The following is a 230,686-nucleotide window of genomic DNA, read 5'->3' as shown; positions in this document are numbered from 1 at the left end:
GAGCTCATTGATCTGCAAGGGATAGCGAAACACACTGCCGCTTTGCAGCATCTCATCCACCAGGTTGAACAGATAGAGGCCGGGGCCGGAGCGGATGAGATCCCTGTGATAGTTGACCGCTCTGTCCACGTAGCGAATGTTGGCCCCCAGCAGCTTGTTACCGGTCTGGGTCGCGAACACACACAGGGCAAAAAAGGCGGCGGTGGCGGCAGTCGTGCGAAACAGGCCGCGCAAGACCCAGCGTGACAGGGCGAAACGCCAGCAGACAAACAGCAGCGCAGCGACGCCGAGCACAGGCAATACCGGATGCTGATCCAGCAGGATGCGCAGCAGTGCCAGCAGATTGCCAAGGTCGTCACCCCCCAGCGGCACCCCGTAGATGGCGATCTTCATGAAGTTGGCGAGCAGGCCAATGCCGGAAAGCGCCGTGAACACCAGTCCCATATAGAGATTGAAGCCCGCCAGGGCACAGAGGCTCCAGCCCAGAACCATGCTGCCCCAGGCGAGATAGTAGTGCTCGGGCCTGAAGCCGGACCAGAGCAGAAACTCCCCCAGTTTGAATACCACAAAGCCGTGCAACAGCACGAAGGTGAGGTTGCCGAGCAGCAGACTACCGATGATCCGCCAGCGCAAACTGCGCCTGAGCTTGGGCAGCAGGGCTTTGAGTACGGCGGCGCTCAGTGCCAGTACCAATACCAGGCTGGTAAAGAGGTAGGTGAGGTTGAAACCCTGCTCCGGCAGAGTCTGCAGGATCTGGCTGAATTCAGCGCTCTCGGGTCGATCTGCCAGCAGCAGGCCGATCCGCAGCTGATAGCGACTGGCGAGGGCATCGTCCGGTGCCCGCAAGGTGCTGTTGAGATCCAGGGTGCAGCGCCCTTTATTGCATCGCTGGCGTTTTTCTACCGCCTGGCTCAGCTGATCTATGCGCTCCCCTTTGTCATTGAGCAGCTCCACCCGCACCTTGTCCCTCGCTTGCAGCGGTTTGAGCAGCTGCCACTGGCTGCGCACCACCAGATAGAGGCCACGGTTGTCACTCTTGTAGAGCAGAGAGTGGCGAGTGAGCGTCGCTATGGGTTGGTCGGCAGGTCCCAGCACCAGTGGCCGGGCCTGGCCGAGCCAGCTGCCGGGATTGATCTGCGGCAGTATCAGGGTCAGCAGCAGCAGCGCAGCCAGCAAGCCAAGCAGCAGGGAAGGCAGGCTGGGGATCCTGGCTGGCCGGCGTGCTGAGGAGGGGACTTTCATATGAGCTCATCCTTTGAGCGAGTAACGACGAATGGCTGCTGCATTTAATGTGACCCGATGGTGAGGGGCTTGTTCCTTGTTGTCAATTTAATGACCAAACAATGAATATTTCGTGACCACGAAGCCATGCAAACTGTGATCCGGATCGGGCCGTCACACTCATTCTGTGATGAAAGCGTCATCATGACGCTTTGCTGCTGGTCTGTACCTGCCTTGCTGCTTAGTCTCTCAATAATGGATGGAGGTACATGTATGAATCCCAAGGTAGCAGCACGTCAGGCAAGATTGCTCCGCATGCTGGAGAGCAAGGAGGAGATCCGGATCGGGCGCGAGCAGGATTGTCCCTTGCCACTGGCACAGCTGGTGAGACTCAGAGAGGATCATCCCGCCGTGCTCAAGGTCTATCGTCACGGGCTCACCGCCGAGGTGTTTCATCTCAAGGTGGAGGGGCATCACTGGTGTCTGAAACGGCGCAGGCATGACTCCCTGGTGGCCAATATCGACGGCAAGACCGCCTTCCTGACCGAGCTGGAGCGGCGCCGCGAGATAGAGGCGCTGCGTGAGCTGCATCCCACCATTCTCTCTCACGTGGTCTGTACCTGCTTTGGCTCGGCCAGGGCAGGGGTGCTCGTCTCCCCCTGGTTGCGAGGGGTGCCGGTACACGACCTCAATGAGCGCAATCTGGCCCAGATGCTGGCGGTGCAGGCCGAGCTCGCCCATTGGGGCTGGTTTGACTGGGATCCGAGCCCGGGCAACCTGCTCGATGATGGCCAGCAGATCGCCGTGTTCGATTTTGGCTACATGTGGCCGTTCGATCCCCGCCATGAATTCAACTCAAACGGCCTCTCCGATCCCCAGTTTCATGTGCCGGAACGGCTGGAGACCCGCACCCTCTCGGGTCTCTGGCTCGACGATCCGGATCCGTTGCCGCAGTTTCGCTACTGGCGTGGCCTCTGTCTGGGCTGGGTGCAGCGCGAATTGCAATATCTGACCCGGGAGGGGGCTAGCTCGGCAGTGCTGGCTCGATTGCAAGGGTTGCAGGGGGAGTGGCGCTCGGCACTGGCAAGCGATGACGCGCTGGCCGCCAACTGGTGGCGGGACATGTATCGCAGCCATCGGCTCGACATCATGGATGACCTCAGCGGCAAGAGCTGCGGCCCGCTCACTTTGCGCCGGCTCGACTGGCTTGAGAAGGCGGTGGCCGACCATTTCGCCGAACTGGCGGATAATCTGGGGCCTGACGAGGCTGGCTATAGCCAGGCAGCATTGCTGGCCAGACTCGCAGGTCTGCGTGAGGAGATCCGCTCCTGCCTGTTGCCGGTGCCGACCCTGGCGGGGTAGGCGCTGGTATCTGCATCGATGACATGGGCATCAACGACAAGAGGGGCACCCTGAGTGCCCCTCTTTTATGCCGTGTCAAACCTCGGCTGGCTCAGTCGAGCAGCTCCTGGTGGAGGCGATTGACGATGTGGCCCGCTTCCTCTTCCTTGACCAGGAAGCAGAGGTTGTGGGCACTGGCGCCATAACAGATCATGCGGATGTTGTGCTCGCGAATGGCGTCAAAGACCTGACTGCCCACGCCAGCCGCCTCGCTCATGCGGTTGCCGATGAGCGCCACCAGTGCCAGGCCGGTTTCCACCTTCACCTTGCAGAGCTGACCCAGCTCGGCCAGCACCTTGTCGCTGAGCACGGGCTCGCCGTTGCTCTGGCTGCCGGTGTGATCCAGGGTGAGCGACACGCTCACTTCCGAGGTGGTGATGAGATCCACCGAGATGCGGTGGCGGGCCAGGATGCCGAACACCTCGGCCAGGAAGCCGTAGGCGTGGAACATGTTGAGGCTGTGCAGGGTCACCAGCACTTGCTGGCGGCGCAATGCCACGGCGCGAAACAGCGGGTTGGTGCTGGTGCTGGCGCGGATCCAGGTGCCGCCGGCGGCGGGATCCTTGCTGGAGCCGACAAAGACAGGAATGTCCTGGCGCACCGCAGGTTGCAGGGTGGCCGGGTGCAGCACCTTGGCGCCAAAGGTAGCCATCTCGGCCGCTTCCACGAAGCTTATTTCGGGAATGGGGCGGGCGCGTGTCACCAGTCGGGGATCCGTGGTATAGATGCCGGGCACATCGGTCCAGATCTCTATGCTGCCCGCATCCAGCGCTTCGGCGAGCAGGGCGGCGCTGTAATCGGAGCCGCCACGACCGAGCGTGGTGGTGCGGCCATCGGCATCCGAGCCGATGAAGCCCTGGGTGATGATGAGGCTGTCGCCGAGCAGGGGCCCCAGCGCCTGTTGGCAGAGGCCGCGAGTGGCGGCGAGATCCACGGTCGCCTTGCCAAAGCGGCTGTCGGTGCGCATCAGCTGGCGCACATCCTGCCAGTGGGCCTTGATGCCACGCTGGTGCAACAGCTCGGTGAAGAGGCGGGTAGACATCAGCTCGCCACAGGCGATGAGCCTGTCAGCCAGTTCCGCATCCGTATGCTGACTGGCCTGGCGGGCCATGGTGCGGATCTCGCCGAGGGTGGCATGGATCAGGGTACTCACGTCGGCGGGATCGCCCAGTGCCGTCAGAATGGCCTGCTGGATCTCGGCCAGTTTGGCCAGCTGCGCCTCCTGGCCTGCCTCGTCCAGATCGCCCTGGGCCAGTGCCACCAGCAGGTTGGTGACGCCGGCGCTGGCGCTCAGTACCACCACCCGGGTTGCCGGATTGGCCAGCACCACATTGGCGCAATTGTTCATGGCCGCGGCATTGGCGACACTGGTTCCGCCAAACTTGGCGACATTGATCGGGCTCATTGCTTACTCCTGTCTTAATATAAAAATCCGGTTCCATCGGGCAAAAAGAGAGGAGGAGGCTGAAAATGGCAGGAATGAGAGAAGCTATCCCGGCCAGAAGCACTCCACCCGCAGAGCCCATCCCGTACCCGCCCCTGATGGGGCGCAGTGGGGGATGACCACTACCGATGACAACCCGGGGGATTCAGCCCCCGCAGCCGACGTTGAGGTATCCAGTTGCCTCACACGTCTCGGCGCTGCTCCCCCTGACCCAAGTTCATCGGACGCTGGTGTCCTCCCTTGGGCTGCCTGGGCAGCGCTCCTCTTCTGGCTCCACCGCAGGCGGTGGAGTGCAATTAGAAATACCCTGTGCTGGATTGCACTGTCAATCGAGATCGTGAAAAACTTAACAATCGACGACAACTCGGCACAAGATCAACAAGTTACGAAATGGTTTTTGACAAAACCTTGGAGCGGCGCTGCCAGTTGTAGAGCCGTTGCCGTTCCACCGGCAGGTCTTCCACCTCCAGCGGATCGAAGCCCCGTTCCCGGAACCAGTGAATGGAGCGGGTAGTGAGCACGAACAGGCGACGAATGCCGAGCCGCTTGGCCCGCTCGGCCACCTTGGCCACCAGCTGATCCCCCCGATTGGAGTTGCGATACTCGGGGTGAATGGCGACGCAGGCCATCTCCGCCATTGCCTCTTCCATGAAGCAGTAGAGCGCCGCGCAGCCGATGATGAGGCCGTCGCGCTCTATGATGGTGAACTTGTCTATTTCCATCTCCAGCTGCTCGCGAGAGCGGCGCACCAGAATGCCGTCCTCCTCCAGCGGGCGAATGAGATCCAGAATGCCACCAATGTCTTCGATGGTGGCGGCACGGGCCTGCTCGGCGCTTTCCCGCACTATCTGGGTACCGAGGCCGTCGCGACTGAACAGCTCCTGCAACATGGCGCCGTCATCCTGATAGCTCACCAGATGGGAGCGGGGCACGCCGCCCCGGCAGGAGGCAATCGCCGCACGCAGGTAACGGGCTGTGCCTGACATCTCTTCACCCGCCTGCTCCAGCTCCACCAGCAGCTCCTCGGCCTGCTCGGGGAAGAGCTCCGAGATGGCTTCGCCGTGTCTGTCCATGACGCCCTGGGTGCTGCTGAAACAGATAAGCTTGTCGGCTTTGAGATCCACTGCCACCCGGCGGGCGACCTCTTCCGAGCTCAGGTTGAAGCTCTCGCCGGTGACCGAGCAGCCGATGGGGGAGATGAGCACCAGCCCCTTCTGATCCAGCTGGCGGGTGATCCCCTCCACGTCGATGCGGCGTACCCGACCGCTGTGACAAAAGTCGATGCCATCATCCACCCCCAGCGGCTGGGCGGTGACGAAGTTGCCACTCACCACGCTGATGCGGGCTCCCTGCATGGGGGTGTTGGCCAGCCCCATGGAGAGCTGGGCCGTGATGTCGTACTGCAGGCCGCCACACACTTGTTTGATGATGGCGAAGCTCTCGTCATCGGTGACCCGGATCCGCCTGTGGTACTGGGCTTCGATACCCGCGCGAGCCAGTGCCTCGTCGTTTTGCGGACGTGAACCGAACACCAGCACCAAACGAATTCCCAGCGTCTGCAGCAGGGCGATATCACTGACGATATTGGCAAAATTGGGGTGGCAGATGGCTTCCCCTCCCATCATCAGCACAAAGGTGGCGCCTCTGTGCACATTGACATAGGGGGTAGACTGCCGAAAGGCATAGACCAGGCTGGGTTCGCGTTCACGCACTTGAGGCTTCTTCCATAAAAAAACAGCAATGGGCTCAATATATGAAAATAAATTCACAAATCAAGACTAAATATTGATTTAGCCATTTTATGCCACCATTTTGTCCGCTTGATGACGCTGAAGAAAAACGAGAGACGAAAAGGTGGTGAAAAATACAGCAACGCCAGTCTGGCTGTGGCCTTGGTTGATCCCGGCTCATAACCTGTTATCTTCGAGACTCCTTTTCGTCAGCTGTGCGATGACACAGGTTTTTATACAAGGACAGGGTTCATGGAACAGATTATTTCACCGGCAGATGCACTGCCGGGACGCCGCGATGCGATGGTGATTGGCCAGCAACATGCCGTCAATGGTCACCCGACTCAGGGCCCCTGGCCTGAAGAGATGGCAGTAGCCTGGTTTGGCATGGGGTGTTTCTGGGGTGTTGAGCGTCTGTTCTGGCAGCAGCCCGGTGTCTACTCCACCGCCGCTGGCTATCAGGGTGGCGTCACCCAGAATCCCACCTACAAGGAGGTGTGCAGCGGTCTGACCGGTCACGCCGAAACGGTACAGGTGGTATTTGACCCCAGCGTCATCAGTTATGCCGCCCTGCTCAAGCTGTTCTGGGAGCAGCATGATCCGGCCCAGGGCATGCGTCAGGGTGGTGATGTCGGTACCCAGTACCGCTCGGTGATCTTCTATGGCGACGAGACCCAGCAGGTGATCGCCCAGCAGAGCCTGGCCGCCTATCAGCAGGCCATGATGGCCAGTGGCGACAGCCGGGCCATCACCACCCGCATCTTGCCGCTGGCGCCCTTCTATTACGCCGAGGATTACCATCAGCAATATCTGGAGAAAAATCCGGAAGGGTATTGCGGGCTGGGGGGTATCGGAGTCTGTTTGCCGCCGAGCCTCAATCGCTAACAGATGGCGTCATGCCAGATCACCCCTGCTTTGATACCAAAAGAGGCCGCATTTGCGGCCTCTTTTACGCCTGATGTCGACTGATTGTCAGCGCAGTGAAAAAAATCGTAAAAAAATATGTCACGAACGGGAACTAAATAGAATTGGCCCTGCCGAACTAAGTAGCTTCCAAGGATGGCAGCCAAGACCAGACACATTTCTTGCCTCGACCTTCACTGAACGCCACTGAAAAGCTGGATAGATTGAAATGATAGCAAGCAGGGCTGCCCATTGAGGCGGCCCTTTTCATGTGTGCTGTGTGCGGAAAAATACGGGCGTCTGGGTCGGCGCCACGGCGATTAGGTGTCTCGACGGATTAGCTGATGGCGCCGTCAAACAGGTTTTTGATGAGGTCGATGAACTCTTCGAGGAAGGCTTGCTGGGCCGGGGTAGGGGCACGCAGCCAGACGGCGGAGAGCACCTCTTCCAGATCGGCGACCACGGCATCGGCTTCCTGCATGATCATGAAGCGCAATTTGGGATCGAGTTGCGGGTTCTGTTCGCAGATGGCCATCAGGTTGCTCGCCACCCGGCTGCTCACCAGATCTTCGATGGTCTGTTCACCACCGCTCTGCTGCTGGGCTTCAAACAATCCCAGACTCTCCACCAGATACTCAATCAGGGCGATATAGCCTTCGCTTTCTACAACCATGGCGGCCTCAATCCTCAACAATACGAAAAAACTGTGCGTATTTTAGTGGCTGGTCCTAGCTTGGCAAGCGGCAGTGCAGACGATAGCGGATAAAACTGACTCCACCCCGCTCCACGCTTTCCAATCCGGTCAGCTCAAAGCCATACCGTAAAAATAGCCCATAGCTGAAGGCGCTGGCTTCCGTCGTCAGGGTCTCGATGCCGAGCCGAGTCGCCTGGCTGAGGGCGGTGGCGAGCAAGAAGCTGCCAAGCCCCTGCCGTTGATGATCGGCGCTCACATAAAGCAGGCTCAGGTGACCATCGTCGCTGAGGGTGACGAAGCCGAGCACGGCACCCTCTTGCTCCAGCACCCAGCCGTGGTGCTCACGCAACTGGCTGACAAAGCCCGGATGATGGGCACCGAGGGCCCACTGCGCTACCTGCGCCTCGCTGTAGTGCTCGGGGCCGCGTTGGCGTACCGACTGCTCGAACAGGGTAATGAGGGCGGGGATATGCGGCTCGCTCAGCGGGACTATTTTTGGCTGCTCTGGCATGGGATGGCTCACAGTGTCGGCGCTTGCGGCCGTTTGGCCTTGGGCAGGCCGGCAACCACCCGTTCATAGGAGTGGTGCACCCAGCCTTGCCAAAGATCGCTGGCCAGGGTGTCGCTCAGGGTAACCGTGTTCCAGTGCTGTTTGTTCATGTGCCAACCGGGTTTAACCTCGGGATGGATCTCCCGCAGCAGCAGGGCGAGCTCGGGCTCACATTTGAGGTTGATGGTGAGCGGCTCTGCCTGCCAATCCACCAGCGCAAACATCTTGCCGGCGATGCGATAGACCAGGATCTCCGGGCCGAAGGGGGTGTCCTCCTGAGTGCCCGGCAGGGTCAGCAGAAAGGCTCTCAAACTCGTCAACTCCATGGTCACGCTCCTCGCCAGTTGCCATGCAAACGTATTTTTTGGGTGAAAATATCTGCTAAGATGCGCGCCTACTATATCCCAATGCCGTCGATGAGGGAGTCGCAAGATGCTGTATCACAAGACGTTCGAGCTTGGCCCCGACAGGGATTGGGTGGTATTCGTGCACGGCGCCGGTGGCAGCTCCTCCATCTGGTTCAAGCAGCTGCGCGCCTATCGCGAGCACTTCAACGTACTGCTGCTGGACCTGCGTGGCCACGGTCAGTCCCATCAGTTGCAGCAGGTGGTCAAGGGTCACTACAGCTTCCGGGCCGTGACCGAAGACATAGTGCGCCTGCTCGATCATCTCAATATCCGTTGCGCCCACTTTGTCGGCATCTCCCTTGGCACCATCCTCATTCGCCATCTGGCGGAGCTTTGCCCGGAGCGGGTCAAGAGCATGGTATTGGGTGGTGCCATACTGCGGCTGGATATTCGCTCCCGGGTATTGGTACAGCTGGGGCGACTCGGCCAGCACATCCTGCCCTATATGTGGCTCTACCGCCTGTTCGCCTTCATCATAATGCCGCGTCAGCACCATCAGGAGTCGCGCAACCTGTTCGTGCGCGAGGCGCGCAAGCTGTGCCAGAAGGAGTTCAAACGCTGGTTCCGCCTCGCCACCGAGGTCAACCCCCTGATGCGCTACTTCAAGGAGCGCGCCCTGCCGATCCCGACCCTCTACGTAATGGGGGAGGAGGATCATATGTTCCTGGCACCGGTGCGCGAGCAGGTGGCCCGCGATGCTAGCTCCTCGCTGGCGGTGATCGAACAGTGTGGTCATGTCTGCAATGTGGAGCAGCCTGAGCAGTTCAACCGCCGCACCCTGGCGTTTATTCAATCGCTGGGGCGCGGGAGGAAATAATGTCCCAGCAGAAAAGTTTCTGCTGGGACACATACAACAACGAGTTATTATTTTTTGTCAGCAAAACCTATAATATGAAAGTCTGCACCTGATGAACGGATTGCATTCTCTGCACTAACTAAAAGAACATCTAGTTGAGTTTTTATCTTGCTGCCTATATTTCCTTCATAAACACTCTGCTGTGTATGAGGTTGAATTACTACAACACGAGTCTTCACATGTTTATTGTCTTTCATCGCTAATAATACATTAAAGAAATCCTCTGGTTTAGCTGCTTTACCATCATACCAACAACCTTTATGTGAAGCATTATCATACCTAGCTTTTAGATCCTCGACTAGAACTTTTCTGACTGTATAGCGAAGATTTTTTACTGCTTGATTTAAAACTACATCATGTGCGCCTACAGATATCTTCCTAGCGAAAGTGTTAGATTTAGAAGCCTTCACATGTATGAGGGAAATTAAATGCAGTGTTCCATGCTTTACATAGTGGATAAAGTCTGCTTTTTCGCCAGCACCATCATCACAATATAGCCAACCTTTAGGGTTTTCAGTTGTATTGAATTCAGCTGCTGTTAGCCAATTACCATTCCAACATTTCTGCACCCAGCAAAATAAGGACTTTTCCTTCCCGATACTTTTAAGGTCTGGTTTTTGTGCATCAACTCCAGGCTTTTCCTTGGTTATGTCATATTGTTCAAAGTCAGCCCACAGAAATTTATTGTACTCAACATCCTGATATCCAGTTCTAAAAACCATACCATTAACAACAGCATGCCCTGATTCGAACCAACACTTTACTAACTCGGGATAATTAAAAATTCGCTTGTATTGGTCAAAATGCACTTTAAAAATAGGACTTTCACTTTTTATTTTAAAATTAACCTTGTAATCATCTACTTCCACTTCGATACAAATATGTCCAACTTTTTTATTTCCATGGAAAATATTTAAAGAAATGTCACTTTCAATAAAGCTTGAAACTAATTCGACACGGTAGCCATATTGTAACTTCTTTAATAACTCTTTACGGTGTTGTCCATCTTCTTCAGAAAGAAAATCATAATCAACAAGCGAAAAATCATAAGGGTTTTTTAAATCATCTGGCTTGGATATCGGGTAGGAAAGTATTCCTATGGGGCTATCTGATTCAATGTTATTAACAGACAATCTATCTAATATCTCTAAAACTCTATTCTCAAATGTCGACCAGTCCTTGCAAGGTCCTCGCCATATTGATGATTTAAAAGGATTGATGCCCACAGAGCTTTTTGAGTTCGTTCCCCATACTTCGGTGCGTACAGCTGACATCATATATGATTGATCTATTAGTGGGTCGAGAGTATCTGCTACACTTTTTCCTCCCAATACTTTTGAGTCAGCTTTAAAGTTATCCCTGCCATGTATTCCTGATAACCAGAGCATTTTAATTTCATCTTCATTGATGAAATTTCCATTTAGCTGGCTAATAGGAATTGGGAATAGGTTGGATAGCCTCTTTTTCCCAAAATGTTCCCTGATAGCATCTTTTCTTCCTTTCTCAGAGAAGTAGAACGCTAGGTGATTTCTAACATTAAAACTTACAAAAACATGATGCTCTATATCTTTTAGGATAATATCCTTGGCCCAACTAGGTGACTTCTCAATTTTATATGAAGTGATCTTCACTATACCTAATTCACCCACGTCATCAACTATTGTTGAACCAATAGTTATATCGTCAGAAGATTCCTCAATTAACAGCTTTATGATAACTTCATGTATTGTGCAAGATTCTTCCTTTGTGGATTTTATACCTAATAAGACAGATAGATATGGAGCTATGTTGTGTTTTTCTATTTCAATAGTATTGTTATCCACTGCTCACCCCAGAAATATAAGATTTTTTATCAGGAAGTTTTCACATGGAAAGTGCTCCCGTTTTGTATATGTCTAATAAAGCTTTGAATCATTGAAATATTATTTTTCGTGTAATGCCCTAAGTTAACGCCTTGGTTAGTTCTGTGGGGGGATGAAATCTAGCCCCGTTCTTCAGAACATTACTCACGGCTGCATATTCCTGATATCGCTGCGTAGCAAAAAACATTGCTACCGCACGGGGTTTCAGCTCCCTGAGTGCTGCTGTTAAACGGATTAGAAGAAATGTAAACAATCGCCACTCCTTGGCTGCCTTTGGGACTGTGAGGTCCGGATGAGTAGCCTATCAAACGCTGACAGCTCCTGTTGAGTAAAAACACAGCCAATCCGTGGGTTTTGAATGAAATCTTGATGGCGGTCAGATTTTGACGCTTGAGTCTCGAGACAAGTGGGGGGGAGGGTAGTTGGGTATGCCTTCCTCTCGAGCTGCTTGGGCGACAAGTCCTGGTTTTGTTCCTTGCCCATCAATGCCTTGTAACAGCTGGTTACAGATCTTGAGTCGACTGGCGAACCCTCCCTCCAGTAAATTCAGCGGCGATTGAATGCACCTCACATAACAAAGCAATTGCAAGGAACAAGCGTCAATGAGAATGCACCACAAAGCCATGCTGGCCATCGCCTGCACCGCCGCCCTGTCCGCCTGCGACAGCGAGAAAGCCGCCAACAGTATTGCCAAGCGCGCGCCGTTGCCACTGCCTGATGCGGGTCTTTACGAAGCCAGCCTGTTGAGCCGCGATAATGACAAGGCGTCGTTCAAGATGATCAAGGGGCTGGAAGGGATGGCACTCATCTATCCCAAGGCGGATCGCGAGCAGCGTTGGGGTGTCTGGGTCGACAAGGATGCGGGCAAGGTGGCGACCAACAGCCAGTGGAGCGGCAAGGCGGCTCAGAAAGAGAACAAAGATGGGATATACCCCGTCTTGCTGGAGCGTACCTCAGAGCGTGGCAACAAGGTCGATAGCCAGAGCAATGACCACAACCTCATCACCTTCCGTGATCAGTCGGTGATTGACGTGAATGGCAAAGAGGACAAGCGCTGGACCTTTGACTTTACCCGTACCGGTACCCAGTTCCGCGAGCCGGATCAGAGCACGACTCTCTACCCATCCTGGAGCGGCCACGTCGCCGTCAGCAAGCTGGCCACCCGGGCGATCAGCAGCGACAGCTGGTCAGTTGCAGACGATGAGGGCTTCGCCGACGCCATGGTGGGCCAGATCAAGAGCACCAACAACAGCGGCTCCCTGACGGTGGAGATGGAATTCCCCAGCGCCGGTTGCACCCTGACCGGCAAGGGCAAGGCCGATCAGCACAATGGCCTGAGCAAGCTGACCGTGAGCGGCTTTGGCAAGTGCCGCTTCAAGGCCTCAAGCGATTTCACGCCGATTGAGAACAAGTGGGTGTTGAGCCTGGCCAACGCCAGGGACGGGGCTCTGGCCTATGCCGCCGCGTTCACCATCCCCAATACCAAGCAGACTGCGCTGGTGGTTGGTTTCCCCGAGCAAAACGGTCTGGTGCTGATGGCGGACAAACAGCCCTGAGTCACTGTTGAAGCCGTCTTGGCTGACGCATAGTGCAGCCGAGGTGTAGACCAAAGTGTTTTATGTTCCACCCCGTGTTTACCCCGGCCATGCCGGGGTCTTTTTGCTGGAATGAAAGCTTGTGTCGGTGAGAACAGGACGTTGTTAATGCGCAACCGTATGGGGGGGCTGTGAGCATTCGCAGCCATTGCGCTCAATACCCCGTCATCTCCAGATACCCCAGCCCCTTGGCATCCCCTGATACCGTCACTGCCCCCTCCCAGTAATCGAAGCGCCCCGTCATGGCCTGATTGGGCTGGCGTGCCTGGATGCTGAGGTTGAGATCCCCAGCGCTTAGTTGCCACTCGACGGGGTAGGGCTGACCCTTGGGGCCGTGCCAGGTTTTGCCTGGAGTCAGTGTGATGGCGTCAGGGGAGAGCACCCGGCTGCTGCCGTCCTGTTCAATCAGGATGCCGTAGCGGTTCTCCGGTTCGGGACGACCTTCCTTGGTGCGCAGGCGAAACAGCATCAGCTCGCGGCCATCGGCGAGCTGGAGCGAAAACCAGTCCCAACCTGACTGCCAGTCGGCCAATACCGAGCTGCTCCACTCGTGATCAAACCAGCCTTGGCCGCTTACCTTGCGGGCCTCCCCGTCGATGTTTAGGGTGCCTTCGAGGGTGAGGCGTGGGTAGGAGTAGTAAAACGAGGCGTTGCCCGGGCTCTTCTCGCTGTAACCCTGCTTGCCCTGCAAGACCACAGGCTTGGCTGCATCGACCTTGAGGTTCAGCTCGCCAATCTTGCTCTGCACCTTGAGGGTGGCGGGAAAGAGAGCCTTCCCCTGTGAGGCAAGCCCCCATTCCCTGAGCCAGTACTCGCCGCCGCTGGCACCTGCGAGCCCGGGACCCTGGCGGCTGGTGCGCTCATCCTGTTGGTGGCTGCCTTTATCGAGGTCAGTGATGGCGAACTGGGCCAGCCAGAGCTGGGGAGTGAGCCAGGGGTTGTCCGTTTTGATCTGCTGTTCAATACCCTGGCGAAACAGGGTCCACTGCAGGCCATATTCGCGCCCCTGCTCATCCTTGAGGTTGCCGGTGAGATACCACCACTCGGAGCGGTAGTCGGGGTGGGCCGCGTGATCGGCGGGCAGTTTGATGGGCTGGCCCGGCAGGGCCTTTTTGAACTGATCGCTGCGGCCACCGAGGATGGTGCCCAGATCGTTGGCCCAGGCCGCCCCGCCATACAGGGTGCAGGTGAGCAGCAGCCAGACATTGCGTTTTTTCATACCAGTTTCCTTGCGGCAAACCAGGATGCGAGCGCCGCGCACACAGGGGCCAGCAACAGGGCCGTGACGGCATGCAAGGGGGCAGCCTCGAAGGCGAGACGCCAGCCAAAGGCGCGGGGGTTGACTACCTCGATCAGCACCCAGGCCAGCCCATAGCCTACCGGCAGCGCCAGCAGCGCCGTGAGCAGCCCCAGGCCCGCACCTTGCCACACCAGCAGGCGGCGACAGTGACGCGGGCTCAATCCCAGACTCTGCAAGGTCTGCAACTCGCTGCGCCTTGCCAGCCCCAGCACCATGAAGGCTGAGCCTATGCCGACAAAGGCGATGCCCAGGATCAGCAGTTTAAGCAACTCGGTCACCACAAAGGTCTGGTCGAACACCTTGAGGGCGGCGGCGTGAATGGCAGGGGCCGCCAGCAGGTTGACCCTCTCGCCAAAACGGGTGCGCAGGCTGTCGGCCAGTTGCTCCGGCGTTTTGCTAAAGAGGGCGAGGGATTGCACTGGGCCATCTTCGAAGGCGTGCAGAACTTGCCCCTTGTCGCTGCCGTAATCCTGATAGACGCCGGTAACGGTGAGCTCCCTTGGGCCCTGTTCGCTGGTGATGCTGAGCGTCTGGCCCACTCTGACCCCGAGTCGCACCGTCAGGGGTTCGCTGGCCAGCACCTCGTCTGGGGTAGCGGGCCAGCGACCGGCCAGCAGGGGATAGGCCGCCTTGAGGGGCGGGATAAAGTCCATTTGTGCCCACTCGATGGGTTGTCCCTGCCAGCGGGCGGGCTGCACAGAACGCCGCGAGGCTTGCTCCACGGCTGGGTTGGCGAGAATGGCATCCAGGGTGGCCTGGTTCAGTATGCCCCTGCTGCCCGCCGCGCCCTTGGGGGCGGTGACATAGAGATCAGCGGCCAGACGCTGGTCCAGCCAGATCTCCACGCTCGAGCGAAAGCTCGACACCATGACGCCTATGCCGATGGCGGCAGCGATGGCCAGTTGCAGTGCCATGACGGCGATGGCGGTGCGATCCAGATGATATTGGGTCTCGGCTACCGCCAGTTGGGCGGTCAGGTTGCTGCGCCCGTGCTGGCGACCCATGCGCTGGCGCAACTGACCCAGCACCCAGCGCAGGGCATCCGGCAGCCAGAGCGCCATGGCCAGCAGCCAGCCGCCGGCGATAAACAGGGCACCCGGCAACCCTGTCCGGGGCAGGGCGAGGCAGAGGGCGCACAGCAGCAGGATGGCGATGGCGAGCAGGCGCCGACGCCACGGATGGGTGGCGGGGCGGCTACTGCCCTCACGAAGCGCAAGGGGGGACTGGCGCAGCAGTTGCCACCAGCCGGGCAGGTTGGCGGCAAGCGTTCCGCCAAGGCCAATCAGCAGCGCCTTGAGCAGGCTCAGAGGGGAGAGGCGCAGCAGATCGATGGGACTGGGGCCATAAAGGTCGGCCAGCGCCTGGGTCAGTTGTCCCATGAGGGTGAGGGCCAGGAGGCTGCCAAGCACCAACCCGAGCAGGGTGCCCAGAGTGGCGAGAAGGAGCAGCTCCAGCACCAGCCAGTGCAGTACCCGGCGAGGCGGCAGCCCCAGAATGATCAGCTGGGCCAGCTGGGGGCGACGCACGCTCTGCACAAAGCGCTGGGCATTGAACACCAGAAACAGTCCCACCGCCATGGCAAGCAGGGAGAGGGCGGTGAGGTTGAGCGCCAGCGCATCGCCGAGCTGGCTGGCATCGAGCGCCGGGCTGATGGGCTCGAGCCAGAGCGGCTGATGGGGGCGATAGGCTTGCAGGGTCGCTTGCAGTGTGCGGGCCTCGGCGTCACTTAGCTTGAAGACGATGCGATCCAGCCTTCCCGCCTTGCCCAGCATGTGTTGGGCCAGACCTATGTCGGTCACCAGCAGCCGCTCCATGGGCACGGCGCCGGGCTCGAAGGTGCCGGCGAGCGTCAGGATCAGCGGGCGATCACCCTCGCCACCGCCGCTCAGCACAAAGGTGCGGGACTGGCCCTGCAGCCAGCCTAGCCGTTTGGCCTCCTGCGTCGCCAGCCAGACGCTGTCTGCCTGATTCAGGGAAAAAGAGGGGGCTTCTTCTTTACTCACGCTGGTAAACAGCTGGCTCAGGGGGCCGGGGTTGAAGAGATCCATCCCCAGCAACTGGACGCTGCGACCCTGCTCATCTTTGAGCCAGGCGTGCAGCTGCGGCATGGCATTGAGGCTTGGTTGGCTGCGCACCAGTTTGACGTAAAGCTGCTCATCCAGGCCGCCGCTCGGGGCCAGTCGATAGTTGGCATCTCCTGCCAGCTGGGTGCGGGCGGCGACGAAGTTGGTGCTGGCGCTGTGGTTGAGCAGATCAATGGCCACCACCAGCGAGACCCCCAGCATGAGCCCGGTCAGACTCATCAGCAGCAGCCAGGGATGCCAGCGATAGAGGCGCAGCAGCGCCTTCAGCGGCAGCATAAGGCGGCCTCGCGATCACGGCTGGCCTCACTCATGGTGCGCCCCCTTGAGCTCAATCAGCTGGCCCCCTTCGAGGCGCAACACTCTGTCAGCCAGGGCACCATAGGCCGGATTGTGGCTCACCAGCAAGAGACCCGCGCCGGTTTCACGCACCGCTTCCATCATCAGTGCCATCACCTGCTCGGCGTTGTGCTCATCAAGGCTCCCCGTGGGTTCGTCGGCCAAGAGCCAGCGGGGCTTGTGAATGAGGGCGCGGGCCAGGGCCACCCGCTGGCGCTGGCCGCCGGAAAGTTGCTCCGGCCAGGCGTGGCACTTGTGGACGAGATCGAGCCTTTTCAGCAAATCGTCAATCTCTGTCTCATGGCGTGGCAGGCCGTTGATCGACAGGGGCAGGCAGAGGTTCTCCTCCACTGTCAGGGTCGGCAGCAAGTTGAAATCCTGATAGACGATGCCAAAATGCCGGCCGCGCAGGCGGGCCCGTTCATCCGGGGATTGGGTGTCGAGCCGGGTTTCCCCCAGCCAGATCTCCCCCTCATCCGGGGGGAGCAGGCCTGCTATCAGGTTGAGCAGGGTCGACTTGCCACAGCCGCTCTGCCCTAGCAGCAAGCTTGTCTCGCCAGCGGTCAGAGTGAGGTCCAGACTGTGGAACAGCGGCAGGCGTTCGCTGCCGTTATCAAAGCTCTTGCAGAGGTTGCGCAGGGTCAGCATGGGATAACCGCTTGATGGTCAATGGCTTTCATCATGTCATCTACGCTACCACGGCCGGGAATGATCAACACGCCTTGCAACTGATCAAGAGCGCCAGTTAGTGATCACCCCAGCAAAAGAGGTGAGGATCCTCGCTGGATCCCGCTTGGCAGAGGTGGTTAGAATAGGAGCTTCCATGGGTCACAGGATGAGCAAGGATGTTACACAAGCAAGTCAGTTTTATCATCGATAGCAAGGGCAACAAGCAGGCTGCCGTCGTCCCCATCGAGATTTATAACGAGCTGATGACCCTTCAAAAGGCGCTCTCCGACAACAAGCCCGGGGAGCGCGAGCTCTACCACTTCAACGGCAAGGGTGCCGAAGCTCACGGTTATCCGGTGGGCAAGCGGCAAAATCCCGGTTTCATGGTGCTGGCGGGATCCACCGCCAATGGCGAGGATGCGGCCTCCCTGCGTGAAGCCGTGATCGAACTGCGCCAGGAGCTGCTGGGCAAGGGGATCCTCACCCCTCGCAGTGAAGGGGGGTTTGTGTTCACCGCCGATCAGCTGTTCAACAGCCCGAGCCTGGCCGCCAGTCTGGTGGCTGGCAACAACCGCAGTGGCCTGGATGCCTGGCAAAACAGCGCTGGCTACACCCTCAAGCTGTCGGGCTTTGGCAAGAAATAACCCTTTTGCCTCGACCATGCATTAATTGATAATTCATTGACCTGGATGAACTTTTGTTTTCATCCAGGTGCTAGCATCCCAGCCAGATGGTTCTATAAGGAAGAGGCCCATGTCTGTGCTAACCCGCTTTGCCGTATTGTTGTCCCTGTTCATCTCTCCTGCCCAGGCCAGTAGCGGCCCGATCCCGTTAACCCTTTCCACTATCGGCCTGTTTTGCGTGGGCCTGTTCGTATTGGCCTATGCGCTGGTGATGGCCGAAGAGTATCTGCAACTGCGCAAGTCAAAACCCGTGCTGGTGGCTGCCGGCGTGATCTGGATCCTGATCGGCATTGCCTATGCGCAAAATGGCATGAGCCCGGCCGCAGAGCAGGCATTTCGCCATACCTTGCTCGAATATGCCGAGCTGATGCTGTTTCTGCTGGTGGCGATGACCTACATCAACGCCATGGAAGACAGAAATCTGTTCGATGCGCTCAGGGCCTGGCTGATCCGGTCCGGTTTTCAGTTGCGAACCCTGTTCTGGTTGACGGGGGGGCTGGCATTTTGCATCTCGCCGGTGGCCGACAACCTTACCACAGCGCTTCTGATGTGCGCCGTTGTGCTGAAAGTCGCCAACGGGGATCGACGCTTCATCAATCTTGCCTGCATCAACATCGTGATTGCGGCCAATGCCGGCGGCGCCTTCAGCCCCTTTGGCGACATCACCACCCTGATGGTGTGGCAGGCTGGCAAGGTGCAATTTAGCCAGTTCTTCGCCCTGTTCATCCCGTCCTTGCTCAATTTTCTGGTGCCCGCCCTGCTGATGAGTCTGATGGTGCCTCGCCATGTGCCTGAGGCGGCCAGTGAAGCTGTGGAGCTGAAACGGGGAGCCCGCCGCATAGTGCTGCTGTTCCTGCTGACCATCACCACAGCTGTGCTCTGCCACAGTTTCCTCCATTTGCCCCCTGTCCTCGGCATGATGCTGGGTCTGGGATACCTGCAATTTTTCGGCTTCTATCTGCGCAAGTCACTGCCGCTCTCCCTGGCGCGCAAGCGGGCACTCTATGAGCGCACCGGGGATCATGAACGGCTGCGCAGCCTTGGCTCCATAGTGCCATTCGATGTCTTCAACAAGGTGGCCAAGGCGGAGTGGGACACACTGCTGTTCTTCTATGGCGTCGTCATGTGCGTGGGGGGGCTGGGGTTCATGGGCTATCTGGAGCTGGTGTCACACTTGCTGTATGACGGTGGCAACCCGACGATGGCGAACATCTGTATCGGTATCCTGTCAGCCATTGTCGACAACATTCCTGTGATGTTTGCCGTGCTGTCGATGGACCCTGACATGGTGCAGGGGCAGTGGCTGCTGGTGACCCTGACCGCCGGTGTGGGGGGCAGCTTGCTGTCCATTGGCTCTGCGGCCGGGGTCGCCCTGATGGGGCAGGCCCACGGCATGTATACCTTCTTTAGCCATCTCAAGTGGTTACCGGCCATCCTGCTCGGCTATCTGGTGAGCATAGGTGCACATCTCTGGCTCAATAGTGCCATGTTCTGATATACGCAGGGCGCCTGGCCTGACCGAGGCAAGAGTCGGTTGTCCCAAGCCGACTCTTGATACAAAAAAGCCCTGTCATGCAGACAGGGCTTTTTCAGGATCAGAGTGAGGTGTAGATAATCAGGCCACAGCAGATCGCTTGCCGGTCAGCAGCCAGTAACTGATGGCCGAACCAAAGCCGCAGCCGGCGATGGCGATGGCCATGGGCAGCGGGGATTGCGGTGGGTCTAGGTTGACCAGGATGCCGACCACGGCGCCTATGCCAAAACGCAGGGTGCCGGCCAGCGCGGAGGCCGTGCCCGCCGATTGGGGAAAGTGCCCCATCAGGCCCGTCATGGCGTTGGCCCCCACCAGACTGATGTGACCGACGAACAGCACCACAGGGATGACGATGCCCCACAGGCCGCCGGTCTGGCTCCAGGCGTTGTAGATGAGCAGGGCGCCGGCACAAGGCAGCATCAGCAGCCCGTATTGCAGCATGCGCTCGGCGCCCACCCCTTTCACCAACCGGCTGTTGACGAAGGTGACCAGCATCATCAGCAGGATATTGAGGCCGAACAACCAGCCGTAGTGCTCGGTCGGCACCTTGAAATATTCGATGTAGACGTAAGGGGATGCGCTGATAAAGGCAAACATACCGGAGCTCGACAGGGATCCGCACAGCACATAACCCATGGCCCCGCGATGGGAGAGCACACTCCAGTAGTTCTTCAGGATCTGTCCCAGCTTGAGCGGTTGTCTGTGCTCAGGCTTCAGGGTCTCCTGAATTTTCCACTGCATCACCACGCAGACCAGCAGGCTGATCCCCACCAGCAGCCAGAAGATGACCCGCCAGTCGCTGTGGGCGCTAATGTAGCCGCCGATCACGGGGGCGACCAGCGGTGCCAATGTCATCACCAGGATGACGAACGACATGGCGCGGGAAAATGCATCCTTTTCAAACAGATCACGCAGCAGTGCATTGACCACCACCGAGCCCGCCGCCCCGCCTGCCGCTTGCAGCATCCGATAAGCCAGCAGTTCGGGCAGGGAGTCTGCCATGGCGCAGCCCACAGAGGCGATGGCAAACATGGTGAGCCCCGCCAGGATGACCGGCTTGCGGCCATAGCTGTCTGCCAGCGGGCCGTAAAACAGCTGGCCGATGGCAAAGCCACCGAGGAAGGCACTGATGGTGAGCTGGGCCCCGTCTATGCTGGTGGCCAGATCCCGGGCAATGGCCGGAATGGCGGGCAGGTACATGTCGACCGCCAGCGGGGTCAGGCCCGCCAGGGCGCCAAGCAGGATAAACAGAAAGCGGGGAGAGAGGGGTAAGGGTTGGGGCATAGGATGTCCGATCGTGAGCAAGTTCGCGTGAAATAAGGTAACAGGGGTGAGTCTATCAGTTTTGGCGGACTTGGGCAGGACTATGCCCAAGCCCGCCCCCCGTCACGCTATCACCCGTGTCCGGGTCACACGCTTTTTGGGTTTTTTGGCCCCCAGGCAGGCGAGCACCAGCCAGCAGAGCCAGCCCAACAGGGAGAGCCCAATACCCCACCGCTCTGGCCAGCGTGCCGCCAGCTTGAGAGTGAGGGTGTGCTGACCCGCCGGTATCCAGACCTGCAGCAGTCCTTGCCGGTTTGCACTGACAGCGAGTGTCAGCGAATCATCCAGTCTGGCCTGCCAGCCGGGGTAATCATATTGGTGCAGTATGAGCTTGGTGGGCTGCTGCGCTTTCACGTCCAGCTCCAGCCATCTGGGTTGCCAGCGAATGATCTTCCACGCAGCCCCCGGCTGCTCTGTGGTGACGGGGGGTTGAAATTCCCCTTTCCAGGCGAGCAAGGTCGGAGTGAACTGCCCTCTGGGCACCTGATTGGGGCGATATTCCTGGGCACTGCGCTTGCTGTCGAATTCGCTCTCAATCATGTCCTTGCGCGGTGCCTGGGTGAGAGGGGAGTAAGCCACATAGGCAAGGCTGGAGACGAGCGTGACCAGCAGCAGGCCCCACCAGACCCATTGCCAGGACCGCTCGACAGGGGTGCCCAGCGCCACTACGGCCACAGTGGCCAGGGCCAGGATCAGGTTGCACCGCCAGGGAAATTGCACCCGTTGCAACGGTGGCAGCAGATGCCAGATGGGCTCGCTCAGGGGCAGCATCATGAGAAAGGAGACTGTCCCTATGATCCCCCACATCAATAATTCGGGATGACGTGGCTCCCGGGTCGCCGCCCAGGCGACCAGCAGCAGCCCCATGGTCAGCATGCTTTGCCAGGCCAGATGGCCGCGAAAGCGCCAGTCACCCCAGCCAGAGGGTAAACGATCGAGAAAGTTGCGTCTGAAGTCGAACATGCCGCCCCGCATCAACTCCATGGAGATGGCGCCTTGATCCAGCAGGGCAGGCAGCAGCAGGGTCGCAGCCATGACCAGCCCCAGCACTTGGGCCGTTGCCACTAGCTGGATCGGAAACAGGATGCGGGATCGCCAGGCTTGCAGCAGGGCGCGCAGTGTGATCAGCCCCATCATCAGCAGCAGGCTGGGAAGATGAGAAAACGCCAGCAATGCCAGCGCCAGAGTCAGCAAGGGGAGTCCCTTGCGACTGCGCTGGTTGGCGAGATCTTGTCCCAGCAAGATCAGGGGGGCCCAGACGAAAGCCCAGAATTCGGCCAGGGCAAAGCGGGCATAGAGATCCATGCCCAGATGATAAGGCAAGGCGAGATAAAGCAGGGTGGCGGCCAGGGCCCGCAAGGGGGAGGCAAAACTGCGCAGCCAGAGATAGGCAAAGAGGCCGGACAGCAGCAAGGCTAGACTGGCGCTCCAGAGCAGGGGCGTGATGGCGTCATGCAGGAGGGCCTGGGGGCCGGCAAACAGGGCGCTGACATAGTAGGGCAAGGGGGGATAAAAGAAGAAGGTGGGGCTGCCAAAGCCGCCATTCATGGCCATCAACCAGCGTGGGTAGATCTCCCCCTGCCACAGTTGCTGTGCAAAATAGTGGCCGGAAAGCAGATGATGAAACAGGTCATGCCCCTGGCTTCCCCCCTGTAACCAGAGTGGCAATAGCAAGGCTGCGCTGGCCAGTATCAGTGCCAGGGGGATGAGAAACCACTCGCTTGATCTCTTCATGGATAGACTCACTTGTCACGGATGCGCAGTGAGTGTAGCCGACCGGGGCGCCAGAGCCGCTAGTCAAATGGTCGCCAAAGTGCGTTGCACTGCCAACTAAGGGTAAAAGTAGGCGGGTATCCCGAGCCAGATACCTGGCTCAGCATGAAAGCGAGGTGAAAACCACTGCTGCTGGTTTGGTACCGGCATGTCACCGGTGGCGATGGGTCGTCGGCTGAGACGGCAGGCTCCCTGTGCCAGTGCGAGTCGTGCATCCCCCCGATACCAGCCATCGGTGACGGCCAGGGGAGTGGTTTCTCGCAGCAGTCGTACCCCCCACTGAGTCACCAGCGCAGGACACGCTTTCTCTGCCACCCTGGCCGCTTGCACCATGGCGGGCGGACGGGGCAGGGTGAAGGTCGTGCCGAGCAGCAGCAATCCGGCCACCGCGACCAGCCCCTCGCCACGGCGCGGCAGCCAGCCTGCCAGCAGAACTATGCCGAGCAGGGTGATGGGCGCCAGATGGCGGGGATTGTCGGGATTCTGGCCAAACAGGGTCCAGAGCAGCAGGACGAGCCAGTAGAGCATCCAAAGCGGGAAGAGTGCGGTGGCTTGGTCTTTTGCTCTTTGCCAAAGCGGCAGCACCAGCAAGGCTCCGACAGCCAAGGGCCAGAGCGAGGTCAGCTGATCGTTGAAGGTGCGCGCCCAGCTCAGCAGCCGATCGCCATGGGCCGCCGCCGTGTTGCCCCAGAGGGTAAAGTGGCCGTCGGTAAAGCGCCGCCCCTCGCTGAAATAGGCCCAGCCATCGGCCTGCCAGACAAAGAGCAGGCTGGTGAGCCCCACCAGCGCGATGGGGAGCACAAACCTGACGCGCGTTCCCTTCTGTGCCATCCCGAGCCAAAGGGGCAGCAGGGCCAGCACAAAATAGGAGGGGCGCAGGGCCAGCAGCAGCCCGACCAGCAGGCCCGCCAGCGCCATCCTGCGCTGCTGCAAGGCCAAGAGAGCCCCGAGCCATGCGGCGAGCGCCGGCCCATCCGAGAGGCCGGAGAGGGCCAGCGTCGGGGTGAGCGGCAGGGCCAGCACCAGCAGCCAGACGGGGGCGAGCAGACTTGACCGTTGCCATAACTTCACCGCCAGCAAGGCGGCGAGCGGTGCTATCAGCGCAGTGCCGAAGAGGCTGGCCCATTGCACCGCGCGGGCCGGATCGTCCACCACCAGATTGATCAGCCGCGCCAGCCAGATAAAGGCGGGATATCCCGGAAAGTGGGGGGAGAACTCCAGCACGCTAAAGCGCGTTACCCCGTGGGCGAAATTGAGGGCATCGTCGGAATCGAGGGCCACCGGGAAGGCCAGCAGCCAGCCAAGCCAGGCCAGTTGCAGCAGGATCAGCAAGTAGGGTCGATTAGCGAAGCGTAATCGGCCGTGGTGACGCCCCCCTTCTCCCCTTGCGGGAGAAGGGCCGGGGATGAGGGGGGCCGTCGTCATCAATGAGAGGTCATCAAAGCGGCGCCAGCACAGCCATCAGCGCTTTTTCTGCATCGCTAAAGGCGGCGGCATCGGCGGGCTTGGCGCCTACTCCGAACACCCCAGGGTTGCCGATGGCATCGAGCACCTTGGCCAGCGCCTGTTCGGCCGCCTTGCGATCCCCTTCACTGAGGGAGGGGAGGATCAGGTCTAGAAAGCGCTTGCTCTTGACCACCAGCACCTTGGCGGTCTGGTAATCGCCAAGATTCTGGCTGGCCCCTTCGAGGCGGCGCTCGATCTCCGCCTTGTAGGCGCGATTGAGCATGGCTGCGGTGGCGGCGGCATCTTTCCCCTTGATGGCGGCGGCCAGCGGCGCTTGCAGTTCGACCTTGTGGTGCTGTTCCAGATAGGTCAGCTCGTCGGCAATCTCGCTCAAGGTGGCGCTGGCATCCTTGCCGTCAGTGGCGGCGCCAAGCAGCGCTTCGCGGGCGTCGATCAGTGGCTCCTTGCCGGCGGCGGCGTAGGAGTAAGCCTGCGCCTGCCCGCTCAGGGTCAGCAGCAGGGTGAGGGCAAGCAAACCCGGGCGTATGGTCATCCTGTTCTCCTTACTTATGCCAAGAGGTTATGCCAATGGCGCGGCACTCAGGCCACGCTCTGGGTTTCGATCACGGTATTTTCGTTGCGATGATTGAAGATGGCATGGCGTCTGTCCACTCCGTCGATCACCATGTCGGCGGCCATCATCCCCATCTCCATGGCGGTGTCGGTGAAGATGTAGCGGAATGTCCCCTGACGGCCGGTCATGATGAGGTTGCCAATCGGCATCAGTGCCTGAATGGCGGCGTCGCGGCGTGCCTGATAGCCGAGATCCATCAGCGGATAGGCGTACTCGCTGCGGGCTTCGAAGGTCTCATCGCCAAGCTTGGTGGTGTCCACGCCAAGGCTTGCCAGATCGGCCGTGACCCGGCCGCGCAGATCGGCGAGCGGGGCCTGCCAGGTGGCATCTCCCGGATTGCAGGGGATCTCCAGCATCACCGAGGTCTGGCCTTCTGGCGCCATAAAGGGGCTGCGGCGGCGCGGCTCCTGCAAGCGGGTGGCCAGAATATGGGGGTCTGAGAGGTACTGCCAGGTGTTGTCCGACAGGTTCTCCTGTTTGAGCGGCATATTGACGAAGCGAAGCGACCGGTAGTGCAGATCGCACGGCAAACCCAGATGCTGACAGGTGAGCGGCAGCGGCAGGGTGGAGATCACCTGATCAAAACCTTCGCTCTGCTCAACGCCATCTTGTTGCCAATAAACTCGTTCGATCCGGCCATCGACTTGCTCAAGGTGGGTGATGGTGGCGCCGGTTTTCAGCAGGGTCCCCTCTGCCACCAGCCGCTCCCCCAGGGTCGCGAAGATCTGGCCGAAGCCATATTTGGGGTAGCGGTATTTGCGGGCATAGGTGCGCACCGAGAGGTTGCCGTTGCGTCTTGGCAGCAGGCGGCGCGCCACATCTTTGAGATCGATGAGGCTGATGCGCTGACCGGCCCAGTCTGCGGAAAGTTTGTCCGGGTTGATGCCCCAGAGCTTGCCGGTGTAGCCCTCGAAGAACTGGCGGTAGAGGGTGCGGCCAAAGTGGCTCTGGATCCACTCGGCAAAGCTCGCCTTGGCGAAATCGTCCGGCTTCTTGCTAAAGGGCAACAGCAGCAAGTCTTTCACCGCACCGGCCATCAGCGGCAGCGGGGCTGTCTTGATCAGGTTGGTCAGATTGAGGGGGTAGTCATAGGTGCGCCCGCCAAAGCGGATCACGCTCTTGCGTTCGGCGTGGAGCAGATCGTCACCCATCAGCTCGTCGATAAAGGCGAGCAGCTCGGGGTTCTTGGTGATAAAGCGGTGACCGCCGTAGTCGAAGCGATACTCGCCGTCGCGCCCCTTGAAGGTCTGGGTGGCGCACATGCCGCCGACGACCGGCTCCTGCTCGAACAGGGTGACTGCATAACCGGCGCGGCGCAGGCGCCAGGCGGCCATCAAACCGGCGGGGCCGGCGCCCAGCACCGCAATTTTCCTCTTGTTGTTATCGCTCATGAGTGTTCCGAAACTGCTTGATAGATAAGGAACCACGCCAAGGCGCGGCCCCCGAATGGTGTTGTTACCCCGTGGCCTTGTAACCACTGGGCGTGCGGACTTAGCCCTTGCTGGGCGCGGCACTCACCTGCGGGCGATAGCTGCGCTGCCAGAGGGTAACGAAGATAGCCAGATAGAGGGCCCAGGTCAGCAGCTGCAGGCCAGCCGGTGAGGCATTGTAGCCAAACAGGGCGCGCAGGAAGGTACCAAATACCCCTTGATCGTCGAGAATGTGGCTGATGTTGAATACCGGCGTGGTCCAGAAGGTGATGATGTCTGCCGCCTGCAACATATTGACGGCAGAGGAGAGCAAGCCGGCGGCTATGATGATGATGAGCAGCCCGGTCCAGCGGAAGAAGGGGGCCAGCGCCACCTTGCGGGTTGAGCGCAGCAGCCCCCACACCAGCGCGATGGAGACCAGCAGTCCCGCCAGCGCTCCTATCAGACCGGATTGCAGATCCACCCCTTGCCCGGAGTAGAGCAGGGCGGAGAAGAAGAGCACGGTTTCAAACCCTTCGCGCATCACAGCCAGGAAGGCGAGCAGCACCAGACCAAACAGGTTGCCGCCATCGATGGCCGCATCGATGCGCGCCGTCATGGCCCCCACCTGGGATTTGGCCTGCTTTTGCATCCAGATCGCCATATAGGTGAGCACCAGAGTGGCAAAGATCAGGATCCCCGCCATTAGCAGGTGGTTGTAGCGCTCGCTCTCGAACTGGCTCACCACCACCTGGAACAGGAAGGCGACGACCAGGGAAGCTATAAGGCCAAGCCCCACCCCCAGATAGATGAACTTGTTGTAGCGGCTCGCCCCCAGCTTGGCGAGGTAGGAGAGGCAGATGCCGACCAGCAGGAAGGCTTCCAGCCCCTCGCGCAGGGTAATGAGAAAACTTGCAAACATCAGGATTGAGGCTCCGTAGCGGGCGTGACGGGAAGAGGCGGCAAGGTGAGTTGCAACCGATTTAGCTGCACTATGGGTGGCTCCGGCAAGCTGGGCTCGGCGGCGCGCACCGCATCATTGACCCACTTGGGGTAGGTGCGGAAATTGAGTTTGATATCGGCCTTGAAGGGCCCCTGGGCATCTGCGGGCAGCGGCCAGGCTTCATCGCGCCAGCCATCGGCCGGAATGCGGGTATCTTCCAAGAGCTTGGCGTAGCGCCAGAATTTGAGCCCCACCGGCTTGCCCTCGGCATCGCCGAACACTTTTCTAAATAGCCGCGCATCTTCAGGCACGGCGCCATCCACCGGCTGGCCGCTTTTGAGCACCAGCTTGCCGGTGGCGTCGGTGACGGTCAGCTCCAGCCAGAGTTCACGAAAATCGGCCACTCCGGTGGGTAGAGCGTGGCCTGCGCCTGTATTGGCGACCCGCACCACCAGCTGTTGACTATCGGCAGCCTGTTCGATACGGGCGGAGAGGGTTGCGCTGGAGCGCAGCAGGGCCAGGCTCTCCTGTTCAAGGTCGGGGTTGCGCAGCCCCACCAGCTGATGCTGGGCGCCGGTAAAGTTGTGGCGATAGAGCCGCGCCTTCATGGTGCCGTTTTCGGTGGATTGGCCCGTCACCGGCGCGCCGCCATTGCCCGGCTCCGGGCTCATATGGCAGTCGATGCAGGTGCGCCGCTTGGCAGGATCCTCCGCGTTCGCGAAGCTGGATTTTTCCCACTCGTCCCAGGTGTTGACGATATTGGCGCCGGTGCCCGGGGCAAACTCGTTGTGGCACGACTTGCACAGGGCCGCATCGCGGTAGAAATCCTTCTGATAGGAGGCTTTGTGCATGGCGGGGCGGGCGTTGATCTGCCGCTCCGCCAGCCAGTGCTTGAGGCTCCCCCCAGGGGCATCCTCAAACACATAGCTCTCGCGGTCTTTCAAATTCACGGTAAAGGCGCTGTTGCCGCCTGCATCCTCGAGCCGGGTGATGCGATGGCAGAGCACGCAGCCGGTCCCTTCCTCAACCACAGGTTCGCCAGCTTTGTGGGCGGCAATCAACGAGGCACCGCCCTGCTCGAACATATGGGAGCCCTTGGGCAGATCCAGTTGGCCTGTCATCACCTGCTGGGGCATGTGACAGCCTTGGCACCACTGGCCGAAGGCTTCCCCTTCGGTTTCGCGGGCCAGCGCCTGTACCACCTTATAGTAGGGGTGGGAGTTGCCCATCAGTCGGTGGTTGCTCTCGCTCCAGTCCTTGAACGCCTGTTGGTGGCAGTTCTGGCAGGAGGCGGAGTTGAGCCATTCTCTCGGGTGAGTGGTCGGCGCCTTGGCAGGATCCCTGCGTGGGGCATCGAGCCGCAGCCAGTTGGCGAGATAGGGGAGGTTGCCGTCGGCGGTCACGAAAGCGTGTAAGTCCTCCATCATCGCCTGCACCTCGGGCTGGGGCTTGGCGGGGTCGACCGACTCGGCCCCATCGCGGGTGTCATGGCCCATGCCGCCCTGGGTCTGCTGGGTCATGCGCAGGTATTCGCCGACAAAATCCCCCGCCACCATGTTGGTGAGGTTGGCATGGCCGTTGATGGCGTTGTCGCCGCTCTTCTGGTGGTGGGCCGCCATCAGATGGCGGTTGGTGAAGTTGAAACCGTCCAGATGGCAGGAGTTGCAGCTCATCCAGTTGTCCCCCGCCATGGGGAAGCGTGCATTGGCGGCGGTATTGCCTAGATTGAACAGCCGCTCGCCACGCTTGAGCGGTTCGGGGCGGGGATCCGTCTCCACCAGCTTGGCGAAGTGGGGCACATCCACAGTCACGCGAGCGAAGGGGCCGCTACCGCCGCTATTGAGGCGGGTAAGATCCTGCCCCATGGCGTTGTGCACCAGAATGTGGTCGCCATCGATCAGCAAATCCCTCGGATTCTGGCCCGGCAGGTGACGCAGCAGCTGGGTCGCCTTGGTGCCCCCCTGAAACTTCTTGCGTCTGTGGCGATTGCTGTTGGATTTGCCGCTGCGCGACAGGTCGAACACCAACAAGTCTTCCGAGCCCGCCAGGGTCAGATAGACTCGCTTGCCATCGGCGGCGAAGCGCGCGGAAAAGGGGTTGGAGACGATCTGGCTGCGGTTGCCGACGCTTGGCAGATTGATCTGCAAAAAGAGCTGCTTTCTTTCGTCGACCCGCTCTTTCTCTTCATCGAGATCGATGATGGAGACGGCCGGAAAGACGGTGCTCTGAAACTGGAAAGAGTGGTCAAAGCTCCACAGTACATGAGGCAGCCAGGCTTCGCTGCCATCGGGGGAGAGGGCGATGCCATCGAGCAGGCGCGGTAGTCCCTGCGAGTCGCTTGGGGTGTCGCTGTGGGTTTCAGCCAAGGTGATGAGTGTGGGCTTGGGCAGGATGGTCTCGGGCAGTGAGGAGCCCTTGGCTATGTTGCCAAGCTTGGCGAGATCATAGATGGCGAGCTGGCCGGTCATGGCGTGGGTCAGCAGCAGGCGATCATCGTCGGTCAGAGCGAGCCCGCGGGGTGTCTCTGCAGTGACTACATCCAGCTGCAGCTTGCCCGCTGTGTCGTAGGCCTGCAGGCGAGCTGATTCGAACAGCGTGACCCAGAACCACTGCCGCTTGGGATCGAAGATGACGCCGTAGGGTCTATGGCCGGTGGGGATCGCCCTTTCCAGGTCGAGATCATCATCCAGCAGCAGCAGGCGATCGCCGCTGTAATCGGTGACCAGCAGGGTGCCGTCGCCTGCGCGGGCAAGCTGGCGCAGATCGCCCCCCAGCTGCACCTCTTTCATTCGCTTGCCGCTATCGCGTTCAAGCAGGGTAACCGAGCCTGCGCTCAGGTTGGCGGTGACAAGGCGCGGGCTCTGCCCCTCCTCATAGGCGAGCATCCCGGCGCCCATCTGCTGGGCAAACGCGAAGGGGCTGGCCAGCAGCAGGAGGAGGAGGGCCAGCAAGGGTGACAAACATGCACAAAGAGATGACTTCAACATGGGATCAGGCGCGCCATTTCAGAATGGTCCAGCGCCAGGCGTGGCGCAGCACCAGAGGAGTTAACGCCAACGCGCTTAGCCAGTGGGCCCAGCTGGCGAGGCTGCCCATGGCATCGCCCGGAGTGCCATGCAGCACCAGCAGCAGGCCGCTGGCCAGACACACCAGCAGCAAGGCTTCGATAATCCGCCCCGTGGTGCGCAAAAAGGGCTTGTTGCTGCGGTTCAACAGGCTGCGATGAGAGAGCCAGAAGGCGCCAAACAGCAGGGGGAACAGGGTGAGCGAAAGCATCACATGGAAAAACAGATTCCAGCGCGCCAGGGACCAGAGCGGGGTCAGCGGCTCCCACAGCAGCAGGCCGGAGAAGAACATCAGATAGAGGGAGCCCTCGGCGGCCTGATGGTGATAGGCCAGCCACTGCCAGCAGTGTCGGGGTGAGAGAGAAAGGCTTGTCATAGGTGCTCCAGCGCCCGGGCAATGCAGCCCGGGGGAGCAAGTTTACAATGGGGTAAAGGTAATGAAAAGAGTTATCAATTCCGGTCTTGATGAATAGACCCTGAATGACGCCGGGCCCTATTTGTGTTCCGCCAGCCGCTCGGTCACCGCATAGATAAGCGCAGCGGTGGAGAAGGCCAAAAAGACGATGACTGACCACTTCATCTCGATCTCGTTGCCGGTGCCGTCGTTGAGAAAGGCCTTGAGCACTTCGATCCCAGCTATGGTCACCAAGGAGTTGATGACGATGAGTTTGAGGGAGGCGAAGTTGATCTTGCTGAGCCAGTTGTCGCCGAGGGCAGCCCGCTGCTCCGGGGTCTTGATGAACTGCACGTAGCCGCAGATGGCCACCAGGATCAGCATCTGCGCCACCAGCACGAAGTCCACCAGGGTCAGCACCCCTGTGATCAGATCCAGATAGGGGATGTCGATGATGTCGCGGCACAGCACATAGAGCTGCATGGCAAACTTCACCATCAAGAGGGCGACACAGACAAGGATGCAGACATAGAAGGGGAACATCATCAATCGGCTGCCGTTGAGCATGACGTTGAATCGACGCATGAGAACTCCTGAGTAGGGTGAAATTGGGCTGATTATCGCCTGAGTCAGGCGACGAATGCATGTTTTACTGATAAAGCCTGCATGGCCGCTTGCTCGGTAGAAGGTGTCGCATTGATGGGGCCTGCCCTGACATTCGATGGGCGACTGTCACAGATGGCAAGCGTTCGGTACTGATGCAATCCAGTCAGAATGCAGAACAGGCGCCCGGTTGTGGGCCGGGCACCTCGGTTATTACTCGATATTGATGGGGCCCTTGGTGCCCGCATCACTATCGTTCCAGACATCTTCCCCCTTCAGACGGCGATCGCCCTGAATGGTAAATGTGAGGGTGCCCTGCTTGAACAGCAGTGCACCGTCAGCCCGCTTTGCCTTGACCTGTTTGCCATTGACCCAAACCTGCTCTTTGCCATCGATACGGATGGTGGCAACTGTGGCTCCTTCGTTGCTTTTTGCCACCCATTGTCCAGCATAGGGTGTGGTGTCTGCGGCGGCCTCCGTGCTCGCGGGAGTGGCTGTCTCGCCAAAACCAGCCTTGGCATTTTCGGCCTTGCTCTTGGTGATATCGCATCCTTGCAACTCGGAGGCCTGGGTGCAGCCGGAGTTTTCGAGTTGCTGGCGGTATTTGGCACTGATGGCGTGGGCAGGGGACTGGATCAGCAGGGCCAGTGCTGCCGCCGTAATCATGGTCTTGTGCATCATAATTGCTTGCTTCTGTTGTCAGGTTATTCACCTCGTCCACTGTAGTACTGCGTGCGACCAAGGGCTACCTGCTTGTGTCTGTCTCCTGATCGGGAGGCGAGAGCCAGCTTTGCAATGGGGGGCGAGCCGTGATGGAAAGGAAAAGAGGGTGAGTAAGTGGAGGATGTGGCAGACATGAAAAAGCCCAGTCCTGAGACTGGGCTTTGTAATTTGGCTCCCTCGACAGGACTTGAACCTGTGACATACGGATTAACAGTCCGCCGTTCTACCGACTGAACTACGAGGGAATTGGCTCCTCCTACTGGACTTGAACCAGTGACATACGGATTAACAGTCCGCCGTTCTACCGACTGAACTAAGGAGGAATTGCCTGTCTCGTTGAGACGGTGCGGATATTAATAGCCTGTCGGCTGGGTGTCAACCCGCGATCCGGCGCAAAAAATGGAATTTCGCCCTGTTTGTCCAAAACTTGGTCATTGTGGACTATTTTCAGCACAATCAGCAGCTTGAGATTGGCCTCTGGCGGCCACGTTATCAATTTTTGCGCTGGTGGCGGATTGCGTTCTGGCTGCTCAGTGATGGCCAACCATCCCTGCCCGTTCAATAAAAATGGGGTGGGTGAATGGGAGGACCCATGCCTCATAAACCGCCCCGATGGTAGACAAGTGTCTGCCGCGGGCCGTGTGCATTTGGTTAGCAGGCGAAGTGAAAAATCTGCGTAATGGTGATAAAAATCGGCGATATGCCAGCAACAAACCGCTATTTTGCGGTGTAATGGTCATTCATTGATCCTGCCCATCGAAATATTTCCTTGGCTGGAGTATGGTTGCCCCGGATACCATCGCCGTGTCGACAGTTCTGCCGGCCCTTGATGATGATCGGGCGCCGGTTCAATCCGGCCTTTATCTCCCTCTTCTGGTATTACGACATACATGCACAACCGAGCTCCCTTGCAAAGCGTGAAGCTGGCCATTGCTTTACGCCAATCCTGTATTGATGAACCCTATAGCATCCCTCGCTTTGGCCGTGACCTGATCGCCGGCGTCACGGTCGGCATCATCGCCATTCCGCTGGCCATGGCGCTGGCGATTGCCAGCGGCGTGCCACCACAACATGGTCTCTATACCGCCATCATCGCAGGTATCGTCATTGCGGTGACCGGTGGATCCCGTTTCTCCGTGTCGGGGCCGACCGCCGCCTTCGTGGTGATCCTCTACCCGGTGGCCCAGCAATTCGGGGTCGGTGGCCTGCTGATGGCGACCCTGATCTCGGGCTTCTTTCTGGTCGCCATGGGGATGGCCCGACTTGGGCGCCTGATTGAGTACATTCCGCCGTCAGTGACCCTAGGCTTTACCGGCGGGATCGCCATCGTGATAGCCACCTTGCAGATCAAGGACTTCTTCGGGCTCCAGGTGCCCGATATACCGGAAAATTACATAGGCAAAGTAGAGGCGCTGGTACATGCCCTGCCAAGCTGGCAATGGGGTGACACATTGGTCGGGATTGCTACCCTGGCCGTGTTATTGCTCTGGCCACGGCTGCGCTTGCCAGTGCCCGGTCACTTGCCCGCCGTGCTGGTGGGGGTGGGGCTGGGGTTTGGTCTGCACTACTTTGGTGTCGATGTGGCCACCATTGGCAGCAAGTTCAGTTATACCCTGGCCGATGGCACACAAGGTATGGGGATCCCGCCCATAGCGCCGACTCTGGTAATGCCCTGGGCACTGCCAGGGCCGGATGGTTCACCGGTCGAATGGAACCTGGCGGCCATCGAGCGCTTGTTGCCGGCTGCATTTTCCATGGCCATGCTGGGGGCCATTGAGTCGCTACTTTGCGCCGTGGTGCTCGATGGCATGACGGGTCGCAAGCACAGCTCCAATGCCGAGCTGGTGGGGCAGGGGTTGGGCAATATATTGGCGCCTTTCTTCGGTGGTATCACGGCAACGGCGGCCATTGCCCGTTCCGCCGCGAACGTACGGGCGGGTGCCACCTCGCCGGTTTCCAGCATAGTGCATGCGCTTGTGGTACTGGCCGCCATTCTGGTGCTGGCACCCTGGCTCTCCTGGTTGCCGCTCTCGGCCATGGCTGCGCTGTTGCTGATCGTGGCCTGGAACATGAGTGAGGCACACAAGGTGGTGGAGCTGGTGCGTCGCGCCCCCAAATCCGATGTGCTGGTGTTGGTGGTGTGTCTGTCGTTGACCGTCATCTTTGACATGGTCATTGCCATTACCTTCGGGGTGATCCTGGCGTCGCTGTTGTTCATGCGTGAAATTGCCAAGATGACCAAGCTGCACGATTTGGCCGATCACAAGCGCTATGCCGACGAAGTGCCGGCGAATTCCTTGCTTTACAAGATCAACGGCCCGCTGTTTTTTGCGGCAGCCGAGCGTGTCTTTGGCGAGCTGGTGGCTCAGGTCCAGGGGCACAAGCTGCTGGTATTGCAGATGGAGGCTGTCTCCATCCTGGATGCCGGGGGACTCTCTGCTTTCCTGCAGTTTGAAAAGCAGATGGCCAAGGCCGGAGTGGAGCTGCGGGTAGCCGAGTTGCAGTTTCAGCCGTTGAAGACATTGGCGCGTGCCAAGGTGCGCCCTGTACCGGGTCAGTTGGAGTTTTATGGCTCTCTGGAAGAGGCATTGAAAGGCGAGCAGAGTCACGAACAGGCCGCCAGTTGATGGTATGGGATGCAGAGGTGGAAAGATTTTGCGCAGTTGGCTCGGTTCTTGAGCAAACAGATTGAAAACCGCAAAATTGCATTGACCAAAACACAATGCATCCCTTACATTACGCCCCGTCGCTGCGGCATGGTCTGCAAGCGATGGTGCAACTCAGGCACCTGAAAATGTGATAAAAAATTTGGTGGGATGCCAGAATGGTTGCCCACCGACGAAGTCGGCAAGAAAGCACGCATGGCGTGATCCGAAAGCCAATTCAACGAAGTGAAAATTTGGTGAGGTGTCCGAGTGGCTGAAGGAGCACGCCTGGAAAGTGTGTATACGGCAACGTATCGAGGGTTCGAATCCCTCCCTCACCGCCAAATAAAAGAAAAGGGCCTGTCGCAAGACAGGCCCTTTTCTTTATGCCCGTTTGACGGACTGCCCGGTTCGAACGTGATATGTGTACAGATCTCGTTATCACTGACATGCAGCAAACCCCCAGGCAATCTGATTGTCTGGGGGTATTGTTTTTCCATGGCAGCCATTCGATCCCATATCGGTTCAGCTCTTCGCCCAGCCTCTTCATTACGCTGATCGCATCGAGTGATCTGGTCGTCATCAGTGGATTACCTCAGCGACTGCTCTCCTACTAATTGATAGCTCAGTGGGAAGGTCAGCCACAAGACGCTGTCACCAGTCTTACGGGGTTAAGTGTCATTATGAGCAAAAAATTGCTTTAAATTTGGTTTTAAATGCTGAGGGTGCAACTTTTTGTAGTGCTATATGCCGCTCGAGCAACTTGTTGCGCTCTTTTTGTGAGGGTATAGACCTGGGTTTTTCATAAGTCTTTGTTTTTTATAAATAAAAATGTTTGGCATGGTCACTGCTAATGGTTTCGGTCGAGTGTCATTACCGTTCAACCAATCAGGAGCATACCCATGCCAACTCCATGTTATATCAGCATCGAAGGTAAAACCCAGGGCAACATCACCGCGAGTGCCTTCACCTCCGATTCCGTCGGCAACATCTTCGTGCAGGGCCACGAAGACGAGATGCTGGTGCAAGAGTTCCAACACGTCGTCACAGTGCCGACTGACCCGCAATCTGGCCAGCCTGCCGGCCAGCGTGTCCACAAGCCGTTCAAATTCACCGTTGCCCTGAACAAGGCCGTACCGCTGATGTACAACGCCCTGGCCTCCGGTGAAATGCTGCCGAAAGTGACCCTGAAGTGGTATCGCACTTCTGTGGAAGGCAAGCAGGAGCACTTTTTCTCTACCGTGCTGACCGATGCCACCATAGTCGATATCGACTGCCAGATGCCCCACTGCCAGGATCCGGCGAAGTCTGACTTCACCCAGCTGATCCAGGTCTCTCTGGCCTACCGCAAGATTGACTGGGAACACACGGTCGCCGGTACCTCCGGCTCTGACGACTGGCGCGCACCTAGCGAAGCGTAAGTTGATACAAAGGGGCACTGCTTGCGGTGCCCTTTGCTATCTGCGCGATTGACGAGCATCCATTTGAGGATATCTCGCCGACTGTCTTCTACTCCCCCGTTTTGCACCGCCCCGATTTTTTCTTGTACCCGTTTGCTCTTTGCGAGTGGGTACAAGAAAAAAACCGAATTCACGTCTTGTCGCACGCCGTCAAGGGCGTGCGGTAGCCATGGTGTCAGAAAAACCAGGGCGATGGCGGATCTCTCACACAGTTTGAAAAGCCCCTGAATGTACGGGGCTGCACCATATCTCAGAGGCGCTCACCGATGGCAGACAGCACAGGATTACAATTCACCGTCAAGGTAGGGGCGCTGCCCGAGAGCACTTTCGTGGTGGCCGAGTTTGCGCTGGAAGAGGCGCTGAATAGCCCGTTCCAGTTGCGGTTGGAATTGGCCAGCCCCCAGCCGGATGTCGACTTTGCCGATGTGCTGGACCAGCCGTGCGAGCTAATGGTGTGGTACAACGGCGAGCTGCAACGGCGGGTGTGCGGGGTAGTGAGTGACTTTGCGCAAGGGGACAGCGGCTTTCGCCGCACCCGCTACCAGCTGCTGGTGCAGCCGGCGTTGTGGCGGCTTTCGCTTCGTCACAATTCCCGCATCTTCCAGGCGCAGAAACCCGATAAAATCCTCAGTATCCTGCTGCAAGAGCACGGCATTACCGATTACGCCTTTGCGCTGAAAAACGAGCATGCTCAGCGCGAATACTGCGTACAGTATCGCGAGAGCGACCTCGATTTTGTCAACCGGCTCGCCGCCGAAGAGGGGCTCTTCTATTTCCACGAATTTGAAGCAGGCAAACACCGCATTGTCTTTGCCGACGATGCGGCGGCGCTGACAGCCGGCCCCGAACTCTTTTTCAACCTGGGCAACCGCTCGCTGGAGCAGGGCCCCTATGTGCGCCAGTTCCACTACCGGGAAGCGGTGCGCCCCTCTGATGTGGAGCTCAAGGACTACAGCTTCAAGACCCCGGCCTACGGGCTCTCCCACAAGAAACAGGGCAGCGAGCTGGAGCATCAGCGCGATAGCTACCAGCACTTTGACTATCCGGGCCGTTACAAGCAGGACCCGAGTGGCAAGGCGTTTGCCCAGCACAGGCTCGATGCGCTTCGCAATGACGCCGTGGCGGGCAGCGGCAAATCCAACAGTGCAGCCCTGCTGCCAGGCCAGTTTTTCTCGCTGACCGAGCATCCGAACGGCAATCTGAATATCGACTGGCAAATCGTGCGTATCAGCCACACCGGCTTGCAGCCCCAGGCGCTGGAAGAGGAGGGGGGCAGCGGCCCGACCGTCTACCACAACGAGTTTGGGGTGGTCAAAGCTGCGACCACCTGGCGTGCCCGTATCGGCAGCCCACAAGCCCCCCACAAGCCTATGGTGGACGGCCCGCAGATTGCCATCGTGGTGGGCCCCGAGGGGGAGGAGATTTACTGCGACGAACACGGCCGGGTGAAACTGCAATTCCCGTGGGACAGATATGGCAGCTCCAACGACCAGAGCTCCTGCTGGGTGCGTGTCAGCCAGGGCTGGGCGGGTGGCCAATACGGCATAATGGCCATTCCGCGCATCGGCCACGAGGTCATCGTCTCTTTCCTAGAAGGGGACCCCGACCAGCCTATCGTCACCGGTCGCACCTTCCACGCCACCAACCGGCCGCCCTACGACTTGCCTGCCAACAAGACCCGTACCGTGCTGCGCACCGAAACCCACCAGGGCGAAGGCTTTAACGAACTGCGTTTTGAAGACCAGGCGGGGCAGGAAGAGATTTACATCCACGGTCAGAAAGACCTGAACGTGCTCATTGAAAATGATGCGGCCTGGCACATCAAGCACGACCAGCACACCGACATCGACAACGAGCGGGTGACTCGCATCAAGGCCAACGACCACCTGACGGTGGAGGGGGAGAAGCGGGACCATATCAAGGGTGACCTGTCGCTGACTGTCGATGCTTCCATGCACCAGAAGCTGGGGCAGAGCTGGCTCACCCAGGCAGGGCAGGAAGTGCACGTCAAGGCCGGCGCCAAAGTGGTATTGGAAGCGGGGTCTGAGATCACCGTCAAGGTGGGCGGCTGTTTTATCAAGGTCGATGGTGGCGGCGTTACTCTGGTCGGCCCCACCATCAAGATGAACTCGGGTGGCAGCCCAGGTTCAGGTGCTGGTTGGGGGGGCAAAGCCCCAATCCTGCCAGGCAATGTCGAAGTGCCAACACCACCACCAGCAACTTTGCCAGCCCCGGCCATTCACAAGAGCATGGAGTCCATGGCACCGCTGGCCAAGCCTTGTCCAGCAGCCCCACCGCCGGTACCACCCCAGCCTGCCGAGGGGCCACCGGCTCCACCGCTCGCCCCACCCCAGCTTGCCGGAGGCGCAGGGATGCCACCGCCGCCGCCACCTGTTGCGGCCAAAGGGGAAGGTAAAAAGCCGGCAAAGAAGTGGGCGACGGTAGAGATATCCAAAGCGGATGAAGCGCTCAGATACTATTCGGCGCAGGGGTACGCATTGCTCAATAACTATTTGCGTGATCGCCCCTACAAGCAGCGAGAGGCCATCGATACCCTGCTTAGTCGCAGCTATTTGAATGATGAGCCGACATCTGCGGGTGAATTTGATAAGGCAATGAAGGCCTATGTTGCCGATGTGGAGGCTGGTCTGGCCAAATTGCCGGCCTCACCTGAGTTGTCTTTCGTTTACCGGGGGCTAGCGCTAGACAAGCCGGAGCTTGCAGCCCTGAAAGAGCAGTTCACCGGGGTGGGCAATATTGTTGTTGAGCCAGGATTCATGAGTACCTCACCGGACAAGGCCTGGGTCAACGATACCTTGTTGAAGATCCGCCTGCCTGCCGGTCATGGTGGCCGTCTGCTGGGAGACGCGGCGCACTTCAAGGGGGAAGCTGAGATGCTGTTTCCGACGCAGACCAAGCTAAGGGTCGATCGGGTGGTTTCCTCCATGAGCGGTGATTTCGATACCTTGCTCAATACGATTCCAACCTCTGACAATGCATCGGACAACCGCAGCAGGATCAAGCGACTGATAGAGGTTTCCGTATTATGACGTTATCTGATTGGCTCGCTGGCGAGCAAGCGGGTGAGACGTATGCCGTCATCGATGGAGCCCAGGCGGTTTCAGCCGTGGCGGATTTCTATGCATATGATGGAGAGAATGCCAATCCACTTTTTGCCGGTACCGCTTTTGATGAGCAGTCTGCATTGGGGCCCTGGTTGCTACCTGCGCCTTCCACTGAGTTCATGATGGCCAATCCTGCCCTGAGCGGCTTCTACCTGATCAGCGACCAATCAGTGGAGCTGATCCGCCGCCATTGGCAGAGCCTGATAGAAGCGATACGCGAGGGAGAAGCAGTCTGGTTTCGTTTCTCTGACCCACGCATTTTTCTGCCTATGCTCAGCGCCATGACCCCTGATGAACGCGATAGTGTGCTGGGTCCCTGTTCCGGGCTCTGGATCCATGATGAAGCCTTCGTTCGCACGCCCAATGCCCGGTTCCAACCGGCCTTGCAAACTCCCTGGTTTCATATCCGGCCTCATCATCTGGCTGGACTCTACGACGAGAACCGTCATGCCTACATCTTGCGGCGGCGGTTATGGCAGACCATGACGGCTATGATGGAGCGCCATCCTGACCCGGCCGGGACCATTTTACCCACCCTTAAACAGGCCAATCAGGATGGGCTGCAAGAGGATGTGCGCGATGGTGTGGTGGCTGGCGCCTTGGCCTTGCAGGCCAATCTGCCTCTTGAAGAGATACGGACGCCTTTGATGCTGACCGATGATGAGCTGGTTCAGGTAGCCAACTGGCTGAACAAACATCACGAATTGACAGGAGTATCCTGATGGCGGCAGATCCCCACTGTATCCCTTGCGAACGTTATGATAACTGGATAGAGATAGACGTTCGTGATGAGCACAATTGTTCGTTCAAGGGGCTCAAGGCCACTTTGACTGACGAAACCGGCAAGTCAGAAACGGTCACCCTGAAGGATGGGCCTACTCTGGTGCGTGGTTTTGCAGTTGGCCCGGTGGCTGTAAAAATCGAGACGCCAGCCTGGCTCAAGGCGGCGCAGTCCCGTGAGGCCCTCAAGGAGGGTGAGACCACACAGGTACCCACCTATACAGACAAGTTATTCGGGCACTGCGACGTCAAACGAGAGCATATCAAGGTGACCACTGGCGACCTTTGTCTCACCGAGCCAGAACAGCCGCTACCGAAAAGACATCAGTCAGGACAGGCTCAGCCTACTCGCTTTTTCACCAAGCACTCCTATGTGATTGAAGTTAAAGGCTATCAGATCAATATCTTGCGGGTTGGGCTCTTCTTCGATGGTACCTCGAACAACACTTTTAACCATTTGATTGGCAAGGATGGGATCGAGAGATTTTTGGAGCAATGTGCCACCCCTGAGGAACGTGAAGCGCTGCGCAAACAATGCGAGGCGGGGGATGTTCCTCTAAAGGTTGCAAGCCAAGCAAATGACATTACCAATATTGGTAAAGCCTATGAACTATATCGGGTGCCGAAAGGCAATGAGCTTTTAGCAAAGGTGTATATTGATGGGATCGGCACGGAGAATGCTGAAGAGGATGCTGGAGCTGGCCAAGCATCCGATTTAGGGAGTACTTCAAGTCTATCCAAAGTAGAAAAGGCCTGCGACACAACAATTATTGAAACAATAAATGAACAATTAGGCGAAATTCTTTCTAAGACTGACTGTATTCATAAAATTGAATTTGACGTATTTGGTTTTAGTCGTGGTGCTTCCGCTGCTCGGCAATTTATTAATTTTATTGATGGAAAAACAGGGCATTTGTTAGCAAACTCGATGGAAAAAGAGAGCGGAATTCAGCTCAAGGCTGGTTTCGATTGGGCTAGTCGCGACGATTGCCGTATAAAATTTGCTGGATTATTTGATACTGTAACAACCTCTGCAAGGAAACGAAACGTAACCCTGTCCCCAGACTGCGCTGAGCGGGTGGTTCATCTTATTGCCGCCGATGAATGGCGTTTTTTCTTTGCCTTGACTCGCATCACCGATGATAAACTGGGTACCAAAATTGCACCAAACTTCACAGAAGTCATAGTGCCTGGGGCTCACTCTGATGTTGGCGGTGGTTATTACAGCCGCTGGAGTTTGAGCAATCCCAATAGCGATCCTGCTATCACCGAACAAATTGCTATCAAAGTTTGTCGGAGCGAGGAGTCGTCCATGTTCTTCGACCCTAAGAAAAGCCGAGCCTACCAAAGAGCCAAACTGTATGCCGAGGAACAGGTGATTAAGGGGTGGGGTAATGAGGTTGTTGATTTACCTAATGTGGCGAGTGCGCCGGTGAGGAATAAGATCAGCCTGCGAGTGAGGAGCAGTCGACACCCCAAGACAGATAAAATGAATGTCGAAGTTGAAGTATTGATCAATCGTGTGGTTGAAGGTGAATACTCACGCATTCCACTACACATGATGGTTGAAGCGGCAAGAGATGTGGGAGTTCCATTTCAATTATGGGATGAAGCAAGAGCTGATTTGTCACTAGTACCATTGAGTATTCGGATTCCTCATTCCAATCTAGCCAAGCTAGATGAGCAATGGATTAATGCCGCTAAAGAACGAGGTATAGTTAAAAACTTAGCGAATAAATTAACATCAGATGCCTATCGCTATCTTCGTTTTGAATACTTGCATCATAGTGCAGACACTGGATTGGTCAATATGGCGAATAATATCGATGGTAGAGATGGACGTAAAATTTACAATAATCAGGAAGGCGGATAATGAAATTCAATTGGATAAAACTTCCTTTACTAGCGCTGGGTCTGCTGGGTTTTAGCGCTACAGGTGTTGCAAGCACCCCACAGACTATGGATTGGTCTTATATGGTGGGCTCCAACGCGGATGAAATATGGCACACAAAGGCCAATTTTTATCAGGAGGGGAAGCTCATTCACGGCTCGTCAAACGGTGATGCTGGTTATGTTGGAGCTGAGGCTTTACGAGAAAAGGATTATCGCTGGCGCATAGGTGCAGGACGAAAATTATACAACCAGCCAATTCCTGATAAAGTTGATATTGAATGGGTTTCCTTCCATGACAAAAAACGCTACGGCATCACTTTGATGCTCCCATCAAATTTAAACTCTCAGATTGCACAAGGTTACTGGATATTGAATGCAGAAAAACGCCAAGAAGTACGAAGAAATATAATCGCACTTGGACTTGCTCCAGGGGGGTACGTTGAAGTGTTTCTAACCAAGTTCAAAGTCAAACCAGATATTTTAATAGCAAGAGGCATAGCTAAGGAAATAAGGCCTTGGCAAGACGAAAAGGTGCCACTTTCCAAACAATTCAATAATGCTTTTGCGGCATTTGATAAGGATTATGGCGCCACTTACCTGCAGCACCCAATTCCGCAGGGTATGGACTGGGCGCCCATCATGGATGCTTACCGTGCCAAACAACCTCACACTGACAATGAACCGGTTAATTAATGCGCTGGATACTCTTACTGCTGCTGTTGCCATTAGTCGCAGCATGCCAAGCAGCCCCCACAGGCCCCAAACAACTGGACTGGCGCCATATGGTGGGTTCCAACTCAGATGAACTATGGGTGACGGAGGTACTCTTTTATCGTCAGGGCAAGTTAGTTGATGCTTCGATCAATGGTTCTGCCGGATTTTTTGGCGCCGAAGCGCTCAAAGAAAAGGACTATCGCTGGCGCATAGGCAAGGGGCGTCGTGATATTCACCCCGTCCCCGATAAGGTAGAAGTAGAGTGGATTTCATTCCACGATAAAAAGCGCTATCGCATCAGCCTGGCCTTGCCCACAGAGCTGGAAAGCATGATTGCGCAGCCTTATCGCATCAAGGTGAGGGATGAGTTGCGTGAAGTACGCCGAGATAACATTGGCTTGGGCATGGCCACCGGCGGCTATGTGGAAGCATTTTTAACCAGTGTCAGAGTGACACCTGATATCCTATTGGCCAGGGGGATTGCCAAAGAGGTCACGGATGATCCTTATGATCAACGTTTCCCACTCTCCAGCCAGTTTAAAAATGCTTGGGCCCGTTTTGACAAGGATTACAGGGATGCCTACAAGCAATACCCTACTCCTAGTGGGATGAATTGGGCTCCTATCATGGACGCATACCGTGCCGCACAGCCTAAGACAGATATAAACCCGGTTCGATGATGGCATCGATGCGCACACTCCTATTACTGCTGCTGTTGCCGTTAGTCGCAGCCTGCCAAGCTGCCCCCACAGGACCCAATGTAGTGGTCAACTAAATCCGGACATTTGGTTAGGCCGAGTATCGGCCTCTGCTGGCGGTATCCCATTATTGTGTTGATGTGGTCGCCGCCAGTTGTAGTAATCCATCAGGTCATGGCTGATATCCCGTTTCGCTTCCCGCAGACTCATGTAACCTGTCGCCGGAAGTCACTCCGTCTTCAAGCTCCTGAACAACCGCCCCATCGGGGCGTTATCCCAGCAGTTGCCACGTCGGCTCATGCTCTGGGTCATACGATAGCGCCACAGTCGTTGCCGAAATGCCCGGCTGCCATATTGGCTGCCCTGGTCAGAGTGAAACAGCACGCCTGACGGACAACCTCGTTGTTGATACGCCATCTCAAGTGCTTTCACGGCCAGCTCGGCATCTGGTTTATCTGACATCGCCCACCCCACAACCCGCCGGATATGCAGGTCAAGAACCGCTGCCAGGTAATGCCAACGACCACCTGCCCAGACGTAGGTGATATCGCCACACCACACCTGATTGGGTTGCTGGACATCAAATTCGCGGGCCAGCAGATTGGGAATGTCCGGTTGTTCAGACCGTGCAACCTTATAACTGTGTGTGTCCGGCTGTTTGGATGATAGAGAACAAGGAAGCATAAAGATGAAATATATCGTCGCATTGTTGGGAGTCAGCTTGTCATTGATGGCCTGCGCGGTTCCACAATCTCTGTCTAAATTTGCTTGGGATTATGGTACAGGCAGCAATATAGATCTTACTAAGAACACCAAGACCGAGTTCTATCTTGGAGGGAAACAGGTTTATGCGGACCGTCTAGCTGGTGGGGGGGCTGGAGGTCTGCTTGCCGACCGTATCAAGGGACAGCGTTACTATTGGGCGGGCGGCGGTGGCCTGCCCACCGATGGCGTTCCCATCCCCGATAAAGCCGTGATTGAGATGGTTTCGTTCCATGATGGCAAACGCTACCGCATCAAGGTGGATTTACCTACCGACTTAGAGCAGCAAATGCGTCAGGTGTATTTAGTCGAAGGACGATATGAAAGACGAAATCGGCTCTACTTTGGTTTGGCTCCTGGTGGTTATTTCGAGGTCATGCTAACCGGAGGAGGATTGCAACTTAGCCCTGACCTACTGCTTGTCCGTGGTATCGCCGAAGAGGTGACCGATGATTGGTATGATCAGAGAGTGCCGATAGTGCGCCAATACGGTATGGATGATTTCGACAAGAAATATGGCGAGCTATTCAAGCAACACCCTGTACCGCTCGGTATGGACTGGGCCCCGATCATGGACGCCTACCGTGCCGCACAGCCTAAGACGGATACCAACCCGGTCGATTAATTTGGATAGTGGTTTAAGAGGTATCAATGAAGCAGTACCAACACTGGTTGGCCCAGTATCTGACCTGCCATCGTGATAACGGCCATGTCATGGCTGCAGAATTGGCAGAGAGTATCGGGGCCTTCTGATAGGCAAGGCTAATAGTCAGGGACGGCGCGGCATCAGCTTTATGCCTATCAGGTGGTCACGTAGCATAACGGAGCTGCCAGTAATATGGCATCTACTCATCTTCAACTTCTATCAGCGTAGATTTTTCTCATGACATACCGTGCTTTATGGCTTGCACTGGCGAGCAGCTGGTTAACCGCTTGTACCACAACTGCATCACTCACTGAGTCCGAGCTATCTCAAACAGCCCAACAGGGCCATGGCAAAGCCCAGTATGAACTGGCCAAGCGTTTGGCTGCCAAGCCTGATTATCCCGAGGCGATGCGCTGGATGAAGCAGGCAGCTCAGCAATCGGGCCCCTTGGCGGCGGATAGCGATATTCGTGGTGAAGCGGCGTTGCAGGTGGGTCGCTGGTATCAGTCCGGCCTGGGTGAGCCGAAGAGCCCAACGTTGGCCAATGACTGGTGGCAACGTGCGGCCAAACTGGGTAATCGTGAGGCCAGTTATCAGCTGGGGATGGATTGCCAGCTCCACCATAAAGGCAAATTGGTCAGCGAGTGTCTCGACTGGTTCGAACAGGCGGCCAAACAGGATCATGCCCAAGCGCAACTGATCCTGGGGCAGTGGTATGCCAAGCAGTCCGGTGCCGATACCGAGGCCATCAAATGGCTGGAAAAAGCGGCCGAGCAGGGCAATCGTGACGCTCAGTACCAACTCGGGCTGCGTTACGAGCAGGGAAAGGGGGTAAACAAGCGCTCCGATATTGCCCAGCGCTGGTTTGAGAAGGCTGCCGCCCAGCAGCAACCGGACGCCTTGCTGGTGCTTGCTCGCCAGGCAAGTTCGGCAGAGGCATTTACTGCCTATCAGCGTGCTGCTAACGCGGGTTCGGCGCCAGCCCAGTTGTGGTTGGGATTGGCCTATCAGGCCGGCGAGCGGGTAACGCAGGATCTTGCGCTGGGCCGATATTGGCTGGAACTGGCGGCTGGTCGAGGTTCCCATGAGGCTGAATATCAGTTGAGCTTGCTGCAGACCGATGTTGTTTCACGTGAGCATTGGTTGACGCTGGCGGCCCAGGGAGGGTTCAGTCAGGCACAAGTTGCATTGGCGAAGCTGCAACAAGAACGGGGGGAGCTGGCCTCAGCCCGTCAGAGTTTTGCGCAGGCAGCCCAACAAGGCAATGTCGATGCCCGGTACGCTTATGCTGAGATGCTACGACTGGGGTTGGGCGGCAAGGAGGACTACAGTCAGGCACTGCAGCAGTATCGACTGGCAGCCAATGCCAATCACAGAAACGCGCAATATCGTATGGGAATAATGCGTGAGCAAGGGTGGGGAGCACCACGTAACAGATTGCATGCTTATGCATGGTACTTGCTTGCTGCAACGGATGGTAATAGTGATGCAACCAAGGCGCGCGATGAGCTGGAAAAGGGGATGACAGAAAAAGAGAAGAGTTCCGGTCAGAAACTGGCGCAGCACTGGTTCGTTAAGTTGAAAGGCGCGATTTAATCGAATGAATTTTTTATTAAAAGCGTTGTAAATCATATGCCTGTCATCTAGGCATTGAGTGTCACCTCTTATTATATTTATTTTGTTTAAATGTATCTTTTTACCCTTCCATTGGTAATTCCTGTGCCAGATGAGTTTAAAGATGAGTGAATGAACATATGTGACAAGGGTTGACGCAGCAACAGGTGCTTGGCGTCAATACCTGTCGCGTCGTCATTGCTTTATTGGATGTTCTTTTATAATAGTCATCTCGAATATCTTTTGTTTCATCTTGCATACAGGTTTTAATATTTTTTGTTTTTTCAATAAGTGTACACAAGCGCTTGTTTTTTAAAGTAAATATTTTATTTTAATCATGTCTTATTGACGTTGCTGAATGGATGAATATACCATTCGCCGCAAATGGCACTTTAAGCCAACATGACCTCTGACAAAGAGCAGAGGCATAATCGGGTTGTATAGATAACAAGGTGCATATTGTGTTTTTGATTATTAGAGTCTCTGCTCTTTTTATATCAAAAACATATCAGTCGGCCTATGGAGTCGCGTGTCGCTATTCAGCGACACAGTCAACTGTCATTTTTGACAGTTGTTGGTTAATCCATCGGCTATAAGCTTTTGGGTCTTGGCAGATCCACAACTTGGTATTTAGAGCATGGGAAAGAGTATCGATGGCGCCACTGTTGCGCCCAAAGAACGTATCAATATCAAATATGTACCGGCAACCGGTGGTCAGCAGGCGGAAATAGAGCTTCCGTTGACCATGATGGTCGTTGGCAATATGAAGGGGCGTACTGAAGAAACCCCTATCGAGGAACGTCAAACCGTCTCCATCGACAAGAATAATTTCTCTTCTGTCATGAAAGAATCCGCACTGGAACTGAAGTTTTCCGTTCCCAATCGCCTGGAGGAGAACAGCCAGGAAGAGATGCCGGTTTCGATCAAGATCCAGTCTCTGGAAGACTTCACACCTGACAGCGTGGCCCAGCAGGTACCCGAGCTGCGCAAGCTGCTGGAACTGCGTGAGGCCCTGGTTGCGCTGAAGGGACCGCTGGGAAACATTCCTTCCTTCCGCAATCGTTTGCAGGATCTGCTGTCCAGTGATGAGGCTCGTGAGCAACTGCTCAAGGAGCTGGATTTGATTAAGCCTGCCGAGTGATCGGTTGGTTGGATTGATTGACGAGAAAGGAAAAAACATGTCTTTGGTCGAAGAACAGGTTCAAGCGGGGGCGAGTGTAGCCTCCTCGTCCTTGCTGGACGAAATCATGGCACAGGCCCGTATCAGCCCGGTTGATGAGGGTTACAGTGTTGCCAAACAAGGCGTTGCCGCCTTGATCGCCAATATTCTTGATAACGGTACCACCAGCGATCCTGTCAACAAGGCGTTGGTAGACAGCATGATTGTCGAACTCGACAAGAAGCTGAGCAAACAGATGGACGTCATCCTGCACGCCAAAGAATTGCAGGAGATGGAATCTTCCTGGCGTTCACTCAAGTTGCTGGTGGATCGCACCGATTTTCGTGAAAACATCAAGATCCAGGTGCTGCATGCGACCAAGGAAGAGTTGCTGGAAGATTTTGAGTTCTCCCCCGAGATCACCCAGTCCGGCCTCTACAAGCATGTTTATTCCAGTGGTTATGGCCAGTTCGGTGGCCAGCCCGTCGGTGCCGTGATAGGTGATTATGCCTTCACCCACAGCTCACCCGACATCAAGTTGATGCAGTATGTCAGTGCCGTTGGCGCCATGGCGCATGCCCCCTTTATCTCCTCTGTCGCACCGGCCTTCTTTGGGGTCGACAACTTTACGGACTTGTCCTCCATCAAGGATCTCAAGTCTGTCTTCGAAGGCCCGTCCTACACCAAGTGGCGCGCACTGCGCGAATCGGAAGATGCCCGCTATCTGGGGCTGACCGCACCGCGTTTTCTGGCGCGTCTGCCATACGATCCGACCGAGAATCCCATCAAGGGCTTCAACTATCAGGAAGACATCAGCTCGGATCACGACCACTATCTGTGGGGCAATACCGCGTATCTGATGGGCACCTCCCTGACCGACAGCTTTGCCAAGTATCGCTGGTGTCCGAACATTATCGGTCCGCAGAGCGGTGGTGCCATCCACGATCTGCCGGTACATGTCTACGAGGCCATGGGTCAGCTGCAAGCCAAGATCCCGACCGAAGTGCTCATCACCGATCGTCGCGAATATGAGCTGTCAGAAGAGGGTTTCATCACTCTGACCATGCGTAAAGACAGCGACAATGCAGCCTTCTTCTCTGCCAACTCGGTGCAAAAACCCAAGGTGTTCCCCAATACCAAGGAAGGCCGGGAAGCTGAGACCAACTACAAGCTGGGTACCCAGCTGCCCTACATGTTCATCATCAACCGCCTTGCGCACTACATCAAAGTGCTGCAGCGCGAGCAGATCGGCTCCTGGAAGGAGCGTCAGGATCTGGAGCGTGAACTGAACGGCTGGATCAAGCAGTTCGTCGCGGATCAGGAGAACCCGCCGGCAGAGGTGCGCAGCCGTCGCCCATTGCGTGCCGCCCAGATCAAGGTGCTGGACGTGGAAGGGGAGCCGGGTTGGTACCAGGTTGCCATGGCTGTACGTCCGCACTTCAAGTACATGGGAGCCAGCTTCGAGCTGTCTCTGGTAGGTCGACTGGACAAGGAATAATGCCCGATGCCGTATCTCTCTTCCTGGGATAGAGGAAATGCGGCCAGTCTGTTTGATCGTATCCGGGGGGAGGGGCTGAGCTCTTCCCCCCGCACGGAGTCTGAAGAACTGATCGCATCTGTCAAACGGCAGCTCGAACAGGTTCTCAATACCCGTCCCGGCAATTGCCGCAGTGCTCCTGATCTGGGTGTCATTGATCTCAATGACGCTACTCAAGGCAGTGCGGATATCAAGGGGCGGATCCGTGAGGCGATCCGGCAGTGCATCCGTCGTTATGAACCTCGGATCATTCATGTGGATGTAAGGTCACCCGACTATCAGGCGAGTCCGCTTGAGATGTCGTTTCAGGTGACGGCCCACGTGAGGCTGGAGCATATCGAGCAGGTCACCTCGTTCAACGTCCATATGGACAGTCACCGTCACTACCGCATGGTCTGATCAATGTCGCTGGAACATTACTTCAGGGATGAATTGGCTTTTTTGCGCCTGCAAGGGCGCGAATTTGCCGATACCTATCCCGAGCTCACCCGTTTCCTGTCGGAGCAAAATACTGATCCGGATGTGGAGCGCCTGCTGGAAGGCTTCGCGTTTCTCACCGGCAATCTGCGCGCCAAGATCGAGGATGAGTTTCCCGAGCTGACCCATGGTCTGCTCAATATGCTCTGGCCCAACTATCTGCGCCCCGTACCCAGCATGACCATAATGCAGTTTGCGGTTATTCCGGGGGCCATCGCTCAACCGGCGCTGGTCAAGCAGGGGTGTCAGCTCGACAGCCTGCCCATCGACGAGGTGACCTGTCACTTTCAGACCTGTCACGATACTTGGGTTTATCCGGCAGATATCCGCCATATCTCGGCGCAAAGTGGTAACGATCTCTCCACCATCTCGCTGGATATTGCCCTGCATGCTCCCTTGCCGCTCTGCGAGTTGCAGCTGGACAAGCTGCGTTTCTTCCTCGGTGGTGACAGCTATACCGCCTATGAGCTCTATTTCTGGCTCGCCAACCAGCTCTCCCACATAGAGCTGGAGATCGATGGCAAGCGCTTTCGCCAGGAGGCCAAGGCCCTGAAATCGGTCGGTTTCGAGCGCGACGACGCGCTCCTGCCTTATCCGAACAATGTCTATTCCGGCTACCGGATCTTGCAGGAGTATTTCTGCTTCCCGGAAAGCTTCCTCTTCTTTGAACTCAGCGGCGGCGACTGGCCGAAACAACCCTTGCCGGTGAGCGAATTCAAGCTCCATTTCTGTTTCGACAGGCCCCTGCCGGCGGAACTCAAGATCCGCCCAGACTCTTTCATGCTCAACTGTGTGCCGGCCATCAACCTGTTCCAGCACGACAGTGAGCCGGTCAATCTCAATGGCCGTCAGGCGGAATATCCCCTCAAGGCGAGTTATCGCCATGCGGACAGTTTCGAAATCTTCTCTGTGGATCAAGTCGAGGGCTGGGTGGAAGGCAACCTGGGTCGCTCCCGCGGCACGCCGCGTATCTACCAGCCGTTTGAAAGTTTTCAGCACCAGATCGAACGGGCCAAGCACAGGTTGGCACTCTATTACCGGGTGCGGGTCAAAGAGTCGGTCAGCGGGGATGGCTTCGAGCACAACCTCTCGTTTGTACGCGGGGATGAGACCACCACGGTCGAGCTGGACGAATCCATTTCGGTCACGCTGACGTGCACCAACCGCTCCCGAGCTGCCCGTCTCAAGGCTGGCAGCATTTGTGTGCCCACCGGCAGCTCGCCTTCCTTTGCCACCTTTCGCAACTTGATCCGGCCGACCCGGCCGCTGCGTCCGGCGCTGGATGGCAGTCTGCACTGGACCCTTATCTCCAACCTGTCGCTCAACTATGTCTCTCTGCTGCGTCGGGATGCCCTGGTGCAAGTACTGCGCACCTATGACTTCCCCGCACTCCATGACAAGCAGGCAGAACAGGCATCGCGCAAGCGACTGGCGGGGATTGAGGAGATCGAGACCAAACCGGTAGACAGGCTGGTGCGCGGCATGCCGGTGCGCGGGCTCAAGTCGGTACTCTCCATTCGCCAATCCGCCTTTGGCAGCGAAGGGGAGCTCTATCTCTTCAGTACAGTGCTGGCTCACTTTTTCTCCCTGTATGCCAGCGTCAATGCTTTCCACCTGCTGGAGGTGGTCAATCTCGACAACAAGGAGCGCTATCAATGGCCAGTCCAGATCGGTCAGCACTCCCTGATGTGACCTCCACCAGGGACGCGCCCCGTTTCAATTTCTTCCAGCTGGTTGAACTGCTCAACCGGCTGGACGGTGCCGATCAGGAGCGCGGCCTCGACCATTTGCCGAGTGACGAAAATATCCGCTTCAAGGCGACCGCGTCCCTGGGTTTTCCCACCAGCGATGTATTGCAGGTGGGTCGCGATGGCAAGGGTCGTCATGAGCTTGAAGTGGCGTTTCTCGGCTTGCACGGCAGCCAGTCACCCATGCCCGGTTATTACCTGGATTCGTTGGCGTGGGAGTACGCGCAAGGGGAGCAGAAGCTCGGGTTGTTTCTGGACTTCTTTCACCACCGCCTGCTGACGTTGCTGCACAGGATCTGGCGCAAGTATCGCTATCACGTGCGCTTTCAGGACAACGGCGAGGATGGTTTCTCCCGCCTGATGTTTGCCCTGGTGGGGCTGGGCAATGAGGCCGTCTGCCAGAGCCTGCCGGTCAATCGCGCCAAGATGCTCTCTTATGCAGGCATGTTGGCCAGCCCCAGCCGCTCGCCCGAGGTGGTGGCTGGTCTGGTGGCGCACTGTTTCGATCTGGCTGATGTGGAAGTGAGTGCCTGGCAGTGGCGCAAGGTACCCATCCATCAGGATCAGCAAAACCGGCTGGGCGGTGCTTGCGCCACGTTGGGTGGCGACTTCGTCATCGGTGACAAGGTGAATGATTGTGCGGGCAAGTTTTTATTGAAGATCAATGACCTGAGTTTTGGCCAGTTTCTCGGTTTTCTCCCGAACGGGGAACACTTCCATGCGCTGGTGACCTTTGTCTCCTTCATCCTGCGCGACCAATTGGCCTGGGATCTGCGACTCGGCTTTGGCCAGGAGCAGGCCAGGGGGTTGCGATTGGGGGAAGAGCAGAGCGCGCGCCTGGGGTGGAGTACCTTTCTCGGCCAACCGCCGAGCGACCCGTTTGTGACTATCTGTGTACAGGAATAAACGCAGGAAATTCGGTGTAGGAATCAGTGCAGGAGTGAATGTGGACGATTTTAATCAGCAACTTTCCCTGGTGGTGCTCAACAGCGAACAGCTCGATGGCAGCCAGCAGGTGCAGTACCGCTTCGACGAGATGGGGGGCACTCTGGGTGCCTCAGAGCAGGATGACTGGCAACTGCGTGACAGGTTGGGCTCGGTCATGCCGGCCCACGCCCGGATCGAGTTGAACGATGGCCGTTTCTGCCTGTGCGATCTGAGCGGTCAGACCTACATCAACGGCGCGACCTCGCCCATAGGGCGGGCCCGCAAGGTACATCTTGAGCAGGGTGACGAACTGATCGTCGGTCCGTTCCGGATGCGCGCCTATCTGGGGGCCATCTCCCCCGAGCAGAACTTGCATCAGGTGCTGGGCAACCGGCCCTCCGAGCAGCTCGATGAGTGGCTTGCCGGGGAGGAGACCAGTCAAGCCATGGAGGATCCACGCGCCCTCGCCGTCGACCCCTTGCTGGCACTGCAACATGAACGCTCGGTGCTGACCCCACTGGTGGATCCTCGCCAGCCGTCACCACTGCGTTCACAACCGGATATGGATGCCGTATCCCTCGCCCCTTTTTCTGCTGTCGAGAACACCATGAACCAAGAATTTCTGGATATGCCCACCATAGAGAATCACCCCGATTACCACCCTCCGCTGGAGGGGGTGGACCACGTGGCGCTGACCCCCTTGATGCGCGGCCTGGGTCAGTCCCTGCAGTTGCAGGATACCCAGCAGGCTCACGACATGCTCGAAGAGATGGGCAAAACGGTGCGCGCCATGGTGGAAGGACTGCTGCAGTTGCAAACCGATCAGGCGGCGCTGGCAGACAAGCACCTGCGTCCCATCGAAGATAACCCGCTGCGCCTTGGCCTCGACTATGACGAGACCCTGGCGGTGATGTTTGCCGAGCAGAAGAGTCCGGTGCACCTGACGGCGCCGGCGGCCGTGGCCGAGAGCCTGCGCAATGTGCGCATTCATCATGTGGCGAACCAGCAGGCCATTGGCGCGGCGCTGGACAGCATATTGCAAGCCTTCTCGCCAGAGGCACTGATTGGCCGTTTCGAGCACTACCGTCGTACCGGCGCCCCCGGTGTAGCCGACGAAGGCTGGGCCTGGAACATGTACCAGCACTACTATCGCGAGCTCACTTCTGCCCGTCAGCAGGGGTTCGACAAGCTGTTCCATCAGGTCTATGCCCAGGCATACGACCAGGCCGTGCGTCAGCAACAGGGACTGATTTGATGATACGTGCGCTGATGCTGGGGGCCTGTCTGCTGGCCCTGGCAGGCTGTACCACCATGGGCAAGATGGCCGATGTGGTGATGGATCCGGATATCCAGGTGGGCAGCAATGATGAACAAGCCACCACCCTGGGGCTGAGCCTGCTGGCCGAGCGGGATGTCAATCCTAACGAGAGCGGGGAGGCGGCACCCATCGAGTTCCAGGTGGTGTTGCTGGCCGAAGACTCCAAGCTGCTCGCCACCGATTACGACCAGGTGACCGAGGATGTGGAGAAGGCCCTTGGCAAGAACTACCTGGATCATCAGGACTACACACTGCTGCCAGGCCAGTTCAAATATCTGCCGCCCATCAAGCTCGATGAGAAGACCCGCTACATCGGGGTGATCGCGCGTTATGCCGATCCGGACAGCGCCGAGTGGCGCAAGGTCATCAAGGTGAAGAGCATGGGACGAGCCTATCAAATCCTGGTTCATCTGCGTCTGGATGAAGTGGAACTGCAAAAAGAAGAAGAATAACCATGTCGAGTCGAAATCGGGTTATCTGGCGTGAGGGGCTCTTCATCAAGCCCCAGCACTTCCAGCAACAACAAAGACATTCAGAGTATGCGCTGCACGCCAGACTGAGTGCGCTCAGCGACTATTTCTATGGCTTGCAGTCGCTGGCCATCAACGAGGACTACCTGGGGTTTGGCCGTATCGCCCTGGTAGGTGCCACCGGCATACTGCCCGATGGCACCGTCTTCAATATTCCCAATGACGATGTGCTGCCGGCGCCCCTGGAAATTACCGACGCCTCGGTCGCCAACCAGAAGGTGTACCTGACATTGCCGCTCTCGGTGAACGGGGTCAACGAAGTCAATCAGGGCGGCCAGGTCGCGACCCGCTTGCAGGCCCATCGCCACGATGTGCGCGACCTGCACAGCGAAGGGGGGGATGTTGTCTCCCTGGAAGTGGGGCGAGTCAGCCTGCGGCTGATGCTGGAGCGCGAAGATCGCAGCGCCTATGCCTCGCTCGCCATCGCTCGCATTCTGGACAAGCGTCCGGACGGTGGTCTGGTGCTGGATCCCAACTTTATGCCCTGCAGCATCAGCGTCTCTGCCATCCCGACCCTCAAGCGCTTCCTCGGCGAGTCGGCTGGCCTCGTGGCCGAGCGGGCTCGCAGCCTCTCCCAGCGTATCGCCGCCCCCGGTCAGCAGGGAGTCGCCGATGTGGCCGAGTTCATGATGTTGCAACTGCTCAACCGCGCTCAGCCCCAGCTTTCCCATCTGGCGCGTCTTGGCACCCTGCATCCGGAGCGGTTGCACGAGGCCCTGGTGCAGATCTGTGGCGAGCTGATGACCTTCACCGATGAGTCCCGTCTGCCGCCCGAGTTTCCTGCCTATCGTCACGACGATCAGCAGGTGAGTTTCGAGCCGGTGATGCTGGCCCTGCGTCAGGCACTGAGCACAGTGCTGTCGCCGCGGGCTGTCTCCATCCAGCTGCGCAAGCACCAGTACGGCGTCATGGTGGCCATGGTCAACGAGAGCGAGCTGATGCAAAGCGCCGACTTCGTGCTGGCGGTGCGTGCCCGCATGCCCCAGGAGCAGCTGCGCAAGCAACTGCTGCAGCAGACCAAGGTTGCCTCCAGCGACAAGATCCGCGAGCTCATCAGCCTGCAGCTGCCCGGCATTCCGTTGTTGCCGCTGCCGGTGGCGCCGCGCCAGCTGCCCTATCACGCCGGTTACAGCTACTTCCAGCTCGATCGGCAAAGCCCGGCCTGGCAGATGCTGGCGGTCAGCAACACGCTCGCCTTCCACATTGCCGGTGATTTCCCCGAGCTCGACATGCAGCTCTGGGCCATTCGCAGCCAGTGATCGCATCAAGGAAACAAGCAGAGATGACCACGGACATTATCAAGAACGAGCAACTCAGCGATCTGCTGTTCGATCATGCCGAGCAGCTGGACATGGACTCGGACTACTGGTTCCGCCTACGCGGCCAGAGCATCAACCCCATGATAGATGCTGTAACCCCCTTGCTGGGGCTGGTGCAGCGGGTGCGCCTGCTGTCGCGCTACGACCGGGTGCCGGAGCTCTATCAGCGGGTGGTGACCGAGATCCAGGCCATAGAGCAGGAGCTGATGGCCCAGGGCTACGAGAACGGTGTGGTGTTGTCGTTTCGCTACATCCTCTGCACCTTCATCGACGAGGCCGTAATGGGTCGCGACTGGGGTAGCCAGAGCGAATGGTCGGAACACTCCTTGCTGACGCGCTTTCACAACGAGACCTGGGGCGGGGAGAAGGTATTCGTGCTGCTCGCCCGTCTGCAGGAAGATCCGGTGCGTTATCGCGATATCCTGGAGTTCATCTATCTGTGCCTGTGTCTCGGTTTCGAGGGGCGCTACAAGGTGATGAGCAAGGGGAGGGACGAGTTCGAGCGCATCGTCAAACAGTTGCATAAGCAGCTGGCCCCCGAGACAAGCGGTGAAGCCCCCAGCGTCTTTCACCTCGACCTCGGTCGTCAGGCTTCCCGTTACAGACTGCGCAAGCAGATTTCCCTGCGCAGCCTGTTCATGGGGGGCGCGCTGATCCTGGCCATTATCTTTGGCCTCTATCATCACCAACTCAATAACCAGACCCAGGACGTACTGCGTCAACTGGGCGAATTATTAAAATAATTATTCTGAGGAGAGCACGCCTTGATTCGTATAGAGCTACCCGTACTGGTGGAAAGACTCAACCCCATCTGTCGTCACATGTTGGAGGAGGCTGCGGCCCTCTGCGTCAACCATCAGGGGGCGGAGATCCGCATCGAGCACCTGCTGCTCAAGATGCTGGAGACACCACTCAGTGATGTACGCCAGATCCTCAAGCGGGCCGACGTCGGGGTCGACGAGCTCAAAACCCTGCTCCAGCCTGCCGGTGCAGACAGTGGTTATGCCCAGGGTTACCCCTCCTTCTCGCCGCTCCTGGTTGAGTGGTTGCAAGACAGCTGGCTGCTGGCTTCCGCCGAGCTGCAGCACGCTCAATTGCGCAGCGGCGTCATGCTGCTGGTGCTCTTGATGACCCCCCAGCGTTACTTGCCAGGCTCTGTGACCCGGCTGCTGGCCAACGTCAACCGCGAGCTGCTGCGCCAGCAGTTTGACGAGTGGGTGAAAGAGTCCGCCGAGACCCAAGTTACTGTTTCTACAAACGGCACCTCAACTCAGGCCGCCCTGCCAGCCGATGCCAGCCTGCTGGCCCGCTTTACCATCAACGTGACCGAGCAGGCACGCCAGGGCCGTCTGGACCCTGTTTTGTGTCGGGATCACGAAATCGATCTGATGATCGACATCCTGTCGCGGCGCCGCAAGAACAACCCCATAGTCGTGGGGGAGGCAGGGGTCGGCAAGAGCGCACTCATAGAGGGATTGGCGCTGCGCATCGTGGCGGATCAGGTGCCTGAAAAATTGCGTGAGGTGGAGCTGATGACGCTTGACCTTGGTGCCATGCAAGCCGGTGCGTCGGTCAAGGGGGAGTTCGAGAAGCGCTTCAAGGGGGTGATGCAGGAGGTCAAGGAGGCGGTGCGTCCTGTCATCCTCTTTATCGATGAGGCCCACACCCTGATCGGTGCCGGCAATCAGGCTGGTGGGCTGGATGTCTCCAACCTTATCAAGCCGGCGCTGGCCCGGGGCGAGCTGCGTACCATAGCCGCCACCACCTGGGGTGAGTACAAGAAGTACGTGGAGAAAGATGCCGCCCTCTCGCGCCGCTTCCAGCTGGTGAAGGTGGGCGAGCCCAATGCCGATGAGGCTACCGTGATCCTGCGCGGCCTGCGCAGCATCTACGAGAAGGCCCATGGTGTGCTGATCGACGAAGAGGCGCTGCAAGCCGCTGCCCAGCTTTCCGCCCGTTATATTTCAGGTCGTCAGTTGCCGGACAAGGCGATCGACGTGCTCGATACCGCCTGTGCCCGGGTGGCCATCAACCTGACTACGCCGCCGCGTGCCGTCAGCCATCTGCAAAACGCATTGCGTCAGCGTGAGCTGGAGATCCGCCAGCTGGAGCGCCAGAGCCTGATCGGACTGGGTGACAACACAGAGCGACTGGCCGAGCTGCAGTCTGCCCAGCAGACCAGCCGTGATGCCCTGCGCGAGCAGGAAGCCAAGTGGCAACAACAACAAGGGCTGGTACATCAGATCGTTGAACTGCGCGCCGCCCTGCTGGCCGATCAGCAGGATGAGATGCTGACCAGAGAGGCGCTGGATCTCGCTGATGCGCCTCTGGATCCCCAAGCGGCCGCCGAGCAGCTGTCCGGGCTTGAGCGCGAGCTGGCCGAGCTGCAACAGGGTGAGGTGCTGGTCTCGGCCCATGTCGACAAAACCCAGGTGGCGGCCGTGATCGCCGAGTGGACCGGAGTGCCCCTCAATCGCATCTCGCAAGGGGAGCTGGATGTGGTGACCCGTCTGCCGGAGTACTTGGGCGAGCTTGTCAAGGGGCAGGATGTGGCGGTGGCCCATCTGCACAAACACCTGCTGACCGCCCGCGCCGACTTGCGCCGCCCGGGCCGTCCGCTGGGGGCCTTCCTGCTGGTGGGGCCAAGCGGAGTCGGCAAGACCGAAACAGTGCTACAGATTGCCGAGCTTATGTTTGGCGGTCGCCAGTATCTGACCACCATCAACATGTCCGAGTACCAGGAGAAGCACACCGTCTCCCGCCTCATTGGTTCGCCTCCCGGTTATGTCGGCTTTGGCGAAGGGGGCGTGCTGACCGAAGCCATTCGTCAGAAGCCCTATTCGGTGGTGCTGCTGGACGAGGTGGAGAAGGCCCATCCTGACGTGCTCAACCTCTTCTATCAGGCGTTCGACAAGGGCGAGCTGGCCGACGGGGAAGGGCGCATCATCGACTGCAAGACCGTGGTCTTCTTCCTCACCTCCAACCTCGGCTTCCAGACCATAGTCGATTACGCCGAGCAGCCCGACGAGCTGCTCAATGCGCTGTATCCGGAGCTCGCCGCCTTCTTCAAGCCGGCCTTGCTGGCGCGGATGGAGGTGATCCCCTACCTGCCGCTGGGTCACGACACCCTGGTGCAGATCGTGGGCGGCAAACTCAACCGACTGGTCAAGCTGCTCAAGGAGCGTTTCGGTGCCGAGGTGGTGCTGGAGGACGAGGTGGCTGAGGAGATATTGCGCCGCGCCAATCGCAGCGAGAACGGGGCCCGCATGCTGGAATCCGTCATCGACGGTGCCCTGCTGCCGCCAGTCTCCCTGCAACTGCTGCAGCGTCTCTCGGCCGGTGAGCCCATCAAGCGGGTGCGTTTCTCTGTGAGCGAGCGCCAGTTCGTGGCCGAGGTGGAGGGCTGAACATGGAACAAGCCCTCGCATTTGCCCTCGCCTTGACCCAGCAGCGTGATGAGCAGCACCTGTGTCACTGGTGGACCTCGACCCTCAATGCCAGCTTTCAGCCCAAGGGGATACTGCTGGGCATGCTGGATGTGAGCGGGCGCCAGCTCGAATGCAGCGGCTGGGTCAAGGGGCAGGCGGTGTCGCTGGCGCTGGCGGTGGATGATTTTTCCCATCCGCTCGCCTATGTGCTGCACAAGGCCCAGTCCCGCACCTGGGACTCCCTGCACGGCGGCGCCCGCATCGAGCATGCAGCGTTTCGTACCTTGCTTGCCAATCTGGGCCAGCAGTGCGGCCTGCATGCCTTTCCCCTCAATGATGGCAACGGCAAGCCGTTCGCCGTGCTGGCCATGATGGACAGCGGTGAGGTGCTGCAAGAGTGGGCGGCCCGCCCTGAGCTTGCCCAGTTGTCACAGGTGTTCTGCAACCAGCTCACCCTTATCCGTGATCTGGGGCTTAGCCGCCGGGATCAGAGCGTGCTGCGCGACTCCTTGCGCCAGATGAAGGGGGAGGGAGAGCGCCAGCGCCAGTATGAGAAGCTGCTGGGCGATCAATTGATCGGCCAGTCGGCGGTGATCCGCGGGCTGCGCGAGCAGATAAGCCTGGCGGGCCGGCACAAGCTGACCGTGCTCATTCAGGGGGAGACAGGCAGCGGCAAGGAGGTGGTCGCCCGGCTGGTGCACCAGTGCTCGGATCGCGCCGCCAAGCCGTTCGTGGCCATCAACTGCGCCGCCATTCCGGAGAACCTCATCGAGAGCGAGCTGTTCGGTTACCAGAAGGGGGCCTTCTCCGGCGCGCTGTCCAACAAGACAGGGCTGGTGGCCCAGGCCAACGGCGGCACCCTGTTTCTGGATGAAGTGGGCGATATGCCCGCCGCCATGCAGGCCAAGCTGCTGCGGGTGCTTGAGACTCGCAGTTACCGGCCGCTCGGGGCAGAGCAGGAGTGCCACTCCGATTTTCGCCTCATCGCCGCGACCCATCAGCCGCTCACCCGCCATGTGGAGGAGGGGCAGTTCCGGGCCGATCTTTATCACCGCCTCTGCCAGTGTCTGCTGCTCATCGCCCCCCTGCGGGAACACATGGATGACATCCCCCTGCTGTGCCAGCACTTCATGGCCCAGTTTGCCGCCCAGGATGGCAAGACCCTTGCGGGGCTGCAGCGCAAGTTCTTGAAGCAACTGCAAAGTTATGACTTTCCCGGCAATGTGCGCGAGCTGCGTAATCTGCTGGAGGTCGCCTGCGCCCACACCCGTCACGGGGAAGAGGTGGTACTGGAGGCGCTGCCCCCCGAGCTGCGCGAGCGAGTCTGCGTCGAGTTGCCCGGGTCGCTGGATGATTACAACCACATTCGGGATCTGCGCCGGGCCATGCAGCAGTACGAGGCTTCCGTCATCGAGGCGCGTCTGCGCTATTTCCAGGGCAATCGCATGCTGGTGGCCGAGAGCCTGAATATTCCCAAGCGCACCCTGGATCACAAGTGCCAGAAACTGGAGGTGAACTGATGAGCGCCCTTGGCCTTTTGCCCCTGTTGCTGGCGACCGGCAGCGCATTACCCCCACAAGACATGGCCAGCTTGCAGGCGTGTCGCCGCGAGCCATCGCCGCTGATCCGGCTGGCCTGCTATGACGCCATCGGCAATGGCCTCGCCCAGACGAGCGAGGGCGGTGCCTCCAAGTCTGCCGCCTGGCAGGCCATCTGGGCACAGGAGCAGGCCCGCACGCCAGAGAGTGCTCCCTTCCTGCTGCAAAGCGATGCGGGGCGTGGCAGCGAAACCCTCACTCGCCCAGCCTTGCGCGGGGCGACCCTGGCCATAGGCTGTGTCGACAGCATTACCCATATCCGGTTAAGGCTTGATGCCCCCTGGGTTGGTGAGCGGGTACAGATTGAACTGGATGGCCAGCCCAGCCGCAACGCCCAGAGCTGGTTTATCCGGGATCAGGGCCTGCTGCTGGAATATGGCCGCGGCTTGCCCGCCATCGAGGAGCTCAAGCGCTGGATAGGTCATCGCGAGCTGCAGGTGAAGGCCGACAACGGCGCCTTGTTCCGGGTCGATCTCAGCGGTTTGAAAGAGGCGCTGCAGCCCCTGCGCCAACAGTGTCGCTGGTAGGGGGCGCCATGAGCTATCAACACCCCTGGTGTGCCCGCTTGCTCACCAGTTTGCCGGAAGAGCAGATAAAAGGTGCCGTGCTGGCCGACGAGCCGCGCTGGGATTACGTGGAGACCGAACTGGTCAAGCTGGGCTCTCTGGCCCACAGCCAGGTGGATCTCAATGCGGTGGCCGAAGCCTGCCTTGGCTTGCTGGAGAGCCGCACCAAGGACATGCGGGTGCTGGCCCAGCTGCTGCGCTGCCTGCAACATCCGGCCAAGGCGGCCCCTCTGGGGGCTGCGCTCAGCTTGCTGGAGTCCTGGATCCGGGCCTACTGGCTGCAAGCCTGGCCCGGTAATACCAGCCAGAAACAGCGGCTGATGGTGCAGATCGTCAAACGCTTTGAAGGGGCTCTGCCGCGAGTGAGCGAGAGCGCCTCGCCGGCTGAACTGGCCCAGCTGCTGGCCCAGGCCGAGCAGCTGGAGGCTTGCTGGCTGGCCCTGTGCCCGGACAAGGGGGAGCTGCTCAACCCCTTGTTGATGGGGCTGAAACGGGCTCAGCGCCAGCAGGTTGCCCAGGCCCAGGCAGATGCCGGTGGCCAACCTTCAAGCAGCACTGTTGCAGCCACCGCCAGCGCGAGCGGCATGTCGGGAACCATGGTGCTCAGTGGCAGCAGCAAGGGCTCCGGGGTCGAGATTGACAGCTCCAACGATCGTGCCTGGCGCCAGACCCAGCTCAAGGTGGCCGAGTTGCTTATCGAGCGCCAGCCGGAAGCGGCGGTGGGCTATCGTCTGCGTCGCCACGCCATCTGGGCCGGGATCACCACGCCACCCATGACGGCTCAGGGCAATAAAACCCAGCTGGCCCCCATGTCGGTGGACATGGTGGATGAGTACCGCGCCGCTCTGGCCACACTGGAGCGGTCCGTGCCGGATCTGGCGCTCTGGCAGCGGATCGAACAGAGCCTGACCCTGGCGCCCTACTGGTTCGAGGGGCATCGGCTCTCGGCCGAAGTGGCCCATAAGCTGGGGTTTGGCACCGTTGCCCAGGCCATAGCGCAGGAGCTGGATGGTTTCTTGCTGCGTCTGCCGGCGCTGCGGGATCTCACCTTCAGCGATGGCAGTCCCTTCCTGTCACCCGAGTGCAGCCGCTGGTTGCAGCCCGCCAAGGTGGGTGGTGCAGGTGGGGACGGGGAGTCCAGTCTGGCCGAAGAGGTTGCCCTGCGTCATGGGGAGCTGGGGGTGGCTGCGGCCCTCACCCTGCTCGATGAAAGGATGGCGCAGTTGAGAGAGCCAAGAGCCCGCTTCCATGCCCAGTTGGTGCAGGCGGAGCTGTTGGCGCAGGAAGGCATGAATTCGCTGGCTAGCCAGCACTATCAACACTTGTGGCAAGAGGCAAGTCGCCTGGGATTGGCGCAATGGGAGCCCGGGCTGGTCAGTCGCCTGGAAAGCCATGCGGCCCCGTTGTCGAAATAAGTGCCGAAATGAGTCATTGAGTCGGAGTTGGATCACATTTTATGTTCAAAACCATCTTAACTTTTCTGCGGCAACAGCTGCCGAAATTGAAACCCTCCTGGCCCCTGCTCGGCGTGGTGCTCTGGGGACTTGCCCTCATTCTGGTGTGGTGGCTGGGTCCTCGCCTCGAGATCCGCGGCGCCAAACCGTTCGAGCCGCTGTGGGGGCGGGTGGTATTCACCCTGCTCTGGCTCTGGCTGATGCTGGGGATCCTCTCCTGGCGGGTGTGGCGCAAGATGCAGCAACTCAAGGCCGAGCGTCAGCATGAAACCGTGCTGGTGCAGGATCCGGTGAAAGGGCTCATCGACAAGCAGGCGTTGTTTCTCAATCGCTGGTTGCAGGCCCTTGGCGAACACCTGGGCAAGGGGGCGCTCTACGCCATGCCCTGGTATCTGGTGCTGGGTTTGCCCGGCAGCGGCAAGAGCAGCCTGATCCACAGAGCCAATCCGGCCAACAAGCTCAACCCCAGACTCGATACCGAGCTCAGGGACGTGGCGCAGGATCAGCTGATCGATTGCTGGCTGGGGGAGCAGGCGGTGATGCTGGATCCCGCCGGTGAGCTCTTGTCTCAATCCGAGCCGGAACTCGATCCGCTGGCGCGCAAGCATGAGCGGCTCTGGCTGCACCTGTTGAACTGGCTTTCCGAACACCGCCGCCGCCAGCCCCTCAACGGCCTGGTGCTGACCGTGGATCTGGCCTGGCTCTCCGGCGCCAGCGTGGCCGAACGCAAGGCTTATGCCCAGCTGATGCGTTCTCGCCTGCAAGAGGTGTCGGCCACAATGAATACCCGGTTGCCGCTCTATGTCACTTTTACCAAGCTCGATCTGCTGCGTGGTTTCGATGTGGTGTATGAGCAGCTCGACAAGGAGGCCCGCGACGCCGTGCTGGGGGTGACCTTCAACCCGGCCGACAGCCGTGGAAAATCCTGGCAGCAGGATCTGGCCCTGTTCTGGGATCAGTGGGTGGACAACCTTAACCAGAACCTGCCCGAGCTGATGCTGGCACGACTCGATGCCACCCAGCGCAACGCGCTTTTCTCGTTCGTGCGTCAGTTGGCGGGGCTGAAGGATTATGTGACTGCGCTGCTCGATGAGACGCTGCAAATTGAGGAGAGCAAGCCACTGCTGGTGCGCGGCGTCTATATCAGCTCCGTCTATCAGCAAGGGGTGCCGTTCGATGCGTTTGCCCAGGCGGCCTCCCGCCGCTACAACCTGCCAGAGCCCATTCACTCGGCCCTGCGCGGGGAGTCCAATACCTATTTCGTGCGCAGGTTGTTCTCCTCCATCATCTTCCCCGAGGCCCACCTGGCCGGGGAGAACCGGCTGCATACTCTCTATCGTCGTCGGCGAATGGCCGTTGGCCTCGGTTGCCTGTCACTCTTTTCGGCGGCCCTGATCAGCGGTTGGCACTACTTCTATCGGGTCAACGAAGAGGCCGGTCGCAACGTGTTGACCAAGGCGCAAGCCTTCATGGAGACCAACGAGGTCGTCGATGAGCATGCCTTCGGCGTGAGTCAGTTGCCGCGTCTGAACCTCATTCGCGAGGCGACTCTCGCCTTTGGCAACTACCGCGAACGCACGCCGCTGGTGGCTGATCTGGGTCTCTATCAGGGGGACGAAATCGGTCCTCATGTGGAAGGCTCCTATCTGCAACTGCTGGGTCAGCGCTTTTTGCCAGCCCAGATGCAGGGGCTGCTGGAGGATCTCAATCAGGCGCCGGCCGGCAGTGAGGAGAAGCTCTCCATACTGCGGGTGATGCGGATGCTGGATGATGCCTCCGGTCGCAACAAGGAGCTGGTGGAGCAGTACATGGCCAGCCGCTGGCAGCGCGCCTTCCCGGGGCAGGGCGCTGTGCAGGAGCAACTGATGGGGCACCTGGATTACGCCCTCGACCATACCGACTGGCATGGTGCCAGGGCTGCCCGTGGTCAGGCCGCCATTATCGCCTTCGCACCGTTCAAGGAGCCTGTCTACGGCGCCCAGCGCGAGCTTGGCAAGTTGCCCATGTATCAGCGGGTCTATCAGAACCTGGTGGTGAAGGCGAACGACGTATTGCCGCCGGATCTCAACGTACGTGACGAAGTGGGACCAACCTTTGACACCGTCTTTGCCCTGCGCAGTGACAATGCAGGGCAAGTGCCACGCCTGTTGACCTGGCCCGGTTTCAACGACTTCTTCCTCAAGCAGGACAAGGCGTTGATTGATCTCACCGCCATGGATGCCTGGGTGCTGGGTCAGCGCAGGCTGAATCAATTGAGCGAGGCGGATCGCAAGGAGATCGGTCGTCAGGTCAACGACCGTTATGTCACCGATTACGTCAACCAGTGGCAAAAACTGCTGACCAATCTGGACGTGCAGACCCTTGAAAGCCCGGAGCAGGCACTGGACGTGCTCTCTGCCATTACCGGCAACGATCAGCCTTTCCAGCGGGTACTGGCTTCGTTGGATGACAACACCCGGATCCGCAAGATATCGGATGTGGAAGGGGACCCGGCGCAGGCCATCACGGCCCGCATCGGCCGTCCCTTCATGGCGACCAATGCCGCCCTTGGCGGTCGTGGCGAGCAGGGGCCGCTTATCCAGGAGGTCAATCAGAAGCTGGTGGAGCTGCAGCACTATCTGGAACTCATCGTCAACGCCACCGAGCCGGGCCAGTCCGCTCTCAAGGCGGTGCAGCTGCGTCTGACCAACAAGTACGCCGATCCTGTCTTTGCGTTGCAGCAATATGCCCGCAGTCTGCCAGCCCCGCTGGATCGCTGGGTGGGGCAGCTCTCCGAGCAGAGCTCTCGTCTGGTGGTCGACTTGGCCATGTCGTCCCTTAATCGAGAGTGGCAGGACAAGGTACTGGCACCGTTCAACAGCCAGCTGGCCGGTCGTTATCCGTTTGAACCGGGCTCGACCAAGGATGTGCCGCTGTCCGAGATGGAGCGCTTCTTCGCACCGAACGGCACCCTGGACAGCTTCTATCAGGTCAACCTCAAGCCCATGGTGGAGAGTGGCCTGATGGAGGGTGAGTTCAGCTCGCCCATCCAGACCGAGCTGGTGAAGCAGCTGGATAGAGCCGCTCGTATCCGCCAGATCTTCTTCACCCAGCAGGGCAACCTGGAGGTGCAGTTCGCCCTCGAGCCCATCGAGCTCACCGCCAACAAGCGGCGCAGCGTGCTGAACCTGGACGGTCAGTTGCTGGAGTATGCCCATGGCCGTCGTACCAAGGTGCCGTTGGTGTGGCCAAACACCATGCGTGACGGTGCCGAGAGCAAGATCACCCTGGTGCCGGCAGCCAGGGAACGTTCACCGCGCAGCGAAGGCTTCGTCGGCCCCTGGGCCATGTTCCGGCTGATGGACAAGGGGGAGCTGACACAGGTCAATGAAGCCACTTTCGATGTGCGCTTCCCGGTGGATCAGGGTTCCATGACCTATCGCGTCTACACCGACAGCGCGCAAAACCCCTTCACCGGCGGCCTGTTCAGTCAGTTCAGATTGCCTGAATCTCTCTATTGATAAAGTGGGGGCACTGTGTGCCCCCTCAAGCTTTGGAAGCCGATATGTCACAGAATCAACAAGGTCAGCAGGCGCTGAAAGTGGGGCGCGATCCCCGCATGTTGCCGGAATACGAGGCGTTGCGCAGCGAGATCAACAAACTCAGCCACGCCTCCCGCCCCGAGGTGGACTGGCTCAAGATCCATCGGCTCGCCAGCCTTATCTTTGAAAAGCACGGGGTGGACCTGCAAACCGCCATCTACTTCACCCTGGCGCGGTCGCGCCTGCAAGGGCTGAACGGCTTTACCGAAGGGTGCGAGTTTCTGGCCAACCTGATAGTGACCCAGTGGGAGAGCTTCTGGCCACCTGTGCATCAGGAGCGAGCCCGTATCGAAATGCTGGACTGGTTCATTGCCCGCATCAGCGATGTGATCCGCCAGTACCAGATCAGCCACGAAGACAAGCGCCTCGTCTATCGCTGCGAGCGGGCGTTGCAGCTTATCAGCGAGAAGCTGCACAACGTGGGCTTGAGCCGCATTCCCCGGGTCGAAAATCTGGTGCACTTCATCGAGGGGTATACCCATCTGTTCGATGAGACCGAGATCGTCATCGTCTCCGATGAGCCCGGTCTTAAGGAGGAGCTGCAGATCCCGCCCATGGTGTTCTTCAAGTCCGACATGGAGCACGACAGCCCTTCTTCTTCAGCGTCCTCTTCCAGCACGCCACACCTGCCCCAGGGCAGCATACTGATTGGTCGCGAGAAGGGGCAGGTCAAACCCACAGTGCTCAAGATTGAACCTCACCGCAAGCAGCGCCCTGCCTGGTTCTGGTTTGGCTGCGGTTTGCTCAGCTGCGCCCTGCCGGTGATGAGCTGGCTGGGTTGGCAGCATCTGCAGCAGGAGAAAGCCGTGGCTGCCCAGCGCTTGCAGCAACCGGCCGCCGAGTTGCCACGGGCCCTCAGTTATGACGATATCCGCCAGGCACGCATCGTACTGGGCGAACAGACCCTGCAAGGCATGGAAAGCGAGCTGGTGGCCCGTTATCAAGCCCAGCTGGGACGGCTTGAGCAGACCTCGCCGCTCTACTGGTATCGCTATGGGGAAGGGCTGCGCAACTCGCTGCAGATGCTCTATCCCGACTCGCTGGCAGTCAAGGCGCTGGACAAGCAGTGGCAGACGGCGTTGGCAGGTCAGCAGGGGGATGTGATCAGCGTACCTACCTATCTGGATGCTCGCGCCGGTGTAGACGCCTTGCTCGATCAGCTGCTGGAGCTGGAGCGTCAGCGCAAGACGGTGACCATCTCCTATCTCAAGTCCCAGCTCTATGAGGTGCAGAAAAACCTGATGCAGGATATCCCGTTCAGTCTGCGCCTGAGCGAACTGGAGGCGAGAAAGGCATCCCAGGAGCCCGTCACGGCAGCCGAGCTGAAAGGGCTGGAGAACGACCTGAAAGCACTCAATATCCGTCTCTACCAGTTGCAGCAGAGCAGCGCAGGTAGTTGATCATGCTGCACTGAGCAACAAGTTGCGTACTTTATGGTGTTTTCGACTGTCAACGCAATCTCTGGCCTGGCGATCACACTGTCTTGCGCAAACTATTGCAGCCGCCCCTGCCAGCCTTGAGGTCCATGAATCTAATGGACTGATTTAAAACAGTATTATCGGTGTCTTTGTCATGGCACAAAGGCTGCTGGGTAGCCACCCCAAGTGTATCTGAGCCCATGGTCACGACGGTGAGCACGAGGCATGGCGGGAGTCCCTCGGGTGGCTCCCTTGCCCATACGGAGAGTTCATATGTGTCCCTCTATTGCATTGCTCGGTGACATAGGCACCGACCACGATGGTTTTCACCCATCCCCAGTGATTGCCGCCAGCCCTGATGTCTTTCTCGACGGCAAGCCAGTGGCCCGTCAGGGCGATCCGCTGGCGCCCCATGACAAGCCCAATAATCCCCCCCATCCGCGCAGCATCTCGGGTGGCGTCGGCACAGTTTTGGTCAACGGCAAGCCCATCGCCGTGACCGGTACCGCCATCGGTTGCGGTGGGGTTGTGATTGGCTCGGGCAGCGGACAGGCAGGATAAGGAACAGCGTTATGGCAGACAGCACAGGATTACAATTTACCGTCAAGGTAGGGGCGCTGCCCGAGAGCACTTTCGTGGTGGCCGAGTTTGCGCTGGAAGAGGCGCTGAACAGCCCGTTCCAGTTGCGATTGGAATTGGCCAGCCCTCAGCCGGATGTCGATTTTGCCGATGTGCTGGACCAGCCGTGCGAGCTCCTGGTGTGGTACAACGGCGAGTTGCAACGGCGGGTGTGCGGGGTAGTGAGCGATTTTGCGCAAGGGGACAGTGGTTTTCGCCGCACCCGCTATCAGCTCATGGTGCAGCCGGCGTTGTGGCGGCTTTCGCTACGCCAGAACTCCCGCATCTTCCAGGCGCAGAAACCCGATGAAATCCTCTCCATCCTGCTGCAAGAGCACGGCATCACCGACTACGCCTTTGCGCTGAAAAACGAGCACGCCCAGCGGGAATACTGCGTGCAGTACCGGGAAACCGACCTTGCGTTCGTCAACCGGCTCGCCGCCGAAGAGGGGCTCTTCTATTTTCATGAATTCGACGCGGGCAAACACCGCATCGTGTTTGCTGACGATGCGGCGGCGTTGACCGCCGGCCCCGAACTCTTCTTCAACCTGGGTAACCGCTCCTTGGAACAAGGCCCCTATGTGCGTCAGTTCCACTACCGGGAAGCGGTGCGCCCGAGCGATGTGGAGCTGAAAGACTACAGCTTCAAGACCCCGGCCTACGGGCTCTCCCACAAGAAACAGGGCAGCGAGCTGGAGCACCAGCGCGATAGCTATCAGCACTTTGACTTTCCCGGTCGCTACAAGCAGGACGGCAGCGGCAAGGCGTTTGCCCAGCACCGACTCGATGCGCTGCGCAATGACGCTGTGGCGGGCAGCGGCAAATCCAACAGTGCAGCCCTGCTGCCGGGGCAGTACTTTTCGCTGACCGAGCATCCGAACGGCAGTCTCAACACCGACTGGCAAATCGTGCGTATCAGCCATACCGGCTTGCAGCCACAAGCGCTGGAAGAGGAGGGGGGCAGCGGTCCGACCGTTTACCACAACGAATTTTCGGTGGTCAAAGCGAGCACCACCTGGCGCGCCCGTATCGGCAGCCCACAAGCGCCGCACAAGCCGATGGTGGACGGTCCGCAAATTGCCATCGTGGTAGGCCCCGAGGGGGAGGAGATTTACTGTGACGAACACGGCCGGGTGAAACTGCAATTCCCGTGGGACAGATATGGCAGCTCCAACGACCAGAGCTCCTGCTGGGTGCGAGTGAGTCAGGGCTGGGCTGGTGGGCAATACGGCATGATGGCCATTCCGCGCATCGGCCACGAAGTTATCGTTTCATTTTTGGAAGGGGACCCGGACCAGCCTATTGTCACCGGCCGCACCTTCCACGCCACCAACCGGCCGCCCTACGAGCTGCCGGCCAACAAAACTCGTACCGTGCTGCGCACCGAAACCCATCAGGGTGAGGGCTTCAACGAACTGCGCTTTGAAGACCAGGCAGGGCAGGAAGAGATTTATATCCACGGTCAGAAAGACCTGAACGTGCTGATTGAAAATGATGCGGCCTGGCACATCAAGCACGACCAGCACACCGACATCGACAACGAGCGGGTGACCCGCATCAAGGCCAACGACCATTTGAGCGTGGAGGGGGAGAAGCGGGACCATATCAAGGCAGATTATTCGCTGACCGTCGATGCCTCCCTGCATCAGAAGCTGGGCCAGTCGCTGCTGGTGGAAGCCGGTCAGGAAGTGCATATCAAGGTGGGCGACAAGCTGGTACTGGAGGCGGGCTCCGAGATCACCCTCAAGGGGGGCGGCAGCTTTGTGAAGGTTGACCCGAGCGGCATCAAGCTGGTGGGCCCCGCCATCAAGCTCAACGCCGGCGGCAGCGCAGGTTCAGGCTCCGGTTGGGCGGGTCAGGTGCCCGTCATCCCCAAAGGGGTGGAAGTGGTGAAAGCCCCCGAACTGGTTGAGCTGGTCAAAGCCATTGCTACCGAGAAGGCGATGGATGCGCTCTTGAAAGAAGAGAAGCCTGGCGCGTTCTACCTCTTTTCTGAATAAGGAAACAGCATGAAGTTTGCATTTCCCATCCTCACCGCCAAAGGGGAAGAGTTCAAGGACGTCAAGGCGCTAACGGAGCTGATAAATGGCGAGCAATCGGGTCACTATCTTCTTGGCAACCACAACAAGTGGCATGGCGGCGTTCATATCAGCGACAAGAGTGCCCCTTGGTGCAAGGATAAGTACCCCGTCAGAGCCATTGCCGATGGCAAGGTGGTGGCATTCCGGATGATGAAGGATTACTTGACCTCTGAATATCAGGGTGAGTCCCTACGCTATTCCAACTGCTTCTGCCTGGTGCAGCACGAATATTGTGAAATAAATGCAGAAACTAAAGCGAAAAACGAGTTCATCTTCTATTCGCTCTATATGCATCTGCTGCCTTGGGATAAGTACCAAAGCGCCGAAAAGCTGGTGCTGAACAAGGGTTGGAATGCGCGCAATTCTGTTCCCCATGCCAATCCCGATGCCGCTTTGCCTCGTTTCACCTTGCCCAAAGATACCGAACTGGAGATGGACAGCAGTGCGCCATCCCAGAAGGGGAATGTCGGGGGCAAGGAGTATGATTTCATCAAGGTGATTATCAAGAGCAAGCTTTCCAATGCCCAGATAAAAGAGGCCGAGAAGGCCGGCGTATTAGTCAGTGAGGGAAGCTCGGTTTGGATCGCCAATAGCCCGGATGCCGTCGAGGTGACCAAGCCCAATGTGCCTACTTGGCTATTCGATCAGATAGAGGCCGAATTATCGAAGAATATGGCCGGGCGTGCAGATCCTGTCTCGGATGATAAAAGCGGTCGCTTGATGGCAGGCAGTGGCAGCGTCTCACTGCCAGTCGGCACCAAGTTGCAGTATGATGCCCACCAACTCGAATTCCATTGGATTGGTGATAAAGCACGCAAGATGGCGAGATGCAACTATGTGATGCCGAATATTGAGGGTTCGCCAGGCAGCTGCGGTGTCGCCTGGGTGTGCGTCGAAGATGAATTTATCAAGGCAAATATGCTTCCCCCCTCCCATCTGGGCGAGCTATATGTGTTGCCATCCCCCGTGGCCATCGCGGCGGGGGAGACTATAGGTTACCTCGGTCTGGTGGAAACGCCGGGCTCTCTGATTGGAGGCAAAAAGAGCAAGCATCAAGTCCATCTTGAGGTGTTCACCCAGGATCCTCGGCTTGACGACGTACTGGCCAACAAGGCGGGAACAAAAGGCGGCGCTACCTATGCCAAGGTCCCTGCGGAACTCGTCTTGTACGAGAAGAAAAAGCAGGACGGTAAAGATCTCTGGGCGGCGACCGGTGACAAGAGTCTGGAAGAGCTGGTTGAATCACCCAAGCTTGAAAAAGACGCCACCAAGCAGGAGTGGGTCTGTGTCTCGTCAGGAAAATATGTCAAGAAAGAGCAAGTCGAATTGTTGAGCCAACATGACTGGCTGAAGATTGGTTTTAAAAAGGTCGATGGTTCTGGTTCCGACGGTTATCTAGATCCCGATGCCCCTCCAGCCTTTTTCACCGATCTGGTCAAGAGCTTCGATTCCGATGGCAATGGTGAACTTAGCAGCGAAGAGATACAGGCGGCCCTGCAAAACAGCAGCAATGCAGAAAAACTTCAGAAGCTAATCGTCAAGCATCCCAGTGAGTGGTATGAAAAATCATCAGCCAGCAGTTATCTGTGGCTAGATAAACTTATGACCAAGATTGGCCTGCCAGATTTTGATTTATTGGTTGACCATGAAAAGCAACGTATCGATAAGCTTGAGTGGATGCAGAGTGCAGCGAAGCTAAAGCTTGATAAGGAGGTTTGGCATATTCAGCCATTAACATTCTCACGGCTAAATGGCAATCAGTGTTTGTGTGGTCGAGATATTGAACTGAAACATTTAGAAATTGCAATCGAAGGGAAGGCTTCAGTGGAAAGTTTGTTTTCACGGTCTTCATATGCTGGTGTTACGAGTATTTCTGCAGATATCTTCCTCAAAGAGCTTAATTCAGCCATGAATTTTTATGGTGTTTCAACATGCCTTGATAAAATGCATTTTTTGGCTCAATGCCTTGTTGAAACTGACTTTTTTAGAACAACGGAAGAATATAAGAATAAAGACGGCACCACTCCATCTAAATGGGGCGAATATGGTGGTGGAAGTTTCTATCATGGTCGAGGACTAATACAGATAACACATAAAAAAAATTACGAGAAATATTTAGCATCAATTGATTTGTTGCCGATCAATAGTGATAAGGTCGAAATGCTTGCCAGTAAAATCCATCATGCTGTGTACTCTGCTGTGTGGTATTGGGTTTCTGGCTCGGCATGGGGCGATATAAGAGGTTTCACTAAAAATAACGATTTCTTGAAAGTAACTATTGCTGTAAATGGTGGTTTTAATCATGTAAAAGAGCGAAATGAGTCACTGCTGAGATTAAGCAAGAGCATAGATTGTAGTAATGTAGATTTTTCCAAATTGAAATTTTCAAAATTTGAGTTTTCTGAAAGTGCTCTTAAAGACTCTAAATGGTATAGCTCGTATAAAGATGGTTCAATGGTTAGGAAAGCGAATCAAGATCTGGAGTCTGTTAATGAATAATCCTTATCTCTTTTTTTTGTTGACTATTTGTGGTCTTGTACCTTCATGGGTATACGCTATTGAAGGCTGTTCAGATGAGATAGTTCACCAAGTTGAAACTAAAATTGAAAACGGTGAACCGATTAGCATACTTTCTATAAAATATAATGGGGAAGTAGAATCATTCACGGTACCCTTTACATCGGAAAATAGTTCATGTAAAAAAGTAAGCGGTAATAGAATTATAAAAATTTCAGTTGTTGCGGATAGGCCTAAAGTGAGTGCGATATATTATTTTGATATTGCTGAGAAAATTAATTATATAGGTAGTGCATCTATATTTACAAGCACTGGTGAGGAGCGAGTAAGTGGTATTGGTGAGATAAATAAAGGTAATGATATTACTAAGGTAAATTTGGAAGGAGTGGCAAATGAAGATTCTGCCATCATAAGCAAAATAATAGATGTCCCATATGTTCATGTAAACAGTGAAGTGCCTTACTTATACAGTAAAATGCGATATATTGAGATAGATGGACTATCAGAAAGCACTGGAAGCAAAATTTGTGACAGTGGAGATCGCGTTTTTTATTATTGTAAGACCACGTCAGGGCGTTATTTGAATTTATGTTACTCTCCATTTTCAGGAGATATAACTTATGCTTATGGTAAGCAGAAAAAAGAAATATCTCTTAACGACTACTCCTTAGTTGGGGATAGGTTTATTTTCAAAAATAAAAATACTAGCTACAATGTATCTCCTGAAAAGGGAGAGATTTCAGTCACACAGAATGGAAAAAAACTGGCTGTTATTTCATGCACATGAAGTTCCATGTTAAATTATTTTTCGTGACACCGGTTTAAGGCCGGTGTCTTTATAAAAAGGTGTACAGATCTAGTTATCACCTGACACCGGCCTCAAACCGGTGTCTTGTTTACGCTACGTTATCGCGTACTTCTTTCGGTATCAATTTCAGTCCCTTCTTGAACATGCTGTAGGGCGTCTGCCCTTCCATCATTCTGCCCTGATGAGGCCGCTTGGTGTTGTACTGCTCCAGATAGCTATCCAGGTCTGTCTGCATCTGCTCCACCGACTCATACCAGGTCGTCCTCCCCTTGATGCGGAAGTTGTTCATCCAACAGTGTCCGGTGCAGCCGCTCGATAAAGCCGTTGCTCTGCGGCCGGCGTACTTTGGTGGTCCGGTGTTCAATTCCCTCCAGTTGCAGGAACAACTCATAGGGATGATGGTCAGGGCGCCCGCAGAACTCGCGCCCGTTGTCCGACAGGACGGTATAAACCTGTGCCTCATGGGCTTCGAAGAACGGCAGCACCGCTTCATTGAGCACATGAACCGAGGTCACCGGCAGCTTGCTGGTGTAGAGCCGTCCCTAGGCGAGCAGTCCAGCACGGTTTGCAGTACACCTTGCCAACTCCTTGAGCTTGCTGATGAAAATGGTGTCGACCGTCATCAGTTCCTCGGTGTAGAGGACTTCTGTTTAGCATTCGCGAAACTCGGGGCTGAAGTGATCGGACAGGCGCATCTGCTCGTCATTGAGTTCAATCATCTGTTCTCGATGGGGTTTATCGAGGTAGAACAAGCGGTCGAGTTTGGAGGGCAAGCCGTGACGTTGCGACACGCCACTGACACAGTCTGCCCTGAAGCTGAAGTGAGTGCCGGCACTGCCCGCAGCGAGTATTTTTACAGGCAATCGTTAGGACACAAGGGGGGAGTTATTTCTACTGGATTAAAATGGATAGGATTGGGTGTTTTTGAAAGGAGTAAATGGGGTGGCTGATGGGGCTCGAACCCACGACAACCGGAATCACAATCCGGGACTCTACCAACTGAGCTACAGCCACCACTGAAAATTTCCATTAATACCATTCATCCCGGGGAGGGAGGATGTATTAATGGTGCGCCCTGCAGGATTCGAACCTGCGACCCACGGCTTAGAAGGCCGTTGCTCTATCCGACTGAGCTAAGGGCGCTCTGTATCGATCAGCCAAGGTGGCTCATCGATGAACTTGGTCGGTGATAAAGGATTCGAACCTTTGACCCTCTGGTCCCAAACCAGATGCGCTACCGGGCTGCGCTAATCACCGAAAATTTCTTGTCCAGCATACCGATAGCTGCGGTACTGGGCAACGGGCGGGCATCATACCCAAGCGGGAAAGGCAGCGTCAACGTATTTTTCCGCTAGTAAATTCAAGTGCCTACTTATTGCCCGCCCAGCGAGCGCTGCTAACACCCGCGCCAAAAAAATGCGACAATGCGCGGCAGTTGAACACATGGTGAGTGAAGAACGATGTCTGCCAAAATCATTGATGGAAAACAGGTTGCGCAAACGATTCGCAATCAGGTCGCAGCGCAAGTCCAACAGCGGTTGGCACAAGGGAAACGGGCGCCAGGTCTGGCGGTGATCCTGGTCGGGGTGGATCCGGCGTCTCAGGTCTATGTCGGCAGCAAGCGCCGCGCCTGTGAAGAGGTTGGATTTATCTCCCGCTCTTACGATTTGAGCGCAACGGCGAGCCAGGAAGAGTTGCTGACCCTGATCGACCGGCTCAATGATGATGCGGACGTAGACGGCATTCTGGTGCAACTGCCGCTACCGGCCCATTGTGATACGACTCAGGTGCTGGAGCGTATTCGTCCCGACAAGGACGTGGATGGCTTCCACCCCTACAACGTGGGCCGTCTGGCGCAACGCATTCCGGCACTGCGTCCCTGTACGCCCAAAGGCATCATGACCCTGATAGAGACCACTGGCGTCAAGACTCATGGTCTGCATGCTGTGGTGGTCGGCGCATCCAACATAGTGGGGCGCCCGATGACGCTGGAGCTGCTGCTGGCCGGTTGCACCACGACCACCTGCCACCGCTTCACTCAGGATCTGGAACAACAGGTGCGTCGTGCCGACTTGCTGGTCGTGGCCGTGGGCAAGCCGAACTTCATTCCGGGAGAGTGGGTCAAGCCGGGTGCCCTGGTGATCGACGTGGGCATCAATCGTCTGGCAGACGGCTCTCTGGTGGGGGATGTGGAGTTCGAGACGGCGCGTAATCATGCCTCTTTCATCACACCGGTTCCGGGTGGTGTCGGCCCCATGACGGTAGCGAGCCTGATGGAAAACACCCTGAGTGCCTGTCAGGACTATCACGACCAGGCACTGTGATGATGGGTGAAGCCTGCATCTGATGGGCTTCACGCTCGCACTCAAAGCTCAAAATAAAAAACCCGGCAACCTTGCGGTTCGCCGGGTTTTTTATTTATCCAGTTTGACTCTTACATGTTCTGTGCTTCGTTTGGCACGATGACAGAGGCGTGATTTCCTTTCGGCCCCTGCTGCAGTTCGAAGTTGACTGCCTGACCTGCTTTCAAGGTCTTGTAACCTTCCATTTGTATCGTGGAGTAGTGGGCGAAGATATCTTCACCACCCCCTTCCGGACAGATAAACCCAAATCCTTTTGCGTTGTTAAACCACTTGACTGTTCCGGTTGCCATACATCTACATCCTTTTATTGATTACCCTGAAGTCGTTGAGTAACCTGCGCCAGCCCTTTATAACTAGTAGCATACGTCTATAGCAGACGGGCGCCGATTAGCAAGTAACCAATCTAGTCTAACTTTTGAGCGAGTCAAGGAGTTGTTAACAACTGATGTGATCTGGTTAACAAGTCTATTGACAATCTTGTGTTAGACGGTAGTAATCTAGAGGTACCGAAGCGCGACTATGAGCAAGCAGAAAGAACTCTTTGCTAATGAAGAGATTGCACAAGCAGAGAAAACGAAGCTGCAACCGCCCCCCATGTACAAGGTCGTCCTGAACAACGACGACTACACACCGATGGAGTTTGTGGTGGAGGTGCTGCAAAAGTTCTTTGGTATGGATTTGGACAAGGCTACCCAAGTGATGCTGAGTGTGCATTATAGTGGTAAGGGAGTCTGTGGTACGTTTACCGCCGAGATTGCCGAAACCAAAGTGGTCCAGGTCAACACCTATTCACGTAACAACGAACATCCACTGCTATGTACCATGGAAAAGGCTTGAATCTGATGACTTGATGGCGAGAACGACACCACATTGTTGCTGTACTAGGGGAGGTGCCTATGTTGAATAAAGATCTAGAAAAGACGCTGAACGAGGCTTTCAAACTGGCCCGTGACGAGCGCCACGAATTCATGACTGTCGAGCACCTGTTGTTAGCCCTGCTGGATAACAGCTCAGCCCATGAGGCGTTGAGTTCGTGTGGTGCTGATGTGGAACTGATGCGCAAAGAGATCAGCGCATTCATCGGTCAAACAACCCCGCTTATTCCCCGCGATGATGAAGACAGAGAAACCCAGCCCACACTTGGCTTCCAGCGAGTGCTGCAGCGTGCTGTCTTCCATGTGCAATCCTCTGGCAATACTGAGGTCAGCGGCGCCAATGTGCTGGTGGCCATCTTCAGTGAGCAGGAATCTCAGGCGGCCTATTTTCTGAAAAAGGCCGAGATAAGCCGGCTGGATGTGGTCAATTTCCTCTCCCACGGGGTGCGAAAAGACAGCAAGCCGGACAACAGCAGTAACAATGCCGAGTCTGACGATGATGTCTCTGCTGCCCAGATAGAAAGCTTTGCCACCAACCTGAATCAGCTGGTGCTGGAAGGGCGTATCGACCCGCTCATCGGCCGCGATCAGGAACTGAGCCGCACCATCCAGGTATTGTGCCGTCGCCGCAAGAACAATCCGCTGCTGGTGGGTGAAGCCGGTGTCGGCAAGACAGCCATCGCCGAAGGCCTGGCCTATCGCATTGTCAAGGGAGATGTGCCCGATGTGATTGCCGGTAGCACCATCTATTCACTCGATATGGGATCCTTGCTGGCGGGCACCAAGTATCGTGGTGATTTCGAAAAACGCCTCAAAGTGTTGCTCAAGCAGATTGAGCGTCAGGAAGGGGCCATCCTCTTCATCGACGAGATCCACACCATCATAGGGGCCGGTGCGGCTTCGGGTGGCCAGCTTGACGCCGCCAACCTCATCAAGCCGTTGCTCTCCAATGGTTTGCTGCGCTGTGTCGGGTCGACAACCTACCAGGAATACTCCCAGATCTTCGAGAAAGACCGTGCCTTGGCCCGTCGCTTCCAGAAGATCGATATTGTCGAGCCGAGTGTGGATGACACCACTCGTATCCTGATGGGGCTCAAGAGCCGTTACGAATCGCACCATGGTGTGCGTTATACCGTGAAGGCGATCCGTGCTGCGGTCGAACTCTCGGCCAAGTACATCAACGACCGCCATCTGCCTGACAAGGCCATCGACGTGATCGACGAGGCCGGGGCAGGGCAGCGGCTGCTGCCGGTGAGCAAGCGCAAGAAAGTGATCAATGTGCCGGAAATCGAAGCCATCGTTGCAAAGATTGCCCGTATCCCGGAGAAATCTGTTTCTTCTTCCGACAAGGAAGTGCTGAAGAACTTGGAGCGCAATCTCAAGATGGTGGTGTTTGGCCAGGACAAGGCCATAGAGGTGTTGACCGATGCCATCCGGCTGTCACGCTCAGGTCTTGGCAATGAACGCCGTCCTGTGGGTTGCTTCCTGTTTGCCGGCCCGACCGGGGTAGGCAAGACGGAGGTCACCCAGCAGCTTGGCAAGGCGCTCGGGGTGGAAATGCTGCGTTTTGATATGTCCGAGTACATGGAGCGCCATACCGTCTCACGTTTGATTGGTGCCCCTCCCGGTTATGTCGGTTTTGAACAGGGCGGCTTGCTGACCGACTCAGTGCTCAAGCATCCCCACTCGGTGGTGTTGCTGGACGAGATTGAGAAGGCGCACCCGGATGTGTTCAACCTGCTGTTGCAGGTAATGGACAACGGGACCCTGACGGACAACAACGGGCGTAAGGCCGATTTCCGTAACGTGATCCTGGTGATGACCACCAACGCCGGTGTGCAGGAGACCCAGCGCAAGTCCATTGGCTTCCAGCAACAAGACATGAGCCACGATGCCATGGCGGTGATCAACAAGACGTTCAGTCCTGAGTTCCGCAACCGACTGGATCACACCATCTGGTTCAACCATCTGGATATGCAGGTGATCCACCAAGTGGTCGACAAGTTCATTGTCGAGTTGCAGGTACAGCTGGATGCCAAGGGCGTGTCTCTTGAAGTGTCCGAGGGTGTCCGCCACTGGTTGGCCGAGAAGGGATATGACAGGGCCATGGGAGCCAGACCCATGGGACGGGTCATCCAAGAACACCTCAAGAAACCACTGGCCAATGAAATCCTGTTTGGAGCACTGGTTGATGGAGGGGTAGTGAAGGTTGAGTTGGTAAATGACAGCCTCAGCTTTGACTTTCAGGTCAATATTGAAGCTGTCTCCCACTAAGCACTGATAGTTAGAAAGCGACAAAAAACCCCAGCCGAGAGGTTGGGGTTTTTTGCTGAATTCCTGGCTTAGCGAGAGCGGAAAACAATACGTCCCTTGGAGAGATCGTACGGAGTCAGAGCTACCGTTACTTTGTCCCCAGTCAGGATACGGATGTAGTTTTTGCGCATCTTGCCGGAAATATGAGCGATAACCACGTGACCATTTTCCAGTTCCACACGGAACATGGTATTGGGCAGGGTTTCGAGAATGGTGCCCTGCATCTCAATACTGTCTTCTTTAGCCATTGAATCCTCTTGATAAGCCACAACAAAAATCCGCTGGATCATGCCGGATTTAAGGCTATGTGTAAAGTTTACTCGGGCTTGGTGTCGATATTTTTCCATTCCCCCTGTATCAGCCGCTCGTGAGGCAGGTATTGGCGCTTGTAATTCATCTTGCGGCACGCTTCCACCAGATAGCCAAGATACAACCAGGTGCGACCTGTGCGCTTGGCCAGATCCAGCTGACTCAGAATGGCAAAGGTACCGAGGGAGCGATCGGCGTGAGCCGGATCGAAAAAGGTATACATGGCGCTCAAGGAGTGGGGGAGCAGATCCGTGGTAGCGACCCCGATCAGCCGGTTGTCCTTGCGCATTTCGAGGTAAAGTGGCGGCATCCAGTCGCAATGCAAAAAGCCCTTGTACTGGGTCCGGCTGGGGGGATACATGCTGCCGTCATGGTGACGCTCGCGAATGTAGCGCTCGTAGAGCTGGTAATACTCGGGCTTGTCGTCATAGCTGAGCACCAGTTCAAGGTCCTGATTCAACTGACGGATCCGCTTCTGGCTGCGGCTCGGCACAAAGCGTTCGCTGTGAATGCGCAGCGACTGGCAGGCACTGCAGGCGGGGCAGTGGGGCCGATATATGTCATTTCCGCTGCGCCGAAATCCCGCCGTCAGCAATCGCTCATAGCCGCTGGCATTGAGCAGGTTGTGGTCCATCAATACCAGCAGTTGCTCCTGTTCATGGCCCAGATAGCTGCATTGATGCTTGGGGGTCAGGCCTACCTTGAGGATCACTTCTTCTGTCATAGGCTGATGCTCCCCGCTTGCCAGCAGTTATCTGCCAACGGCTGCCGGCTCAGTTTGCTCAGCGCCGTCACAAACGTCTCTCTTGGCCACTCCTGGATCCCCATGGTAGCCAGAAAATCATTCTGCATCTGGCAATCGATTAGTGCACCACCGTGGCGGGCGAAGTGGTGACAGAGCGCCACCATGGCCAGCTTGGCGCCGTTGTCGATGCGGCTGAACATGGACTCACCGCAGAAGAGGCGGCCGAGGGAGAGGCCATAGAGGCCAGCTTGCAACTGGCCATGCTGCCAGATCTCGACGGAGTGGGCATGGCCAAGGCGATGAAGTTGTCGATAGGCGTCGATCATGGGCGTGCTTATCCAGGTTCCACTGGCGCTGCGACGGGGGGCGGCGCAGGCCGCTATTACCTCATTAAAGGCGCGATTGATGGAAATATCGAATGAGGTGCGGCGGATAAATTTGCGCAGGCTGCGACCTATGTGCAGCTGTTCGGGGATGATGACCCCTCTGGGATCCGGCGACCACCACAGCAACGGCTGGTGGGGCTCATTCCACGGGAAGATCCCCTTGTGGTAAGCTGCCAGCAATCGTTCAGGGGAGAGATCCCCGCCGATCGCCAGCAGGCCGTTGGGTTCATCCAGTGCGTGCTCGGGGTCGGGAAACCAGCACAGCGCATCATCCAATTGGGTAAGATAGCGAGACATAAGGCGAAGAGGTTCACAGATGAAGGCCATTATCCTGATAGTATCCAGCTTGCTCTGCTTTGTCACTGCGCCCGCCGGGGCCCAGGTTTACGAGCGCAACACGGCGCGGCCCGTCAATCAGGTGGTGTTTGGCCAGGTGGAGACGGTGCGCAACATCACCCAGCGCCAGATCCTGGAGTCTGAACATTCCGGCTGGAAAACCCTGGGCGGTGCCGTTTTGGGCGGCCTGCTTGGCAACCAGTTTGGCGGCGGTCACGGCCGTGAAATTGCCACCGCCGTCGGGGCGCTGGCCGGCGCGGCTGCGGCGCAGCAATATCAGTCTGGCGACACTGTGGTGGAGAACAAGCTGGTAGAGCTGCTCATTCGCAACGAGCAAAACGGCTTGGTCAACGTTATCCAGGATTACGATCCGGCCATGGTATTCATGAACGGAGACAAGGTGCGCATCCTCTATTTCGACGATGGGGTACGAGTCGACAAGACCTACTGAGACAGGGCGCATCGAGCGAAGCAGAAAAGAGGGAAGGGGAGCAACCCGACGGTCTCCATTGGCAGGAGCCAGTCGGGCGGTACTACACGGAACTCATCTAGCTCAGGCAGATGAGCCCTGAGACACTATCTTGTCGCGACCTGTGTTTTTTGCCTGATAGAGCAGGCGATCCGCTTCACTCAGTGCCTCGTCCATGGAGACTCGCCCGACATTGATTACCCCGAAACTGGCGCGAACGAACAGCGGCGTCTCCCGTGACAAGGGTTGCTGACGCAGTTGTTGGCGCAGTCCCTCCAGCCGTTTGAGCAGCACTGGCACTGTGCAATGGGGCACCATAAGGGCAAATTCCTCTCCCCCAAAGCGGGCAATCATGGCATCGGGGAAGAACTGGGTCAGCAATCGGGTGAGGTGGCAGAGCAGTTGATCGCCGATGGCATGACCCCAGTGATCGTTGACCTGCTTGAAGTGATCCACATCGAGGACACACAGCGCGAGCGGCGTCTGCTGGCGCTGATGCTCCTCAAACCACTTTTGCCCCTCGTTGAACCAGTAGCGTCGGTTATAAAGCCCGGTCAGGTAGTCACGGTTGGCGGATTCCTGAATGCTGTTGAACTGCTCAAGCGCCTCCAGGTTATGGCTGACCCGACACTGCAACTCTTCCGGCTCGAACGGCTGGTTGAGAAAGTCGTTGGCCCCTTGCTTGAGGTAGCGGGCAGACAAGCCCCGTTTGTCCGACACCGAGATCCCTATGATGGCGAGCTGCTGCTTGCTGTAGCGCTCTCGCAGCATCCGTACCAGGCTGATGCCGTCAATTTCCGGCATGTAGTAGTCGACCAGTACCAGCCGGATGGCCGGATGCTGCTCAAGGGTGGCAAGGGCTTCGCGGGCATGGCTCGCCTCGTGGACCAGCAACAACTGCTTGCGTAGCTGTGCCATGGTGCGGTGGCGGGAGGTGCGTGAATCATCGACGACCAGCACTTCAATCTGCTGATTGAGATAGAGGCGATGTACCAGACCGACCGCGTATTGCAGGGAGTGACGTGAATCTTTCATCACATAATCCAGCACCCCTGCTTCCAGCCAGGCCTCCCGCTTGTCTTCACTGATGTCGGCGGTGAGGATCACCACTGGCAAGCCTCGCTCCAGCAACACCTTGACGGCTTCCCCGCTGGGAGCATCAGGCAGGGTGAGATCCACCAGTGCGACCACGTATTCGTCTCCCTGGCAGTGACGTGCCCCCTCCAGGGTATCGAAGGCATCAATCTCCAGGCCAGTTTGCTGCGCGATGGCCTGGATCAACATGCGACGGATCGTCATGCTATCTTCGACAATCAATATTTTCTGTTTCATCCGGCTCCTTAACGTAAAAAGGCATGCCTCACGGCATGCCTTTTATATCCCTTGCGCTTATTGCGCGTCCAGATATCGCTCGGCATCGAGGGCGGCCATGCAGCCGGTGCCGGCAGACGTGATGGCCTGACGGTAGTTGTGATCGGCCACGTCACCGGCGGCAAATACCCCTTCAATGCTGGTCTGGGTGGCAAAGCCGTCCAGTCCGCCACGCACGATCAGATAGCCGTTTTGCATCGCCAGCTGGCCCTCGAAGATCTGGGTATTCGGCTGGTGACCGATAGCGATGAATACGCCCATCAGCGGCAGATCTGTCGTGGTGTCATCCTGCGTGCTGCGCAGGCGCACACCGGTCACGCCCATCTGATCCCCCAGTACTTCGTCCAGGGTCTGGTGGGTGTGCAGCACTATGTTGCCGCTCGCTACCTTGTCGTGCAGACGCTTGATCAGGATCTTCTCGGCGCGAAACTCATCGCGGCGGTGAATGAGGTGCACCTTCTTGGCGATGTTGGCCAGATAGAGTGCCTCTTCCACTGCGGTATTGCCGCCGCCGATCACAGCCACTTCCTGGTTGCGATAGAAGAAGCCGTCGCATGTAGCGCAGGCGGAGACGCCGCGTCCCTTGAAGGCCTCTTCGGAAGGCAGTCCCAAATATTTGGCGGAGGCGCCGGTGGCGATGATCAGCGCATCGCAGGTGTATTCGGCGCTGTCGCCCTTGAGGCGAAACGGACGCTGGGTCAGCTCCACTTCATTGATGTGATCAAACAGGATGCGGGTATCGAACTTCTCCGCATGGGCCTTCATGCGCTCCATCAGGGCTGGACCGGTCAGACCTTCGGGATCACCGGGCCAGTTTTCCACCTCTGTGGTGGTGGTCAGCTGACCACCTTGCTGCATGCCTGTGATGAGCAGAGGATTCAGGTTGGCGCGGGCTGCGTAGACGGCGGCAGTGTAACCGGCCGGGCCTGATCCCAGGATCAGCAGTTTGCTGTGAGTGACTTGGCTCATGATGTGATTTCCGAGACGTGATGAGTTTGCGCGATTGTAGGTAATTCGTGATATGGGGTCAAAGGTCAGTGAGTCGATTGTGCCAATCGATGATGGGTGCAGGCTGATGCTCATGTTGAGGTGAAAAGGGTCCATTCTGGACGGATCCTGACTCAGAGAAGTGCGTTTGCCGGCGCCAGGTTGGGCGTGGCTTGCGAGTTCGCTCGGGATGATCTTGGTCCCCCGGTATTTCGGCTGCGTTGTCGTGTCTTGCCTTGCCTCGTTGACGAAGCCATCAACCTGATGTGTACGGGTGAGGGGCTTCTTGTTTTGCCCGTATCTGTGTCATGCCGACGATGGCCGAACCCGGCTTCATGCGGACAATATGGTCATGGTTGACAACTCTTGGCGCAGTGGCGCCCGATACCATCATTGCGTAGCAGATCCCTGTCTTGACCACCTCAACAGCAAGATGACCCTAAGCAGAGTACCAAGACAGTCAGGTAGAAGAGGAGCATGCGGGCTATTCGAATGAATAGAGATGCGTTCAGCCACTTTCTTCGCCATGGGCGGCAGCGTCAGGTCATTTCTGGGTGGATGGTTTAGAGGGGGCCGCGATTGAAGGATAGGGCCAGTGCCTGGGACCCAATGCAAACAGGTGGCACAACGGGATTAAAGAGGGGATGTTCCCCGCGGGTCAGGCATGTTTGATGTGCGGAGTTATCTGGTCTGGATGATCATCCGGTCTTGGCGAAAACGGCTGCTGCAGAGACCAAAATATCGGCACCGACAGCGCGATAATCTGCCTCATCCAAATCAATGCCGCTTCCTGCGCCGCTTTGGACGAAAACAGTATGGTTTCGTGCTGTCAGTTCACGTACACTGGCCGGAACCATGTCTAGGCGATATTCATGGTTTTTTATTTCTTTAGGTACACCGATAATCATGCTATCCCTCGTCTATCGACCGGTGTTTTATGTTGCTTCAAGGTTACGTAACATTTGCGCCTAGCATATTCAGGTATTGACAGGATTTGTGACCATAATTATAAAATGACTGGTGATTCTTACCAAAAAATAGCCAAAGGATGGAATAAAATGATGGAAGCTAAGAGTCGGCTAAAGGATTTGGACAGGATTGACCGCAACATTCTGAATGAACTGCAAAAGGATGGCAGGATTTCGAACGTTGAGTTGTCCAAGCGAGTTGGCCTGAGTCCTACACCGTGTCTGGAACGGGTTCGTCGCCTCGAGCGACAAGGTTATATCGAAGGATATGCCGCTATTCTGAACCCTCATTATCTGGATGCGTCTCTGCTGGTGTTCGTGGAAATTACCCTCAATCGCGGTGCGCCGGATGTGTTTGAACAGTTCAACAAGGCTGTTCAGGTGCTTGAAGAGATCCAGGAGTGCCATCTGGTCTCCGGCGATTTCGACTATCTGCTCAAGACCCGCGTCAGCGACATGTCGGCCTACCGCCGCCTGCTGGGGGAAACCCTGCTGCGACTGCCCGGCGTCAATGACACCCGCACCTATGTGGTGATGGAAGAGGTCAAGCAGAGCAGTCGTCTGGTGATCAGCACCCGTTGAGTTGGGTTATGCTGTGGCTTGCCAGGCTAATGACAAGTCACGACAGTCAGAAACGAGCGGCCGGTCCGCTCGTTTCTTCTTATCGAGTTGGTTGTGAATATGGCCCAGCCCATCAGGCACTGGCTGACAATCGGTGGGCTTTTCAGGGATACTAGGCCCCCTTATCCCCCCGCATTATATGTTTTCAGAAAGGAGCCGGAGTTTGGCCGATAAAAAGCTGTTTACTCCTTTATCAGGTACACAACGGATCTTCGAAGCCGTCTTGATCGCCATCACTCTGATGGCTGCCTATCTCTTGCTTGCCCTGTTGTCCTATCATCCCGCCGATCCCGGTTGGTCGCAGACCTCCTGGCAAGGGGAGGTGAAGAACCTCGCCGGCAGCGCGGGGGCCTGGCTCGCCGATATCACCATGTTTACCTTTGGGGCTTTCTCCTATCTGGTCCCCCCCCTGGTAGTTTTACTGGGCTGGAGCCTGTTCTGGCGTCCGAGCCGGCTGCTGGATGTGGACTATCTCACCCTGTCGGTGCGCATCGTCGGCTTCGTGCTGACCGTGCTCGGCATGTCCGCCATTGCCAGCATGAACTTCAATGACATGCAGAATTTTTCCGCCGGTGGCCTGGTGGGGGACGTGATCGCCTCCGCCGTGGTGCCGCTGTTTGGCGGCGTCGGTGCCAATCTGATGTTGCTCTGCTTCGTGGCAACCGGCATCACACTGTTTACCGGCTGGTCCTGGCTCACCATAGTCGAGCGGATTGGCGCCACCTGTACCGGTTCGGTCAGCGCTATCTACCACTTCCCCACCACACTGGGTCGCTGGTTGACCGGTGGCTGGCGTCAGCCCCGTTATGAGGGAGCAGATCCCTTGCTGGAAGGGGGTGTCGGTGCCCTCGAGCTCGATGATGAAGACGAGGATGAGCCGCACTCCAGCTGGACCCGTCGTCCCAAGGGTAACGGTACCGCCAAGGGCCAGAAGGCAACCTCCGATGAGTGGCTGCCGGAGCTCGATGAAGATACCTTCCAGTTCGACCCGCAGTTTGATGATGAAGATGACGAGCCGGCACCCGTGGCCAAACCCAAGCGCGCTGCCGCTGCCAATGCCCGTCGCCAGCCGGCCCTGACCACGGCCGATGACGAGGATGACGAATTCGATCTGCCTTGGGCCAAGGGTGAGGATGAGCCGGTCGCACCGGTTGCCGCCGCGCCGGGCAAGCCCAAGCGCCGTGTGCAACTGAGCATGCCCCCCTTGCCGAGCATCGAGCTGCTGGACAGACCGCCCGCCAAGACCCAGATGATGAGCAAAGACGAGCTGGACCGTATGGGCCGTTTGGTGGAAGCCAAGCTGGCCGACTACAACGTGCAGGCCAAGGTGGTCGGTGTCTATCCGGGCCCTGTCATCACCCGTTTCGAGCTGGATCTGGCCCCTGGCATGAAGGCGAGCAAGATCACCAACCTGTCGCGGGACTTGGCCCGATCACTTTCCGCCAGCAGTGTGCGGGTGGTGGAAGTGATCCCGGGCAAGACTTTCGTCGGTATCGAGTTGCCCAACCGGGTGCGCCAGACCGTTTACCTGCGCGAGACTCTCGATTGCGATGCTTTCCGTGATAGCCGCAACCCCCTTACCATGGGGCTCGGTCAGGACATCGCAGGGGAGCCCGTGGTGGTGAATCTGGCCAAGATGCCGCACTTGCTGGTGGCCGGTACGACCGGTTCGGGCAAGTCGGTGGGGGTCAACACCATGATCATCTCCATGCTCTACAAGTCGTCCCCGGACGATCTGCGTTTCATCATGATCGACCCCAAGATGCTGGAGCTCTCTGTCTACGAAGGGATCCCCCATCTGCTGACCGAAGTGGTCACCGACATGAAGGATGCTGCCAACGCCCTGCGCTGGTGTGTGGGCGAGATGGAGCGCCGTTACAAGCTGATGTCGGCGGTCGGAGTGCGTAACCTCAAGGGCTACAACGACAAGGTATTGGCCGCGGCTGCTGAGGGAGAACCGATGCGGGATCCCTTGTGGCGCCCGGGTGACTCCATGGATCAGATGCCGCCGGAGCTGGAAAAGCTGCCCCACATAGTGGTGGTGGTGGACGAATTCGCCGACATGATGATGATTGTCGGCAAGAAGGTCGAAGAGCTTATCGCCCGTATTGCCCAGAAAGCGCGGGCCGCCGGTATTCACCTCATACTGGCGACCCAGCGTCCCTCTGTGGATGTGATCACCGGTCTTATCAAGGCCAACATACCGACCCGCATCTCGTTCCAGGTGTCGAGCAAGATAGACTCACGTACCATTCTGGATCAGGGCGGTGCTGAATCCCTGCTTGGCATGGGCGACATGCTCTACATGCCGGCCGGTACCTCCAACCCCACCCGTGTCCATGGCGCCTTCGTCGATGATCACGAGGTACACAAGGTGGTGGCGGACTGGAAACTGCGCGGTGAGCCGAACTACATCGAAGAGATCCTCTCCGGTGAGTCGGGCGGTGAGGGCGGCAGCAGCGAATATGGCGGTGGTGGCGATGAAGAGCTCGACCCCCTGTTTGACGAGGCGGTGGCCTTTGTAGTGGAGTCGCGCCGTGGCTCGACGTCCAGCGTGCAGCGCAAATTCAAGATTGGTTACAACCGTGCGGCTCGTCTCATCGAGCAGATGGAAAATCAGGGTATCGTCAGCTCGCCGGGCGGCAATGGTCAGCGCGATGTGCTGGCACCGCCGCCGGTACGGGACTAAGGCTCACCCTTCCTCTACCCTGGCCATGCCCTCACCGGGTGTGGCCTTTTATCGAGAGCGTCTTCATGAAAAGCGTGATGAAAAAACAACTGTTGATAGGGTCTGTGTTGCTGGTTGCCAGCAGCCAGGTGTGGGCGGATGCGGCCAGCAGCCTCAAGCAGAAGCTGGCCGATGTGAGCCTCTTCTCCGCCAAGTTTGCCCAGACCGTCTACGACAGCAAGGGCAAGGAGCTGCAAAAGGCCGGTGGTGATCTGCTGGTGCAGCGCCCGAATCGTTTCAACTGGCATACCACCTCGCCGGACGAGAGCCTGATCGTGGCGGATGGCAAGGACGTCTGGGTCTATGACCCCTTCGTCGAGCAGGTAACCGCCCTCAAACTCAAGGATGCGGTGCTCAATACCCCCTTCATCCTGATCGCCGGCAACGACGACAAATTCTGGAAGCACTATGACGTGACCCAGGAAGGGAATGTCTACACCGTTACCAGCCGCAACAAGGATGAGCTGATTGCTTCCTTTCGTGTCACGTTCGACAGGCAGAACAACATCAGTCGTTTCGATGTGAAAGAGGCACAGGGGCAGTGGAGCGAATTTACCCTGAGCAGTTTCAACCGCAAGCCGGTGCTCAAGGGCAACGAGTTTGTCTTCAAGATCCCGAAGGGGGTCGAGCTGGACGACCAGCGCTGATGAGCAATTTCTCTTTGGATGTCTCGTCGGGCCATCACCTGCTGGCGGCCCGCATGATGTTTTTGGATCTATCGTCGAGCCGACCGCCACTGGCGGTCGGCATGACGCTGGATGGTCAATGCAGATGAGCAATTTATCGCTGGATTTTTCGTCGGATTTTCGTCCGCTGGCGGCCCGGATGCGGCCGCAAAACCTCGACCAGTACATAGGTCAGCAGCATATCCTGGGGCCTGACAAGCCCCTGCGCAAAGCGATCCTGGCGGGGCACTGCCACTCGATGATTTTGTGGGGGCCGCCCGGTACCGGCAAGACCACCCTGGCGGAACTGATGGCGCACTATTGTCAGGCGGAGGTGGAGCGACTCTCTGCGGTGACCTCCGGCATCAAGGAGATCCGCGCCGCCATCGACAAGGCGAAGGAGAACAGCTGGCGCGGGGTGCGTACCATATTGTTCGTCGATGAGGTGCACCGCTTCAACAAGAGCCAGCAGGATGTGTTCCTGCCCCACATCGAAGATGGCACCATCACCTTTATCGGTGCCACCACCGAAAACCCCTCGTTCGAACTCAACAACGCACTGCTCTCCCGGGCCCGGGTCTATCTGCTCAAGCGACTGGAAAAGGACGACATCCTCGCCATGATGGATCAGGCAATGACAGACTCCCGCGGTCTCAATGATCCGGCACTCACCTTTGCCCCCGGAGTGAAGGAGGCGCTTGCCAAAGCCGTGGATGGTGACGGGCGCAAATCCCTCAACTACCTAGAGCTCTTGGCCGACATGGCCGAGAACAATGGGGTAGGGGAGAGGGTGATCGACAGCACCCTGCTCGCCGCCGTGGTGGGGGAGCATGTGGCGCGCTTTGACAAGGGCGGCGATCACTTCTACGACCTCATCTCGGCGGTGCACAAGTCCATTCGCGGCTCGGCCCCCGATGCGGCGCTCTACTGGTATGCCCGCATGGTGAGCGCAGGTTGCGATCCCCTCTACATCGCCCGCCGCTTGCTGGCGATTGCCTCGGAAGATGTGGGCAATGCCGATCCGCGTGCCATGCAGGTGGCGCTGTCAGCCTGGGATTGCTTCCACCGCATCGGTCCTGCCGAAGGGGAGCGGGCCATCGCCCAGGCCATCGTCTACCTCGCCTGCGCCCCCAAGAGCAATGCAGTCTACACCGCCTGGAAAGCGGCGCTCAACGACGCCAAAAACCTGCCCGATTTCGAGGTGCCGCCGCACCTTCGCAACGCACCCACCAAGCTGATGAGCGATCTGGGCTATGGCGCCGAGTATCGCTATGCCCATGACGAACCGGGCGCCTATGCCGCTGGCGAGCAATATTTTCCGCCGGAGCTGGCGGGCAAGCAGTACTACCAGCCCACGGATCGTGGTCTCGAGAAGCAGATCGCCCAGAAGCTCGATTATCTCCACGAGCTGGATAAACAGAGCCCACACAAGCGGGACACCTGACAGGGCGAGCCCGCCGATGTGCATTCGCCCAAGTGTGCTGGGTGATACCTGGGGCTATATGAGCCTTGCATCGTAAAGGGGCCAGCAGGGGGCGTATTTGCCCTCACATGGCAGGTAACGTCAGTAAAAACGACACAAATAGTCCCTGTTCGCGCGGGGGGGCGGTCTGATACACTGCCCCTCTGACCCCGCTTGTCTTGGCCTGATGCCATCTTCTTGATTTCGAAGGCCTGATTTTGAAGGCCCGAAGCTGAAGACGATAGGGGTGCGCCAACCGATGTTAACTTCCGGATCTGTTTTCTCGCCCGGTCTGATGACCCAGGCCCAGATCCCATTTTAAAAAAGTAGGTAAACCATGCTGGATCCCAAATATCTGCGTAGCGAGATCGACGAAGCTGCTGCTCGTCTGGCGACACGTGGCTACGTTCTGGACGTAGCGGCTGTCAATGCTCTGGAAGAGAAACGCAAGGATCTGCAGTCCCGTACCCAGGAGCTGCAGGCCGAGCGCAATGCCCGCTCCAAGTCCATCGGTGAGGCTGCCCGTCGTGGTGAAGATGTGGCCCCGCTCAAGGCCGAGGTGACCAAGATCAACGACGAGCTGGAGACCAGCAAGGTCGAGCTGGATGCCCTGCTGGCCCAGCTGAAAGCCATATCCGACGCCATCCCCAACCTGCCGAGCGAGACCACGCCGGTGGGGCGCGACGAAAACGACAACGTCGAAGTGCGCCGCTGGGGTACCCCGCGCGCGTTCGACTTCCCGGTGCGCGATCACATCGATCTCGGTGAAGCGGCCAAGGGCGTCGACTTCAAGAACGGCGTCAAGCTCTCCGGCGCCCGTTTCGTGGTGATGAAGGGTCAGATTGCCCGCCTGCACCGCGCCCTGGCGCAGTTCATGCTGGATCTGCACACTCTGCAGCACGGTTACACCGAGTGCTACGTGCCTTACCTGGTGAACCCGGACAGCCTGTACGGCACCGGCCAGCTGCCCAAATTCTCCGAAGACTTGTTCAACACCGGCATCAATGGTGAAGGGGAAGAAGAGGGCAAGATGCGCAAGTTCTCCCTGATCCCGACCTCCGAAGTACCGCTCACCAACATGGCACGCGACGAGATCTTCGATGAGCAGGAGCTGCCCATCAAGATGACGGCCCACAGCCCCTGCTTCCGCTCCGAAGCGGGATCCTACGGCCGCGACACCCGTGGTCTCATCCGCATGCACCAGTTCGACAAGGTCGAGATGGTACAGCTGGTTCACCCCGAGAAATCCTGGGATGCACTGGAAGAGATGGCCGGTCACGCCGAGAAGGTGCTGCAACTGCTGGAGCTGCCGTATCGCGTGATGGCGCTGGCCACTGGCGACATGGGCTTCTGCGCCGCCAAGACCTACGATCTGGAAGTGTGGCTGCCGGCCCAGAACACCTATCGCGAGATCTCGTCCGTCTCCAACTGCACCGACTTCCAGGCGCGCCGCATGCAGGCTCGCGTACGTATCGATGGCAAGCCGCAGCTGCTGCACACCCTGAATGGCTCAGGTCTGGCAGTGGGCCGCACCCTGGTGGCCGTGATCGAGAACTACCAGCAGGAAGATGGCCGCATCGCCATTCCGGCGGCGCTGCAATCCTACATGGGTGGCCTGACCCACATAGGCTGATCCTGTCGCCTTCATGTTAAAAGCCATGGTTCGCCATGGCTTTTTTGTTTCCAAACTTTGCGTTCATGTTTCATTCAGTTTGAAGGAGGTAAAAAACTCGCGGTCAATTCATCGAGGATTGATTCCGGTTTGGTGATCAGGGTGCGTATTGTGTCCTTGCTCACGTTCATTAGAAGCGCAGGCGTATCGGCTGCACCGGCCGGTGGCATGTTTCAAATGAATAAGGAGTAATGAATGACGTCGAGGACGACACCATTGGCGCCCGCTCGCCCTGGTTTGTTTAACCGTTTTCTCAATGGGGTGGAGTGGCTGGGCAATTTGTTGCCACACCCTATTACCTTGTTTGCGCTCTTCTCCCTCACGCTGATCCTGGCCTCCGGTGTCGCGGCCTGGTTCGGGGTGAGTGTGGTTGACCCTCGCCCGGAAGGAGCTCCGGGTCGCAGCATCGACGGCATGATCACGGTGATCAGCCTGTTCAGTGCCGATGGTCTGCAGCGTATCGTTTCCAATCTGGTGACCAACTTCACCGGCTTCGCCCCGCTGGGTACAGTACTGGTTGCGCTGCTTGGTGTGGGTATTGCCGAACACTCGGGCCTGCTCAGTGCCGCCATGCGTGGTCTGGTGATGAGCGCATCGCGGCGCATGGTCACCCTCACAGTGGTGTTTGCCGGCATTATGTCCAACACTGCCGCTGAACTTGGCTATGTGGTGCTTATTCCGCTCTCAGCCATGATATTCCACTCATTGGGCCGTCATCCCCTTGCTGGTCTGGCTGCGGCGTTTGCTGGCGTGTCAGGTGGCTATTCCGCCAACCTGCTGCTCGGTACAGTGGATCCCCTGCTGGCCGGGATCACCCAGATATCGGCTCGCATCATAGATCCCACCTATGTGGTTGGTCCCGAGGTGAACTGGTACTTCATGTTTGTCAGCACCTTCCTCATTACCCTGTTGGGGGCCTGGGTCACCGAGAAGATAGTGGAACCCAAGCTCGGCAAGTATGACCCTAGCGACGCCAGCGTGGTGCTGGACCAGAAGGCTGAACCTTTGAGTGTGCAGGAGAAGCGCGGGCTCTGGTCTGCCCTGGTGGCTGTGCTGGTAGTGAGTGCTCTGCTGGCCCTGACGGTGGTTCCGGCAGATGGCATCCTGCGTCATCCGGATACGGGGGCCATTGCAGGCTCCCCCTTCCTGCACGGGATTGTTGCATTCATCTTCATCTTCTTCGCCATTCCCGGCTTCGTCTATGGCAAGGTGGTGGGCACCATGAAGAGTGATCAGGATGTGATCAAAGCCATGTCCACCAGCATGAGCACCATGGGGATGTATATCGTACTGGTGTTCTTTGCTGCCCAGTTCGTTGCCTACTTCTCCTGGACCAACTTTGGCACCGTGTTTGCGGTGAAGGGGGCCGAGTTGCTGCAATCTCTGGGTCTGACAGGTCCCGGACTCTTCTTCGGCTTCATTCTGATGTGTGCCTTTATCAACCTGATGATTGGGTCAGCATCCGCCCAGTGGGCTGTGACGGCCCCCATTTTCGTTCCCATGTTGATGCTGATCGGCTACTCCCCTGAGGTGATACAGGCGGCGTACCGGATAGGCGACTCTGTGACCAATATCATCACCCCTATGATGAGTTACTTCGGACTTATCCTGGCGGTGGCGGTGCGTTATCAGAAGTCTCTGGGAATAGGCACCCTGATTGCGACCATGTTGCCCTACACGTTGGTGTTTCTGGTGGGTTGGAGCCTGCTCTTCTACGTCTGGGTATTCATGCTCGGTTTGCCGGTTGGTCCCGGCGCGGCTACCTTCTACCAGGTCGGTGGTTGACTTCCCACAGGGCGCCAAACAGGCGCCCGTTTTTATCCGCAGGCGCGGTGCAGCAAAACTTTCCCAAGCATTCCGCAATCGTTTTTGTTAGACTTCGCCGCAATTTTGCAAGGCACATATACGACTTATGGTTTGGATTGATTACGCCATCATGGGCATCATCGGTTTCTCCGCCCTCATCAGCCTGGTGCGCGGCTTCGTCAAGGAAGCCATGTCCCTTGTCACCTGGTTTATCGCCTTCTTTATCGCCAGCCATTTCTATCCCGATCTCGCCGTCTATTTCACCTCGTTCTCCGATCCCCTGGTACGCAACGGCCTGGCCATTGCAGCCCTGTTCGTGGCGACCCTGATCCTGGGCGGCGTGGTGAACTATGTGGTGGGGCTGCTGGTGGAAAAGACCGGCCTGTCAGGAACGGATCGGGTGCTTGGCATCTGTTTTGGCGCCATTCGCGGAGTGCTGATCGTCAGTGCCCTGCTGTTTTTTATGGATACCTTCACCAGCCTCTCCCAGAGCGACTGGTGGGTGGCGTCCAAGCTGGTACCGGAGTTCAAACCGGTTATCCAGTGGTTTTTCGGGTTCATGTTGAACTCATCCAGTTTTCTTAAACAGGTATAGTGACTTCGAGGTAGCAAAGACATGTGTGGTATTGTCGGTATAGTTGGCACCACCCCCGTCAATCAGGCCCTCTACGACGCCTTGACGGTGTTGCAGCACAGGGGACAGGATGCCGCCGGGATCGTGACCATAGACAGTGGAAACTTCCGGCAACGCAAGGCCAACGGCCTGGTGAAGGACGTGTTTGAAGTGCGTCACATGCAGCGACTGAAGGGGCATATCGGCATAGGTCATGTCAGATATCCCACCGCAGGCAGCTCAAGTGCCGCTGAAGCCCAACCTTTTTACGTGAACTCTCCCTACGGCATGGTGCTGGCTCACAACGGCAACCTCACCAACGCCAAGGATCTCAAGGAGCAGCAGTTCAAGGTGGCCCGTCGTCACATCAACACCACCTCCGATTCGGAAGTGCTGCTGAACGTGCTGGCCCACGAACTGGATCTCTGCGACAAGATGGCGCTGCGCCCGGAGGATATCTTCTCTGCGGTGCGCAAGACCCATCAGCAGATCCGTGGCGCCTATGCTGTCGTCTCCCTGGTGATTGGTCATGGCCTCATCGGCTTTCGTGATCCCAACGGCATTCGTCCGCTGATCCTGGGTCGTCGGGCAGACGAGCAGGGCCAGGTGGAGTACATGCTCGCCTCCGAGAGCGTGGCGCTTGACGCCATCGGTTTCGAGACGGTGCGCGATGTCGCGCCGGGTGAAGCCATCTACATCACAGAGCAGGGCCAGCTCTTCTCCGAGCAGTGTGCGGAAAACCCTCAGATGAGCTCCTGCATCTTCGAATATGTCTACTTCGCCCGTCCCGACTCGTGCATCGACAAGGTCTCCGTCTACGCCGCCCGCCTCAACATGGGTCGCAAGCTGGGCCAGAAGATTGCGCGCGAGTGGGAAGATCTCGATGTGGATGTGGTCATCCCCATCCCGGAGACCTCCTGTGACGTGGCGCTGGAGATAGCCCATACCCTGAACCTGCCGTACCGTCAGGGCTTCGTGAAGAACCGCTACATAGGCCGTACCTTCATCATGCCGGGACAGACCCAGCGCAAGAAGTCGGTACGCCGCAAGCTCAACGCCATCAGCTCCGAATTCAAGGGCAAGAAGGTGTTGCTGGTGGATGACAGCATAGTGCGCGGGACCACCTCTGAGCAGATCATCCAGATGGCCCGAGAAGCGGGCGCGGCCAAGGTCTACTTCGCCTCGGCGGCACCGGAAATCCGTTTCCCCAACGTCTATGGCATCGATATGCCGACCGCCAACGAGCTGATCGCCCACGGCCGGGAAGTGGAAGAGGTGTGTGCACTGATTGGTGCCGATGGCCTGATTTTCCAGGATCTGGAAGATCTGGAAGAAGCGGTGCGGGAGATCAACCCCGAGTTGCGCCACTTCGAGACCTCGGTGTTCAACGGTCACTATGTCACCTCCGACGTGGATCAGTCCTATCTGGATCACTTGAACGCCATGCGCAGCGATGACAACAAGGCGGTGCGTGAGTGGCAGGAAGGCACCAGCAATCTGGAAATTTTCAACGAAGGCAGTTAAACGTTTTCGTTGTCAATGAAAGAGATGAGATGGGGGCTGCGGCCCCCATTGTCGTGTCTGGGTAATGAGGTCGGGATGTTATCTGCTTGAAAAAAAAGCACTTATGCAGCCGGGTGTGGGCAGTGGCGGCGGGATCCGCTAGCATAGTCACCCTGTCGCGCCCTTCGCGCAGTCGTATCCACTCGACTAAATGCCGTATCAACCAGAACAGACGAGAATTCAGATGGATGACTTGTTAGCCCCCGTGCGCCAGTTTTTGCAGTGCGAGACCCCGGACGAGTGGGTGGCAATGGCGCGCGACCCCGCCCATCTGCCCACCCTGCTCATCGATCACGCCAACTGCGAGAACAAGGCTGCGCTCACTGCCCACAGCCTGGTGCGTCGCTACTGCTTGCCCAAGGGAAAACGTCATCTGCTGCCCAAGCTGGAATTCTATCGGGAGCTGGATGCCATCCCGGAGAAGGCCGAGATCCTGGGCAAGCGCAGCATGGGGGAGTCCGATCGCACCGTGTTTGAGGAGCTGGCCCGCAACCCGCTGCTGTTTCCCATGGTGCGGCTCATTCAGGAGGAGCTGCACCACTTCGAGCAGGTACTGGCGCTGATGGCCGCGCGCAACATCCCCTATGGCCCCGTGACCGCCTCCCGCTACGCCCGCAACCTGATGCAGCATGTACGCACCCATGAGCCTGCCACCCTGGTCGACAAGCTGATCATCGGTGCCTACATAGAGGCGCGCTCCTGCGAGCGCTTTGCCAAGCTGGCGCCCCATCTGGACGAGGAGCTGGGTCGTTTCTATGTCTCCCTGCTGCGCTCCGAGGCGCGCCATTATCAGGACTATCTGGCCCTGGCCGAGCAATATGCGGGTGAGGATATCAGCGAGCGGGTGGCTTATTTTGGCAAACTCGAAGCCGAGCTTGTCTGCTCGCCGGATCCGCAATTCAGGTTCCATAGCGGGCTGCCTGTCAGATCTGACAGTTGTTGATGTCAAGGGGGCTGCCTACCATGGCCATGTTCCTACTACGAGCGACGCATCATTTTTGAGCGCAATTCCCGGCCCCTGAGCCGGGATTTTTTTGCGCGTTTTCAAGCAGGTGAGCAGGGGAGAGTGCCGGTGCCAGGGCTGGCACCGGCCACGGGATCAGCGGCGGTATTCGTTGTTGTAGTTCTGGATCAGGCGGCGGGTCACCTCATGCTGGGGATCGGCGAACACCTTGAGGGTTTTGCCACGCTCCACCACTCGTCCGTCGTGCATCACCAGCACCTCGTCACTGATGTGACTGACCACCCCCAGATCGTTGGCTACCAGCACATAGCTCAGTCCCATGGTCTCCTGCATCTCCAGCAGCAGGTTGATGATCTGGGAGCGTACCGAGATATCCAGGGTGGAGAGCGCTTCATCGGCTACCACTATCTTGGGATTGAGGATCAGCGCCCGTGCCAGCGCCACCCGCTGCTGCTGACCGGCGGAGAGCATCTGGGGATAGAAGAGAGCGTGATCCGGCAGCATGCCCACCATGCGCAGGGTCTGCACTACCTTGTCGTGGCGCTCCTCGTCACTCATTTCGGTGTTGAGCCGCAGCGGTGTCTCCAGGATCTGGCCGACCCGGATCTTGCGGTTGAGGGAGGAGTTGGGGTCCTGGAAGATCATGCGCAGCAGCTTGCAGCGGGTCTGATAGTCGCCATGCACCAGGGGCTGACCCTCGATGGCGATGTCGCCGCTGGTGGGCTCTATCATGCCGGCCAGGATCCGTGCCAGGGTACTCTTGCCGGAGCCGGCTTCACCGACGATGGCCAGCGTCTGGCCCACGTCCAGATCAAACGAGAGCGGCTTGATGGCTTCCACCGCCCGGCGGCGAAACAGGCCGGTGCGGTTTTGATAGGTCTTGCTAAGGCCTCTGACCTGCAACAGGGAGGGTTCAATCACAAGCTGTGCTCCTTGACGGGGGCGTTAACGAACATCATTTTTTCGGCTCCTCCATGTTCAGCGGGAAGTGGCAACTGAACTGGTGGCCCTTGATCTTGCTCATCAGCGGCGTCTGTACGCACTGCTTCTGGGCATAGGGGCAACGGGGACCGAGTCGGCAACCTATGGGCAGATGCTGCAGCGGTGGAATGACACCGGGCAGGGTTTCGAGTCGCGACTTGTGGCGCACCAGCTTGTCAAAGTCGGGAATGGACTTGAGCAAGGCATCGGTATAGGGGTGGTGCGGGGTATCCAGGATCTGATCCCGGGTACCGACCTCCACCATCTGGCCGCAGTACATCACGTTGATGGTGTCGGTCAGGTTGGCGATGGCGGCAATGTCGTTGCTGATGATGAGAATGGTGGTGTTGCCCAGCTTGTTCATCTTGTCCAGCAGCCGCAGGATCTGGGAGTGGGTGGTGGACTCCATGGCGCTGGTGGGCTCATCGGCTACCAGCAGGCGTGGCTTGTTGGCAATGGCCATGGCGATCATCACCTTCTGACACATACCGTCAGAGAGCTCGTGGGGATAGGCGCGCATTACCTTGCGGTGATCCTTGACGCCGACCCTGTGCAGCAGCGCGATGGCTTTTTTCTTGCGCCACTGGAAGCGTTGCCAGAATTTCCCTTCAAACGAATCGGTCGGGATCGCCTCTTCCAGCTGGGCGCCAATCTCCCCGGACGGATCCAGGCAGCTGATGGGGTCCTGAAAAATCATGGCTATCTCGCGGCCCATGATCCGGCGCCGCTCCTTGGGTGCCATGGTCAGCAGATCCATGTCGTTGAAGCGCATCCGGTCGGCACGTACCGTCCAGTTGTCTTTCTGGATGCCGACGATCACTTTGGCAATCAGGCTCTTGCCGGAGCCGGATTCCCCCACCAGGCCGCGGATCTCCCCCTCGGTCAGGGTCAGGCTCACCTTGTCCACCGCCTTGACCTTGCCCTGTGGCGTGTCAATTTCGATGGTGAGGTTGCGTATGTCGAGCAAGGGCATTAATCATTCCCCTCTTTGAGTGCTTCACGGATGCCTTCACCCACTAAATTGGTTACCAGCACGCTGAACAGTATGGCCATGCCCGGCAGGGTCACGGTCCAGGGGGCGAGATAGATGAGATCGCTCGAGTCGGCCAGCATGGCCCCCCACTCAGGCTGGGGAGACTGGGCACCGAGGCCGAGAAAACCCACCGCTGAGATATCGAGGATGGCGGCAGAGAGGGTGCGAGTGGTCTGGGCGACCAGGGTCTCCACTATGTTCGGCAGTACGGCCAGACGCATGATCCGAAACGGGGGCGAGCCGTCGAGGCGACTGGCGATGATGTACTCCTTTTGCATCTCGGTGTGAACGGCGTTGTAGGTCGCCCGGATAAAGGGGGGGATCAGCGCCAGCGTGATGGCAATCAGGGTGTTGAACAGGCCGGGCCCCAGGATGGCGACCATGATGATGGCCAGCAGCAGAGAGGGGATGGAGAGCAGGGTGTCGAGCAAGTGGTGCAGCACGCTCGATTTGAGCCCCTTGCTCATGCCGCCCAGGATGCCGATGGCCGTGCCGACCACCATGGCGATCAGCACTACCAGCAAGGCATTGCCGAAGGTGAAGCGCGCGCCCACCACCAGCCGGGAGAGGATGTCACGGCCCAGATCGTCTGTGCCAAGGAAGTAGTCTATGTTGCCGCTGTTGGCCCAGGAGGGTGCCAGCAGCAGGTGGGTACTGTGCTGCTCATCGATGCCATAGGGCACCAGGAAGGGGCCAATCAAGGTGATGAGCAGCAGGATCACGAAGCACCAGAGTGCTCCCATGGCCAGCGGATTGCGGCGATAGGAGGCCCAGGTCTGCTCCAGCGGGGAGAGGATCTTGAGCTCGGGGTAGAGGCTAGTCTTGTCTTGCATAGGATTCCTGGCTCCGGGTCATGCCGTGAGCACCTTCAGTCTTGTTTTGCATAGAGTTCTTTACGTCGTGCCGGATAGATGATGGTGGTGAGCAGCTCTGTGCTGACGCTGGTAAAGATAACGAAGCCAGCTACCACCAGGGTGGCGCCACGGATGGCGGCATAGTCCTGCAGGGCTATGCTGCTGATGAGCCAGCGACCTATCCCGTGCCACTCGAACACCACCTCAGTGATCATGGCGGAGGTAAGCACGCTGCCCAGCTGCAGACCCAGCAGCGGCAACACGGGGGGCAGGGCATTCTTGAGGCCATGGCGCCAGACAATCTGCCGGCGGGAGAGACCACGGCTCGCCGCTGCCTTGATGTAGTTCTGCTTCATCACGTCGATAAGGGAGCTGCGTACGTGGCGGATCACCTCTGTGGTGGGGACCACAGCCAGCACCAGCGAGGGCAGGATCAAGTGGCGCAGGGCGTCGTGCAGCGCCGCTTGGCGCCAGGGTTCATGGCTCATCAGTACGTCGATCAGTGCTATGCCGGTGATGGAGGGCACGTCGTAGAGCAGGCTGATCTGGCCGGAGGCGGGCAACCAGCCGAGATCCAGCGAGAAGAACATCACCATCAGCAGCGCCAGCCAGAATACCGGCACCGAATAACCGATGAGACTGGCGGTCATGATGGAGAGATCCAGCGGCTTGCCTTGTGAGAGCGCCGCCAGGGTGCCCAGCGGAATGCCCACCAGCAGCGAGATGGCAAACGCCGTTGCACAGAGGATCAGGGTGGCCGGGAAGTAGTGGCGGATCTCGTCCAGCACAGGCAGACCGGATACACTGGAAAGCCCCAGATCCCCGTCCAGAATCTTGTTCAGGAAGTCAGGATAGCCGCTCCAGAAGCTGGCTTGCAGGCCGATGAGCCGATAATCCAGCAGATAGGCGACGAAGGTCAGGGCCAGCAGAGTAATGAGCAGCAGACTGATGCGGCGCAAAATATAGAGAAACATGCTTACTCCCTGTGGGCTTGGTAGAAGACGGTGCCGCCAAAAGGCATCAGGGAGAGCCCCTCAATGTCGCTGCGACTGACCTGGGTGCGCAGGGCATGGGCCAGCGGGATGAGCGGCAACTGCTCGTTGAGCAGGGTCTGGGCGTAATAGTAGTTGCGCAACCGGAACGCCAGCTGGGGTGTGGTCACAGCGTCATCCAGCAGTTGATCGAAGGCCGGACTGCACCAGCGGCTGTAGTTGTTGCCACGCTCGACGGCGGTGCAGCTCAACAACTGGCGAAAGAAGTTGTCGGGGTCGGCGTTGTCGGCAATCCAGCCCGATAGCAGGCTGTCGTATTGGCCGTGGGCGAGGCGCGTTTCGATGACAGGCCACTCCTGCTGCACGATTTTCAGCTTGATGCCGACTTTGGCCAGATCGCTGCGCATCAGCTGGGCTGTCTTGAGGGCATCCGGGTTGTAGGGGCGCGAGCCCGGCTGTACCAGTACCTGCATCTCGAATCCGTGCTCAAGTCCGGCCTCCTTGAGCAGCTGACGTGATCGCTTCAAGTCTTGCTGACGCATCGGCAAAGAAGGATTGTAGCCCCAGGAGAGGGGAGGGAGCAGGCTGTTGGCCGGTTGTCCTGTCTCGAAGTAGACCGCTTGCAACAGGTTGTCGATATTGATGGCACTGGCGATGGCCTGACGTACCTGTACCTTGTTGAAGGGCGCCTTGCGGGTGTTGAGGGCCAGGAAGGCCACGTTCATGCCCGACTGTATGGACAGGCTCAGTTTCGGGTTCTGCTTGATCACCGACAACTGGCTGGCAACGGGAGTGCTCATCACATCGCACTCGCCCGTCAGCAGCTTGGCCAGTCGTTTGGCGGATTTTGGCGTGATGTCATAGACCAGTTGTTCAATCTTGGCTTCGCCGCCCCAGTAACCCGGGTGGCGCAGGTAACGAACATATTCGTTGTGGCGATACTCCTTGAAGCTGAACGGACCTGTCCCGACCGGTTGGGTGTCCAGCAGTGCGGGGGTGCCGGCGCGGCGCATCTGGTCGGCATATTCGGCGGAGAGCACTATGGCGTAGTCGCTGGCCAGCGTGGCGAGGAAGGAGGCATCCGGCCGATTCAGTTCAAACACCACCTGCAGCTGTCCCTTCTTGTAGACCCGCTTGATCAGTTGATCCAGCCCCAGGCTGTAGAAGTAGGGATACTCGCCCCCTGAAATGGCGTGATAGGGGTGCTGCTTGTCCAGCAGCCGCTGCCAGGTGAACAGCACATCGTCGGCATTCAGGTTGCGTGAGGGACTGAACCAGGGTGTGTGGTGAAAGGTGACGCCCTTGCGCAGAGTCAGGGTGTAGGAGAGACCATCGTCACTTACACTCCAGCGGGTGGCGAGCCCCCCTTCCAGCGCCAGCGTGTTGGGGTTCACCTCCAGCAGGCGATCGTAGAGCGGGCGGGAGCTGGCATCCAGGGTCACCCCGGAATTGGAGACCTGGGGATTGAAGGTTTGGGGCGAGCCTTCCGCACAGTAGATGAGTCCCGTCCTGGACGCGTCGTCTTGTTTCTGACAACCGGTAACCAGCACCAGCAATCCAAGCAGCAAGGGTTTGAGCATTCTCATTGTAGAACCATGTTTTTATACAAATGTGCCAGTATCGGGGCTGGCGAGTTGCAGGAGTCGGCCTGAACCGGGCTCCCTGTGGTTTCAATTCGCATCGTTATCACTGTCCAGCAGCGGGTATTTGCGCCGCATGCCACGGCACTGGTGATAGCGCAGGGCCAGCATTTCCTGTGGCGTCAATCCGCATCGTTATCACTGTCCAGCAGCTGGTATTTGCGCAGCATGCCACGGAACTGGTGATAACTCAGGGCCAGCAACTGGGCGGCTTTGCGCTGATTATACTGGGATTGCTGCATGGCTTGCTTGAGTAAATCAATTTCATACTCAGCCACCGCGTTTTTGAGATCCAGCGGCAGGCTTTGAGCGGCCGGGTTAGTCTGTGGCAGGCTCTCACTGGCGATGTGCGTGGCAGGGGCACCTTGCGCACGGGGCCGCCAGGGGGAATCGAACGGGTTGAGCACCAGATCCGATAGCGGCAACTGGGGATTGCCCTGACGATAGATGCTGCGCTCCACCACGTTCTTGAGCTCCCGCACGTTGCCGGGCCAGGGGTAATCCAGCAGCAGCTGGGTCGCCTTGCGCGAAAATCCGGCAAACAGGGGATAACCCAGCTCCCGGGTCATGCCGTGGGCGAAGTGCTCCGCCAGCATCAGTATGTCCTCGCGCCGCTCCCGCAAGGGGGGCAGAGTGATGACATCAAAGGCAAGCCTGTCCAGCAAGTCGTGGCGAAAGTGCCCCTTGTCGGCCAACGCCGGCAGATCCTCGTTGGTGGCACACACTAGCCGTACATCTACCTTGAGGGCCTTGGCCCCACCCACTCGCTCGAATTCACCGTATTCGATGACCCGCAGCAGTTTTTCCTGTACCCGGTCGCTGGTGGTCGCCAGCTCGTCGAGGAACAGAGTGCCGCCATCGGCGCGCTCGAACCGGCCCTGATGGCGCTTGGCGGCGCCGGTGAAGGATCCTGCCTCGTGGCCGAACAGCTCGGTTTCCAGCAGGCTCTCGCTCAAGGTGGCGCAGTTGATGGTGACAAAGCTTTGATCCCAACGCCCCGAGAGATAATGTAGGCGGTGGGCGATGAGCTCCTTGCCCGTTCCCCGTTCGCCGATGATCAGCACGGGTTTGCGCAGCGGTGCGAGGCGGGAGGCCTGCTCAATGATCTCGAGGAATGCGTTGGATTCCCCCAACAGGCTTTCCGTGGCCGTGCTCATAGTGATCCCTGTCAGTTGTAAAAGCTGGTCAATCTTACCAAAAGTTGGTGATTTTAATCATCACTTAGATGGGGTATCTCGAAACTCGACCCATAGGCCCATATAAATCAACAAGTTAAATTCTGTTTCAGATTGGCACACAAGTTGCCATTGTCAATGGAGAAACAACGTATGCCAACCACAGGAGTTCTATCATGAGTATTTTTTCCCGTCTGGCCGACATCATCAATTCGAACCTGACGTCCCTGCTCGACAAGGCAGAAGATCCCCAGAAGATGGTGCGCCTGATCATCCAGGAAATGGAAGATGAACTGGTGAAGGAGCGCTCCAATCTGGCCCGCTTCCTCGCCAGCCAGAAAGAGATAGGCCGTCAGGTCAGTCGCCATCAGGAGCGAGTGAACGAGTGGCAGGGCAAGGCCGAGCTGGCGCTGGCCAAGGGGCGCGAAGATTTGGCGCGTGCCGCCCTCATCGAGAAGAAGAAGCAGAGCGAGCTGGCCGAGACCCTCTATCGCGAGCAGCAGGCAGTGGACAGTGGCATCGAGAAACTGGGTGACGAAATACGTCAGCTGGAAGCCAAGCTGGAAGATGCCCGCAGCCGTCAAAAAGCGATGGCGATCCGCACCGAAGCTGCCAGCAGTCGCCTCAATGTGCAGAGCCAGGTTGCCCGTGGCGACAGTCAGGCCGTGGTCAGCAAGTTCGAGCGCATGGAGCGTCGCATCGACGAGATGGAAGCCCGTGCCGATCTGGGACAATCAGACAAGGCGCTGGCCCAGCAGTTTGCCGAGCTGGAAGCCGACGATCAGATAAGCAAGGAGCTCGAGGCCATGCGTCAGAAGCTGGGCCAGGGCGACACCACACCAAAACAGGGAGAGTAACGGATGGAAGATCTGCTGGGCGTATTGATGGTTCCCATGGTGGTCTTCATGGTGGTGGTGGCCCCTATCTGGCTGGTGCTGCACTACAGAGCCAAGGGGCGGATCGGTACCGGTCTCGCCGATAGCGAACGGGAGCAACTGCAAGGCTTGCTGGCCCGCGCCGAGAAGATGCAGGAGCGGGTCGGTGCGCTGGAATCGATTCTGGATGCGGAAGTCCCGGGCTGGAGGAACAAGGTATGAGTCCATCGAATCGGGAGGGGCGCAATCTCTATCGCGACCCCCAACAGGGCAAGATAGCCGGTGTGTGTGCCGGCCTTGCCGACTACTTTGGGGTGGAGACCTGGATCGTGCGGCTGCTGGCCATCAGCGGTCTCATCTTTGCAGGTTTCATCACCTTCACCGCCTACATAGCAGCCTGGTTTCTGCTCGATAAAAAGCCGGTCACTCTCTATCAAAACGAGGAGGGAGATTTTGCCGAGGTGCGCATGAAGGCACGCAGCTGGCAGGCTGGGATCACGCCCCATCAGGCACTGGGCCGTATCGCGCAGGAGCTCGATACTCTGGAGCCCAGGCTGCAGCGCATCGAGAAGCTGGTGACTTCCAAGGAGTTCACTCTGCAACGGGAATTCAGCAAGCTGTGAATCCGTGACGGTTCGATGAGGCCTGCCGGACTCATCGAACCTGCATGACCAATCTGGTTGGCAGGTTCGGTGAGTGCAACCGGGTCGTACGATCGAGAATAAATGGGACAAACGGGAGAACGGGATCCGCTTTGATACGCAACAAACTCGAACAAAAATGGTCGCTCTTGCAGCACAAGGCCACCGACGTGGTGAACCGGGTACGGGATCGCCACATACGACTGGCAGTGACGGGTCTTTCCCGCAGCGGCAAGACTGCCTTCATCACAGCGCTGGTCAACCAGCTTGAACATGCGGCCATCGATGGCCGCTTGCCGTTGTGGGATGCCCAGCGGCAGGGGCGGATCCTGGGCGCCCGTCGGGTGCCCCAGAAAAATGCCCACATTCCCACCTTCGCCTATGAGCGCGGGCTCGATGCCCTGTTTGGCGATCCCCCAGCCTGGCCCGAGCCTACCCGCGGGGTGGCCGAGGTGCGCCTCGAGATCCGCTATCGCACCCGCCATCCCTTGCGCAAGCACCTGGGAGACATGTCCACCCTCTATGTGGATCTGGTGGACTATCCGGGGGAGTGGCTGCTCGACTTGCCGCTGCTTGAACTGAGTTATGAGCAGTGGAGCGAGCAGGTGCGTGACCAGCTGCGTCGCCCCGAGTTGCAGGCGCTGGCGGCCGCGTGGCTGGCGATCGCGTGGCAGGCTGAGCAGGCCTTCGAAGAGCGGCCTGTGGCGGAGCTTGCCGAGCGTTACACCGATTACCTCCATGCCTGCAAGCGCGAGCTTGGGCTGCACCTCATCCAACCCGGTCGCTTTGTGCTGCCGGGGGAGTATGCCGGTGCCCCCATGCTGCAGTTTGTGCCCTGGATGTGGGACAAACCTGCTGGCGAGCCCGCCGATGGCACCCTCTATGCCACTCTCAAGCAGCGTTTCGAGCAGTACAAGCAGCATCTGGTGCAGGGCTTTTATGAGCAGCACTTTGCCGGTTTCGATCGTCAGATAGTGCTGGTGGACTGCCTGCAACCCCTCAATGCCGGCGCCGCCAGCTTTGGTGACATGCAGCAGGCCATCGCCCGCATCATGGAGAGCTTTGCCTACGGCAAGAGCAACTGGTGGCGACGGCTCTTCTCGCCGCGCATCGACAAACTGCTGTTTGTGGCGAGCAAGGCCGATCACGTTACCCCCGAGCAGCACGGCCCTCTGGTCTCTTTGCTCCAGCACCTGGTGCGCAGCGGCCGGGGTCAGGCACGCTTTGAGGGGATCACTACAGAGTGTCTGGCGCTGGCCGCCATCAAGGCGACCGAGGTGGGCAAGGGGGTGGCCAATGGCTGCGAGTTTCCCGCCATCCGCGGTACCAGCCTCTCGGGGGAGCCGTTATTGCTCTTCCCGGGGGAGGTGCCTGCCCATATCCCGCCAGCCCAGTGGTGGAACAATCAGGGCTTTGATTTTCAGGCATTTCGCCCTTTGGCGATGAGTCCCCATCAGGCATTGCCCCATATCCGGCTCGATGCGGCGCTGGAGTTTCTGCTCGGGGATCACCTCGAATAACCCAGGCTCTGTGGCAATGGATACAGATCAGGCATGGCTGCACAGCCGCGTGGAGGAACAAGCAAAAAGATGAACGATCAGACAAAACACAGGGCCGATGAGACTGCGCCATTGCAGGGCAAGGTGGTCCTCGAGCCCAGCGTGTCGGTGGCGAGCGAAGAGCGCCCGCCGGCTCCGGCCCAGCTTCTGGAAGAGGCGAGCTTCGAGCGCCTCGACGAGCTCGATGATCTCACCGACGTGGAGCCCGCCCTCACCATCAAGCCTCGTCGTCGCCATCGGCTGCTCGCCTGGGGGCTGGGAGCTGTTGGCCTGCTCTCTTTGGGGCAATATGGCGTCTTTCTCTATGACCAGTTGCTCACCACCCCGCTCTGGGGCAGCGCCTGGTTGCTGGCCTCCGGTCTGGTGGCCGTGGGTACGGCCGGCGTAGTTGGGCGCGAGTGGTTGCGGCTGCGCACACTCAAGCGGCGGCAGGATGTGCGCTCGCGCGCCGACGATCTGCTGGCCCGTCAGGGCGTCGGGCAGGGGCAGGCTTTTTGCGAGGCGCTCGCCGAGAAGAGTGGCGACAAGGGGCGCGAGGGGTACCAAAGCTGGCTGAGCCAGCTTGACGAGAGCCACAGCGATCGGGAAGTGCTGACCCTCTACAGCCAATTGGTGCTCACCGAGCGTGACAAGCTGGCCCAGGCCCGGGTGGCCAAATGGTCGGGGGAGGCCGCCGTGCTGGTGGCCCTGAGCCCCCTTGCCACCGTCGACATGATGCTGATGCTGTGGCGCAACCTGCGGATGATCGAGGACATCGCCGACGTCTATGCCATCGAGCTCGGTTATTGGAGCCGCATCCGCCTCATTCGTCAGGTGTTTCGCAACATGCTCTATGCCGGCGCCACCGAGCTGGTGACCGAGGTGGGGATGGACTTGCTGGGAGCCGAGCTTGCCGCCAAGCTCTCCGCCCGCGCCGCGCAAGGGGTGGGCGCGGGTCTGCTCACTGCCCGCCTTGGCCTGCGTACCATAGAGGCGTGCCGCCCGTTGCCCTGGTGTGGTGACGAGAAGCCCAAGCTCGGTGAGCTGCGCAAGCGGCTCATCAGTCAGCTGGCGGGGTATCTCAACAGGGGGTGACGGCCCGGGCCTCGATTGTGGTTGTCACAAATTGTTTACAAATTACGTCAGCAGCCGACCCTGGGGTCGGCTGCTTTTTTGAGGGGCAAACCGTTACAGTGATCCTGTCAGTCAACGATGAGTCGCCGATGCTTGGATGTCCGGGCGTGCGCACAGGATGGAACCGCTCATGGCAAGTCTCTACACAGCACACCAGCCAGATCCCCTGGGTCTTGTCCATTACTCGAATGAGGAGCATGGCACCTGGCAGATCCTGATCGAGCGCCAGCTCGCAGCCCTTGCTGGCAAGGCCTGCGACGACTATCTGGCGGGGCTGGAATGCCTGACGTTACCCCGTGATCGCATCCCCCAGCTGATGGATATCAATGCGGTGCTGCAACCCGCCACCGGCTGGTCGGTGGCTGCCGTGCCCGCGCTTATCTCGTTCGACCGCTTCTTTGCCCTGCTGGCCAATCGCCAGTTTCCGGTGGCTACCTTTATCCGGCGCCGGGACGAACTCGACTATTTGCAAGAGCCCGACATCTTCCACGAGATCTTCGGCCACTGCGCCATGCTGACCAATCCCGCCTTCGCCCACTTCACCCATGTCTATGGCCAGCTTGGCCTGCAGGCGAGCAAGGAGGATCGGGTCTTTCTGGCCCGGCTCTACTGGTTCACGGTGGAGTTCGGTCTGCTCAATACCCCTGCCGGGCTGAGAATTTACGGCGGCGGCATTCTCTCCTCCATCGGCGAGACCGCCTATGCCCTCGGTGGCCAGCCTGTGCTGCAACCCTTCGATCCCATAGAAGTGTTGCGCACCCCATACCGTATCGACATCATGCAGCCCACCTATTTTGTGCTGCCTGAGCTGGCGGCGCTCTACCGTTTGGCGGAGCAGGACATCATGGCCATGGTGGGGGAGGCGAGGCGCCTCGGCCTGCGACCGCCACGTTTTGAGCCGGCGGCCGGCAAGCAGGCGAGCTGAACTCACCACGATTTTTCGTTATCTCATTCCCATTGATGAACAAGGAGAGACCCATGTCCGAACTGGCCAGCCAGCAGTGTGAAGCGTGCCACGCCGATGCCCCCAAGGTGAGCGAGCAGGAGCTGAGCGAACTGATGCACCTCATTCCCGACTGGCAGCCGCTGGTGGTGAAAGGAGAGCTGCAACTGAGGCGGGAATTTACTTTTCGCAACTTCAAGGAGGCGCTGGCGTTTACCAACCGTCTGGGTGAACTGGCGGAGGCTGAGTTTCATCACCCTGCGATCCTGACCGAATGGGGCAAGGTGACCGTCAGCTGGTGGACCCACAAGATAGGCGGATTACACCGCAACGACTTTATCATGGCGGCGCGTACCGACCAGTTGCTCAGCGATCCGCTGCACAAATAAGCCTCCTCCAGTGACTCGGGCCTGCCCGGCGAAAGCGGGGCGGGCCCGCATTTTTATGGGCCAGCGCTCGCACTGGCGGGATCGAGTCTGTATTATCCGGTCATTCATAGAGTTAGCTAGGAAGTGTGTCCCGAATGCGTCTTGAAGTCAGCTGTGAAGACCGCCTGGGCCTGACCCGGGAACTGCTCGACCGTCTGGTGGAGCACAACATCGATCTGCGCGGCATCGAAATCGATACCTCAGGCATCATCTATCTCAACTTTCCCGAGCTGGAGTTTCGCGATTTTCAGCACCTGATGCCGGAGATCCGCCGCATTCCCGGCGTCTATGACGTCAAGACCATCCCCTACATGCCCTCCGAGCGTGAACACCACGAGATTGAGGCCCTGCTCAAGGCGCTGCCGGATCTGGTGTTTTCTCTCGACGCCAAGGGCAAGGTGACCCAGGCCAACCAGTCTGCTCTGACGACCCTGGCCCTGCCGGTGGAAGAGATACGTGGCATGGCCCTTGGTTCTCTGGTCAAGGGGTTCTCCTTCAGCCGCTGGCTGGAGGCGAGCGAAATCAAGCCGCAGACCTGCAAGCTCAGCTTCAACGGCGAAGAGTATCTGGCGGATCTGATGCCGCTGTTCGTGGCCGAAGAGAAGGGCCGCCAGGCCCTGGCCGGCGCCGTCGTGGTGCTCAAATCTGCCCGCCGGGTCGGCATGCACTTCAGTGCCTTGCACGCGGTGGAAGTGGGGGGCTTCGAGCATCTGCAGGCCGAGAGCCAGAAGATGAAGCAGGTACTGGTAGAGGCGAGCAAGCTGGCGATGCAAGATGCGCCGTTGCTCATCGTCGGCGAGACTGGCACCGGCAAGGAGCTGCTGGCCCGCGCCTGCCACGGTGCCAGCCTGCGTTCCAGCCACCCCTTCATGGCCCTCAACTGCGCCGCCATGCCGGACAACGTGGCCGAGAGCGAACTGTTTGGTTACGCCCCCGGTGCGTTTGGCAACAACACCGAAGGCAAGCGCGGCGTGCTGGAGCTGGCCAGCGGCGGTACCCTGATGCTGGACGAGATCGGCGACATGTCTGCCCATCTGCAGACCAAGTTCCTGCGGGTGCTGCAGGACGGGGTGTTTCGCCGGGTCGGTGACGAGCAGGAGGTGAAGGTCAATGTGCGCTTCATCTGTACCACTCAGAAGCAGTTGCTGGATCTGGTGCACGACGGCAAGTTCCGGGAAGATCTCTATTATCGTCTCAACGTGTTGAGTCTGGCGCTGCCCCCTCTGCGCGAGCGCAAGGCGGACATAATGGCGCTGGCCCAGCAGTTTGTTTCCCGCTTCGCCAGCGAGTTGCAACGGCCAAGACCGCGCTTTACCCGCAACATGGCCGAGTACCTGACGGCCTACCGCTGGCCTGGCAACGTGCGTCAGCTGCGCAACTGCCTCTATCGCGCCATGACCTTGCTGGAAGGGGACGAAATCGGCCCTGAACACGTGGACCTGCCGGTGGCCGCCGATGCCATGCCGCTCATTGACGAGTGGTTCGAAGGGGGTCTGGACGAGGCGGTGAAACGCTTCGAGAGCCGGCTGCTTGAACGGCTCTATCCAGCGTTTCCTTCCACTCGTCAGCTGGCCAAGCGCCTCGGCGTGTCGCACACCGCCATCGCCAACAAATTGCGTGAATACGGGATCAGCAAGAAGTAAGCGAATGAATTCAAGTGATATATCGGGGCTCACGCCAGCGTGGGCCCTCTTCTTATAGCGACAATTACTGACGCACCCCCTTGCTCTGTGGATGTTGCCTTGTCATGCTGCTGACAAGTTCAATACTACATTCATCCGGATCTCCCTGAACGGGCATCAGCCCTTCAAATAGACCGCATGTTCAATAAGCGCAGGCATGATGCACTTTTTTTCTCTGACCCGGTCCCTGGCGTGGTTGACGCTCCTGTTCTGTTCGCTGGCGCTGGCCCGCGAGCACCTTCCTTTGACCTCTGCCGAGCTGCGCTCAGAGCAGGTGCGACAGACGGTGCTCGACATACTCAGCTACACCCGCTGGCCCACCGAGCCAGAGGCGTTGCGCTTGTGCATCGCCGCGCCGACGGAATATGCCACAGCACTGTTTGCCATCAAGCAGCAGGCCAATGGCCGGCCGGTCAGTGTGCGCCGTTATGATGTCGAGGATGAGATGCTGGGGCGGCAGTGCGATGTGCTCTATCTGGGAGTGCTGGCGCCAGAGCGGCGCCTGCCATTGTTCCAGCGGCTGCGCGGCCATGCGATTCTCAGCATCAGCGAGCAGAGCGCAGAGTGTACCGCCGACGCCGTATTCTGCTTGCAGATAGGGTCGGAGCGTATTCGCTTTCGGGTCAATCTGGATGCTCTCGCCAGGAGCGGAGTGCGGGTTCACCCCGCCGTGCTGAAGCTGGCCAAGGCGGATGAGGAGACACCATGAAGGCGTTTTTTCGTTCACAGGCACAGCGGCTCACTTTGCGACAGAGCTTGGGACGCACCCACATGGTGACGTCCCTGACCGCTGTTTGTATGGCCGGTCTGCTGTTGACCGGTATCGCTTTGCTGGCCCTGCGTATCTATGCGGACCACAACCTTGAGCTGGTGGCGCGAGCCATCAGTTACACCAGTGAAGCGGCCGTGGTATTCCATGACGAAGAGGTCGCCAAGGAGGCGCTGCAGGCCATTGTCACCCACGAGGATGTAGCACTGGCCAGCATCCTGTTGCCCAATGGCAGACCGCTGGCAAGTTGGAGCCGGGCCATGACCACCCCCTGGTCTGGCCTTGAGCAGTATCTTGCACAGATCATCCTGCCCGGTCCCATCGAGCAGCCCATGATGCGGGGCGGCGTCGAGATAGCCCGCGTCCATCTGGTCGGCCACGGTCAGTACCTGCTGCTGTTTCTGCTGCAAACCCTGATGGCCATGCTGGTCTGCCTCATCCTCAGTGCAGTGGGGTCTATCTATGTGGCGCGCTGGATGCAAAACTCCATCACTGTGCCGCTCAAGAAGCTGGCTCAGGTGGCCCACAGCGTCAGTCGTCAACGTACCCTTGCCATGCGGGTACCCGAGGCTGACATCGCCGAGTTGCACGAACTCGGCCAGGATTTCAACTCCCTGCTCGATGAACTGGAGGCCTGGCAGGCCCACCAACGGCGGGAGAACGCCAGCCTGCTGCATCAGGCCACGCATGATGCCTTGACCGGTCTGCCCAATCGTGCTCTTTTTGAGGCTCGTCTGGATCAAGCCGTGACCACGGGCCGTTTGCAAGAGGAGCGGTTTGCGCTGCTCTACCTCGACTGTGATCGCTTCAAACAGATCAACGACACCCTGGGCCATGCCGCCGGGGATGACGTGCTGATCGCCTTGGCCAGACGGGTACAACATCAGCTTCGGCCGATGGATCTGGTATGTCGGCTGGGCGGCGACGAATTCGCCATCTTGCTGACGCCTCTGTTGCAAGAAAGCGAAGCGCAGGATGTGGTGTCCCGCATCCAGCTGGCGATGGCCGACCCCGTGGTACTGGGGGATGGTCGTCAGCTGGTGGCTGCCATCAGCATAGGCCTCGCCGTGTATCCGGATGAGGGACTCACTGCCGGTGAACTGTTGCAGCAGGCTGACAATGCCATGTACCAATCCAAACGGCTGCGTCGGGAGCTTGCACTTCATGACCAGCTGGAATTTGATGTTTCTGCTGAGGAAAAATAACAATGAAGATCACTGTCCTGATGAAAACCGGCCTGATCGGCCTGCTGTTGAGCGTGTTGGCGGGCTGTCAAAGTGCCCCTCGCGGTCTGACGGCGGAGCAGATCGGCGTACTCAAGGAGCAGGGCTTTCGCCTGACCGACGAGGGTTGGACTCTGGACTTCTCCAACCGTGTGCTGTTTGCCAACGATTCGGAAGCCCTCAACCCTGGCACCCGTGTCCTGGTGGAAAAGCTGGGCATGACCTTGCTGGGGGTTGGCCTGAACAAGGCGCGGATCGATGGTCACACCGATTCCAACGGACCTGAGGCTTATAACGATCAGCTCTCTCTGAAGCGGGCGAAATCGGTGGCCGATGTGCTGGTGTCGGTCGGCATGCAGCCGGCCAACCTAGATATCCGTGGTCGCGGTCAACGGGATCCGGTGGCAGACAACAAGACGGCTGCCGGTCGGGCAGAGAACCGCCGCGTTGGCATCATCATCAGCAACGAATAAGCCGGTTGTGTGGATAAAAAAAGAGCGCCTGATGGCGCTCTTTTTTGTGGCTGACCCGCTTGCTGCTCGAGTTGTTCGCAGCCGTGGTGACCGCTCTTGGCAAAATGATGGAAAAGGAGGATGAGTGCTGGCCCGACATGGCTTGTCCCAGCGCCTTGAAAAGATAGAATGGCGACCGATCAGAGGGAGAAATCTATGTTTCGTTTAGGGCTCATCATTAACCCGGTTGCCGGCATTGGTGGCGCGGTTGGTCTCAAGGGCAGTGACGGCGTGGTGGCTGAAGCGCTGGCTCGGGGGGCCGTGCCCAAGGCGCAGGAGCGGGCACGACAAGCCTTGTTGCCCCTGTGCGACCTTGCTACCCCATTTGAGCTGTTGACGGTCGAGGGCGAGATGGGGGCCGATCTCGCGGCGTCTCTTCAGTTGCCTTGTCGCATCGTCTATCAGCCCGTCTCTGGTGCTACCACGGCAGCCGACACTCGCGCCGCCGCCGACTTGATGCGTGCGGCCGGCGTCGATCTCTTGCTGTTTGCCGGCGGCGATGGTACGGCGCGGGACATTTGCGCCGCTGTCGGGGAATCCTGTCATGTGCTCGGTATTCCGGCGGGCTGCAAGATCCACTCCGGTGTGTACGGCGTGACCCCCGCCGCCAGTGGTCGCGTGGCAGCCCGCATGATCGCCGGCGAATTGCTGAGTCTGGTGGATGCCGATGTGATGGACATCGACGAGGAGGCATTTCGCTTGGGCAAGGTGCGAGCCCGCCACTATGGCCAGCTGCTGGTACCGGGGGATCTGCGCTACGTGCAGGCGGTCAAGCAGGGGGGGCGGGAGTCCGAAGAGCTGGTACTGGCAGATCTCGCCGCGGGTGTGGTGGAGCAGATGGAGCCAGATACCCTCTACCTGATGGGGTCGGGCAGCACGGTCGCCGCCTGCATGGCAGAGCTAGGCCTGGAAAATACCTTGCTCGGTGTGGATCTGGTGGAAAACGGCCGGCTTATCGGGCAGGATCTGTCCGCCGCCGAGATCCTGACCCGGATCCGCGGTCGTCACTGTCGCCTAATCATTACCCTGATCGGCGGTCAGGGACATCTGTTCGGGCGCGGAAATCAGCAACTGAGTCCAGAGGTGATCCGGGCTGTCGGGCGGGACCAGATCCAGGTCCTGGCCACCAAAGCCAAGCTGGCTGCCCTCGCGGGCAGGCCGCTGCTGGTGGATACCGATGATCCGGCACTGAACCGGTCGTTAAGTGGTTATCTGCGCATAACCACGGGATACAAGGATCAGGTCATCTACCCGGTGGCCAACCCGGAATAGGACATCAAGGATGCGGCTGGCCCTTGCGCCAGAGAGCCGCGATCAACCGGATCGCGGTTCCACTCCCCCGAATTATTTTGCCGGCAATTTTTTGCCAGCCACTCTGAAAATGAGGCTGCGTTACATGACGATTCATGAATTTGAGCACAAGTTGTTGGGACTGATAGACGCCATGGTGGCCACGGCGACTGAAGATGAGCTGTTTGCGGGGGGCTATCTGCGCGGTCACATTTCGCTGGCGGTGGCGCGTGCCGAGCTGGAAGGCAAGACACTGGTGCGGGATGTAAAAAGTTATGTACTGCGTAGCCTGAACGAGGCCATCCTGGAGGGGGAGCTCTCCGAACAGGATGAAGAGCTGGTACAAGCCATGTGGCAACGTCTGCAACAACAAGCAGAAGCTTGATCGAATACACATTTCAAACAGAAGTTTGAGTTGACGCTTCCCTGAAGTTAGTGAAAGGTTAATAATAAGTTTCGCCTTTTGTTTCAGGGATTAAACTATGGCTTCCTCTTCACGTATTGCCAATAAACTGCCGCTCGAGATGCTCTACCATTGGGAGCGGCAGTGTCCTGACCGAGTCTATCTTCGTCAAACCATCAACCGCGAATACGTCGACTTTACCTGGGGTGAAGTGGCTGACGAAGCGAGGCGCATGGTGACGGCGCTGCGCCATCTGGGGCTGGAGCCCGGTGACAAGGTGGCCCTGCTCTCCAAGAACTGCGCCCAGTGGTTTATCGCCGATCTGGCCATGCAGATGGGGCAGTACGTGAGCGTGCCCATCTATCCGACCGCCAACGTCGATACCATCGAATATGTGCTGCGTCACAGCGAAGCCAAGGCGATCTTCGTCGGCAAGCTGGACGACTGGAAGAGCCAGGAGGCGGGGGTGCCAGCCTCCCTGCTGCGCATCGCAATGCCCTATGAGACCATGCCCGCCAGCCATCAGTGGGACGATCTGCTGGAGGCACACGAACCTATCCCCGACAGCCCGGTGCAGGTGCCGGATGCGCTGCTGAGCCTGGTCTACACCTCAGGCAGTACCGGCAAGCCCAAGGGTGCCATGTTGAGCGTCGAGCGTTATGCCTGGTCCTGTGAAAAGCTGGTTGAAGCGGTGGAGCTGACCGCCATCGATCGCGGCTTCTCCTATCTGCCGCTCGCCCATATCACAGAGCGGGTTTACATCTATGGCGGCAGCCTGTTCAGCGGCGCCACCATCGCTTTCCCCGAGTCGCTCGACACCTTCATTGATGACGTCAAGCGTTGCCGTCCCACCGTCTTTATCTCTGTGCCCCGGCTGTGGGCCATGTTCCGCATCAAGATCCACGAAAAGCTGCCCCAGAAGAAGCTGGAACTGTTGCTCAAGATCCCGTTTGTCTCGGGTCTCATCAAGGGCAAGTTGCAAAAAGGGCTGGGGCTGGATCAGGCGCGGGTGCTGGGTTGCGGCTCGGCGCCAGTGTCACCGGCCCTGCTGCAGTGGTACAACAGCATCGGCATCAAGATAACCGAAGCCTGGGGCATGACGGAGAACCACGCTTTTTCCACCCTCAACTACCCCTTCCGCGCCGACAAGATAGGCACGGTCGGCAAGGCGGGGCCAGGGGTGACCATCAAGATTTCCGATGAGGGGGAGATCCTCTGTCGCTGTGACGGCATGATGCTGGGGTACTACAAGGATCCCGAGCACAGCAGCGAAGCCATCGACGCCGACGGCTGGCTCCACACTGGCGACATGGGCAAGCTGGACAGAGAGGGCTATCTCACCATCACAGGTCGCATGAAGGATGTGTTCAAAACCGCCAAGGGCAAGTATGTGGCACCTGTGCCCATTGAAGGCTTGCTGGGACAGGAGCCCATCATAGAGCAGCTGTGCGTGATTGGTTACGGCATGCCCCAGCCCATTGCGCTGGTGCAGCTGGCCGAGAGCGCCATGAAGGGTAACCGGGAAACCATCAATGCCCAGCTGGAGGCGGCGCGCAACCGGGTCAATGATCAACTGGAATCTCACGCCAGAATTCGCGGCATCCTGGTGGTGAAGACGCCCTGGAACATTGAAAACGGTGTACTCACCCCCACCATGAAGATCAAACGCCACCTGCTGGAGCAAAAATACGCAAACATCGGCGAGCAGTGGTCCTCCTCCCAGAGCATCATCTGGGAATCCTGACAGATTGACGTGACTCAGCGATCAACAACAATAACAAGGGGAGCCAATGGCTCCCCTTGTTATTGGGCGTCATGTACCTCAGACGGCCTGGTATTCCAGCTCGACCGAGCCCAGCGCCTTGAGGGTGGACTGGGCAGAATCCCGCTGGCTGATCTGGCCGTTTTTGCTCTCCAGCAGCACGGCGCGACGGATGCTGGCGAGATCTTCGCCGCACAGCACAGCGTGGGCGCAGGCCATCTGCATCGGCGGCAGGCTGGGATTGAACGCCGCGTTTTCTGCGTAGCGACCACAGAAGAGGCGGCCATCGGCAAACAGCAGCGCCACGGCGGCATAGCCCTGACTGTAGGGAGCGTAGCTTTGACGGGCAGCCGCCAGTGCCGCTCGCCAGATCGGATCCTCGCTCTCGAGCACCAGTTCGTCATGGGCTTGCGGGCTCATCAGGGCATCGGTGATGTCGAGATCGGCCGGGCCAAAGGAGTGGGGCAGGAAGGATTGCAGAGCGCTCAAGTCGTCAGGCAGGGAGACTTGCAGCGTCTTGGCTGTGCTCAGCTCGTTCATGAACTGGCGGCAATGGCCGCAGGGGGTGTAGTTGACCGTGATCTCACTGATCCCTGTCTCACCGCCCAGCCAGGCGTTAGAGATGGCGGATTGCTCCGCATGGACCGAGTGGAACAACCCTTGTCCGGCAAATTCCATGTTGGCGCCGAAATACCAGGTGCCGCTCAGGCCGCAGGCGATGGCGCCGACAAAAAATTTGGAGATGGGCGCCACCGAGCATGCGGCGGCCAGTGGCAGCAGCGCCAGACGCAGGGCGCGATCTTCCAGCCCTGTGGCGGCTTTCAGGGTCGCCACCTGCTGTGGCGTGAAACGGGCCTGGAAATCGTTGTCCAGCATGGGCAGCAGCGCCGCTTTGAGCGGGGCGGACAGGGTATCGAGTGGCTTGGCAAAACGGGGATGCATAGTGTGTCCTCAAAGGCCAATTGGGGGGCCATTGTAGGGAGCAAGCTCGGCAAAATGTGTGAGCGCGCTCACGCCCTGACGGGCAAAAGGAGGAGGAGGATAAAGGAAACGTTTGTCTTGCGCAAATTGTGCGTCAGCTCGCACAGTGGCGGGCCAACAGGCCCGCAGCGCCAGTAAATGGGTGACCCTCAGGTCAACCAGTGATAAAGAGCAAACAGCAGGGGGGCGACGGCGGCGGTGAGGATGCCGCACACCACCATGGCCAGCGACGAGAAGGCCCCCTGGGTAATGCCCTTCTCGGCAGAGGTGGCGGTACCGATGGCGTGGGCGCAGGCTCCCATGGCCAGTCCCTGGGCCTCGGGGTCTGTCACCCGCATCAGTTTGAGCAGCGGGTATCCGATGAGGGCGCCTACAATCCCGACCACCACCACCACGGCCGCCGCTATGGCAGGTATACCGCCGATGGACTGGCTGACACTCATGGCAAGCGGGGTTGTGATGGACTTGGTGGCGAGCGATGCCAGCAACGCCGGGTCGGCGCCCATAAAATGACCGATCAGCAGGGTAGTGCAGACCGAGATCAAGACGGAGGCCAGAGTACAGACCAGGATGGGCTTGAGCCTGGCCTGGATCTGGCGGGCCTGCTGATACAGCGGCAGTGCCAGTGCCACTACGGCGGGTTCCAGCAGGGCCGTGATGGGGAGGGTGCCACTCTCGTACTGCTCAAGGGGCAGATCCAGCCAGAGCAGCAGGCCTATGATGACGGCGGTGGGCACCAGCACGGGATTGATGATGGGCCAGGGCAGGCGGCGATAGAGGGCCCGGGTGGCAAAATAGAGTGCCAGGGTCAGGGGAATGGCAAGCCAGAAGATCATTTGTTCATCCTCTGGTACAGGCGCCCGACAGTGCCCAGGATCAAGACTATCCCCAGTACGATGCAGAGCATGATGAGACCGAAGGACTGGCGCAGGGGCTCAAGCCAGGCGACCAGGCCGACGGCCACCGGCACGAACAGGACGCCCATATGCCGCAGCAGCAGGCCGGCACCGAGCTCGACCCAGTGCAGCTTCACCAGCTGCAAGGAGAGCAGCACGAACAGCAGCAGCATGCCGATGATGCTGCCGGGGAAGGCAAAAGGCAGTATGGCGGCCAGGGTTTTACCCACCAGCAGGCAGGCGACTATGACCATGAAGTCGCGAAGGTAGAGCAAGGCACGTTGCGCAATCACCTGAGCCTCAACTTGGAAACTGTGAATGAATGGGCAGTTTACCAGAGAGGCAGGGGCGCGGCATTAAAACAATAACAGCTGAAATTAGTTCGATGATGGCTGATTTCATTGAAGATTCTTTGATTGCAGATCTTTCTGAACCATGGAGTTTCAAGACCATGGCGTGCTGAACACATATTTTTCAATAACAAGGAGTAGCCATGACATCCCTCTTGTCCCGCGTGCGTCAACTGGCGGCCGATAGTGACCTGCCCCCTCAGTTGTTGCAGACCCGTCAGTGGGACGGGTCCTTGTGCCGGGTCCGGCTCGACAACACGGGCAGTGACGATACCCGGGTCGCTCGCTGGGTACTGTTTGATGGCAAGCTCGGCCTCCCGCTCGACACCCCTCTCTATGGCGAAGGGTTCCAGATGCTGGCCCAGACCATGGGCAGCTGGCAATCCCCGCAACCGGTTGGCCGTTGCCCCGATTCAAGCGTCTATCGCATCACGAACGATGATGGCTATCACACAGTTCATAACCTGTTGCTGGTGGAGCATGACAAGGGTTGGCTGCTGCTCGCCTTTGCCAGTTGTCACCGTTTTGGCGGCGAGTTTCGCCTCTATCCGGATGGCCGCTTGCAGATCCTGATGAACTGCGAAGATCGCCTGTTGTCTGCTGGCCAGCACTGGCAAAGCGAGGCGCTGATCTGCCTGAAAGGGGCTGACAGGGAGGCGCTGTTGGCCGAACTGGCGGAGCGGATCGCCGCCGAACACGGTTCGCTGATCGGTCAGGTGGGCGAGCGCCCCAATGGCTGGTGCTCCTGGTATCACTATTATGCTGACGTCAGCGCCGATGACATTCGCGAGAATCTGGCGGTGCGTGCCGAGCGTTTCCCGGCCCTGCGCTATGTGCAGATCGATGATGGCTATCAGGCCAAAATGGGGGACTGGCTTACTCCTTCGCCCAAGTTCGAGCAAGGGGTGGCTGCGCTGGCGGCCGAGATCCACGCCGCCGGATGCGAGCCCGCACTCTGGGTTGCCCCCTTTATTGCCGAGCCAGGTTCGCAGGTGTTTCAGGATCATCCCGACTGGTTCGTGAAGGGGGAAGATGGCCTGCCGTTGCCCTCCGAGCGAGTCACCTATGGTGGCTGGCGCTGCACCCCCTGGTACGTACTCGATGGCACCCATCCCGAGGTGCAGGCTCACCTCGAGGGCGTGTTCCGCACTCTGCGCGAGCTGTGGGGCATTCACTACTTCAAGCTGGATGCCAACTTCTGGGGTGCCATCCATGGCGGCCGCTTCCACGACACCTCCGCCACCCGGGTGGAAGCCTATCGTCGTGGGATGGCGGCTATCTTGCGCGGGGCGGGTGAGGGGGCTTTCCTGCTTGGCTGCAACGCACCAATCTGGCCTAGCCTGGGACTGGTACACGGCATGCGGGTGAGCGACGACGTGGAGCGCAATGGCCACCGTTTTCGCCAGATCGCCCGCGAGGTCTTCTGCCGTGCCTGGCAGAACGACAGACTATGGGCGCTCGATCCTGACTGCATCTGCCTGCGGGATCTGCCGGGTCAGCAGGCCAGCCCTGCGGATTACAGCTTCCATCTGGCGGCGCTGGTGGCAAGCGGTGGCATGATGCTGGCGGGAGACAGACTGCAAGCGCTTGATGGTGAGCAAGGGGGGCAACTGCAAAAGCTGCTGGCCTTGTGTGCAGTCCGTGCCCCGTCTGCCCGTTTCGAGTCGATGGAGTTTGTCTGCGGCGAAGTGGTGTTGCCTGAAGGGGGCAGCCTGCTTTGCCTGTTCAACTGGGAAGCGCAACCCCAGGAGTGCCTGTTGCCGGAAGGTGGGCAGGATTTCTGGGACGAGGGCGCGATCGGTACCTCGCTTACTCTGCAAGGGGGCGAGGGGCGGGTGATCCGCTACCTCTGATCCTTTGCTGCCATAAACAATTCAGGCTCCCATCGGGAGCCTGAATTGTTGGTAAATCCTGTCAATATGCCGACCGCGTGAGGTCAGTAACGCCACTCGAAGCCGATGGCGTAGTTGGCGGCGCCATAGCCGGGGATCTCGTTGCTGGAGAGCAGCGCCTTGAAAGTGAGCCGGGCGCTGAGCGGGATACCGAGCCCCAGGCCGATGGCGACCTCATCATTGGGGTTGCCAATCACGTCGGCCCGGATCATGCGATAGAGCGACAGATCCTTGCTCATGTGCACATAGCTTTGTGAACTTTGGTTATAGAGCTGACCAAAAACCTCCAGCTGGAAACCGGCCTGGGGGGTAATGGCCAGCGGCACCCCCACAAAGTTGTAGAGATCGGAGCGGTTGAAATAGCTGTTGGTGATCTGGGGGGTGAAGTCGGTCTGCTGGTAGAGGTGGTTGAAGTTGCTTTCGATCAGTTGATAGGTTTGCTGCGGCAACCGCAACAGGTAGTCGGGGACATCAAAACGTACTGCCGCCATGCTAGCCGATGGCAGCAGGGAGCAGACGAACAAACCGAAACCGGGCAATCCTGAGCGCATCAGATGAAGCATCTCCAAGGGTCGATAGCCAAACACAGTCAATGCAATGTTAGTGCACAAATAGTTGAAATTTCGGGAGTCTTTACTCCCCTGCCCATTATGAATGGGGTGAGGGGAGCATACAGTCATTTAACTGTGAAACCGATCACATCTCATAGATCTTCGAGGTAGCGATAGAGACTCTTCAGAATCGCAAAGTTCCGTTCGTTCCCCTGATTCTGCTCCGCCAGTGCCTCGAGACGAGGGGCATAGTCCGGCAGGCGGCGGCTGAAATAGTCGCTGCAGTGCAGACGCCAGCGTTTTTGCTCCGCCTCGCTCAGGGTATGGGGCCAGTTGCGAGCGCGATAGCGAAACAGCATCTCTGGCAGTCGCGCATCTGTGAAGGCAAACTCACGCTCACCCAGCAGGTCGGCCGGGGTAGCGCGCACGAGATCCATGGTGGACTTGTCGCCGTGGCCGAAGAAACCGGCGTAGAGCTGGGTATCGGGGTCCGGGTCATTGCTGCCCGCGAACTCCTGATTGAACACCTCCACCAGTTTTTCACGCACCTCGGGGTGAGCGCGCAGCAGGTTCAGGCTCTTGCGGCACTGCTCCCGGTCGATGGTGAGCTCATCGGCACGTTCCGGTGTCAGGGTGGCGGCTGGCGCCAGCACAGGGCATTTGTTGATGTGCACCAGTTTCACCGGAATGGCGGCCAGATCCCCCAGCTCGTCCTTGCGGGTATAGAGCCGCTCGCGGATCTCCTCGCTGGAAAGCTCGATGAGCGGGGTCGGGTCGCGGGTCAAATCCACCATGATCACCGCATTCTGGTTGGTGGGGTGCCAGGCGAGTGGCGATACCCAGCTCACGCACCCCTGCCAGGGGGAGAACATGCCGGAGACGTGGACCAGCGGCTTCATGGTCACCACATCGATGAGCGCCTTGACCTTGTTCTTGTTGCGCAGGGCAAACAGGTACTCAAACAGTTTGGGCTGGGCCTTTTTCACCAGCTTGGTCATCTCTATGGTGGCCAGCACGTCCGAGAGCGCATCGTGGGCATTGGCGTGGGACACACCGTTGGCGACGGTCAGCTTCTCCAGCCTGAAACTCGGCTTGCCCTCCTCATCAAAGGCCCATTCGATCCCCTCCGGGCGCAGGGCATAGCAGGCCCGCAGCATGTCGAGGATATCCCAGCGGGAGTTGCCGTTTTGCCAGGCGTAGGCGTAAGGGTCATAGAAGTTGCGATAGAGGGTGTAACGGGTCACTTCATCATCGAAACGGATGCTGTTGTAGCCCAGCACGCAGGTATTCGGTGTAGCGAACTGCTCGTGGATCTGGCGAATGAAATCCGCCTCGCACAGTCCATCTTTCATCGCCTTTTGCGGCGTGATGCCGGTGATGAGGCACGCCTCCGGATCCGGCAGATAATCCGCCGGCGGCTTGCAATAGATGACCAGTGGCTCGCCGATGATGTTGAAATCCGCATCGGTGCGAATACCGGCAAACTGCGACGGCCTGTCCTTCGCCGGACTGATCCCGAAGGTCTCGTAATCGTGGAAGTAGAAGGTGGGCTCAATGCCGGATTGTGCTGTTTTGCTCATAAGTTCCGAGATAGGGTGTCCGGGATGGCGACGGCGCCAAAGCACCTGGGTGAGCGGTGCCCTGCACCACAATTGCCTGCATGGTAAACCATAGCGCAGGCAGAGCGAAGGGCAGCTCGTCTGGCTGCTGGTTTAATGAACGCTCAAGGGCGTTGGATCAAGGGGCCGGTATGATCGCGGATTGCATGGTGAAACATCGCACGCTCAGGTGGCTCATCGGGATGCCCCAGAGCGACCGGCATCAGGGTATGCAGATCCAGCAGGGTGAAGTAACCGCCTTCATCGGGATACCAGCCGCCGGTGTCTATGTAGTACACATTGCCAAGGCTGAGCGGGATGCTCACCGGGGTGTGGCCCACCACCAGGGCAACGAGATCCTCGATACCGCTCTCGTCCAGCCGCTCGATGCGGCGTCGTGACCAGAGGCAGACGTTCTTGATGGCCCTAAGTTTCCCGCCGCTCACCCCCGCATCCAGTTTGTCCAGCAGGTCCTGCCAGGAGGAGAAGGGGCAATCGGCGTGGAGCAGCCCGACCGGGCCAGCCGGGGTGGCCACCTCGATGGCAAGGGGCAGGGTGCGGTAGTGGTCGGCGAACGCCCCCTGCTCGCCCGGGGTCAGCTGCTGAAACCAGCCGCCGCCGTTTTGGATCCAGTTCTCCCGATCGCAGCTCTCGTAACGGCAGACGTAGTCGTCGTGATTACCGCAGACAGGGTGAAACCAGGGCCTGGCCAGCCACTCGAGCACTTCGGTGCAGTCGGGGCCGCGATCCGTCAGATCCCCCACGGAGAAGAGGCGATCCCGAGCGGGATCGAATCCCGCCTGGTTCAGGGTCTGTTCCAGCCGTGAAAAGTAGCCGTGGATATCGCCGACGGCGAGATCCCGCCCCAGAGGATTGTGGGAGAAGCGTCTGATCAGCGGGGACGGGTTCATGGCTTGCCTCCTTGTCTGGTGTGACCGGCTCGCGGCGCCACCGGATGGCCGATGGGTGATCATAGTCCCGTGGATAGGTACAGCATGGCATGCTCTGTTGCCATTGTAGGGGCAGATGGGGGCAGGCTCTCACGTGTCGAGGTGACAGGCGGTTTTGCAAGGTTTGCCGCGTTGCCGGCAGATCCCTAGTAAAAAAATGCCAGTCGGTATCGACTGGCATGCAAGGTATGGCCTGACGGATGCCCGGCGTCGGGATCAGAGCAGGTCTTCGAGCTGGTACTTCTTGAGCAAGGTGTCGAAGGTGCCATTGGCCTTGACGCTCTCGATGGCGGCATCGAACTGGCTCTTGAGCTTGTCATCGTTTTTGCGCAGGGCCACCGCTACCCCTTCTCCCAGTATCTTGTCCTGGGTGCCGTTGAACTGGGGACCGACGAAGGTGAACTGCTTGCCCATCTCCTTGTCGAGGAAGCCGACCTTCAACTGCACCATGTTGCCGAAGGTGTAGTCGGCGCGGCTGGACTGCAGATCCAGCATGGGGGACTGGGCGTTGACGTAGCGCTTGATCTTGGCCACGTCACCGTAGCGGGCCGTGATGAAGTTGTCCTGGGGCGTGCCCTCCTGCACAGCTATCACCTTGTCCTTGAAGTGCTCAGGGGTGTCGGCAAAGTCGGCCGCCTTGTCGCTGCGTCCCACGAAGCGGTTCTGCATCATGTAGTAGACCTGGCTGAAAGCGACCTTCTGGCGCCGCTCGCCCGTGATGTTCATGGAGGACATGATGGCATCGTACTTGCGCACCTGCAGGCCGGGGAGCAGGGCATCCCAGGGCTGGTTGATCACCTCGCACTCCGTCTTCATGGCCTCGCACAAGGCATAGGCCAGATCCACTTCGAAGCCGCCGAGCTTGCCGCTGTTGTCGACCATTTCGAAGGGGGGGTAGGTGGCGTCGGTGGCGATCACCAGGGGTTTGGCGGCCGCCTGGCCGGCGGTGGCCAGGGCCACCAGCATCATTGCGGTGTTGAGTTTCATGGTCAGTCCCTTGAAGTGTGGCGTCATGCCAATGGTCGTGAAGGATGCCGGCTTCAGATGCCGACGGCTATCTTGCGATGGGTGAGGGCAGGCAGCTGGCTGCGCACCAGGCGCTGGGCCGTCAGATCCAGGGTGGCGATGGCCATGCCCTGACCCTCCTCTACTTGGGCCAGCACCTGGCCCCAGGGATCGATGATCATGCTGTGGCCGAAGGTGCGGCGCCCGCCGGGGTGCTCACCTCCTTGGGCTGAGGCCAGCACGAAGGCCAGATTCTCCACCGCTCGGGCCCGCAGCAGCAGCTCCCAGTGCGCGAGCCCCGTGGTGTGGGTGAAGGCCGCGGGCAGGGCGATGAAATCGGGGGTAGGGCTCAGGCGAAACAGCTCGGGGAAGCGCAGGTCGTAGCAGATCCCGAAGCGGAGCATGCCCCAGGGCAGGGGATGGCTTACCACCTCCCGGCCCGGGCTCATGGTCGCGGCCTCGTCATACTGCTCTTGCCCGGTGCAAAAGCCAAACAGGTGTAACTTGTCATAACGACTCGCGAGCTCCCCTTGCGGGTCGATGAGCAGGCTGCTGTTGTGCATCTTGCCGGGCTCGTCGCTTACGAGCGGCAATGTGCCCGCCAGCAGCCAGATCCCGAGCTCCCGTGCCAGATCCTGGGCCCAGGCCAGCAGAGGGTGATCGCTCACGGGGGCGGCCAGGGCCACCCGCGCCCGCTCATCAGCAGGCATCAGGTAGAAGTATTCCGGCAGCAGGGCCAGCTCGGCCCCCTCGGCCGCGGCCCGGCGCAGCAGGGCCTCGGCCTGGGCCAGGTTGTGGTCAAGATCATCTCCGGAGACCATCTGCAGGACGGCAACGCGCACTGAATCCATGGTGCCTCCTAGACGCCGCACAGGCGCTCGGCGCCCGCCAGCAGGGTGTCCTCATCCTTGGAGAAGGAGAGGCGGATGACCCGTTGATCCGTGCCGTCGTGATAAAAGGCGGAGACGGGTATGGTGGCGACCCCGTGATCGCGGATAAGGCGCTGCACGAAGAGGCTGTCGGGCTCGTCGCTTACCCGCTCGTAGCTCGCCAGCATGAAGAAGCTGCCGGCGGAGGGGAGCAGGGTAAAGCGCGAGTCCGCCAGGGCCGAAACCAGCAGGTCCCGCTTGTGCTGGTAGAAGGCCGCCAGCCCCTGGTAGTGGGCCGGTTGCTGCAACAGGTGGGCGAAGCCGTACTGCATGGGTGTGTCGGCGGCGAACATGGCGAACTGGTGCACCTTGCGGATCTCCTCCATCAGGGGGCGGGGCGCCACGCAGTAGCCCACCCGCCAGCCGGTGACGTGGAAGGTCTTGCCGAAGGAGAAGATGGCGACGGAGCGCTCCACCAGCTCCGGATAGCGGATCACACTCTGGTGCAGGGCGCCGTCGAACACCACGTGCTCGTACACCTCGTCCGAGAGGATCAGGATGTCGGTGCCGCGCACCAGGCGGGCCAGGTGCTCCTGATCCCCCGCCTGCCAGACGGTGCCGGTCGGATTGTGGGGGGTGTTGAGCACTATCATGCGGGTGCGGGGCGTGATGCGGGCCGCGACCTCGTCCCAGGGGATGGCAAAGCTCGGCGCCTTGAGGGCGATCACCACGGGGGTAGCGCCCTGCAGCTGGATCATGGGGCGGTAGCTGTCAAACGCCGGCTCGAACATGATCACCTCGTCCCCCGGGTGCACCAGGGCGGTGATGGCGCAGAACAGGGCCTCGCTGGCGCTGGCAGTGATGGTGACTTCCTCGCCGGCATCATAGTGGTGGCCATAGCTGGCCGCTATCTTGGCCGCCAGTTGCTCGCGCAGGGCGGGCAGCCCGGTCATGGGGGCATACTGGTTCTCCCCGGCCAGCATGGCCTCGTGGGTCACCCGGATGAGCTCGGGATCGCAGGGGAAGCTCGGCGCCCCCTGGGAGAGGTTGATGCTGGGATGGTGGGCGGCCAGATCCCCGATCACGCTGAAGATGGTGGTACCCACCTGGGGCAGTTTGCTGACAATGCGGGGGGAAGACATGACGTCGTCACCTGAGTGTTTGAAAGATGTCCCTTTTTAGTCCTCGCTCTCTTGCCGGACAACGGATTATTCGGCATGTTATGCATGAGTTTTTCTCAAGCATGGAGGCTTGTATGTTGTCCACCCAACCCCGCAGCCAATTGCCCCTGTATGGCTTGCAGGTTTTCGAGTGTTCTGCCCGCCACCTGAGTTTCACCCTGGCCGCTGACGAGCTGTGCGTGAGTCAGGGGGCTGTGAGCAAGCAGATTGCCCAGCTGGAGGCCCGCCTCGGCCACCTGCTCTTCGTGCGCGGCACCCGCTGCCTGGCCCTGACCCCGGCCGCCGAGCGGCTGCTGCCTTTCGTCCGTGAGGGGTTGGCCCGCATAGGGGAGGGGCTCTGCGCCCTGCAAACCCTGCCCCACGAGCAGGCCATCAGCATCAAGGTCCCTTCCTGCGCCAGCCGCTGGTTGCTGCGACGGTTGCAGGACTTCGAGGGGGAGGCTGTCGAAGTGCGTGGCAGCCACAGCCACGGCATCGATTTTTCCCGCGAGCCCTTCGATCTCGCCATCGTCTATCAATCCTGTCAGGCCAGATACCCCCACAGCCAGCCGCTGTTTCAAGAGCAGCTGACCCCGGTCTGTGCCCCCGCCTTTGCCGCCAAGCACCGTTTGTTCGAGCGCACCATTGAGGAGTTGCCCCTGCTGCCCCTGCTTCATGCCAGCGCGGATCGGCGGGATTGGCGCAACTGGTTTGCCGCCTTCATCGCCACCCCCTGGCAGTCCCAGGGGGGCCAGCTGTTCGATACCCTGGACTTGGCGATGAATGCCGCCTTGCAGGGATTCGGCCTCTCCCTCGGGGATCCCACCATAGTGGCCGAGGAGCTGGAGAGTGGCGTGCTGGTAGCCCCCTTTGCCCCAGTGCTCAGCACGGATCACGAGTATGCCCTGGTTGCCCGTCCCAACAGCCAGCGCCAGGGGGTGCAGCGGGTCTGTCACTGGCTGCTGGAGAGCCGCGACCATCCCTGATCGCCGTCAGTTCCTTCCCTGACAGGGTGACATCTGTCTGCCCCGTCAAAAAAGCAACAGCCCCGCTGGCGGGGCTGTTGTCATGGTGGTGGCCGCTGGCCGATTAAGGGATCAGTGGCAGATCTTGTAGTAGACCTCGTTCCAGCGCAGGGTCTCCTTGAGCGCGGGGATGCGGGTGTGCTCGTCAATCACCACGAACTCTATGCCCATGATGTCGGCGAAGGTGCGCAGCTGCGCTATGTCTACCGACTGGGTGAACACAGAGTGGTGGGCGGCGCCCGCCAGGATCCAGGCCTCGGCGCTGGTCTGAAGGCTCGGCAGGGGCTTCCACAGGGCGCTCGCCACCGGCAATTTCGGCATGGCCTCTGGCAAGTCCACCACCTCCAGCTGATTGACCACCAGCCGGAAGCGATTGCCCATGTCGATGAGGCTGGCGTTGACCGCCTTGCCGGCTGGTGCAGCGAACAGCAGACGGGCAGGGTCGGCCTTCTTGCCGATCCCCAGATGCTGGGCATCCAGAAAGGGTTTGTCGGCGGCGATGGAGGGGCAGACCTCCAGCATGTGGGATCCCAGTACCAGGTTGTTGCCCGCCTCCAGGTGGTAGGTGTAGTCCTCCATGAAGGAGGTGCCGCCCGCAAGGCCTGTCCCCATCACCTTGATGGTGCGCAGCAGAGCCGCCGTCTTCCAGTCCCCTTCGGCCCCGAAGCCGAAGCCTTGTTGCATCAGGCGCTGGCAGGCCAGCCCCGGCAACTGGTGCAGGCCATAGAGATCCTCGAAGGTGGTGGTGAAGGCGCCAAAACCGCCCTCGGTGAGGAATTTTTTCATCCCCAACTCCTGGCGCGCCGCCTCGTAGAGGGACGCGCGCAGCGGCCCACCTGCCTGCACAACTTCGGTCAGGGTATAGCTCTGTTCGTACTCGGCCAGCAGCGCCTCGATAGCTGCGGCGGGCACGGTATCGATGATCTTCACCAGATCGCCGACCGGGTGATAGTTCACCTGATAGCCGAACTGGATCTGGGCTTCAATCTTGTCGCCTTCGGTGACGGCCACGTTACGCATGTTGTCGCCAAAGCGGGCGATTTTCATGTGGCGGCTGTCGTGAATGGCGGCGGCGATGCGCATCCAGTTGCCGATCTTGCTCCTGGCTTCCTCATCCTGCCAGTGGCCGACCACCACTGTGCGTGGCAGTCGCAGGCGGGCCCCCATGAAACCGAACTCGCGCCCGCCGTGGGCGGTCTGGTTCAGGTTCATGAAGTCCATGTCGATCTCGCTCCAGGGCAGATCGCGGTTGAACTGGGTGTGAAATTGCAGCAGAGGCTTTTGCAGCTGACTCAGGGCCGGGATCCACATCTTGGCGGGGGAGAAGGTGTGCATCCACACCATGAGCCCGACGCATTGCTCGCTGTGGTTGGCATCGCGAGCGACGCTGCTTATTTCATCGAGGGTAGTGCCGGTGGGCTTGAGCACTATCTTGATGGGCAGCCCGGCCCCCTCGTTGAGTTGGCTGGTCATGGTATGGGCATGATCGGCGACCTGCTTCAAGGTGGTCGCGCCATACAGGTGCTGGCTGCCGACCAGAAACCACACTTCCAGCTGTTTCATAAATTCCATGATCTTGTCCTCTTGATTGATTAAGTCTCGGTCTGGCCGTAATAGGCGTGCTTGCCATGTTTGCGCTGGTAGTGTTTCTCCAGCAGGTAGTCTGGCAGGGCGTGCGCCTCTGGGTTTATCTGGCCGGTGAGCCACGCCATGCGCGCCACCTCTTCCAGCACAACGGCGTTGTGCACCGCCTCATCCGCATCCTTGCCCCAGCTGAAGGGGCCGTGGTTGGCCACCAGCACCCCCGGCATGGTGAGAATGGGGGTCTGTTTGAGGGTCTCGACGATGAGATGACCGGTCAGCCCCTCGTAATCCTCTTCGACCTCCCTCGGGGTGAGCAGACGGGAGCAGGGGATCTCGCCGTTGAAATAGTCGGCCTGGGTGGTGCCAAAAATCGGGATGGCGCGGCACGCCTGGGCCCAGGCGGTGGCGTGGGTGGAGTGGGTGTGCACCACGCCGCCGAGTTCAGGGTAAGTGCGATAGAGCACCAGGTGGGTGGCAGTGTCGGAAGAGGGGCGCAAGGATCCTTCCACCTGCTTGCCCGCGAGATCCAGCACCACCAGGTCCTCAAGCTGCATCTTGTTGTAACTGACGCCGCTCGGCTTGATGACCACCAGACCTTGTTCCCGGTCTATGCCGCTCACGTTGCCCCAGGTGAAGGTCACCAGATGATGGCGCGGCAGATCCAGGTTGGCGGTCAGCACCTGCTCTTTGAGCGCTTTGAGGTTCATGCCAGTGCTCCCTGGTTGTAGAGGGGCTCGGCGGCATGGCTCCATTGAAGGTAACGCTGATAGAGCCGCTCATATTCGGTGACCCGCTCAGGGTGTGGCTGGTGGGTGCGCTCCACGGCGCTCGCCATGTCCCGCTGGGCATCAGCCACATCGGTGTAGATACCGGCCGCCACGGCGGCAAAGATGGCCGCCCCCAGGGCGCAGCACTGATCCGATGCCACCACCTGGATGGGGCGATTCATCACGTCGGCGCAGGTCTGCATCACAGTCGTTGATTTGCGGGCGATGCCGCCGAGCGCGATCACCTGGTCCACCGGCACCTGTTGGCTAGTCATGCACTCCATGATGCTGCGGGCACCGAAGGCGGTGGAGGCAACCAGAGCGCCGAACAAGTCGGGCGCATCCGTGCCGAGGTTGAGGCCGGTGACAGTGCCCTGCAGGCGCTGGTTGGCGTAAGGGGTGCGGCGTCCGTTGAACCAGTCGAGCACCACCGGCAGGTGAGCAAGGTCACGCTGCTGATCCCAGGCGGCGGCCAGGCTTGGCAACAGCTGCTGCTTGTGGGCCTCGATGGCGGTATAGAGCTCCGGATACTGAGCGGCGAGCCGGTCCAGCGGCCAGCTCAACTGGCGCTGATACCAGGCGTAGATGTCGCCGAACGCCGATTGTCCCGCCTCCAGTCCCACCCTGCCCGGCACCACGCTGCCATCCACCTGGCCGCAGATCCCGGCAATCGCACGATCGCCTATGGTGGCTTCGTCCGCGATCAGGATGTCGCAGGTAGAGGTGCCTATCACCTTGACCAGCGCATTGTTGCCGGCCCCGGCCCCGACCGCGCCCATGTGGCAGTCGAAGGCGCCGCCTGCCATCACCACCTCGCAGGAGAGGTGCAGCCGCTCTGCCCATTCGGGCGTCAGGGTGCCGACCGGCAGATCGGCGGTCCAGCTGTCGGTAAAGAGCGGGAAGTCGAGATCCTGGGTCAGCAGCGGATCCAGCGCATTGAGAAAATCAGCGGCTGGCAGGCCGCCCCAGCTCGGGTGCCAGAGGGACTTGTGGCCGGCGGAGCAGCGCCCGCGCTTGATATTGGCAGGGGCCTGGGTGCCGCTCAGGATGGCGGGTACCCAGTCGCACAGCTCGACCCAGTTGCAGGCGGCGGCGCGCACCGCAGCATCGCTACGGGAGACGTGCAGTATCTTGGCCCAGAACCACTCGGAGGAGTAGATGCCGCCGATGTAGCGGCTGTAGTCGGGGAACTGGCCGCCGTGGCAGAGCGCCGTGATGGCTTCTGCTTCCTCGATGGCGGTGTGATCTTTCCACAGCACGAACATGGCGTTCGGGTTGTCGGCAAACTCAGGAAGCAGGGCCAGCACCCGGCCCTCTTCATCGATGGGGGCGGGCGTCGAGCCCGTGCTGTCTACCCCTATGCCGCGCACGGCGGTGCGCTGGGCGGGAGAGAGCTGGCTCACCACCTGCACCACCGCCTGCTCCATGGACTCCAGATAGTCGAGGGGGTGGTGGCGGAACTGGTTGGTGACTGGCTGGCAGTAGTGGCCGGATTGCCAGCGCGGGTAGTAGACGACATGGGTCGCGAGTTCAGCGCCGTCGTGACAACGCACGGCGAGTGCCCTGACCGAATCGCTGCCGAAGTCGAGTCCGATGACGATGTGCTCGGACCTGGGGTGCTCAGACATATGTGCTCCTGACCATCAATGAAGGGGTAACAGGGAGGAACCATAGGAGATGCACAGAGCGGACGGTTAGCCATTGGCTGCTGGAAATATGGATTTAAACGCTGTCAGTGCAAGAGGGTGACGACCCTCCGGAATTTGATATGTGACTATTTTGCTAAATATATAGACAAAATGGCTGCAATTTCATGGCGTGATCCTGCTCTCCATTTTTTCATGTGAAAACGATTACAACTTGGTTCGCTCATCTAGCGACAACAATAACGTCATGTTTGAACGTGCTTTTATGCGGCTACGGAGTGAATCAACTGAACAGCCGCACTTCGTTGATACATGGATTGATAGAACAGTTGGAGACACTCGCATGAACAAAATAGTTAAAAGCATGATTGCAGTAGGGTTTGCCCTCGGTATAGCAAATTCTGCTTTCTCTGCTGAGGCATTGAAGCTGGGCTACCTGGTCAAGCAGCCGGAGGAACCCTGGTTCCAGACCGAATGGACCTTTGCCGACAAGGCCGGCAAGGATCTCGGTTTTGATGTCATCAAGATTGCCGTGCCCGATGGCGAGAAGACCCTCAATGCTATCGACAGCCTGGCGGCCAACGGCGCCAAGGGCTTTGTCATCTGCACCCCTGATCCCAAGCTGGGCTCGGCCATCATGGCCAAGGCCAACAGCATGGGGCTGAAAGTCATCACGGTGGACGATCAGTTCGTCAACGCCAAGGGCAAGCCCATGGAAAATGTGCCACTGGTGATGATGGCCGCCACCAAGATAGGGGAACGCCAGGGGCAGGAGCTCTACAAGGAGATGCAAAAACGCCAGTGGGACGTGAAGGCGACAGGGGTGCTTGCCATCACGGCCGATGAGCTGGATACCGCCCGTCGCCGGGTTGAGGGTTCTCTGAGCGCGCTCAAGGCCGCCGGTTTCCCCGATGCCCAGATCTATCGTGCGCCGACCAAGGCCAATGACATTCCGGGGGCACTGGACGCCGCCAACTCCATGCTGGTGCAGCATCCCGAGGTGAAGAACTGGCTCATCGTCGGCATGAATGACAACACTGTGCTCGGCGGCGTGCGCGCCACCGAAGGGCAGGGCTTCAAGGCCGGGAACGTCATAGGTATCGGTATCAATGGGGTGGATGCGGTGAACGAGCTGTCCAAGTCCAGCGCCACCGGTTTCCTCGGCTCTCTGCTGCCAAGCCCGGATGTGCACGGCTACAAGAGCATCCAGATGCTCCATGACTGGGTGGTCAATGACGTAGAGCCGGCCAAGTTCACCGAAGTGACCGACGTTGTGCTCATTACCCGCGACAACTTCAAGGTCGAGCTGCAGAAGAAAGGTCTGTGACAGGCGCGGTTTAACCCCTGACATCTCTACAGGCATGGCGCAAAACCGCCCATGCCTGTTACCTGGAGTAAACACATGGATCAGTCAGTTCCTTATCTGGAGTTTTGCGGCATCAGCAAGGAGTTTCCTGGCGTCAAGGCGCTGCAAAACGTCTCCTTTTCCTGTCACCGGGGCACAGTGCATGCGCTGATGGGCGAAAACGGCGCAGGCAAATCCACCCTGCTCAAGATACTGAGCGGCTTTCAGGCCCCCACCACAGGGGTGGTGAAGCTGGATGGCCAGGAGAGGGTGTTTCAAAACACGGTCGATGCGCTGGAGAGCGGGATCGCCATCATTTACCAAGAGTTGCATCTGGTCCCCGAGATGACCATCGCCGAGAACATCTATCTGGGTCAGCTGCCCACTCGGCACGGTGTCATCGATCGGGAAAAACTGTACCGGGATGCGACCAGACAGCTGGCGCGCCTCGGCATGGATGTGTCGCCCGAGACGCCCCTTAAATACCTGTCGCTGGGTCAGTGGCAGATGGTGGAGATCGCCAAGGCCCTGACCCGGGATGCGCATATCATCGCCTTTGACGAGCCGACCAGCAGCTTGTCGTCTCGCGAGATAGAGCAGCTGTTTCGGGTCATTCGCCAGCTGCGCGATGAGGGCAAGGTCATCTTGTATGTCTCCCATCGCATGGACGAGATCTTCGAGTTGTGTGATGCCATCACCGTCTTCAAGGATGGCCAGTTCGTGCGCACCTTTGACGCTATGGCAGAGGTCAGCCGGGATCTGCTGGTCAAGACCATGGTGGGACGCGAGCTGACGGATATCTATGGCTACAGCCCTCGTCCATTGGGGGAGCTTGGCTTGCAGGTCAACAACCTGATGGGCCCTGGCCTGAAGGCACCCATTTCGTTTGAAGTGAAACGCGGCGAAATCCTCGGCATTTTCGGTCTGGTGGGCGCCGGTCGCAGCGAGCTGATGAAGCTGATTTTTGGTGCCGACAAGATGGTGTCAGGCGAAATTTCGGTGTTCGGCAAGCCGGTGCCCATCCGCAACCCCATCGATGCCATTCACAGCGGCATCATGCTCTGTACCGAGGACAGAAAGGCACTCGGCATCATCCCCATCCACTCGGTGCAGGAGAACATCAACATCAGCGCCCGGCGCCACAAGGCGTGGGGAGGCTTCTGGATCAACCAGAAATGGGAAGACGAGAACGCGAGGCTGCGGATCCGCGACATGCGGGTCAAGACCCCGTCTCCTCATCAAGCCATCATGAACCTCTCCGGCGGCAACCAGCAGAAGGCCATTCTGGGCCGCTGGCTCTCCGAAGACATGAAGGTGATCTTGCTCGACGAGCCGACCCGCGGCATAGACGTAGGGGCAAAGAACGAGATTTACAACGTGATTTACGATCTGGCCAAGGTGGGCATCGCCGTGGTGGTGGTCTCGAGCGAGCTGCCTGAGGTGCTGGGCATTGCGGATCGGATCATGGTCATGCGGGAAGGGGTGATCGCAGGGGAACTTTCCCACCATGACGCCAATGAAATCAAGGCGCTGAACCTGGCCATGCCGGCCCGTTGATAACCCATGACAGCGATATAACAGCATCCGGAATAATCAGGAGAAATACCATGACAACAACGACTTCTGTCGGTCAGGCCGCGACTGTCTCGGCGGCCACCGGCACCAGAGTGCAACTGGCTCGAGTGTGGGATCAATACGGGATGCTGGTGATCTTCGCCATCCTGTTCCTGCTGGCCTGCGTGCTGATCCCCAACTTTGCCAGCCTGATCAACATGCGCGGCTTGGGCCTTGCGGTCTCCATGTCCGGCATGGTGGCCTGCGGCATGTTGTTCTGCCTCGCCTCCGGTGAATTCGACATGTCGGTCGGCTCGGTCGTCGCCTGTTCCGGCGTGGCCTGCGCCGTGGGGATCAACGCCACCGAGAGCATCACGGTCGGCATCCTGGCCGGCATGTCGGTCGGCGTCCTGTTTGGCCTCATCAACGGCATAGTAGTGGCCAAGTTCAAGATCAATGCCCTGATCACCACGCTGGCAACCATGCAGATGGCGCGCGGGGTGGGCTACATCATCTCGGACGGCAAGGCGGTCGGCATAGTGGAGGAGGGCTTCTTCGAACTTGGCAGTTCAGCCCTGCTGGGGATCCCGACACCTATCTGGCTGACGGCATTGTGCTTCGTGCTGTTTGGCCTGCTGCTCAACAAGACCACCTTTGGCCGCAATACCCTGGCGATGGGGGGCAATGAAGAGGCCGCCCGGCTGGCGGGGGTCAACGTGGTGCGTACCAAGATCATCATTTTTACCATGACGGGGCTGATCGCCTCCATCGCAGGCATCATACTCGCGTCGCGCATGACCTCGGGGCAGCCCATGACCTCCATCGGCTTCGAGCTGGTGGTCATCTCGGCCTGCGTGCTGGGAGGGGTCTCCATGAAGGGGGGCATTGGCAAGATCTCCTACATCATCGCCGGTGTGTTGATCCTGGGCTTGATGGAAAATGCGATGAATTTGCTCAACATCTCCCCGTTCGCCCAGTACGTGGTGCGTGGCTTGATCCTGCTCGCCGCCGTCCTGTTCGACCGCTACAAGCAGGTGCGCAAGGCACGAGTCTGACCCAGGTTTTCTCACGCCATCTCAGGCCAGCATCTCGCTGGCCTTGTTGTCTGGTCCTCCCCCGGTGCGCAGTAGGCCCGACTGTGAGCCAGTTCAATAAATTCGCACTGCGCTGGCCGTCAGATAGCGTGTTCCCAAAGCGAGTCTCTACAATGGCCCATGCCGACTTTTTTACCCAAGCGCTTTTTTGTGCCATGTCATCAATGCAAAAAGAGAAGCCAAAACAACTCAATCCCCTGTTGCCCGGATATGCCTTCGATGTCTTCCTCGTCTCTGGCATGACGCCTATCGAGCAACACAGCCCGCTCGACTTCATCATCGACCGACCTGGTGGCATGAAGGGGTTCATCGTCAACTTGACCATCAAGGGCAAGGGGCAGATCTTTCAGGGTGATCAGGCGTTCACGGTGGAGCCAGGCGACTTGCTGCTCTTCCCGCCCGCGGCCGTGCACCATTACGGCAGGGCACCGGATGCCCGGGAGTGGTATCACCGCTGGGTCTATTTCCGGCCAAGAGCCTATTGGGCCGACTGGCTCAAGTGGCCGCGGGTGGTCGCCAATGTGGGGCGCCTGAATCTGGCAGATGGTCAGTTGCTCGACGAGTTTGATGCGCTGTTTCTCGACATCGAAGAGACCCACAAACAGCTGAGGCCCATGTCGGAGCAACTGGCAATGAACCTGCTGGAGCGGCTGCTCATCCGCTGTTACGAGGCGTCCTCCCTGACGGAATATCCCGCCATTGATCACAGGGTTCACGAGGCGTGCCAGATCCTGAGCGACTCGCTTTCGGCTGAGATATCGGTCGAGGCGCTGGCCGAGCTGGTGTTTTTGTCTCCTTCGCGGCTGGCCCACCTGTTTCGCGAGCAAGTGGGGGTGAGCATAGTGCGTTGGCGCGAAGATCAGCGGATCATGCGAGCCAAGCTCCTGTTGCAGACCACGCCCATGTCGGTCGCCGCCATTGGCCAGCAGGTGGGCTATGACGATCAGCTCTACTTCTCACGGGTATTCAAGAAACGGGTCGGTGTCAGCCCGACCGAATATCGTAAATGCGCCACCCCGCTCTGACAGAGGGATTGCAGACAGAGGCGAGGCGCCAGCCAGGCGTCATCAGTGTCGTAGATGACAGATCAGGCCAGTTTTTCGAAGGTTGTACTGGCCCCCGGGAAGAGGGCCAGTGAAGGGGCTGACTTGCTCAGCGCTGGCGGGCCTTGAATCTGGGATTGCTCTTGCAGATCACGAACAGCTTGCCGCGGCGACGGACAATCTGGCAATCCGGGTGGCGGGACTTGGCTGATTTGAGGGAGGAGAGCACTTTCATGACTTGTCTTTTCCTTTGTTGAAGAATTGGCCGAAACGTTGACCAAAGCGGGCGACCTGACCCTCCTTGCCGATCTGCTTCTGCTTGCCGGTATAGAAGGGGTGCGAGGCACTGGAGACATCCAGCGTTACATAGGGATAGGTCTTGCCGTCTTCCCACAATTTGGTGCGATCTGTCTTGAGGGTGGAACCCACCAGAAAATAGGTGTTGGCGGTCAGATCGTGAAACAGGACCTGACGGTATTCGGGGTGAATGTTGGGGCGCATGATACTCGCTCTATGAATTGGTATGTTATCTTATAACAATTAAATCATGCTCCTGTTGAGAATGAATATCAACTATTTTTTAGGGCGCTATCAGGGTAGATGAAGGGGGCATGGAGCATAAAACGGGCGGGTATGAGCCGCCTGGGAGCAGGAAAACCGGTTATCTGCGACGTCACTGCAACTTTGATTGAAGGCCTGCTTGGGGAAGCAGATAATCCCTCCTTTACTTTTGATTTTTACTGTATAAAAATACAGTTATAAATCATGGAGACTTATCCTATGCGTCTGGAAATCATCATCGACAAGAAACATCAGATCCCCACCACTACCATGGAGGCGCTGCGTCAGGAGCTGCTCAAGCAGTTGGGCGAGAAGTTCCCCGACCTGCATGTGCGGGTCGCGCCGGGCGGCACCATGGCGATGACGGTCAGCCGTGCCAGCAAGGAAGACAAGGAGCTGGCGGAGGCCATGGTGCAGGAGGTGTGGGAGAATGCCGACAGCTGGATGCCGGAAAACGCCGCCTCCTGAGGCGCGATGGCTACCGCGTGAGCGTAAATAAGGCTGGACAGGCCTGAAACCGGATTATCGGATCAAATGAAACGCTGCCCTGGGCTGCGTTTTCTGTATCTGTATCTGGCTATGTTACGACTCGCACTGTTTAGCTTCTGCTGAAGACAGATGCGCTTACAATCCGGCCCACCGTTTGAGGCTGTTGACCTGCACTTTCTGGTCGGCCTGGGTTATCTCGCCATTGGCGCGAAGTGCCTTGATGGCGACAGGCAGGGCGGCGCGCACCTCGGCGGCAGTCATGCCGGCGTGAAGGGCTGGGTGATAGGCGAGCTTGAGCAGCACATAGTCGAGTCCGGTGGGGAAGCTGTCGATGCTGTTGTCGTTGAAGATGGAGGGAAACACCTTGTCAGAGTCGTTGGGCAGCCCCATCACCTGGGTGAGCTCTTCCACCACACAGTCGAGAAAACGTCCCTTGGCGCGGCTGTAATCCACGGGAATGATGATGGTGGCGCGCGCTATCTCGTAATGGGCATTGATGGCGAAATTGGCCATACAGAGCCCTTCCTTGAGCGCCGTCGTGATGGCCGCACCCTGGCCCATGGTCCGTTTGGCCCAGTTCGCCATCCGGGCACGTTCGGTCATGATGAGCGTGATGTTGGGTTTGTCGTTCACCAGGGTGATGGGGCGGCCTATGATGCCAGCCAGATGCTGGCTCTGGATCTTGACCACTTCGGTTTGCAGCGGTTTGTCGCCAAACTCGTTGATGAGCTTGAGGCGGATGGGCTGTTGCCAGCGGGCAAATCGCACGTTCTGCTCCTCGCCATACTCCCGCTTCATGGCGACTTCGAAAAAGCTGTCGATGAGATACGTATCGTTCTGCCAGCGCTCGGCGGCAGTGAGGGGCAGCGCCAGTAGCTGCGCCATCATGATCCACACTCCCGTCAGCCATCCCTTGAACATGACGGAACGGGGGCGGGGCAACAGGGTGCGGCGAAATGAGATCATGTTTCCTCCTTGAAACGGCTATCGATCAGCGAGCGGCACGCTCAAGGTCACGCCAGGTAAGCCAGAGCCTGAGATCAAACTCCAGTTGATGATAGTCCGGCTCCATGTGCTGACAGAGCTGGTAGAAGGCCTTGTTGTGATCCTTCTCTTTCAGGTGGGCCAGCTCGTGTACCACTATCATCTTCAAAAAGGCAGGGTGGGCCTCCTTGAACAAGGCGGCGATGCGGATCTCGTTCTTGGCCTTGAGCTTGTTGCCTTGCACCCGGCTGACGTAGGTGTGCAGACCGAGGGCATCCTTGATCACGTTGATCTTGTCGTCGAAGATCACCTTGGAAAGGGGCGCCGAGCTTTTGAGGTAGCGATTTTTCAACTCCATGGTGTAACCCAGCAATGCCTTGTCACTCTGGATCAGGTGACTGTCCGGGTAGCGTTTTTCCAGCATATCCCCAAGCTTGCCTGCCGCGATCAGCTGTTGTACCTGGGCCTTGAGCGGGTCTGGATAGCCCCCGAGATAGGTCAGTTCCACCATGGTTTGTCACTCGTCACATCAAAAAAGAGCGTCATTGTAGTCATCCCGCGTCGGCTTGGATAGGGCTTGCGCTTGCCCGAAACGGGTCGTGCGCCCAAACAAAAGGGCCGTCACTGCATGCAATGGCGGCCCTTTTCGGCGATGGGGCGGGATCAGCGCCTGCGATAGAGGCCCGGATCCACCTCTTCATACTGGCTCACCAGATATTGATAGAAGGCGAGACTGGATGGGGTGGTCGGTTGTTTCAGCTCGTCTGCAATCCGCTCCGGTTTGGCGATGATGAACTTGGGGCTCTGGCGCTTGATGTCGGCCAGCACCCGCTCACGCACATCGTAGGGCGGATTGACATTGGCAAAGAAGAGGTAGGCCGACGCTGGTTGGCGATCGGTCCACAGATAGTATTGCGGCTGAATGCCATCGACCCAGATCTTGTCGGTCGGGCCGGTTTCGGCCTTGATCCGGTCGACCCGCACCTGGGCTGGCGGGTTGAACGGCTTGCCCTTCAGGCTGCCCTCCCAGGCGTTGTTGAGCAACAGGGCCAGCATGGCCAGCGAGGCGAGCCAGGGGGTGGCACTGCGCACATCCCAGGCGCGCCACAGGGGCACCAGGATCAGCACGGGCAAGGCCCACAGCAGGCTGTTGCCGAGCACTTCCCGTACTCGTTCCAGCGACCACTCCTTGGTGCTCCAGCCATAACCGAGCTGCTGGGCCAGCAGCCAGCTGGCAGTCAGCACCACCAGCGAGATGCAGAGCAGACCGAGACCATCGGCCTGCTGTTCGCTGCGATCGAGCAGACAGGCGAGCGGCAGCAGGGCCAGCGGCAGATAGAGAACGTCGTAGTGATCAAACACATGGCCGGAGACAGAGTTGGCAATCAGGGTAAAGATCACGCCAAACAGGGTGGCGCACAGGGCGGGCAGATACCACTCCTGACGCCGGCCCATCATCAGGACGATGAAGGCGGGCAGCAGCATGATGAGGCCGGTGCGCAGCAGGCCTACGCTGCCCACATCCGGCGAGAAGCCTGTGCCGTAGCTGCCCTCGAAGAAGATGTCGAAGGCGTAATACTTGAATTCGGCCAGCAGGCTGTGGTGCTGGAAGTAGGCGAACAGGGGGCCGCCAATCAGGGCCAGACCCAGCAGGCTGGAAAAGAGCAGGGCGAGGGCGCAGCGCCACTGTTCGCGCAGGCACCAATGGCAGAACAGCACCAGATACCAGGCGCCCCAGAAGGCGCCGTTGTTGGTGCGCATCCAGGCCACGATGGCAAAGGTCAGCGCTGCCACCAGGGCTGGGCCCCAGCTGAAGCGTTTGTCCAGCAGCATGGTGATGAAGGCCCACTGGGCGATGAGGGCCAGGTGGAATGTCCAGTCCTCTGTCATGTTGCCGTAGTAATAGCGGGTGCTGTAGAGCGCCAGCACTGCCAGCATGGTGCCGAGGCGGGCGCGCAGGGAGAGGCCAAGCTGAGCGAATGCCTGCCAGCTGGCCAGCAGACCGAGCCAGCAGAGCGCCCACTCCAGCAGCCAGATCCCGAAGAAACCGCCCATATGATAACCGAGCGCATCGAGGGCGAAGATCATGGGGCCCTTGATGTCGATCATGTCCCGATAGAGCACGCTCCCCTCGCTCCACATCTTGCCCATCACCGCAAACAACGAGGCATCGAAACCGGGGGCCATGCCATGAAACAGCGGATTGCGCAGACAAAACAGCAATGCCAGCAGGCCGGTGAGCAGGACGACTAGCGGCCTTAGGCCCGGATTGACACGAGGAGCGGTAAAACGGATGGCATGATTCATGAGTGACCTGTTCCTGCTGGGAAGTCTCGAAAGCGGGCCTATCTTGCCGAGCCTGACTGCGCTATGCAATGGGCGAGGGTAATGTGCTTGAAATAATTTGCAAAAGTGCCGCTTCCCGGCAAGAAAGCGGCACTTTTTCTGACACAGGAAGGAGAAGCGGTAACGTGAGTCCCTTACCCGCCGACTCACGGCATGGCGTGAGGGCCGTGATACTCCACCAGCTCCGGCAGGGGGGCGAGTTCGGGCAGATAACGGGCCCAGCGGATGAAGGCATCCGCCAGCGTAATGCCGAGCTCCTGATTGTGCTGGGTCAGGGTGCGAGCCAGCGCCGTGTAGCCCTCCTTGCCGGAGGCTGTATAGGCACTGGATACACCCCGATAGATGGCGTCTGCCTCGACTGGCTGCCAGCAGCCTGGCGCGCTTTCCCACTCCAGATGGGTGATCCTGGCCCCCTTGGGACGATCAGCCTGATAACAGAAGCGCATCCCGGCTGTGTAGGGGAAGCTGCCGTTACCATTGCCCGTCACGCCGTTGTTGGTGGCGTTGTCGATGGCGCCTTCCAGCGCCTCAGCCAGCTCATGGCCATGCACCCGGTAGAGGGTGAGGGGGATGGCAAACGGGAGCAGGCGACCTGCGATGTCTGCTTCGCTCAAGGGGCCCGGCTCCAGGGAGCAGCGTACCCCCCCTGCGTTGTGCAGGGCGAAATCCACCTGACCAACCTGTTCGCGGGCACCGATCAGCATGGCGTGGGCCACCAGCGGAGCAACCTGGCTGCCGGCAGGCAGATTGGCATCGGGCAGGCGCTGATGATGGAGCGGCCCGGCGAGATGGGTCACGATGCGCTGGGTCATGGTCTCGAGCTCGGGCCGGTAGCGTTTGGCCAGATGCTGCTCGAGCTCTGAGGCCGGCTCGCAGAAGTACAGCCCTGCAGGGGGCTCTGAGGCAAACGGCCAAGGTTGCCAGGGCAACCATTCCAGTTGGCCTTGACTGCGACTCACACGTCCGCTGGCATCAAACTCCAGTTCGCATACCCCCAGGCAGAGCGCGCTGTGAGCGGCATGGAGGATAGCCACTTCGTTTACCATCAACGGATAACTGCCATCGCTCTCGAGCCCCAAGGGCGCGAGATCCCCCAGTTGACTGTGGGTGTGGCCGCCAATGATGAGGCTCAGTTCCGGAAAGCGGGCCGCAAGGCGCTTGTCTTGCTCCAGTCCCAGGTGGCTAAGCAAAATAATGTGGTGGATGCCCTCGGCCTTGATCTCGCCGATCGCGGCGGTCAGGGTGTCATCGATACCATGAAAGCGGGTATGGGGATCCGGATTGGCGATGGCGGCCATCTGCGGCAGCGTGATGCCAAGCAGCGCAAAGGGGACGCCGTCTATGATGCGTTTGTGCCAGGGACGGCTGGCATCATGAAGCATGGGCAGGCCCTGCAGGCGCAGCGGGGTATCGGCCGGTTCCTGGCTGCTGTCGAGGTTGGCAGCCAGCACGGGAAAATCGAGCTGGCGCAAAAATTCCACCAGAGGACCGTTGCCCAGATCGAACTCGTGATTGCCGATCACCATGGCATCGGGTCGCAACAGGCTCAGCAAGTCGGCATTGGCCCGTCCCTTGAAGCGGTTGAAATAGAGTGACCCCTGAAAGGTATCGCCACCGTGCAGGAACAGGCAGGTCTGGCCCGCCGCATCAGCCTGCTGGCGCAGGGCGGTGAGTCTGGTAAGAATGCGGGCATAGCCGCCACACGGGGTGCGCCATTCTGACTCGCCAACAGGGAAGAAGCGCATGGGGGCGCCATCGAAATGGGAGTGGCAGTCACTGAAATGGGCAAGTTGAACCGTAATACTCATCTCGGTCCTCCTTAGAGAAAAAGAGCACCGAGTCTACTCCAACCTCGGGGGAAGATACTAGCCCGGCAGGACGCCGGGCTAGTAAGGGAAGAGAAGGACCAAGCGTGAGCCTGCTCAGGGAACCGCGTTGGTCCAACGCAGATCTCAGGCGGGAACCATGATCTGGGTGGCGAGGATCACCACCACCAGGCCGACGGCGATCGGTACCGAGGTGCGTTTGACCACCTCGAACGGGGAGAGGTTGCCCATGCCCGCACAGGCAACCACCACGCCGGAGACAGGCGAGATGGTGCGACCCAGGTTGGAGGCTTGCAGCATGGGGATGACCAGATAGGCAGGATTGACGCCGAGGCTGGTGGCCAGGTGCGGGATCAGCTCCACGAAGGCGTAGAAGGGAGCATTGCCGGAGCCTGTGGTAAAGGCGGCCAGGGTGGTGATGACCACCAGTACCAGCATGATGACGATACCGCCGGTGCCAAAGCTCTGGGCCAGCTCCAGGAGGTTCGCGATGAAGCCCAGCCCCATCAGACCCTGGGCAAACACACCGGCACCCACCAGCAGCATGACCACGCCGGCGAAGGCGTCAGCCATGCTGCGCCAGCATACCTGCAGACCTTCGAGCAGATCCTTGCCATTGCGTTTGCGCACCAGCTCCAGCAAGGCAGCCAGCACCAGACAGATGACGATGATGGTCACTATGTCGAGTTTGGGGCCCACTTTGCCGTCAAACAGCAGCACGCCGATGATGGGGGTAAACGGCAGTATGGCGTAGAGGCCGGGAGCATCCGTGATGAGATCGCTCGGTGCGACAGGCTCGTTGTGCTCGCCCGATTTCTGGTCAAGATAACGCTGCCAGAAGAAGTGGGCGACCGCCATGGCGGCGATGGCCACCAGCGAGATGGGCAGGGTCAGCTTGAAGGCAAAGTCGAGCAGCTCCATGTTGGCGGCCTGGGCTGCCATCACGACGTCACCCGAGGTGGGCGCCAGAATGATGGCGGCCGGAGAAGCACACACAGCGGCTGCGGCGCCACGGGAGATCCCCATGTTGACCATCAGCGGGAACAGGGTGGCCATCAAGAGCACACCCAGACCGGTTGCAGAGCTCACCGCCAGCGACATGGCACAGGCCACCAGATAGGCGGCCACCAGCAGTATGTAGGGGGATTTGATGATGCCGAGCGGTTTGCTGGCCAGCTTCACCAAGATGGTGTTGGCGCCGATGTGGCTCATGTAGCCGGCAAAACCGCACAGCACCATGATCAGCATGCCCAGGCCACCGCCACGATCCACCAGCAGGAAGCGCACATATTCGAAGATATCGGTGGCAACATGGCCGGTGGAGGTGACGCTGGCGGGCAGCACCGTCTTGCCCATCAGGGCGGTAATGGTCAGCAGCAGCAAACCGCCGCTGAGCAGCACCCCGGTAGCCGAGTAGCCCTTGAAGATGTAGCGCCCCACGGTCAGGGTGACCAGGGTACCAATAAGGAGTTCCATCATAGAGTGAGTTCCTGAGTACGAAATGAAGGTGGATGCATTTCATGGGTTAACTTGGCGGTTAATCTGGTCAATTGCGGAAAGCATCAACAGAAAACTCGGCGATTATTATCTAATAAGGGGTAACTCACCATGATGTTGGTCATCACTTGTGATCTCGCTTGCAAATCAATGGGGACGCGGGGTTGCGACTTGTCTGGCTGGCACATAGTCTTTGTGACGGGAGTAGATGACTGCCGACGGGAACGCGGTTAATCTCTTGTTTCGTCTATTAATACGTTGATTATTAATTAAAATAACACTCCAGTCATCAACGAGGTCAAGGCAGCATAAATGGGCATGGTCAGCAAAGTTTTCATGGTAGCACTCTTGCTCCATGCTGCTACGGTCGGGGCCGAAATGTCGCATTATGCCGGCATCAAGGTGGAGCCGGATATCAAGGTGGATTTCCAGTTTTATCGGGTGTTTGGGCAGGATGTCGCCAGTGTGGCCCGGCAGATAGCAAAACAGGGGCCTGCCCAGGCCAGAGGCCATATTGGCATGGCCAGTTACCAACTTTCCTGGCAACTGCAGACCCGCCCCGGGGTGAGCCGCTGCGAGCTGGAACAGGTCAAGGTCATGACCCGCATCAAGGTGATGGTGCCGAACTGGATGGACAAGGCCAGAGCTTCCGCCGCCGAGCGGCAAAAATGGGACGCGCTGGTGGGTGCCATGTTCGACTACGAGAGCCGCCACAAGGACATACTGCTGGAGAGCGTCAGCCTGCTTGGCATCAAGCTGGTACAACTGCCGGTGGCGCGCGATTGCGCCGCCCTGCAATATAGGGCCTGGCAGCAGGGGCAGGAGGTGCTTGCCAGCACCCGTGAGCGTTTCACTCTGTTGCAGCAGCAGACCGATCATGGCCGCAAACTTGGGCTGGTCTGGCCCAAAGGCATCTAGCACATCGACATGCATGACAAGCAATAAAAACGGGCTCCCATCGGGGAGCCCGTTTTTATTGTATCCAAGCCGTCAGCTGCACCAATGGGCTAATTGAGGGGCTTGCCCTTGAGCAGTTTGCGTATCCAGTAGCGGGCAGGATGAAGCGCTTCCAGCAGGTCGGTGGCCAGTGGCAAGGGATCGCCGCAGATCTCGCTGGCGAGCAGTTCGCCGCACAGAGGCGCCGAGCACAGGCCCCGCGAACCGAGTGCCCCTAGCACGTAGAGGCCCGGATGAAGCGGCAGTGGTGCAGCGTTTTGCTGATCACGCAGAAGCCGGGCGTAGTGATCCGCCAACCCTGCCAACCTGACTACCGGCCCAGCCACCGGCAGGTGATCCCGGCTGGCGCAGCGCACGCCGACCCTGGCCTCATTGCTGCTTACATCCACCTCTGCTGGCCAGGCCTGGTCCGGCAGGCAGGCTTGCAGCCGAGCCTGGTTCTGAGCTTGTTCTTCTGCACTGAATGCCTGTGTGCTCTGATTGCGGCCATAGCTGGCGCCGATGCAGTGTTCTGCATCATGGGCTGGCGTGAGATAGCCATCGTAACAGAGCACCGTCTTGAGCTGGCTCAGGGTTGCAGTGGTCGGCATATGGCTCACCTGACCGCGCACCGGATAGAGCGGCAGCTCGGCAAAGGGGAGCAGGGCTGGCAACTGATGACCAGCGGCCACTACCAGATTGGGTGCCTGCCATTGACGACCCTCACGGCTTGCAATCAGCCAGCCATCCACTTGCTCATGAATAGCCGTGACAGGGCAATCGTATTCCACTTGCAGCAGACCGCTTGCCTGCGCCTCCTTTATTGCTGCGCGGGTGAGATCGGCCGGACAGAGCCAGCCCCCCAACGGATAGCTGACCCCGACATGACCCGAGGGCAGACCACATTCGTGTTCGGCTTCAACGGTCGTCAGCGGGCGCATCAACGCGGGCGGGAAGGGGCCCAGTTGCATCTTGGCCAGCTTGGCGGTGGATTTGTCGTCATAGCCAAGCTGCACTACACCGCATAAATCAAAGGCGATGGGATGGCGCTCGGCCAGGGTCAGCAGCCGTTGGCGTGCATAGCCGAAGGCCAGTGAATAAAAGCGTGACAAGGCATCGTGCTCGCCGTTGAGCAGGGGATAGAGTGCCCCCTGTCGATTGCCGGAGGCACCGGTCGCCAGTTCATTGTCGTCGCAAAGCAGAGTGACCTTGCGGCCCCGCTCTACCAGAGAGAGCGCCGTCATGGCCGAGGCGATGCCGCCGCCGATGATCACTACCTCGCCGTCTCGCCCCGCCGGTCTGGCATACCAGGGGGCAATGGTGCGCTGTGGTCTCTTGTCTACCCGCTCGCCTGCCAGCATTGCCCACTTGCTGCCATGGCCCTTGACCTTCTTCATGGCAAAGCCGGCGGCAATCAGGCCACGACGCACGAAGCCGGCGCTGGTAAAGGTGGAGATGGTTGCACCGGGACGAGCAAGGCGAGCGAGGCCGTCGAACAAGTCTTGTGTCCACATCTCGGGATTTTTTGCCGGTGCGAATCCATCCAGATACCAGGTATCCACCAGCCCCTGTTCACCATGAGGTACTTGCGGCAGCATCTCCTTGATGTCCCCAAGCCAGAGATCGAGTCGAATGCGGCCGCCCGCAAAGTGCAGACGATGGCAGCCAGGGACGGGCAGTGGCCACTGTGCTATGAGTGCCTGACTGAAGGGGGCAAGCTCGGGCCAGGCGGCCAGCGCCTTGCGAAGATCGTCCCGGGTGAGGGGGAATTTTTCGAAACTGATGAAGTGCAGACGGGCGCCGTTGCCGGTTTGGGGTGCCTGTTCCATGAAGGCTTTCATTGTCGCCAGAAAGTTAAGGCCTGTGCCGAAACCTGTTTCACCTATCACGAAACTGTCACTATTGTGGTGCGAAAATCGCGCTGGCAACCCATTTTGCTGCAAAAAGACGTAGCGGGTTTCACTTAGACCGTTATCATTGGAAAAGTACACATCCCCGAAGTCACTGGAGACTGGAGTTCCCGCTTCATTCCAGTCCAATCGGGCATGATGTAAGGATGTTTGACTCACGTTTCCCTCTGCTCGCGTCATAAGAACGCGGGCATTCTACGTGAAAGCAGACCAGTTTGGCAGCCGAAAGCGGGTAGACTTGGCGCCAGTTTTTCCAGACGAGATGAATTAATGAGAAGAGCAGTGATCACCGGTATCGGCGTCATCTCCAGTATCGGCAACAACAAGGAAGAAGTGCTGGCCTCCCTGAAAGCAGGTAAATCCGGCATCACCTATTCCGAGCAGTTCGAGCAGCACAGCCTGCGCAGCCGTGTCTGGGGTAACATCAAACTCGAGCCGTCTGAACTGATCGACCGTAAAGTCATGCGTTTCATGGGTGACGCTGCGGCCTATGCCTATCTCTCCATGCAACAGGCCATTGAAGATGCCGGTCTGGCGGAAGATCAGGTTTCCAACGAGCGTACCGGCCTGGTGGTCGGTTCAGGTGGTGCCTCCGGCAAGAACACCTCGGAATCTGTAGACATCGCCCGCGAGAAAGGGGTAAAGCGTGTTGGCCCTTACATGGTGCCGCGCACCATGTCTTCCACCACCTCTGCCTGCCTGGCGACGCCGTTCCAGATCAAGGGTGTCAACTACTCCATCAGCTCCGCCTGCGCCACCTCTGCGCATTGCATCGGTCACGCCATGGAGCTGATCCAGCTGGGCAAACAGGATGTGGTCTTCGCTGGTGGTGGTGAAGAGCTGGACTGGTCATCCACCATACAGTTCGACGCCATGGGCGCCCTGTCCACCAAGTACAACGACACGCCGGAAAAAGCGTCCCGTACCTATGATGCAAACCGCGACGGTTTCGTTATCTCCGGTGGCGGCGGCATTCTGGTGGTCGAGGAGCTGGAACACGCCCTGGCCCGTGGTGCTCACATCTATGCCGAGCTGACCGGTTACGGTGCCACCTCTGATGGCTACGACATGGTTGCCCCGAGCGGTGAAGGTGCGGTGCGTTGCATGAAGATGGCGATGCAAGGTGTGGGTAAGGTTGACTACATCAACACCCACGGCACCTCCACGCCGGTCGGTGATACCAAAGAGCTGGAAGCCATCCAGACCCTGTTTGGCACCCAGGGCCCCAAGATCTCCGCCACCAAAGCGATGACCGGCCATGCGCTGGGCGCTGCTGGCGTGCATGAAGCTGTCTACTCCTTGCTGATGATGGAACATGGCTTTATCGCCCCCAGCATCAACATCGAGACCCTGGACGAGAAGGCCGAAGGTCTGCCCATAGTACGCGAGTACGAAGCGGCCGATCTCAATACCGTCATGTCCAACAGCTTCGGCTTTGGCGGTACCAACGCATCACTGGTATTCAGCAAGTTCAAGGCTTGATGAATCGATGATGTGAAAAAAGGCGCCGAAAGGCGCCTTTTTTATTGGCTGCGGGGCGACCCTCAAGCAGGGTCTGGCAGGGGCCGCCGCATGTAAACGGCGCCTTCACCATATTCGTTAAGTGGTTTGGGTGTAGCGGCAGGGACAAAGCCCTGTTTGTGCCAGAAACGAGCCGCGCCCTGTACCGCTACCAGACCTATATGTTCATAACCTTCCTCACTGGCAAAGGTAAGGGCGGTCTCCAGCAGCAGCTGGCCAACGCCCTTGCCGCGCGCCTGCTTTGAGACGGCCAGGTCGTGCAGATAGAACTCGTCGTTTCCCGCCAGGGTCTGCATCCGTACCGACAGGGACGGTGGCTGGTGGGCTTGCCAGGGATGGCAGAGCAGGTAACCCAGCACCTTGCCCTGATATTCGGCCACCCAGCAGCAGTCGGGAGCCAGGTCGGCCTTGTTGCTCATGACCTCGAGGGGCTCAGGATCCAGCTGCTGATAGCACTCGTCCTGAATAGCCATGATAGTGGGCCAGTCGTTGGCCCTGGTGGTACGGATCGTGATCATAGTGAGAGGGCATCGCTGCCTGGGTACGCTGATTAATTAATGTGTGCGTTTGCCAGCCTATCAGAATGCGGCCAGGAACTGAACAATCATTTCCAAACGATGCCTTTGATGGCAAGCCTTTTATCGGGCTGCCTGCTTGCTGACGATGTTGATCAGGCGATAACGCAGGGAGGGGGCATCCGCCGGTACATCGGTGAGCTGCTCCTTGCTGACGGTCAAGCGATACCGGTAGCCGGGTTCAAACTGAAATCCTTCAATCTGTTGGTAGAAGAGGCTCCAGGCTTGCTGTTCATCGCTGCGAACCTGCATGCACTGCATGGGGCCGACACCGACGCAGTCAATCAGCTGGCTGTTGATGTAGAGGGTTTCCCCTTGTGACGGGGCGGGGGCGCTCTGGCAAGCGGTGAGCAGCAGGGCGGCACTAAGGAAGAGTGGTCTCATGATGGACTCCTTTTGATCGAAAAGGGGCATTAGAGCGGCAAATAAAAAGGCGGTCAATGACCGCCTTGGTAACAAACCATGTCGACTCAGGGCATCAGCGCTGATCGATAGGAGTGAATTCCCGCAGTGCCTGCCCTGTATAGAGCTGACGCGGACGACCGATCTTCTGATCCGGATCCGAGTGCATTTCGTTCCAGTGGGCAATCCAGCCGATGGTACGGGAGATGGCGAAGATCACGGTGAACATGGACATGGGGATGCCGATGGCCTTCATGATGATGCCGGAGTAGAAGTCCACGTTCGGGTAGAGCTTCTTCTCGATGAAGTAGGGGTCGGACAGCGCAATGCGTTCCAGCTCCATGGCCACTTCCAGCAGCGGATCCTTGATCTGCAGCTCTTCCAGCACTTCGTGACAGGTCTGACGCATCACCTGGGCACGGGGATCGTGGTTCTTGTAGACACGGTGACCGAAACCCATCAGACGGAAGGGATCGTTCTTGTCCTTGGCCTTGGCGATGTACTCGGGAATGCGTTCCACCGAGCCGATCTCTTCGAGCATCTTGAGGCAAGCTTCGTTGGCACCACCGTGGGCCGGACCCCACAGGGAGGCGATCCCGGCGGCAATACAGGCAAACGGGTTGGCACCGGAGGAGCCGGCCAGACGCACTGTGGAGGTGGAGGCGTTTTGCTCGTGATCCGCATGCAGGGTAAAGATGCGGTCCATGGCGCGTTCGACGATGGGATTGACCTTGTACTCTTCGGTCGGCACGCCAAACATCATGTGCAGGAAGTTGCCGGCATAGGAGAGGGCGTTACGCGGCTGCATGAACGGCTGACCGATGGAGTACTTGTAGCACATGGCGGCCAGGGTCGGCATCTTGGAGAGCAGACGGAAGGCACAGATCTCGCGATGCTCTTCATTGTTGATGTCGAGCGCATCGTGATAGAAGGCAGACAGCGCACTGACCACGCCGCACATGATGGCCATGGGGTGGGAGTCACGACGGAAGCCGCGGAAGAAGAAGGCGATCTGTTCGTGCACCATGGTATGGCGGGTGACCAGACGATCGAATTCCGTGTACTGCGCCTTGGTGGGTGCCTCGCCGTACAGCAGGATATAGCAGACTTCGAGGTAGCTGGCCTGGGTGGCCAACTGGGCGATGGGGTAACCACGGTGCAGCAAGACACCCTGATCGCCGTCGATATAGGTAATGGATGATTTACAAGCACCGGTTGCCATAAATCCGGGGTCAAAGGTGAAGTACCCTTGCGCGCCCAATTTTCTGACGTCAATCACGTCGGGTCCGACAGTCCCTGACAGGATCGGTAGTTCTACCGGGTCTTTACCGGGCAGATGTAGGGTGGCTATCTTATCAGCCATAGCACGTCTCCTTTGCTCTTTTATAATTGGTTCCAGCTCTACTTTATTACGAGTTTGATGACGCTGGCAAAGGTTCTGACCCGTACCAGGGCGGCTGGAGCGCCTTATTTGAAACAGAGTTCAGGGTCGTTGTCAATTTTGCTGGATGATCATTAATGATTTGTTAAATGAGTTGTGAGATCTGGTTTACGGTTTTGAGTTTTCTTTGTAGCTAATTGATTGTCATTGGTTAAGCCCGCCGATATACTGCGCCTCGTGGGTGATGGCTGTCGGTGTTTGAAACGCTTTCGCAAAGCCGGATGTGATATTGAAAATGTTATTTTTGGCTTTCCCGAGTTGTTTTGGTAACAAAAACCTAACAAATGCCACTCCGTGCCCTCATAAGCGTGTAAAAACAATAACTAACGTGCTCAATGGAGCTGAGTGGGCAAAGCCGTGAAAAATAAACAGAGACCTGTAAACCTCGACCTACAGACGATCAGCTTTCCTGTCACCGCCATCGCTTCCATCTTGCATCGTGTCTCAGGGGTGATCACCTTTGTGGCGCTCTCTATCTTGCTGTGGATGCTTGGTACTTCACTCGCCTCTCCCGAAGGATTTGAAACAGTGTTGTCCATCATGGACAACTTCCTGGTCAAATTCGTGTTGTGGGGGATCCTGACTGCGCTGGCTTACCACATTGTGGGCGGTTTGCGTCACCTGGTCATGGACATGGGCTATTGGGAAGAGCTGGAATCCGGTAATCAGAGTGCCCGTGTGGCCTTCGTGATTACCGCGATTTTGGCGGTATTGGCGGGGGTACTGGTATGGTAACCAATTCTGCAACATTCGGGCGCAGCGGTGTTCATGATTACATCCTGATCCGCGCCACCGCCCTCATCATGACGGCTTACGTCCTCTATCTGGTTGGTTTTGTCGCCTTCAATGACATCAGCTACGAGGTATGGACCGGCTTTTTCGCCAAAACTTTCACCAAGGTATTCACCCTGTTGACCCTGCTGTGCGTACTGATCCACGCCTGGATTGGTCTGTGGCAGGTGCTGACTGACTATATCAAGCCGGTGGGACTGCGTGGCGCACTGCAATTTGCGCTGGTCGTGGTGCTGTTTGTCTATCTGATGACTGGTTTCGTCGTGCTGTGGGGTGTGTAAGGTGACTATTCCAACTCGTGAATTTGATGCGGTCGTGATCGGCGCCGGTGGTGCCGGTATGCGCGCCGCGCTGCAGATTGCCCAATCCGGCAAGAGCTGCGCTCTGTTGTCCAAGGTCTTCCCGACCCGTTCTCATACTGTTTCCGCTCAGGGCGGGATCACGGTTGCGCTGGGCAATGCCCACGATGACAACTGGCAATGGCACATGTATGACACCGTCAAAGGCTCCGATTACATCGGTGACCAGGAAGCGATCGAATACATGTGCAAGACAGGCCCCGAGGCCATCTATGAGCTGGAGAACATGGGCTTGCCCTTCTCCCGTTTCGACAACGGCTCCGTTTACCAGCGTCCGTTTGGTGGCCAGTCCAAGAATTTTGGAGGCGAGCAGGCGGCCCGTACTGCGGCGGCTGCTGACCGTACCGGTCACGCCCTGCTGCACACCCTCTATCAACAGAACGTCAAGAGCAAGACCACCGTCTTCTCCGAGTGGTATGCGCTGGATCTGGTGAAAAACCAGGATGGTCACATCGTTGGCTGTACCGCCATCGACATGGAGAGCGGCGAAGTCGTCTACTTCAAGGCCAAGGCCACAGTGCTTGCCACCGGCGGCGCCGGTCGCATCTACCAGTCCACCACCAATGCCCACATCAACACCGGTGACGGTGTCGGCATGGCGCTGCGCGCTGGCGTCGGCGTACAGGACATGGAGTTCTGGCAGTTCCACCCGACCGGCATCGCCGGTGCCGGGGTGCTGGTGACCGAAGGTTGCCGTGGTGAAGGTGGCTATCTGCTGAACAAGGATGGCGAGCGCTTCATGGAGCGTTACGCGCCGAACGCCAAGGATCTGGCCGGTCGCGATGTGGTGGCTCGTTCCATCATGATCGAAATCCGCGAAGGCCGTGGTTGCGATGGTCCCTGGGGCCCGCACATCAAGCTCAAGCTGGATCACCTCGGCAAAGAGGTGCTGGAATCCCGTCTGCCAGGGATCTGCGAGCTCTCTCGCACCTTCGCCCACGTGGATCCGGTCAAAGAGCCCATCCCGATTATCCCGACCTGCCACTACATGATGGGCGGCGTGCCGACCAACGTGAACGGCCAGTGTCTGGCCCAGGATAAAGACGGCAATGACGTTCCTGTGGTCGGTTTGTTTGCGGTAGGGGAGATAGCCTGCGTCTCCGTGCACGGTGCCAACCGCCTCGGCGGCAACTCGCTGCTGGATCTGGTGGTGTTTGGCCGCGCGGCCGGCATGCACCTGGTCAATACCCTGGGCGAGATGGACCACGGTCGCGATGCCAGCGAATCTGACATCGACGCTGCCATGGCCCGCTTCAATCGCTGGGAAAACACCCGCGATGGGGAAGACCCGGTCCAGATCCGCAAGGACCTGCAGACCTGCATGCAGAACAACTTCTCCGTGTTCCGTGAAGGTGACGCCATGGCCGAAGGGCTGGCCGAGCTCAAGCTTATCCGCGAGCGTTTGAAGAATGCCCGTCTGGACGACACTTCCAAGGAGTTCAATACCCAGCGCATCGAGTGCCTGGAGCTGGACAACCTGATGGAGACGGCGTTCGCCACCGCGGTGGCGGCCAACTTCCGTACCGAGAGTCGTGGTGCTCACAGCCGCTTCGATTTCCCGGATCGCGACGATGAGGGTTGGCTGTGCCACAGCCTCTATCATCCGGACACCGAGTCCATGACCCGTCGCGCTGTCAACATGTCTCCGAAAACACGCGAGGCATTCCCACCCAAGGTGCGGACTTACTGACCGATGGTGGAGACAAGCACCATGAAGGACACATTATCGGCGTATCGCTACATTCGCCGGTCTGTGAAGAGGTGGGAGGCATTCCCATCTCTCTTCTCCAAGGTGCGGACTTAACGATTGCGGAGCCAAACAACATGAACGTCACATTCTCTGTCTACAGATACAATCCGGATGTTGATAACGTCCCCTATATGAAGGAATATCGTCTTGATATTCCTGAAGGTTCCGACATGATGGTGCTCGATGCACTGATCCAGTTGAAAGAGCTGGATCCCACTCTCGCCTTCCGCCGCTCATGCCGCGAAGGAGTCTGTGGATCAGACGGTCTCAACATGAATGGCAAGAATGGTCTTGCCTGCATCACCCCGCTCTCCGATCTGCTGAAGAAGGGCAATAACGTCGTTATCCGCCCCTTGCCTGGCCTGCCGGTGATCCGCGATCTGGTGATCGACATGACCCAGTTCTACACCCAGTGGGAGAAGGTCAAACCCTTCCTCATCAACGATGAAAAATTGCCGCCCGTGCGTGAGCACCTGCAATCCCCCGAAGAGCGCGCCAAGCTGGATGGCCTGTACGAGTGTATTCTCTGTGCTTGCTGCTCCACCTCTTGCCCCTCCTTCTGGTGGAACCCGGACAAGTTCATCGGCCCGGCCGGTCTGCTCGCAGCCTACCGCTGGTTGGCTGACAGCCGCGACACCGCCGCCACCGAACGACTGGGTAACCTGGATGACGCCTTCAGCGTGTTCCGTTGCCACGGCATCATGAACTGCGTGAACGTCTGTCCCAAGGGCTTGAACCCGACCAAAGCCATTGGTCAGATCAAGTCGATGCTGCTCAATCGGGCTGTTTAGTATCAGGGCCAGGGCGTCACGCGCCAGGCCCGACCTCTGGATAGCCATCCGACCCCATGGCTGGATGGCTATTTAAACCCTACAAGCTGCGCTGCAGTGAACAAGATGTACAAGGGATAGAAATGCATAACGGCGTGATGAAGGCCTGGTTGGAGTCATCTCACCTGGCTGGTGCGAATGCAAGCTATATTGAGGATTTGTACGAATCCTTCCTGGAAGACCCTGAATCCGTAGCCGAAGAGTGGCGCAGCCTGTTTAGCGAGCTGCCCCAGGTCAATGGCCACGCGGTTGAACAACCTCACTCCCGAGTCCGCGATTATTTCCGTCGTCTGGCCAAGGATCCCTCCCGTTACAGTGCCCCCGTCTCCGATCCGCAAGTGGATGCGAAACAGGTGCGCGTGCTGCAACTGATCAACGCCTTCCGTTTCCGCGGTCACCAGAATGCCAATCTGGATCCCCTTGGTCTCTGGACCCGTGAAACCGTTGCCGAACTGGATCCTGCTTTCCACAATCTGCAGGGCGCAGACATGGAGGCCACCTTCAATGTCGGCTCCTATGCCATCGGTCGCGAGACCATGGTGCTCTCCGATCTCTACGCCTCGCTCAAGAAAACCTACTGCAGCAGCATAGGTGCCGATTACATGCACCTTACCTCTACCGAGGAGAAACGCTGGCTGCAGGACAGACTCGAATCCATCGAGGCCAAGGGCAACTACAGCCTCGAAGAGAAGACCCGTTTTCTCGAGAGCCTGACCGCTGCCGAAGGGCTGGAAAAATACCTGGGTGCCAAGTTCCCCGGTGCCAAGCGTTTCTCCCTGGAAGGGGGCGATGCCATGGTGCCCATGCTCAAGGAGTTGATCCGTCGCGCCGGTGAGCAGGGTTGCAAAGAGGCCGTCATCGGCATGGCCCACCGTGGCCGCCTGAACGTGCTGATCAACGTGCTTGGCAAGCGGGCACAAGAGCTGTTCGACGAGTTCGCCGGCAAGCATGGCGAGTCCTGGGGCACAGGGGATGTGAAGTACCACATGGGCTTCTCCTCCGATTTCGCCACCCCGGGCGGCAACGTTCACCTGGCGCTCGCCTTCAACCCGTCTCACCTCGAGATCGTCAACCCGGTGGTCATCGGTTCCGTCCGTGCGCGGATGGACAGACGTGGCGACAAGGATGGCTCCAGCGTCCTGCCCATCACCATTCACGGTGATTCGGCCATCGCCGGTCAGGGTGTGGTTGCCGAGACCTTCAACATGTCCCAGACCCGTGCCTATGGCGTGGGCGGGACTGTGCGCATCGTCATCAACAACCAGGTGGGTTTCACCACCTCCAACATGCGTGACGTGCGCTCCACCGAATATTGCACCGACATCGCCAAGGCGGTGCAGGCCCCCGTGCTGCATGTCAACGGTGACGATCCGGAAGCCGTGGTGCTGGTGACCCAGATTGCGCTGGATTACCGCAATACCTTCAAGCGCGACGTGGTGATCGAGCTGGTCTGCTACCGTCGTCACGGTCACAACGAGGCGGACGAGCCGAGCGCGACCCAGCCCTTGATGTACCAGAAGATCAAGCAGCACCCGACTCCGCGCAAGATCTACGCCGATCAGCTGGTAGCCGAAGGCAGCATCACCCAGGAGCTGGCCACCACCCAGGTCAACGACTATCGCGATGCCCTGGACAAGGGGGAGCGCGTGGTCAAGGAGTGGCGTCCGATGGAGCTGCACTCCGTCGACTGGACTCCGTACCTGGGTCACGACTGGGCCATGCACTATGACAGCACTGTGGCGATGGATCACCTCAAGTCACTGGGCGAGCGCATCAGCCAGTATCCGGCTGCCCACACGCTGCAGCGTCAGGTCGAGAAGATTTACGAAGACCGCCGTCTGATGGCGGCCGGCGAGAAGCTGCTGGATTGGGGCTTTGCCGAGACCCTGGCTTACGCCACCCTGGTGGACAAGGGTGCCCGCATCCGCATCACGGGTCAGGATTCCGGCCGTGGTACTTTCTTCCACCGCCACGCTGTGCTGCACAACCAGAACGATGCCAGCACCTACACGCCGCTGTGCAATATCCACGATGAACAGGGTCCATTCGAGGTCTTCGACTCCGTCTTGTCCGAAGAGGCGGTACTGGCCTTTGAATACGGTTATGCCAGCGCCGAGCCTGCCGGTCTCACCATCTGGGAAGCCCAGTTTGGCGACTTTGCCAACGGCGCCCAGGTGGTGATCGACCAGTTCCTCTCCTCCGGTGAGCAGAAGTGGGGCCGCATGTGCGGTCTGACCATGCTGCTGCCCCACGGTTACGAGGGGCAGGGGCCTGAGCACTCCTCCGCGCGGCTGGAACGTTATCTGCAGATGTGCGCAGAGCACAATATGCAGGTGTGCGTACCGTCCAACCCGGCTCAGGTATTCCACATGCTGCGGCGTCAGGTGGTGCGCCCCATGCGCCGTCCGCTGATCGTGATGTCGCCCAAATCCCTGCTGCGCCATCCGCTGGCGGTGAGCAAGCTCGAAGAGCTGGCCGAAGGCACCTTCCAGAATGCCATCGGCGAGATCGATGCCCTGGATCCGAAAGGGGTCAAGCGCGTGGTGTTCTGTTCCGGCAAGGTTTACTACGACCTGCTCGATGCCCGTCGCAAGGCCGAACAGCAGGACGTGGCGCTGGTGCGTATCGAACAGCTCTATCCCTTCCCTGAAGCGGAAGTGCGCGCCATTCTGGCCGATTACGCCCATGTCACCGATTTCGTCTGGTGTCAGGAAGAGCCACAGAACCAGGGCGCCTGGTACTGCACCCGTCATCACTACGATGGCGTGCTGCCAAGCGGTGCCCGTCTGCGTTATGCCGGTCGCCCGGCCTCGGCCTCACCCGCCGTCGGTTATATGTCGGTCCATACCAAGCAGCAGAAAGCCCTGGTGGAAGACGCCCTTACTCTGGCCTAAGCCCTGAACAAGAAGTAACAAGGAACTGATTACATGACTATCGAGATCAAGGTACCGGACCTGCCGGAATCAGTGGCGGACGCCACCATCGCCACCTGGCACAAGAAACCAGGTGATCTGGTTGCCCGTGACGAAGTACTGGTTGACATCGAAACCGATAAAGTCGTGCTGGAAGTCCCCGCGCCGGAAGCCGGTATTCTGGGTGACATCCTGCAAGCGGAAGGGGCGACCGTGTTGTCCCGCCAGCTGATCGCCATGCTCAAGCCGGCTCCCGTGGCCGGTGAAGAGACCAAAGAGAAGCCGGTAGAAGCGGTTGCCGACGACGGCGCAGATGGCTTGAGCCCCTCCGTTCGCCGTCTGGTGGCCGAGCACGCCATCGACGTTGCCAAACTGACCGGCACCGGCAAGGGCGGTCGCGTCACCAAGGAAGACGTGGAAGCCTTCATCAAGGGTGGCAACAAACCTGCCGCCGCGCCGGCCGCAGCTGCGCCTGTGGCAGCAGTAGCGCCGCTGGTGGGTCGCACCGAGAAGCGCGTGCCCATGACTCGTCTGCGCAAGCGCATTGCCGAGCGTCTGCTGGAAGCCAAAAACACCACTGCCATGCTGACCACTTTCAACGAGATCAACATGGCGCCCATCATGAAGCTGCGCAAGCAGTACGGCGAGATCTTCGAGAAGAAGCACGGCATCAAGCTCGGCTTCATGTCCTTCTACGTCAAGGCGGTGGTGGAGTCCCTGAAACGCTACCCGGAAGTGAACGCCGGGCTGGACGGTGACGACATCGTTTACCACAACTATTTCGACGTCAGCATCGCCGTTTCTACCCCACGCGGGTTGGTGACCCCTGTGCTGCGCGATTGCGACAACATGAGCCTGGCCGACATCGAGAAGGCCATCAAAGACTTGGCTGGCAAGGGCCGTGACGGCAAGCTGACCGTGGATGAACTGACTGGCGGCAACTTCACCATCACCAACGGTGGTGTGTTTGGCTCCCTGATGTCCACCCCCATCATCAACCCGCCCCAGAGCGCCATCCTGGGGATGCACAAGATCCAGGACAGACCCATGGCGGTGGACGGCAAGGTCGAGATCCTGCCGATGATGTACCTGGCCCTCTCTTATGATCACCGCATCGTCGACGGTCGTGAGTCGGTGGGCTTCCTGGTCTCCATCAAGGAGCTGCTGGAAGACCCGACCCGTCTGTTGCTGGATGTCTAGGCAATCAGCAAAATTCTGAGCGAATTAGAAAGATAACAAGGGGCCCTTGAGGCCCCCTTCACAGGGGATTGAGAAACACGAGCCCCGGACGGAAATACCTACAACACGGATAGAGCATCTATGAATCTGCATGAATATCAGGCAAAAAAGCTGTTTGCCGAGTATGGCCTGCCGGTCTCCGAAGGTTATGCCTGTGCAACTCCGCAGGAAGCGGCCGAAGCGGCCGATAAAATTGGCGGCACCACCTGGGTCGTCAAGTGCCAGGTCCACGCGGGTGGCCGCGGTAAAGCGGGCGGCGTCAAGCTGGCCAAGAGCAAGGACGAGATCCGCGCCTTTGCCCAGAACTGGCTCGGCAAGAACCTGGTGACCTATCAGACTGACGCCAACGGTCAGCCGGTGACCAAGATCCTGGTGGAATCCTGCACCGACATCGCCAAGGAGCTCTATCTGGGCGCCGTGGTCGATCGTGGCAGCCGTCGCGTGGTCTTCATGGCCTCTACCGAAGGTGGCGTGGATATTGAAAAGATTGCCCACGAAACCCCGGAACTCATTCACAAGGCCGCCATCGATCCGCTGGTGGGCCCGCAGGCCTATCAGGCGCGCGAGCTGGCCTTCAAGCTGGGTCTGGTCGGCGATCAGATCAAGCAGTTCACCAAGATCTTCATGGGTCTGGGCCAGATGTTCCTGGATTGCGACTTCGCGCTGCTGGAGATCAACCCGTTGGTGATCACGGCCCAGGGCAACCTGCATTGCCTGGACGGCAAGATCAACATCGATGCCAACGCCCTGTATCGCCAGCCCAAGCTGCGCGAGATGCACGATCCCTCCCAGGATGACCCCCGTGAAGCGCATGCTGCCCAGTGGGAGCTGAACTATGTGGCGCTCGATGGCAACATCGGCTGCATGGTCAACGGCGCGGGTCTGGCCATGGGCACCATGGACATCGTCAATCTGCACGGCGGCTCACCGGCCAACTTCCTGGACGTCGGCGGCGGCGCCACCAAGGAGCGCGTGACCGAGGCCTTCAAGATCATCCTCTCCGACAGCAAGGTGCAGGCCGTACTGGTCAACATTTTCGGCGGCATAGTGCGCTGCGACATGATCGCGGAAGGCATTATCGGCGCGGTCAAGGAAGTGGGGGTCAAGGTGCCCGTGGTAGTGCGTCTGGAAGGCAACAATGCCGAACTGGGTGCCCGTAAACTGGCCGACAGCGGCCTCAATATCATCGCCGCAACGAGTCTGACTGACGCAGCTCAGCAAGTGGTTAAAGCAGCGGAGGCCAAATAATGAGCGTTCTGATCAACAAAGACACCAAGGTGATCTGCCAGGGCTTCACCGGCGGTCAGGGTACCTTCCACTCCGAACAGGCGATTGCCTACGGTACCCAGATGGTCGGCGGCGTGTCGCCAGGCAAGGGTGGCACCACCCACCTGGGCCTGCCGGTGTTCAACACAGTGCGTGATGCGGTTGAAACCACGGGTGCCACTGCTTCCGTCATCTATGTGCCAGCGCCGTTCTGCAAAGACGCCATCCTGGAAGCCATCGATGCCGGCATCAAGCTCATCGTCACCATCACCGAAGGCATCCCGACCCTGGACATGCTCGAGGTCAAGGTGAAGCTGCAAGAGACGGGCGTGCGCATGATAGGCCCGAACTGCCCGGGTGTGATCACCCCGGGTGAGTGCAAGATCGGCATCATGCCGGGCCACATCCACAAGCCGGGCAAGGTGGGTATCGTCTCCCGCTCCGGCACCCTGACCTACGAAGCGGTCAAGCAGACCACGGACGAGGGCTTCGGCCAGTCCACCTGCGTTGGCATCGGTGGCGACCCCATCCCGGGTTCCAACTTCATCGACATCCTGGAGATGTTCCAGAACGATCCCAAGACCGAAGCGATTGTGATGATCGGCGAGATCGGCGGCAGCGCCGAGGAAGAAGCGGCGGCCTACATCAAGGCCCACGTCACCAAGCCGGTGGTCTCCTACATAGCAGGCGTCACCGCCCCGGCTGGCAAGCGCATGGGTCATGCGGGCGCCATCATCGCCGGCGGCAAGGGCACTGCGGCAGAGAAATTTGCCGCCCTGGAAGATGCCGGCGTGAAAACCGTGCGCTCCCTGGCCGATATCGGCAAGGCCCTGCGTGAAGTAACCGGCTGGTAAGTTATTTAGCCTGTTATCTCTGATAAAAATGCCGCCCGATGGGCGGCATTTTTTATGGCTGATAAACGTTAGGCTTCACTTCGAACCAACCTACATTATTTACGGCTTTGTAGGTTGTGGCTGAGCCTGCGAAGCCCAACGCTTACCGCAGACCGTTGCCAACCTTGAAAAATCGGGCCATAAGGCGTATAACCACGCGCTTTACTGGTCTATTTAGCGAGCCCCTCCATGCAGCAAGTCGAGAAAATGCAGCCAACTCCTTTTTGGCAGGAAAAGACCCTGCAGCAGATGACCATGACGGAGTGGGAGTCCCTGTGTGACGGCTGCGGGAAGTGCTGCCTGAACAAGCTGATCGATGAGGACACCGACGAACTGGTGTTCACCAATGTGGCCTGCGATCTGCTCAATACCAAGACCTGCCAATGTTCCGATTACGGCAACCGCTTCCAGAAAGAGCCTGATTGCCTGCAGATCACATTCGACAAGATTGCCGAGTATGACTGGCTGCCCTCGACCTGTGCCTACCGGTTGCTGGCCGAGGGGCAGAGCCTGCCAGAATGGCATCCGCTGATCACCGGCAGTCGCTCCGCCATGCATCAGGCGGGTCAGTCGGTGCGCGGCAAGGTGATACACGAAGCTCATGCTGGTGAGTGGATCGATCACATCATCACCTGGGCGAGTTGAACCCAGGCCAGCCAAGCCGTTATCCGGTCCACAGTGCTGTTGATATGCCGCAGGGGCAGGGGAGTCATACTCTTCTGCCCCTGCTGCTATCTGGCGGCTTGCCGCGAGCGATACACAGGCTTTGCCTCACCCTGGTCCTCCCTTGCGGGAGAGGGAGCCGAGTGCGCTGTGCCGAGGCTCTGGTGGCCAGTCGATGGCGCTCGTTGCGGCTTTTCGCGTCACCGAAAAGAGGGAAGATACGGGCAGGAGGGTGAGGGGAGAATCCATCCAAGTCACTTCTGGGTGAAGGGAGAAGGCTGCCATATCCCTTTCGCGTTGATGTTTGCTGGCAAGCAGACATAAAAAAACCGGCGCCTGGGCGCCGGTTTTTAGTCACTGTGACTCTTGCTTACCAATAAGCGATTACAGAGAAGCGGTGAAGGTACGGGTGATGACGTCTTGCTGTTGCTCTTTGGTCAAAGAGTTGAAGCGAACGGCATAACCGGATACGCGGATGGTCAACTGCGGATATTTCTCCGGGTTTTCCATGGCGTCCAGCAGCATTTCACGGTTCATCACGTTCACGTTCAGGTGCTGACCACCTTCCAGGTTGGACTCGTGATGGAAGTAACCGTCCATCAGGCCAGCCAGGTTGGCTTTCTGGGATTCCATGTCTTTACCCAGGGCGTTCGGCACGATGGAGAAGGTATAGGAGATACCATCTTTGGCGTAAGCGAACGGCAGCTTGGCAACGGAAGTCAGGGAAGCAACGGCACCCTTCTGGTCACGACCGTGCATCGGGTTGGCACCCGGGCCAAACGGCGCGCCTGAGCGACGACCATCCGGGGTGTTACCGGTCTTCTTGCCATACACGACGTTGGAGGTGATGGTCAGTACGGACTGGGTCGCCACGGCGCCACGGTAGGTGTTCAGCTTCTGAATTTTCTTCATGAAGCGTTCAACCAGGTCACAGGCGATGTCATCGACGCGAGCGTCGTTGTTACCGAACTGCGGGTATTCGCCGTCGATTTCGAAGTCGATGGCAACGCCATCTTCGTCACGAACCGGCTTGACCTTGGCATACTTGATGGCAGACAGGGAGTCAGCCGCAACAGACAGGCCGGCGATGCCGCAAGCCATGGTGCGATAGACATCACGGTCGTGCAGCGCCATCAGGGAGGCTTCGTAGCTGTACTTGTCGTGCATGTAGTGGATGATGTTCAGGGCAGCCACGTACTGCTTGGCCAGCCAGTCCATGAAGTGATCCAGACGATCCATCACGTCGTTGTAGTCGAGGTACTCGCTCTTGACCATTTCGGTCTTGGGACCGATCTGGATTTTGAGTTTCTCGTCCATACCGCCGTTGATTGCATACAGCATGGTCTTGGCCAGGTTGGCACGGGCACCGAAGAACTGCATCTGTTTGCCGACGATCATCGGGGACACGCAGCAAGCGATGGCATAGTCATCGTTGTTGAAGTCCGGACGCATCAGATCGTCGTTCTCGTACTGAACGGAAGAGGTCTCGATAGATACCTTGGCGCAGTACTTCTTGAACCCGATTGGCAGCTGCTCGGACCACAGTATGGTCAGGTTAGGCTCAGGGGACGGGCCCATGGTGTACAGGGTGTTCAGCATACGGAAGCTGTTCTTGGTGACCAGGGTACGGCCATCAACGCCCATACCAGCCAGGGTCTCGGTTGCCCACATGGGGTCGCCGGAGAACAGTGAATCGTATTCGGGAGTACGCAGGAAGCGAACCATACGCAGCTTCATGACCATGTGGTCCATCAGCTCCTGGGCTTCTTGCTCGGTGAGCACGCCTTTTTTCAGGTCACGTTCGATGTAGACGTCCAGGAAGCTGGAGGTACGACCGAAGGACATGGCGGCACCGTTCTGGGACTTGACTGCCGCCAGATAGGCGAAGTAGGTCCACTGTACGGCTTCTTTGGCGCTCGCAGCCGGTACTGAGATATCGCAGCCATATTTGGCAGCCATGACCTTCATCTGTGCCAGGGCACGGTGCTGCTCGGAGATCTCTTCGCGCAGACGGATGGTGGCTTCTAGGTTGACGCCGTTTTCCAGATCAGCCTGCAGGGACTTGAACTGGGCCAGTTTGTCGGCCATCAGGAAGTCGATGCCGTACAGGGCAACACGACGGTAGTCACCGATGATTCGGCCACGACCGTAGGCATCCGGCAGACCTGTGATGACGCCGGACTTGCGGCAGTTCAGGATGTCCTTGGTGTAAACGTCGAACACGCCCTGGTTGTGAGTCTTGCGGTACTCGGTGAAGATCTTCTCGACCATGGGGTCAAGTTGACGACCGTACACTTCGCAAGAGGTCTTGACCATCTTGATACCGCCGTTGGCGATGATGGCGCGCTTGAGCGGCTTGTCGGTCTGCAGACCCACAATTTGCTCCAGGCTCTGATCGATATAGCCGGCATCGTGAGCGGTAATGGTGGAGGGCAGGTCGGTATCAAAATCGACCGGCGCATGGGTGCGGTTCTCGATCTTGATGCCTTCCATGACCTTGTCCCACAGCTTGGTGGTAGCTTCGGTCGCGCCAGCCAGGAAGGACTCGTCACCTTCATACGGGGTGTAGTTCTTCTGGATGAAGTCACGGGTGTTGACAGAGGTCTGCCATTCACCGGCCGCGAAGCCTTCCCATGCTTTTTGGAACTGTTCGTTAAGTTCTGCCATTTTCATTACCTCACACGGTATTGATGTAGTATCCCGCAATCATCCTTAATGATGACGACGGAAGATAAACCAGTAAGTCAGACCAACCATGACGCCACCACCAATGATATTACCTATGGTGACAGGAATGAGGTTGTGTAGGACGAAGTTGGATACGGTCAGATCGGCAAAGGTCGCCGGATCCTGGCCGATGGCCTGCCAAAATTCCGGGCCTGCGACGCTATGGATAGCGATACCGACCGGGATCATAAACATGTTTGCAATGCTGTGCTCGAAACCGGATGCCACGAACATGGCCACCGGGAGCAGCATGACCATCACCTTGTCGGTTGCACTGCGGGCACCGAAGGCCATCCACACGGCGAGACACACCATGAGGTTGCAGAGAATACCGAGGGCGAGGGCCTCGAAGAAGGTGTGGTGGATCTTGTGCTGGGCCACTTTCAGGGCATTGAGGCCCCATTGGCCATTTGCCGCCGTGTACTCGGCCGACATGATGATGAGCGCGACTATGATGAGACCGCCGATGAGGTTGCCGAAGTAGACCAGCCCCCAGTTCTTGAGCAGTTGACCCCAGGTGATGCGGTTGGCAGCCTTGGCCACCAGCGTCAGGGTCGTGGAGGTGAACAGCTCGGCGCCGAGCAGCACACACAGAATAAGACCGAGGGAGAAACAGAGGCCGCCGACCAGTTTGCTGAGGCCCCAGGCCACATCGCCGGCACCCGTGGTGACAGTGATGAAAAAGACAAACGCGATGGCGATGAAAGCGCCTGCTGTGATGGCAAGGGGGATGACCTTGTGTGCAGGCTTGGTAGCCTTGGCATAGGTGATGTCTTCTGCCAATGCTGCGATGGCTTCTGGCTTGAGACAATCAAAGGGAGATTCTGCTTTCAATTCTCATGTACCTGCTGTTTTGCCTGTGGAAATCATAACAAAGGGCCAGATCGTCAAAATTGACTCCGATCAAGAATTGCAGATTGTGAATGTAATTTTACTACAAATATTTGAGTCCTCTGGAAGCCGTTCTTTACACCAGGTTTCAGCTGAAACAGAAATGGTGCTTTTTTAATGCAATGATTTTAAAGAATTTCTTTGTCAAGCCATAAAACAGGCACTGGCAAGGCATCTTTGCATCCGTTCCGCATCATGCCCCCTTGGCTGCCAATCCCCTTAGGGGTATTTTTTGTTTTTTATTTCATCTTTGAATAATAAACCCCTCGCCAGGACGCCATATAACAGAAGGGGCCATCAAGGCCCCTTCAACAGACTATCACATCAGGCCCAGCTATGGGCTCGTTTGGCTTTTTGCAGTTTCTCGTAAGCGGCCAGCAGCTTCTGGTGCAGCGGGAACTGGGCGAGCGACAGATCCGCCGCCTCCAGTCCGTGGAAGCGGGCTTCACCGCGGGCGTTGGCCCAGGCATGGGCCAGGGTCTCTTCCCCGTACATGCGGGTAAAGACGGCGCGGTACTGCTCAGGATCACGCTCCTCGTCGATGAACAGCTCGACACAGGCGCGCAGCGCACGGTAATAGTTGGCGAGATCAGCCGGGAACACGGACTGGTTGAACTCCATGGTCCAGTCAATGAGATCCAGCGCCGTCTCCAGCTCACCGGCGGCCAGCGCCAGCATGGCTTTGAGCTCGCCCACCCGCAGGGTGTGCAGGGCTGTGCCCTTGGCGGCGGCGATGCCGAGCAGCTCGCGCACCCGGGTACGCTCGTCATGCCCTTCTTCATCCAGTTGATCAAACAACGCCATGTACTGCTCTGCATCCCACTCCAGGGACGGCAGTGCCAGGATCACTTCCCGCAGGTTGGCACCCATGTTGTTGTTGGCCAGCAGCAAGTCTTCGGCCGGGTAGATGTCGGACATGCCCGGCACCAGGATGCGGCAGGCGTAGACGCCCAGATGCTCATAGTCGGCGATGTAGACCGGCTGCTCCAGCTCGTGGAAGATGCCGATCAGGTGGTCGAACTCCTCTTGGGAGGTACCGCGGAAATCCCAGTCAGCAAACTCGAAGTCCGTATCCTGTTTGAACAGATCCCAGCTGATGAGGCCGGAGGAGTCGATGAAGTGAGTTTCCAGATTATGGTGATCCGCCACCTGCTCATTGTCGAATGACGGCGGCACGAACACGTCCAGATCCTTCAAGCCACGGCCTTGCAGCAGCTCGGTGACGGTTCGCTCGAAGGCCACTTCGAAGCGCGGGTGGGCGCCGAAGGAGGCAAAGCAGGTGCCGTTGCTCGGGTTGAGCAGCACCACGCAGATGACCGGATAACGGCCGCCCAGGGAGGCATCGAAGCTGTAGATAGGGAAACCTTCGGCCTCGAGCGCGGCGATGGAGGCAGCGATCCCCGGATAACGGGCAATCACCTCGTCCGGGATCAGTGGCAGGCTCAGGGCCTCGGCGATGATCTTGTTCTTCACGTGGCGCTCGAACACTTCAGAGAGTGCCTGAGTGCGCGCCTCGGTGCGGGTGTTGCCGGCGCTCATGCCGTTGGAGACATAGAGGTTGCCGATGATGTTCATCGGGATATAGACGGTCTCGTGGTCAGACTGACGCTCGAAGGGCAGGGCGACGATGCCGCGTTCTTCGTTGTTCGACTGCAGATCCACCAGCATGTCGGCGGTCACTTCACCGTCCGGGTTGTAGAACTTGCGGGTGAAGCTGTCGAGCAGACCGGCCGGGAACTGGTCACCCTCGATGGGGAACCACTTCTCGTTCGGGTAGTGAACGAAATCCCCGTTCGCCACCTGCTCGCCCAGATAGAAGTCGGCGAAGAAGTAGTTGGTGGAGAGGCGTTCGAAATATTCGCCAAGGGCGGAGGCGAGGGCCGCCTTCTTGCTGGCACCCTTGCCGTTGGTGAAACAGAGGGCGCACTCCTTGTCCCGGATGTGTACGGACCAGACATTGGGCACAGGGTTGAGCCAGGAGGCCTCTTCAATATCAAACCCCAGGGCTTGCAGCTTGGTCTGGAAACGGTCGATGGAGTCTTCCAGTGCCGCGTCCTTGCCGGGAATAAAAGTGTGGTCGGTCATCACAATATCCTGATTTTTATTGGCTCATGTTTGGCCGCAGATAATAGCAGGGGTCAGCCCATTTGGCAGGCAAAAAACAGGATTGGCACCCGGGAGTCCCTGTGTTGATCCCGCGCCAACCTTGCGCAAGAAGCTGGGGGATACCCGCTTGGCGGCCAAGGCAGCGGCGGGCTGGCGGATATTGCAGCGAACGGCACAGAATATTGCGCAATTCGACTTGCACCCGCCGTCACAATCCGTAATGTGGACAGATGCATTTTTCGCAACACGTATTTTGTAATCTACTTGTGAACGGCCCGCGTCGGACAAGGGGTTACGGGTGTCAATACACAGTTTCTATAACAGCTATCCAGGGTAGGACATTATGAAAAAAGTAGGTTTGGTCGGTTGGCGTGGCATGGTGGGCTCGGTATTGATGAGCCGGATGCAGGAAGAGAAGGATTTTGCCCGTATTCAACCCACCTTCTTCACCACCTCCCAGGCCGGTGAGGCCGCCCCCAACTTCGGCGTGGATGCCGGTACCTTGCAGGATGCCTTCGATATCGCGGCGCTGGCCAAGCAGGATATCATCATCACGGCGCAAGGCGGCGACTACACCAAGGATGTCTATCCCCGCCTGAAGGCCGCTGGCTGGCAGGGTTACTGGATTGATGCCGCCTCCTCTCTGCGTATGGAGAAGGACGCCGTCATCATACTGGATCCGGTCAACGGTGACGTCATCGAACAGGCGCTGGACAAGGGGCTCAAGACCTTCGTCGGCGGCAACTGCACCGTCAGTCTGATGCTGCTGGCCCTGGGTGGCCTGTTCAAGGCCGATCTGGTGGAGTGGGTCAGTGTGGCGACCTATCAGGCTGCATCGGGCGGTGGCGCGCGTCACATGCGCGAGCTGGTCACCCAGATGGGCCTGCTGCGCGACGAAGTGGCGGTGGAGCTGGCGGATCCCGCCTCTGCCATCCTCGACATAGAGCGCAAGATCACCGAGAAGACCCGCTCCGGCACCTTGCCGGTGGACAACTTCGGCGTGCCGCTTGCCGGTGGCCTCATCCCCTGGATTGACACCAAGCTCGACAACGGCCAGAGCCGCGAAGAGTGGAAGGGTCAGGCCGAGACCAACAAGATCCTGGGGATCGAAGATGCCGCCATTCCGGTGGATGGTCTGTGCGTGCGGATCGGTGCCCTGCGTTGCCACAGCCAGGCCTTCACCATCAAACTCAAAAAAGACGTGCCGCTGGCGGAGATCGAAGCCCTGCTGGCCGCCCACAACGACTGGGTGAAAGTGATCCCCAACGATCGCGACATCACCGCCCGCGAGCTGACCCCGGCCGCCGTCACCGGCACCCTCAGCATACCGGTGGGGCGTCTGCGCAAGCTCAACATGGGCCCGGAATACCTGGCCGCCTTCACCGTGGGTGACCAGTTGCTGTGGGGCGCCGCCGAGCCCCTGCGCCGCATGCTCAACATACTGCTAGCCCGTGGCTGACGTTGATAGGCAATGGATAACGAAAGGACAGGGGGCTCAGGCCCCCTGTTTTTTTTTGCCTCTTTTTTATATCGACGCTGTGTGTCAGCCAGGGCAGGGTTATGTCGGCGGTGTTGTCCCTTATATTGACATCGACTGTTTCGTGATTAATTGAACGGATAGCATCACTTCGCAACCCATTATTTTTCTCTGGCTCAATAGCCATGTTTCACTATTTTTCATGCCGTATCCCTTCACGGCCTGAGTTGCCGAAAGCAGGGATGATTCATCTTTATTTGAAATAATGGACGGACTGACCGCTATTAAGCTGCGGCCCTTGCTATCTTATGGTTTGTTACAAATGAGGGCGCCCGCAGGATATCCCTCAAGACCCCGATTGATTACACTGGCGGCCTTGGCCCCTCGTGTCTGCCTGTATGCCGTATGCCACCACAAAACCATGGCATCCATGTGGCTGTCAGTGAGGCGAGGGCGTGCTGATCAGGCACCATGGCCAGATATCACCGCGGATAAGCAGATAAATCGCGGCGCAGCTGGCGACGGATATGAATATGAAAAATATGAAATAAGTGCAACAACAGAAAACAATAATAGTGTTCAGACTTGAGAATTGGGACATAAGATGAGAGTCGTGTGGAGTATATTGTATTTCTTCAGTGTTGTTGCCCTGGCTGGCCCAGTGCTGGTCAAGGAGCAGAAAAAGGGCAGCAATCCGCTGATAGTACCTTACCAGCAATATCGGCTGGATAATGGCCTGACGGTGATCCTTACGCAGGATTACTCGGATCCTCTGGTGCATGTGGAAGTTAATTACCGGGTCGGGCTGGCCGAAGAGGCGCCGGGCCAGTCCGGCATGGCCCACCTCTCTAAGTACATGATGTTTCAGGGCTCGGCTCATGTGGATAGGTTGGGGCATACCCGTCTGTTGCAACAGGTAGGGGGGCGTGACATCAACGGGCTGACGACGCGGGATCAGACCCGCTATTACCAGACGGTGCCGGCCAACCAGTTGGAAAAAGTGCTCTGGCTGGAGTCGGATCGGATGGGCTTTCTGCTCGATAGCCTCTATCAACAGCAGCTTGATGCCAAGCGTGACCTTGTCAAAAATGGGCGCGCCGAGTTTGTCGACGGACCTGCCTATGGTCGGGTGCCGGAGGTGCTGAATCGTACTCTCTATCCACCCAATCACCCCTACTTCAATACGCCATTCGGGCGAGTCGAGGATCTGGACCGTCTCACTCTGGAGGATGTACGCCAGTTCTTCCTGCGCTGGTATGGCCCCAACAACGCCACTCTGGTGATAGGTGGCGATATCCAGCCAGCGCAAACCCTGGCCTGGGTCGAACGTTATTTTGGCTCCCTGCCTGCAGGCCCCAAACTGTCCCGTTCCGTGACCCGGCCTGTGGCCCTGAAAAAGAGCCGCTACCGCACTCTGGTTGATGAGATCGCTGAGCCCATGCTGGTGCTGGCCTATCCCACCGTCTCTGCCCGGGAACCCGGCTTTGAAGCCCTGGACCTGCTGGCCGACCAATTGGGTGGCTCAGCCAGTAGCGTGCTGCAACAGCAGCTGCAACAAAGTGGCAAGCTGGTATCTGTCTTTGCCAACCATGAGTGCGGTGTGCTCGCCTGCATGCTGGTGATCAAGGCAATCCCCAATCTGGCGCTGGGGGTGGAGCTTGGGCCCATCAAGAACGAAATAGACAGTGTCATCGCCCGTTTTGCTCGGGATGGAGCCTCCAAAGCCCAGATCGACCACTCGGCCAATGCCTTGCGTGCCGATCTCATCTGGTCGCTCGACAGCGTGGCCGGCAAGGCGGAATTATTGGGCACGGGCCACAGTCTATTTCAGGATCCCAATTACCTGCACCGCTATCTCGAGCGAATAGCCAGGGTAACGCCTGCCGATCTGCAGCGGGTGCTGCAGCGTTATGTGTTGCATAAACCCAGGGTGGTGCTGAGCGTAGTGCCCGGGGATCACCTCGAATGGCAGGCAGATCCTGCCAATTTTGTCGAGCCGTCCCCCTTGCCACCGACCTTGTCCCACACCCGGCTGGCCCCCCGTCTTGTCAAGGAAAACCTCGACAGGCGCAAGATGCCTGCAAGTGGCGGTGCTCTGGCGGTGCCCATACCGACCCTGTGGCAAGCCAGCCTGGGGGATAGGGTCTCACTGCTCGGCCACTACAGCGACGAGGTGCCAGCTTTTGTCATGAGCATACATTGGCCCGGCGGACGCAGGGCCGAGCCGGATGGCAAGGCCGGACTGGCGGAGCTGACAGCCGGCATGCTCTTCCAGGGCAACGAGCATTGGCAGCTGGCCTCCATTGAGGAGCGGGCACGTCAGTTGGGCGCCAGACTCAGTTTTGGTCATGACGGTAGCCACAGCACTGTCTGGATACAGGGCGTGACCTCCCACTTTGACGAGACGCTGGCCCTGGTGCGGGAGCTGCTACTTCAGCCGGCCTTGCGCCCGACGGACTTCCAACGCATCAAGCTCGAGACCCGGCAATGGCTGAAACAACAGGCAAGGGATCCGCAGTGGCAGGCCGACCAGCAGTTTTATGCGCTGATCGACGGACTGGCCAGGGTGCCGGATCCGCAGGCCCAGTGGCAGACGCTGACCCTGGATGACGTGCGAGCCTTCTATCACTCCGTGTATCGCAGCGGTGAGGCCAGGGTCGTAGTGAGCGGCGATCTGGCGCAGGAGAAGGTGATGAGTGCACTCTCTTTTCTGGTTGAGCCAGAGGGGCAGTCGCCCACTCTGCAGCCGCTCGGGTTTACCGGCCAGCAGGCCAGACGCGCCATCTATCTGGTGGACAATCCCGGTGCCAGCCAGAGCCTTGTTCGCATGGGCCGTCGTGCCATGGCGAGCGATGCGGTTGGCGAGCAGTTTCTGGCCCGGTTGATGAATGCTTCCTTGACGGATCGTCTTCATATTCGGCTGCGGGAAGAGCTGGGGTATACCTATGGCATCCACCCCTCATTCAATGGCAACAGCAAGGCGGGTCATTTCTTGCTGGAGAGCAGTGTGCGCACCGACGTCACCCGGGCCGCCTTGCAGCAGATCTTGCAGGAGCTCGATAAATACCAGCGGCAGGGCCCCACCCGGCTGGAGGTGAGAACCCTGCGTGAAGGTGTGCTCAACCGCCAGGCGCTGGATTACGAGACACTGCCCCAGGAGGTGGATTACATGTTGCCCATCTTGCTGGATAAGTGGCCGCAAAATTACGTGGAGCAGCGGGTGCAGGCGGTCAGCCAGCTGTCGGCGTTGACCCTGAGAGACCTTGCCCGGCGCTGGCTCGATCCCGATGACATGGTGATAGTGGTCGTGGGGGATGCCAAGATACTGGCCCCTGAACTGGCGACCTTGGGCTGGCCGGTGAAGCGGGTGGCGCTCGGTTTCTGACATCGACTGTTGGCTCGCCACGCCATCAGCTCGTGCCGGCAGGTCAGGCAGCCATAAAAGAGCCCGCCCCATCACAGTGATGGGGCGGGCTCTTTGTACGTCAGATTGTCTGTCAGCCGTAAAGGTTAGCCTTTGTCCGTCAGACGAGGGACAGCGCCGCCGCCAGATCGGCGATCAGATCGTCGGCGTCCTCCACGCCAATGCTGAAGCGAATGAGATCGTCATTCACTCCGGCGGCGAGGCGGCTCGCTTCGTCCATGGCGGCGTGGGTGGTGCTGGCCGGATGGCAGGCCAGGCTCTCGAGATCGCCAAGGCTCACCGCCTGCACGAACAGTTGCAGGTTGTCGAGCAGGGTGGCGCAGCGCGCAAAGCCCCCTTCAAGCTCTATGCTCACCATGCCGCCAAAGCCGCTGGCGAAGGCGCCGAGGGCATCGTGGCCCGGGTGGCTGACGAGGCCCGGGTAGATCACCTTCTTCACCGCCGGGTGAACGGCCAGGAACTCGGCCACTTTCTGCGCGTTGTGCAGGTGGGCATCCATGCGCAGGGGCAGGGTCTTGACTCCCCGTTGCAGCAGGTAGGCCTCCTGCGGGCCTATGGGGGAGCCGATGTGCTTGAGCGCCACTGTGCGGATGGATTTCATCAGCGCGTGGGAGCCGGCCATTACCCCGGCGATGATGTCGCCGTGGCCGCCCAGATATTTGGTACCGCTGTGCATCACTATGTCGATGCCAAGCTCCAGTGGGCGCAACAGATAGGGAGTGAGGAAGGTATTGTCACACACGGTGATGGCACCCACCTTGCGGGCCGCTTCCACTACCACCCGCGGATCCACCACCTTGAGGGTGGGGTTGGTCAGGGTTTCGAACAGTACCACCTTGGTGGCGGGACGAATGTTGGCCAGCAGATCCTGATCGCTCTCGTAGGCGGTCACCTTGATGCCGGCGCGGCTGAAGGTTTGCTTCAAGAAGGCATCTGTGCCGCCGTAGAGCGGACCTATGTAGGCCACCTCATCGCCGCTGTCGGCCAGGGCATACATGATGGCGCTCACCGCCGCCATGCCGCTCGCTACCACCAGCGCCTCGTCGGCACCCTCAAGGGCCGCCAGTTTTTGCTCCAGCTCGGCCGTGGTGGGGTTGCCAAAGCGGCTGTAGATGAAGCCGGGGGCCTGACCCGCGAAACGCTCCTTGCCCGCCTGGGCATTGAAGTAGCTGAAGGTGCTGCTCTGGTAGAGGGGGGTGGTGAGGGCGCCGGTCTGGGGATCGATCCGTTGGCCGCTGTGCACGCTCATTGTCTTGAATTTCATTGTATTGCTCCGTCATTGCCAGGCTGTGGCTTAACTGTTTGTGTCATCCGGGTTACGGGACGCCGCGGCGTCCCCCGTTTAATTGGTATGGCAGAGTCAGGCTGGCTGCGGTTCGCGCCGCTCGCTGTTTGTCGTCTGCTCGCTTGCCATCTGTTCGTTGGCTGAAGCCGGGTCGGCGGTATAGTGGCGCGCCGCCACGTCGGGGTGGGAGCGCAACCGTCCTTTCAGCACGTTTTCCCCCACCTGATAGAAGAGCGGGTTGGCGGGGTCGCTCTCGGGGCCTTGCGCCTGCGCCGCCAGACTCGGCGACAGGGTCAGCAGCGGCACAGTGGCATCGAGTCGCGCCGCCATAAAGAAGGCGCAGGAGAGGCGCGATACCCCCGGCGGCGGGCTCACCACCCTGTGCAGGGTGGCCTTGAGGTAGCCGTTGGAGGCCAGCTCAAGCAACTCGCCGATATTGACCACCAGCGCCCCCGGCAGGGGCGGCGCAGGGATCCAGCCTGCCGCCGTCTCTACCTCAAGCCCGGAGTGATCGTCCTGCATCACCAGGGTCAGGTAGCCGGGATCCTTGTGGGCGCCCACTCCCTGGCTGCTGCTACCTGCTTCGCGCCCCGGATAGTGGATGAGCTTCATGTGCTGATAGGGCTTGCCGCGAATGCTGGCATCGAACACTCCCTGCGGCTGCGCCAGCCCCTCGGCGAAGGCGTCGAGCAGGGTGAGGGTGATGTCGCTGAGGCGATCCTGCCAGGCCAGCAGATGCGCTTTCATCTCGGGCAGGGCGGCAGGCCACTGGTTGGGGCCTATCAGCCGCTGCCAGGGGGCATGGATCTCGTCCTCTGCCAGCGCAGGCGTCTCATTCATGATGTCGAACTGCTCCCGCCGGTCCGGCCGCTGGCGGGTGAGTTCGGCGCCCACCTGGTTGTAACCGCGAAAATGGGGGGAGTGTACCATCTGCACCGCACGTTTTTCCTGCTCCGGCAGGGCGAAGAAACGGGCCGCCAGCGCCAGGGTCTCTTGCTGTTGCGCCTCGCTCAGGCCATGGCCTGTCAGATAGAAAAAGCCGATGTCGCGGGCCGCCCGGCCAAGCTTGGCCAGCATCTGGCGACGAGCCTCGGGGTCGCCACCAAGGGCGGCGAGATCGATGATCGGCAGTGGTGAATGTTCCATGTGCACCTCCTCATTTTCTGAGTACCGGGGCATTCCCGACGACTCAGTGCAAACATGACAGCGCGGGTCGGTGGTGACACACCGGGCCGACCGGTAAAGATGGCGCCATTTGGATTGAGGGTGATGCTACTGTTCGGCGTTATAAGACGGAAACAACAAATTATTCTTAGTTATATACAAAAATCGAAATAGAATTCGACACCCATTCGGGTGGGTGTTTATTGAGCGGTTAACGGGGCTGTGTTCCGACAGTCCCATCAGCACAGCGGGCCCCCGGCTATTGCGAGAACACGCGGCTGGCTGGCATAGCGTTCACTGGCGGGAGTGGGCCGGGCTATCGGAGACGAGAAACAAGAAGGGAGGCTGATGCCTCCCTTCTTGTTGTGTGCTTTGAGCAGGGATCAGACAAGGGCCTGATCGGTGAGCGTGCTCACTCGGTTGCCCACTCAGTAGCCCAGAGTAAAGCGCTGGCGCAGGTGGGCCGGTTTTTCCACCTCGTTCAGCACGCCATCGGCCAGATCGCCGACCGTGATCCCGGCAGGCTTGTCACCGCTGAAGAGCACCTGATCGCCACCGAGGTGATAGCCACCGCGCTTCTCGCCGGGTTCGAGGAACACGGGCGGGGAGACGAAGCGCCAGTCGAGGGTGGTTTCACGGCGCAGGGCGGTGAGACCGTCGCGGGCCGCCAGGGCGCCCTGTTTCCACTCGGCCGGGAAGTCCGGGGTATCCACCAGCTGTACGCCGGGGGCGATTTCCAGGCTGCCGGCACCACCGACCACCAGCAACCAGCTGCGGGCGGTCACGGCCGCCTCGACTATGGCCTTGGCCCCTTTGAGGTACTGGTCGTAGATGTCCGGTGCGGTCCAGCCCGGGTTGTAGGCGCTGATCACCCGGTCGTGCCCCTTGAGCACCTCGGCCAGTGCCTGTGGGTTTTGGGCATCTACCGCCACGGCGGTGACCTGCGGGTGGGCAGCCACCTTGCTGACATCGCGGACGATGGCGGTGACGTGATGGCCGCGGCTGACGGCTTCATTGAGGATGGCTGTACCGACAAAACCGCTGGCACCGATCAGGGCAATTTTCATGGGTGATTCTCCTTCACTGTTGGAATGGGGCTATCCTACTCCGCCAAATGTGATTTAATAATCGACTGTAAAATTGATTCACTTGTAAGCTGGATTTAATAATGGAACAGCTCAGACGTTACGCCATCTTCGCCGCCGTGGTAGAGGCGGGCAGCATGACGGGCGCCGCCAAGGCTCTTGGCATGACCCCCTCCGCCGTCAGTCAGCATATCAGCCAGCTGGAGAGCCTGCTCGGCCTCACCCTGTTGCACCGTTCCACCCGTCGCCTCAACCTGACCGAGGCGGGGGAAGTGGTGTGGCAGGGGTGCCAGTCGCTGCAACAGACGCTGAACCAGACCGAGCTGCGCCTTTCCGAGGTGCGCGACAGCCTGCTCGGCGAGGTGCGGATCACGGCGCCCGTGGGGATGGCGGGCCAGCCGCTGGCGCGGGCCTTGTCGCCCCTGTTGCAGGCCCATCCCGGCCTGTGCATCCAGATCATCGCCGACGACGAGAAGCGGGATCTCATCGCCGAGCGCATCGACGTGGCGCTGCGGGTCGGTACCCTGTCCGACTCCAGCCTGGTGGCGCGCAAGCTGGGTCAGACCCGGATGCTGCTGTGTGCCTCGCCCGCCTATCTGGCGCGCAAGGGTACACCGCGCAGTCCGGCAGATCTGCTGGAACACGACTGGCTGGCGGCGGACATGCTGAGCGGGGGCCTGACCTTCTTCGACGACAAGGGGCAGGGCCACAAGGTCAAACCCAAGCCCAGGGTGGTGTGCAACAACGTGCTGCCGCTGCGCCAGTTCACCCTGGCGGGGCAGGGGGTCTCGCTGCAACCCGAGGGGGAAATCGCCGAGGATCTCGCCCAGGGTCGGCTGCTGGAGCTGCTGCCGGGCTTTCGGGTTCCGCCCATGGAGATCCATGCCATCACCCCGCAGCGGGAGATCCCGGAGAAGGTGCGGCGGGTGATCACTGCCCTGCGCAGCCACTTCGCCGAGCCCTCGGGGGCCGTGCCGGCGCGCTCCTGAGCCGGGTGGCAACTATCTCGTCCCGACTTGCAAACACAGAGGGCAGCCGGTTGGCTGCCCTCTGTCGTTCGCCTTGATCCCGGCGCTATTTCATGTAGAGGCCGCCGTTGATGGCCAGGGTTTCCCCCGTGATATAGGCGCCCGCTTCGCTCGCGAGGAAGGCCACGGCGGCGGCGATCTCCTCCGGCTTGGCGAGGCGGCGCATGGGAATGTCGGCCTTGATGCTGTCGAGGATATCGCTGCGGATCGCCTCCACCATGGGGGTGGCTGTGTAACCGGGGGCGATGGCGTTGACCGTGACCCCGAAGCGGGCCCCCTCCGCCGCCAGCGCCTTGGTAAAGCCCAGCATGCCCGCCTTGGCCGCCGAGTAGTTGACCTGACCGAACTGTCCCTTCTGGCCGTTGACCGAGGAGATGTTGATGATGCGGGCATCGCGCTGTTCGCACATGGCATCGAACAGCGGCTGGGTCACGTTGTAGAGGCTGCACAGATTGGTGTGGATCACCTCGAACCACTGCTCCGGCGCCATGCGCTTGAAGGCGCCATCCCGGGTGATGCCGGCGTTGTTGACCAGCACGTCCACCCGGCCCTCGTCTTGCAACAGGCGACCCAGGGTCTCGCGGCACATGGCGGTGTCGGCCACGTCCAGCGGCAGCAGCCGCACCTGATCCGGCCGATAGCCCTGCTCCCCGTACCAGTCGTGGGCCGCTGCACTGTTGCCGCTGGAGTGGGTGGCGATGATGCGATACCCCTGAGCCAGCAAGGCAGTGGTGATGGCGGATCCGATGCCGCCACGGGCTCCGGTGATCAAGGCAATTTTTTTCATCTTGGCTCTCCCTTTAAAAGATTCGAACGAGGACTTTATGGGCTTTCAAATCTAATTGATATATTTGTTTTCAAACAATCTGACAGGGAAACGCGTCACTTTTGTGACAGTCTGACAACCTGGCTTGACGGCCTCGTTGAAGGCATAGGTGAGCGCGCGGGGTTGAGCCACAAACAGGGCGTGCGCTGTTCGCCGGTGGCAGCAGACCACTTGCCGCCGGGGCAGCGGCCATGTTTAATGTGGCCACTTGGGCGAGCGTGCCCCTCTGCTGGCAGCGATCCCGACCATCCAATGACACCGACCTTCCCCCTTGCATCCCCTGGCCCTGTGCCACAGGCTAGCGCCCATTTCACCCGCATCGAGCGGGTACTCGACTACATCCACGGGCATCTGGATCAGCCCTTGTCGCTGGAGCAGCTGGCCGAGCAGAGCTGCTGGTCGCGCTGGCAGTTGCAGCGGGTCTTCTTGCACGAGACAGGGCTGACGGTGGCCCACTATGTGCGCGAGCTCAAGCTGAGCCTGGCGGCGGAGGCGCTGCTTACGAGCCGCCAGCGGGTGCTGGATCTGGCGCTGAACTACGGATTTGGTTCCGAGGTGAGTTTCAGCCGTGCCTTCAAGCAGCAGTTCGGCTGCTCGCCGCTGGCCTATCGCAAACGGGGTCTGCGGCTGGGATTACGCACCCCGCTGGTGCGAGCGCCTATGCCGCTTGCCAATACACCCCGACTGGTGCAGGTAAGGGTCGAGAGTCAGTCGGGTTTCATGCTGCAGGGGGTCAGGGGACTGATCCGCGGGCTCTTTGCCAGCTCGCCCGATTTTCAGCAGACGGTGCCCGCCATCTGGCGTGCCTTGCGCAGTGCCGGCGGCCTGGACAGGGCCCGCGATCTGATCGGCGTGGTAGATGTGTCAGGGGCGGGGGAACAGCTGGCCTACTGGGCGGGCGTGGTGGCAGAGGAGGGGAGCGAGCCGCCGAGCGGGCTGGCTCGTCTGGCCATCCCGCCCCAGGAGTACGCCGTGCTTACCCACGTCGGCCCCATCAGTCAGCTGGGGCAGACCCTCAACTGGTTTATCCTGCACTGGCTGCCCGCCTCGGGTTATCGGGGGCTGGATGGTTTCGAGCTGGAGCGTTACGCCTTAGGTTTTGATGGTCTGCAACCCGATGCCCACATGGAGTACTGGTTGCCCATAGCCCCCCGCCGGGGTTGAACCTTGTGAGCTGTTTAGCGGCAGGGTGCCCATCGTCCGGCCTGTATCAAGCACAGTGGCACCCCGCCATTGGCAGTCATCTCATTAAAGCCTGCCTTTAGAAAAGATAGCCATTTGAATTCAAGGTCTTTCTCCACCGACATAACAGGTCGTCGGATGGGGCTTTTCTTGCCCCTCTTTTGCCGCTCTTCCTGCCGACATGCCCCAAATTGTTAATTCGAGAGCAAATTTGCACAATAAAATGCAAATGAGATTTGTTACCATTAACTTGTGCCAAGCAGTCGAGGATCAGATGCAACTTGTTCACCCCCCATTGACCCTGGTCGCCGCGACCATCTCCGCCCTGTTGGCCGGCCCCGTGCTGGCCGCCCCCATGTCCAATGCGCAAGGCGCGGTGGCCGATGAAACCCTGACGGTACTGGGCCAGACCTATCGCAACACGGCGACCAAGACCCGGCTCGACCCCATGGAGACGCCCCAGGCCATCTCTGTGGTGGACGGCGAGACCCTGGAGCAGCGCGGTGTGAGCTCGGTGAGCGAGGCACTGCGCTACGTGCCCGGCGTCAATACCGAGCTGCGCGGCGGGGCGGTCAACCGGCTGGACCTGTTCAATATCCGTGGTTTTGACAACTACCAGAACTTCTACGACGGCCTCTTGCTGCAATACAACGACTGGAACCTGCAACCCCAGATAGATCCGGTGGCCATCGAGCAGCTGGAGGTGTTCAAGGGGCCGACCTCGGTGCTCTACGGCAGCATGCCGCCGGGGGGCATGGTCAACCTGATCGCCAAGCGGCCGCAACGTGAGGCCAGACACAGCCTCAGCGTGGCGACGGGCACCGGCACCCTCAAGGAGCTGACCCTCGACAGCACGGGCGCCATCAATGAGCAACTTGCCTATCGGCTGGTGGGACTGGCCCGTCAGAAGGAGGGGCAGGCGGTGACCTCACAGGAGGAGCGCTATGTGTTCGCGCCATCGCTGGACTGGCAGTTGAGTGATCGCACCCTGCTGAATCTGAGCCTCTACTACCAGAAAGACCCGCAAGCCGGTATCTACACCACAGTGCCGGCCAGCGGCTCGGTCAAGTCCAATCCCCTGGGCCAGCTTGGCAGTGACAGCTTCCTCGGCGACGAGAACTGGAACCACTACAGCCGGGAGGTGACCCTGCTTGGCTACAAGCTGAGCCACGACTTCAACGACAACTGGCAACTGCTGCAAAACGCCCGCTACATGGACGCCTCGGCCAACCAGCAGAACACCTACAATGCGGCGCTGGCGGCGGACCACCGCACTCTGGCCCGCAATGCCTATCTGACCGATGAAGAGTCCAGAGGCTTTGTCATCGACAACCAGCTGGCAGGCAAGGTGATGACCGGCAGCGCCCGGCACAACCTGTTGCTCGGGGTCGATTACCAGTATCTGGATGCGCGGGTGCTCTACCGGGATACGCTGGACTATTCCGCCCCCGCCATCGACATCTTCAACCCGAACCACAGCCAGATAGTGCCGGCGGCCCTCACCTTCAACTATCAGGACAGCAAGACCATTCGCCAGTCCCAGACCGGCGTCTATCTGCAGGATCAGGTGCGACTCGACCGGCTGGTGGCCATAGGCGGTGCCCGCTACGACAGCTACCGGATGGACACCGACAGCCAGACCCTCTATCAGGGCGCGGCGAGCCAGTCCCTCGCCAAGATAGATCAGGACAACCTCTCCTTCCGTCTCGGCGCTCTCTATGAACTGGATGGCGGCTTTTCCCCCTATGTGAGCTATGCCGAGAGCTTCGAACCGGTAGCGGGGGCGGACAAGAGCGGCAAGGCTTTTGACCCTGCCACAGGCCATCAGTGGGAGGGGGGGCTCAAGTATCTTTCCGAGGACATGAGCAAGACCTTTACCGCCTCGGTCTTCCACATCACCAAGCAAAATGCGCTGGTGACGGATCCGGACAACGTCTATGGGTCCAAGCTGCAGACCGGAGAGATGGTCTCCAGGGGCGTCGAGTTGGATGGACGAGTCGATCTCACCAGCCAGCTGGATCTGGCGCTTAGTTATACCCGCCAGGACATGGAGATCACCCGCGATACCACCAGCCTGCAGGGCAAGACCCCGGTCTGGGTGCCCAAGCAGATGGCATCCCTCTGGAGCAACTACCAGCTGGATAAGGGTTTACGGCTGGGGGCCGGTCTGCGTTACGTGGGGGAGGCACAGCTTGATGCCGCCAACACGGACAGGGTACCGGATTACCTGCTGATGGACATGGCGGCGTCCTACGATCTGGCCCAACTCAGCCAGCGTCTGAAGGGGTGGAGGCCTCGGTGAGTGCCAGCAACCTCTTTAACAAGACCTACTACTCCTGCTATGACCAGAACAACTGCTGGTTCGGGGCAGAACGCAATATGGAGGCGCGACTCAAATACGTATTCTGACCCTGCGCCCCGGGCCAGTCCCGGGGCCCGCTGCACCACTGGCAGTCAGCGATAATCGCCAGTTTACCGGGGCCGGTGGGCTTGAGGAACTGACCACGGATACACAGGCTAGTGCGCTTGCGGATCATGGTGCCCTGTTTGCCGTCGCGGCCGGGGTTATTCCTTCGCTCAAGGGGCGGCTGGCGGGAGTGGGGGGCAGGCCTCATCAGCTGGCGGCTCCCCCCCATTCAACCCCGGCCGAGGTGGCGGCGGCGCTATATGATCACTGGCGGCTTGCGCACCCTGAGGCGGGGCCGGCCTACTGGCTGACCCGCAGCTGGGGCATGCTTTGCTGGCAATCCCTCTATCTGACCATGGCGGCTGTTTATCGGTTGGGCGCCGTCCCCGCCGTCGATCGCATGGGGCAGGACTATCAGGATGGCGTGGTATCCGGTTTTACCCTGCCGGCCGAGCCCATGATCAAGGGGGACGTCAGTCTGTTGATCAAGGTGGCTGGCGAGCGGCTGCAAGCCCACTGGCAGGCGCTGTTCGCGTTGCTGGGCGGAGTGCAGCGACTTAGACCTGGTTTCGTGCGCCCGCTGCTGGCCGATGATCTGCTGGCGGCCCTGGTGCGGGTGCCCGACTTTTTCACCCATGTCAGCCGTGAGCAGGTGAGCGAACATGCATCGTGCTGGCTCGCCGCCTGTGGCCTGCCGGCCGAGCATCTGGCGGGGTGGCGTCCGGCATCGATCCCGGCCGATACGCTGTCCCCCGGTTATGTGCGCCAGCGCTGCTGCCTGCACTACAAGCGCCGCGATGGCGAGCTCTGCGCCAACTGCCCGAGGCGACATGGCGCCACCCACTGCCAGGACGACCCCTGAGGGCACTGGCTCCCCGACTCATCGCAAGCCGCCCCTGGGGCGGCTTTTTACGCCTCTTTCTGCTCACCCATCTTGCTGCGAATGCGCTCGAACAGGCTCTGCAAACAGGGCTGGTCCTTGTCGGCGGCGCGCACGGCCCCATACATATGGCGGCGCACACCGTTGCCGAGTGGCCTGGCTTCGAGCAGTCCCTGACGCACGAATTCCTCGCTGGCCCAGCGCGGCAGGGCAGCGACCCCGAGCCCGGCGGCGGCCATCTGCAGCATGACGGAGGTATTGTCCACCAGCTTGCAGCGGGCTGGCTCGACCCCGGCCGGTTGCAGGAAGCGGCTGAACACGTCCATGCGGGCCCGCTCCACCGGGTAGACCAGCAGCACCTCCTGCTTGAGATCCTCCGGAGTGATCCGGCCCTGGTGGCATAGAGGGTGATCCGGCGCCATCACCAGGGTGAGATCGAAGGCGAACAGCGGCTCGAAGTGGAGATCCCCGCGAGCCTGTACGTCCGAGGTGAGCAGCAAGTCGAGCTGACCGCCGAGCAGGGCATTGATCGCATCAAAGCCGGGCACCGATTCCACCTCCAGATCCACCCCGGGCCACTGGCGACGAAAATCGGGCAAGAGCGGCAGCAGCCACTGAATGCAGCTGTGGCAGTCCAGCGCCAGATGCAACCGGCCCGCGTCACCGCTGTGCAGGGCCTGCAGCTGTTTCTCGGTCTGTGCCAGGGCGGGCAGCACCTGGCGGGCCAGAGCCAGCAACTGCTGGCCCGCCGCAGTCAGCACCAGAGGGCGGCTCTTGCGAAGGAAAAGCTCCAGGCCAAGACGGGTTTCCAGCTCTTTGAGCTGATGGGAGAGGGCCGACTGGGTCAGATTCAGGCTCTGCGCCGCGCCGGCCAGCGACCCTTGCTCGGCCAATGCGGTCAGGGTTCTCAAATGTTTGATTTCCAGGCCTGAATTGCTTGGCACTGCCATGACGTGGCTCCTTGTTGCATCAGTTGAAGGCTTTCTTGCATATCCGTTGAACGCTCTCTTACATGTCCGTTGAAGACGCTCTTGCACGTTAGTTGCGGATTATTTGAGAGCCAGTTGAAGAGTATTCAATAGCCAAGGCCACCTTATCTTGTCATTTTGGATGTGTAAACATCTGGATGGCCAAATCATCCAGTTTCCCATCAGATGAATGAGCATAAGGAATTGGACCTATGACACGAGCACACACACTGGGCTTCCCCCGTATCGGCGCCAAGCGCGAGCTGAAATTTGCCCTCGAATCCTACTGGCGTGGCGAGACCACTCAGGCAGAACTCATCGCCACCGGCAAGAGCCTGCGTGAGCGTCACTGGCAGGCCCAGCGCACCGCCGGGGTCAACCTGCTGCCGGTGGGGGATTTTGCTTGGTACGACCAAGTGCTCGGCACCAGTTTGCTGGTGGACGCCGTGCCTGCCCGCCACCGCCATGGGGATACCGATCTCGACACCCTGTTCCGAGTGGCCCGTGGCCGTGCACCGACCGGCCCGGCTGCGGCTGCCGCCGAGATGACCAAGTGGTTCAATACCAACTACCACTATCTGGTGCCCGAGTTCAGCCGCGATCAGCGCTTCAAGCTGGGCTGGAGCCAACTGTTTGACGAAGTGGAAGAGGCCAAGGCGCTGGGGCTGCCGGTCAAGGCCGTGCTGCTGGGGCCCGTCTCCTACCTCTGGCTTGGCAAGGAGAAAGAGAGCGGCTTCTCCCGCCTCGAACTGCTCGATCGCCTGCTGATCGTCTATCAGGAGATACTGACCAAGCTGGCCGCGCAAGGGGTGGAGTGGGTGCAGATCGACGAGCCGGCCCTGGCGCTGGACCTGCCGGACGAGTGGCGCCTGGCCTACCTCAACGCCTATGAGCGCTTGAGCGGCCCCTGCAAGCTGCTGCTCACCACTTATTTCGGCTCAGTGGCCCATCAGCGCGACATCATCACCAGCCTGAAGGTGGATGGTCTGCACCTGGATCTGGTGGCCGCCCCCGAGCAGCTGGAGACCCTGGTCCCGCACTTGCCGGCCCAGTGGGTCCTCTCAGCCGGTGTGATCAATGGTCGCAACGTCTGGCGTGCCAACCTGGCCAAGCTGGCACCGACCCTGAAAGCATTGAAAGAGAAGCTCGGCGAGCGGCTCTGGGTTGCCTCTTCCTGTTCCCTGCTGCACAGCCCGGTGGACTTGACCCTGGAGCACGAGCTGGATCCCCAGACCCGCAGCTGGTTCGCCTTCGCCCTGCAAAAGTGCTACGAGCTGGGGCTGCTCTCCGACTACCTGGACGGAGGGGATCTGGACAAGATCACCGCCTACAGTCAGCCCATCGTGGATCGGGAATCCGACAGCCGGGTACACAAGAAAGCGGTGCAGTCCCGTCTGGCCAGCCTGACCAACAGCGACTTCGATCGCCAGAGCACTTATCCGGTACGGGCGCAGGCCCAGCGCAATGATCTCAAGCTGCCGCTGCTGCCCACCACCACCATTGGCTCCTTCCCGCAGACCTCGGAAATTCGGGTGCTGCGTCAGGAGTGGCGGGCCGGTCGTATCGACGATAGCGCCTATGAGGCGGGCATTCAGGCCCAAATCAAGGATGCCATCGAGCGTCAGGAGGCCATCGGGCTGGACGTGCTGGTGCATGGCGAGGCCGAGCGCAACGACATGGTGGAGTACTTCGGTGAGCTGCTGGACGGCTTTGCCATCACCCGCTTCGGCTGGGTACAGAGCTATGGCTCCCGCTGCGTCAAGCCGCCGGTGATCACCACGGATATCGACCGCCCGACCCCCATGACCCTCGAATGGACCAAGTTTGCCCAGAGCCTGACCGACAAGCCGGTCAAGGGCATGCTGACCGGGCCCGTGACCATTCTCTGCTGGTCCTTCCCGCGCGAAGACGTGAGCCGCGAGCAGTCTGCTCTGCAGATTGGTCTGGCCATTCGTGACGAGGTGGCGAGCCTGGAAGCCGCCGGCATCAAGATCATCCAGATCGACGAGCCTGCGATCCGTGAAGGGCTGCCCCTGCGCAAGCAGGATCACCAGGCATATCTGGACTGGGCGGTGCGCGCCTTCCGCCTGAGCGCAAGCCCGGTGGTGGACAGCACCCAGATCCACACCCACATGTGTTATAGCGATTTCAACCTCATCATAGAGGCGGTGGCGGCGCTGGATGCGGACGTGATCACCATAGAGACCAGCCGTAGCCAGATGCAGCTGCTTGAAGCGTTCGAGCGCTTCAACTACCCCAACGAGATCGGGCCTGGCGTGTATGACATCCACTCGCCGAACGTGCCGAGCCAGAGCTGGATTGAGGATCTGATCCGCAAGGCGGCCAAACAGATCCCGGCAGAGCGGCTGTGGGTCAACCCGGATTGCGGCCTCAAGACACGGGGCTGGGAAGAGACGGAAGCCGCACTCAAGGTGATGGTCAATGCCACCAAGGCGCTGCGGACCGAGCTGGCCTGACCCCGGCAAGCGTGCAAATCAGAGTGGGAATCTAGAGTGGAAATCTAGAGTGAAAATCTAGCGTGCAGACTAAAGAACAGCGCTGCACATAACAAAAGAGAACGGGCATAACGAAAGAGGGAAGGCGCAAGCCTTCCCTCTGTTTTTGTTGCCGCTTGCCCGCACCCGGCCTGCTTGCACTAGGCTCAGGTCAGGCTGATGTCGATGGGGCTGGAAAAGATGAAACCAGGAGTCTGGATCGGGTGTCTATGGGCGCTGTTGTTGACGACCTGCTCGCAGGCAGCGCCTGTTCCTGTGCTCAAAATGGTCTATTTCGATGATTTTGCCCCCTACTCCTGGCGGGACGAGCAGGGCAAGATGCGGGGCATCATGGTGGATGTGATGGACAGGGTCGGGCTCGAGCTTGGGGTTCAGGTGCATCATGAGGGATATCCTTGGTTGCGGGCGCAGAAACTGGTTCGTGCCGGTCAAGCCGACGGCTTCGTCACCGTGCCGACCCTGGAGCGACGGGGTTATACCCGGATAGTCGAGGAGCCGGTCGCCTTCTCTGCACTGACGGTGTTCACCGAGGCAGGACACCCTGGGATGGTGCAGATCCAGCAGGCAAAATCCCTGGCCGATCTCAAGGGGTTTACCATTCTCGACTATATCGGCAATGGCTGGGGCAAGGAGAATCTGGTGGGATTCAAGGTCCATCTGACCATGAATGTGGATAACGTCTTCAAGATGCTCTCGGCCGGTCGGGGCGATCTGATGTTCACCGACTCCATAGTGGCCAACTTCAAGCTCAGCCAGCTGGGGCTGACCGGACAGATAGTCGAGGTGCCGCTCCAGCTGGGATTGACCCCGCTGACCCTCTGCATCGCCAACACGTCTCCTTTCCACCGCCGGGCCGCCGAGTTCTCCCGCGTCCTGGTCATGCTGCGCCAGAGTGGCCAGCTGACCCTCATCGAAGCCCGCTATCGATAAGGCATCATAACGGGGGAATACCCCGCCGAGTCATTGTTTCTCTTCATGTTCTCTGGGTCTTGGCGTTAAAACGGCTGACTCTGGCCGCCCGTTTTAACGCCAAGGGGCAACCCGGTGCCGTCCAGCAAGAGAGCCCTGGATGCTGGCTGGTACTGCACGTGGGAGAGAGGGGCTGGCCGCTCCCTAGGTGTTTGCTGGTGTGCCAGCGTCTCGGCAAGCCAGTGGGCATCGAATGCAATGGCATTGCGATCGTCGACCACTTGGTTGAGGTGCCGGGCCCCGAGGCAGCCGTAGCGCGCGGGATCTGTCTGGGTAAAGAGCCCGAGGCAGGGCACACCGCTGGCGGCAGCCAGATGAAGGGGGCCTGTGTCGCAGCTGACAAAGAGGGTGAGGCCGCCGGTGAAGCGGGTCAGTTCGCTTAAGGAGTGAAGGGATACCTGCATGTCGCCAAGCTGGGGTAGAGGGGAGGCAGGATCCGTGAGCTGGATCAGCAGGGCATCCGGGCTGTGGCGGCGCAGATCCCCGAGCAGCCGCTGCCATTGGGGAAGGGAGAGCCCTTTGCCCTTGCGTGCGCCGGTGAAAAAGCCGATGAGGGGGCGGCCGGGATGAGCCTGTGCCAGTGCGGTCAGGTGGGGGCAGGCGGCATGTAGCTGGCTACCCAGTTCAATCTGATCGGCCTGGCTGGCCTGCATGCCCAGCAGCTGCAGCGGTTGGTGAGCATAGTGGCAGTGAGTGTCGGGCGCGATCAGCCGGTCAAACAGCACATCGCCCCTGGCATCGTCAAAACCCACCTTCTCGCTGGCCCGTACCCAGGCAGCGATCAGGTGATCCGTGCTGGAGGCAAAGGGCACATAGACACTGTCATAGTGTTGGCGACGCAGATGCCACAACCGGGGCAGGGCCGGGATAAGGTGCTTGCCCTGCAACCTGATCTGATGGATGCGCTGCAACTGCTTGTCGCCAAGAAAGGGAAGCAGTTGTCCACCGCTGCACACCAGTTCTATCTCGGCAAAAGGATGGGCGCGGCGTACCTGTTGCAAAAACGGCAGCAGGAACAGATTGTTGCCGATCCGGTTGGTGCTGCGGATGATGAGGATCCGTTGGGGTGGCTGGTTTGAGGCCGGCAGCTTGCCTCGTCTGGCAAACCAGGCGAGGAGGGATCGCTCAAGCCCGGCCGTCCAGCAACGGCGCTGACCGTCGAAACGACGCAGGGCATCTCTGAGGGTGCTCATACAGGGTGGCTCCGTTCATGACAATGGCTGCAAGGTGACAGGGGATCCTTAAGCCAGTGTTAAGAGAGGAGGAAAAGAGGAAGAAAAAGGGCGGTATCTCGCGAGCCAAAGAGAGGTTCATCTGACGCAATAAAAAGAGCAGCCTGGGCTGCTCCTGCTTTCTGGCGTTGGAAAGGCCTGCCGCCTGCATGGTGCACGGCAGGGGTCTTGATGGCTCAGCGAGCGTAGACGGTTTCCCCCTTGAAGACGGTCAGCTCGACCTCGGTCTCGGCTATCCTGGCCGGTGTGCCGGCCTCGACCAGAGCGAACAGGTCCCTGTCCAGCACGATGAAATCGGCGGACTTGCCTGTCTCGATGGATCCTGTGACGGCTTGCTGGCGTACTGCCTTGGCCCCATTGATGGTATAGGCCGCCAGTATTTCGGCGAGGGAGGTGCGCTGATGGGGGCGGTAATCCTCGCCATCGCCCGCCGCTTTGGCGATCCCTGCTGCCATGTTGACGAAGGGGCGGGGGTCCCGGCTATCCACAGGTGCATCGCTGCCTGCCACCAGGATGGCGCCCGCCTTGCGAGCATTCTCGACCGGATAGAGCGCATCGTGCAGGTAGCCGAGGGGGTCATACAGTGCCTCGCTCAAGGATTGTCCTGCTCTGGTCGGCTGGATGAAGGGGGTGACCAGCATGTCATAGGCTATCTGGGGCGTGGTCCAGGCGTAGGTGAAGGTGAGATACAGCCCCAGCTCCCCCAGCCTTTTCTGATCGTCAGGGTGCACCACCTGCAGGTGGGCCAGGGTATGGGGGATCCCCTTGTCACCATTGCTGGTACGGGCGGCCTGCAAGGCATCCAGTCCGACCCGGGTGCTGCGATCGCCGATGCTGTGCATATGAATGCTGAAACCCGCGTTATCGAGGGCGGTGACATAGTCCTTGAGGTCGGCATCCCGGTAATTGACGATGCCATTGCTGCCAGCATCCTCGCTGTTGGCGGTGATGGTCACCTGCTCGGTGGCAAGATCCATGGTCAGATGGGGATGCTGGTAGTTTTCCAGCATGCCTGCATTGGGCAGAAAGGGCGGTGTGGTGAAGGGATCTCCTTCCAGCACGCCATCGAGGAAGATCTTGACCGCATCGGCCTTGATCAGCGGATTGTCGGCAAAGGCGCTCCTGACCTGGCTGGCCTTGGCGAGGTGGCCGGCAATATCCAGCTTTCCGCTGTAGTCATCCTGGTGAAAACAGGTGGCGGCAGTGACGCGCATGTGCAGCAATCCACGTTTCTGCATGTTGAGCAGGCGCTGGCGGATGAAATCGGTGGCGCAGGCATCCTGGATCCCGGTTATGCCACGGGAAGCCATCAAGGAAGAGACCGCAGGCAATATCTTGTCATACTCTGCTGCCGCCTGTTCATCGCTGGCGTTAAGCACAGTGGTTTCCGGCACCGGAATGGCGCTGCGAGCCCCCTCCCTGATCACGCCACTGGTCAGGTCAATGTAGGGCTGAAAATGTGCAAACACGCCCCCCGGTGCCAGGGTCACATCGTTGAAACCCACTGTATTGCCATCCTGATCCTGCGCACTGGCCAGCGCTTGCGAGTTGTAGGCACTGGCATGACCATCGACCCCAAAGAGCACCACCGGATTGTCTGGCGCCGCGACATCCAGCGCGGCCAGCAGGGTTGCATGGGTCGCCGTCGGCGTATTGCCGTCGTAGGGCGACCACTGATTGACCACCAGCCAGCTTCCCTTGCCGGGGGCATAACGGGGCAGACATGTTTTTATCTTCTCCGCCAGCTGATCCAGCGTGACGCTCTGACCATCGAGATCGCACATATCCAGTGCCACTGTGCCGAGCAGATGGATATGGTTGTCGTGCAGACCGGGCAATACCATCCGGCCTTTCAGATCCACCGACTGACTGCCGACCGTCTGATAGGCCTTGGCCCCTTGCAGTGTGCCCACATAGAGAAACTTGCCATCGGCAACCACCATGGCCTCGGCGACCCTGCGTTGCCCATCCTGAGTGTGGATCTTGCCGTTGAGATAGAGGGTCCGTTGCGCTGTTGGTTCCGTGCTCTCCTGGTTGCAGCCGGTCAGCAGTCCGGCCATCAGCAGCAGCGCCGCGCTCAGTGTAAAACCTTGTTGCTTGCCATCCATATGCGATTGCTCTCCCTGGTTAGAATGCAGTTTTTACTGCAAATATGAGCACCTCTGTTTATTGCAGCTTCCGGGATAAATACCAGCAATTACTGAAAATATTCTTTTTGACTTATATTTTCCTTGTTTCATCATGCAGTTATAAAACCATGCTTGGTGACCAAGGTGAGGGAGTACCCATGTCAGAACCGCCATTGCCCACCGATCTCTGTATGCGGCGCCAGCCCAGGCAGCAGCGCAGTCAGGAGACTGTGACCCGGATAGAGCAGGCCACTCTGGCGCTGTTGCAGGAGCAGGGATTTCTGGCAATCAATACCAACGCCATAGCGGCGCGAGCCGGGGTAGGGATCAAGTCGCTCTATCATCTCTTTCCCAACAAGGAGGCCATCATCTGCCGGTTGGCCATGGACTGGCTGGCGGCCGTGTGCGCTGCGCAGGAAGTGATCCGCCAGGAGGCCAGCAGCTGGCCACAAACCTTGCAACTGCTGGATCAGGCGCTGGATGAGCTGGATACCCGCTTCGTCGGCTATGGCGCCTTGTGGCAGGCGATGGACCTGGTACCGGCACTGCATGAGCTGGAGCGTGAGCATGAACGAGGTCAGGTGGCATTCTGGTCCGAGCGGCTGAGCCATTTCGGTTGCCGTTGGCCCGAGCCCGAATTGACCGCTCTGGTGCGATACCTCTACCGGACGGCAGATGTGGTGAAGCAGTGTGCCAAGGAGCAGGGAAGAGAGGGGCCGCAGATGTGGCTATTGCATCGCCAGTGGCTGGAACAGCTGGTGGCGACGGCCATTGCCGAGCCAGACCCCGCCAGGGTGTGGCAGGCCATGCCGGGTTTGATGGTCAAGGCTGTTGACTGATAGTGGCTAAATGCAAAGAGGGAGTGACCATGCACTCCCTCTTTTGTGTGTCTGGCCGACGGTCGTGACGGACGCAGGGTTACCCGTAGCGGGCCAGGGTCAGCCCCTCGTCGCTGATGGCCGTCGAGCTGCCGCTGATCAGATCGCTCAGCAGCTGACCCGAGCCGGCTGCCATGGTCCAGCCCAGGGTGCCGTGGCCTGTATTGAGCCAGAGTCCGGGGACCGGGCTTGGCCCCACCAGGGGAGTGCCGTCCGGTGTCATGGGTCGCAGTCCTGTCCAGAACTCGGCGCGGCTGATATCGCCCCCTTCTGGGAAAAGATCCCCCACCACCATGGCCAGGGTGTCATAACGCTTGGGATTGAGTGCCAGATTGAAGCCCGACAGCTCCGCCATGCCACCGACCCGGATCCGCTCGTTAAAGCGGGTGATGGCCACCTTGTAGGTTTCATCCAGCACTGTACTGCGGGGCGCCGCATCGGCATCTGTCATGGGCAGGGTCAGGGAGTAACCTTTGACCGGATAGACGGGCAGATCGATCCCAAGCGGACGAAGGAAGCCGGTAGCATAGCTGCCCAGCGCGCAGACGATGGCATCGGCCTTGAAACGCTGCTCACCGGCTCGTACCGCCACGGCGCGCCCCAAAGAGAGCTCAATCTCGTCGATGGCGCAGTTGAAGACAAATTCCACCCCGAGTTTTTGCGCCTCGGCGGCCAGTGCCTTGGTGAAGCGGAAACAGTCGCCGGTTTCATCTCCCGGCAGGCGCAGGCCGCCTACTATCTTGCCACGTACCCGTGCCAATGCCGGTTCAACCCCTTCACAACCACTGGCATCCAGTGACTGATAGGGGACGCCATACTCTTCCAGCACCTCGATATCCCGTTTGCTGGCATCGAGCTGGATCTCGCTTCGAAACAGCTGCAAGGTGCCGAGCTGGCGTCCTTCGTAGTCCAGTGCCAGCTCGTCTCGCAGCGTCTTCATGCAGTCGCGGCTGTATTCGGCGAGGCGCACCATGCGGCCCTTGTTGGTGGCATAGGCCGCCGGGGTGCAGTTGGCGAACATCTTCAGCATCCAGCGCAGCTGGAAAGGATCCGAGGTCGGGCGCACCGTGAAAGGCGCATGCTTTTGCAGCAGCCATTTGGCGGCCTTGAGGGGAATGCCGGGCGCCGCCCAGGGTGCCGCATAGCCGGGGGAGATCTGGCCGGCGTTGGCATGGCTGGTCTCCAGCGCCACCCCGTCCCGTCGCTCCAGCAGGGTCACCTTGTGGCCCGCTTTGGCCAGATACCAGGCGCTGGTCACACCGACCACGCCACCACCGAGTACCACTATGTCCATCTTGTCTCTCCTTGACTGGGGCCATCACCATAATCAGCCGCCACAGGATATTCAACGGGTATAGATATAATCGGAATATACATCTGGTTACAATTATTTAACTGGTTTTCAATGTCGGAATCGACTGGTTTGGTGGCATTAACTGTGGCATCAAAGCTGCTCGATATGGATCAGATGATGGGCCGCGGTTGTCAGGGTGGCCTGCTGCTGCACTTCCGTTTGACCATCCCAGTTGGCATAAGGGAGGGCGAGGCGAGGATTGTTGCCAAGCTTGTCCCGATTGCGCCATAAAAAGTGCCAGTAGAGGCTGTTGAACGGGCAACTGGTGTCACCGCTGCGGGCCTTGACGTCATAGTGACACCCTTTGCAGTAGTGACCCATCCGATCCAGATAAGCGCCGCTGCTGGCGTAGGGCTTGCTGCCCATCAGGCCTCCATCGGCAAACTGGCTCATGCCTCGGGTGTTGGGCAGCTCCACCCACTCGATGGCATCCACGTAGATCCCCAAATACCACTCATCGACCTCGTCCGGATTGATCCCCGCCAGCAGGGCAAAGTTGCCTGTCACCATGAGCCGCTGGATATGGTGGGCGTAGCCGTGTTCCAGAGATTGCCGGATAGCGTGCCCCACGCAGGCCATGTTTGTTTCGCCGCTCCAGAAAAAGCCGGGCAGCGGCCGGTTGGCCCCCATAAAATTGGTGCGTTGATACTCGGGCATCTTTTCCCAGTAGAGGGCGCGGACAAACTCGCGCCAGCCGAGGATCTGGCGGATAAACCCTTCGACCTGTGCCAGCGAGATGGTGGCCTGATTGGCCTGCCAGTGGGTTTCGGCCGCACGGATCACCTCGAGGGGATGGAGCATCTTGCTGTTCAGGGAGAACGACAAGCGGCTGTGAAACAGGCTCCAGCCCCGCTCGCTCAGGGCATCCTGATAGCGGCCAAAGTGTGGCAGGCAGTGGGTCAGAAAGTGATCGAGCAGTTCGCGGCTCTGGCGTCGGGTGATGGGCCAGGGGAGGGCGCTGGCATCGGCCGAGCCCAGGGTGTTCACCCCGTGATGCAACAGCATGGCATCGATATCCTGCACATCGTTGGCAAACAAGAGCGGGGCCGGAATGGGCTGGCGCTCGGGCAGTTTGGCCCGGTTTTCGCTGTCAAAGTTCCAGCGCCCGCCAAGGGGCTTGCCCCCTTCATCGAGCAACACACCATATTGCTTGCGCAGAGCGCGGTAGAAAAACTCCATCCGGCTGTGGGGATAGCGCTGCCAGCCATCCCTCGGTGTGAGGAAATGTTCGCTGTCGACCTGATGGGCAGGCATGGCGAGCCCCGCGGCCCACTGTTCAAGCTGCGTGGCCAGCCGCCACTCATCCGGGCTCTGCCAGGCAAAGCGGCTGGCCTGGTGGTGGATAATCTGGGCATCGAGCAGGGCCGGCAGGTTCGGCCAGTGCCTGGTTTCATCCAGGGTGAGATAGCAGACTCTGTGACCCGCCTTGGTAAGGGCCGCGGCGAAGGCGCGCATGGCGGCGAAAAAGGCCAGCACCTTCTGACGATGGTGGCGGCAGTAGTCGGTCTCCTGGCGCAGCTCCGCCAGCAGATAGCAGACGTCGGGATTAGGGGTACGAAACCAGCTGTGACTGGCGTTGAGTTGATCGCCGAGGATTAAACGCAGTTCCATCAGGTCCTGGCTCCTTTCTGGTGGCGACAGCGCTCGCTGCAATAGCGAACCTCCTGCCAGTTGCGGGCCCACTTGCGTCGCCAGGCGAAAGGCCGCAGGCAGACGGGGCATATTTTCTCGGGCAGATGGGGTTTGCGATGCATGATGGCTTCCGGCCTTGGGTAATGACTGATATGGGTTGCACGTAGGGAGCTTAACGAACAAGGAGGGCGGGCAGATCATCTACAACCCTGGCTTGCCGCGCGCATGCGTACTTTGTGAGCAGGCGCACAGCGCGTCAGCGTACTAGTTGTCTGCGGGTTAACCAGCCGTTAACGTGGCGAGGCTGCCAGTTGGCAGCACTGCTTGGCAATCAAGATGGTTTGCCACCGACACAGTTTGCAACCAATACGGAGGGGAGTGATGCCTGTCATGACTGCTAGGCCCTGGGCAGCTTGCCTGCTCGCCCACTGGTATACCCGAGATCCCATTCTCACCTTCGATTTTCCTCACCGCTGACACCCGGCCATGCCTGGCGCGAGCCCAGCTCGCCTCTGACAACCTCTTGAACTTCAATGTGTCTGCAACACTGGCCTCGCGCCGGTGAGGAGTCTTATATGCGTCGTATACCCGAACCCTTTCGTATCAAGATGGTCGAGCCCATCAAACAGACCACTGGCGCCGAGCGCCGCGCCGCCCTTGAGGCCGCTGGCTGGAATCCCTTCCTGCTGCTGGCCGAAGATGTCTATATCGATCTGCTGACCGACAGCGGCACGGGCGCCATGTCCGATCGCCAGTGGGCCGGCATCATGATGGGGGATGAAGCCTATGCGGGCAGCCGCAACTTCGTCGAGCTGGAGCGTACCGTGCGCGAGTTGTTTGGCTACCAGCATGTGATGCCCACCCACCAGGGGCGAGGGGCCGAGCAGATCCTCTTTCCCGAGCTGGTCAAGCGTTGCAAGGGCAAGGCGCCGGTCTTCATCTCCAACTACCACTTCGACACCACCAAGGCCCATGTAGAGTTGGCGGGCGCGCGGGCCATCAACCTGCTCACACCGAAGGCCCTCGACACCACGGCCCCTTATGCCTGGAAGGGGGATTTCGATCTCGGTCGCCTGACCGACACCATAGAGACGCAGGGGGCCGACAATGTGGCCGCTGTCATCATCACTGTCACCTGCAACAGTGCTGGCGGTCAGCCGGTCTCCATGGGCAATATGCAGGCTGTTTCCGAGCTTGCACGTCGTCACCATATTCCTGTGGTGATCGATGCCGCCCGCTTTGCCGAAAACGCCTGGTTTATCAAGGAGCGCGACCCGGATTACGCCAAGAGCAGCATCAAGGAGATAGTGCGCCAGATGTTTGACCTGGGGGACATGTTCACCATGTCGGCCAAAAAGGACGGGCTGGTCAATATCGGCGGTCTTTGCTGCTTCAAGGAGGATCTCGACCTGTTCCGCTCGGTGCAAGTGCGCTGCGTGGCGATGGAGGGGTTCGTTACCTACGGTGGTCTTGCCGGCCGTGACATGGCGGCGCTGGCCATCGGCCTGCGGGAAGGGATGGACGAGGAGTATCTGACCTATCGCATCGGTCAGGTGGCTTATCTCGGCGAGCGGCTGGCCGAGGCGGGCATCCCCATCCAGACGCCCACCGGCGGTCATGCGGTCTTTGTCGATGCCAAGAAGCTGCTGCCCCATATACCGGGGGAGCAGTTCCCGGCCCATGCCTTGGCCTGCGCGCTTTATCTGGAAGGGGGCGTGCGCGGGGTGGAGATAGGCTCACTGCTGCTGGGGCGCGATCCGGCCACCGGCAAGCAGGAGGCGGCGGACTTCGAGCTATTGCGTCTCACCATTCCGCGCCGGGTCTATACCCGGGATCACATGGACTATGTGGCTGATTGCCTCATTGCGGTCAAGACGAGGGCCAGCGAGATCCGCGGTCTCACCTTCGACTACGAACCGCCCCTGCTGCGCCACTTCACAGCCCGGCTCAAGCCGGTCTAAACAGGGCCGGTTTCTTGACCGGCACCATTGGCCACGCCAACAGCAAAGCCCCCGCACCAGTGGTGCGGGGGCTTTTTACATTTGGGGATGGACGCGGATTACTGGCTGCTGAACAACTTGGTTTGGGGGCTGGATTGAGCCGTCAGGCTGGTGCGACCCGAGCTCTCCAGCCAGGACTTGATACGCTTGGCATCCGCCACCCTGGCATTGGGGGTATCGGCATTGAGCAGCACCAGGATCACCGGTTCGCGGTTGATCTGGGTTGCCATCACCAGACAGCGACCCGCCTCGCGGATGTAGCCCGTCTTGGAGAGGGTGACCAGCCAGCTGCCTTCGCGCACCAGTCGGTTGGAGTTGAGATAGTGCAGCTGGCGCTTGCCATTGCGTACCATGCGCTGCTCTGTGGCGGAGTATTGCCGGATCAGCGGGTAGGCCGAAGCGGCCGCTACCAGCTTGGCCAGATCATGGGCGCTGGAGACATTGCGCGGATTGAGGCCAGTGCTGTCTGCAAACTGGGTGCTCCACATGCCAAGCATGCTGGCCTTGGCATTCATCGCTTCGATAAAGGCGCGTTGCCCCCCCGGGTAGTGTCTTGCCAGGGCCGAGGCGGCGCGGTTTTCCGACGACATCAAGGCGATATGCAGCATGTCGGCGCGGCTGAGGCGTGAACCTACCGCCAACCGTGAACCCGTGCCTTTGAGGCGATCTACGTCGGCCATGGTAACGGTGAGCATCTCGGAGAGACGCTGATTGGCATCGAGCACCACCAGCGCCGTCATCAATTTGGTGATGGAGGCAATCGGCATCACACGGTTGGCGTTGCGCTCGGAGAGTACCTCGCCGGTGCGCGGGTTGGCGACCACGAAGGAGGCCGAACTCAGGGCCAGATCGCTGCGTTGTTCGAGAAAGCGAGTGGGGGAGGGAGATGCTGCTGAAAACGGGTTGGCCTGGACGCTCTCCATGCTGACGGGAACGAGGAAGGCACCGAGCAACAGGGTAAGAAAAGGGCGAATAATCATGATTTGACGCTTCCGTACGACTGACAGGGGTATTTGGCTAGTTATATGACGGTAATTGACGCTTCACAACGTTTAACGGCCCGATATTTCATTTTTATGGGGCCTTGAGCCTTGATATACCCACGTTCGGGGCTATATCGCGACCAGTTCCATGAAGTATCGAGCCATGTATGGGTCTGATGGTCGTCAGAACCCGCTGTCATTGTGACGTGCTATGGTGGCGCACTATATGCCTGTTATGGCCATTCGTTACCACTTTTTTGTGCCCTGGAGGGGGCTGTCGCTCCCGACAGCCTGTTTATCACCCTGGCGCCGGGTAAAACGGTACCAGCGGGCAACGCTCAACAGGCAGGCCGCTGGCGGTATCTCATCGTCGGAGTTGTGTGATGGCGCAGACGAGAAGAGCCCCTCTGCGGTTACGAAGGGATAGTCACTTTCATCAGTGCCGAGGGGCTGTTTTCGACAAAATAGTGCCAGATGTGGTCATAAAGCGCCTTCTGCCCGGGAAAGCTCACCAGCGACTTGGCTTCGGTCAGCGAACACCAGCGATATTCGGTGTGCTCGTCGTTGAGGGTGACCGCTTGATTGGGTGGGCAATAGACCACAAAGACCGGCACCACCATCACGGTATTCGAGGCCGACTCGTAAAACTGCTCAAGGTATTCGCCGCTGTATAGCGCTGTGACGGCGATGCCTGTCTCTTCACCCATCTCGCGAATAATGGTCTGCCAGCCGGTTTCACCCGCCTCAACCGTGCCCGCCACATGGCACCAGAAGCCGCCCTTGACCCGCTTCATCAGCAGTATTTTGGCCTGGCCATCGATTTCCGATAACGCCACACCGGAGACGGCGTGACAGCGAATGGGGATCATGGGGAAGGCTCCGGCGGTGGAATAAAGGGGCTCGTATTGTTTGTCCTGGATTGGTGTGATGGCAAGCCATTTCCTGTTGATATTGGCCTGGACAACAGGGTGAAGGATGGCTCCTCCAACCCGTCAGCCCCCCATCATTCTCGCCGTCTGGATCGCCTCAATCAGTGTCGCACGGTTGATACGGGGGCGCTCGCTATCCAGCAGTTGTTGCCACAGGGCGATGGCCTGGCGGTAGCGGCCGTGCAGGAAGTGATCGGAGGCGAGCAGCATCAGGGCGCTCACTTCCCCTTTATCCTGCTTGAGGGCGCTGTCGAGCAAGTGGCGAGCCTCTGGGGTGATCTGCTGGCCTGCCTGGTAGTAGCGCACAGTCGCCTGGGCGGCCAAGGTGGCGGCACTGACGCCCCCTTCAAGCAGGGCGAGGCGCTGATAGGCAAGCCAGGCGTTGTCGTATTCATCCCGATAGAGATAGAGCTGACCCAGCGCAGCCCAGCTGTCGAGGTCTTGCGGGTTGCGCTGCAGGGTTTGATGCAGATCCCCCAGCTCCTTGTCCTGCAGATCCCGCGGACTCAGCCCCGCCAGCGGATCGGGGCGTGACTGATAAGCCTGCCATGCCTGATAGCGGCCGCTGCCGGCATAAAAGGCGGCGAGCCCGCCGACCATCACGATTCCGAGCAGCAGAAGGATGCCCGTGTGCTGCGTGTGGCTGCCGGAGTTACCAGATCGGTGGGTCAGCCGCTCGCGCAGGGCCAGTTCCGCTGCCGGCGTGGCATTGTCAAGATTGGCTGCGGTCAGCTTCTGATAGAGGGGATGTTCTGGGGGAAGACAGATCTGCTCCCTGAGCATGATCAGGCGATTCAACTCACTGCGCGGGTCGGCGGATTGCCTGCTGGCAGAGCCGTTGAGCGGGATGGCCTGATCCCCTTTGGCCTTCAGACGGCGTCCCAGAGTGGTCAGCGCCAGTCCCAGCAGCAGGAGGGGACCAGCCCAGAGCAGCAGGGTGCTGGCCTTGAAGGGGGGATCGTAGCGCACGAAGTCGCCAAATCGGCTGGTCATGCGGGCAATCACCTGCTCGTCGCTCTGCCCCTCGTCCACCCAGCGGTAGACCTCGAGCCGCAGATCCCGGGCGATGGGGGAGTTGGACTCCACCAGGTTCTGGTTCTGGCACTGGGGGCAGCGCAGGGCGCGGGCGAGATCCTGGGCGCGGCTCTGTCGTTCCGGGTGCTGGAACTGATAGGTATCGACCCCGCTGGCCAGGGTGCCCACGCTCATACCGAGTACAAGCAGCAGGGTGCAGAGGATGACAGGGGTCTTCATGGTTTGCCCTCCTGCTGGGCGGGCGCGGGAGATGGCAAGGGCGCAGTGCGGGCTTGTTTGAGTTTGGGGACAAACTGGCGCTGCCAGATATCGGCAGTCAGCTCGCCCGTGTGGCGGGTGAGCAGGGTGCCATCGGCGGCAAACAGATAAGTCTCCGGCGTGCCGTAGACGCCGAGCTCCAGCGCCAGCTTGCCGTCCGGATCCGCCAGTACGGTGCGATAGGGGTTGCCTGCTTCACCAAGCCAGGCGCGTGCTGCTTCGTGCTTGTCTCTGTAGTTGAGGCCGTAGAGGGGCACTGTCTTGGCCAGCTCGGCGAGCAGCGGGTGCTCGGCGCGGCAGTTGGGGCACCAGCTGGCCCAGATGTTGAGCACAAAGGGCTCTCCCTTGAGCTGGTCGGTGTGGACAAGCCCCCCATCCAGCAGGTTTTCGCTCTGCCACTGGGGCAGGGTACGCCCCAGGGTCGCCTCGTCCTGGCGGTAGGGATTGTTGGCAAGCCCCAGCCAAAGCAGGGTACCGAGGCCCAGGGTCAGCAGCAAGGGGATAAAAAGGCGCAGGCGCGGGCTCATGATGGCTCCTGTTCGAGCTGCTTGTGCAGGGCGGTGACGGAAGTTGGCTGTGTCGCCAGCAACGGCTTGCGCCCCAGCAAACGCAGGGCTCCCCCCGCCATCATCAGCATGCCCCCCAGCCAGATCCAGCGCACCAGTGGCTTGTAGTGAAGGCGCATGGCGTAGGCGTCCGGCCCCATCTTCTCGCCGAGCACCACGTAGAGATCCCCAAACAACCCCCACGCGATGCCCGGTTCATTCATGTTCATGGTGCGCACGCTGTAGTGGCGCCGCTCCGGCATCAGCCGCGCCACCTCCTTGGCGCCTTTGTGCACGCTCAGCGTAATGCGCTCGGCAGTGTAGTTGGGGCCGAGCATGGGCTCGCTCCCCTCATAGCGAAAGGTATAGGTGCCAAGCTGGTAGGGGCTGCCCGCTTTTAATACTGTGCCCCCCTCCTGGCTGTAGTGGCTCACCTGATTGATGCCAAGGGCACATATGGCGACTCCCAAGTGGGCGAGCAAACTCCCCAGCCGGTTGGCACTCAGGCCATGGGTCTTGAATGAGAAGTTGAGCAACTGGCTTGCCACCAGCCAGAGACTCAGCACGTTGGCGACAAGGCCAACCCAACTGAGTGCGCCAAGATCGCGATACCCCAGGCTGAGCAGGCCGCCCCCGAGCAGGCCGAGCAGAGGCGGCACTATCCGCTTGATGGGGGGGCTGGCCGCAAGACATTGCCAGCGCAGGCGCGGGATCTGGGTCATCAGTGCCATCAGCACCAGGGCCAGCGGCACGAAAACAGTGTTGAAATATGGCGCCCCCACCGAGAGCGATCCCAGATGAAGCGACTGGAACACCATGGGGTAGAAGGTGCCAAGCAACACGCAGGCGCAGGCCACGCTGAGCAGAAGGATGGCGGCGCCCAAGAGTCCCTCTTTTGACCAGAAGCCGAAGCGGGCGTAGGGGGCGCGGGTATCGGCCCGCAGCGCAAACAGGGTGAGCGCCGTGGTCAATAACAGGCCGAGCAGCAGCAAGAGGGTGAGGCCGCGATTGGGATCCACCGCGAAGGCGTGCACCGAGGTGAGCACGCCGGAGCGCACCACGAAGGTGCCGAGCAGGCTCAGGGCGAAGGTGAAGATGGAGAGCAGCAGCACGCCGTGGCCGTAAGCGCCGCGCTTCTCGCAGACGATGAGGGCATGAAGCAGGGCGGTGCCGAGCAACCAGGGCAGCAGGGAGGCGTTTTCCACCGGGTCCCAGAACCACCAGCCACCCCAGCCGAGCTCGTAATAGGCCCACCAGGAGCCGAGCAGGATACCGGCGGTGAGAAACACCCAGGAGCCCAGTGCCCAGGGGCGGCTCCAGTGGGCCACTGCGCCGTCCAGCTTGCCCGAGTGCAGCGCTGCCATGGCGAAGGCGAAGTTGACTGCAAAGCCCACGTAGCCGAGATAGAGCAGGGGCGGGTGAATGATGAGGCCTATGTCCTGCAACATGGGATTGAGATCGCGCCCCTCCAGGGGCCCAGGGAACTGCCGGTCAAACGGGCTGGAGAAGACAAGGGTATAGAGTCCAAACAACCCCACTATCAGCCCCATTATGGCGAGCACCCGGGCACGGATCAGCGAGTCGACCCGCTGCGAGCAGAGCGCCACCAGGGCGCCCCAGAGCGCCAGCGCAAAGACGAAGAAGAGCATGGAGCCTTCATGGCCGCCCCAGACCGCCGCCAGCTTGAAGCCCATGGGCAGGGCGCTGTTGGCGTGCTGAGCCACATAGCTGACGGTAAAATCATCTCGGGCAAAGCAGCTGGCGAGCAGCAGCAGATCAGCCCCCAGCAGGGCGGCATTGAGCAGTGCCAGCGGCTTGGCACAGGCGAGCAGAGGGGGCGATGCCAGCCTCAGGCCCAGCCAGGGCAGGGTACCTTGCACCAGAGAGAGCGCCGTTGCCAGCAACAGTGAGAGATAGCCGAACTCCGCCAGCACACAACCTCCGGTTCCATCATGGGTTCATGTTATGCCGCAGCGTCCGCAGCAGGCGGGCGTTGGGGTATAACCAGAAAACCATTCGCTTAGAACAAACAAGCGCCAGTCGTCCAAGGCGGCTGGCGCTTGTGACCTGTTTCTTATACCACCGTCATCTGACCTGCATAGAGCACGAAGTAGCGCAACAGCAGTATGCCCATCAGGGTCAGGCTGCACACCAGCACCAGATGACCGTTGCGCTGGCGTATTTGTGCTGGTAGCAGAGAGAGCAACTGGGGCAGCAGCATGCCGATACCCACCACACCAAGCCAGAACACCTGGGCCCAGAAGCCGCTGCCGATGGCGGCCCACATGGCCACCTCCTTCTGGCCGCCACCAAAGTAGAGGCCGGTAAAGAAGCAGACCAGCAGCAGCACCTCCACCGCCAGCACGGGTCGCTCGAAGCCGTGCACAAAGCTCACCCCCTGGCTGTGGTGGTTCTCTTTGAACAGAGTGACAGCCAGCAGGATGGTGGAGGCGATGCCTGAACTGATGCCGGAGACCAGAAACAGCACCGGCAGCACAGGGTTGTTGAGCAGCGGATAGGTCTTGAGCGCCGAGAGCAAAAAGCCGGTATAGGCCCCCAGCAGCACGGCGAGCAGCAACAGCAGTGGCGCCAGCAGTGTCTCGAGGCGGGCAAGCCACGCAATCAGCCCATCGACAAAGGCGAACCTCTCCTTGAGCAGGCGGCTGCGCACCGCCTCAATGTCGGCTCTGAACACCACTGCCAGCCAGGCGAACAGCACCGCCATATAGACCTGAAACAGCATGACCCCCATCGACATCACTGAGTCGAACTGGTAGTGGAACATCAGCTTCCAGAAGGTCCAGGGGCGGGCCAGGTGGAAGATGAGGATCAAGAGCCCCAATATCACGCTCACCGGCGCCAGAATCGCGGTCGCCTTGATGATGCCGCTCTCGCTGCCAGCCCCTTTGCGGCGCAACAACACCGAGAGGCTGGTGGCCCCGGCGGAGATGCCGAGCAGAAAGAGGTAGATGGCGATGGGCCAGTCCCAGACAAGGGAAGGAAAATGAAATGCGTCATGCCACATGGTCATTCCCTCCCGGGGTTACTGCCGCTTGCATGGTCATGAGGTTATCTCCCCTTTGGGCACGCGGTACATCTTGGGCGAGGTGCCAAGTGCCTGCTTGTAGCGATAGGTGGTCTCCTTCACCAGCCGTTTGGCGATGGGGCTATTTGGGTCATCCAGATTGCCGAATACCAGCGCCTTGGTGGGGCAGGACTCTACACACGCCGGCTCCTTGCCCGCCGCCAGATTGGTCTTGCGGCAAAAGTCGCACTTGTCGGCGACCCGGGTCACAGGGTTGATAAAGCGCACCTGATAGGGGCAGGCGGCCAGACAATACATGCAGCCGACACAGAGGTCCGGGTCCACATCGACGATGCCATCTTCCGCTCTGATATGGGAGGCACCGGTCGGGCAGACATGTACGCAAGGTGCGTTGTCGCAGTGCTGGCAGGACTTGCGAAAGAAGTGGTACTCGGCATCGGGGAATGTGCCTATGGGGCCGGAGCGGATGATCTCGAGCCGCGAGACCCCTTCCGGCACCTGGTTCACCTCCCGGCAGGCATCCATGCAGGCGGTACAGCCGATGCAGGCCGCCTCGTCATGGATCATGCCGTAGCGTACCCCGTCTATGGTCTGGCTGTGGGCGAGGATGGCCATGCTGGCACGCACGGGGCCTGCCATCATGATCAGCGCCCCCGCGCTCATGCCCGCCATAAAGTCACGACGAGAGCAGCTCATTGTGCCTCCTTGCTCACGCTCGCCTGCTGAGCGGTTGCCTTGGCCTCATGCTGCTTGCTGTGGCAGTCGACGCAGAGCTTGATACGGGACTTTTCCGGTATGCCCACCATGGGCTCCTTGGCCGGGTGCAGCGCATGGCAGCTGGTGCAGGTGAGCCTGGTAGCGTGTACGTCGTGGGCCCAGAGCGCCTCGCGCAATGGCTTGGGTTCGTGGCAGCTCATGCAGACCCCGTTCTGCTCGGCGAGGGGGTAAGCTTCCTTGCCTTGCGGAGGGTTGAAGCTGTCACTGAACCGCATCACATCCTTGACCCCTTCCCTGTGCTGGGGGGAGGGCTGGCCGTGGCAGTTGGTGCAGGTGACCGGCGCCAGGTTGTTGGGGTTGGTTGCCTGGCCATGTTTGCCGTGCATGCCGCTTGCCTGCTCTTTGTGGCAGTCGGTGCAGGCCTTGTCGGGGCTGCGCAAAAATTCCACTTCATGCGTCGCGGGCATGGCGGCGGGCTCGCTCGCGGCGTCGCCCGCCTGTCCCTGCAGGCTGGTGAGCAGCATGGCTGCCATCAGCATCAGTCGTAAAAAGTCCATTGTTAAATCACCCATAGGAAGCCTCCATCAGCTGCGGGCCCGACTTGGGGCCGGGCCCGCAGGCGCCGTTACTGTGCCAGCCGTCCGGCCGCCTTGGCCTCGGCATCCCAGGCGGGAACTGTGGTCTTGAGGAACTGGGCCTTGTCTGAGTTCATCTGTTTCATGTCCATGCCAAGGGCGGCTTGCGCCTTCTCCTTGGTGGAGATGTCCGGCAGGGCGATCTCGTGGCTTATCCCCTTGGTCGCCAAGAGGCGTGCCAGCTTGGTGCGGGCATCGGCGGCTTTATCCAGAGCTGTGCCCAGCATGCGCAGTGCCACTTCCGGGGCGTGCATCTGCACCCCGTGGGAAGCGATGGAGAAGTCCCAGCGCCATTGGGCGTGACGGATGTCTTGCAGTATGTCTTTCATCTGCGCCTCGGTGGCGCCTGCATCCCAGGCCGCCTTGGCCTCGAAGTGGGCGTGCACCAGCTGCTTCTCGACCTTCAACTTGATCTCGGTCACCGCATCCTTGCGCTGCTGGACTATGCCTTGCAGCATCTCCTTGCTCTGGGTATGGCAGTTGCGGCAGGTCTGCTCGAAGCGATCGAAGGGGTTGCCGACCTTGTGATCCGTGTAGACCTTGCCCTGCTCGTTTTGCACCTTAGGCATGTGGCAGTCGACACAGGCGACGTTGTTCTGGCCGTGAATGCCGGCGCGCCAGGTCTCGTATTCAGGGTGCTGAGCCTTGAGCATGGGGGTCTTGGAGAGGGCGTGGGTCCAGTCGGCGAAACCAATCTCGTCGTAGTACTGCTCCATCTGCTCAACCGTGGTGCCCTTGCCCCAGGGGAATTTCACCGCCTTGGTGGGGCCGCTGAAGTAGTACTCCACGTGGCATTGGCCACACACCTGGGATTGCTGATCGAAACGACCCTGCTCCTTGAACGGCTTGCCGATGGCGGTCATGGCGCGGTCGGCATAGGGACGGGAGAGATGCAGGGCGGGTTTGCCCTCCTTGAACTCTTTCGACGCCGTGTCGTGGCAGTCGGCGCAGCCTATGGTGTTGACTATTTCCGACCCACCCTTGGCCCACATGCCCTTGAAGTAGCCATCCTCACCCTTCTCGTCGATGACGCGGGCCACATCCGGGCCTTTGCAGCTCCAGCAGGCCATGGGCAGGGGGCCATCCTCGGCGGTCTTGGGAGCGCCGGTGCGCAGGGTTTCCCGTACGTCGGTCAGGGCATAGAAATGGCCGCGGGGCTTGTTGTAATCCTTGGAGAAGGGATACCCCCCCCAGAGCACCACCATCTGCGGATCTTCGGCCAGGGCGTCGGTGCGCGTCGCGCTCTCGCTGGTCTCTTTCCAGCTGCTGAACTGGTCGACGTGATCCTTGGCGAACAGCTCGCTGCGTGCCTCTATCTTGCCCTTGGGGGTTGCCTCATCGGCCTGTACCAAGCCGCTGGCGCCAAAGCAGGTGGTAAGCAGCAGGGCGGCGAGGCCCAGTCTGGTCAGTCTGTTGTGTGAACTCACGATCATCACTCCCGAATCGATCTCATTGCCAAGCCTGACCGTTCCATCCTGGATGTGGGCATCAGCCCCCGCACTAGGCAGGAGCAGGCAGGCCGATTAATTGTTATTAGTGAATAAAACCCATGTAATTATGCGATTGCTCGGGTTGGATATTACCAAATGGGTAAAATGGATGATGATTTATCAGGACTGAGCTTGCGCTAGATCAATTGCCTGGGGGAGCAAGTGCCGGAAATGAGATCCCGGTTAAATAATGAGAAAACTCAACTTATTGACGCGCTTTGCCAGCATGTCGTTGTGCCCTGTTGGCAATGTTGGTTGGTATGCCTGATGTGGCAAGGGTTGGCTTGAAATCGAGCATGTGACTTATCTATTTATGGGTATAGATTGGGCAGTGAATATTTATTCTGTATTTGGGTGGGTTTTGAACCCGGTGAGAGGCACAGGAGAACCAGATTCAATCATCTCGCCTCTGCCTGTCATTCGCGGCAGTTTATTCGCATCGGGTACGTTTGATTGACCTGCTGAAATGAAAGAGCCGGCATGGCCGGCTCATTGCGTGTCTGTCTGGGTGATCTGCGATCAGACCAGGGCCTGGGCCAGCAGATGGACGGGATGTTCACAGCGGGAAATCGGAGTGCTCATCTCTGTATCCATCAGCGTGTTGCATCCCCCACTGTGGTTCCTTATGCCAGCGCCCGGGCAAGCAGTAGTATGGGATGTTCACAGCGGAAAGTCGGAGTGCTCATCTCTATATCCATCTGTCACTTTGCTCTCTTATGCCAGCGCCTGGGCAAGCAAGTGGATGGGATGTTCACAGCGAAACTCTGTGCTCATCTCGATCTGCCACTTGCAGGTCTCGCAGTCGGTGATGACCAGATCAGGCTTGAGGCGGTTTATCTGATCAAACAACCCTTCACCTATGGCCTGGCTGGTCTCGTAGTTCTCGGACTTGAAGCCGTAGGTGCCGGCGATGCCGCAGCACTGGGACTCCAGTACCGTCACCTTGACCCCGGGAATGGCGCGCAGCAATTCGAGGGTATAGATGACGCCGCCCATCTTCTCCATGTGGCAAGGAGTATGGTAGGCGATGTGCAGGTCCAGCGGCTTCATGGCCGGTTTGTTGCCCTTGTAAAACTCGTTCCACAGGAAGCGGGTCACCAGCGAGATGCGATCCCGCACCTTGTGATTGTCCTGCTCCAGCAGGTGGGGGTATTCGTCCCGCAGGGTGAAGCCGCAGGTGGAGGAGGTGGCCAGCAGCGGCATCTCGTTGCCGAGCAGGGTGTTCTCAAGCTGCCTGATGTTGAAAGCCGCCTGCTGCTTGGCCTTATCCATGAAGCCGTTGGCAATCAGCGGTACGCCGCAGCACTTCTCCCGCTCAAGCAACTGCACGCCAATGTTCATGGCGTTGAGCACCTGCACCAGCTCCTTGCCGAGCTGCGGGTGGTTGTAGTTGACGTAGCAGCCGTGGAAATAGGCTATCTGGCGCTCATATTGGGCCTGTGTGGCCTTCTGCTTCTTGTACCAGCCGCGAAAGGTGCCCTGGGAATATTTGGGCAGGTCACGATGGGAGGAGACCCCCAGCGCCTTGTCCAGCACCAGCTTCATGGGCTTGAGGCCGGTGGTGAAGTTGACCACGGGGGCCATCAGGGTGGACATGCTGCCCATCAAGTCGGTGTGGGAGAGCACGAACTCGCGGATCCCGGGTTTGAAGCCGCTGTACTTGTCTTTTGCCTTGGCGATGATGTCGCCGATGCGCACGCCGCTCGGGCAGGCCACTTCACAGCGCTTGCAGTTGGTACAGTATTTGAGGGCGCTGTCGAACAGTTCCGGGCTCTTGATCCGCAGCCGCTCTCCATCCGGGCCCGCCTGTTTGGGGCCAGGGTAGGCGGGGTTGGCCTTGGCCACAGGGCAGTAGGCGGTGCAGACGGTGCATTTGATGCACTGATCGAAAGTTTGGTTGGCGTGATCCAGTAGCATGTCAGTTCTCCTCCCGGCGATGATGAAGACACGGGATATGGGACGAAGTAATCATTGGGCCGCGCCCAGAATATGGCCAGCGGCTTGCCAGCCGGTGGCAACGGCGACGCCGGAGCCGGAACCTTCACGGGATTGGGCATCGTAGTGGGCCAGCACGTTGTGTTGTGCGAATGAAGGTGTGTGGCTCATCTCACACCCCCGCCAGAATATGGCCAGCGGCTTGCCAGCCGGTGGCAACGGCGACACCGGAGCCGGAGCCCTCTTTGATGGGGTCATAGTGAGCCAGCAGGCTGCCCGCGCCATAGAGATTGGTGAGCGGTTTACCGCCGCGCAGCACTCTGAGCTTGTCGTCTGTCTTGACCCCGAAGCCCATGAAGGGGTGGTGGTCGAACAGGCGGCGACCAGCCCAGGCATCGCGCTCCTCCAGACTCAGCACGTCGGCGTCGAAGATGGGCTCGCGAATGCCGCGCAGACGGGATTCGAGGCCGCGGCTGAAGAAGCTGCCGGAGGCGAGCACGAAGTGATCTGCTTCAAACAGTTGATCGTCGCCGTTCTGGCTGTGCACACCGAGCACCTTGTCCCCTTCGTAACGGGCGCCAAGCACCCGCTCGCTGGTGAGGAAGGTACCGCCCAGGGCCTGGAAGCGACGCTTGAGCGCCTCTTGCATACGCATGCCGATGAGCGACGGCGGCATGGTCGCCACCTCCTTGATGGTGCAGCCGGTGCGTTTTTCCAGTTCCGCCAGACGGGGGCCGACCAGCCCCAGTGACAGGCAGGCGGGCAGCACCACATGGCGGCAGCCGGGATCGCTGCTCTCGTGCACCATACGGCAGATCTCGCGGGCCAGATCTGCCAGCAGATCGGGCTGGTCGCCCTTTTGTTTGTCAAACAGGCGGGCTATGTCGGCGGAGCGAAACTCGTGGGGATTGCGGCTGAACTCGGCGAGCTGGGGCAGGCGAATTTCCCCTGTCATGATGCGACAGTGGGCGAAGCGCGGATGGGTCGCCAGATTGGCGGCCGCGAGCGCCGGGTGAAAGTCGCGAAACCCTTCCAGGGTCGCCAGCAGGATGGCATCGGGAGCCGGCGCATCCGTCTGGCAGGCGCAGGTGTGGGGCGACAGCCAGGTGGATTTCAGGGTGCCTATGGGGGTCAGCCGCTGGTGGTTGGTCTCCTGGCGAAACAGGGGCAGCCCCTGCTCGTGGCAGTGGCGCTGCAGATCTGCAAGGCTCGCCTCTATGTTGGTCAGGCCTACTTTGCTGTAAGGGTGCTCCGGGTGCTCGGCCATGAAGGTAGGCAGGGCGGCGCGGGGATCCCCCTCGCTCTCAAGCAGGTCGATGGAGCCGGAAGAGAAGTGCAGGGCACTCTGGCCAGAGGCCATCAGCAGTGTCTTCTGACCCGCTTCGGCGAGGCGCAGCGCTGCCGAGAGACCCGCCATGCCGCCACCTATCACGATACTGTCGAATTTCATGACTGCACTCCTTGAGTCAATGGGGCCTGGTTGTGATCCTCTGTCCTGGTCACAGGGTCGAGGGGAAAGGGGGGCTCGGCCACCAGATGGGGCGCCGTCCACTCTCCCAGACCAAACAGCCCTTCGTAGATCCAGTAGGTAAACTCCGCTTCCCGCAGGGCATCACCCCACAGCACGGGGCGGGTACCCTTGTAACGCTCCTCCAGGAACTGGCGCAACATGACACAGGCCTCGCGGCCATCGGCCTTGCCATACTCCTGCATCAGGCCGGCGGCCCGGTAGGCGCACAGCTCACCCTGACAAGGGCCCATGCCCAGGCGCGTGCGGCGGCGAAGATCCACCAAGTTGTCCACGTCCAGCTCCCGCAGGGCGTATTCGATTTCACCGGCCGTCACCATCTCGCATTCGCAGATGAGGGCGTTGGCCTTGGGGTTGTCACGAAAGAAGGCGATGACCCGCTCGCCGTGGCGATACTGGGCCGAGCCTTCTGCCGGGGCCGACAGACCGGGGGCGGAGACCTTCTCCGGATCTCGCGAGCCGGGCAGTCTGAGTTCGGCGGTGCGGCACGGCTTGGTGTTGCCTATCTTCCTGGCGATAAGGTCGGTGGCCCACTCGGCCATCAGCCGGTAGGTCATCAGCTTGCCACCGGTGATGGTATTGAAGCCCTGTAGCCCGTCGCGCTCGGCATGATCCAGTAGCACTATGCCGCGGCTGATGTTGCGGCCTGTCTCGTCGCCATCCACCGCCACCAGGGGGCGAACCCCGGCGTAGGCGCGCAGCAGACGGGTGCGGGCCATGATGGGGGCGAGCTTGATCCCCTCGCGCAGCAGCACTTCCACCTCGTCCGGGTCCACTGTGAGCTGGTCAATCTTGTGATAGTCGATGCGGCTTGAGGTGGTGCCGATGAGGGAGATGGTATCGCCAGGCACCAGTATGTCCGCATCCGCCGGTTTGCGAGCGCGGTTGAGCACCATCTGGTTGATGCGGTAATCCATGATGAGCAACGAACCCTTGGCCGGGAACATGCGGATGCCGAGATCGGCGTACTCGCAGATCTGCTGGCCCCAGATCCCGGCAGCGTTCACCACCTCCTGGGCCTCCACTTCGAAGGCTTCACCGGTGCGGGTGTTGATGGCCTTGACGCCATAGACCCTGTCCTGATTGCGCAGCAGCCCCAGCACCTTGCTGTGGGTGAAAATGCGCGCGCCGTGTTCCTTGGCATCCAGTACGTTGGCGGCGGCGAGGCGGAAAGGATCCACAGTGCCGTCCGGTACTTGAATAGCCCCTATCAGGGCCGGGTTGACGTTGGGCTCGAGGCGCAGCGCATCGGCCGGATCCAGCTGGCGTGTATCTATGCCCGCCAGGGCGCAGGCATCCATAAAGGTTTTTTGAAAATGGATGTCATCTTCCGGCAGGGTGACGAAGAGGCCGCCCGTGTCCTCGACGCAGTGGCTGGCGATCCGCTTGAGGATGCGGTTTTCCTGAATGCACTCGCGGGCGGATTCCGGATCCGTCACCGCATAGCGGGCGCCAGAGTGGAGCAAACCGTGGTTGCGGCCTGTGGTGCCGGCGGCGATGTCATCGCGCTCCAGCAGGATGCAGTCGATGCCGCGCAGTGCGCAATCGCGCATGATGCCGGCTCCGGTTGCGCCACCCCCTATGATGACGACTTGTGTGGTTATTCTTTTCATTCTTGCCCGTCTCATCTCTTCCAGATGGGAACAGTGTCCCTTACTCATGGGATGAAATGTTTGATATGGGCCAAATTAATGTTCGTAAACGCGCACAAATGACAAGGATATGAGCATTATGTGACGGGAGTCACAAGAGACAGCCGCAGGCGTCACCGGTGAACAAAGAAAAAGGGCGCCGAGCGCCCCAAAAGCTGGATGGTCGAGCCTTTAACCGCAGCACTTCTTGAACTTTTTGCCGCTGCCACAGGGGCAGGGGTCGTTGCGCCCTGCCTGCAGCGGTGCCGGATCCTGCTCGCCATCGGCATAGACCCAGCGCCCCTGATGGCGCACGAAGCGGGAACGCTCATGCAGGCAGAGACGCTCATCTCCCTCCCGGAACCAGGCCTTGAATTCCACCATGCCGGTGTCGTCCAGCGGACCACCCTGAGCGGCGAGGATATCCAACCCGTCCCAGCGGGTGTCGGTCTGGGAGAGTTGATCTGCCGTCAACCCACCCAGATTATCAGGGTGCCAGCTGTGTACCAGATAGTCGCCCAGCCCCAGCACGAAGGCACTGTAACGGGAGCGCATCAGCTGCTCCGGTGTGCGGGCCTCGGCCCCCTGGTGCAGTGATCCACAGCACAGTTCGAGAGAAAGAGTGGAACCGCAAGGACATTTGTTCATGTGTCAGCCCATCAGGGTCGATAGATAAAGGTGCGGGGATTGTAGCGAAAGCGGGTCCCCGTCGACCAGCGTCCTATACTGGTCAGGTAGGAACGGAACACCAATAAAAACAGCAGCAAGGATGTGAAAAATGACGCTAAAACAGAAAATTCTGTTGTTGGGAGCCGTCCCCGTGCTCCTGATGGCTCTGGTCGTCAACCTCAGCAATTACATGATCTCCAAGAGCGATCTCGAAGCCGATCTGATCGTTGCGCGGGAGAATGCGATCAAGGAGCGCAAGGTGCTGCTCAGCAGCTATCTGATGCTCGCCAAGACGGCTGTCGACACTGTCTACAATCAGCCAGATACCCCGGAAGTGCGCAAGCAGGTAGCCGAAATATTGCGGCCGCTGCGCTACAGCAGCGATGGCTATTTCTTCGTTTACGACTTTCAGGGCAATACCGTCTTGTTGCCGACTCGCCCCGATATGGAAGGCAAGAACCGTTGGCAGGACAAGGATGCCAAGGGCAAGCTGCTGATCCAGGAGATCGTCAAAGCCGCCCGTCAGGGAGATGGTTTCTCCGAATACTGGACCGCCAAGCCTTCTATCGGGCGGGATGCGCCCAAGCTCTCCTTCAACCTGGTGCTCGACAAATATGAGTGGATTATCGGCACCGGCTTTTATATCGACGACATAGACAACGAGCTGGCGGCGCTGCGCACCGAGCGCGAGAACAACATGCACGGCTCCCTGCAAAGCAGTGTGCTGCTGATCCTGGTGATACTGGGTATCACTCTGGTGGCGACAGTGGTGATAGGCAACCGGGTTACCCGGCCGCTGGCAGATGCAGTTCAGGCACTTAATGACATCGCAGACGGTGAGGGGGATTTGACCCAGCGTCTCAAGGTGCAGAGCAATGATGAAATTGGCCAGCTGGCCACGGCGTTCAACCGCTTCGTCGAGCGGATCCAGTCGGTGGTAAGCCAGGTGGGGGAAACCAGCAACCATCTGTTAAGTGCCGTGGAGAAGTTGCACAGCTTGAGCGAACACTATGATCACCAGATGCAGGGCCACAGCAGAGAGACGGATCAGGTGGTCACCGCCGTGACCGAGATGAGCTCCACTGCGCAGGAAGTGGCGGCCAGTGCCTCCAACGCGGCGACGGCCACCAGCGACGCGGCACGGGAGTCCGACGCTGCCCGTGGCGTGGTGGGCACCGCCATCAACAGCATCAACCGGCTGGTGGGGGAAGTGCATACCGCCTCCGGGGTCATCGAGCAGCTAGCCCATGAAACCGGCAAGATTGGCTCTGTGGTGGAGGTCATTCGCGGCATTGCAGAGCAGACCAACCTGCTGGCGCTCAACGCCGCCATCGAAGCGGCCCGGGCCGGTGAGCAGGGGCGCGGCTTTGCGGTCGTTGCGGACGAAGTGCGCTCCCTGGCGGGCCGAACCCAGCAGAGCACCAAGGAGATCAACGAGATGCTTCAACGGCTGCAAAGTGGCGTCAAACAGGCGGTAGACGTGATGCAGGCCAGCGAGGAGCGCAGCCAGGAGACGGTACAGGAGGCAAGCCATATCGCCACCTCTCTCGACAGCATGGTGATGGCGGTCAGCACCATCAACGACATGAATATCCAGATTGCCACCGCCGCCGAGGAGCAGCATGCGGTGTCAGAAGAGATCAACAAGAACCTGGTGGCTATCCAGCAGATCGTCAGCGAGCTGACCGATGCGGCTGTGGAGTCCAACAGCACCACCCGCGACCTGGCCAGCACGGGTGACAAATTGCGTAAACTCGTCTCCCAATTCCGTTATTGATCGCATTTTTGCCGTCTGGATGTCATTTCCAGACGGCAAATTTGGGGATCGGCAGAGAATGTGGGAAAATTGCCGCCATCCGTTCCTTTCGTTAACCCGTACCCTATGAATGAGATCGTGAAAGGCAGTATCGATTTGATCCGTCAGCTCAACTATGGCCTGGTCTACGCCAGCCTGGAGGAGCACAAGGAGCTGTCCCGTACCGATCTGTCCCGTTTGACCGGCCTCTCTCCGGCCAGCATCACCAAGATCACCCGTGAACTGCTCGATGGCGGTCTGGTGGTGACCTGTGGCGAAAGCTCGGTGGGGCGTGGTCGCCGTCAGACCCTGCTGCGCATCAACGAACGCCGCTTCCAGTTTCTCTCCATGCGCCTCGGCCGTGGCTATGTGGACATGGCCCTGTTCGATTTGGCCGGTCGCTCTCTCGCCCGTCATCGTCATACGTTCAGCGAAGTGGAACGTGCCGATCTGCTGGCCAGTCTGGTGCGAGCCATTGAGGGTTTCCTGCCAAAGAAGGCGTTGCGCCTTGCCTGTATCGCCCTCTGTCTGCCCGGGCAGGTGGAGCGCCACTCCGGTATGGTGAAACACTTCCCTTTCTATGATCTGCGCAACTGGCCCCTTGGCCCGACCCTGCAGCAGGCGTTCGCGGTGCCCGTGCTGGTCAGTGGCGACGTGCGCACCTGGATCCAGGCCGAGCGTGAATGGGGCGCAGCCAAAAATTGTGCCGATGCCGTGCTGGTGTTCGTCCACAACGACATAGGGGTCGGCATGGTGGTCAATGGTCAGCTTATCGAGAGTGAGTCGGCCCTGCTCGGCGATCTCAGCCACTTGCAGCTCGAACCCTATGGTCAGCGCTGCTACTGCGGCGGCTTTGGCTGCGCCTGTACCCTGGTGACCAATCAGGCGCTGGAGGCGCAATATCGGGAGCTGCGCGAGCGCATGCAGGAGTATGACTTGCCGGAAACTGTCACCATCCGCGAGTTGTGCGAGCTGGCGCTGGCGGGCAACAGCCTGTGTCAGGACATTCTCCATCAGGCGGCCGGTCGTCTCTCCCGGGTGCTCTCCAACCTCATCTGTTTGCTCAACCCGGGCAAGCTGCTGTTGGGGGGGGAAATAACCCGCGCCGATCGGCTGCTGTTCCCCATGCTGCACCAGTCCCTGGCCAGCCAGTTGCCAGCCGAATACCTGGTGCGGCTGCAAATCGAATCCACCCATTTCTACGAAGATCCCACCAAGCCCACCTCGGTACAGGTGCACAAGGCCCTGCGCGATGGCAGCCTGCTGCTCGACTTGTTGCGAGGCGACAAGGAGGCATGACGCTCGGGTTGCAAGGACGCTTCCTGCTTATGCTCTGTCTGGTCAGTCTGCTGCAACTGGTGTTGCTGAGCGGGGCCAGTTACTACTACGTCTCCGAGCAGCGCTACCAGGAGGTAGGTGATCAGGCCCTTGACGTGGCGCGACTGGTGGCCCGTGAGCCCGGCGTCATTGCCGGGGTAAAGCGGGGCGACACAGCCCGGCTCAATGTGCTGGTTGAGCAGATCCGCGCCGAGGTCGGCGCCAGTTATATCGTCATTGGTGACAGCGAGGCGCGGCGGCTGGTGCACCCCAATGCGGATCGCATCGGCAAGCCCATGGTGGGGGACGATCCTGCCCGAGCCCTGCAAGGAGAGGCCTATATTTCCCGTGCCCAGGGGTCGCTCGGAGTCTCGGTGCGCGGCAAGGGGCCGATCCGCAACGAGATGGGACAGGTCATCGGCGTAGTGTCGGTCGGTTATCTGGTGCGCGACATAGATGCAGACCTGCAGGATTTTCTGCGCTTCGGTCTGGGAATGACCCTGATTATCGTCTTGCTCAACAGCGCTGCTGCCGCCTGGCTGGCGCGGCGCTACAAGCGGGCGATTCTCGGGTTCGAACCCGAGCAGATCGGGCGCCTCTATGCCGAGCTGGATTGCACCCTGCGCACGGTACGCGAGGGGATCCTCACCATAGATGAGCAAGGCAGGCTTACCTCCCTCAACCCGAACGGCATCCGGCTGCTGCGCCTCGATGAGCTGGCTGCCAGGGCGGCCATCGGCCAACCCGTCACCCAACTGTTGCCTGAAAGCCGCATGCTCTCCCTCATTCAGGATCCGCGCCCCCAGTATGACGAAGAGATAGTGCTCAATGGCCAGCAGCTCATCGTCAACCGGCTGCCGCTGGTGCGGGACGGCAAACTGATTGGCGCCGTGTCGAGCTTTCGCCGCAAGGACGAGCTGGCCGAGCTCAGCGCCCAGCTCTCCCAGGTGCAGGCATACAGTGACCTGTTGCGGGTACAGACCCACGAACACAACAACCAGCTCGGCACCATAGCCGGCATGATAGAACTGGGTGCTACCCAGGAGGCGCTCGCCTTCATCGGGCGGGAAGCCGCCACCGAGCAAACCCTGCTCAGCTTCCTGATGGGGGCCATTGCCAAGCCCAAGGTGGCAGGCTTGCTGCTTGGCAAGTATCACAGGGCCCATGAACTGGGGCTGGCATTGGTGGTGGACCCAGACGCCCGTCTGCACGACATACCCCTTCGTGTGAGCGGCTCCCAGCTGGTGACACTGCTGGGCAATCTCATCGACAATGCCTTCGAGGCGACCCGTCGCCACGGCGCGCCTTACCAGCCGATCCGGGTCTCGTTGAGCGATCTTGGCCAGGATCTCATCCTGGAGGTGGAGGATGGGGCGGGTGGTATAGACCCTGCCCTGGCGGACAGATTGTTCGAGCGCGGGGTCAGCAGCAAGGTCGAGCCCGGTCACGGTATCGGGCTGGCGCTGGTGCGCAAGACGCTGGATGCCCTGCAGGGGACCATCACCATCGAAGCCACGACGCAGGGAAGTTGCGTCGTTTGTTACATTCCCAAGGAGGTGTGAGTGATCAAGATCCTGATCGTCGAAGATGATCCGGCTATCGCCGAGATCCACCGTCGCTTTGTGCAGCGGCTGGCGGGCTTCGAGGTGCTGGGGGTGGCGCTCACCCTGTTCGATGCCAGAGAGCAGATAGACATTCTCAAACCCGATCTGGTGCTGCTGGATGTGTGGCTGCCCGATGGTGAGGGCTTTACCCTGCTGCGTGATCTGCGTCAGGCCGGGGCCAGCCTGGATGTCATCCTGCTCACTGCCGCCCGTGAGGCCAACGCCTTGCAGGAGGCTATGCGGCTCGGGGTGGTTGACTTCATCCTCAAACCCGTGGTGTTCGAACGGCTGCGCGATACCCTTGATAACTATTGTCAGAGCCGCGCCGCGCTGGCGGCGCTGGCTGACATCGATCAGCAGGCGGTGGATGCCCTGTTCGGTACTCCGCTGCAGCAGGTGGCGGCCGGCGGCCTGCCTAAGGGGATAGATGCGCTTACCCTGCAACGGGTATTGGCGGCGCTGACGGGGGTGGGAGCCAGTGCCGAGGAGATAGGCAACCGGGTGGGGGTGAGCCGCACCACGGCGCGCCGTTATCTGGAGTTTCTGGTGGGCCAGCAGCTGGCGAGCCCTGAGCTGGAATATGGCACCGTCGGGCGGCCGGAGCGCCGTTATCAGTCAATACAGAAGCGCCAACACTGACGCATCAGCATGCTGCACTCATCTTTGATGTCATAAAAAGAGCGCCTTTTGGCGCTCTTTTTCATGGCGGGTTCATGGAGATCAGGTCAGCTCCGAGTGCAGCGTCTCCAGCGGCGCCCTGCGCGCTTGCCACCACCGCCACACCGGCAACAGCAGCATCATCAGGGTCACCAGCGTGAAGCCGAGGGTGATGGGGCGCTCCCATAGAAAACTCAAAGAGCCGTCGTTGATCACCAGGGCGCGGCGCAAGTTGTCTTCCAGCATGCCACCCAGAATGAAGCCGAGCAGCATGGGGGCCATGGGGAAGTTGAGCAGGCGCAGGCCGATGGCGATCAGCGCCACCAGTGCCATCACATGAATGTCCATGGTATTGAAGGAGACCAGATAGACGCCGGTCAGAGAGAACAGCAGTACCATGGGAATGAGCACGGGGCGCGGCACTGCCAGTACCCTTGCCAGGTAAGGAATAAGCGGCAGGTTGAGCACCAGCAGGACCACGTTGCCCAGATACATGGAGATGATCACCGACCAGAACACCTCTGGGTGTTCCATGAAAAGGCGAGGGCCCGGCTGGATGCCGTAGGCAACCAGGGCGCCCAGGATCAGCGCCGTGGTACCGGATCCCGGGATCCCCAGGGTCAGCAGTGGCACGAAGGAGCCGGTAGAGGCGGCATTGTTGGCGGCTTCCGGTGCGGCCAGGCCGCGCAGACTGCCCTTGCCGAACTGATCCTGATGCTGCTTGCCGGCGATGTTGCGCTCGGCACCATAGGCCATGAAGGCCGCTATGGTGGCACCGGCCCCCGGCAAGACGCCGATCAGGAAACCAAGTACGGAGGAGCGGGCAATGGGCGGTGCTATCTCGCGTATCTCTTCCCGACTCAGCTTGAGGCTGCCCAGATGCTTCATCTGCCGAGCCTCTTCCTCGCTATTGTCCTTGCCCGGACGCAGGACCGTCATCAGTATCTCCGCCAGGGCGAAGGTGGCCATGGCCAGCAGCAGGAAGGAGAAGCCATCGCGCAAATCCGGCAGACCGAAGGTGAATCTGTCCACCCCGACACTGCGGTCGATGCCGATGGTGGAGATCATGATGCCAAACAACGCCATGATCAGCGCTTTGAGTACCTGCCCCTTGCCGGCAAAGGCGGCCACGGCCGACAGACCCAGCACCATGAGGGCGAAATAGTCTGCCGACTGGAAGGAGAGGGAGACCTTGGCGAGCAGCGGCGCCGCCACCATCAGCATGATGGCCGACAGAGTGCCACCAGTGAAGGAGGCGTAGGCGGCGATGGCCAGCGCTTTGCCCGCCTGGCCCTTGCACGCCAGGGGGTAGCCGTCAAAGGCGGTCACCACTGTGGCCGAGCAGCCGGGGGCGTTGATCAGGATGGAGGAGGTAGAGCCGCCAAAGATGGCGCCGTAATAGACGCCGGCCATCAATATGATGCCGGAGGCTGGATCCAGCCCGTAGGTGATGGGGATCATCAGGGCGATGGCAGTGACCGGGCCCAGACCCGGCAGCATGCCGATAAAGGTGCCGACGAAGCAGCCGAGCACCACCATCATGAGGTTGACTGGCAGCAGTGCTGTGCCGAGTCCTTGCAAGATTCCGTCTAACATGGTGATTCCTTAAAACCCGAGCAGGGTAAACAGCCGACCCGGCTCCAGATAGACATTGAGCCCCTTGGTGAGCAGTGCCCAGAAACCGATGGAAAAGGGGACGCTGATCATCAGGCCATAGCGCAGACTGGGCTCACCCAATACCCGTATGCCCACGGTCAGGAAGGCGATGGTGGAGAGCACGAAGCCAAACCAGGTCAATCCCAGGCCATAGATGACCATGAGTCCGAGCAGGATGAAGACCCGGCGCCAGTCACCGGATTCCCTGCGCAGTGGCTCGCCGCCCGGGGAGAGAACCAGCAGCAGGGAGAACAGGGCACCCAGCCCGGCCAGGGCATAGGGCAGGGTGCTGGCGGTGAAGGGTTCATATTCGTCACCGGGGTAACCGGGGATCTTGGTGGCGTAATAGCCATAGGCGATGGAGAGCAGCAAAAACAGCAGGCCTCCCAGTCGCTCCTTGGTGATATTCATGTCTGTCTCTCCAGCATGGACGGCGGGCGCCAGGCCCGCCTGTGATGTGACAACGAGGATTACTTGATGAAGCCGAGCTCGCGCATCAAGCCGCCGATCTGCTGCTCCTGGCTGTTGAGGAAGGCGGTAAAGTCGGGGCCGGACTGATAGAGATTGGTCCAGCTGTTGCGGGCGCGAACCACTTCCCACTCCGGCTTGTCATACATCTGCTTGAGCAGGGCGGCAAACTCGGCGGATTTCTCCGGGCTGATGTCGGGGGAGGCGAAGTAACCGCGCCAGTTGGCAAATACGGTTGGGTTGCCCTGCTCACTGAAGGTGGGCACCTGATTGGCCCCCGGCATCCGCTCGGCGGCAGTCACACCCAGGATCCGCATCTGGCCAGATTTGACCGCCTCCATCGCCTCGCCAAACCCGGTGGAGAGCACCTGGGTTTCTCCTGCCAGTACTGCGGCCATGGCGCTGCCGCCCGCATCATAGGCCACATAGCGCAGCTTGCTGGCATCGGCTCCCCCATTCTTGAAGGTCATGGCGGCCACCAGATGGTCCAGGCTGCCACGGGCGGAGCCGCCGGCTATCTTCACCTTGGCCGGGTTGGCTTCATAGGCTGCCAACAGTTGGGACCAATTCTGGTAGGGGGAGTCCAGCGGTACGGCCAGTGCCTGATAATCGGCGATGATGGCGGCGACCGGGGTGAGATCCCGGAAGGACTGCGGCAACTCTTTGGAGAGGGATTTGACGATGATGGGGGTGGAGTTGACCATCAGTGTCTTGTCGGACTGGGCCGACGTTTCGATCAAATGGGCGATGGCTTTTGCGCCGCCACCGGCGGAGATGTTCTGGTAAGAGGCGGTGGTGATGAGGCCGGATTTGGTCAGCGCCTCGCCGGTGCCGCGGGCCGTGTTGTCCCAACCACCGCCGGCACCGCCGGGGATCAGAAAGTGGATGTCATCTATTTTGGCCTGTACGCCGAGGCTGGCGCCAAGCAGGCAGCAGAGCAGGGTGCGCTTGAGGGTTCCTTGCAACATGATGTACTCCTTGTGATTGTTGCAAAGAGGTTAATTAATCATGTCGGGTTGGAGAACAATCTGACCGTAATGGCTATTAAGGCTGTTCTGGTCATTTTGTGCATTTTGGTCATGGGCAGATGCTTTGTTGCTGAAAGATGGCTTGATGTCGCGTTGGCAAGGCGCTGGAGGTAAAAAACATTAGGCTCCCCGCGTAAAAAGTGGGGAGCCTGGTTCGTGCTGGCAGCGGCTTGGTCGCCGCTACGTTTTTGCCGCTGAGGAAACCTTGTCGCCGATGGTCTCCTGCTGTTTGGTGGTTTCAGTGGCCTGCTGTTTGCGCTGCAGCTGCTCCATCACCAGCTTGTAGGCGATGTAGTACTTGTAGATGTTGCCCACGTAGGTCACTGTTTCTGGGCCTATTTTCTCAGCCGCCACATACTCGACGTTATGAAACCAGATGTTGGGATCCAGTCCCCGTTTCTTGGCCTCTGTCCGCAGTCGTGCCACCCGGGCGGGGCCGGCATTGTAGGAAGCAAATGAAAACAAGGCCTTGTCGAGGGCCGTCATGGGCTCGTCGGCGTAGTAGTGATCGATCATCCAGCGCATGTATTTGACGCCACCGTGGATGTTGGGTTCTAGCTGGCGAATGTCGCCTACCTTCAGACCTTTGCCGGTGGCGGGCATGATCTGCATGATGCCGATGGCGCCGACCGGGCTGCGCGCCTTGTGGTTGAGTGCCGACTCCTGATAGCCCTGAGCCGCGATCAGCAGCCAGTCCACATCGAAACGATCGCCGTACTGGCGAAACAGGTCTACCAGCTGCAGGAATTTCTTGCGCTCAGTCTCGGCGGCAGCGCTCTTGACGAATTTGTTCTGCTTGAGATAACGGGCCAGGATGTCCTCTCCTGTGGCCTTGCCCCGCTGGGCTGCTATCTGCTCGTTGAGCATGGCGAGCAACTTGGGACTCTCCTTGCGTACTGCCCAGGCGATGACCCCCCCTTCACGGAATGCGGGTTGTTCGTGGATCTGGATGGCGGGAAAAATCTTCTTCCAGAAGCGAGCCTTGTGCTCATCCATGACGATGAAGGGCAGCAGGCCGGCATTGACCATCTCCACCAGATCCTCATCTTCCAGGGATTCCGGGGCAGGCTTTATGTCGATGAGGGGCTCACCCGCGGTTTTGCGGGCCTGGTTATAGGCGATGAGGCTCTCGAAGTAACTTGAAGAGGGGCGCACATGGACAGTTTGGCTGCCGAGTCCGGCGACACTCTCCACCCTGGGTGAGTGAGGCCCCGAGATCAGCAGTTCCCGCACGTTTTCCAATAAGGGATTGGTAAACTCCACGCCCTGCTTTTTGCGCTGATCCGTGATGGTGAGGTTGGCTGCCGCTATGTCACCTTTGCCGTCGATCAGGGCTTGCAGCAGGGCTTCACGGGCAACCGGAATGAAGACGAACTGCAGCTTGAGGTGGCGCTTGATGGCCTTCTGTTTGCGCAGCTGATCGTTGAGCCGTTTTTCTACCTGCATGAAAGCATCGTAGGTTACGCCCCGTTGGACCCCTTTGTTGATGAAGTAGCCGGTCTTGTTGTAGGTGGTGAGAACCCGGATGGTGCGTCGTTCCAGCATGTCATCGAGGTCGCCAAACAGGGGGCGGGACAGTTCCTCTGCGCTAAATGCCAGGGACGCCGGCACTTCGTCGGGCGCTGCCGTTTGTTCAGCCGCCGTGGCCGGCGCCAGGCAGCACAGCATCCAGCCCAAAATGATCCATAACCTTTTCATGATGAGTACCTCACTCTTTTCATTGAGTGTAAGTGGCAGGCAAGGGGCTACTTAGCTCATTGAGTTTGGTCCAACGTGTCAGATAGCACCATTGGCTCTATTTTGTGGTGCTGCAGCCGTCTCGTTCGAGATGGTCAAGCATGCCTGTTGGGGCAGAGGTGTGATGCGGATGACTGCAGACACGAGATGTTGCGGTATCTGGCAGAGGACAGGGAATGGGAAAACCGTGAAATATAGAAGGGGAACCATAACGGCTCCCCTTCTATTGCAGCAAATCCGACGTGGCGTTAGAACCAGAAGCCGATGATGAAGGACCCCGCCAGGGTCAACATGACGTTGGCCACCGCATAGGTACCCGCATAACCGAGCGCCGGAATGGAGCTGTTGGCCGCTTCGTTCACCACGTCCATGGCCGGGGCGCAGGTGCGGGCCCCCGTGATGGCACCCAGCAGCAGTGCCGGGTTCATCTTCAGCACCCAGACTCCGAACAGATAGCCCACCAGCACCGGCAAGGTGGTCACCAGCATGCCGGAGAAGAGCACCACCATACCCACTTCACTCAGGTGATCGAGGATGCCGCCACCGGCTTTCAGACCCGTGCTCACCATGAAGACGGCGAGCCCCAGATCCTTGGCCAGACGCAATGCCCCGGGCGGCACATAGCCGACTGTGGGGTGGTTGGCGCGCAGGTAGCCCATCAGGATCCCTGCCAGCAGCAGGCCGACGGCGTTGCCCAGACCAAACTCGAGCTGGCCGAATACCAGGGAGACGGAGCCAATCAGCAAACCCAGCACGAAGAAGGTGGTGAAGGCGACCAGATCCGTGGTCTGGCTGTGGATACTGATAAAGCCGATCTTGTTGGCCAGCAGCTTGACCCGCTGCTTCTCGCCGCTGATCTGCAGCACGTCACCCTTTTGCAGCATGATGTTGCGATCAAACGGCATCTCTATCTGGGACCGTACCACCCGGTTGAGGAAGCAGCCTTTCTCGGTGAGGTTGAGCTCCACCAGATGGCGCCCGACTACCCCATCGTTTTTCACCACTATTTCTTCGGTAACTATTTGAAGATCCAGCAGGTTACGGTCGAACACCTCTTTACCGTTGCGGTAATTGACGTCGAGTTTCTCGTGGCTTTCCGGATAGCCTACCAGGGCGATCTCGTCCCCTTCTTGGATGACGGCATCACCATCCGGGCTTGCCAGTATGCCGTTGCGGCGGATCCGCTCCACATAGCAGCCGGTGTGGGGATAGATACCGGTTTCCCGCAGGGTACGACCACCAATCCAGGCTGCCAGCTCGGGGCCGACCCGATAGGCGCGGATGATGGGGAGGTAGGTTTTGCGACTTTCGTTGTCCGACAGTCCACGTTCACGGGCAATCTTCTGCGCTTCTGTGCTCAAATCCAGCCTGGCCAGTGAAGGCAGGTAGCGCACCACCAGCATCAGGCCTACCAGGCCGACCAGATAGGTCAGCGCATAGCCAATGCCCATGTTGTCGAGTACGGACTGCATGTCTGTCTTGTGAGGCAGGTTGAGCAGGCCGCTGCGCAGGGCATCCTGCGCACCAACCAGGGCCGGGGTTGAGGTGAGCGAGCCCGCCAGGATCCCGGCGGCCATGCCTGGCCCCAGGTTGAAGAACTTGGCCAGCCCCACTGTCAGCAGCAGCGCCGTCAGCAGGATCACCAGAGTGAGGGTGATGTAGTGAATGCCGTCCCGCAGGAAGACGCTGAAAAAGTGCGGCCCCGCCTCTATCCCCACGCAGAAAATGAACAGCATGAAGCCGACGTTCTCCGTGGTGGCGGTGAACTCGAAACCCATCTGGCCGAACAGCAGGGCGGTAAACAGCACGCCTATGGTGTTGCCAATCTGGAAATTGCCGAGCCTGACTTTGCCGAGCAACAGGCCGAAGGCCAGTACCACGAACAGCAGCAGGGAGTCGCTTTGATGTAACAGTGTCACGAAATCTATGGTCATGCCCGGAAAAACCGAGGAAAAAAGTGGGGCCGATATTGTGCCGGATCCCTTACCAATAAAGAAGCGCCAAAGGAGGATTAATCGGTAGCAAGCTGCCTTGCTGCCCCTTGGTTGAGGGAAAACACGGGGCAACCAGGAAGATCCGCTCTATTTCGCGCTGTCTGCCCCGCTGTCAATTAGTGATTCCTGCTATCTGTGATCCTTGTCCGCATGGCCTGCTTGAAAATTTATTCCCTGCTGTTTGGGAGAGTCGTTTCGCGGTTTTTCAGCATATCTGACTGAAGAGCGGGGGAGAAGTCAGGAACCGGTTCAAGGGGCCGGTACGGATGCTGACCCACTGTTCGCGGGATAGCGAAAAGATATCTGGAAAAGGCATCTGATGGCCGGTGTTTCGACCCATTTAGGGGGGCATTCAAAAACAGCAGAAAATGAGGTTGGGAAGAGAAATCGGAGCCGGTCGATGGCAATGGCCTGCCAAGCTAGGCAGTGACTGGGTTTGACTGACTTACCCACAGATTCTGTGGATAACCCTGTGTGTGAAACTTGGCGATCAGGCTGCAGGCCGCGCCAATACTGGGTTGCAAGGGCTGTTCAAAAAATACCGGAAGAAAAATGTTTCTATAAAAATCAAATAGTTAGGCGCAACAGAACAAAACGCTGCTGGCATGGACAGGGAGACAAAAGGGGGATGTCACCGCAGTGAGCGGCTTGTGCATTAAAATCGGCAGAGGAAAGCACTAAAGTGGATAACTTGCACCGAGATGGTGAGGAATTGGCTCCCCCGACTGGACTTGAACCAGTGACATACGGATTAACAGTCCGCCGTTCTACCGACTGAACTACGGGGGAACATCAGGCAAGGAGGGGCATCATACAGAGGTCGCTTTTTGAGGTCAATAGCCGCTTGGGCAGGAGAGTGGATACCCAGGCCACCCCAACTCGGAGTACACTTCTTCCTTGCCGTTTTTTGCCGGGAGTTGTCATGAGCAAGTTATTTCAGTTGGCCAGCCAGTTTCAACCTGCAGGGGATCAGCCAGAAGCGATCGCCCGTCTGCTTGATGGCATCGAATCCGGCCTGGCCCATCAGACCCTGCTCGGGGTGACAGGTTCGGGCAAGACCTTCACCATGGCCAACGTGATCGCGACCCTGAACCGCCCCACCATGATCATGGCCCCCAACAAGACGCTGGCTGCCCAGCTCTATGGCGAGATGAAGGAGTTTTTCCCCGAGAATGCGGTGGAGTACTTCGTCTCCTACTACGACTACTACCAGCCCGAGGCCTATGTACCGACCACGGACACCTTCATCGAGAAAGATGCCTCCATCAACGATCACATCGAACAGATGCGGTTGTCGGCCACCAAGGCGCTGCTGGAGCGGCGGGATGTCATCATAGTCGCGTCCGTGTCGGCCATCTATGGTCTGGGTGACCCCCAGGCTTACCTCAGCATGATGTTGCACCTCAAAGTCGGGGACGTGATCAACCAGCGGGATATACTGCGTCGCCTCGCCGAGCTGCAATACACCCGCAATGACATGGCATTCCAGCGCGGCACCTTTCGGGTGAGGGGAGAGGTGATCGACATCTACCCCGCCGAGTCGGACAAGCTGGCGCTGCGCGTGGAGCTGTTTGATGAAGAGGTGGAGCGGCTCTCCCAGTTCGATCCCCTGACCGGTGCCATCGAACAGACGGTGGTGCGCTACACCATCTATCCCAAGACCCACTACGCCACCCCGCGCGAAACCATTCTGGGTGCCATCGAACATATAAAGGAGGAGTTGAAAAGCCGCCGGGAACAGCTGCTGTCTCTCAACAAGCTGGTGGAGGAGCAGCGCATCAGCCAGCGCACCCAGTTCGACATGGAGATGATGCAGGAGCTGGGCTATTGCTCCGGTATCGAGAACTACAGCCGCTACCTCTCCGGTCGTGCACCGGGGGAGCCGCCGCCCACCCTGTTTGACTACCTGCCAGGGAATGGCCTGCTCATCATCGACGAATCCCACGTGACGGTGCCGCAGATCGGCGCCATGTTCAAAGGGGACAGATCCCGCAAGGAGACGCTGGTGGAGTACGGCTTTCGTCTGCCCTCGGCACTCGACAACCGGCCCCTCAAGTTCGATGAGTTCGAGGCCCTGATGCCGCAGACGGTGTTTGTCTCGGCTACCCCTGGCCCCTACGAGCTGGGCAAATCCGGCGATGACGTGGTGCAGCAGGTGGTTCGCCCGACCGGTTTGCTCGATCCCGAGATAGAAGTGCGCCCGGTGACCACCCAGGTGGACGATCTGCTCTCCGAGATCCGGCTGCGGGTCGCGATGGAGGAGAGGGTGCTGGTGACGACCCTCACCAAGCGGATGTCGGAGGATTTGACAGAATATCTGGCGGATCATGACGTTAGAGTGCGCTACCTGCACTCGGATATCGATACCGTAGAGCGGGTGGAGATCATTCGCGATCTGCGCCTCGGCAAGTTTGACGTGCTGGTCGGCATCAACCTGCTGCGAGAGGGCCTCGACATGCCGGAGGTCTCTCTGGTGGCCATCCTGGATGCGGACAAAGAGGGCTTCCTGCGCTCCACGCGCTCCCTCATTCAGACCATTGGCCGCGCCGCTCGCAACCTCAACGGCAAGGTGATCCTGTACGGGGATTCCATCACCAACTCCATGAGAGTGGCCATCGAAGAGACGGAGCGTCGTCGCACCCTGCAGCATGCCCATAACCTCGAACACGGCATAATCCCCAAAGGGCTCAACAAGTCGGTGGGGGATGTGATGGACATGGGGGGCAGCCGCAGTGCAGGCAAGACGGGCAGGGGAGGTCGCAAGGCTGCCGAGCCACAAGGGGAGTACCATGTTCGCTCCGCTGGCGAGATCGCAAAAGAGATCAAGCGGATGGAAGAGCAGATGTTCCAGCATGCCCGGGATCTGGAGTTCGAGCAGGCAGCGGCGCTGCGAGATCAGATCCAGCGGCTGCGCCACGAGTTGATCGAGAGTTGAACAACAAGCCGAATGGCAAACGCTGGCTCATCTGGCGGCGCATGCGCCGTCTCTATCAGGGCTTTCGCCATCCTGCCACTCCCTGGTGGGCCAAGGGGCTGGTGATCCTTATCCTGCTCTATGGCCTCAGTCCGGTAGATCTCATCCCCGATGTGGTCCCCCTGCTTGGCTGGTGTGATGACCTGACCCTGCTGCTGCTTTTATTGTGGGGATGGGAGAAGTGCCTGCCCGAACATGTCAGGCTGACACTGGATAAACGAGACTGAACCAGTTTCCCCCTTAATCAAGGGTGAACAGGCGTTAGTTATTTATGATTTTTTGGATAAAAAGGGAATCGATTGGGTTTCGCCTTTCGTTGATTAAAAAGAGCGCAATGGGGAGATTGTGACCCTGAATGCATTGGCGTAGACTCCACGCCGTTCACTTCATGAGTATGAAAAAATGGATCTGATCCTGTTTGCGATTGACTTTATTCTGCACGTTGACGTGCATTTGAGAGAACTTTTTGAAAACTATGGCGTCTGGGTTTATGCCATCCTGTTCCTGATCATCTTCTGCGAGACAGGGCTGGTGGTCACTCCCTTCCTGCCGGGTGACTCACTGCTGTTTGCTGCCGGTGCCCTCACAGTGGGCAGTGTGCTGGATGTACATACCCTGGCGGCCCTGCTGATCATCGCTGCCGTGCTTGGCAACGTGGTCAACTACACCATTGGTCACTTCTTCGGCGAGCAGCTGTTCCGCAACCCTGACTCCAAAATCTTCCGTCGGGATTATCTGGACAAGACTCACGCCTTTTACGATCGCCATGGTGGCAAGACCATAATCATCACCCGTTTCCTGCCGATCGTGCGCACCTTTGCTCCCTTCGTTGCAGGCATGGGGGCCATGACCTATCCGCGCTTCCTGGTATTCAACCTGGTGGGGGGGCTGCTGTGGGTTATTTCCTTCGTGTATGCCGGCCACTTCTTTGGCAACTTGCCCGTGGTGCGTCAGAACTTTACGCTGCTCATCTTCGGCATCATCTTTATTTCCTTGTTGCCCATGGTCATCGGCATGGCAAAGGCCAGGATGCATGCCAGCAAGGCAGCATCCTGATCGGCGCATCGCTGACGGGCAGGTCATAAAAATGGGAGCCACTGGCTCCCATTTTTATTGTGTGAACACTGGCTCGGCCGCATGGGTGCCCCTTGAACCGGTTGCTGATAGCCAGGATCACAAACGCCAGAGGCAGGCGGCAAAGATGGTATTCAGCCCCATGAAGAAGGGGTGTAGGAAGCGGGTGAGGTCATAGAAGTTGATTGAAAAAGGGAGCCAATGGCTCCCTTTTTCTGCTTGCTACTCTGGATTAACTGCAGCATCGCCCCTTGACCAGATTGCCTATGGTCACGACCGCAAACACCAGCAGGTAGGCGGCGAAGATGGCGACAAGCCACTGAGGCATGGAGAAGCTCAGGAATTGCCAGCTGATCTCGCTGCAATCTCCATCCGGGAAGAATAGCCAGGGCAGCCACTGATCGAGAGGAGCCCAGCTGGGGAAGTCGGCAAAAGGGCTGCAGACGTTGAATGGGGAAGGATTCATCTGATAATCCACGTGCTTCAGTGCCAGCTGAAGGCCACGGAAGGCACTGTAGCCCCAGAGCAAGAGGGCACTCCAGCGGAGATACCACTTCTCTGGTGCCACCATGCCGAGCAAGCCTGCCGAGAGTACCCCCAGGATGGCAAGGCGCTCGTACACGCACATGACACATGGGTGCAGACCCAGCACATATTGGAAGAAGAGGGCACTCAACTCAAGGAACAAAGCGGACGCGGCAAGCAGACCCCATGCCAGTCGATGGGCGGCAATACGACGCAGGAACTCAATCATCTGGTTGATCTCACAGAAAAAACAGTGGCTGAATTAGAGCAGAGCAGGGGATAAAAAGAAAGGTGCTGTCCCAATCCCGCATGGTGAGACGAATCCATTGTTTGTTTTAAGGCTTATCTTGGTAGGTGATGGCTTTGAAGACAGCGCGTAACCGTCAAGTTGAGCGGATACCAGATCCAACATGTGAACAAGTAGCACCGTCAGTTGAAAGAACGGATTGAGTGATGCCACGGTTTGGCGACCCATTGCCTGGGAAATTATCCGGGTTGGCGCAGGATGCTGGAACGTTACGGAAGGGGGAAATATCAAAGCGTGTTTGCACGAGACTCTGGGGCACCCCATGCAACACGTAATTGGGACATAGCCAAAAAAGAAAGGGCCCGCAGGGGCCCTTGGTCTTTAGTGCAGTGCAGGTAGTGCAGCAGGTGCAACGCTGTGAGGCAGGATCCACCCGGCCTGATAGAACCACTCTGTGGTAGGTGCAAGCAGCAGTTCCACCGCGAAGAAACCGACCAGCCCCAGCACCAGGGTGTAAGGCAGCGCCATCCACACCATGCGACCATAGGAGAGTCGCAACAGGGGGGCCAGTGCCGAGGTCAGCATGAACAGGAAGGCAGCCTGACCATTGGGGGTCGCCACTGAGGGCAGGTTGGTACCTGTATTGATGGCAACCGCCAGCAGGTCGAACTGTTCGCGACTGATGGCATTGTTGAGCAGTGCTGTTTTCACCTCGTTGATGTAGACAGTGCCGACGAAGACGTTGTCACTGACCATGGAGAGCAGGCCGTTAGCCAGATAGAAGAGGGCGAGTTGATCGTCCGGCTCTGCGGCCAGTACCCACTGGATAACCGGTCTGAACAGCTGCTGATCGATGATGACGGCGACCACGCTGAAGAAGACGGCGAGCAGGGCGGTGAAGGGCAGCGCCTCCTGGAATGCTTTGCCCAGCGAGTGCTCATCGGTAATGCCGGTCAGTGAGGTTGCCAGCACTATGACTGACAGCCCGATCAGCCCAACGGCGGCCAAATGCATGGCAAGGCCGATGATCAGCCAGATAGCAATCAGCGCCTGTACCATCAGCTTGGCTTTGTCCTGAGGAGTGCGTTTGGCATCCTCATGACGGTTGTACTCTTCCATGATCATGCGTACCGAGTTGGGTAATTTGGCGCCATAGCCAAACCATCCCATCTTCTCCACCAGCACGCAGGTAAGCAGACCACAGATAAAAACAGGCAGAGATACGGGGGCCATACGAATAGCGAATTCACCAAAATACCAACCCGCCTGCTCGCCGATGATGAGGTTTTGCGGTTCACCCACCAGAGTACAAACCCCTCCCAGTGCCGTCCCTATGGCTGCGTGCATCATCAGGCTGCGAAGAAAGGCACGAAATTGCTCGAGCGCCTGATGGTGATCCTCCTGTACCTCCTGATCATGGGTGTGGTCATGTTCATGACCAAAACTCTTGCCAGACGACACCTTGTGGTAGATAGCGTAGAAACCGGTCGCCACACTGATCACCACGGCGATCACGGTCAGGGCGTCAAGGAAGGCTGACAGAAAGGCTGACACCAGACAGAACGCCAGAGAGAGCAGCGTCTTGGAGCGGATCCGGATCAGCATCTTGGTGAACACATAGAGCAGTAGTTGCTTCATGAAGTAGATGCCTGCCACCATAAATACCAGCAGCAGCAGCACTTCAATGTTGGCCACCAGTTCATGTTTGACCTGCTCTGCCGAGGTCATGCCGATGAGCACGGCTTCAATGGCCAGCAGGCCGCCGGGCTGCAGTGGGTAGCATTTGAGCGCCATTGCCAGGGTGAAGATAAATTCGACGACCAGCAGCCAGCCGGCAGCAAAGGGATCGAGATAAAAGGCGATCGGGTTGATCACCAGAAATAACAGAATTGCGCTCTTGTACCACTTTGGCGCATGACCCAAAAAGTTCTTGGCAAATGCGTTCCCTAAGCTGATTGGCATAATAATGGATCTCTGTTTCGTTGTTGGTGTCTGCTTCTGTGCAGTCAAGACAGACTCGTCCTTAAATATCCGGATGCTGTCCCATATCAGATTGATTCTTCATGATTTTAATCAAAAAGAGCACTAACTATAAATAACATAGTGCCCCTTGCCCAAGATAATGTCTGTTTTATCGACAGGGGGTGGCGTTGCTTGGCACCTTTCTCGACATTCAATACATTTATTTAACATCAAGTTCTGCTTATGTGAGCAGAGGACTGACCTTCTGCTTGCCAGCCTTTTCTGCTTTGCTATTATTCGTGGGCCTTTTTACGCACTAAACAGAGTCACTACATGGTCATAAAAGCGCAGAGCCCTGCAGGGTTTGCCGAGGAATACATCATCGAGTCCATCTGGAACAATCGCTTTCCTCCAGGATCCATACTGCCGGCCGAGCGTGAGCTGTCCGAGCTTATCGGGGTGACTCGTACTACCTTGCGCGAAGTGCTTCA

The 230,686-nt window shown here is 59.1% G+C and carries 185 protein-coding genes, 7 tRNA genes, 6 pseudogenes and 1 riboswitch (2 of these 199 running past the window's edge); of the genes and pseudogenes, 100 read left to right on the top strand and 98 right to left on the bottom strand.

Going from position 1 to position 230,686, the window contains the following annotated elements; translation table 11 throughout:
• A protein-coding gene (locus tag GWQ31_RS06750) for an alkaline phosphatase family protein (protein ID WP_275908952.1) crosses the window boundary here: on the bottom strand, nt 1–1,242 show its 5' portion. It extends 1,032 nt beyond the left edge of the window; the window shows 1,242 of its 2,274 coding nt (coding positions 1–1,242); the start codon lies at nt 1,240–1,242; the stop codon falls past the left edge of the window.
• 252 nt (nt 1,243–1,494) lie between these two features.
• Here GWQ31_RS06750 and GWQ31_RS06745 point away from each other — a divergent pair, with 252 nt between their 5' ends.
• Nucleotides 1,495–2,583: a hypothetical protein gene (locus GWQ31_RS06745; RefSeq protein ID WP_265451844.1), complete on the top strand. Its 1,089-nt coding sequence runs from the start codon at nt 1,495–1,497 to the stop codon at nt 2,581–2,583.
• Nucleotides 2,584–2,674: 91 nt separating this feature from the next.
• Here the strand turns inward: GWQ31_RS06745 and lysC are convergent, their stop codons facing one another.
• Nucleotides 2,675–4,027: a lysine-sensitive aspartokinase 3 gene (gene lysC / locus GWQ31_RS06740; protein ID WP_125600628.1), complete on the bottom strand. Its 1,353-nt coding sequence runs from the start codon at nt 4,025–4,027 to the stop codon at nt 2,675–2,677.
• A gap of 89 nt (nt 4,028–4,116) precedes the next feature.
• Nucleotides 4,117–4,341, bottom strand: a riboswitch (Lysine riboswitch).
• Nucleotides 4,342–4,449: 108 nt separating this feature from the next.
• Nucleotides 4,450–5,778, bottom strand: coding sequence for an amino-acid N-acetyltransferase (gene argA / locus GWQ31_RS06735; RefSeq protein WP_017411372.1), 1,329 nt, complete (start codon nt 5,776–5,778; stop codon nt 4,450–4,452).
• Nucleotides 5,779–6,048: 270 nt separating this feature from the next.
• Here argA and msrA point away from each other — a divergent pair, with 270 nt between their 5' ends.
• On the top strand, nt 6,049–6,681 hold the full coding sequence (msrA, locus tag GWQ31_RS06730; protein ID WP_017411371.1) for a peptide-methionine (S)-S-oxide reductase MsrA: 633 nt from the start codon (nt 6,049–6,051) through the stop codon (nt 6,679–6,681).
• Between the two features lie 355 nt (nt 6,682–7,036).
• Here msrA and GWQ31_RS06725 read toward each other — a convergent pair whose 3' ends face one another.
• The 3 genes from GWQ31_RS06725 to GWQ31_RS06715 are packed head-to-tail and all read right to left on the bottom strand — an operon-like array spanning nt 7,037 to nt 8,269.
• A complete protein-coding gene (locus GWQ31_RS06725; protein WP_005310468.1) occupies nt 7,037–7,372 on the bottom strand; it encodes a DUF3802 family protein in 336 nt (111 codons plus the stop codon).
• Between the two features lie 55 nt (nt 7,373–7,427).
• A complete protein-coding gene (locus tag GWQ31_RS06720; RefSeq protein WP_275908951.1) occupies nt 7,428–7,904 on the bottom strand; it encodes a GNAT family N-acetyltransferase in 477 nt (158 codons plus the stop codon).
• A gap of 8 nt (nt 7,905–7,912) precedes the next feature.
• Complete coding sequence (locus tag GWQ31_RS06715; protein ID WP_021140617.1) at nt 7,913–8,269, bottom strand: MmcQ/YjbR family DNA-binding protein; 357 nt, start codon at nt 8,267–8,269, stop codon at nt 7,913–7,915.
• Nucleotides 8,270–8,375: 106 nt separating this feature from the next.
• Here GWQ31_RS06715 and GWQ31_RS06710 point away from each other — a divergent pair, with 106 nt between their 5' ends.
• Complete coding sequence (locus GWQ31_RS06710) at nt 8,376–9,167, top strand: alpha/beta hydrolase (RefSeq protein ID WP_275908950.1); 792 nt, start codon at nt 8,376–8,378, stop codon at nt 9,165–9,167.
• Nucleotides 9,168–9,214: 47 nt separating this feature from the next.
• On the opposite strand, the gene GWQ31_RS06705 is transcribed toward GWQ31_RS06710, so the two are convergent.
• A complete protein-coding gene (locus tag GWQ31_RS06705; protein WP_275908949.1) occupies nt 9,215–11,029 on the bottom strand; it encodes a hypothetical protein in 1,815 nt (604 codons plus the stop codon).
• 647 nt (nt 11,030–11,676) lie between these two features.
• On the opposite strand from GWQ31_RS06705, the gene GWQ31_RS06700 reads away from it, so the two are divergent.
• The gene (locus GWQ31_RS06700) at nt 11,677–12,624 is read left to right on the top strand and encodes a hypothetical protein (RefSeq protein WP_211183126.1); all 948 of its coding nucleotides are present in this window, start codon (nt 11,677–11,679) and stop codon (nt 12,622–12,624) included.
• Nucleotides 12,625–12,817: 193 nt separating this feature from the next.
• On the opposite strand, the gene GWQ31_RS06695 is transcribed toward GWQ31_RS06700, so the two are convergent.
• The 3 genes from GWQ31_RS06695 to GWQ31_RS06685 are packed head-to-tail and all read right to left on the bottom strand — an operon-like array spanning nt 12,818 to nt 17,031.
• Nucleotides 12,818–13,882, bottom strand: coding sequence for a lipocalin-like domain-containing protein (locus GWQ31_RS06695; RefSeq protein ID WP_275908948.1), 1,065 nt, complete (start codon nt 13,880–13,882; stop codon nt 12,818–12,820).
• On the bottom strand, nt 13,879–16,323 hold the full coding sequence (locus GWQ31_RS06690; RefSeq protein ID WP_275908947.1) for an FtsX-like permease family protein: 2,445 nt from the start codon (nt 16,321–16,323) through the stop codon (nt 13,879–13,881). The genes GWQ31_RS06695 and GWQ31_RS06690 overlap by 4 nt, the downstream gene beginning before the upstream one ends.
• A gap of 27 nt (nt 16,324–16,350) precedes the next feature.
• Complete coding sequence (locus tag GWQ31_RS06685) at nt 16,351–17,031, bottom strand: ABC transporter ATP-binding protein (RefSeq protein WP_275908946.1); 681 nt, start codon at nt 17,029–17,031, stop codon at nt 16,351–16,353.
• Nucleotides 17,032–17,228: 197 nt separating this feature from the next.
• On the opposite strand from GWQ31_RS06685, the gene GWQ31_RS06680 reads away from it, so the two are divergent.
• Complete coding sequence (locus GWQ31_RS06680) at nt 17,229–17,696, top strand: DUF4357 domain-containing protein (RefSeq protein WP_005310491.1); 468 nt, start codon at nt 17,229–17,231, stop codon at nt 17,694–17,696.
• Nucleotides 17,697–17,805: 109 nt separating this feature from the next.
• The gene (nhaD, locus tag GWQ31_RS06675; protein ID WP_169046302.1) at nt 17,806–19,230 is read left to right on the top strand and encodes a sodium:proton antiporter NhaD; all 1,425 of its coding nucleotides are present in this window, start codon (nt 17,806–17,808) and stop codon (nt 19,228–19,230) included.
• A 120-nt stretch (nt 19,231–19,350) separates the two neighbouring features.
• Here nhaD and GWQ31_RS06670 read toward each other — a convergent pair whose 3' ends face one another.
• From GWQ31_RS06670 to GWQ31_RS06615, 12 genes are all read right to left on the bottom strand, one after another.
• Entirely contained in the window at nt 19,351–20,553 is a 1,203-nt protein-coding gene (locus GWQ31_RS06670) for a Bcr/CflA family multidrug efflux MFS transporter (RefSeq protein ID WP_017412350.1), read from the bottom strand.
• A 102-nt stretch (nt 20,554–20,655) separates the two neighbouring features.
• Nucleotides 20,656–22,326 (bottom strand): 6-pyruvoyl-tetrahydropterin synthase-related protein, encoded by a 1,671-nt coding sequence (locus tag GWQ31_RS06665; protein ID WP_275908945.1) that lies wholly within the window; start codon nt 22,324–22,326, stop codon nt 20,656–20,658.
• Nucleotides 22,327–22,422: 96 nt separating this feature from the next.
• Nucleotides 22,423–23,697, bottom strand: a complete 1,275-nt coding sequence (locus GWQ31_RS06660; RefSeq protein ID WP_275908965.1) for a hypothetical protein — start codon at nt 23,695–23,697, stop codon at nt 22,423–22,425.
• A gap of 106 nt (nt 23,698–23,803) precedes the next feature.
• Nucleotides 23,804–24,364 (bottom strand): hypothetical protein, encoded by a 561-nt coding sequence (locus GWQ31_RS06655; protein WP_275906785.1) that lies wholly within the window; start codon nt 24,362–24,364, stop codon nt 23,804–23,806.
• Between the two features lie 47 nt (nt 24,365–24,411).
• Nucleotides 24,412–25,836, bottom strand: coding sequence for an NAD(P)/FAD-dependent oxidoreductase (locus tag GWQ31_RS06650; protein WP_275908944.1), 1,425 nt, complete (start codon nt 25,834–25,836; stop codon nt 24,412–24,414).
• Nucleotides 25,837–25,936: 100 nt separating this feature from the next.
• Nucleotides 25,937–26,776: an FTR1 family protein gene (locus GWQ31_RS06645; protein WP_275908943.1), complete on the bottom strand. Its 840-nt coding sequence runs from the start codon at nt 26,774–26,776 to the stop codon at nt 25,937–25,939.
• Entirely contained in the window at nt 26,776–29,784 is a 3,009-nt protein-coding gene (locus GWQ31_RS06640; RefSeq protein WP_275908942.1) for a hypothetical protein, read from the bottom strand. Before GWQ31_RS06640 ends, GWQ31_RS06645 begins: the two co-directional genes overlap by 1 nt.
• 4 nt (nt 29,785–29,788) lie before the next feature.
• Entirely contained in the window at nt 29,789–30,238 is a 450-nt protein-coding gene (locus GWQ31_RS06635; protein ID WP_275908941.1) for a hypothetical protein, read from the bottom strand.
• Between the two features lie 117 nt (nt 30,239–30,355).
• A complete protein-coding gene (locus GWQ31_RS06630; RefSeq protein WP_265422070.1) occupies nt 30,356–30,841 on the bottom strand; it encodes a YqhA family protein in 486 nt (161 codons plus the stop codon).
• A 231-nt stretch (nt 30,842–31,072) separates the two neighbouring features.
• Nucleotides 31,073–31,540, bottom strand: a complete 468-nt coding sequence (locus tag GWQ31_RS06625; RefSeq protein ID WP_275908940.1) for a hypothetical protein — start codon at nt 31,538–31,540, stop codon at nt 31,073–31,075.
• Nucleotides 31,541–31,751: 211 nt separating this feature from the next.
• Nucleotides 31,752–31,827 (bottom strand) — tRNA-Asn (locus tag GWQ31_RS06620).
• A gap of 2 nt (nt 31,828–31,829) precedes the next feature.
• Nucleotides 31,830–31,905: transfer RNA gene (locus GWQ31_RS06615), tRNA-Asn, on the bottom strand.
• A gap of 567 nt (nt 31,906–32,472) precedes the next feature.
• Between GWQ31_RS06615 and dauA the strand changes: the two genes are divergently transcribed.
• The 9 genes and pseudogenes from dauA (at nt 32,473) to GWQ31_RS06570 (ending at nt 42,879) form a co-directional block, all read left to right on the top strand.
• Complete coding sequence (gene dauA, locus GWQ31_RS06610; protein WP_275908939.1) at nt 32,473–34,209, top strand: C4-dicarboxylic acid transporter DauA; 1,737 nt, start codon at nt 32,473–32,475, stop codon at nt 34,207–34,209.
• 274 nt (nt 34,210–34,483) lie between these two features.
• Nucleotides 34,484–34,571: transfer RNA gene (locus GWQ31_RS06605), tRNA-Ser, on the top strand.
• Nucleotides 34,572–35,129: 558 nt separating this feature from the next.
• Entirely contained in the window at nt 35,130–35,648 is a 519-nt protein-coding gene (hcp1, locus tag GWQ31_RS06600) for a type VI secretion system effector Hcp1 (RefSeq protein WP_021140316.1), read from the top strand.
• Nucleotides 35,649–35,953: 305 nt separating this feature from the next.
• Nucleotides 35,954–37,885, top strand: a pseudogene (gene tssI, locus GWQ31_RS06595) (type VI secretion system tip protein TssI/VgrG); the annotation flags it as partial.
• Nucleotides 37,886–37,936: 51 nt separating this feature from the next.
• The gene (locus GWQ31_RS06590) at nt 37,937–38,737 is read left to right on the top strand and encodes an ADP-ribosyltransferase (protein WP_345893582.1); all 801 of its coding nucleotides are present in this window, start codon (nt 37,937–37,939) and stop codon (nt 38,735–38,737) included.
• Nucleotides 38,734–39,534 carry a DUF4123 domain-containing protein gene (locus GWQ31_RS06585; RefSeq protein ID WP_275908938.1) on the top strand — a complete coding sequence of 267 codons (801 nt, stop codon included), beginning with the start codon at nt 38,734–38,736 and terminating at the stop codon, nt 39,532–39,534. The genes GWQ31_RS06590 and GWQ31_RS06585 overlap by 4 nt, the downstream gene beginning before the upstream one ends.
• Nucleotides 39,534–41,465, top strand: coding sequence for a DUF2235 domain-containing protein (locus GWQ31_RS06580; protein ID WP_275908937.1), 1,932 nt, complete (start codon nt 39,534–39,536; stop codon nt 41,463–41,465). Before GWQ31_RS06585 ends, GWQ31_RS06580 begins: the two co-directional genes overlap by 1 nt.
• Nucleotides 41,465–42,178 carry a DUF2931 family protein gene (locus GWQ31_RS06575; protein ID WP_265458226.1) on the top strand — a complete coding sequence of 238 codons (714 nt, stop codon included), beginning with the start codon at nt 41,465–41,467 and terminating at the stop codon, nt 42,176–42,178. Before GWQ31_RS06580 ends, GWQ31_RS06575 begins: the two co-directional genes overlap by 1 nt.
• Nucleotides 42,178–42,879, top strand: coding sequence for a DUF2931 family protein (locus GWQ31_RS06570; RefSeq protein ID WP_275908936.1), 702 nt, complete (start codon nt 42,178–42,180; stop codon nt 42,877–42,879). Before GWQ31_RS06575 ends, GWQ31_RS06570 begins: the two co-directional genes overlap by 1 nt.
• 87 nt (nt 42,880–42,966) lie before the next feature.
• On the opposite strand, the pseudogene GWQ31_RS06565 reads toward GWQ31_RS06570, so the two are convergent.
• Nucleotides 42,967–43,566: pseudogene (locus GWQ31_RS06565) on the bottom strand (IS3 family transposase); the annotation flags it as partial.
• A gap of 19 nt (nt 43,567–43,585) precedes the next feature.
• Here GWQ31_RS06565 and GWQ31_RS06560 point away from each other — a divergent pair.
• The 21 genes from GWQ31_RS06560 to GWQ31_RS06460 all read left to right on the top strand — a co-directional run bounded on the left by GWQ31_RS06560 (nt 43,586) and on the right by GWQ31_RS06460 (nt 72,982).
• A complete protein-coding gene (locus GWQ31_RS06560; RefSeq protein WP_275908935.1) occupies nt 43,586–44,284 on the top strand; it encodes a DUF2931 family protein in 699 nt (232 codons plus the stop codon).
• A gap of 258 nt (nt 44,285–44,542) precedes the next feature.
• The gene (locus GWQ31_RS06555) at nt 44,543–45,901 is read left to right on the top strand and encodes a tetratricopeptide repeat protein (RefSeq protein ID WP_275908934.1); all 1,359 of its coding nucleotides are present in this window, start codon (nt 44,543–44,545) and stop codon (nt 45,899–45,901) included.
• 655 nt (nt 45,902–46,556) lie between these two features.
• A complete protein-coding gene (gene tssB / locus GWQ31_RS06550; RefSeq protein WP_275908933.1) occupies nt 46,557–47,060 on the top strand; it encodes a type VI secretion system contractile sheath small subunit in 504 nt (167 codons plus the stop codon).
• Nucleotides 47,061–47,097: 37 nt separating this feature from the next.
• Nucleotides 47,098–48,576 (top strand): type VI secretion system contractile sheath large subunit, encoded by a 1,479-nt coding sequence (tssC, locus tag GWQ31_RS06545; protein ID WP_275908932.1) that lies wholly within the window; start codon nt 47,098–47,100, stop codon nt 48,574–48,576.
• A 6-nt stretch (nt 48,577–48,582) separates the two neighbouring features.
• A complete protein-coding gene (tssE, locus tag GWQ31_RS06540) occupies nt 48,583–49,014 on the top strand; it encodes a type VI secretion system baseplate subunit TssE (protein WP_087755878.1) in 432 nt (143 codons plus the stop codon).
• Between the two features lie 3 nt (nt 49,015–49,017).
• Nucleotides 49,018–50,784 (top strand): type VI secretion system baseplate subunit TssF, encoded by a 1,767-nt coding sequence (gene tssF / locus GWQ31_RS06535; RefSeq protein WP_275908931.1) that lies wholly within the window; start codon nt 49,018–49,020, stop codon nt 50,782–50,784.
• A complete protein-coding gene (tssG, locus tag GWQ31_RS06530; RefSeq protein WP_059112431.1) occupies nt 50,748–51,746 on the top strand; it encodes a type VI secretion system baseplate subunit TssG in 999 nt (332 codons plus the stop codon). The genes tssF and tssG overlap by 37 nt, the downstream gene beginning before the upstream one ends.
• 40 nt (nt 51,747–51,786) lie before the next feature.
• Complete coding sequence (gene tagH, locus GWQ31_RS06525; RefSeq protein ID WP_159166141.1) at nt 51,787–53,022, top strand: type VI secretion system-associated FHA domain protein TagH; 1,236 nt, start codon at nt 51,787–51,789, stop codon at nt 53,020–53,022.
• Nucleotides 53,022–53,537: a type VI secretion system lipoprotein TssJ gene (gene tssJ / locus GWQ31_RS06520; protein ID WP_059112429.1), complete on the top strand. Its 516-nt coding sequence runs from the start codon at nt 53,022–53,024 to the stop codon at nt 53,535–53,537. The genes tagH and tssJ overlap by 1 nt, the downstream gene beginning before the upstream one ends.
• 2 nt (nt 53,538–53,539) lie before the next feature.
• Nucleotides 53,540–54,874 carry a type VI secretion system baseplate subunit TssK gene (gene tssK / locus GWQ31_RS06515; RefSeq protein ID WP_275908930.1) on the top strand — a complete coding sequence of 445 codons (1,335 nt, stop codon included), beginning with the start codon at nt 53,540–53,542 and terminating at the stop codon, nt 54,872–54,874.
• 23 nt (nt 54,875–54,897) lie between these two features.
• Nucleotides 54,898–55,677, top strand: coding sequence for a type IVB secretion system protein IcmH/DotU (icmH, locus tag GWQ31_RS06510; RefSeq protein ID WP_181455262.1), 780 nt, complete (start codon nt 54,898–54,900; stop codon nt 55,675–55,677).
• A 21-nt stretch (nt 55,678–55,698) separates the two neighbouring features.
• Nucleotides 55,699–58,341 carry a type VI secretion system ATPase TssH gene (tssH, locus tag GWQ31_RS06505; protein WP_275908929.1) on the top strand — a complete coding sequence of 881 codons (2,643 nt, stop codon included), beginning with the start codon at nt 55,699–55,701 and terminating at the stop codon, nt 58,339–58,341.
• 2 nt (nt 58,342–58,343) lie between these two features.
• Entirely contained in the window at nt 58,344–59,882 is a 1,539-nt protein-coding gene (locus GWQ31_RS06500) for a sigma-54 dependent transcriptional regulator (RefSeq protein WP_275907686.1), read from the top strand.
• Nucleotides 59,882–60,487, top strand: a complete 606-nt coding sequence (gene vasI / locus GWQ31_RS06495) for a type VI secretion system-associated protein VasI (RefSeq protein WP_275908928.1) — start codon at nt 59,882–59,884, stop codon at nt 60,485–60,487. Before GWQ31_RS06500 ends, vasI begins: the two co-directional genes overlap by 1 nt.
• 8 nt (nt 60,488–60,495) lie before the next feature.
• Nucleotides 60,496–61,941 carry a type VI secretion system protein TssA gene (gene tssA, locus GWQ31_RS06490; protein WP_275908927.1) on the top strand — a complete coding sequence of 482 codons (1,446 nt, stop codon included), beginning with the start codon at nt 60,496–60,498 and terminating at the stop codon, nt 61,939–61,941.
• Between the two features lie 41 nt (nt 61,942–61,982).
• Nucleotides 61,983–65,480 carry a type VI secretion system membrane subunit TssM gene (gene tssM, locus GWQ31_RS06485; RefSeq protein WP_275908926.1) on the top strand — a complete coding sequence of 1,166 codons (3,498 nt, stop codon included), beginning with the start codon at nt 61,983–61,985 and terminating at the stop codon, nt 65,478–65,480.
• A 44-nt stretch (nt 65,481–65,524) separates the two neighbouring features.
• Nucleotides 65,525–66,961 (top strand): VasL domain-containing protein, encoded by a 1,437-nt coding sequence (locus GWQ31_RS06480; protein ID WP_059112423.1) that lies wholly within the window; start codon nt 65,525–65,527, stop codon nt 66,959–66,961.
• Between the two features lie 291 nt (nt 66,962–67,252).
• Nucleotides 67,253–67,540, top strand: coding sequence for a type VI secretion system PAAR protein (locus tag GWQ31_RS06475; protein ID WP_111588344.1), 288 nt, complete (start codon nt 67,253–67,255; stop codon nt 67,538–67,540).
• Between the two features lie 11 nt (nt 67,541–67,551).
• Complete coding sequence (gene tssI / locus GWQ31_RS06470) at nt 67,552–69,597, top strand: type VI secretion system tip protein TssI/VgrG (protein WP_275908925.1); 2,046 nt, start codon at nt 67,552–67,554, stop codon at nt 69,595–69,597.
• A 9-nt stretch (nt 69,598–69,606) separates the two neighbouring features.
• Nucleotides 69,607–72,177, top strand: coding sequence for a hypothetical protein (locus GWQ31_RS06465; RefSeq protein ID WP_275908924.1), 2,571 nt, complete (start codon nt 69,607–69,609; stop codon nt 72,175–72,177).
• Nucleotides 72,170–72,982: a hypothetical protein gene (locus GWQ31_RS06460; RefSeq protein ID WP_275908923.1), complete on the top strand. Its 813-nt coding sequence runs from the start codon at nt 72,170–72,172 to the stop codon at nt 72,980–72,982. Before GWQ31_RS06465 ends, GWQ31_RS06460 begins: the two co-directional genes overlap by 8 nt.
• 109 nt (nt 72,983–73,091) lie before the next feature.
• Here GWQ31_RS06460 and GWQ31_RS06455 read toward each other — a convergent pair.
• From GWQ31_RS06455 to GWQ31_RS06440, 4 genes and pseudogenes are all read right to left on the bottom strand, one after another.
• Nucleotides 73,092–73,803 (bottom strand): annotated as a pseudogene (locus tag GWQ31_RS06455) (integrase core domain-containing protein); the annotation flags it as partial.
• 138 nt (nt 73,804–73,941) lie between these two features.
• A tRNA-His gene (locus GWQ31_RS06450) sits at nt 73,942–74,017 on the bottom strand.
• 52 nt (nt 74,018–74,069) lie between these two features.
• Nucleotides 74,070–74,146 (bottom strand) — tRNA-Arg (locus GWQ31_RS06445).
• 37 nt (nt 74,147–74,183) lie between these two features.
• Nucleotides 74,184–74,260 (bottom strand) — tRNA-Pro (locus GWQ31_RS06440).
• Between the two features lie 203 nt (nt 74,261–74,463).
• On the opposite strand from GWQ31_RS06440, the gene folD reads away from it, so the two are divergent.
• On the top strand, nt 74,464–75,327 hold the full coding sequence (folD, locus tag GWQ31_RS06435; RefSeq protein ID WP_131730990.1) for a bifunctional methylenetetrahydrofolate dehydrogenase/methenyltetrahydrofolate cyclohydrolase FolD: 864 nt from the start codon (nt 74,464–74,466) through the stop codon (nt 75,325–75,327).
• Nucleotides 75,328–75,437: 110 nt separating this feature from the next.
• Here folD and cspD read toward each other — a convergent pair whose 3' ends face one another.
• On the bottom strand, nt 75,438–75,656 hold the full coding sequence (gene cspD, locus GWQ31_RS06430; RefSeq protein ID WP_005300025.1) for a cold shock-like protein CspD: 219 nt from the start codon (nt 75,654–75,656) through the stop codon (nt 75,438–75,440).
• 229 nt (nt 75,657–75,885) lie between these two features.
• On the opposite strand from cspD, the gene clpS reads away from it, so the two are divergent.
• Nucleotides 75,886–76,203, top strand: coding sequence for an ATP-dependent Clp protease adapter ClpS (clpS, locus tag GWQ31_RS06425; protein WP_005310725.1), 318 nt, complete (start codon nt 75,886–75,888; stop codon nt 76,201–76,203).
• A gap of 59 nt (nt 76,204–76,262) precedes the next feature.
• Nucleotides 76,263–78,515: an ATP-dependent Clp protease ATP-binding subunit ClpA gene (gene clpA / locus GWQ31_RS06420; protein WP_275908922.1), complete on the top strand. Its 2,253-nt coding sequence runs from the start codon at nt 76,263–76,265 to the stop codon at nt 78,513–78,515.
• A 68-nt stretch (nt 78,516–78,583) separates the two neighbouring features.
• Here clpA and infA read toward each other — a convergent pair whose 3' ends face one another.
• The 3 genes from infA to aat all read right to left on the bottom strand — a co-directional run bounded on the left by infA (nt 78,584) and on the right by aat (nt 80,291).
• Nucleotides 78,584–78,802: a translation initiation factor IF-1 gene (gene infA, locus GWQ31_RS06415; RefSeq protein ID WP_005300033.1), complete on the bottom strand. Its 219-nt coding sequence runs from the start codon at nt 78,800–78,802 to the stop codon at nt 78,584–78,586.
• Nucleotides 78,803–78,870: 68 nt separating this feature from the next.
• The gene (locus GWQ31_RS06410; protein WP_005310729.1) at nt 78,871–79,587 is read right to left on the bottom strand and encodes an arginyltransferase; all 717 of its coding nucleotides are present in this window, start codon (nt 79,585–79,587) and stop codon (nt 78,871–78,873) included.
• A complete protein-coding gene (aat, locus tag GWQ31_RS06405) occupies nt 79,584–80,291 on the bottom strand; it encodes a leucyl/phenylalanyl-tRNA--protein transferase (RefSeq protein ID WP_131730988.1) in 708 nt (235 codons plus the stop codon). The genes GWQ31_RS06410 and aat overlap by 4 nt, the downstream gene beginning before the upstream one ends.
• A gap of 19 nt (nt 80,292–80,310) precedes the next feature.
• Between aat and GWQ31_RS06400 the strand changes: the two genes are divergently transcribed.
• Nucleotides 80,311–80,781, top strand: coding sequence for a glycine zipper 2TM domain-containing protein (locus GWQ31_RS06400; protein ID WP_275908921.1), 471 nt, complete (start codon nt 80,311–80,313; stop codon nt 80,779–80,781).
• Between the two features lie 102 nt (nt 80,782–80,883).
• Here GWQ31_RS06400 and GWQ31_RS06395 read toward each other — a convergent pair whose 3' ends face one another.
• The 3 genes and pseudogenes from GWQ31_RS06395 to GWQ31_RS06385 all read right to left on the bottom strand — a co-directional run.
• Entirely contained in the window at nt 80,884–82,131 is a 1,248-nt protein-coding gene (locus GWQ31_RS06395; RefSeq protein WP_059112415.1) for a diguanylate cyclase, read from the bottom strand.
• A gap of 57 nt (nt 82,132–82,188) precedes the next feature.
• Nucleotides 82,189–83,139 carry a thioredoxin-disulfide reductase gene (trxB, locus tag GWQ31_RS06390; protein ID WP_021140586.1) on the bottom strand — a complete coding sequence of 317 codons (951 nt, stop codon included), beginning with the start codon at nt 83,137–83,139 and terminating at the stop codon, nt 82,189–82,191.
• 725 nt (nt 83,140–83,864) lie between these two features.
• Nucleotides 83,865–84,065 (bottom strand): annotated as a pseudogene (locus GWQ31_RS06385) (alanine dehydrogenase); the annotation flags it as partial.
• 150 nt (nt 84,066–84,215) lie between these two features.
• Here GWQ31_RS06385 and lrp point away from each other — a divergent pair.
• The 9 genes from lrp (at nt 84,216) to miaE (ending at nt 96,198) form a co-directional block, all read left to right on the top strand.
• Entirely contained in the window at nt 84,216–84,707 is a 492-nt protein-coding gene (gene lrp, locus GWQ31_RS06380; RefSeq protein WP_005300047.1) for a leucine-responsive transcriptional regulator Lrp, read from the top strand.
• A 202-nt stretch (nt 84,708–84,909) separates the two neighbouring features.
• A complete protein-coding gene (locus tag GWQ31_RS06375; protein ID WP_275908919.1) occupies nt 84,910–87,435 on the top strand; it encodes a DNA translocase FtsK 4TM domain-containing protein in 2,526 nt (841 codons plus the stop codon).
• A gap of 77 nt (nt 87,436–87,512) precedes the next feature.
• A complete protein-coding gene (gene lolA, locus GWQ31_RS06370) occupies nt 87,513–88,121 on the top strand; it encodes an outer membrane lipoprotein chaperone LolA (protein ID WP_005310741.1) in 609 nt (202 codons plus the stop codon).
• A 118-nt stretch (nt 88,122–88,239) separates the two neighbouring features.
• Nucleotides 88,240–89,583: a replication-associated recombination protein A gene (locus tag GWQ31_RS06365; RefSeq protein ID WP_275908918.1), complete on the top strand. Its 1,344-nt coding sequence runs from the start codon at nt 88,240–88,242 to the stop codon at nt 89,581–89,583.
• 355 nt (nt 89,584–89,938) lie between these two features.
• Nucleotides 89,939–91,234, top strand: coding sequence for a serine--tRNA ligase (serS, locus tag GWQ31_RS06360; protein WP_275908917.1), 1,296 nt, complete (start codon nt 89,939–89,941; stop codon nt 91,232–91,234).
• Between the two features lie 234 nt (nt 91,235–91,468).
• Nucleotides 91,469–93,058 carry an AbgT family transporter gene (locus tag GWQ31_RS06355; protein WP_275908916.1) on the top strand — a complete coding sequence of 530 codons (1,590 nt, stop codon included), beginning with the start codon at nt 91,469–91,471 and terminating at the stop codon, nt 93,056–93,058.
• 127 nt (nt 93,059–93,185) lie between these two features.
• A complete protein-coding gene (locus GWQ31_RS06350; RefSeq protein ID WP_271770935.1) occupies nt 93,186–93,674 on the top strand; it encodes a CvpA family protein in 489 nt (162 codons plus the stop codon).
• 21 nt (nt 93,675–93,695) lie between these two features.
• Nucleotides 93,696–95,216, top strand: a complete 1,521-nt coding sequence (gene purF, locus GWQ31_RS06345) for an amidophosphoribosyltransferase (RefSeq protein WP_005310748.1) — start codon at nt 93,696–93,698, stop codon at nt 95,214–95,216.
• Between the two features lie 223 nt (nt 95,217–95,439).
• Entirely contained in the window at nt 95,440–96,198 is a 759-nt protein-coding gene (gene miaE, locus GWQ31_RS06340; protein WP_256688196.1) for a tRNA isopentenyl-2-thiomethyl-A-37 hydroxylase MiaE, read from the top strand.
• A gap of 156 nt (nt 96,199–96,354) precedes the next feature.
• On the opposite strand, the gene GWQ31_RS06335 is transcribed toward miaE, so the two are convergent.
• The 6 genes from GWQ31_RS06335 to pspF form a co-directional block, all read right to left on the bottom strand.
• Nucleotides 96,355–97,140: an ATP-binding cassette domain-containing protein gene (locus GWQ31_RS06335; RefSeq protein WP_219592664.1), complete on the bottom strand. Its 786-nt coding sequence runs from the start codon at nt 97,138–97,140 to the stop codon at nt 96,355–96,357.
• A 34-nt stretch (nt 97,141–97,174) separates the two neighbouring features.
• On the bottom strand, nt 97,175–98,173 hold the full coding sequence (locus GWQ31_RS06330) for an oligopeptide/dipeptide ABC transporter ATP-binding protein (RefSeq protein WP_017411679.1): 999 nt from the start codon (nt 98,171–98,173) through the stop codon (nt 97,175–97,177).
• The gene (locus tag GWQ31_RS06325) at nt 98,173–99,066 is read right to left on the bottom strand and encodes an ABC transporter permease subunit (RefSeq protein ID WP_099993628.1); all 894 of its coding nucleotides are present in this window, start codon (nt 99,064–99,066) and stop codon (nt 98,173–98,175) included. The genes GWQ31_RS06330 and GWQ31_RS06325 overlap by 1 nt, the downstream gene beginning before the upstream one ends.
• A 35-nt stretch (nt 99,067–99,101) precedes the next feature.
• Nucleotides 99,102–100,061 (bottom strand): ABC transporter permease subunit, encoded by a 960-nt coding sequence (locus GWQ31_RS06320; RefSeq protein WP_275908915.1) that lies wholly within the window; start codon nt 100,059–100,061, stop codon nt 99,102–99,104.
• Nucleotides 100,062–100,063: 2 nt separating this feature from the next.
• Nucleotides 100,064–101,659 carry an ABC transporter substrate-binding protein SapA gene (gene sapA / locus GWQ31_RS06315; RefSeq protein ID WP_192873408.1) on the bottom strand — a complete coding sequence of 532 codons (1,596 nt, stop codon included), beginning with the start codon at nt 101,657–101,659 and terminating at the stop codon, nt 100,064–100,066.
• 182 nt (nt 101,660–101,841) lie between these two features.
• A complete protein-coding gene (gene pspF, locus GWQ31_RS06310; RefSeq protein ID WP_275908914.1) occupies nt 101,842–102,876 on the bottom strand; it encodes a phage shock protein operon transcriptional activator in 1,035 nt (344 codons plus the stop codon).
• 194 nt (nt 102,877–103,070) lie between these two features.
• Between pspF and pspA the strand changes: the two genes are divergently transcribed.
• From pspA to GWQ31_RS06240, 14 genes are all read left to right on the top strand, one after another.
• Complete coding sequence (gene pspA / locus GWQ31_RS06305) at nt 103,071–103,751, top strand: phage shock protein PspA (protein WP_005310762.1); 681 nt, start codon at nt 103,071–103,073, stop codon at nt 103,749–103,751.
• A gap of 3 nt (nt 103,752–103,754) precedes the next feature.
• Nucleotides 103,755–103,991, top strand: coding sequence for an envelope stress response membrane protein PspB (gene pspB, locus GWQ31_RS06300; RefSeq protein WP_005310764.1), 237 nt, complete (start codon nt 103,755–103,757; stop codon nt 103,989–103,991).
• Nucleotides 103,988–104,392, top strand: a complete 405-nt coding sequence (gene pspC, locus GWQ31_RS06295; protein ID WP_005310766.1) for an envelope stress response membrane protein PspC — start codon at nt 103,988–103,990, stop codon at nt 104,390–104,392. Before pspB ends, pspC begins: the two co-directional genes overlap by 4 nt.
• Nucleotides 104,393–104,523: 131 nt before the next feature.
• Entirely contained in the window at nt 104,524–105,930 is a 1,407-nt protein-coding gene (locus tag GWQ31_RS06290) for a YcjX family protein (RefSeq protein WP_275908913.1), read from the top strand.
• Between the two features lie 69 nt (nt 105,931–105,999).
• A complete protein-coding gene (locus tag GWQ31_RS06285; RefSeq protein ID WP_275908912.1) occupies nt 106,000–107,043 on the top strand; it encodes a TIGR01620 family protein in 1,044 nt (347 codons plus the stop codon).
• Between the two features lie 169 nt (nt 107,044–107,212).
• Complete coding sequence (gene phhA, locus GWQ31_RS06280; protein ID WP_111588332.1) at nt 107,213–108,007, top strand: phenylalanine 4-monooxygenase; 795 nt, start codon at nt 107,213–107,215, stop codon at nt 108,005–108,007.
• Nucleotides 108,008–108,060: 53 nt separating this feature from the next.
• Nucleotides 108,061–108,414: a 4a-hydroxytetrahydrobiopterin dehydratase gene (locus GWQ31_RS06275; protein WP_021139597.1), complete on the top strand. Its 354-nt coding sequence runs from the start codon at nt 108,061–108,063 to the stop codon at nt 108,412–108,414.
• Nucleotides 108,415–108,548: 134 nt separating this feature from the next.
• On the top strand, nt 108,549–110,096 hold the full coding sequence (gene tyrR / locus GWQ31_RS06270; RefSeq protein ID WP_021139596.1) for a transcriptional regulator TyrR: 1,548 nt from the start codon (nt 108,549–108,551) through the stop codon (nt 110,094–110,096).
• 196 nt (nt 110,097–110,292) lie between these two features.
• The gene (locus tag GWQ31_RS06265) at nt 110,293–110,844 is read left to right on the top strand and encodes a YfiR family protein (RefSeq protein WP_275908911.1); all 552 of its coding nucleotides are present in this window, start codon (nt 110,293–110,295) and stop codon (nt 110,842–110,844) included.
• The gene (locus GWQ31_RS06260) at nt 110,841–112,109 is read left to right on the top strand and encodes a diguanylate cyclase (protein ID WP_275908910.1); all 1,269 of its coding nucleotides are present in this window, start codon (nt 110,841–110,843) and stop codon (nt 112,107–112,109) included. The genes GWQ31_RS06265 and GWQ31_RS06260 overlap by 4 nt, the downstream gene beginning before the upstream one ends.
• Before the next feature lie 2 nt (nt 112,110–112,111).
• On the top strand, nt 112,112–112,600 hold the full coding sequence (locus tag GWQ31_RS06255; protein WP_169046279.1) for an OmpA family protein: 489 nt from the start codon (nt 112,112–112,114) through the stop codon (nt 112,598–112,600).
• Between the two features lie 195 nt (nt 112,601–112,795).
• Entirely contained in the window at nt 112,796–113,911 is a 1,116-nt protein-coding gene (locus GWQ31_RS06250; protein WP_219597406.1) for an ATP-NAD kinase family protein, read from the top strand.
• A 124-nt stretch (nt 113,912–114,035) separates the two neighbouring features.
• Nucleotides 114,036–114,314, top strand: coding sequence for a YfcL family protein (locus GWQ31_RS06245; RefSeq protein WP_034523848.1), 279 nt, complete (start codon nt 114,036–114,038; stop codon nt 114,312–114,314).
• Between the two features lie 97 nt (nt 114,315–114,411).
• Nucleotides 114,412–116,076, top strand: coding sequence for an AMP-binding protein (locus GWQ31_RS06240; protein WP_219597405.1), 1,665 nt, complete (start codon nt 114,412–114,414; stop codon nt 116,074–116,076).
• Between the two features lie 78 nt (nt 116,077–116,154).
• Here GWQ31_RS06240 and cdd read toward each other — a convergent pair whose 3' ends face one another.
• The 3 genes from cdd to GWQ31_RS06225 all read right to left on the bottom strand — a co-directional run bounded on the left by cdd (nt 116,155) and on the right by GWQ31_RS06225 (nt 118,264).
• Entirely contained in the window at nt 116,155–117,036 is an 882-nt protein-coding gene (gene cdd / locus GWQ31_RS06235; protein WP_005310793.1) for a cytidine deaminase, read from the bottom strand.
• A 188-nt stretch (nt 117,037–117,224) separates the two neighbouring features.
• Nucleotides 117,225–117,911, bottom strand: coding sequence for an LrgB family protein (locus tag GWQ31_RS06230; protein ID WP_005310796.1), 687 nt, complete (start codon nt 117,909–117,911; stop codon nt 117,225–117,227).
• A complete protein-coding gene (locus GWQ31_RS06225; protein ID WP_005310798.1) occupies nt 117,908–118,264 on the bottom strand; it encodes a CidA/LrgA family protein in 357 nt (118 codons plus the stop codon). The genes GWQ31_RS06230 and GWQ31_RS06225 overlap by 4 nt, the downstream gene beginning before the upstream one ends.
• A gap of 200 nt (nt 118,265–118,464) precedes the next feature.
• Here GWQ31_RS06225 and GWQ31_RS06220 point away from each other — a divergent pair, with 200 nt between their 5' ends.
• Nucleotides 118,465–120,174, top strand: a complete 1,710-nt coding sequence (locus GWQ31_RS06220) for a glycoside hydrolase family 36 protein (RefSeq protein ID WP_275908909.1) — start codon at nt 118,465–118,467, stop codon at nt 120,172–120,174.
• Between the two features lie 83 nt (nt 120,175–120,257).
• Here the strand turns inward: GWQ31_RS06220 and GWQ31_RS06215 are convergent, their stop codons facing one another.
• From GWQ31_RS06215 to GWQ31_RS06190, 6 genes are all read right to left on the bottom strand, one after another.
• A complete protein-coding gene (locus tag GWQ31_RS06215; RefSeq protein ID WP_005310800.1) occupies nt 120,258–120,764 on the bottom strand; it encodes a hypothetical protein in 507 nt (168 codons plus the stop codon).
• Nucleotides 120,765–120,916: 152 nt separating this feature from the next.
• Nucleotides 120,917–122,344 carry an exodeoxyribonuclease I gene (gene sbcB / locus GWQ31_RS06210; RefSeq protein WP_058394643.1) on the bottom strand — a complete coding sequence of 476 codons (1,428 nt, stop codon included), beginning with the start codon at nt 122,342–122,344 and terminating at the stop codon, nt 120,917–120,919.
• A gap of 143 nt (nt 122,345–122,487) precedes the next feature.
• On the bottom strand, nt 122,488–123,273 hold the full coding sequence (locus GWQ31_RS06205) for a metallophosphoesterase (RefSeq protein ID WP_244956562.1): 786 nt from the start codon (nt 123,271–123,273) through the stop codon (nt 122,488–122,490).
• 255 nt (nt 123,274–123,528) lie between these two features.
• Nucleotides 123,529–124,299 (bottom strand): transporter substrate-binding domain-containing protein, encoded by a 771-nt coding sequence (locus GWQ31_RS06200; RefSeq protein ID WP_275908908.1) that lies wholly within the window; start codon nt 124,297–124,299, stop codon nt 123,529–123,531.
• Between the two features lie 53 nt (nt 124,300–124,352).
• Nucleotides 124,353–125,168 (bottom strand): carbon-nitrogen hydrolase family protein, encoded by an 816-nt coding sequence (locus GWQ31_RS06195; protein WP_275908907.1) that lies wholly within the window; start codon nt 125,166–125,168, stop codon nt 124,353–124,355.
• 8 nt (nt 125,169–125,176) lie between these two features.
• On the bottom strand, nt 125,177–126,328 hold the full coding sequence (locus tag GWQ31_RS06190) for a methionine aminotransferase (RefSeq protein ID WP_275908906.1): 1,152 nt from the start codon (nt 126,326–126,328) through the stop codon (nt 125,177–125,179).
• Between the two features lie 113 nt (nt 126,329–126,441).
• On the opposite strand from GWQ31_RS06190, the gene GWQ31_RS06185 reads away from it, so the two are divergent.
• Nucleotides 126,442–127,332: a LysR family transcriptional regulator gene (locus GWQ31_RS06185; protein WP_005310814.1), complete on the top strand. Its 891-nt coding sequence runs from the start codon at nt 126,442–126,444 to the stop codon at nt 127,330–127,332.
• Nucleotides 127,333–127,443: 111 nt separating this feature from the next.
• On the opposite strand, the gene araA is transcribed toward GWQ31_RS06185, so the two are convergent.
• The 3 genes from araA to GWQ31_RS06170 are packed head-to-tail and all read right to left on the bottom strand — an operon-like array spanning nt 127,444 to nt 131,350.
• Nucleotides 127,444–128,943 carry an L-arabinose isomerase gene (gene araA / locus GWQ31_RS06180; protein ID WP_275908905.1) on the bottom strand — a complete coding sequence of 500 codons (1,500 nt, stop codon included), beginning with the start codon at nt 128,941–128,943 and terminating at the stop codon, nt 127,444–127,446.
• A gap of 20 nt (nt 128,944–128,963) precedes the next feature.
• Nucleotides 128,964–129,662 (bottom strand): L-ribulose-5-phosphate 4-epimerase, encoded by a 699-nt coding sequence (locus tag GWQ31_RS06175; RefSeq protein WP_275908904.1) that lies wholly within the window; start codon nt 129,660–129,662, stop codon nt 128,964–128,966.
• Nucleotides 129,659–131,350: a ribulokinase gene (locus tag GWQ31_RS06170; RefSeq protein ID WP_275908903.1), complete on the bottom strand. Its 1,692-nt coding sequence runs from the start codon at nt 131,348–131,350 to the stop codon at nt 129,659–129,661. The genes GWQ31_RS06175 and GWQ31_RS06170 overlap by 4 nt, the downstream gene beginning before the upstream one ends.
• A gap of 361 nt (nt 131,351–131,711) precedes the next feature.
• Here GWQ31_RS06170 and GWQ31_RS06165 point away from each other — a divergent pair, with 361 nt between their 5' ends.
• The 4 genes from GWQ31_RS06165 to araC all read left to right on the top strand — a co-directional run bounded on the left by GWQ31_RS06165 (nt 131,712) and on the right by araC (nt 136,386).
• Nucleotides 131,712–132,695 (top strand): arabinose ABC transporter substrate-binding protein, encoded by a 984-nt coding sequence (locus GWQ31_RS06165; RefSeq protein ID WP_059169096.1) that lies wholly within the window; start codon nt 131,712–131,714, stop codon nt 132,693–132,695.
• Nucleotides 132,696–132,770: 75 nt separating this feature from the next.
• Nucleotides 132,771–134,270, top strand: coding sequence for an L-arabinose ABC transporter ATP-binding protein AraG (gene araG / locus GWQ31_RS06160; protein WP_275908902.1), 1,500 nt, complete (start codon nt 132,771–132,773; stop codon nt 134,268–134,270).
• 50 nt (nt 134,271–134,320) lie between these two features.
• Complete coding sequence (gene araH / locus GWQ31_RS06155; protein WP_017412388.1) at nt 134,321–135,322, top strand: L-arabinose ABC transporter permease AraH; 1,002 nt, start codon at nt 134,321–134,323, stop codon at nt 135,320–135,322.
• A 152-nt stretch (nt 135,323–135,474) separates the two neighbouring features.
• Nucleotides 135,475–136,386: an arabinose operon transcriptional regulator AraC gene (gene araC / locus GWQ31_RS06150; protein ID WP_265461453.1), complete on the top strand. Its 912-nt coding sequence runs from the start codon at nt 135,475–135,477 to the stop codon at nt 136,384–136,386.
• Nucleotides 136,387–136,513: 127 nt separating this feature from the next.
• Here the strand turns inward: araC and ykgO are convergent, their stop codons facing one another.
• Together ykgO and GWQ31_RS06140 are read right to left on the bottom strand one after the other, a co-directional pair.
• Entirely contained in the window at nt 136,514–136,639 is a 126-nt protein-coding gene (gene ykgO, locus GWQ31_RS06145; RefSeq protein ID WP_005300174.1) for a type B 50S ribosomal protein L36, read from the bottom strand.
• A complete protein-coding gene (locus GWQ31_RS06140) occupies nt 136,636–136,905 on the bottom strand; it encodes a type B 50S ribosomal protein L31 (RefSeq protein WP_021140431.1) in 270 nt (89 codons plus the stop codon). Before GWQ31_RS06140 ends, ykgO begins: the two co-directional genes overlap by 4 nt.
• Before the next feature lie 279 nt (nt 136,906–137,184).
• Between GWQ31_RS06140 and GWQ31_RS06135 the strand changes: the two genes are divergently transcribed.
• Nucleotides 137,185–137,433: a DinI family protein gene (locus GWQ31_RS06135; protein ID WP_265421396.1), complete on the top strand. Its 249-nt coding sequence runs from the start codon at nt 137,185–137,187 to the stop codon at nt 137,431–137,433.
• A 156-nt stretch (nt 137,434–137,589) separates the two neighbouring features.
• Here GWQ31_RS06135 and GWQ31_RS06130 read toward each other — a convergent pair whose 3' ends face one another.
• The 5 genes from GWQ31_RS06130 to dcuC all read right to left on the bottom strand — a co-directional run bounded on the left by GWQ31_RS06130 (nt 137,590) and on the right by dcuC (nt 144,089).
• A complete protein-coding gene (locus tag GWQ31_RS06130) occupies nt 137,590–138,375 on the bottom strand; it encodes a DUF2927 domain-containing protein (protein WP_275908963.1) in 786 nt (261 codons plus the stop codon).
• A 70-nt stretch (nt 138,376–138,445) separates the two neighbouring features.
• On the bottom strand, nt 138,446–138,949 hold the full coding sequence (locus tag GWQ31_RS06125) for a M48 family metallopeptidase (RefSeq protein ID WP_275908901.1): 504 nt from the start codon (nt 138,947–138,949) through the stop codon (nt 138,446–138,448).
• Between the two features lie 152 nt (nt 138,950–139,101).
• A complete protein-coding gene (locus GWQ31_RS06120) occupies nt 139,102–140,745 on the bottom strand; it encodes a hypothetical protein (protein WP_275908900.1) in 1,644 nt (547 codons plus the stop codon).
• A gap of 185 nt (nt 140,746–140,930) precedes the next feature.
• A complete protein-coding gene (locus GWQ31_RS06115) occupies nt 140,931–142,592 on the bottom strand; it encodes a bifunctional metallophosphatase/5'-nucleotidase (RefSeq protein WP_275908899.1) in 1,662 nt (553 codons plus the stop codon).
• Between the two features lie 144 nt (nt 142,593–142,736).
• Nucleotides 142,737–144,089 carry an anaerobic C4-dicarboxylate transporter DcuC gene (dcuC, locus tag GWQ31_RS06110; protein ID WP_275908898.1) on the bottom strand — a complete coding sequence of 451 codons (1,353 nt, stop codon included), beginning with the start codon at nt 144,087–144,089 and terminating at the stop codon, nt 142,737–142,739.
• Nucleotides 144,090–144,425: 336 nt separating this feature from the next.
• Here dcuC and GWQ31_RS06105 point away from each other — a divergent pair, with 336 nt between their 5' ends.
• Entirely contained in the window at nt 144,426–145,025 is a 600-nt protein-coding gene (locus GWQ31_RS06105) for a DUF922 domain-containing protein (protein WP_275908897.1), read from the top strand.
• An 89-nt stretch (nt 145,026–145,114) separates the two neighbouring features.
• On the opposite strand, the gene mnmC is transcribed toward GWQ31_RS06105, so the two are convergent.
• A complete protein-coding gene (mnmC, locus tag GWQ31_RS06100; RefSeq protein WP_275908896.1) occupies nt 145,115–147,133 on the bottom strand; it encodes a bifunctional tRNA (5-methylaminomethyl-2-thiouridine)(34)-methyltransferase MnmD/FAD-dependent 5-carboxymethylaminomethyl-2-thiouridine(34) oxidoreductase MnmC in 2,019 nt (672 codons plus the stop codon).
• Between the two features lie 90 nt (nt 147,134–147,223).
• Between mnmC and fabB the strand changes: the two genes are divergently transcribed.
• Nucleotides 147,224–148,435: a beta-ketoacyl-ACP synthase I gene (fabB, locus tag GWQ31_RS06095; protein ID WP_265421402.1), complete on the top strand. Its 1,212-nt coding sequence runs from the start codon at nt 147,224–147,226 to the stop codon at nt 148,433–148,435.
• 62 nt (nt 148,436–148,497) lie between these two features.
• Here the strand turns inward: fabB and GWQ31_RS06090 are convergent, their stop codons facing one another.
• From GWQ31_RS06090 to GWQ31_RS06080, 3 genes are all read right to left on the bottom strand, one after another.
• Complete coding sequence (locus GWQ31_RS06090; protein ID WP_265421403.1) at nt 148,498–148,992, bottom strand: GNAT family N-acetyltransferase; 495 nt, start codon at nt 148,990–148,992, stop codon at nt 148,498–148,500.
• Nucleotides 148,993–149,112: 120 nt separating this feature from the next.
• Nucleotides 149,113–149,433 (bottom strand): DUF4377 domain-containing protein, encoded by a 321-nt coding sequence (locus GWQ31_RS06085; protein ID WP_058394625.1) that lies wholly within the window; start codon nt 149,431–149,433, stop codon nt 149,113–149,115.
• A gap of 94 nt (nt 149,434–149,527) precedes the next feature.
• Nucleotides 149,528–150,814 (bottom strand): citrate synthase, encoded by a 1,287-nt coding sequence (locus GWQ31_RS06080; protein WP_159166252.1) that lies wholly within the window; start codon nt 150,812–150,814, stop codon nt 149,528–149,530.
• A 423-nt stretch (nt 150,815–151,237) separates the two neighbouring features.
• On the opposite strand from GWQ31_RS06080, the gene sdhC reads away from it, so the two are divergent.
• The 9 genes from sdhC to GWQ31_RS06035 all read left to right on the top strand — a co-directional run bounded on the left by sdhC (nt 151,238) and on the right by GWQ31_RS06035 (nt 161,578).
• Nucleotides 151,238–151,627 (top strand): succinate dehydrogenase cytochrome b556 subunit, encoded by a 390-nt coding sequence (gene sdhC / locus GWQ31_RS06075; RefSeq protein ID WP_265461458.1) that lies wholly within the window; start codon nt 151,238–151,240, stop codon nt 151,625–151,627.
• Entirely contained in the window at nt 151,621–151,965 is a 345-nt protein-coding gene (gene sdhD, locus GWQ31_RS06070) for a succinate dehydrogenase, hydrophobic membrane anchor protein (protein ID WP_005310895.1), read from the top strand. Before sdhC ends, sdhD begins: the two co-directional genes overlap by 7 nt.
• 1 nt (nt 151,966) lies before the next feature.
• A complete protein-coding gene (gene sdhA, locus GWQ31_RS06065; RefSeq protein WP_034524204.1) occupies nt 151,967–153,733 on the top strand; it encodes a succinate dehydrogenase flavoprotein subunit in 1,767 nt (588 codons plus the stop codon).
• 134 nt (nt 153,734–153,867) lie between these two features.
• Complete coding sequence (locus tag GWQ31_RS06060; protein WP_005310899.1) at nt 153,868–154,584, top strand: succinate dehydrogenase iron-sulfur subunit; 717 nt, start codon at nt 153,868–153,870, stop codon at nt 154,582–154,584.
• 122 nt (nt 154,585–154,706) lie between these two features.
• Nucleotides 154,707–157,517, top strand: a complete 2,811-nt coding sequence (gene sucA / locus GWQ31_RS06055) for a 2-oxoglutarate dehydrogenase E1 component (RefSeq protein WP_265461459.1) — start codon at nt 154,707–154,709, stop codon at nt 157,515–157,517.
• A 33-nt stretch (nt 157,518–157,550) separates the two neighbouring features.
• Entirely contained in the window at nt 157,551–158,735 is a 1,185-nt protein-coding gene (gene odhB / locus GWQ31_RS06050) for a 2-oxoglutarate dehydrogenase complex dihydrolipoyllysine-residue succinyltransferase (protein ID WP_011898799.1), read from the top strand.
• Between the two features lie 120 nt (nt 158,736–158,855).
• Nucleotides 158,856–160,022, top strand: coding sequence for an ADP-forming succinate--CoA ligase subunit beta (gene sucC, locus GWQ31_RS06045; protein ID WP_005310904.1), 1,167 nt, complete (start codon nt 158,856–158,858; stop codon nt 160,020–160,022).
• On the top strand, nt 160,022–160,894 hold the full coding sequence (gene sucD / locus GWQ31_RS06040; protein WP_005310908.1) for a succinate--CoA ligase subunit alpha: 873 nt from the start codon (nt 160,022–160,024) through the stop codon (nt 160,892–160,894). Before sucC ends, sucD begins: the two co-directional genes overlap by 1 nt.
• A 246-nt stretch (nt 160,895–161,140) precedes the next feature.
• A complete protein-coding gene (locus GWQ31_RS06035) occupies nt 161,141–161,578 on the top strand; it encodes a YcgN family cysteine cluster protein (RefSeq protein WP_265467540.1) in 438 nt (145 codons plus the stop codon).
• 402 nt (nt 161,579–161,980) lie between these two features.
• Here GWQ31_RS06035 and pflB read toward each other — a convergent pair whose 3' ends face one another.
• From pflB to ycaO, 3 genes are all read right to left on the bottom strand, one after another.
• Nucleotides 161,981–164,263 (bottom strand): formate C-acetyltransferase, encoded by a 2,283-nt coding sequence (gene pflB / locus GWQ31_RS06030; protein WP_275908895.1) that lies wholly within the window; start codon nt 164,261–164,263, stop codon nt 161,981–161,983.
• Nucleotides 164,264–164,308: 45 nt separating this feature from the next.
• Nucleotides 164,309–165,157: a formate transporter FocA gene (gene focA / locus GWQ31_RS06025; protein WP_005310913.1), complete on the bottom strand. Its 849-nt coding sequence runs from the start codon at nt 165,155–165,157 to the stop codon at nt 164,309–164,311.
• A gap of 381 nt (nt 165,158–165,538) precedes the next feature.
• Entirely contained in the window at nt 165,539–167,299 is a 1,761-nt protein-coding gene (gene ycaO, locus GWQ31_RS06020) for a 30S ribosomal protein S12 methylthiotransferase accessory factor YcaO (RefSeq protein ID WP_275908894.1), read from the bottom strand.
• 364 nt (nt 167,300–167,663) lie between these two features.
• Between ycaO and asd the strand changes: the two genes are divergently transcribed.
• Nucleotides 167,664–168,779, top strand: coding sequence for an aspartate-semialdehyde dehydrogenase (gene asd, locus GWQ31_RS06015; protein ID WP_125602200.1), 1,116 nt, complete (start codon nt 167,664–167,666; stop codon nt 168,777–168,779).
• A gap of 622 nt (nt 168,780–169,401) precedes the next feature.
• Nucleotides 169,402–172,182 carry a pitrilysin family protein gene (locus tag GWQ31_RS06010; protein WP_275908893.1) on the top strand — a complete coding sequence of 927 codons (2,781 nt, stop codon included), beginning with the start codon at nt 169,402–169,404 and terminating at the stop codon, nt 172,180–172,182.
• Between the two features lie 139 nt (nt 172,183–172,321).
• Here GWQ31_RS06010 and GWQ31_RS06005 read toward each other — a convergent pair whose 3' ends face one another.
• The 3 genes from GWQ31_RS06005 to GWQ31_RS05995 all read right to left on the bottom strand — a co-directional run bounded on the left by GWQ31_RS06005 (nt 172,322) and on the right by GWQ31_RS05995 (nt 175,737).
• Complete coding sequence (locus tag GWQ31_RS06005; protein WP_275908892.1) at nt 172,322–173,485, bottom strand: aminotransferase class I/II-fold pyridoxal phosphate-dependent enzyme; 1,164 nt, start codon at nt 173,483–173,485, stop codon at nt 172,322–172,324.
• A gap of 96 nt (nt 173,486–173,581) precedes the next feature.
• The gene (locus tag GWQ31_RS06000) at nt 173,582–174,652 is read right to left on the bottom strand and encodes a 2-oxoglutarate and iron-dependent oxygenase domain-containing protein (RefSeq protein WP_275908891.1); all 1,071 of its coding nucleotides are present in this window, start codon (nt 174,650–174,652) and stop codon (nt 173,582–173,584) included.
• A gap of 446 nt (nt 174,653–175,098) precedes the next feature.
• The gene (locus GWQ31_RS05995) at nt 175,099–175,737 is read right to left on the bottom strand and encodes an NAD(P)-dependent oxidoreductase (RefSeq protein WP_265461466.1); all 639 of its coding nucleotides are present in this window, start codon (nt 175,735–175,737) and stop codon (nt 175,099–175,101) included.
• 101 nt (nt 175,738–175,838) lie between these two features.
• Here GWQ31_RS05995 and GWQ31_RS05990 point away from each other — a divergent pair, with 101 nt between their 5' ends.
• Nucleotides 175,839–176,744: a LysR family transcriptional regulator gene (locus GWQ31_RS05990; protein WP_059167554.1), complete on the top strand. Its 906-nt coding sequence runs from the start codon at nt 175,839–175,841 to the stop codon at nt 176,742–176,744.
• Between the two features lie 85 nt (nt 176,745–176,829).
• Here GWQ31_RS05990 and GWQ31_RS05985 read toward each other — a convergent pair whose 3' ends face one another.
• Nucleotides 176,830–177,570 (bottom strand): SDR family oxidoreductase, encoded by a 741-nt coding sequence (locus GWQ31_RS05985; protein WP_042869918.1) that lies wholly within the window; start codon nt 177,568–177,570, stop codon nt 176,830–176,832.
• 291 nt (nt 177,571–177,861) lie between these two features.
• On the opposite strand from GWQ31_RS05985, the gene GWQ31_RS05980 reads away from it, so the two are divergent.
• The 3 genes and pseudogenes from GWQ31_RS05980 (at nt 177,862) to GWQ31_RS05970 (ending at nt 182,060) form a co-directional block, all read left to right on the top strand.
• A complete protein-coding gene (locus GWQ31_RS05980; protein ID WP_275908890.1) occupies nt 177,862–178,773 on the top strand; it encodes an AraC family transcriptional regulator in 912 nt (303 codons plus the stop codon).
• Nucleotides 178,774–179,065: 292 nt separating this feature from the next.
• Nucleotides 179,066–181,200, top strand: a pseudogene (locus tag GWQ31_RS05975) (TonB-dependent siderophore receptor).
• 89 nt (nt 181,201–181,289) lie between these two features.
• Nucleotides 181,290–182,060, top strand: a complete 771-nt coding sequence (locus tag GWQ31_RS05970; RefSeq protein WP_275908962.1) for a siderophore ferric iron reductase — start codon at nt 181,290–181,292, stop codon at nt 182,058–182,060.
• A 47-nt stretch (nt 182,061–182,107) separates the two neighbouring features.
• On the opposite strand, the gene GWQ31_RS05965 is transcribed toward GWQ31_RS05970, so the two are convergent.
• Complete coding sequence (locus GWQ31_RS05965) at nt 182,108–183,028, bottom strand: LysR substrate-binding domain-containing protein (RefSeq protein WP_099993520.1); 921 nt, start codon at nt 183,026–183,028, stop codon at nt 182,108–182,110.
• 230 nt (nt 183,029–183,258) lie between these two features.
• Between GWQ31_RS05965 and metE the strand changes: the two genes are divergently transcribed.
• Nucleotides 183,259–185,523, top strand: coding sequence for a 5-methyltetrahydropteroyltriglutamate--homocysteine S-methyltransferase (metE, locus tag GWQ31_RS05960; RefSeq protein ID WP_275908889.1), 2,265 nt, complete (start codon nt 183,259–183,261; stop codon nt 185,521–185,523).
• 303 nt (nt 185,524–185,826) lie between these two features.
• Nucleotides 185,827–186,492: a transporter substrate-binding domain-containing protein gene (locus tag GWQ31_RS05955; protein ID WP_275908888.1), complete on the top strand. Its 666-nt coding sequence runs from the start codon at nt 185,827–185,829 to the stop codon at nt 186,490–186,492.
• A gap of 65 nt (nt 186,493–186,557) precedes the next feature.
• Here GWQ31_RS05955 and GWQ31_RS05950 read toward each other — a convergent pair whose 3' ends face one another.
• Both GWQ31_RS05950 and GWQ31_RS05945 read right to left on the bottom strand, forming a co-directional pair.
• On the bottom strand, nt 186,558–187,724 hold the full coding sequence (locus GWQ31_RS05950) for a glycosyltransferase family 9 protein (protein WP_275908887.1): 1,167 nt from the start codon (nt 187,722–187,724) through the stop codon (nt 186,558–186,560).
• 215 nt (nt 187,725–187,939) lie between these two features.
• The gene (locus GWQ31_RS05945) at nt 187,940–189,871 is read right to left on the bottom strand and encodes an amidohydrolase family protein (RefSeq protein WP_275908886.1); all 1,932 of its coding nucleotides are present in this window, start codon (nt 189,869–189,871) and stop codon (nt 187,940–187,942) included.
• A gap of 179 nt (nt 189,872–190,050) precedes the next feature.
• Here GWQ31_RS05945 and GWQ31_RS05940 point away from each other — a divergent pair, with 179 nt between their 5' ends.
• The gene (locus GWQ31_RS05940) at nt 190,051–190,731 is read left to right on the top strand and encodes a TetR/AcrR family transcriptional regulator (RefSeq protein WP_275908885.1); all 681 of its coding nucleotides are present in this window, start codon (nt 190,051–190,053) and stop codon (nt 190,729–190,731) included.
• A gap of 79 nt (nt 190,732–190,810) precedes the next feature.
• On the opposite strand, the gene GWQ31_RS05935 is transcribed toward GWQ31_RS05940, so the two are convergent.
• The 3 genes from GWQ31_RS05935 to GWQ31_RS05925 form a co-directional block, all read right to left on the bottom strand.
• Nucleotides 190,811–192,064, bottom strand: coding sequence for a D-amino acid dehydrogenase (locus tag GWQ31_RS05935; protein WP_021138237.1), 1,254 nt, complete (start codon nt 192,062–192,064; stop codon nt 190,811–190,813).
• Nucleotides 192,065–192,214: 150 nt separating this feature from the next.
• Nucleotides 192,215–193,735, bottom strand: coding sequence for a cryptochrome/photolyase family protein (locus GWQ31_RS05930; RefSeq protein WP_275908884.1), 1,521 nt, complete (start codon nt 193,733–193,735; stop codon nt 192,215–192,217).
• Nucleotides 193,735–193,878, bottom strand: a complete 144-nt coding sequence (locus tag GWQ31_RS05925) for a DUF2256 domain-containing protein (protein ID WP_017412211.1) — start codon at nt 193,876–193,878, stop codon at nt 193,735–193,737. Before GWQ31_RS05925 ends, GWQ31_RS05930 begins: the two co-directional genes overlap by 1 nt.
• A gap of 453 nt (nt 193,879–194,331) precedes the next feature.
• Here GWQ31_RS05925 and GWQ31_RS05920 point away from each other — a divergent pair, with 453 nt between their 5' ends.
• Nucleotides 194,332–195,717: a tryptophanase gene (locus tag GWQ31_RS05920; RefSeq protein ID WP_275908883.1), complete on the top strand. Its 1,386-nt coding sequence runs from the start codon at nt 194,332–194,334 to the stop codon at nt 195,715–195,717.
• A 98-nt stretch (nt 195,718–195,815) separates the two neighbouring features.
• Here the strand turns inward: GWQ31_RS05920 and pbpG are convergent, their stop codons facing one another.
• From pbpG to GWQ31_RS05850, 14 genes are all read right to left on the bottom strand, one after another.
• On the bottom strand, nt 195,816–196,736 hold the full coding sequence (pbpG, locus tag GWQ31_RS05915; protein ID WP_275908882.1) for a D-alanyl-D-alanine endopeptidase: 921 nt from the start codon (nt 196,734–196,736) through the stop codon (nt 195,816–195,818).
• 416 nt (nt 196,737–197,152) lie between these two features.
• Nucleotides 197,153–197,608 (bottom strand): NUDIX domain-containing protein, encoded by a 456-nt coding sequence (locus GWQ31_RS05910; protein WP_275908881.1) that lies wholly within the window; start codon nt 197,606–197,608, stop codon nt 197,153–197,155.
• A gap of 123 nt (nt 197,609–197,731) precedes the next feature.
• Nucleotides 197,732–198,922 (bottom strand): heme lyase NrfEFG subunit NrfF, encoded by a 1,191-nt coding sequence (gene nrfF, locus GWQ31_RS05905; protein ID WP_275908880.1) that lies wholly within the window; start codon nt 198,920–198,922, stop codon nt 197,732–197,734.
• Complete coding sequence (locus tag GWQ31_RS05900) at nt 198,919–199,488, bottom strand: DsbE family thiol:disulfide interchange protein (protein ID WP_275908879.1); 570 nt, start codon at nt 199,486–199,488, stop codon at nt 198,919–198,921. The genes nrfF and GWQ31_RS05900 overlap by 4 nt, the downstream gene beginning before the upstream one ends.
• Complete coding sequence (gene nrfE, locus GWQ31_RS05895) at nt 199,485–201,440, bottom strand: heme lyase NrfEFG subunit NrfE (protein WP_275908878.1); 1,956 nt, start codon at nt 201,438–201,440, stop codon at nt 199,485–199,487. The genes GWQ31_RS05900 and nrfE overlap by 4 nt, the downstream gene beginning before the upstream one ends.
• A 140-nt stretch (nt 201,441–201,580) precedes the next feature.
• Nucleotides 201,581–202,531, bottom strand: a complete 951-nt coding sequence (gene nrfD, locus GWQ31_RS05890; protein WP_275908877.1) for a cytochrome c nitrite reductase subunit NrfD — start codon at nt 202,529–202,531, stop codon at nt 201,581–201,583.
• Nucleotides 202,532–202,567: 36 nt separating this feature from the next.
• Nucleotides 202,568–203,248, bottom strand: a complete 681-nt coding sequence (nrfC, locus tag GWQ31_RS05885; RefSeq protein WP_275908876.1) for a cytochrome c nitrite reductase Fe-S protein — start codon at nt 203,246–203,248, stop codon at nt 202,568–202,570.
• Nucleotides 203,245–203,841 carry a cytochrome c nitrite reductase pentaheme subunit gene (nrfB, locus tag GWQ31_RS05880; RefSeq protein WP_275908875.1) on the bottom strand — a complete coding sequence of 199 codons (597 nt, stop codon included), beginning with the start codon at nt 203,839–203,841 and terminating at the stop codon, nt 203,245–203,247. Before nrfB ends, nrfC begins: the two co-directional genes overlap by 4 nt.
• A gap of 53 nt (nt 203,842–203,894) precedes the next feature.
• On the bottom strand, nt 203,895–205,337 hold the full coding sequence (nrfA, locus tag GWQ31_RS05875) for an ammonia-forming nitrite reductase cytochrome c552 subunit (protein ID WP_275908874.1): 1,443 nt from the start codon (nt 205,335–205,337) through the stop codon (nt 203,895–203,897).
• A 771-nt stretch (nt 205,338–206,108) separates the two neighbouring features.
• Entirely contained in the window at nt 206,109–207,311 is a 1,203-nt protein-coding gene (gene glpC, locus GWQ31_RS05870; protein WP_159166279.1) for an anaerobic glycerol-3-phosphate dehydrogenase subunit GlpC, read from the bottom strand.
• Between the two features lie 51 nt (nt 207,312–207,362).
• Nucleotides 207,363–207,500: a hypothetical protein gene (locus tag GWQ31_RS05865; protein ID WP_159166280.1), complete on the bottom strand. Its 138-nt coding sequence runs from the start codon at nt 207,498–207,500 to the stop codon at nt 207,363–207,365.
• A 1-nt stretch (nt 207,501) separates the two neighbouring features.
• Entirely contained in the window at nt 207,502–208,779 is a 1,278-nt protein-coding gene (gene glpB, locus GWQ31_RS05860; RefSeq protein ID WP_275908873.1) for a glycerol-3-phosphate dehydrogenase subunit GlpB, read from the bottom strand.
• Entirely contained in the window at nt 208,776–210,470 is a 1,695-nt protein-coding gene (gene glpA / locus GWQ31_RS05855) for an anaerobic glycerol-3-phosphate dehydrogenase subunit A (protein ID WP_275908872.1), read from the bottom strand. Before glpA ends, glpB begins: the two co-directional genes overlap by 4 nt.
• Before the next feature lie 210 nt (nt 210,471–210,680).
• Nucleotides 210,681–211,136 carry a YchJ family protein gene (locus GWQ31_RS05850; RefSeq protein ID WP_265462891.1) on the bottom strand — a complete coding sequence of 152 codons (456 nt, stop codon included), beginning with the start codon at nt 211,134–211,136 and terminating at the stop codon, nt 210,681–210,683.
• Between the two features lie 130 nt (nt 211,137–211,266).
• Here GWQ31_RS05850 and GWQ31_RS05845 point away from each other — a divergent pair, with 130 nt between their 5' ends.
• The 4 genes from GWQ31_RS05845 (at nt 211,267) to GWQ31_RS05830 (ending at nt 216,512) form a co-directional block, all read left to right on the top strand.
• On the top strand, nt 211,267–212,934 hold the full coding sequence (locus GWQ31_RS05845) for a methyl-accepting chemotaxis protein (protein ID WP_275908871.1): 1,668 nt from the start codon (nt 211,267–211,269) through the stop codon (nt 212,932–212,934).
• A 105-nt stretch (nt 212,935–213,039) separates the two neighbouring features.
• A complete protein-coding gene (locus GWQ31_RS05840) occupies nt 213,040–214,251 on the top strand; it encodes an ROK family transcriptional regulator (protein ID WP_275908870.1) in 1,212 nt (403 codons plus the stop codon).
• Nucleotides 214,248–215,831, top strand: coding sequence for a sensor histidine kinase (locus tag GWQ31_RS05835; protein ID WP_275908869.1), 1,584 nt, complete (start codon nt 214,248–214,250; stop codon nt 215,829–215,831). Before GWQ31_RS05840 ends, GWQ31_RS05835 begins: the two co-directional genes overlap by 4 nt.
• Nucleotides 215,832–216,512: a response regulator gene (locus GWQ31_RS05830; protein ID WP_275908868.1), complete on the top strand. Its 681-nt coding sequence runs from the start codon at nt 215,832–215,834 to the stop codon at nt 216,510–216,512. It abuts the gene before it with no gap.
• Between the two features lie 81 nt (nt 216,513–216,593).
• Here GWQ31_RS05830 and GWQ31_RS05825 read toward each other — a convergent pair whose 3' ends face one another.
• The 6 genes from GWQ31_RS05825 to GWQ31_RS05800 form a co-directional block, all read right to left on the bottom strand.
• Nucleotides 216,594–218,126 (bottom strand): tripartite tricarboxylate transporter permease, encoded by a 1,533-nt coding sequence (locus tag GWQ31_RS05825; protein WP_059113411.1) that lies wholly within the window; start codon nt 218,124–218,126, stop codon nt 216,594–216,596.
• Between the two features lie 9 nt (nt 218,127–218,135).
• A complete protein-coding gene (locus GWQ31_RS05820; protein ID WP_021138258.1) occupies nt 218,136–218,597 on the bottom strand; it encodes a tripartite tricarboxylate transporter TctB family protein in 462 nt (153 codons plus the stop codon).
• A gap of 59 nt (nt 218,598–218,656) precedes the next feature.
• Nucleotides 218,657–219,622, bottom strand: a complete 966-nt coding sequence (locus GWQ31_RS05815; protein ID WP_059113414.1) for a tripartite tricarboxylate transporter substrate-binding protein — start codon at nt 219,620–219,622, stop codon at nt 218,657–218,659.
• Between the two features lie 240 nt (nt 219,623–219,862).
• Nucleotides 219,863–221,380, bottom strand: coding sequence for a lytic transglycosylase F (locus tag GWQ31_RS05810; RefSeq protein WP_275908867.1), 1,518 nt, complete (start codon nt 221,378–221,380; stop codon nt 219,863–219,865).
• Nucleotides 221,381–221,667: 287 nt separating this feature from the next.
• Nucleotides 221,668–223,353 (bottom strand): aspartate:alanine antiporter, encoded by a 1,686-nt coding sequence (locus GWQ31_RS05805; RefSeq protein WP_021138261.1) that lies wholly within the window; start codon nt 223,351–223,353, stop codon nt 221,668–221,670.
• Between the two features lie 773 nt (nt 223,354–224,126).
• A tRNA-Asn gene (locus GWQ31_RS05800) sits at nt 224,127–224,202 on the bottom strand.
• Nucleotides 224,203–224,335: 133 nt separating this feature from the next.
• Here GWQ31_RS05800 and uvrB point away from each other — a divergent pair.
• From uvrB to GWQ31_RS05785, 3 genes are all read left to right on the top strand, one after another.
• Nucleotides 224,336–226,348 (top strand): excinuclease ABC subunit UvrB, encoded by a 2,013-nt coding sequence (gene uvrB / locus GWQ31_RS05795; protein WP_275908866.1) that lies wholly within the window; start codon nt 224,336–224,338, stop codon nt 226,346–226,348.
• 41 nt (nt 226,349–226,389) lie between these two features.
• Complete coding sequence (locus GWQ31_RS05790) at nt 226,390–226,614, top strand: DUF1232 domain-containing protein (RefSeq protein WP_087757344.1); 225 nt, start codon at nt 226,390–226,392, stop codon at nt 226,612–226,614.
• Nucleotides 226,615–226,789: 175 nt separating this feature from the next.
• Nucleotides 226,790–227,443 (top strand): DedA family protein, encoded by a 654-nt coding sequence (locus GWQ31_RS05785; protein WP_021138264.1) that lies wholly within the window; start codon nt 226,790–226,792, stop codon nt 227,441–227,443.
• Nucleotides 227,444–227,693: 250 nt separating this feature from the next.
• On the opposite strand, the gene dsbB is transcribed toward GWQ31_RS05785, so the two are convergent.
• The gene (gene dsbB, locus GWQ31_RS05780; protein ID WP_169046199.1) at nt 227,694–228,215 is read right to left on the bottom strand and encodes a disulfide bond formation protein DsbB; all 522 of its coding nucleotides are present in this window, start codon (nt 228,213–228,215) and stop codon (nt 227,694–227,696) included.
• A gap of 168 nt (nt 228,216–228,383) precedes the next feature.
• Here dsbB and GWQ31_RS05775 point away from each other — a divergent pair.
• Nucleotides 228,384–228,579: pseudogene (locus GWQ31_RS05775) on the top strand (IS1595 family transposase); the annotation flags it as partial.
• Between the two features lie 35 nt (nt 228,580–228,614).
• Here GWQ31_RS05775 and nhaB read toward each other — a convergent pair.
• Nucleotides 228,615–230,195 (bottom strand): Na(+)/H(+) antiporter NhaB, encoded by a 1,581-nt coding sequence (gene nhaB, locus GWQ31_RS05770; protein WP_021138266.1) that lies wholly within the window; start codon nt 230,193–230,195, stop codon nt 228,615–228,617.
• Between the two features lie 333 nt (nt 230,196–230,528).
• Between nhaB and fadR the strand changes: the two genes are divergently transcribed.
• Nucleotides 230,529–230,686, top strand: the beginning of a protein-coding gene (fadR, locus tag GWQ31_RS05765; protein WP_059113755.1) for a fatty acid metabolism transcriptional regulator FadR. The gene runs 556 nt beyond the window's last position; 158 of the gene's 714 nt are visible here — the first part of the coding sequence; its start codon is at nt 230,529–230,531; its stop codon lies off the right edge, out of view.

The organism is Aeromonas sp. 2MA4 (assembly GCF_029237305.1).
GTDB lineage: Bacteria > Pseudomonadota > Gammaproteobacteria > Enterobacterales > Aeromonadaceae > Aeromonas > Aeromonas salmonicida.
Note: the sequence above shows the minus strand (reverse complement) of the source record. Positions and strands in the feature narration are given on the sequence as shown.

Bases quoted from the DNA above. Each gene is read 5' to 3' on its own strand.
- GWQ31_RS06125 (WP_275908901.1), bottom strand. From the start codon at position 138,949: ATGGTGGAACTGACCTATCTCGGGGGCTATCCAGACCCGCTCAAGGCC.
- GWQ31_RS06590 (WP_345893582.1), top strand. From the start codon at position 37,937: ATGGAGTCCATGGCACCGCTGGCCAAGCCTTGTCCAGCAGCCCCACCG.
- glpB (WP_275908873.1), bottom strand. From the start codon at position 208,779: ATGAAATTCGACAGTATCGTGATAGGTGGCGGCATGGCGGGTCTCTCG.
- GWQ31_RS06080 (WP_159166252.1), bottom strand. From the start codon at position 150,814: ATGGCTGATAAGATAGCCACCCTACATCTGCCCGGTAAAGACCCGGTA.
- pspC (WP_005310766.1), top strand. From the start codon at position 103,988: ATGAGTCCATCGAATCGGGAGGGGCGCAATCTCTATCGCGACCCCCAA.
- GWQ31_RS06400 (WP_275908921.1), top strand. From the start codon at position 80,311: ATGAAGGCCATTATCCTGATAGTATCCAGCTTGCTCTGCTTTGTCACT.
- GWQ31_RS06135 (WP_265421396.1), top strand. From the start codon at position 137,185: ATGCGTCTGGAAATCATCATCGACAAGAAACATCAGATCCCCACCACT.
- tssB (WP_275908933.1), top strand. From the start codon at position 46,557: ATGGGAAAGAGTATCGATGGCGCCACTGTTGCGCCCAAAGAACGTATC.
- GWQ31_RS06105 (WP_275908897.1), top strand. From the start codon at position 144,426: ATGGTCAGCAAAGTTTTCATGGTAGCACTCTTGCTCCATGCTGCTACG.
- GWQ31_RS06630 (WP_265422070.1), bottom strand. From the start codon at position 30,841: ATGCGTCGATTCAACGTCATGCTCAACGGCAGCCGATTGATGATGTTC.
- GWQ31_RS06560 (WP_275908935.1), top strand. From the start codon at position 43,586: ATGAAATATATCGTCGCATTGTTGGGAGTCAGCTTGTCATTGATGGCC.
- GWQ31_RS06725 (WP_005310468.1), bottom strand. From the start codon at position 7,372: ATGGTTGTAGAAAGCGAAGGCTATATCGCCCTGATTGAGTATCTGGTG.
- GWQ31_RS05900 (WP_275908879.1), bottom strand. From the start codon at position 199,488: ATGAGCCCGCGCCTGCGCCTTTTTATCCCCTTGCTGCTGACCCTGGGC.
- GWQ31_RS06330 (WP_017411679.1), bottom strand. From the start codon at position 98,173: ATGCCCTTGCTCGACATACGCAACCTCACCATCGAAATTGACACGCCA.
- GWQ31_RS05790 (WP_087757344.1), top strand. From the start codon at position 226,390: ATGCGCCGTCTCTATCAGGGCTTTCGCCATCCTGCCACTCCCTGGTGG.
- sdhD (WP_005310895.1), top strand. From the start codon at position 151,621: ATGGTAACCAATTCTGCAACATTCGGGCGCAGCGGTGTTCATGATTAC.
- GWQ31_RS06245 (WP_034523848.1), top strand. From the start codon at position 114,036: ATGACGATTCATGAATTTGAGCACAAGTTGTTGGGACTGATAGACGCC.
- GWQ31_RS05990 (WP_059167554.1), top strand. From the start codon at position 175,839: ATGGAACAGCTCAGACGTTACGCCATCTTCGCCGCCGTGGTAGAGGCG.
- folD (WP_131730990.1), top strand. From the start codon at position 74,464: ATGTCTGCCAAAATCATTGATGGAAAACAGGTTGCGCAAACGATTCGC.
- mnmC (WP_275908896.1), bottom strand. From the start codon at position 147,133: ATGACGCGAGCAGAGGGAAACGTGAGTCAAACATCCTTACATCATGCC.
- GWQ31_RS06645 (WP_275908943.1), bottom strand. From the start codon at position 26,776: ATGTTTGCAAGTTTTCTCATTACCCTGCGCGAGGGGCTGGAAGCCTTC.
- GWQ31_RS06130 (WP_275908963.1), bottom strand. From the start codon at position 138,375: ATGTTCAAGGGATGGCTGACGGGAGTGTGGATCATGATGGCGCAGCTA.
- GWQ31_RS06265 (WP_275908911.1), top strand. From the start codon at position 110,293: ATGATGCACTTTTTTTCTCTGACCCGGTCCCTGGCGTGGTTGACGCTC.
- GWQ31_RS06640 (WP_275908942.1), bottom strand. From the start codon at position 29,784: ATGTTGAAGTCATCTCTTTGTGCATGTTTGTCACCCTTGCTGGCCCTC.
- infA (WP_005300033.1), bottom strand. From the start codon at position 78,802: ATGGCTAAAGAAGACAGTATTGAGATGCAGGGCACCATTCTCGAAACC.
- pspA (WP_005310762.1), top strand. From the start codon at position 103,071: ATGAGTATTTTTTCCCGTCTGGCCGACATCATCAATTCGAACCTGACG.
- ycaO (WP_275908894.1), bottom strand. From the start codon at position 167,299: ATGACCGACCACACTTTTATTCCCGGCAAGGACGCGGCACTGGAAGAC.
- tyrR (WP_021139596.1), top strand. From the start codon at position 108,549: ATGCGTCTTGAAGTCAGCTGTGAAGACCGCCTGGGCCTGACCCGGGAA.
- ykgO (WP_005300174.1), bottom strand. From the start codon at position 136,639: ATGAAAGTGCTCTCCTCCCTCAAATCAGCCAAGTCCCGCCACCCGGAT.
- GWQ31_RS05950 (WP_275908887.1), bottom strand. From the start codon at position 187,724: ATGAGCACCCTCAGAGATGCCCTGCGTCGTTTCGACGGTCAGCGCCGT.
- GWQ31_RS06355 (WP_275908916.1), top strand. From the start codon at position 91,469: ATGACGTCGAGGACGACACCATTGGCGCCCGCTCGCCCTGGTTTGTTT.
- GWQ31_RS05930 (WP_275908884.1), bottom strand. From the start codon at position 193,735: ATGGAACTGCGTTTAATCCTCGGCGATCAACTCAACGCCAGTCACAGC.
- GWQ31_RS06680 (WP_005310491.1), top strand. From the start codon at position 17,229: ATGTTACACAAGCAAGTCAGTTTTATCATCGATAGCAAGGGCAACAAG.
- clpA (WP_275908922.1), top strand. From the start codon at position 76,263: ATGTTGAATAAAGATCTAGAAAAGACGCTGAACGAGGCTTTCAAACTG.
- vasI (WP_275908928.1), top strand. From the start codon at position 59,882: ATGAGCGCCCTTGGCCTTTTGCCCCTGTTGCTGGCGACCGGCAGCGCA.
- GWQ31_RS06320 (WP_275908915.1), bottom strand. From the start codon at position 100,061: ATGTTTCTCTATATTTTGCGCCGCATCAGTCTGCTGCTCATTACTCTG.
- cspD (WP_005300025.1), bottom strand. From the start codon at position 75,656: ATGGCAACCGGAACAGTCAAGTGGTTTAACAACGCAAAAGGATTTGGG.
- GWQ31_RS06060 (WP_005310899.1), top strand. From the start codon at position 153,868: ATGAACGTCACATTCTCTGTCTACAGATACAATCCGGATGTTGATAAC.
- GWQ31_RS06465 (WP_275908924.1), top strand. From the start codon at position 69,607: ATGAAGTTTGCATTTCCCATCCTCACCGCCAAAGGGGAAGAGTTCAAG.
- metE (WP_275908889.1), top strand. From the start codon at position 183,259: ATGACACGAGCACACACACTGGGCTTCCCCCGTATCGGCGCCAAGCGC.
- araH (WP_017412388.1), top strand. From the start codon at position 134,321: ATGACAACAACGACTTCTGTCGGTCAGGCCGCGACTGTCTCGGCGGCC.
- GWQ31_RS06475 (WP_111588344.1), top strand. From the start codon at position 67,253: ATGTGTCCCTCTATTGCATTGCTCGGTGACATAGGCACCGACCACGAT.
- uvrB (WP_275908866.1), top strand. From the start codon at position 224,336: ATGAGCAAGTTATTTCAGTTGGCCAGCCAGTTTCAACCTGCAGGGGAT.
- GWQ31_RS06250 (WP_219597406.1), top strand. From the start codon at position 112,796: ATGTTTCGTTTAGGGCTCATCATTAACCCGGTTGCCGGCATTGGTGGC.
- GWQ31_RS06205 (WP_244956562.1), bottom strand. From the start codon at position 123,273: ATGAACCCGTCCCCGCTGATCAGACGCTTCTCCCACAATCCTCTGGGG.
- fabB (WP_265421402.1), top strand. From the start codon at position 147,224: ATGAGAAGAGCAGTGATCACCGGTATCGGCGTCATCTCCAGTATCGGC.
- dcuC (WP_275908898.1), bottom strand. From the start codon at position 144,089: ATGATGGAACTCCTTATTGGTACCCTGGTCACCCTGACCGTGGGGCGC.
- GWQ31_RS06085 (WP_058394625.1), bottom strand. From the start codon at position 149,433: ATGAGACCACTCTTCCTTAGTGCCGCCCTGCTGCTCACCGCTTGCCAG.
- GWQ31_RS06115 (WP_275908899.1), bottom strand. From the start codon at position 142,592: ATGAGTATTACGGTTCAACTTGCCCATTTCAGTGACTGCCACTCCCAT.
- GWQ31_RS05995 (WP_265461466.1), bottom strand. From the start codon at position 175,737: ATGAAAATTGCCCTGATCGGTGCCAGCGGTTTTGTCGGTACAGCCATC.
- GWQ31_RS05935 (WP_021138237.1), bottom strand. From the start codon at position 192,064: ATGGACATAGTGGTACTCGGTGGTGGCGTGGTCGGTGTGACCAGCGCC.
- dauA (WP_275908939.1), top strand. From the start codon at position 32,473: ATGCACAACCGAGCTCCCTTGCAAAGCGTGAAGCTGGCCATTGCTTTA.
- GWQ31_RS06000 (WP_275908891.1), bottom strand. From the start codon at position 174,652: ATGGAACATTCACCACTGCCGATCATCGATCTCGCCGCCCTTGGTGGC.
- clpS (WP_005310725.1), top strand. From the start codon at position 75,886: ATGAGCAAGCAGAAAGAACTCTTTGCTAATGAAGAGATTGCACAAGCA.
- glpA (WP_275908872.1), bottom strand. From the start codon at position 210,470: ATGAAAAGAATAACCACACAAGTCGTCATCATAGGGGGTGGCGCAACC.
- sucD (WP_005310908.1), top strand. From the start codon at position 160,022: ATGAGCGTTCTGATCAACAAAGACACCAAGGTGATCTGCCAGGGCTTC.
- lysC (WP_125600628.1), bottom strand. From the start codon at position 4,027: ATGAGCCCGATCAATGTCGCCAAGTTTGGCGGAACCAGTGTCGCCAAT.
- nrfD (WP_275908877.1), bottom strand. From the start codon at position 202,531: ATGTGGCATGACGCATTTCATTTTCCTTCCCTTGTCTGGGACTGGCCC.
- GWQ31_RS05940 (WP_275908885.1), top strand. From the start codon at position 190,051: ATGTCAGAACCGCCATTGCCCACCGATCTCTGTATGCGGCGCCAGCCC.
- cdd (WP_005310793.1), bottom strand. From the start codon at position 117,036: ATGCATCCCCGTTTTGCCAAGCCACTCGATACCCTGTCCGCCCCGCTC.
- sapA (WP_192873408.1), bottom strand. From the start codon at position 101,659: ATGCTCAAACCCTTGCTGCTTGGATTGCTGGTGCTGGTTACCGGTTGT.
- GWQ31_RS06715 (WP_021140617.1), bottom strand. From the start codon at position 8,269: ATGGAGTTGACGAGTTTGAGAGCCTTTCTGCTGACCCTGCCGGGCACT.
- GWQ31_RS06700 (WP_211183126.1), top strand. From the start codon at position 11,677: ATGCACCACAAAGCCATGCTGGCCATCGCCTGCACCGCCGCCCTGTCC.
- pbpG (WP_275908882.1), bottom strand. From the start codon at position 196,736: ATGATTATTCGCCCTTTTCTTACCCTGTTGCTCGGTGCCTTCCTCGTT.
- GWQ31_RS05925 (WP_017412211.1), bottom strand. From the start codon at position 193,878: ATGCATCGCAAACCCCATCTGCCCGAGAAAATATGCCCCGTCTGCCTG.
- GWQ31_RS05985 (WP_042869918.1), bottom strand. From the start codon at position 177,570: ATGAAAAAAATTGCCTTGATCACCGGAGCCCGTGGCGGCATCGGATCC.
- dsbB (WP_169046199.1), bottom strand. From the start codon at position 228,215: ATGATTGAGTTCCTGCGTCGTATTGCCGCCCATCGACTGGCATGGGGT.
- GWQ31_RS05825 (WP_059113411.1), bottom strand. From the start codon at position 218,126: ATGTTAGACGGAATCTTGCAAGGACTCGGCACAGCACTGCTGCCAGTC.
- nhaD (WP_169046302.1), top strand. From the start codon at position 17,806: ATGTCTGTGCTAACCCGCTTTGCCGTATTGTTGTCCCTGTTCATCTCT.
- GWQ31_RS06175 (WP_275908904.1), bottom strand. From the start codon at position 129,662: ATGAACCTCAAAGCGCTCAAAGAGCAGGTGCTGACCGCCAACCTGGAT.
- GWQ31_RS05945 (WP_275908886.1), bottom strand. From the start codon at position 189,871: ATGGATGGCAAGCAACAAGGTTTTACACTGAGCGCGGCGCTGCTGCTG.
- GWQ31_RS06240 (WP_219597405.1), top strand. From the start codon at position 114,412: ATGGCTTCCTCTTCACGTATTGCCAATAAACTGCCGCTCGAGATGCTC.
- GWQ31_RS05920 (WP_275908883.1), top strand. From the start codon at position 194,332: ATGCGTCGTATACCCGAACCCTTTCGTATCAAGATGGTCGAGCCCATC.
- GWQ31_RS06230 (WP_005310796.1), bottom strand. From the start codon at position 117,911: ATGATCTTCTGGCTTGCCATTCCCCTGACCCTGGCACTCTATTTTGCC.
- tssE (WP_087755878.1), top strand. From the start codon at position 48,583: ATGCCGTATCTCTCTTCCTGGGATAGAGGAAATGCGGCCAGTCTGTTT.
- nrfC (WP_275908876.1), bottom strand. From the start codon at position 203,248: ATGAGCTGCTCTCGTCGTGACTTTATGGCGGGCATGAGCGCGGGGGCG.
- nrfB (WP_275908875.1), bottom strand. From the start codon at position 203,841: ATGGGTGATTTAACAATGGACTTTTTACGACTGATGCTGATGGCAGCC.
- tssI (WP_275908925.1), top strand. From the start codon at position 67,552: ATGGCAGACAGCACAGGATTACAATTTACCGTCAAGGTAGGGGCGCTG.
- GWQ31_RS06575 (WP_265458226.1), top strand. From the start codon at position 41,465: ATGAAATTCAATTGGATAAAACTTCCTTTACTAGCGCTGGGTCTGCTG.
- tssK (WP_275908930.1), top strand. From the start codon at position 53,540: ATGTCGAGTCGAAATCGGGTTATCTGGCGTGAGGGGCTCTTCATCAAG.
- GWQ31_RS06120 (WP_275908900.1), bottom strand. From the start codon at position 140,745: ATGAATCATGCCATCCGTTTTACCGCTCCTCGTGTCAATCCGGGCCTA.
- GWQ31_RS05865 (WP_159166280.1), bottom strand. From the start codon at position 207,500: ATGAGCCACACACCTTCATTCGCACAACACAACGTGCTGGCCCACTAC.
- GWQ31_RS06275 (WP_021139597.1), top strand. From the start codon at position 108,061: ATGTCCGAACTGGCCAGCCAGCAGTGTGAAGCGTGCCACGCCGATGCC.
- GWQ31_RS06580 (WP_275908937.1), top strand. From the start codon at position 39,534: ATGGCGGCAGATCCCCACTGTATCCCTTGCGAACGTTATGATAACTGG.
- serS (WP_275908917.1), top strand. From the start codon at position 89,939: ATGCTGGATCCCAAATATCTGCGTAGCGAGATCGACGAAGCTGCTGCT.
- GWQ31_RS05805 (WP_021138261.1), bottom strand. From the start codon at position 223,353: ATGACCATAGATTTCGTGACACTGTTACATCAAAGCGACTCCCTGCTG.
- GWQ31_RS06365 (WP_275908918.1), top strand. From the start codon at position 88,240: ATGCAGATGAGCAATTTATCGCTGGATTTTTCGTCGGATTTTCGTCCG.
- GWQ31_RS06005 (WP_275908892.1), bottom strand. From the start codon at position 173,485: ATGAAATTCAAGACAATGAGCGTGCACAGCGGCCAACGGATCGATCCC.
- pflB (WP_275908895.1), bottom strand. From the start codon at position 164,263: ATGGCAGAACTTAACGAACAGTTCCAAAAAGCATGGGAAGGCTTCGCG.
- sucC (WP_005310904.1), top strand. From the start codon at position 158,856: ATGAATCTGCATGAATATCAGGCAAAAAAGCTGTTTGCCGAGTATGGC.
- GWQ31_RS06460 (WP_275908923.1), top strand. From the start codon at position 72,170: ATGAATAATCCTTATCTCTTTTTTTTGTTGACTATTTGTGGTCTTGTA.
- icmH (WP_181455262.1), top strand. From the start codon at position 54,898: ATGACCACGGACATTATCAAGAACGAGCAACTCAGCGATCTGCTGTTC.
- tssC (WP_275908932.1), top strand. From the start codon at position 47,098: ATGTCTTTGGTCGAAGAACAGGTTCAAGCGGGGGCGAGTGTAGCCTCC.
- GWQ31_RS06035 (WP_265467540.1), top strand. From the start codon at position 161,141: ATGCAGCCAACTCCTTTTTGGCAGGAAAAGACCCTGCAGCAGATGACC.
- GWQ31_RS06165 (WP_059169096.1), top strand. From the start codon at position 131,712: ATGAACAAAATAGTTAAAAGCATGATTGCAGTAGGGTTTGCCCTCGGT.
- GWQ31_RS06255 (WP_169046279.1), top strand. From the start codon at position 112,112: ATGAAGATCACTGTCCTGATGAAAACCGGCCTGATCGGCCTGCTGTTG.
- lrp (WP_005300047.1), top strand. From the start codon at position 84,216: ATGATGGAAGCTAAGAGTCGGCTAAAGGATTTGGACAGGATTGACCGC.
- aat (WP_131730988.1), bottom strand. From the start codon at position 80,291: ATGTCTCGCTATCTTACCCAATTGGATGATGCGCTGTGCTGGTTTCCC.
- GWQ31_RS05785 (WP_021138264.1), top strand. From the start codon at position 226,790: ATGGATCTGATCCTGTTTGCGATTGACTTTATTCTGCACGTTGACGTG.
- GWQ31_RS06010 (WP_275908893.1), top strand. From the start codon at position 169,402: ATGAGAGTCGTGTGGAGTATATTGTATTTCTTCAGTGTTGTTGCCCTG.
- nrfA (WP_275908874.1), bottom strand. From the start codon at position 205,337: ATGATCGTGAGTTCACACAACAGACTGACCAGACTGGGCCTCGCCGCC.
- GWQ31_RS06625 (WP_275908940.1), bottom strand. From the start codon at position 31,540: ATGATGCACAAGACCATGATTACGGCGGCAGCACTGGCCCTGCTGATC.
- GWQ31_RS05810 (WP_275908867.1), bottom strand. From the start codon at position 221,380: ATGAAAAGGTTATGGATCATTTTGGGCTGGATGCTGTGCTGCCTGGCG.
- GWQ31_RS05910 (WP_275908881.1), bottom strand. From the start codon at position 197,608: ATGATCCCCATTCGCTGTCACGCCGTCTCCGGTGTGGCGTTATCGGAA.
- GWQ31_RS06745 (WP_265451844.1), top strand. From the start codon at position 1,495: ATGAATCCCAAGGTAGCAGCACGTCAGGCAAGATTGCTCCGCATGCTG.
- GWQ31_RS06690 (WP_275908947.1), bottom strand. From the start codon at position 16,323: ATGCTGCCGCTGAAGGCGCTGCTGCGCCTCTATCGCTGGCATCCCTGG.
- hcp1 (WP_021140316.1), top strand. From the start codon at position 35,130: ATGCCAACTCCATGTTATATCAGCATCGAAGGTAAAACCCAGGGCAAC.
- GWQ31_RS05820 (WP_021138258.1), bottom strand. From the start codon at position 218,597: ATGAATATCACCAAGGAGCGACTGGGAGGCCTGCTGTTTTTGCTGCTC.
- araG (WP_275908902.1), top strand. From the start codon at position 132,771: ATGGATCAGTCAGTTCCTTATCTGGAGTTTTGCGGCATCAGCAAGGAG.
- GWQ31_RS06200 (WP_275908908.1), bottom strand. From the start codon at position 124,299: ATGAAACTCAACACCGCAATGATGCTGGTGGCCCTGGCCACCGCCGGC.
- odhB (WP_011898799.1), top strand. From the start codon at position 157,551: ATGACTATCGAGATCAAGGTACCGGACCTGCCGGAATCAGTGGCGGAC.
- GWQ31_RS06555 (WP_275908934.1), top strand. From the start codon at position 44,543: ATGACATACCGTGCTTTATGGCTTGCACTGGCGAGCAGCTGGTTAACC.
- asd (WP_125602200.1), top strand. From the start codon at position 167,664: ATGAAAAAAGTAGGTTTGGTCGGTTGGCGTGGCATGGTGGGCTCGGTA.
- GWQ31_RS06140 (WP_021140431.1), bottom strand. From the start codon at position 136,905: ATGCGCCCCAACATTCACCCCGAATACCGTCAGGTCCTGTTTCACGAT.
- pspF (WP_275908914.1), bottom strand. From the start codon at position 102,876: ATGAGCACGGCCACGGAAAGCCTGTTGGGGGAATCCAACGCATTCCTC.
- GWQ31_RS06670 (WP_017412350.1), bottom strand. From the start codon at position 20,553: ATGCCCCAACCCTTACCCCTCTCTCCCCGCTTTCTGTTTATCCTGCTT.
- GWQ31_RS05815 (WP_059113414.1), bottom strand. From the start codon at position 219,622: ATGTTGCAAGGAACCCTCAAGCGCACCCTGCTCTGCTGCCTGCTTGGC.
- pspB (WP_005310764.1), top strand. From the start codon at position 103,755: ATGGAAGATCTGCTGGGCGTATTGATGGTTCCCATGGTGGTCTTCATG.
- miaE (WP_256688196.1), top strand. From the start codon at position 95,440: ATGGATGACTTGTTAGCCCCCGTGCGCCAGTTTTTGCAGTGCGAGACC.
- tssF (WP_275908931.1), top strand. From the start codon at position 49,018: ATGTCGCTGGAACATTACTTCAGGGATGAATTGGCTTTTTTGCGCCTG.
- trxB (WP_021140586.1), bottom strand. From the start codon at position 83,139: ATGAGCCAAGTCACTCACAGCAAACTGCTGATCCTGGGATCAGGCCCG.
- GWQ31_RS06570 (WP_275908936.1), top strand. From the start codon at position 42,178: ATGCGCTGGATACTCTTACTGCTGCTGTTGCCATTAGTCGCAGCATGC.
- GWQ31_RS05850 (WP_265462891.1), bottom strand. From the start codon at position 211,136: ATGAACAAATGTCCTTGCGGTTCCACTCTTTCTCTCGAACTGTGCTGT.
- GWQ31_RS06325 (WP_099993628.1), bottom strand. From the start codon at position 99,066: ATGCAAGACAAGACTAGCCTCTACCCCGAGCTCAAGATCCTCTCCCCG.
- GWQ31_RS06350 (WP_271770935.1), top strand. From the start codon at position 93,186: ATGGTTTGGATTGATTACGCCATCATGGGCATCATCGGTTTCTCCGCC.
- GWQ31_RS05965 (WP_099993520.1), bottom strand. From the start codon at position 183,028: ATGGCAGTGCCAAGCAATTCAGGCCTGGAAATCAAACATTTGAGAACC.
- GWQ31_RS06260 (WP_275908910.1), top strand. From the start codon at position 110,841: ATGAAGGCGTTTTTTCGTTCACAGGCACAGCGGCTCACTTTGCGACAG.
- GWQ31_RS06220 (WP_275908909.1), top strand. From the start codon at position 118,465: ATGACATCCCTCTTGTCCCGCGTGCGTCAACTGGCGGCCGATAGTGAC.
- GWQ31_RS06170 (WP_275908903.1), bottom strand. From the start codon at position 131,350: ATGTCTGAGCACCCCAGGTCCGAGCACATCGTCATCGGACTCGACTTC.
- GWQ31_RS06285 (WP_275908912.1), top strand. From the start codon at position 106,000: ATGAACGATCAGACAAAACACAGGGCCGATGAGACTGCGCCATTGCAG.
- GWQ31_RS06500 (WP_275907686.1), top strand. From the start codon at position 58,344: ATGGAACAAGCCCTCGCATTTGCCCTCGCCTTGACCCAGCAGCGTGAT.
- phhA (WP_111588332.1), top strand. From the start codon at position 107,213: ATGGCAAGTCTCTACACAGCACACCAGCCAGATCCCCTGGGTCTTGTC.
- GWQ31_RS05845 (WP_275908871.1), top strand. From the start codon at position 211,267: ATGACGCTAAAACAGAAAATTCTGTTGTTGGGAGCCGTCCCCGTGCTC.
- GWQ31_RS06635 (WP_275908941.1), bottom strand. From the start codon at position 30,238: ATGACAAGCCTTTCTCTCTCACCCCGACACTGCTGGCAGTGGCTGGCC.
- GWQ31_RS06410 (WP_005310729.1), bottom strand. From the start codon at position 79,587: ATGACAGAAGAAGTGATCCTCAAGGTAGGCCTGACCCCCAAGCATCAA.
- GWQ31_RS06585 (WP_275908938.1), top strand. From the start codon at position 38,734: ATGACGTTATCTGATTGGCTCGCTGGCGAGCAAGCGGGTGAGACGTAT.
- tssM (WP_275908926.1), top strand. From the start codon at position 61,983: ATGTTCAAAACCATCTTAACTTTTCTGCGGCAACAGCTGCCGAAATTG.
- nrfF (WP_275908880.1), bottom strand. From the start codon at position 198,922: ATGAAGACCCCTGTCATCCTCTGCACCCTGCTGCTTGTACTCGGTATG.
- nhaB (WP_021138266.1), bottom strand. From the start codon at position 230,195: ATGCCAATCAGCTTAGGGAACGCATTTGCCAAGAACTTTTTGGGTCAT.
- tssA (WP_275908927.1), top strand. From the start codon at position 60,496: ATGAGCTATCAACACCCCTGGTGTGCCCGCTTGCTCACCAGTTTGCCG.
- GWQ31_RS06655 (WP_275906785.1), bottom strand. From the start codon at position 24,364: ATGACCATACGCCCGGGTTTGCTTGCCCTCACCCTGCTGCTGACCCTG.
- GWQ31_RS06685 (WP_275908946.1), bottom strand. From the start codon at position 17,031: ATGCTGACCCTGCGCAACCTCTGCAAGAGCTTTGATAACGGCAGCGAA.
- lolA (WP_005310741.1), top strand. From the start codon at position 87,513: ATGAAAAAACAACTGTTGATAGGGTCTGTGTTGCTGGTTGCCAGCAGC.
- msrA (WP_017411371.1), top strand. From the start codon at position 6,049: ATGGAACAGATTATTTCACCGGCAGATGCACTGCCGGGACGCCGCGAT.
- tssJ (WP_059112429.1), top strand. From the start codon at position 53,022: ATGATACGTGCGCTGATGCTGGGGGCCTGTCTGCTGGCCCTGGCAGGC.
- GWQ31_RS06395 (WP_059112415.1), bottom strand. From the start codon at position 82,131: ATGAAACAGAAAATATTGATTGTCGAAGATAGCATGACGATCCGTCGC.
- araA (WP_275908905.1), bottom strand. From the start codon at position 128,943: ATGGAATTTATGAAACAGCTGGAAGTGTGGTTTCTGGTCGGCAGCCAG.
- GWQ31_RS05980 (WP_275908890.1), top strand. From the start codon at position 177,862: ATGACACCGACCTTCCCCCTTGCATCCCCTGGCCCTGTGCCACAGGCT.
- glpC (WP_159166279.1), bottom strand. From the start codon at position 207,311: ATGCTACTGGATCACGCCAACCAAACTTTCGATCAGTGCATCAAATGC.
- GWQ31_RS06195 (WP_275908907.1), bottom strand. From the start codon at position 125,168: ATGGATTCAGTGCGCGTTGCCGTCCTGCAGATGGTCTCCGGAGATGAT.
- GWQ31_RS06695 (WP_275908948.1), bottom strand. From the start codon at position 13,882: ATGAAAAAACGCAATGTCTGGCTGCTGCTCACCTGCACCCTGTATGGC.
- araC (WP_265461453.1), top strand. From the start codon at position 135,475: ATGGCCCATGCCGACTTTTTTACCCAAGCGCTTTTTTGTGCCATGTCA.
- GWQ31_RS06190 (WP_275908906.1), bottom strand. From the start codon at position 126,328: ATGTCTTCCCCCCGCATTGTCAGCAAACTGCCCCAGGTGGGTACCACC.
- tssG (WP_059112431.1), top strand. From the start codon at position 50,748: ATGGCCAGTCCAGATCGGTCAGCACTCCCTGATGTGACCTCCACCAGG.
- GWQ31_RS06665 (WP_275908945.1), bottom strand. From the start codon at position 22,326: ATGAAGAGATCAAGCGAGTGGTTTCTCATCCCCCTGGCACTGATACTG.
- GWQ31_RS05955 (WP_275908888.1), top strand. From the start codon at position 185,827: ATGGTCTATTTCGATGATTTTGCCCCCTACTCCTGGCGGGACGAGCAG.
- GWQ31_RS06710 (WP_275908950.1), top strand. From the start codon at position 8,376: ATGCTGTATCACAAGACGTTCGAGCTTGGCCCCGACAGGGATTGGGTG.
- sbcB (WP_058394643.1), bottom strand. From the start codon at position 122,344: ATGAGCAAAACAGCACAATCCGGCATTGAGCCCACCTTCTACTTCCAC.
- GWQ31_RS06480 (WP_059112423.1), top strand. From the start codon at position 65,525: ATGTCACAGAATCAACAAGGTCAGCAGGCGCTGAAAGTGGGGCGCGAT.
- purF (WP_005310748.1), top strand. From the start codon at position 93,696: ATGTGTGGTATTGTCGGTATAGTTGGCACCACCCCCGTCAATCAGGCC.
- GWQ31_RS06720 (WP_275908951.1), bottom strand. From the start codon at position 7,904: ATGCCAGAGCAGCCAAAAATAGTCCCGCTGAGCGAGCCGCATATCCCC.
- GWQ31_RS06215 (WP_005310800.1), bottom strand. From the start codon at position 120,764: ATGCGCTCAGGATTGCCCGGTTTCGGTTTGTTCGTCTGCTCCCTGCTG.
- GWQ31_RS05840 (WP_275908870.1), top strand. From the start codon at position 213,040: ATGAATGAGATCGTGAAAGGCAGTATCGATTTGATCCGTCAGCTCAAC.
- GWQ31_RS05835 (WP_275908869.1), top strand. From the start codon at position 214,248: ATGACGCTCGGGTTGCAAGGACGCTTCCTGCTTATGCTCTGTCTGGTC.
- GWQ31_RS06185 (WP_005310814.1), top strand. From the start codon at position 126,442: ATGTTGTCCACCCAACCCCGCAGCCAATTGCCCCTGTATGGCTTGCAG.
- GWQ31_RS06090 (WP_265421403.1), bottom strand. From the start codon at position 148,992: ATGATCACGATCCGTACCACCAGGGCCAACGACTGGCCCACTATCATG.
- sucA (WP_265461459.1), top strand. From the start codon at position 154,707: ATGCATAACGGCGTGATGAAGGCCTGGTTGGAGTCATCTCACCTGGCT.
- GWQ31_RS06650 (WP_275908944.1), bottom strand. From the start codon at position 25,836: ATGAGCGATAACAACAAGAGGAAAATTGCGGTGCTGGGCGCCGGCCCC.